Source organism: Collimonas fungivorans Ter331, from assembly GCF_000221045.1.
In the GTDB taxonomy this organism is placed as follows: domain Bacteria; phylum Pseudomonadota; class Gammaproteobacteria; order Burkholderiales; family Burkholderiaceae_D; genus Collimonas; species Collimonas fungivorans_A.
Map to the genome: position 1 here is coordinate 4,981,897 of NC_015856.1, position 205,002 is coordinate 5,186,898.

Here is a 205,002-nt window from a genome sequence, read left to right on the forward strand (position 1 = left end):
ACCGGCTTGGCATAGCAATCTTCACCCGCCTTGCCCCGGCAAGCTACGGAATCGCCTAAATCCCGCCGCACGCTGCAAGCATCAAAAACTGCTGCTAAGATGCTTCGTCCTGGCCGTACGGAAGTCCGGCCGCATCGATTTTGCCTTGCTTATTCAATTACAGGAACCTTCATGACCCAGTCCACACCACGCGTAGCCGACCACCCAGCCCACCCGCAATTCCTCAGCCGCTGGTCGCCGCGCGCCTACGCCAATGACGAGATTTCCGAACAAGAACTGCTGACCATCCTGGAAGCGGCACGCTGGGCGCCGTCGTCCTACAACTCGCAGCCTTGGCGCTTCGTCTTCGCCCGCCGCGGCACACCGCACTGGACCAAACTGCTGGGCCTGCTCAACGAATTCAACCGCAGCTGGGCGGAAAATGCATCGGCGCTGGTGATCGTGTTGTCGAAAACCACATTCGCGCCACCGGGCAGCACTGAAGAAGTGGCTATGCCAACCCATTCTTTCGACGCCGGCTCGGCCTGGGGTTACCTGGCGCTGCAAGCGAGCCTGTCCGGCTGGCATGCGCATGGCATGGCTGGATTCGACAAGGAAAAGACACGTACTGAACTGGGCGTACCGGCCAATTTCGCGATTGAAGCGGCGGTAGCCATCGGCAAGATCGGCGACAAGGCCATGCTGCCGGAAGGTTTGCGCTCCAAGGAAGAGCCTAGTCCGCGGTTGCCTTTGCAGGCTTTGGTTTCTGAGGGGACTTTCAAGGGCTAAAAGCCCGGTGGATTTGCGCCTGCTTTTTGTAAGCGGCAAGATTTAATGCGGGTTAACAGCACGAGCTGATAACTCGCATTTTTTATTTGTGATGGTATGGCGATGTACCTGTTTCTTAAGCCATTATCTAGCTTGAACCGGCTTTCCGTTCTCAGTCAGTATGCCACCTTTAAAAAGGAAAACATGATCTTTTTCCTTTGCAGCCTTTCTTTGCAAGGCTTCTGAGGCAGTTAACCCGATCCACGCTGACATTGTTACTGAAATCGAATCTGCCATTTTTTTAACATCAAAGTAATCGGTACAAGTTCCAAATGCAGGAGTCGCTTTCACGCCTGAAGCCGAAACGGTAACGAAGTAAAGCTGGACAGGACAGGCACTCCCTCCGTTGTCTTGAATGAGAACAACATCCTTCTTTCCGAGTTGATATGTGCCAACTTCCTGGAGACTGCTGTTCCCATGAATCGGAGGATTCAATGGCTTGTTTTTATACAGAAGCGCGTTCTCATCGTTTATTTGCAGTGCACCGAACCGTGTCGTGATATCTGCGTCCTCATCCTCGGCAAATGCGAAGGATGCCAGCAACGACAGGAATGCGATTAAAACGAAATATTTCAGCATAGAGTTTTTCCGTTTTGCCTGTTTGGCAGGTATCGGCGATACACCATATCGCAAAGCCCTAACTGCATTACATTCGTCACCTAACTTAAATTGATTGTCGGAATTCACTGAAATAACTCTTATCGCCGGAACTGGCCGGGGTTGAAAACATATTTACTCGTTTTTCATCGCATGCTTTTATGTCACTGAGTAAAACGTACTTTGTTATTCGTGACAATGACAGCTTTGCCGTCACTACTCAATATCGGATCAGCTAATTTCTCGGGGAAGCGGCATCGTTTTTCGGAAGTTCCATCCTGTCTAACCATTAGGACAGTGGGATCCGAATCGACGCGAACGTCAAAATTCGATAATGTACCCGAAGCTTCGGCGGCGGTTACGTCAATAAAAAATACCGTCGTCAGCAACACCAACATTTCCCAGCCCAAACTAGGCGCATTGATTGATCTCAGTTCCGTGAATTTCTTCTAGACCAAATTTTTCAGCTCCAATAGCTAAGGTATTTCACGAAAATTTAAAATATAGTTTTTGTAGTCTTGCAGGTTTTTCTTTCCTGTTTTCGATTTCGGCACGCAATACATTGTAATGAAAGAATTCTTCTGCCCTCCGGCCGCAATGTTCAAGCAATCTAGGGTTAGCGAGAAAAAATCTGACTTATTTTTCACGTTCTGCTTCTTAGGCATACTTTGAACAAATATTTCGGAGTATCCCAACAGACCGTTCATGTCGCCAATTGATATTTCAGTAGCCGGTTGTTGATGTTTCGGCTGAATTTTGTAATTGGCGTCATCAACCTCTTCCTGTGCAAAATATGATTTACCGTCATCAGAAGTAAAATATGCAGAATCACTTTTCAAGGTCGAAAATGGCTGATCTTTTTTTACCTGAAATGTATCAAGACTCATATAATTTTTTTACCTTTGATGGTGATCGAACAATTGGTCTGTTCGAAAACGTAAGTAAGACTATCGGGAATACTGAACCCACATAGATTCGCAGACAACGCGTGATGCGAATATGAAAGAAAAATTACATGCACCAGAATTAGTAGACGTTTCATTTTTTTTAATACTGTTACCTTCCGCAGGCTGTAGCATCTTCATGACACCTTCTATAAAACGTAATTTATAAGCTCAAAAGTATCCAATATGGTTGGAATAATTCGGGATAACGATGAGGGTTGTTATCCTGTGCTTTTATTTGTGACCGCTACGAATTCTAAGACTACGTCTTCCCACGAATTATTTTTTATCTTCAAGAAATTCAATTGTCGATATGGAGGTCTGTATCGTGTCGAAAAATGAGATTGGTAAAGATAATGGTTTGGAATAATTTTCAGATGCCCCTACAATGATCTTCTTATCGTGCACCAAACAAAATCTTACTGAGCCTAGAGTTGACTTGAATTTATTATTTTTATAACCAACGATGAATCCGTTCCAATTTGTTCCTTTTAATGCTTTGAACAAATAGTTTTTTGAGTTCATTTTCTGATCATTTAACACCCATTCTCCATTTGTCAATTTTGCTGGGCATTTTAAATCATTGCTATCTCTAATTTGTTGCTGTTCCGGCGTTACCTCTTCATGTTGTTTTGTCGCTGATAATGCTTCATTATTCCATGAAAAATTCTCTGAATTTTCACACATCACTCCAAACCATTTGTCATGTAAATTGCCCCTTTTCTTAAAAGCCCAGTCGTAACCTGCTGACATTTCAGCTTGCCAAAGATAAGGTAAATTATCCTTCTTTAAAGCTGTTTCAGCTTCGTAAAAAACCACATCTGGAACATTAAATAGTAAATTTTGATTATTTTTTAAAGTAATTTTAAAGTGACATTCGTTCATATTTACTGTTACATATTTTGGGCCCACCATTGATAATGCGGAACCAACTTCATTTCCCAGCGTTACACCCAAATCACCCTTTACATCAGCGGAAAATGATACTGATGTCACAGTGTAAAAAAACAAAAATAGAGAAAATTTTAGTTTATTCATATGTCTCTTCTATAGATAAAGTCTTCAGGTATCTCTTTTGTAGAACCATCGGATTGAGGAAAAGATGTTGTATCAAGCAAAACCACTTGAGCATTAGCGAATGCCATAAAGCGAGCTTGAACACCCCATATGGAAGAGAAACTACTTGATGGTGCTCCTGTGTTGACGGTGGCAGCAACATTTCCGAATGCCTTATTTTCATAGTAATGTTTGGTACCGTGGTCGGTGTTAACAACCTTTATGTTGTTTGATGGGTCGTCAAAAAAACCATCAGCCTGTTTTGATGCACCAGACCATGCCCAATAAGCTCCGGCACTATTGGCAGCATCAAAAGAATTTTTAACATTGTCTCTTCGAGTAATGATCTCCGATGAAATCCCAGTGGATGCGTCACTTAATGAATTGGTGGGGTCATACATAGTTTTATGCCCATTCACCAATGGCCTGTTATTGTTAGCCAGCGTAGTGTGTTGTTGAAGCGTCTGAACGACTTGAGCACTGACCGCCAATCCTCTAAATTTCCAATATTTTATATAGTTGCCCGCGTGTGTTAATTGAAGGAAACCTCGTCCATCCCAAGGCTTGTACCAATATGGACTTCCTTCGTGAAATTTCTGATACCACTGCGTTTCTTGAGTTGCATTACCGAAAAAACAAGCTAATCGGATGGGGGTTGTAGCATTAAATTTCCGAAGAGCTTTATTTAAATCTATTCTTCGCAGCGAAGCATCGGTACTTGTTTTGGATAACAAGGTTGCTGCGCTATTTAATGAAACATCCTCCCAGGCCCAAACATTAGCTTTCCTCAATGAGTTTGCCGGTAATAGCTGTACCAACTCTCCTCGACTTAACCACCCGCACTTCCTCAACGTCCGAATAAACTCAGCGGGATGAAAATGCCAGTCTGCTTGTTTGAACGCATCCGGGAGAGTGTCGAAGGCCATGATTTTGAGATGATCTTCAAATGCCTGCCAACCTTCTAAGGCACCATCAGCAGCTGCCTCGGCTTCATCTTTCAAGTATTGGTAGCGCGCCACAATCGTGTTCTTGTCCCATTCATTCGGGAACTTGCAAATTGCACGGGCTAGCTTTGGTAGCACATTAGGAAGACCTATGCGCATCGCCAATATTTTGTCGCCTTTGGTAAAAGGATCATTAGGGTCAGCGATCAGGTCTTTGAGTTTCCCTGAATCGCAGCGTTGATCGTCCGGCTTGCTGTCGTCGCCATAGCAATTCCAATCCATCACGGGCAGGAAATCTGCGTCACTGAATTTAAATGAACCAGGTGCATTGAGGTCTGCCCAAACATCTTGGCCATCGATTGTCTTGATTTTGCGCCAGTGAGCAGCATTGGGAGGCAGGGGATCCTTATCAGCCGCGCTCTGCCCCAAATTACGGCCGAAACGCAGTAACTCATACCAACCGCTAGGGCTACTGATTGTTGCCCCCGCTGCTATTACGCTGTCATGACGAGTATTGGCCTCTGTGTACAAATCATACTCAGAACTCGCTTCGTTCGTCGCATTACCCTTGCTACCATCTGTTGCATAACTCGTGAGCGTCCCTTCCCCCTTAGCATAATTAATTTCTATCCATTGAGCAGTTCCCAGCGATGACGTATTTGCGCTGCTCAAATGACTAGTTGGCGCGGTTGTGCTAATAGGAGTCGACGCTGGCAGATAAATATAAAGATTGCCAAATATGCTGTCCGTCCGCCCGTCTTTCGTTGGTGCTTGCTTTGGATCTTGCCATTCCGGCTGACGACCGATGAGCTTTGTGAGTTCTTCTGTATTGCACGCAACAGCCATTTCGATCTCACCGGCGTGGCCGAAAATCTCGCCCGTCTCACCAATAGTATCTTTGCGATAGACCTGAGCATCCTTCGCGATAGCATCGTTGATTTTGGAAAGATGCAGATAAGATGAATAAAACTTGATTTTGGTAGGCGTATCGCCATCCGCACCAATTTCCGTTTCGTGTTCGAGGACAATCATGCCGTTATCCGTCCAACTGGCCTCGCTCCCGAAGGGGTTATAAGCCTGAGGATCTTTGGCATCGGTCACTTTGGCGCGAGACGGATTGACGAATATGACTTTGCCATCCGCAATTGCACGCACTGGGGCATAGCCACCTCCTGTCTTGGTCGGAGCCTCCAGATGGAGGCCGGTGTGCCACATCAGGTTCTGGCTGACAGGGAAATTTCCTTCAGGCGCTTGAGTTGTTGATTCCCTCGCTGGCACATTCTTTAGTCCCGCTTGAAGAATACTGGCCTCATCTGTTCCGACCAAAAATGGGGGGCTGATTAACATCGTATTGTTCTCGCTTTTATCATTTAAACGGACGCCTTGAATTTGTTTTTCATATTCATGTCCCCGCGCTGGAATTTCGGCATGGTCACCGGTATTTGCTTCGGCCCCGGCAAGCTATGCGTCGCGGCATGCGCGACATAATTTCCGTTGGTGCCGTGCTCTATGCCGGCAGCGTTGTACTTGACGTAGCTACCACCGCCGTTGATCAGCACTTCTTCCTTGGCAGTGATGGTGATGCGATTGGCGGTGTGGGTGATATTGAGTTTGGATAGCAGGTTGATGCTATCGGACAGCGCCTGCATATCGATGTCGCCGGTCCCGGCAGTCAACTTTATATTGGCTTTCTGGACGAACAGTCGGAAGGTATTTTTGATACTGGCAAACAGACTGTCGCCACTGGCAATGGACAGACTCTTGCCGGTAGTGATGGCGGTGTGCTCATCGCTGGCAATGTGCGTCGATTGCGCCGTCGTGGTTTCAATCCCTGCGGGACTGGCCAGCACCAGATGCGGTTGGGCCAGTTCCGGGAAGCTGCCCTCTTGCGCTGTGCCACCCTTGATCGCCTCGTTCTGCGTCTTGAGGATCTGCGCAACATCGGCCTGCTGACCCTGCTTCTCCTGCGCCCCCGCCTGCTGCGCCATCTCCGCCAGCGTCTCGTGCTGGTCGCGCGCAGAGGTGAGCCTTTGCACCGTCTCGCCCATGTCCTTCATGTGCGATGCCGCATTGCTGCGCCCTTCAGTGGTGATCAGCATGCCTTTCGCTGAGCGCGCCACGCCATGGCCATCGGTACGCAGTTCCCAGCCCTCGCCGCGTGCGTCCTTGCGGCCGGCGTTGTCTTCAATGCGCGTGATGTTGCCCAGGCTGAGCTGGCTGTGCTGGTGATCGCTCTTTAATTGGGCCTGGATCTTGGCGTTGGTGTCGTCCAGGATCAGGTGGTTGCTGCGCCCGCCGGCCTGGTTGCCGCCATTCGGGGTCAACTCACGGCTTCTGAGGCCCATCAACGATTGCTGGGTCGCCAGCTTCCAGGGTGGCATATTGCGCTGGTTATAGACGCTGCCGGTAATCAGGGGCCGGTCAGGGTTGCCATCGAGCCATTGCACGATCACTTCGCTACCGACCCGGGGAATCGCCGCCGCTCCCAGTTCGCTACCCGCCCATGAACTGGCGACACGGATCCAGGCCGAGCTCTTTTCATCGTTGTTGCCGATCCGGTCCCAATGGAACTGCACGCGGATCCTGCCGTATTCATCGGTATAGATGCTGTCCTGGCCGGAAGGTCCGACCACGGTGGCGGTCTGTGGCGCCTGGATCTTGGTGGCGCTGCTGTTAAAACCACGGCCTGGGCGCCAGGGGATGGTTTTACGGATGCAGGTTAATGCGTTGCTGTAATCGGCCTTGTCGCTGGCCTGCTGCAGATAATTGTTGGTCGCCTTGTGGTGGACGGTGAGAATCAGGAATTCGCTTTTACCGGCTTCTTCATGGCTGCCGAAGGGATTGAAGGCAAAATGATTGCTTAAACGGAAATACCGTCCCGGCAGTACCGAGCGGTTATTGCCTTTGGCTTCAAAGTGTTTACCGGCTGCCTCGATCTCTTCCATGCGCAGCTGCGCCTGTTTGTCGCCATCCTGGCTACCTTTATAGCCATAAGCGCCAGTGTATTCGTAGGATTCGATATTGAGGACATCGCCCTGCTTGTTCAGGGTCGGCACACCGACGTTACTGGGTACCGGGCTCTTAAAATTAAACCCTGCCAGGCTGACGCTGCCGGGCACGATCTGGCGTACCGGCGACCAGTCGCCGATGCCGTCTTCCTCAATCGCACCGCCATGGCGCTGGAAGCGGATCTCGGGGCCGTTGTCGATCGCCGCTGCCTGGGTGGTGTCGTCGGTCAGGATCAGCTTGTGACCCTTGTCGCTATGTTCATACCAGTACGACCAGCCGGCCGCTTCCCAGCGCCGGTGCAGGTAATTGAAATCGCTCTCGTTGAACTGGCAGGCGTCGGTCATTGCCACATCTTCGCCGCGCACCCGCACATCCCAGTCGGGGTGGGTACCGTAGTCGCTGAAGATGCTTTCGGTCTGCTCGCGCAGGGTCTTGCCGTGGAAGATGTAGTTATCCTTGCGCAGGCGCAGGTATTGCAGCCATGGGCCGAGTTTGGCCTGATAAAAACTGATGCTGCCGTCGGTCTTCACCAGGCGGAATTCAAAGCAGTAGCCGCTGAAGTAGCGCAGGCTGCCGTCGGCGCGCACCAGTTCTACGTTAAACAGCTTGCCTTGCAAATCCTTGAGCGCCAGGCTGGCATCATCGGACAGCAGCTCTACGGTAAATTCAAAATCACGCGACAGGCTTTCCACCGCATCGAGCTTGTTGACCAGCAGCTGCGCAGATGGGCCATCATCGTGGGGAAAGGACAGGCGCAGGATACGGTTGGTCTGGCGCCCGCTAATGAGGCTTTGCAGGCTCTGGAGTATGTTGCTCATGCCGTGTCCCTGTGGTTACCCGGAATATTGTCTTACGGGAATAAATTGAGATCTAGATAATACCAAATATATAAGTAAAACAATCGACCAAATCCGGCCGGATCCGCCGCCTGGTTGCAAAAATCAGACATTTACCTATGAACTAACTACGCTGCCAATTCACCAGCACAATCCCGCTCAAAACCAGCACCGCGCCAAACACAAACGGCAAGCCGATCGGATCATCCAGCAGCAAGACCCCGAAACTGACGCCGAACAAGGGCGTCAGGAAGGAAAACACCGTCAGCCGCGAAGCCAGGTAACGGCGCAGCATCCAGAACCAGGCCAGGAAACTGCCGAAAGCCACAATCAGCGACTGGAACACCAGGCTGGTCCACATGATGCCGGTCAACGGCGTGACTACTTCCGCCTGCCCGGTAACCAGGGCCAGCAGCGGCAGCGTCACCGCGGCCACCGCCAGCTGGTACCACAAGGTCATGCTGGGAGCGGTATTGGTGAGGACGCTGCGCTTGATCATGATGGTGGTGGCGGCCCAGAACACGGCGGCCAGCACGCCCAGCGCATCCCCGACCAGAGTGCGGCTAAAGCCGGCGCCGGCGTCAAAGCCGCCGGCGAACGCTACCGTGACCCCGGCAAATGCGGCGATCACGCCCAGCCACTGGGTCAGGCCGAAGCGCTCGCCCGGCACCAGCCAATGCAAACCCAGTACGGTAAAAATCGGTGCGGTGTAAACGAATACCGACATATGCGAAGCAGTGGTGTAGTTCAAGCCGATCGAGACGCACAGGAATTCGCCGGCAAACAGCAGGCCGGTCGCCAGGCCAGGCCAGAAGCTGCCGTCGGTCAGCGAGAATTTGCTGCCGCGCCACCACATCAGGCCGCTCACCAGCACCGCAGCCACCGCCGAACGCAGGCCGTTTTGCAGGATTGGCGAGATGTTCGGCGCCGCCACCTTGATTGCAACCTGCTGCAGCCCCCAGCACAGGCACAAAATCAGCATCAGGCTCATGGCCAAACCGTCTAGCGGTTTGCGGGTGGTAGGCATTTTTTTCAGTCTTTCAGAAGCAGGGATGATTTGTCATAAATGTCATTTTACTCAGCGCCGATTTATCCCTATCATCGCTGTCATGAAGCGGTAACCAAGCAGTAAAAATCCGAATGCAGATTGCAAGGAGTATGCTTGAAAGTAGTCACTTTTGCATCACCGGCGGCAAACCTGGCCGGAGCCTATCATTCATAAGCCAGTCTATGCGCCGAGCGCGCCCCGCCCTCGCAAACTATTGCTGTTAAGCGTCTCCGCCGGCGCCGGCCACATGCGCGCGGCCGAAGCGCTCAAGGCCTATGCCGCCGCCGAATTCCCGGGCACCGAAGCAATCCACCTGGATGCGATGGATTTTGTGCCGGCCGGATTCCGCGCGGTATATACCGATTTTTACCTGCACCTGGTGAACCGCCATCCCGCGTTGTGGGGTTATGTCTACCAGAAGAGCGACAAGGCGCTGACCAACTCGCCGACGCAGAAACTACGGCGCGCCATCGAGCGCATCAGCACCCGCCCCTTGCGCACTGCGATCCGCGCGGCGGCGCCGGACGCTATCATCTGCACCCATTTCCTGCCGGCCGAATTGCTGGCGCGGGAGATCGGCAAGCAGAGCGTGGTTTGCCCGGTCTGGGTGCAGGTCACCGATTTCGACCTGCATAGCATGTGGCTGCAGCCGCTGATGCAGGGTTATTTTGCCGCCACCGAGGAAATCGCCTATCGCATGCGGGCGCGCGGGCTGGCGGCCGATGCGGTGCACGTGACCGGGATCCCGATCATGCCGGGTTTCGGCCAGACCCTGGAACGGCGCCAGTGCGCGCAACAATTCGGTCTCGACCCCGGGCGCAAGATCATCCTGATGATGTCCGGCGGCGCCGGCATCGGCGAACTGGACAAGACTGTGCAAAAGCTGCTGGCGCTGCCCGACGATTTCCAGCTGGTGGCGCTGGCCGGCAAGAACGCTGCGCTGCTGGGCAACCTGCAGCAGCTGGCTGCGGCGCATCCGGGCCGCCTGTTTCCTTTCGGCTTCACCAACCATGTAGAGCAGCTGATGGCGTGCGCCGATCTGGCGATCACCAAACCGGGCGGCCTGACCACTTCCGAATGTCTGGCTATGGGCGTGCCGATGATCATCCACTCGCCGATCCCGGGGCAGGAAGAACGCAACGCCGATTACCTGCTGGAACAGGGCGCGGCGCTCAAGGCGATCGACCTGACCGCGCTGGCGTTCCGGGTCCAGCAGCTGCTGCAGCAGCCGGAACAGCTGCAGCGCCTGCGCCAGCGCAGCCTGCTGCTGGGCCGCCCGCATGCCGGCCGCGCCGTGCTGCAAACGGTGCTGAGCAAACTCGATTCTCCGCTTCATTCTCAATTTATTTCGCCAACCCCATGACCGCCACCACACCCGCAGTTTCCCCCATGCGCCGCCTGTTCGGCATGCTGTTTTGGGCCGTGCTGACCGCCTTCTTTTTCGCCAACGTCGAAATCCAGATCGAGGGCGCCGCCGGCTGGGCCGCCAACCTGCCGACCTGGCGCATCGAGCATCACTGGCTGCTCGACATCTTCTGGGGCGGCCGCGCCATGACCGGCTACCACGCCTGGATCTTTCCCTTCATCGCGCTGATGTTCCATTATCCGATCTGGTTCAACGGCAGCTGGGACTGGCGCGGCGAGTGCCGCATCTTGGCTTCCATCATGGTGTTCTGGATCAGCGAAGACTGGCTCTGGTTCGTGCTCAACCCGGCCTACGGCCTGGCGCGCTTCAACCCGGTTGACGTGCCATGGCACAAGCACTGGCTGGGCGCGGTGCCGGCCGACTACTGGATTTATTCGGCAGTGGCGATCCTGCTGCTGTGGCTGGCCGAACGCAAACCGCGCCCGGCAGCCGTGGCGCTGAGCCAGAGCTGAATCCATATGTGAATCTCTGCTTCTGTATAGAACCAGAGATTCACATAAGTATTGTAAAAACAACGGGAACTTGGTAAATTGCGGACCCTTTCCAAGTTTGAAATGTTGTTGATGCTGATCAAAAAAAGTGCAAAAAACGCGTCTCTCCTGAAAAAAAACGCGCCGCTCTCCAAAAAAAACACGTCTCTCTCGCAAAAAAATACGCCTCTCCCGTCAGAAAATGCGTCTGATCCGCGCTTGCCGCGTTATCTGCAAGTCCGTGACGATCTGCTGCAAAGGATCGCTTTGCGTAGCTGGGCTGCCGATGAGGCGCTGCCGTCCGAGGACAAGCTGGCCGCTGAATATGAAATCGCAGTCGGCACCATGCGCAAGGTGCTGGACGCGCTGGTCACCGACGGCGTCGTCGATCGCGTCCGCGGACGCGGGACATTTGTCGCGCGCGCTGCCGAACGCTCCTCGATGCTGCGTTTCGTGCGGCCACGTGCCAGGGCTAAGAACCAGCTGCCGACGGCCCAGATCCGTTCGATGACGACCGCCATACCCCCGATCGACGTGGCGGACAAACTCAAGCTCAAGCCGCGCGACAAGGCGCTCTATCTGCACCGCACCCGTTCCTTCGACGATGAAATCGTGCTGTCGGAACATATCTGGCTGCCGCTGGCGCGCTTCCGGAAGCTGCAAAAATATCTTAAAAGCAATTCGCCGCCGTTTTTGTACCCCATCTATGAGACCGAATGCGATGTGCTGGTCTCGCGCGCCATCGACGACCTGACGGCGAAACCGCTGAACCGGGCCAACGCCGCCGTGTTCAAGCTGAAAACCAAGACCGTGGCTATCTGTGTCGAGCGGCTGATGCTGGACCACGCCGGCGAGCCGGTCGAATGGCGCACGTCGTTTGTGCCGGCGGAACGCTTCCAGTATTCCGCCGAAATACGCTGACAGCACCGCAAGTGGACTGTAACAGCCGAATCGAGAGTGAAAGGCACGTATCCGGCGTGCAGGGCAAGGCGCACAGCGGAGCAATAGCGAGACTATTGCGAGCATGTGCAACGCCGCCATGCGCGTCGGATACGTGACAGGCGCTCTTGATTCGGCTGTTACAGTCCACTAACTGTCGATTCACGCCGTATTCCGGCGTTTCGTCGCATTCCGCTTCTCCCGCACCTGCGGCGGCCAGATAATCGCCGCAGATCAATCAACGGGAGCACAACATGTTTGCACAAATCATTTCACACACGCCAATCTGGGTCTGGGCCTTGCTGGCGTTCCTGGTTTATCGCGGCATCCTGGCCAGCGCCGACCGCGAAGTCACGCTGAAAAAAATCTCCATCATCCCGCTGGTGATGCTGGCGCTGTCCTGGCAAGGAATTACCGCCACCTTCGGGCTGACGCCGCTCACCATCGGCTGCTGGCTGGCTACCGCAAGTATTGCGGCGGCACTCAACTGGCAGCTGTTCCGCAAGGACCGGATCGTCGCCTATCCCGAGCGCGGCGTGCTGTTCCAGCGCGGCAGCTGGCTGCCGCTGGCGTTGATGATGGGGATTTTCGTGACCAAATATGCGGTTGCCGTGCTGCTGGCGATACAGCCGCCGCTGGCCCACAGCGCCATGTTTGCGGCAGCGATATGCGCCCTCTACGGCGTTTTCAACGGCATGTTCATCGGCCGCCTGTTGCGCATCGTTGCCTTGTACCGCAATGCGCAGCCTGCCGGCGCGGTATATAACGGACAGTTGAACGGCTGACGGGCAAAAAAAATGCCGGCCGGCTGCCCGGTCGGCAAACACATCCCCATAGGACGTTTATTCCATCAAGCCGCAGCTAACAGCAGCGTCCGACGCGGCCGTTGCCGCCGTAACGCGCTTCTTGCCGCTCCTTGAAAAACTCTTCATAGCTCATCATCGGCTCGCCGGGATGGGTGTTTTCCATGTGCGTGACGTAAGTGCCGTACTCAGGCAAACCCACCATCAGCCGCATGGTTTGCCCGAGGTAACGCCCGGCTTTAGACAGTTCTTCCAGCATGGCCAACCTTTCAGGCGGACGGCAAAGCGCTTGCCGGCAGCGATTCGAACGGGGTTTCCTTGGCGCTGGGCCGGTTGGCGGCGCGCGCCGCCAATACGGTCTTGATGCCGAAACCGAGAATGCTCACCAGCACCAGGATAAAGAACGCGGCCAGGCCGGCGTCCAGGTAATCGTTGAAGATCACCTGCTGCATCTGCGCGACCGACTTGGCCGGCGCCAGCAGTTTTCCTTCCGCCAGCGCGGCCTGGTACTTGCTGGCGTGGGTCAAGAAACCGACGCGCGGATTGGCGTCGAATATTTTCTGCCAGCCGGCGGTCAGGGTACAGATCAGGATCCAGACGGTCGGCACGATGGTGACCCAGGCGAAACGGTCGCGCTTCATCTTGAACAGCACGCAAGTCGCCAGGATCAGCGCAATCCCCGCCAGCATCTGGTTGGAGATGCCGAACAGCGGCCACAGGGTATTGATGCCGCCGAGCGGATCGACCACGCCCTGGTACAGGAAATAACCCCAGCCGGCGACGCACAGGGCAGTGGCGATCAGGCTGGCCGGCAGCGAATCGATCTTGCGCATCGACGGCACGAAAGTGCCGAGCAAGTCCTGCAGCATGAAACGGCCGGCGCGGGTTCCGGCATCCACTGCGGTCAGGATGAACAGCGCTTCGAACAGGATCGCGAAGTGATACCAGAACGCCATCATCACTTTGCCGCCGCCAATGCTCGACAAGATGTGCGCCATGCCGACCGCCAGCGTCGGTGCGCCGCCGGCGCGCGAGATGATGCTGTGCTCACCGACGTCTTTCGCTACCTGCGCCAGCATTTCCGGCGTCACGTAAAAGCCCCATTGCGAGACCACCTGCGCGGCGCTGTCCACGGTGGTGCCTATCAGCGCCGCCGGGCTGTTCATCGCAAAGTACACCCCCGGTTCGATACAGGAGGCCGCGATCAGCGCCATGATGGCGACGAACGATTCCATCAGCATCGCGCCGTAGCCGATGAAACGCGCATGGCGTTCATTTTCCAGCAGTTTCGGCGTAGTGCCGGAAGCGATCAGGGCGTGGAAACCGGAGACCGCGCCGCAGGCGATGGTGATGAACAGGAAGGGGAACAGGCTGCCCGACCAGACCGGGCCGGAACCGTCCATGAACTGCGTGAACGCCGGCATTTTCAGCTCAGGCGCGACAAACACGATGCCCAGCGCCAGGCCGACGATGGTGCCGATCTTGAGGAAGGTCGAGAGGTAATCGCGCGGTGCCAGCAGCAGCCAGACCGGCAGCACCGAGGCGATGAAACCGTAACCGATCAGCATCCAGGTCAGTTCCTTGCCGGTGAAGGTGAACATGGCGCTCAGCACCGGATGTTCCTGCACATACTGGCCGCCGACGATCGCCAGCATCAGCAGCACAAAACCGATCAGCGAAATTTCGCCGATGCGTCCCGGCCGCAGGTAGCGGGTATATACGCCCATGAACAGCGCGATCGGAATCGTCACCGCGACGGTGAACGTGCCCCAGGGCGATTCCGCCAGCGCCTTGACCACGATCAGCGCCAGCACCGCCAGGATGATGACCATGATCATGAAGGTGCCGAACAGGGCGATCACGCCAGGCACCGTACCCAGTTCGGATTTGATCAGGTCGCCCAGCGAACGGCCGTCGCGCCGGGTCGAAATGAACAGCACCATCAGGTCCTGCACCGCGCCGGCAAACACCACGCCGGCCAGGATCCACAGCATGCCAGGCAGGTAGCCCATCTGCGCCGCCAGCACCGGCCCCACCAGCGGCCCGGCGCCGGCAATCGCGGCGAAGTGGTGGCCGAACAGTACATTCTTGTTGGTCGGCACGTAGTCCAGTCCGTCGTTGTACTTGTAGGCGGGCGTCATGCGGGTGGCGTCCAGGCCCAGCACCTTGTCGGAAATGTAGAGGCTGTAGAAACGGTAGGCGATCAGGTAGACGCAGACTGCGGCAATCACGATCCAGATGGCGCTGATGGATTCGCCGCGCTGCAGGCCGATGTAGCCAAACGCGAATGCACCGAGCAGGGCCAGCGCAAGCCAGCCCATCTTTGAATATAGACGATTCATTGTTCTCCTCCCAGGCGGGAATGAATATTGTGGAATATTGTTTTTATTAAGCGGCAAGGCGCACCGCCGCAGCGTTCAGGCTGCCGCCAAAGTATTTGGCATATGCGGGATCGGTACAAGCGAGGAACTACGCAATGTCTTTGCGTAGTACTACGTAGGCAGCATGGAAGACAGCGCGTTTGCAGCAGACGTTTTTATGGAACCGGCGCCGAATCCGGGTAAAGTAGCGCCATGAAATTACGGCAGAAAATCATCTTCCTGGCCATCGTCCCGCTGATCCTGGCGTTGTGCGCGATCGCCCTGGCGGTGCGGCACCAGGCGATAGCGCTCGGCCAGCAGCAGCGGACCACCATCCAGGCCGCCTACCTGGCCAGCAAGGAAGCCGAGCTCAAGCACTACGTGGAGCTGGCTACCTGGTCGATCGCCCATTTGTACGATTCCGGCCGCAAGGACCAGGCCACGCTGGACGAAGCCATGGCCATCCTGTCCAAGCTGTCCTACGGCGATGACGGTTATTTCTTCATCTACGACATGCAGGGCAAGAGCCTGATGCATCCGCGCCAGCCGGAACTGGTCGGGCGCGATCTGTGGGACATGAAGGACGCCGAAGGCAACCTCACCATCCAGCATCTGATCGAGCGCGCCCGCAGCGGCGGCGGCTTTGAGCGTTACCAGTGGGAGAAGCCGTCCAGCCACCATGTCGCCAGCAAGCTCGGCTATGTGGTGGCGCTGCCGAACTGGGGCTGGATGCTGGGCACCGGCATTTATATGGATGACGTCGACGCCGCCCTCAGCAAGATCGATACCCAGGTTTCCGGCAATATCCGCAACACCATGTGGTGGATTGCCGGCATTGCGATCCTGAGCGCGCTGGTGGTGGGGGCGTCGGGGCTGGTGCTGAACATCAGTGAACACCGGGTGGCCGACGCCAAGCTGAAAGTGCTGGCGCAGCGCGTGGTGCGTTCGCAAGAAGAAGAACGCGCCAGGCTGTCGCGCGACCTGCATGACGGCATCAGCCAGTGGCTGGTGTCGATCAAGCTGCAGATCGAAGCCGGCATCGCCAAGCTCGACAACGGTCCGCAGCAGACCGCCGCCGCGCGCGCGACCTTCGAGCGCACCGCCGGCCAGCTCAACGACGTGCTGGGCGAGGTGCGCCGCATTTCCCACGATCTGCGGCCGGCGATCCTGGACGACCTGGGCCTGGCGGCGGCGCTCAGCCACTTGACCCGCGAATGGCTGGAGCACGCCGGCATCCCCATCGATTTCCAGCACAGCGGCAATACCGACGGCATGCCCGCGGTCGCCAATACGGTGCTGTTCCGCATCGCCCAGGAAGCCCTGACCAATATCGCCCGCCACTCGCAGGCGACACAGATCGAGATACGCTTGCAAGGCGATGCGCAAGCGATTACGCTGGCCGTGCACGACAACGGCGTCGGTTTCGATGTCGACCAGATCGACGGCAACCCGAAACATGGCATCGGCCTGCGCAATATGGTCGAGCGGCTGGAAGCAGTCGGCGGCCAACTTAAAATCAGTTCGTCGGCGGCCGGCACCACGGTGCTGGCCACCGTACCGCACCCACATTATTCCTATGTCTGATATCACTACCAAGATCATGCTGGTCGACGACCACCCGCTGGTGCGCGACGGCTTGCGCGCGCGGCTGGAAGCCGTGCCGGGTTTCGCCATCGTGGCCGAAGCCGGCAGCGCCGACGAAGCCCTGCAGCGCGCCGGCGAACAGGCGATCGACCTGGTCCTGATGGACATCAATCTGCGCAGCAATTGCAACGGCGGCTGCAACGGCATCGACCTGACCGCGCAGTTCCATGTCAGCTTCCCGGAAATCGCGGTGCTGATCCTGAGCATGCACGACAAGACCGAATACCTGATGCAGTCGGTGCAGGCCGGCGCCCGCGGTTATGTGCTGAAAGACGCGCCTGGCAAGGACATCGTGCATGCGATAGAGACGGTGATTTCCGGCGGCATGTACTACAGCGCGGCGCTGGCGCAGAAACTGGCGCGGCCGATGACGCCGGGGCAGCTGCTGACGGCGCGCGAGCGCCAGGTGCTGCAGCACATCGCCAACGGCGAATCGAACAAGCAGATTGCCCGTGAGCTGGATTTGAGCGTGCGCACGGTGGAAACCCACAGGCTGAACATCAAGCGCAAGCTGGATATCGAGGGCCAGGCGGAACTGATCAAGTTTGCGGTGGAAAACAACTTTCGCTGAAGCCGTTGTTATGTGCTGCTGCGGCCCACCGATTGTTACCCTAGCTTGCCTTCCGCGGCCAGCTCGCGGATCACGCGGATGGTGTCGATGTCGGCTTCTTGATAGGCGGAGCGCCGGAATTCGTCGTAAAACTCTTGCTCGGCCTGCGCCGCCGGCTGCCGCTCGACCGCATCGTCCTCATATTCGAAGCGGACGAACAGCATTTCCTGTTCCGGTTCTTCGATCGTCATGATCAGGCTGGAACCGCCGATATCTTGCTGTTTCGGCACTTGGTAGCGCACCTGCAGCAGCGGCAGGTAGCTGACCACATCCTTGACGATCACTTTGCCGTAACGCAATTCACGCGTCACCGACTGGACCGATTTATCCGCCAGCAGGCAGTCGTCCAGATGTTCAACGAACAACATCGGCTGTTCCGCCCGCATCACCAGCCCGCGCCACAGCTGCTCGCGCGTCAGGGTATCGATCAGCGGGTTGAGGGGATCGTTGATTTCGATCAGGTGACTGAATTTCATGGCATGTCCAGCAAGATGGTGAATGACGAATTGTCCCATATTCGACGCCGGAGCTGGCGCCGGGGCCTGTTAAAATACAGCGCTTTGCTCCTTCCGGTTAGCCGCTGCGCTGTAATCTATGTCGTCTACTCCCAATTTCGGTCTCAATGCTCCCCAACGGGAAGCCGTCAAGTACCTGGACGGCCCCTGCCTGGTGCTGGCCGGCGCGGGCTCCGGCAAGACGCGCGTGATCACGCAGAAGATCCAGCATCTGATCGAGGATTGCGGCTATGACGCCAGGCATATCGCGGCGCTGACCTTTACCAACAAGGCGGCCACCGAAATGCAGGAGCGCATCGCCAAGCTGCTGAAGGATCCGAAACAGGCCAAGCACATCACGGTCAGCACCTTTCACTCGCTGGGAGTCAAGATCCTGCGTCAGGAAGCGCGCGGCGTCGGCTTGAAAGACCGCTTTTCGATCATGGACAGCGACGATTGTTTTTCCATCGTGCAAGACCTGGCGATCACCACCGACAAGCAGCTGGTGCGCCGCATCCAGACTGCCATTTCGCTATGGAAGAACGGCCTGGTCGATCCCGAGCAAGCCATCAATCAGGCCGTCACCGAAGATGAAGCGCAGCACGCGCGCATCTACCGCAGCTATGTGGCCACCCTGGCAGCCTATCAGGCAGTCGATTTCGACGATCTGATCCGCCTGCCGGTGGAGCTGTTCCGCAGCAATGAGGAAGTGCGCGACAAATGGCAGCGGCGGCTGCGCTACCTGCTGGTCGATGAATATCAGGATACCAATACCTGCCAGTACGAACTGGTCAAGCTGCTGGTGACCGGGCTCGGCAAGAAGCCCATGTTTACCGCGGTGGGCGACGACGACCAGGCGATCTACGCCTGGCGCGGCGCCACCATCGAGAACCTGAAAACCCTGCAGGTCGATTTCCCCGATCTGAAAGTGATCAAGCTGGAACAGAATTACCGTTCTTCCACGCGCATCCTGCAAGCCGCCAACGCGGTAATCGGCAACAACCCCAAGCTGTTCGACAAGAAACTGTGGTCGGAACACGGCCTGGGCGATCCGATCAAGGTGATGGGCATGGAAGACGACGAGAAAGAGGCGGAGCAGGTGGCGATCATGCTGTCGGCCCACCGTTTCGAGCGGCGCGCCAAGTTTTCCGACTACGCCATCCTGTACCGCGGCAACCACCAGGCGCGGATTTTCGAAAAGGCGCTGCGCCGTGAGCGCATCCCGTATTCGATGTCGGGCGGCCAGAGTTTCTTCGACCGCGCCGAAATCAAGGACATCATCAGTTACCTGCGCCTGATCGCCAACGAAGACGACGATCCCGCCTTCATCCGCGCCATCACCACGCCCAAGCGCGGCGTCGGCCAGGCTACGCTGGAAGTGCTGGGCACGGTGGCCGGCCAGTGGCAGTGCTCGCTGTTCGAAGCGGTGTTCAAGGGCGGCATCGAAGCCAAGCTGACCGACCGCCAGTTGTACCCGCTGCGGGAGTTCTGCCATTTCATCAACCAGCTGGAAGCGCGCGCCAGCCGCGTCGGTCCGGCCGGCAGCGGCGAAAATGCGGCGGCGGTGCTGGACGACATGATGAAGGAAATCAATTACGAGCACTACCTGTACGACAGCTTCGACGACCGCGCGGCGCAAGGCAAGTGGCAGAACGTGCTGGATTTCACCAACTGGCTGAAAGAAAAAGGCAATGGCGGCAAGGAAGGCGACGGCGACGAACGCAACCTGCTGGAGCTGACGCAGATGGTGGCGCTGATGTCGATGCTGGAAGGGCGCGACGAAGAACCGGATGCCGTGCGCATGTCAACCTTGCATGCCTCCAAGGGGCTGGAGTATCCGCATGTGTTCCTGATCGGGGTCGAGGAAGGCATCTTGCCGCACAAGGGCGATCCGGACGCACCGGCCGAGACCATCGCCGCCCGCATCGAGGAGGAACGGCGCCTGATGTACGTGGGCATCACGCGCGCCCAGCGCAGCCTGCATGTCAGCTGGTGCAAGAAGCGCAAGCGCGCCGGTGAATCCATCGTTTGCGAGATATCGCGCTTCGTCAAGGAAATGAAACTGGACGAAGGCGACGCCATGCCGACCGAGGCGGAACAGATCACTCCGCAAAACCGCCTGGCCAGTTTGAAGGCTTTGTTGCAGAAGCCACGCGCCGCGTGAGAAGATAGATGTTAGAGTAAGAGCCAATTCAGGAGTAAAACCATGAGCATAGACAACATCAAGACATCGTTGGAAAAACTCCGCAGCACGCTGGAAAACAACAGCGCGGTCGACAGCGAACTGAAAGGCTTGCTGCAATCGCTGGACAGCGATATCCAGGAGCTGCTGAAATCCTCCGGCACGGCCGCAGCAACCCCCGCTTCCGACCTGCGTTCGGCGCTGGTGGAACGCGCCCAGAGCATTTCGGCCCGGCTGGCGGTAAATCACCCGCACCTGCAACCGGTGCTACGCCAGATCGCCGACACGCTGACCGACATGGGTATCTGACTACCCGATCACCCTTGCTGTGCGGACCGGGCGCCTCCCCGGCCTGCAAATGCTGCACCAACTTCAGCTGCTTCAAACTTCCCGCGTTTTCATCAACCGGCAACCGCCTGGATATAGCGTAAATCGCCACGCAGCAGGTAGCTGTGTCCGGGATTTGTTTTATTTATTGGAAATTGGAACACTATGTGGTTTAAAAATCTTCAGATCTACCGTATTCCCGCACCATGGGCCATCTCGGCCGAACAACTTGAAGCTTTCCTGGCGCCGCAGGCGTTTGCCAAGTGCAGCAGCCTGGAGCTGCAGAGCCAGGGCTGGCTGTCGCCGCGCGACAACGGCATGCTGGTGCACAGCGTCAACCGCCAGATGATGATCTTGCTGGGCACGGAAAAGAAGCTGCTGCCGGCTACCGTGATCAACCAGGTGACCAAGGCGCGCGCCGCCGAAATCGAAGAGCAGCAGGGTTATGCGCCCGGCCGCAAGCAGCTCAAAGACCTCAAGGAACAGGTTACCGACGAGCTGCTGCCGCGCGCGTTCAGCATCCAGCGCAATACCTGGGTCTGGATCGATCCGGTCAACGGCTGGCTGGTGATCGACGCGGCCAGCCCGACCAAGGCTGAAGAAATCCTCAAGCTGTTGCTGGCTTCGGTCGACAAATTGCAGATTTCCAGCCTGCGCACGGCGCATTCGCCGCTGACTTCGATGACCAACTGGCTGGCTTCCGACGAAGCGCCGCACGGTTTTACCGTCGACCAGGATACGGAATTGCGCGCCGCCGGCGAAGGCAAGGCCACCGTGCGCTATGTGCGCCACACCATCGAGGCCGACGACGTGCGCCGCCACATCGCCTCCGGCAAGCAGTGCACGCGGCTGGCGATGACCTGGGCCGACCATGTTTCGTTTGTCCTGACCGAATCGCTGGCGATCAAGCGCATCGCGCCGCTCGACGTGCTCAAGGAAGGCAACGACACCAGCAGCAAGAACGACGACGAACGTTTCGATTCCGACATGATGCTGATGACCGGCGAGCTCAGCAAGATGCTGGGCGACCTGGTGTTCGCGCTGGGCGGCGAAGCGGCCGTCTAAAACCCGGCAACGACGCTCAGAAAGCCCTGATGGTGGTGCCGCCGTCGGATGCCTCGAAGGTGTCGGGGCTGATCATGACGCGGTTGCGGCCGGCCGCCTTGGCGCCGTACAGCGCCATGTCGGCGCGCTGGAAGGCTTCGTCTATGCTTTCGCCGGGGCGGAAATCGGTGATCCCGATCGACGCCGTGAGGACGATGTCCTTGCCGAACTTGCTCCAGTCGTACATTTCGGTCTCGGCGCAGATGCGGTCCAGCGCCGTCACGCCCTCCTGCACCGTGGTGCCGGTCAGCACCAGCACGAACTCGTCACCGCCGTAGCGGGCGAAGTGGTCGCTCAGGCGCATTTCGTTGCGCACGATCTCGACGAAGGTCTTGAGCACCAGGTCGCCGGCGGCGTGGCCGAAATTGTCATTGACCGCCTTGAAGCCGTCCAGGTCCAGGATGGCGATGCAGAACGGCGTACCGCCGCGCTGGAAGCGTTTCTGCTCGACCGCCAGGATTTCCATCAGCGAACGGCGGTTTTCGATATTGGTCAGCTCGTCGCGGGTGGCCAGTTCCTGCACCCGCTTCATGGCCAGCACCAGCTGCTGGTTCTTTTCCATGATCTTGCGCTGCATGCGGCTCAGCATGTTGGTCAGGTAGATGCAGCGCCCCAGCGTCAGGATGAAGGACAGGCACACCAGCAGCTGGCTGAAATTGCTCGCCACCGGAAAACTCAGGTGCGCGCCGGCCACGCTGAAAGCCAGCACCAGCGCCAGCGAACCGATCAGCCAGCTGACCACGTACCAGAAGGTGCTCAGGCCAAGTACGCCGAAGCCGTAGATGACAAAAAAGTTGATCAGGAACAGGTAGCCGACCTGCGGCGCCAGGATCAGGAAGCAGGTCTGCAGCAGCAAGGCCGTCACCACCTGGGCGAAAGTCAGGCCAGGATCCTTGTAGCGCCGGTTTACCCCGCTGCGGATCAGCAGGTAGTAGACGCCGTTGACCAGCACCACGACCATCGCGTAGAGCAGCGCGATTTCCGGCCGGACCACCCCTGCCCGGGCAAAACCCCATAGCAGCATGGCGTCCAGCAGGCCGCTCAGGGCGACCCGCCCGAGCATGCCTAATGCCATCGCATTCATTTCTTTTCGTCGTTGCTGTTTCATGTCGGCCGGTTTCCGTTGGTTGCCATTGTATTCTTTACCCTTGGCAACAAACAGCCACGCATGACAGACCGCAATTCATTTTTTCAGGGAAATGGATGCAGGACATGGTACTAAAGGGAAACATTAAGGCCATGTTCTGGCGAGCGCACGGATGCGGGATTAAGTTAGCTATCAAAATTATTGCACTGCAGATATTCTATAGCTTACTGGGAATTTAAGCCGCATCTTCTATAACTGACAAGATCGAAGTGCAAAGCGGCAAATGCGGCGCAGCAAATTTTAGGGCGTCTTTAGCGTTTTAAGGGGATCAGGACAGCATGAGAGTCATTATTTTGTTATTAGTTGCCGTCGGGATAGGCACTTGGTACTGGAATCGTCAAAATTCCATCGATGAAGAGAGCGTGACCCGCTTTTACGACACCGCCACCGAGCATGTCCTCAATGGCCGCGGCAAGGAACTGTGCGCCATGCTGAGCAAGGATTTCACCCGCACCGGCATCAATTCCACCAGCCAGGGCCGGATCCAGGAAAACGCCGGCAAGGAAGAAACCTGCGACCGGTACAACAAGATGTTCGAAGCGCTGGCGCAAGCCGGGCGGCAGGGCGGCGTCTCGACCAATTACCAGGTCAACGTCGAGCATATCGAGATCAGCAAGGACCGCAAGAGCGCGGAGGTGAAGGTTTCCTCCAGCGTCAGCATGGCGCTGGGGCCGATCGGACGGATCGCCGAGACCAGGGACAAGAGCAGCGAAACGCTGGTGATCCGCAACGGCAAGCTGCTGCTGCAAAAATCCGAGGGCACCGCGATTACCCGCACCATAGGCGATCGTTTTTAACTGCCGCTTAAAAGCGCAGACGAAAAAAAAGACGACCTTGCGGTCGTCTTTTTCATGTTCTTGGCGGAGTGGACGGGACTCGCCTACATTCTGCAGGCCGCTGCTGCGCTTGCAAGCGCAGCCCTTCGATTCCCGCCGGAAGCCGCGCAGGCGGCTTCCTCCACTCCGCAGAGCGATATTCCCGCAAGCGGGAATATGAAACCGGACTTATAAATAAAAACGCCCGCTTGCGCGGGCATTTGTATTCTTGGCGGAGTGGACGGGACTCGAACCCGCGACCCCCGGCGTGACAGGCCGGTATTCTAACCAACTGAACTACCACTCCTAAACTGCTGCTTCATTAAGATCATCTGGCTACTTGGTGGGTGCTGAGAGGCTCGAACTCCCGACCTACGCCTTGTAAGGGCGCCGCTCTACCAACTGAGCTAAGCACCCAAAATGCACACTTAGTCAGCCAAACTTTCTTAGCGTATGTCACTACGCCTGAAGGGGGCAGATTGTACAACGGTTTTTTTAAATTTACTAGCGCTTCGGCGCATTTTGTTTTGAAAAGTTTTTTGCAACAGACCATTTCAGCTCGCCAGCCGCCTGTTTACGCGGTTCTTTACAATTGCGGCAGCCATGAAATTCCTATTGTTATTTTTTGTTTGAATCGGTTTGCCGAAATGGAACACCGGATATCGGTCGGCTGTCATAACAGGACTGCTGCTATATCATGGGCAGTGACAGATCATCTTATGGCCGGCGTCAACGCCGGCAATTATTGGCATTTGATTAACTTAAACCATAAAAACCATGATGAATGCCAAGATCCGCGCCAGCCTCTATTGCGTCAGTGCGATCATGCTGGCGGCCTGCACCAATAAGCTGGCGGAAACGCCGGCGCCGCCCGCCACCACCCCGGACGCAACCTCGACCGCCGCCACGCTGGATGACTACAAGCGCGCACTGGCGCAACGCATCGTCGCGGTCAACTCGACTCAGGTGTATGTGGGGCGGCCGCAGGCGCTGCTGCGCGCCGTGATCGTGCTGAAATATTTCGTCAACGCCGACGGCCAGCTGCTGCGCGCCGACGTCCTGCGCACCAATCGCGACCGCAAGGCCGAAGCCACGGCGCTGGCGGCGTTGCGCCGCGCCGCACCCTTCCCCAAGCCCGACAGCCGCTTCCTGCGGCGCGGCGAAGTCGAGCTCGCGGAAAGCTGGCTGTTCAACGACGACGGCCGTTTCCAGCTGCGCTCGGTGGCCGAACAGCAGATGGACGAGTAGCGGCCGGCTTGCTTCCTGCGCGCTTCTCGCCTACCATCGAGGCATCAGCCTGAACGCAATGCAGGACTCCGTGAGACATCCCACCACGCTGCGTTCGCACTTATCCCCCTTTTTTACGAAACAGCACAGTCATGGATATCCAGCCGCCACTCATCATCTCCAGTTTCGACCTGGAGCGTATTGGATAATTGCTGGCGTCCAGCGCTTACCGCAACCTGATGTACCAGCCGTAAGCCAGCGGCGAATTCCGCCATCAAGTGCTGGCACGGCAGCAGCAGATTTTCAGGACGCGCGCTTTTCGCGTCCGTTACACAGAATAAAGACAAGTCACCATGTTAAGCGCAGATTACCAACGCCCCGCCAAGCTCTACCGCTATTCGGAGCGGCAATGGCTGGAACGTTCCTTGACGCTCGGAGAATTCCGTTTGCGTCCGCCCGCGGAAAGCCTGCAGATCAGCAATCTCCATCACGCGCACGGCGCGGCAAAACGCGCCACGCCGCAACTGCTGACCTTGAGCATGAGCAGCAGCGACGACGCCGGCCTGTTCAGCGCGTTTGCACCGTCGGACTGCTGCCTGGTGATCCACGACACCGAGCATTTCGGCGAACTGATCCACCGCGCCGCGCAGCGGCTGCTGCCGAACTGGGCCGGGATCGACGCCGCCGTCAGCTACGGCCAGCCCAGCCCCCTCGGCAGCGCCTTCAGCAAAGGCAAGCGCGATGCGGCCCAGCATGAATGGCTGTTTGCCTGGCGGCCAGCGCAAGCGACCATCACCCTGCGTCCCATCGTCATCCAGATCGGCAGCATCGAAGCGATCGCCGAACTGCGCGACAGGAAATAAGGCATGATTGCCGCGGCGCATGGCGGCAATCAAGTGCACATTCCATGTCAAACAGACACTTTGTTGGCAGATAGGCACAGTAGCCTGTATCATCGAACGCTAAGCTAGCTCGACCGCAGCATTTGCAGAAGCGGTTGGCTATACTTGAACATCATGAATGAAGGAGCCACACGATGCACCGATCCACTCTGAGAACCCGCAGCGATTTCCGCAGCATGGTCGAAGATGCGCAAGAACTGTTTCGCGAAGCTGCCGCCACCACCGGCGAGAAAGCCGAAGACCTGCGCGACAAAGGTTTGGAACTACTTGACACGGCCGTGTCTAAAGCACAAGACGTGCAAGCAGCGGCAATCGAGGCGGGCAAGGAAATCGCCGCCACCACCGACGACTATGTCCAGGAAAACCCGTGGCGCGCAATCGCCATTTCGGCCGGCATCGGCTTGCTGGTCGGCCTGGCCATTTCCCGTAAATAACCGCAGCATAACTGTCAGGCTCGCATGAACCCACAACAACCCAAGCAAAGCAGTCCGGGTCTGGTGTCCGGGCTGGTCGGCACCGCCAAGAACATGTTTGCGCTGTTAATCAGCCGCATCGAACTGGCCGCGCTGGAATTCTCGGAGATCGGCTCGCACCTGTTCAAGCTGTTCCTGGTCTGCGCGCTCGGCATCGTCGCCCTGTGGTTTGCGCTGGCCTTCTGGAGCGGCTTGCTGCTGGTGCTGGCGTGGGACGCCCTGGGCTGGAAGATACTGCTGATCCTGGCGGCATTTTTCACCATCGTGACGATCGGCACCGGCTTTTATGTGCGCAGCGTGCTGCGCCAGGGCCGGCTCGGCTTGCCGGTCACCATGGCCGAACTGCGCAAAGATCGCGACGCTTTACTTTGAACACGGAACCCGACATGGGCAGATACGCAGGACCGGACAGCAACCTTTCCACCGCTGAGCGCAAGCAGAAGCTGCTGCAGGAAGGCGCCGCCTTCCGCGCCGACATGCTTGTCTCGCGCGATATCGTGCGCATCAACCTGAACAGCAAATCGCTGGCGACCATTTTATTGGGCCGGGTAACCGGCATCGCTTCATCGGTGTTCAGCAACCGCGGCAATGCGAAAGGCAGCAACCTGCCTGCCATGCTGCCTTTGCTGCTGACCGGCGCGTCGTGGTTATCGAAACGCCGTACCCGCAAACCCCTTCTTATCGGCGCCGCCCTGCTTGCTGCAATCGGCGGCGCCGCTTATGTCAACAGCAGGAAAAGCAAGACAACAACAGATGATGAATAACCGCAGCCTCCAGCCGGAGGCTGCGGTTTTTTGCTGGCGCTGTCTCAACCTTAGAAAGGAAAGACCATGAATAAATTCAAGTTGGGTGCCCTGGTTCTCGCAATTACAATGGCAACCGCGGGCTGTGCCGACATGTCGGAGACCCAAAGAGGAACTGCGATGGGTGCTGGCGCTGGCGCGGTGCTGGGCGGCCTGGTGGGCGGCATTGCCGGCCCCGGCGGCGCCGGACGGACCGCTGCCGGTGCAGCGATCGGCGCTGCGATCGGCGCGGTTGGCGGCAATATCTGGGGCAAGCGCCAGCAAGACCAGAAGCTGGCGATGGAACGGGCAACTGCAGGCACCAACGTCCAGGTCACCCAGACTGCGGATAACCGCCTGAAGATCAATGTTCCGGCCGATACCGGCTTTGCTACCGGACGCGCTGACATCAACCCTGCCCTGCGCCCGATCCTGGATCAGCTGGCGTCAACGCTGGTGCAAAATCCCGCCGCCTTAGTGGAAGTCTACGGCCATACCGACAACACGGGTACGGATGCGATCAACAACCCACTGTCGGTCCAGCGTGCGCAGAATGTTGCCGGTTACCTTGGCAGCCGCGGCGTCGCGCCGAACCGTATCGTGACGAAGGGCCTGGGCTCCACGGAACCTGTAGTCGCGAACGATACGGCGGCCAACCGTGCGGTCAATCGCCGGGTTGAGCTCTACACTTACGAACGGGATCCTGGACAAGGCCAACCACAGGCACGGGCCTATTGATCTTCGCCCCAAGTTCCTGGGCAAAAAAAAGCCAGTCAATGTGACTGGCTTTTTTACGACCGGCTGGCTGAATTATTTTGCAGCCGGCGCCGAAGCAGCGCTGGCTGCGGCAGAAGCGGAAGCCGCGGCGCTTGCCGAAGCATCGGCAGCGGCTGGCGCAGCAGCAGGAGCCGGCACTTCCGGTTCCTTGAACTTGCCGCCGGACTGGTTGGCCATGTAGACCACCGCGCGCGCAACTTCGATATCGTCCAGGTCAGCGTTGCCGCCCTTGGCAGGCATCGCCCGCAGGCCATGCAGCGCATAGCCGACTACCTTGTCGTAGCCTTCGGCCAGGCGCGGACCCCAGGCGCCGGCATCGCCGACCTTAGGCGCACCGGCAACGCCGGCTGCATGGCAGGCGGCGCAGGTGGACTTGAAGACTTCTTCGCCTGACAGCAATTGCTTGGGCGCGTTGACATCCTTGAAGGTGAAACCGGCATCGGCCACGGGGCTGATGCGGGCAGCAACCGCTTCCGGAGTCTGCCCCTCGGAACCGGCGCCGACCTTCTTGCCGGCGGTGACGTATTGCACCAGCAATACGATGCAGATGATGGGGACCAGAAAGCCCGCTGCAATGGCAACGATCAGCTGCTTAGGTGTCCTGATCGCGGATTGATGTTCTTCGTTATGTGCGTCGCTCATGAATTCCCTCAGTACAATTTTCAAAGCCGTAGCCGGATAGGCGCCAAAAAACCGTCCGAATCGCCCAAACCGCGCACGATCCCCCGCCAAACCCTTGATTATAGTCCCAATAATTACTATTTGGAACGCAGAAACGTTGCTTTGCATGGACGCGCGCGCAGAAAAACGGTATCCTTCAGGCCTCTTCACCGTTCCTCTCATGCGGCTGTAGCTCAGTGGATAGAGTATTGGCCTCCGAAGCCAAGGGTCGCTGGTTCGATTCCAGCCAGCCGCACCAGTTTTTCCCATATAAATCAAGATGTTATGCATTGCAATATTTAGCAGTGACGTGCACCCATAAACATGCGTCCATCGATCAGTTGTTGGCATAACTATCAAAATGAGGCGCGGCGGTCTCAAGTTCCAGCTTTGTCGTGTTCACTATGTAGGACACCGCGTGATATAGGCCGGCAAGCACCACTAGCTCGATAAGCTGCTCGTCGGTGTAAAACGTTTTCAGTTCGGCCCACAGAGTGTCGCCGACGCTGCTGGTCGCATGCAGTGCATCCGCCAACCGGATCAGCACGGAATCTTGAGCTGGCCACGCTTGGGTATCCTCATGCACGGTGGCAGCAACCTGTGTCGGAGTGAATCCCGCCTTGGTGCCAAAGGCCGCAACATGTACGCCCCATTCGTACTCGGCCCCACACAACGCGCAGGTTCGTAGAATCATGATCTCTCTGGCGCGTACTGAAATGCTGCCCTTGTCGAGTAGGCTGCCTGCGATCATGCGCGACAATACACGCGGATTTTGTCCTACGGTGCGGAACAATTTCAGCGGCGCAATGCCGGGCGGCATGATGCGATCGAAATCCTGCTGCACACCATCAGCGTAGGGCGGATTAAGGGCTTGTATGCGGGGTGTTGACATGCAGGACTCCAGTTGCTACGATAAACGAAGCATAATGCTTCTAATTTAGTAGCGCAACATGGCACTCATCGACAAACCCGTTCGTGGTTCCAAAACCGGCAAGCCGATCATGGCTTTGCTCGACCTGCTCGGCCGCCGCTGGGTGCTGCGCGTGATCTGGGAACTGCGCGAAGGCCCAATGGTGTTCCGCGAGCTACAGGCGCGCTGCGACAGTATGTCGCCGTCGGTGCTCAACGGCCGACTAGCAGAATTGCGCGAAGCTCTGATTGTTGAAACTTGCGACACTGGTTACCAACTTACCAAACGCGGCGAAAAACTATTGGAACTGTTCGATCCCTTGGGAGACTGGGTCGAGAGTTGGGCCGCAGCGCTACGTAGTGCAAATAAATAACATCTACCTAGGCCCCGTTGAATGGACATTCGGCTGTAGGTTTGCGGCGCTGGCGGCCTGTAAGGCCCTTGCATAATCTTTTCATTTCTGTAAGGTCACGGCATGAATGCATTTACCCTCCCAGGCTTCAACCTTGGTGCCTTTGTCCACGCTACGCTCGCTGAAGATCTCGGCGAAGGCCTCCCTGGCGGCGGCCACGACGTCACCGCCGAGAGCGTCATCCCTGCCGATGCGCGCTTTGCCGGGGTGATGGACAGCCGCGAGGCGATCACCGTCGCCGGTCTGCCACTGGCCGCCGCGTTCTTCCGTCATCTCGATCCGGCGTGTACGATCGAAATGCTCGTGCAGGACGGCCAGAGCGTCACACCTGGCGCCGCGTTGATGCGGATCGCCGGCAACGCCCGTGCTCTGCTCACCGTCGAGCGCAGCGCGCTCAACACCGTGCAGCACCTCTCGGGCATCGCGACAATGACGCGCGCCTATGTCGATGCCATGAACGGCCAGGCCACCCTGCTCGACACCCGCAAGACCATCCCCGGCCTGCGCGTGCTTGAAAAATACGCGACGCGGATGGGCGGCGCGACCAATTACCGCATGGGGCTGTGGGATGCGGTGCTGATCAAGGACAACCACGTCGCGGTGGCGGGCGGCGTCGGGCCGGCGGTGGCGCGCGCGAAGGCGGCAGGCGTGGAGCGGATCATCTGCGAAGTCGATCGACTCGACCAGATCGAGCCGGCGATCGTGGCCGGCGCCACCCAAATCCTGCTCGACAATATGTCGCCGGCAATGCTGGCCGAGGCAGTGACGTTGGTGGCCGGGCGCGCGGCGACGGAGGCTTCGGGTGGAGTGCGGCTCGATACGATCGCCGCGGTCGCGGCGAGCGGTGTGGATTACGTCTCGGTCGGGCGGCTGATGCAAAGCGCCCCGGCGGCAGATATCGGACTGGATTTTGAGCTGGTGTAAGCCCGCCTAGCGGCGCTCTTTGAAAAACGCCCGCAACAGTTCCGCCGCGGCTTCACGCTGCTGAGTCGACGCGCCACTTTGATCGCCAGTGCTTCAGGCGATGTCCTCATCGACGAGTGTCAGCAGACGCACGCTACGCCCATCGTGGGTTTTCGTCGAGACAAAATCATTACTCCAGACGTGGTTGGGCCGCTCAGCGTAAAGCCGCGCGCACGAGCCATCGTTGAGCCATGAATGGCCCCGTGGCTTTTGCTTCTTGGGAACCTTGAGCCCTTCGCGACGCCAGATCGTTGCACGCAATCCCCTTGCCGACAAACCCGCCTTGCTCGATGAGCAAGGCGGTGATCCGTCGGTACCTGATGAAAGGGGAAATCTAAGAATTGACGCGTCCATCTTTGCAATCACCTCTTTTTGGCGTTTGGCATGGAGACGGTTGGCTGAACTCGTCGTAAGAAAAACGTGTTGTCCTCTCGCTGCGGCAATGCGCGTGTGTACCTCTACGCAATTCGGGTTGCGACGCAGCTCGCCATGCCAGCCCATTGCCCCAAAAGAACCGATCCACGAAGTACGCTTATCGAAACAATCTTTCGCATGTGTGTCATGCGGCAGCCTCGTTTGGGAGTGAAATGGGATCATCTGATTGTCATTAAGGAAAAACTCATGCTCCAGAATTCATCAACCGTAGATGCCCCATCTTTTGGCTCTCGTCTGGAGCGGACAGCATTGCTGCAAGCGACCGCGGACGTCATGGAACTGAATGCCGAAAGCAAGCAAACATTCGCTCAGTCCGGCCTGCTTTACAGCGATGGCATCGAGTTCGCGATTCATGTCAAGGACCTGCCTGATGCCGCGCTGCGCATCGTGGCCTCAGCCGCCATGGCCAAGCCGGACGGTGTCGATCCGAGCGTTTGGCATAACGCCATGTTGCGCGCCAATGCCGGCGCAATGATCGTCGCGGATTGGGGCTTTGCCCTGGACGAAGGCGACACCGCCTGTCTGCTGATGAATCTGCCGTCGGCCATGCATGAACCGGAACTGTTGCGCGCCGCATTGGAAAGCATGCATGACCTGTGCGTGGCGGTGCGTGCCGGCACCATAAATAATACTGACAGCAAAGAGAGGCTCCAATGAAATTCGGCAATACGCTGCATCCGACGAAGAGCGGGCAACCAGTGACGCCGCCGGCTGCATTGCAGGAATTCGAGGCGACCAGGGAAGTATTGGTTCTGGTTGCCGAAGTGATGCTGCTGCTCGGCACAACGAAGGAAGTCGCACGGGAGGTCGCGCGCACCGGTCGCCTCTTGATCGGCGAGCAGCGTTTATTGCTCGCCTGCGCGCCGGACGATTCGGCACTGATTGCTAGCGCGCTGCTCGACCCGGCCTGGGCTAATCCGGCAGCACGCAGAGCGCTGCTGCAGGCCAACGCCCAGTTGCTGCTGTCGTCGGGCGTGGTTGCGACGGACGGTTATGGCGGCCCGAGCTTGATGCGTCGCTGGCCGCTGGCTCAGCCGCAGCCCGTTGCACTTGCCCGCTGGTTGCGGGAACTGGCCGCGTTTGCGACCGAAATTCAGATGAAACGCCATTAATCCGACACAACTATTGCAACATCCACCACAACAATCGGTCACGACGATTTTTGACATCTAAAGGGAGATGCATCATGGCAGGAGAAACAGGAGGAATATCGCGGACGCACTCGATGCCGCACACGATCTCTCCCTCTGATGAAGCTTCAGAGAACAAATCACCATCGACTCGGGCGCGGTCCAGTCTGACCACGAACACAGCGCTTGAAGGACTGAAACCGAAGCCGGACTCATTGAGTCCCGGCCACACTTCGACTGGGAGTTCGCCTCGCATTCTGAATGCAAACCTGCCGGGACCCTCAAACCCGGGCGTGAAAAGCCAGAATACCTCCCGTCGCCACAATGAAATCAGAACCGCGACACCGTCCGAGTCTGGCAGTGAAAATGGCAGAACATTTACCCCCCCTTCCGGCTCCACCTCTTTGCGTCGCAGCATGGGAGCACCGGTATTCACCCCAAATTCGCCGTTTAACGATATTGCGATCGAAATAGAATTCGCTCAACCGCCACCGCCTGCATCGAGTTGGAGAGCGATGGCTGCTACACCGTTGAATGCTCTTTCCTCCTTTGGAGGCAACGCATTGTCGTCCCTGAAAAGCGGTACCGAAAAGATAAAAGGCGGCGCGATCATCGCGTCCAAATTCGCTGGAAAACAAATGGGTGCGGGCTTGGAGAAAGGCAAGGAATTGAGCGCTGCCGGCGCCGCAAAAGGAAAGCAGGCCGCCATTTTCATGGGCAGTCAAGCCGGCCAGGTGGGCACAAGCGTCGCCTCGGGGTTGGGAGTCATGGGCATCGAAAAGAAATTTGCCGGCGCCACCGCCGGCCACCTGATCCATCAAACGGTTGCGGTCGGCGTTCCGACTTTTCTTCGGGAATGCATGAACGAAGTATTGTTTGCCGGACTGCGCCAGATTCCCCACGAGCATGCGGTGGCCTTGCAGATCGTCTCGGGCACGGTGTCGCTTTGCCTGCACCGTGTGCGCCAGTACCGCGAACAACGCAGCCCGGAAACCGCGGCGCGCGGATTTCACAACCTCAGCGCCGAGCAATGGGCCGCTCTGCCAGCTGAAGACCAGCAGACGAAAATGACGCAGCAGCGCCGCTATTCCGATGCCGTCACCACACTGGCCACCGGCGGCATACTTGCCAACATTGCTTTAGGCGTCGCCGGCCCTCACATCGGGCAGCCTGAACTTGCCGCGAAGCTGGTAGCGTCCGATATCAAGGTGTTGGCTTACGCAGGAGCGCGCGATACCATACAGGCCACATTCCGCATGGTAGGCACGGAAGCCGACACCAATGGCGGCGTCAGCGGAACGCATATGGACGTTTCGGGCGAATTCTACGCAAAAGTAAATATTGCAGCCAACTATGCCTTCAGTGCTTTTGTGCCGGCAGCCTTGAGCGACGCCAGGCTGACCCTCGCCGGACAACACTCCCCGCTCAGCAAACACGAAGCAATGAACGTCGTTTATCACTCGTCGGCAGTCAAGGCGGCCATCAATACGGTGCTGGAAACCGCGGACTGGACCAACGTAACCGAGCAGGAAGCCAAGGAAGCCGGCACCAGTCAAAAATTCGATCCTGCATGGAAAGGGAAGCGCCAGGATTACATGAGCGTACTCGATAAATCCATCGCTCGCACGGCGGCCATCAACAGCAATATAGCCGCCAGCAATGTGCTGTCCGTCATCGGTGAACGGGTGGGGTTGTCGCCGGCGGCGACATCGCTGCTCTCCAACGGCGGCTCAGGCGCCATGGCCGGCCTGAGTTACAAGGTGATTGGCGGAACATGGCAGGCCGAAGGCGCCGTGCGCACGGAAAAGGATAGCCGCCCTGAAACAGCCGGTTGACGCCTCGGACTGCTGTAGCTGAAAACGGAACAGTTGGAGGAGCGTCAAATTCTGTTTAATGCGTTATCAAATGCAAAAAAAATGGTGAAAGTGAATGATTCACTTTCACCATCATGCATCCTCATTACGGCACATTAAACCACCTGAAAATCACCCGTTCCGCGCCGGCATGAAGAGACGCAAGGCATTGCCGCCATGCTTACCAGCTCCAGCGCATGCCGGCATCCGCCATCACCGTGCGCTGTTGCGCTCCGCCGAGGTTGGTGGTGTAGGTTACGGTCATAAACGCACTGGTCGACTTGTTGATCGTGGCGACCAGGCCGGCGTTGAGCTGGCCCGCAGTCTGATTCGACCCGTTCGAAATCACTGTAGTGCCGTCAAAGGTGGTGCTGTCATGAGAACCGAAACTGCGCAGCAGGTTCAGGCGCAGATATGGCTGCCAAATCGCTGCCGATGTTTCAAAACGGCTTTTCAACCGCACGCCGAGGCGGGCGAGGAAGGCATTGCCGTTGTTGAAACCCACCGCCGACACACCGTCATTCAAGTCATTCAGCGACAGGTTTTGCCAGATCACTTGCGCCTGAGGCTCGATGGTCACCTCCGCCCCCAGTGGCATTGGCAGGCCGCCCTCGATGGATCCGACGAGGGCGCTGCCGTGCGTGTGCGCGCCCACGCCATCGTGCGAGCGCGGATCCGCCGACAGTGAACTTCCCATCAGCACGGCATCCGTGTACCAGCCGCTCGGGCCGACGTGGGTCCAGTAGCCGCCCAGACTGTATGCATCGATGGCCAGGTTGCCGACATCCAGATTCTGCACCGCCATCGCAAAACCGTTGACCTTGCCGGTGGCATGCGCAAAGCCTGCAAACAGACCGTAATGATTGCGTTGGCCGCTGGCGTCGGTATCGGCATAGATGTCGTGGCCGACCTGTATTCCCGTCATTGAACCGTCGAATTGCGGCGAGACAGTACCATCCTGGCGTTGCTTGGTGCGGCTGCCCCAGACACGGCCCCAGGCCGCCGGCAGATCGCCGTTCTCGGTCAACAGCGATTGCTCTCCTTGCCTGTCATGGAAATTATCGAGTTGCTGGATATTGACTTGCCGGGCGACGCTGGCAACTTCCGTATAGATGGGGACTTCGGGGCGATACAGCGGAATTGCTCCGGAGCCGGCTGTGGGCGCCGGGTCCGCTGGAGTAACCGGTGGCGTGGTCGGCGGCACAGTCGGCGGCACAGTCGGAGGCGTACCTGTGGGCGTGCTTGGAGGCAAAACTACGGGCGGAGTAGGCGTTTGCACTACGGTATTGCGCAGATACCAGTTTTCCGAGGTGCCGCTGGACACGCCACCCTTGGCAAGATAGTAAGAATAGGCGCCAGCCTTGACCGGCGCCGCAAGTGCAAATGCGTCTGCCGTGGTCGTCGCGCCGTTCACGGTCTGCACCACCTCAATGCCATCGGCGACGATGGCCGCGCCAGGACCACCGACATTCGTGATGCGCAAGCTGGACGAACCGCTGGCGGCGCCGCCGTTGATCACTAACCGGTCAGATGCCGCGCCATCGCCTGCGAGGAAGGTGTTGAGGGCGATGCTGCCCTTTTGGCCGACATAGTTGCCGACAACGTTGAGCCGGTTGCCAACCCCTTGGCCGCCGATTTGCAGCAGGCCGGCGTTGGTCAATGGCCCGTTGATCGTAAAGCTGCCGTTGCCCGAGCCGGAAAATTGAGGCAAAGCATTGGCCGCCGCAATGGTGCCGTTGTTGGTTACCGATCCTGTGACGCTGCCGTAGCCGCCGAGCGTGGCGCCCGAGGCGACGGTCGTATTGCCGCCGCCGGACAATGCCGCCGCTGCGTGCGTCGCGTCGCCCACTGCCAGCGTTCCGGCTGCGACCATCGTTCCTCCGCTGTAGGGATTGTCCGTATTCAGCACGGTCATGCCGGCGCCGGCCTGCGTGACAGAGCCGGTACCGGAAATCGTGCCAGGGAAAGTCACGTCGTCGGAACGATTGAAGACCAGCGTACCGTTATTGGCAACATCGCCCACGATGCTGCCGGTCGTGCCGCCGTTGCCTAGTTGCAGCGTACCGGCCGAAATCGTCGTGCCGCCGGTATAGGTGCTGTTCCCGGTTAACACCGTGGCGCCGCTGCCGGCCTGGTTAACCGAGCCCGTGCCTGAGATCGTCCCGGGAAACAGCAGCGTGTCGGCGCGGTTAAAGACAAGAGAGGCATTATTGACGACATCGCCGACAATGCTGCCGGTCGTGCCGCCGTTACCCAGCTGCAGCGTACCCGCCGCAATCGTCGTGCCGCCGGTATAGGTATTGCTGCCTGCAAGGGTCAGGCTGCCGGCGCCCGCCTTGTTGAAGCTACCGGAACCAGTCATGCCTTGCATCAGCGTGGAGGCAAATCCTTGCGTGTCGATGGTGCCGCCCGGCGCATTGATGGTTACCGCACGCGTACTGGCGAGATCGAAACTCTGCAGAAGCTGAAGCGTGCCGCCGTTGAATGTCAGACTGCCGGTGTTTGCACCGAGTGCGTTGTCGGCGCCAGCGGCAACGGTGCCGCCGGTAAGCGTGGTGCCGCCGGAATATGTATTGCCGCCGGAAGCTGTCGGCGCCAGCACCAGTGTGCCGCCCTGGGTCTTTTCGACTGCGCCGGTGCCTGAAATGAGGCCGGCATAAGTGCCGTTGTCGGGCTGCACAAAGCGCACCAGGCCATTGTCAATGATGCTGGACGGCAGACTCTGCGCCCGCGCTTCAAGCGTGCCGGCCGCATCGACGGTCATCTTGCCGGTATACGCACTGTTGTTGCCGGTGAGCGCCAGTGTCCCTTGTTGAACCTCCGCGACAGTTGCCCCCGTGATGGTGCCGGTCAGCGTCCAGGTTCCCGTATCGTTTTTGATAAGCGACGAAAAATTGCTCATGTTGCCGGACAGCGACGAACTTCCGGCGCCGCTCAGGAAGATAGTGTTATTGCCGCCGCCGCCATTGAAGTTGCCAGTAATGACCGATCCCGTATAGAGTCGCAAGGTATCATCGCCACCAGCAAAAACGAGGTTGCCGATGACCTGTCCTTTATTGGTAAAGTCGACCGCACCGTTCCCCGATGCGCCGATCACATTGCCTGGCGCCTGGATGATCCCGGTGGCATTATTGACGATCGTGTTCAGGCCATTCGTATTCTGGAACCAGATGGCGGCGGCGTTATCTGCCTTGATCGTGCCATTGTTGGTGATGACATTGCCGCTGCCTTGCAGATTGACGGCTTCCGCACTGCCTTGGGGGCCGGTCGCGAGGACTTGGCCTCCTTGATCGACTGTCAATGTGCCGTTGTTGCGGAATTCGACCGTGTTGGCGCCGGTGTTGTACAAGCCACTGTTGCCAACCCCCTTGGCGCTCACCGTAGCGCCGTTCTGGACCGTGACGTTCGCATTGTCGCGCAGGCTGATGGCATTGGCATCGCCGACCGCGAGCTGGCTGCCTGTACCGATCGTGACGGTTCGGCCATTCTCGGCTGCCACATTGCCGGCCCCCACTGTCGTCACCCAGGGATTGGGCGCACTGGCATCGCAGGTCGTGATTTGTCCAGCGGTGTTGCAGGCTGCGTAGGCCGTTCCGGGCACCACACTCAGCGCAGGTATTAGCACAAGTGAAGAGGCTGCAGAAAGGACCAGGCGGTAGCGAACAGGATGAGTTATTTTTATTGCCGTTTGAAGTTTTAACATTTTTATTTATAGCTCCCAATTGAAAAATTAACAATACAATATGATATTTAACATTTGAATTTTCAAAATCCGTAAAAATACCTTCGAGTTGGATTTTTATTTAACAATCTATTGTCCAAGAATTACATTGCCCAAAGCCAATGTGTGACAATATTTGACATTTGCGCACAACAAAAAACAACATATGCTGACATCGGCACAGGCTGCGCAAATAGCGCGGCGGAGCCTCAAGACCCCTGTTATTTTTTTGCTCCATGGGAGGCATCGATCAGAGAAACAATCGCAGCGCAGATGTTCCTATTGGAAGGCGCCTGGTAATTGCGGATACGCGTGGTCAAGCTGAAGGCGCTGGGCGGCAGCGCACCGCGGAATCCGGCCAGGTGCGGCTGGCTATTCGCTGCAGGCTTTTGTTTCCGCGCAGTTCACTTGAATAATCACAGCCATCTCTATGAGTCGATAAAAATAGAAACGTATCTTCTCCACGTCGTCGTTCAGTAACTCAGCCAGCGCCGAGGCGCTCACGCCAACTATCAGCTGCTGAACGGAGCGGTCCAGGAACCGCTGCAGCACGTAATTGTCCATCGCATAGTCATTCCGATTTAAACGAAAGCAAATGTCTGCATGCGGCAACAGTCTTTTCATACCGCGATGATGAAAAACGGAAAGCAGCGGTTTTTGAGATGGCGCTTCCTGGCGAGAAGATATATTGCCCAATTCATTCAGACCCAAATGAAAATCCCTACGCAGCGGCGTGGCATCCATCCGCAGGTAGCGAAACGTCCCGCCAGCGGAGAGGCATAACCTGGCTACCACAGCCTTGGCCAGCTCCGGATCACCGATGCCGTCTGCATTTATTAGCAGCGCGGTTAATACTCCCTCTGAAACGTGCAAATGATATTGACTGCCCTCGCCTAAATCGACATGAATCACGCCGGAACGATATTTTCCAACGCTGCTAAGCACGGCATGCAACGAAAAATCCGACAGTCGACCCCAGATTGCCATCCACACTCCGAAAATGGAAATACTTGCCGGCGCAATAGGCCCAAAGATAAACTTTGCTTAGAATTTTTTTACATGCAACGATTGAATCTGTACGGAAAACATGAGTCCTCCCTTGGATTGGCATTGATGGTCGAAGGCGCAGTACGTTTTTGGCAATAATCAGCAGGCTCCCCAGCCCGCCAAATACATCAAGCGATATTATTATTGTCAAATAGAAATGGTAATCAAACTTAGAGAGTGGGCATATCAGGAAATCGCTATCTTCATGTAAGGACAGCAGTGGCCATAGTCAGGAATTCCTTACTTATCAATCTTGATGGCATTGATGCGTAATAATCGCCTGCTGCAATACCCGGGCCCTGAAGAGATTTATGGCACGAGCACGAACCTCGGCATAACCATGCGGGAGAAGCGCCAGTGAACTGTAACGGTCCACTGGCACTGCCGATGGGATAGAGAAATTTGGTTGAAGACGACAAGAATGCCCCTGCGTTGCAAGCTACCTTCCATCCATTGCAAAGCCGGATTCTGAAAATCAGAACACGCAGCAGTGCAATGCAGGTGCGGCCGTTCCGGCCGGCGCCTAAGCGTGAAGCCAATCCCGCAACTCGTCAAGCAACGCCGACGTGACAGTACCGCGATGGATCTTTTCGTCGTACTTATGCAATGCGCGTGACATTGCTTCATGCTTTGGCCCCAGGTTCTTTTGTTCATTCGTCTTCAAATGGGTTGCCGTGAACCCACGAAGCGGCAGCTTCAATACTTCCTCGCTAGGGACGTATTTGTCGCTATGCAGGTGCAGGAATACCGGCGGCGCGCGCTCGCCGCTGGACAATGGCTTGGGCTGGATGCGTATTTCGTAGAGTGTGTCTTTATCCGACGGCAATTGAACCGGGGGGCGCACGCTTTCAATCTGGCCCAATTGCAGCAAGCGGCTCACGTGTTTTCCCTTGGGAAATTTGTGGACCTTGAGCGCATCCCCTTCCCGAACGTCCATGCCCTGGTGAATTATTTCCAGCGCCTGCAAGCGGCTCCCCAGCAATTCGACGGTGGCCTTATCGATCACCGGAGACTTGCGTGCCTCGTCGCTCGTCGCGCGCAGACGGCCGATATCGCCGAACCAGTTTTGCGCTGACGAACGGACGAAGTCAGCTGCAATCATTGGATCGTCCTTCGGACCGTTCAGCATCTCAATGCCTCTCGTGTTTTTCTCTATCGACCGTGCAATGGCGATGACATCTCCGCCCAGGCTCTTCGCAACATCGAGGTCGATCGGATACTTTCTCAAGGTCCGCTCGATCTTGCCCTGGAGACCGTCATGCAGCGCCAAAGGCGGAGACTGGGCAAGAATTTCAGCAGGCGGCGCCGAGACCACAGTATTGACTTTTGCATGAGACACCAATGCCACGGCGGGCAACGGCCGCGGAACGGCTTGCTTCTGCAGCTGCTTGCCGCGCCCGTGCGACTTCCTCACCTTGCCTGATGCCGCCTTGTCCGTGCGCTCCGGAGCGCTCGTAGAAGTCGACGACGCCGGCATATGCGCCGACGAACTCGCCGAATACTCGGGCATTGCTTCCGGTAACGCTGAGGAAGGAGTAGCGCTGTCATCCGGCTCGCATACCTCGCGCAAGCATGCTTGATATGCTGAAATGGCATGCGCCATCTCCAGAGAATGTTGCCAGATCCCGGAGTTGTCGCTCATTTCCAGCGTACTGGCGGCGTCCAGACAAAAAAGCTCTCCCGCGGCGTTAAGCTGGTCGGCATATGCGGCGGCGAGTGCCTGATATTCCGTGCGCTTCGCAGGACTGAGTTCGTCACCCCGCTCAAGGATTCTTATCGCCTGCTCGGTATCGCTGCTTCGCTTGGATATGGCGTTCAGGAGTTCCATCACGCGCGGCATGAGATGCATGGAGGCCATGCCGCCGGAACGCAGGCAAAGCATGACAAGACGATCGACGTTGACCGTAATTGCCTTACCGGCGATTTCCAACAGCGTTTTCCTGCCTGCGGCCGCGCCGGATTTGATAGCAGACAGCTGTATCAGCATATTCTCAGGCGCCGCAGGCTGTTCGCACTGGCGGACGAATTCGCGCAGGACGCCGCCATGCTTCACAACCACCTCGCGAAAGCCCTGCAGCTCGGCGAGCGCCCGATCCATGGCGGTCAACTCTTCCTGCGTGCCGATCTGCTCCCCGCCATCGTCAGACGCAGACCCTTGGGCGCCGTTCCAGGACCATTGGGCAACCTGATCCGAGCTGGTGCTGATGCCGTACTCGGCCGATTGGGCGCGGCGCACGTGCAAGGCGCCTTTTGCTCCTTGGTACTGGTCATCCGCGATTTTTCCTTTCAGCCCCTCCAGTCCTGCCAGGCCGGAGTCGGCGGATTTGACGCCAGATTCGGCAAGCCGCAATCGCTGCGACACCTGCGTCATCGAACCATTCACCAGTCCCTGCCAAGTTACGCCATATTTCAGTGCCTTATCCACCGCTATCTCGTGTTCCCCGGCGCTCACGGCGCCGTGTGACGCTGCCGCCGGAGCCGGCGGCAGCGTTCCGCTGCGCCTTGACCGTCCGGACGATGCCGGCCGCGTCTGCGCCTGGTGCGCCGACGGACGGGGCAACCCTTCCGCTACCATCGGCAATCCTGTGCGCTGCCGGCCGCGCGCGCCAGAACGCTGGCCGGCATTGGCGCCGCTTTCTTTCTGCTCAGCGATAACCGGTTCCGAGGGGACGGGAACGTGAGGATCACCGATTTTTCCGCTCTGCATTGCGTTTCTCCCGACAAGGTATATGGGCGTTTATGGGAAACGTCGGCCGAACGATAGACATCATGGATGAAAAATCTGCGCCCTCGCGCGAATGGCGTTTGGGAGGATTATTGCCAAGCAAGTGTCCAAGGTAATTCGCCGCTGCGAAATGGAAACGCCTGTTCCGAAGATGGTTGGCGATCACTCAAAACGGATTGCCTGACGGACGCCATCGGAAGCACTATTTCAATTGGCGAACCCGGCTCATTTGGCCTTGCCGGCATCTTCGACCGGAATCCGAACCTGGATAGTGGTGCCGGCGCCGGGTACGCTAACGATGTCGACACTGCCGCCGAGCATGAAAGCCCGCTCCCGGATGCCGATCAGGCCGAATGAATTTTTCTTGCGCAGGAGAGGGTCAAAACCCTTTCCGTTGTCGCGCACTTCCAGCAGATATTGCGCATCTTTCCTATTCAGCCGGATTTCCACCTGGCTGGCTTGTGCATGGCGACCGATATTGGTCAGGGATTCCTGCACAATGCGGAAAAAAGTTGTCGCTCGTCTCTCGTCCAGGACGATTGTTTTTTCATCGATTTGCAAAACGCATCGAATACCGGTGTTTTCGGAAAATTCATTCGCCAGCCATTCCAGCGCCGGCACCATTCCCATATCCAGCGCACTCGGACGCAATGCAGAAACAATGTTGCGCGCGATCTTGATGGTGCTGTCGACCAGCGACACTTGCCGCTGAACCTTTCCTTGCAATTCCGGATTCTTGTCCCCGAATTCGATACCGATCACTGATACTCCCATGCGCATCGCTGAAAGGTATTGACCGAGCTCATCGTGAATTTCGCGCGTCAGATGTTTGCGCTCCTCTTCTCGCGATTGTTCGAGTTCATAGGCGCGCTCACGCGCCAATTGCTCTTTCAAACGTTGCCGGGCGAGCAATCGGCGGATCCGATGGCGCTGCCACAAGAATGGCACCAGCAGCAAAAGCAAGCCGCAGACATAATAAAAAAACGTGGTCCGCCACCAAGGCGCAAGGATCACTATTTCAGTTTCGACTACCGGGGAAGTCGTCTCCATGGCAACGTTCTCTGCCGTGACCTGAAGGCGATAACTTCCGGGCGGCAAAGCCGAGTAGCGTACTTCTGGGGCGGCGGTCTGCGACCACTCCCGCTCCAGGCCTTTCATTCGATAATGAAATTCGATTGCCTCATGATTCTGAAACGAAAGCGCTGCGAACCTGAAATTCAGCGCGCCGGACGCCCACGGCAAACGAACCGGCTGGTCCGGAGGAAGTTGCCGGCCGTCGCCGGTGATGCTTTCCAGCAGCACATTCAGGGAAAGCGGCAAAAACAGGGACTCCGGCCGCAGGATATGTGATGCGCCATTGCTGGTTCCTATCCAGATCGAACCATCGTCATCTTCATACAGCGCATCGGTATTGCTGTCGTTCCAGACCATGCCGCTTTGCTGGTTGAAAAACCGCCATTGATTGCGATTCCATACAGCGACACCCGCGTCGCTGGAAACCCACAGCCAGCCGCGGCTATCTTCAAGCAGCGCCAGGACGCTTTGTTTTTGCAGCAGAGGGGGAGTAATGTCCTGGATAGCCAACGTGCCCCTCTGTTCCGTGGCGCGCCAGAGTCCTGCATCCAGGCTGGCCAGCCACAGGTTACCCGTCCTCGAGCAGGCAATGGTGTTCAACTCTCCCCGAGGAGTGCCGTGTCCGGCAAAGCGGGGATTGCTCCATTCCTTGCCGTCGTAACGCAGCAGGCCCTTGTCGGAAACGAACCAAAGCACGCCAGAAGTGCTTTGGCAGCCGTGGAAAACATTGACGTCCTTGGCGCCGGTCACCGCCGATATTTCCGCCACCGGCAGCGGCACGCTAGCTACATCAGGATGCCTGATGACATACAGTCCGCGCTGGGTGTTCAGCCAGAGCTGCCCGGATCTGTCGAAGAACATGCCATTGCTCACGGGCAGTTTGGCAATCAGCGTGTCTTGGGCAGCACCAGGCTCTCGGCGCACCAGCGTTCCTGAAAGTGTCGTGGCCCAGGCGCGCCCTTTGCCATCTTCGATCATGCTGATCCACTCGTGCGAACTGCCGCCGTAACGGCCTGGCAAAATGGCGAAGCCGCCGGTTTTCCGCAGTACGGCCGATCCGGAGCGAGTGCCGACATGAAGCTGGCCAGCCTGATCGCGCAAAAAAGACCATACAATATTGTGAGGCAATCCTTGCCGCGAGGTCCAGTTTTCCCAGTCGGGATAGCCAAGCCAATGAATCAGGCCACGCCCGGCCGATCCCAGCCAGAGGCCGTTGTTTCCTCCCTCCAGGATGGCGCTGATGCCGTCGCTCACATTCAGTCCGTTGCCTTCGGCGAACGATTGCCAGGCCCGGCCATCCCAACGGATGAGGCCGCTATCTTGCTGGCTCAGAATCATGCCGTTATGGTCTTCGGCGAGCAGAGGAACGCGTTCTTGTTTCTTTTGTTCGTCCCGCGGTGGCGAGCGATTCAGGAACACTCCGCTGCCGGCCGGCAATGCAAATACCTGTTTTTCGCCGCGCAGCCACAATGTTCCTTGCCGGTCGTGCAGCAAGGCGCCCCATTGCTTGGCAGGCAGGCCATCCTTCTTGCCGAGAACGGCCAGCTTGCCTTGGTCGTAATGGCATAGCGAATGCTCGCATCCCATCCACAAATCCCCCTTCGGCCCGACATGCAGACTGTGCAGAGCTTGCATCTCCGGACGCTGCAGCAACTGCTCCGCGCTGAAAAACTGTCGCGCCTGCCAGGTCGCTCCGCCGTCCGCAGAAGTGACCTGCCATATGCGCTCATTGCTTAACACCAGCAAACGGTCCGGGCCGAACTGAGCAAAAACCTGGCCCCAATGGAAAGCAAATTCCGCATTTTTAAACCGCATGGGCGCGAACTGCTGCCCCCGCAACTGATACAAGCCTTTCAATGTCCCGACCCACAAGCGGTCGCTTGCATCGACATGCAGCGCGGCGATATACAGGGCGCCGGGCTCGTCGCTTATATCAAACCGCTGAAAACGCGTACCGTCATAGCGAAACAAGCCGTTTTCCGTGCCGACCCAGATATAACCGTTGGCTTGCCGGGCGAGAGCGGTAACGCCGAGATTGCGCAGTCCGTCCTCTTGGCCGTAATAGCGCAATGGCAGTTGCTGACAAATTGCTGGCATCGAGAGAAAGATTTGGCACAGAAGTACGACAACTCCCAGCCAGCGGCGCGGAATTTTTGTCATTTCAGATTGTTCTGGCATTCTCTAGACGCTATTGCGAAATTAAATCAATGGTTTAAGGAATTTCCAAAAAATCATCGAGCATGCCAAGGAAAGGAATGCTTCGTGCGGAGCAGCGAATTTTTATAATGAATTTTGAGGCTGCGAAACGAATGCAATCAGGAAATCGCACTTTCAACTACCAGCGGGCCTTCTTCAAGCCGCTGCCGTAACCTATACGCAATGACGGCACGACGAAGAAAGATACGGGCTGCGATCGGCACGGCTCACATCATAGGGAAATTCCTACGGTGAACTGCCTGAATCCCTATAAAAATCAAGACTTCCTGATACCTTGCTTCCTTCCCGCCAACGAATCTTGGAGCATACCGACTTCATAAAATAAAACAACCATGTCTCATCCCGTCCACTATAGTTTTGCGCTTTCAGCCGTATCTTCTATTGATGCCCGTCCTCTGCATGAAACCCGCAACTGCAGTTTGCAATACTTCAGGCAGTTCAACAAACCTGTGACGCCATTGCGACGAATCCATGGCCGACGACAATTGGCCAAGACAATCTGGCGGCCAAAGGCGGCAGAACGATCATAGTCGGAAAAGGGACCCGGATCGCGGTCGGCGATGCCAGCGCCATCAGCTCAGCTGCGCAACGGTGCAAACATAAGGGTGCGGAACGGCGGCACGGTAAGCGCCGGCGGGGTCAGCAGTCACGGACTCTATAAGAGCGACGCCAAGAAGAGAAATCGAATTGCTGATTTAAGTCAGGCATTGTCAATTGACTGCATTGACTATCTGGCTTCATGCAGATAAAAAGTCTTGCGCCATGCCTTCGAATGCGCTGAATACTCCGACAAGGTATTCATCAGGTCAAGCGCCGATATCTGCCCGACAGGAATGCGCTGCGCCAGCAGAACATGACGAGTTTCGAAGTTGATCGTGAATACCGGCGTATTTACGCCATGCATCGTCAAATTTATTTCCAGTAACCGTTCCAGGACGTCGGCGCGATTTTTTACCGGCAGCGCACCAAAATCGCAGTACAGGGCCAAGCCTTCTTCTTGTTCGGTGCTGCCGTCGATCAATGTGAAATTAACGCCATCGACGGTCAGATCGGCAGTCGTATAAAACAGCTTGGGATTTGCGATTCTTGCGATCGCACATACTTCATCTATCAGTTTCCGATAATTTTCGGATGCCATATGTTTCTCCAGTTCTTTTGTAGGAAATTATCGACCGTCCGTGGACGCAATCCGGCTTCAAGCCGGCGCTGGAATCAGCGGCAGCGGCGACTCACGGATGTCATGCGCAATAGATCAGTCTCTCGCGTCATCGGCGATATTTAAGGCCTGATCGGGTCGTGCCAGACCATTTTTCATGCGCTCCAGCTCTTTCTGCTTTCCGGCGGCTTTTTCGAATGCCGCCCTCGCCTTTAAGGCGGCAATTCCGTCCCGCGGCATAAAAGCCATGCCCTTGAAACCCAGCTTGAGCGCACCAAGGCAATAAGTAGAGAGTGATTTAACGCTGACGCCGACATAGGGGTACGCTCCCTTTGCTGTCGCTTCGCGAATTTTGCGCCGCTCGTCCAGTTTATTATTTTGATAAACGGTTTCCGATATGGACGATGTCGGTCCGGAAGCGACCTGCCCCCATAATTTTCCCAGCGGCTTGGTTTTGGCATTCGCAACCTGATATGCGGCAGCAACATTGACCAGCACCGCGCTCATGGTGATACCTAGGGAGAGGTATCGTTCCCAAAGAGGTTCCTGGTAGGTCGGATCGTGGGTCTTCTTTTGCGCACTGACCAGGCCCAGCAGCGAATTGATCATCAATGACCCATTGATGCCCGCGACTCCTAATTGAAATGCCCGCCACGACGCCGCACCGTATGTCGCGGAGACCTCGTCCGGCAATCCGCTGCGCGTGTTGCCGGCCTTGATGAATCCCACTTTGAATTCCGGCGAGAGTTCGAACAAATTCGTGCGTTCCGTGACTTGCATGCCGTCATGGACAGTACGTTTGTTGTCGTTGTAGTCAGAAACCTCCGTGAACCGCCCCTCGCGTACGTGCTGAGGATCATGGCGGGTTGACTCCCAGGCAGAGACAAGCATATTGAATTTGCTTTTCTGGCTATCCGGCAACTTGGCCGACGCCGTCTCGATCTTGTTGCCCAGTTGCGCCAGCTGCCCTTGCTCTTCATCGCTCAACGGCGGCAACTTGTTCGCCTGAGCCTGAAGGCTGGTATGCGTCTTGAGTATGCCGGCGTCGATCTTTAATGTACCCGCAAGGACCGCATGCAACTCGTCCACGCGCTCATAATCTCGGATGTCTATGGCGGACGCCAATTCGATCTCGAGCGCCTGAACCACGCCCTTGGCAGCGGCTCCCAGGGATTCAAAAGCGGCGCTTCTGATAGCGCTCACTGCTGCCAGCCGCGCCGGATGTTCTGCTCGATCCTTCAGTCCTACGTGAGTTCGCCAATCGTTCGGTCCGTTCGCCCCCATATGCAATGTATCTGCAATCTGCTGCTCCAGTTCTCGGACCTGTCCCGTGAATATCTGATCCAGTGTCTTTACCCGTATCTGCAACGGGCTTCGCATGAGTTCCTTGAACTTGCCCGGATCATCCGCCGTCAGCATTTTCAGATCAATCATCAGATTCTGCTTGTCTACCTCGTCGGATGGCGCGACCAGTCGCTGCAACGCCAGCTGCGAGACGGACGTTGCTATCTGGATGCCGGCCGCGACACGCGGATCCTTCGCGATATAGCCGCCCCACCCGGCCAAAAGATTGCCGTAGAATTTGAGTGTCTGCAAACATGATTGCCGGTGCAGCCCCTCGAAATAGACGCGATTGAGCTGGCAGCGCGTGGTGTAATGATTGATGGCGTGATCGAGCGTCTTTGCAATTTCATCTACAGCATGATTTGCCGCCTCCCTGAGCTCGTGATTTTCGGGATCTGCGACGGAACGTGTTAACAACTCCTGCAGTCTGGGAGATTCGTCCTGCACATGCTGCAGCACCTGCTTCAATTCCGTTTCGATCTTGTCGAATGTCGGGGTATTCAATTCCGGGGCAATATCGGCCGCGTTTCGAAAAGCCATATCCTGGTAGGGTGTTACATGCAGCAAGGTATAGGTATTTACCAAGCTGCTGACCGTGGAAGCCGCCATCACGCTGCCAAAATAACCCGCCGCCCAGTTCCGCGCAGGAACTGGCGCCTTGCCATGCGCCTTGAAGGTGCAAATGGTGGGCAGCAAGGACATTATCGAGGCTGGGGCATTGCGCCAGGAATACGCTTTTCCACCCTCCCTGAACCCTGCGTCCATGCTCTCCTGGTCCAGATTCAGCATCGTGTTAAAGCATAGTTTTGCCTGGGTCCAGTCACCTGTTTTAAGCGCCTGCGCCCGAGTTTCGATGAATGCCTGGACGTGCTCTGGATTCAATACAATCCTGTCCTCCTCGACAAAGGCCTTGCTATGCGCCAGCAAGTCTCGATGCAGCTCGTGTTCGCTCGGCATATCGATCACCGTGGCATTCCCGGCTTCGCCGAGCGGAGCTATACGAGATGGAGCATTTTCCACCGTAATTTCTTCATTGCGGATAATGGCATGCGGCCCGACCGAACCGGAGCTGGACGCAATATCATGCATTTGTTGCGGCAGCACTTTAGGCGCGTCATTGTTCTTAGCGCGACTCTCAAGCGCGCCGAGGTCGCCTGCCGATCTCGGACGAATGCCGGCGGTACGCCCCTGGTCGAACGTAGCGTGAATAGCGACAGGAGGTTTTAGGTTATTCGCCGACAGCCTCGATCGTTGTGATATCGCGCCGGCATCCGCTTCCTCTCCGGCTGGACGGCCAGTAGCGTCCATGCTCGAATTGCGCAACGGCCCCAGAACTCTCAAGGCAGCGCTGGGCTCGCTCAACGAGCGTCGCACAGAACGGGGATCTGCTTTATCGATTGCTTCGGATCGCTCATGTGGCGCAGCATCGTCGACAGCTGCCGATTTGTTTGTGGATGAAGGAATATGCATGATGGTTTTCTTTTTTTTGACGATTACAGATTACATGCTGGACGCAATCATTTTTGTGGCGGCACGAACCACGGTTCACTCTTACGAAATTTTTCGAAAACCCTGAAAAATTCTCATATCGTCATGTTTATTTGCGGCGACGGCTCTATAAAATCTGGCGCAAACGGGGGTAAGGAAGGCCCACTGGCTCTTCATTTTGTGCAAATCGCCCGATTTTCGTAGCTATTCAGGCAACGATGAAGGAAATGCCTACCTGTAATTCAGGAATATCTGATTGAAATTATGTTGAAACCTGGCAACTATAACAATCCAGCAAGCACATTCAATATGGATTTCTACGCATGAGAGTTGTCTATTAGATAATTAATCCGGAAAAATTCGCACTGCATGCATCGTCTTTCGCATGAAATGGTACTCACTGAGAGAAAACAACTTTGTTCTTGAATATTGCCTTCGCCATAAATGATCGTGGCGGGGCAAGAAAGGGACCGACGTTCGATAAATCACCCAGCGTCTGCAGCCGGTTCTCCAGCAGCAGAAAATTTCAAAAATGCTCAATCACCCTTGCAGGGTGATTCCGATTGAGGATTAGGCATGCGATTTGCAATTTTGACTGACGATTCGGTTTTAGCGCAAAAACTGGCGCAATACTTTGAGCAGTATTCAATCACCATAGACGCTTACTGTACTGAGCTGCTGATACTGCGCGCAATGCGTACCATCATCTATGACCTGGTGCTGCTTGACGCCAGGAACACTGTCGAACTGGCCAGCAGCCTGCTTTCATGGCGCACCTGCAACGCTGATTTTTACACACCGGCGATCATATTGACCTCGCTCCTGACGTGGAACGTGATGCAGGATTGGATCGAAGCAGGCGCACACGATGTCGTCAACCGCGCAGACATCGATCAGATCGGGCTGAGGGTCTGCGTCGCCCTGCGGCGTCTGGCCCATTGCACCCGTGTCGACAGAATACAGATCGGCGGTTATGTACTGAATCGCGGAAGCGACATGGTTATCTGCAACGGCACCGAAGTCGGCCTCACTCCGCGCGAATTCTCCATCGTATGGCTACTGTTCTCCAATCCAGGAAAATTCCTGAGCCGGTCTCAGATCATTACCAGCGTCTGGGGAAACTCAGAAGAAGTTGCGGCCCGCTCGCTGGAACAGCATATTTACAAACTGCGCAAGAAACTAGGCCTGTCGTCCACGGCGGCCGGAGCCAGCCTGAGGACGGTGTATGCGCTCGGCTACAAGCTTGAGATTTCTCCGGACATGCAGCAAACTGAAAAATCCGTTCCAGAACAGCTTTCGGTCGGAGTTCAGGCAGAGAGTGAGGGTCAGAGCATTCCTGCAATCCTCTGACCCTCAAAGACCGTCAGCCTGAAGTCATCATCTCGGAAACAAAGTCGCGATAAGAACGAAGGGGGCGCCATCCTTGATCGTGGTGTCGTTGCCCATAAAGTAGGCTGGGCGCAAGATGGCGGCGTGCGCCCCATTTGCTCGATCAATGCGCTCAACGCCGAACTTGCCCGCGAAGTGCGGCACATCCACATAGAGGTCGCTGTGAATCACCGATAGGTTTCGAGCGGTATTGAGTAATGCCACGCAGTTAAGAATGACTGGGGCATTCGTGTCCACCACTCCATCCGGCTTTCCGGTGAGCCGCACTGAACGCAGATCAGCCTGGATTACAGCCGCTTTCCGAAAACCTGACGAACCATGTCATCGGAATATCTGTAGTTCCATCTAAGTTCTGCTCCTGCTGGAATATCGCGCGTGGAAAAAAAAGCACGGATCGAAAATTTTCCGCCGATATCCGACTCGACGTCAAAAGCCACCGGCTCGACGTTGTAAGCGTCGGGAGATTGCCTGATGCAATGGCCGGACTCGTCATATTCGAGGGAAGTGTTCATCATCGCCAGGATATTTTCGCCATCCAGGAACGAGACTGCATTACCGCAGATCGACGAAATCGCAAACGAGTCGGAACGCAACATGAAATACATCGCCGGAGTCATCAGGCGGCCGCCGTAAACCCCGACGCACTCCCCTTTCTGCAACGGACGGATCGCGAAAACGCCCCTTTCGCCGACCAGGCTCGATTCCCTTGGGTCCTGCAGGTCACTGGATTCGACAAGCCGGCATTGAATCATCGAATGATAACGCGCCATTCTCGCCTGCGCAGTTGTCAACGGGTCGATCGATGGCCAAACTGCCTCGGGCGAATATATTTGTCCCGACGCGGTGGCTTTCGACTGCCATATTTTTCGGATCATTACGGGCCGGGATTCGGCATCGCGAAAAGGATATCTGCCGTCCAGCTCGGGCGAATACGGCAAACGCTCGATTGCGCAGTGTGTTTGCAATGTCTGGAACTCCTTGCGCAGACGGTACGCTCCGTATCGGACCAGCAACCACATTTCGCATGCTCGCTCGAGGTCAGCGTTACCGTTGAAACTGTCTATGATTTCGCAGCGGATGCTACTCCCGTCGTCCGTCAATTCTCCTTCTACCTCGGCTCCGGTCTCCCAATCGACGTCTAAACCGGCGGCCTGCAACCTCGCGCCCATTGCCGGCGTGAGCATTCCCTGAATTTCGCCGCGCAGCGCCGGAACCATTTCAAAGAGAAATTCTTGTTGTTCCGCCAGGCTGGAAAATTCATCGGCATCATTTAGACGCTGATGAATATATTCGCGCAGTTTTCTGCATTCTGTCGCGATTCGAGACGCGCGTACGCTGTTTTCACTAATTGAAATTACAGCACTCATACCAATTCTCCTCTGTCTTTTTTAGAACTACGGTTTCACGTTTGATTTTTGATCGGCTGCACCGAGCCGGTTCGAGGCGGACGGCGGAATATCGCTCCAGGCGGCGACGATGCGCTGGATGCGTTTCGCATAGCCGTCGCGTTCCAGCATCTGCTCCGAATGATAGGCGCCGACCGCCTTCCAGTTGTTGCCGTATTTGCTTACCATCCGCCGCAGATGCCAGGCCGCGATGTAAACGTTCTGGCAAGGTTGCAGCAAGGTCTGCCGGCGAACGCCATACTTGGCAAGTTCGGCAAGATGAACCGAGTTGATCTGCATGACGCCATAGTCGATAGAGCCGTTCGAATTGACATGAATCGCATCGGCCCTGTTATTCGATTCTTGCCAGGCGATTGCCCGCAATATGGTCGGATTCACGCCATGGTAGATTGCCGCGTCGTCGAAGCAATCGGCGCGCGCAACGTCCGTCGGCAGCAGCATCGACGCCAGGCCGGACAATACGATCCAGCCGATGCGGCGGGCGGCATAATTTTTTTTTGTCTTCACGATTGATCTGCGCTGTCATGTACTTCGATGAAACTGGAATGAAAAAAACAGGTGACGCGACCGCTATCGCGCCAGGTCACCTGCCGGTCCAGTTCAGATGGCGGTCTTGCCATCGGCGCTCTTGCTTCTCAGCCGATTTTTCAGCCGATCGCCGTGCTCGATGAACAACACGCGATCGTCGCCGGCGCGACACTTCCGTTGCTCGGTTTCGAACCGCGTCATCTCGTCGAAGATCGAAGTGAATTCAACCTGGCGATTCGGTCTCGAATGGACGCCGTCAAAACGCATCGGGATCCTCCGACTTGAGATCCGCATTTATCTCTTTCGATTGCTGTATCGATTTCTGCATGATAGAGATGGCGAATTGAACTATCAGGGAATTCAGCTGGTCCTGATCCGTGTTACTGGAATCATCCTTTTTTTTATCTTTTTTGGAATTGTCCGTTTTGTCAGGCTTATGCGCATTATCAGGTTTGTGCGTATCAGGTGTGTGTGTGGGAGGCGGTGAATGTGTTACGGAATGGGATCCCATATAAATCTCCAAGAGTTAGATGAAACTCAAAGATCGCAGATTGAGATCGCAACCGGCATGCAAGCACGAATGCAGGGATTGCAAAACGAAACCGGGATTGCGGCTTAGCATTAACTGGATATTCGGCATTTCTGCTGGAGAGAAAAATCTGGAAGCGCATGCCGCCGCATCAGGCTTTTTGCTTTCCTGATGCTGCCATGTGGTCCGCCGGCGCAACCGGATTGCCGCCGAGCTCTGTGAATTTATCCACTAAAGCTTGTTCCCACACCATGTAGGAAGAGGTTTGCGCAAAACCCTTGAGTTTGGTCAGCAACTGGTCAACCGTATTTTTTTCCGCCTGGCCGGCCGACAGGCGGCTGCTGCCGTCCGCTGCGGTCGCCATCTTGTACTGCCTGTCGCCGGCATAGGCGGCGCGGTGAAACACATGCAATAGATTGCCGGCGCTGTGGCCCTCTCCGCTGCCATCCATTTTAATCGCCGTGTGCTTGCCATCCTGGCTGCGAATCGCATAAAACCCGTCGTCGCCGACGCCTATCATGACGGCCGGCTCTGCAAACAGCGATACCTTGTCGTAAGTCTTGTTGATGTCGATCCGGCTATCCATGTCGATTTCATGACCGGGTCCGACCCGGACCATGCTGATCGGTTTGCGCAGCATGCTGGCGGCGGTCCAGGCAAGCATTTCGCCGGGCATGCCGGCGGCGGCTGTCAGGAGCTGGCCGGAATGATCGGGAAAGGCTGCGGCAATGTCGGCCGCCTGTTTGCGGATGGCGGCCTTTTTCTCTACCTCGCGGATGCCCGTCGGCGTTTCGTAGTATCCATTCAATAGCCGGAAATGCTCATGATGGATATTCTTGGTCGCGTCGTCCAGATGCGCTACGATGGGATCGCCGCGCAAGATCGCGGCATGGATCGCGTCCTTGGTGGTGCGCGGCGAGAAATCCGAAGTATACGGGTGTCGCCAGCGTGCATGCTGGGTGCTCGGCGAAGCACTTTCGAGCGGCCGGCCAAGAAAATAATTCTTGGTCGGCGCGATATAAACGGCTTGCCCGCTTTTGGCATCGTAAGTATGGAAATGCCCTGATTCCGGATGCACCATTGAGGCGCCATCATCTGCTGCAGTTAATTTTCCCTCAAGGAAATCGCAGTATCTTTTTTCCAGTTTGCCGGTATCGATGCTGTCCATGTACACCACCTGGCCGATGTCCTTTTTCAGATCCTGCGATTCACCAGGCCCGAGTTGCGGTTTAGGCGGCGATTTGTCGACATGCCGGATGCTGTATAGAGCGCCTGGCAAGACAATCACTTCGGCTTGTCCCAGATCGGATTCGGCGGAAATATTCAGGGCTGTTTGCTGGCGCATCACCAGGCGTTGATTTTGTGTTTTTGGCGCAGCGCCAAAACCCAGCGCTTGCCCGAATGCGGCAGCCAGGCGGCTTGACATCGAGGCCGATAATATTTCAGTCAGCGTGGCGACGTCGCCGGTAGCAACATGCCAATCGGGAGTATTTGCGGTTTTGCTCTCTACGTAGGGCGCCTCCGTCACCACGGCGCGCTGCACGATGGCGGGAAATTTTTTTGAATGCAATGCGCCCAGATTGATATGGATAGCCTCGATCGGATCGAAATGTTTTTCCCCGCCCATGCGATGGCTGCTTGACGGACCGTCGGTATTGCCCGGCTTGTTCATGATGTTGTAGACAAAATCGATGCCTGGCACCACTGGCTGATGCTTGGCCTGCCCGGTGGTTTCCCAGCGCAGCGGATAATGAAAATATTGCGATTCGATGGTGTAATCGCGTACCGCCTGGGTAATGTTTTTCTGCAGCTCGGGCGACAACTCCGGCTTTGATGTCCGCATGGAATCAAGTCCCGGGCCTTTCAACATCGCTGCATGAGTAGGCAGCGCGTAGGCTTGCGCATTCCAGCTCCAGGTGGTCAGCGTCTTGGGAATCTTTGCCGAGTCGCTCAGGCCGAACGGCGCTGCGGCGGCGCCCGCCGGATGGGCCTTGCCGTCGAAGCTGAGGTTGACCGGATAAGCGCTGTAACCGGGCATATCCTTGGTCGCCTGTTGCATGTACAGTGCGTGGTCCTGGTCCAGCCGGGCCATGTAGGCCGCCGATTTCGGCGGCAATTGACTACGGTTGTTTTGCACCGGCCGCGCCGTCGCCATGTTGCCGGGCTCGGGCCGGCTGCTGCAGGAAGCCGCCTGCGCGGTCAGGTTGGCAACCATTTCTGTCATCGTCTGTTCCAGCTGTCCCAGATATTCCTGTTGCTGCCGCGGTTCCATCGCATGGAACGCGATAGCGTCCTGTACGGCCACGATTTCGCCATCTATCGGCCCTTTTGGCTGCAGCAGGATGCGGTTGCTCCACTGCTTGACATGTTCGAGGCTGTCGGTAACGGAAAAAATGGCGTCGCGAATATTCTTGATGTCGCCAAAATGGGCGCCGATCCGGTCGCCGGCGGCCGCGACGTCGTTGGCAAAACCAAGCAGCACTGAAATGGCGTTATTGAACCCGCGTTCGCGCTCGATCTGGCCGTCATAGGCGCCGGCATTGCGTCCCACAATGCCGAAACCATTGAGCACCGTTGCCACAATGGGTAACACCAGCTTGTCAAGGGTACGGGTAGCCAGGCGCGTCACGATGGCTTCGCGATAATCTGCAGCAACCGTATCCGGATTGAATTTCGTCGAATTATAAGTATTGCCCAAGGAGCGGAAAGTAATATCGTTGATGAAGCGCACAATGGCTCTTGCACTGTGCGCAGCTGGATGGTTTTCTTCTTCGCCGATGCGATTTTTCCATAACTGGTCTATGCCGGCATTGACCAGCGAGGCTGCCAGCAGTCCGGCGACATCTGCCTTGCTGCCACGATTGAAGCCGAAACCCTTCTGCACGAGGAGATTGCTGACCAGGCGGGTGAACTCCGGAATGGCAGGCACCAGCAAATCATTCAGCAGAACCGAGGCCTTGGTTTCGCGGTCCTTGGTTTGTGCCGGAACGAATTTGCTGATGAAAGAAAAAACTTGGGTCAACGCTTCCTGCACCACCACCATCGACGTAATCGCGCAAAACAGCACTTCGGGGTTGACGCTTTGTCCGCCAGCCGCGCTGAACCCGTGCGAACCACCCGCGATGGCGCCATTCGGTGAATGTTTGTAAAATTTGAGCGCGTCGTTGAGCCCGACCACAACGGCGGCAGTGACAAAGGATTTGGTCGCCAGGTTCAAGGTATAAGTGACTGCTCCCCTGCCGCCGGCCAGCGCCGGCGCCATGGTAGCCGCTCCCAGCACCAGTTTCGCCAACGATTGCCCATGTCCCGCCAGCACTTCCGTGGCAGCGCTCGCGGCGTCGGCGACCGTATCGCCGGTAAATCGCCTGATGCCGCCGGCGCCAGACGCCAGGGCGGCGGCAGGAGGCCCCTTCAGCAACGGCCCGGCCTTGAGCTTGTCGCCGGTCGACAAGATCAATTCCGAATCGGGAAAGCCGTCCTTGCTGCCGGTCGGGCCGGTATCGCGGCCCTGATACGAATAGACGTCGACATCGGCGCGTGCATGCACCGCCTCATCGACGCCGAACGCCCTGCCCGACGCTTTTCCCGAAAGAGCCGGCTGCGGATTGATGAGCGACATCTTGATGCCGTTGTCGCCCAGGACAAGCCGATGCACGGCTTCATCTTCGGTGGTGATATGCAGCGTGACATCCGCGCGCGGCGCGCGGCCGCTTTCCAGGTCGATCCAGCTGCGCAACTTGGCCCCCTTGACGCCCATCTCCTGACCGGCCGGCCCCATCACCTCTATGCTTTTGATGCCCTGGATGTCGGCCAGCACCGCGCCGTCCATGTTGACCGAAGTCGGATGGCCTGCTTCGTTCTTGCCGGGTATTACCTGCTTTTCTTTCTTGAAGATCAGCAAATGATTTTCAATCTTGTTGTGGTCTATATAGATGGGGAAAAACCCCTCCTTATCGCGCGTCCCGACGCCGTGCGGCATGGCATGCTCCGCATTGGCCCAGGTGCTTCTGCGCGGCAGCGGCGAAGGATTCGGCGGCAGCAGCATGAACTTGTCGTCTGATTCCTTGCGGTCTCTGCGCGCCGATAGCGGTGAACGCTCGGACAGGGCCATGATAGCGCTGCGCAGCGGTGTTTCCATTTCGGCGGCCGGTATTTTTCCCTTGCCCTCGATGGCGGCACCCGGCGCGGCATTGATCTCCTCCAGCGCGCGATCCAGTTCATCCAGTTTGACGGGCCTGCCGCCGTAGCCCACGACAAACAAACGCTGCTCGGTTCCGGTATCGCTGACGCGTACGGCGTCAGCCACCACTTTCAGCCTTTCCATTACGGTAAATCTGCCGTCCCTTGCCGGAATCAACAACACACCGGCGGCATCGTTGAGACTGCGCAAATCGCGTCCGGCGGAAGCGGATGGCGAAAACACTGCCCGATGCTTGCTCACGAATTGATCAAAACGAGCCGGCGTGACGCCGTGAACGCTTTTTTCCTGGTCCAGTACGGTCGGCGTTGCATCCAGGGGAACGGCTGCGGACCTGGTGAAGATCGCGCCGGCGAAATTGGCGATCGCATGGCAGGCTGCATCAAACGTCTGGCTACTCTGCGCGACTGCCTGCCAGCCGCTGCTTGAAAGCGCCCGCAGATGGTTACGCGGCGCAAAGGAGGAGATAGCCGTGACGCCTCGCTGGATATAGCTGGCCGGCGGCCCGGCTACGCTTGCCGCCGGCTCGGATGAACGCTCGCGGGCCCTGGCCACGCTCCCGGATTGCACATCGGTATGGCTGGAGGTGGCTTCGACATGCAAAGGCGATGGAGAGCTGATTCGATCGATAGTCATGAGGAAATTGAAGACGCGACTTTTGGCCGCGACCCCAAACATAGTTAATCGGATTGATGGACCCTAAAGATGAATCGAAAATCAGGACTACGCCGTCGGTTCTTGATTGTCTTCCGGCATGTCTATCGCGTGGTACTCCGCTCCTGCGGTCCCAGGCGGATTGGATTGATGAATCATGTTGCCAAGCTTATTTGCTGCTTCGCTAGCTTTACCGATTGCGGTATCCGCGAGAACATCGGTCATCGTCCATGCTGCAAATACCGGTGCGCTGGCGAGCGTCCCGACAGTTTCCTTGATGGCGGAGATGCCGGCGGGATTCATTCCCGCCTTTTTCGCGGCGACTCCGGCTGCGGTTTTCGCCGCAGAGACGCCGGCAAAGCCGCCTGCCAGCACACCGTTCGTCAACAAACGCTTGGCGGTGAACAGTTCGCGCGCGCCGCCGAGCGTGTCCAGGGCAATATCGACAGGCAATCTGGCGGCACGCTTCAATCCATTGGCGCCGGCACCGGTCCACGTGGCATTTTTCAGACTATCGAAATGCTCTTCCCAATCAGGACGGCCGAGCAGATATTCAGGGCCTACACGATGCTTCTTTTCATTGAACGCATTCATGGCGGCATAGGCAGCAGCACCGGCGACGGGGCCTCCGGCAGCGGCTATCCAGGAGTCAACCTCGGCAGCCGCAGCCACACCGGCTTTCTTGACGACTGTCGGAACCACGGTATTTCGCAAGATGTTGCGTCCGGTATAGGTCTGAAACGAAACCGAAATTTCGAGAGCCTGCTTCAGCAGATTGCCAGTTGCCCCTTTTGCTTCAGCCATCACCGGCTCCAGCTGTTCCGCATCCACTTTCATCCATTGGGTATTGCTGGTGGATTTTTCCAGAATTGTCGCGCCCACGGTATCCGCGGCGCCAGAAAATGCGCCGACAACTGCGCCGACTTGCGCCGGGGTCTTCGCGGCTGCGGTCAATACCTGCTTGACGTCCATCAATCTTGATGCGATCCCGAACGGGACTGATCTGATGAAACCAACAGAAGCTTGCGCAACGCGATCCATGTTAGTTCCTTTTGACAGGATCTGATGGATAGTCGCCGGCGTTTCGCCTTTTTCATCGAGCCGGCTTGCTCGTTCGTCGATCAACAATGCGAAAGCTTCAAGGTTGCGTTCATTAATGTGCGGCGCAAATATGTCGAGCAGTTGCGCCGAGATGGCTTCCTTGTTCGGAATCGGAATTACTACCTCTCCTGACTGGACGTTAGCCACATCCAGCGGCGCGCTCGGTTCTGCCTCGCCTGCATGCATGTCCCCCATTTCGATTGCAATATGGCCCGCCCCAGCCATTGCCGAACTTTCTGCGGTGGAGGAAAGATGTGCCTTCGGAGTTGAGGACGAACCGAAAAGTCTCCCGGACAAAATGGTGGCTAGCGTCTTCTTGCTGCCGCCATTTTTTGGAATCAGCGGCAGCGGAGAACCTTCCGCAATTGGAGAACCGCCGATTCGGGACAGCGCCAACTGTTCCGCGGAAATGATTTTTTTCCCTTTGGTGGAGAGAAGGTCGAGATGCAGTTCTCCGCTGTAATGCCGCATCGACGAACCAACCGTGGCCCGCCCGCTGCCGCTCCTGCTTGACGATGCCGAGGTGCGCCTGCCGCTTTCCGTGCGTCCCTCAAATCCTATGCTGGAAGACACCGTTATCCCGGCGCTTTCCTCTCTTCCTTCATGGCCTGTGCTGGAGGACACCGAATGTCGGTTGCCGCCGGTATTCGACCCTGCACGCGGCGTCAATTCGCCCGAATGCGGAATCGGACTACGCGATCCCGACCTTCGGCTGGAACCGCTGGTACTCGTTCCAGCATTCTGGGTATTTTCAGTATTCTCGGGTGCGATCGTGGGTTGTGACTGGTTTTGTACACGCATTTCTGATCCTCCATAAAAGACCGTCAAGATTCCGGGTCGGGATTTCCTGTCAAATAGTCTCGCCTCTCGGGCGATATTTCCTTTTGGAAATTTTTATTTCGTTCGCATGGTCCAACATACGGCCATGCCGATCTCTGCAAGGCACGAAGTAAGGTGGCCATGGGCGAACAGACACCGAGACGGTATTTTGAAATTAAGTTAATGATTTAAGAAAATTTCAATTTGCATTGGAAACGAGAACCAGGCGCAAAGCCGTCATTTGCAAGGCTTCGTATCTCGCAATAAAGATTCGGCAGAAGCAGGGCCGCGGGAAGAAAATGAAGTGACTATTTGCCGTGCGAGGTTGTTGGAAAGCCGGAAAGCTCTGTGAAATTCTGGAGCGACAGCCAGGCTGGCTTGGCAACCGCGACATAACCTAACCAGAGGAAATCATGCACGCAAATCACACTACCGCTCTTTTCGCGACGCTGTCGGGCAACATTTTGAAGGTATCCAAACCCGGCGCCGGCGCAATTGAAATCCCGATCAACGACTGCGCGATTCACACCAAATTGAGCGGCGTCCATCTGCACGGCGGACCGTATTTCCAGATCGGGCCGCTGTCCGGCGAAGAACTGACGATGCTGCGTCATTTAGGCGTCAGGGAACCCAACCTGGAGCTGATCGACTTTGTTCGTCACTGAGAGAATGCCCTGTGCATCGCGTTGTTTTGCACGGGGCTTATTTATGAAGTGGGTTTACGCCGCGCGGGCATTGCCTCGTGAATCCCGGGATAGCGGCGGGTACAGCCTGGCCGAATCGCTTAATGTCTCGTTTCCAAAAAACCGCCCAGTTTCGGCAAGGTGTTGCGCAGTGTGAGACGTGCGCGAAACATCCTGGATTTTATTGTGCTGACGGGACATTCCATGATCTCGGCGATCTCTTCCTGCGAGTACCCCATCCAATACGTCATCTCCAGCGTCACCCGCTGATCGAACGGCAAGAGAATCAGCCCTTTTGCGACCCAGTCGAGCACTTCATGGTCGTCGAAAGGACAGGCAAGCGGCATGTCCCCGGCTGGCGCGGTCTTTTCCCACAGGGCCTGCCCCGTCCTGCGCAGCGACTTGAGCGCAGTGCGGTAGGCGATTCCCATGATCCAGGTCGACACCTGCGCCTCGCCGCGAAATTCACGGGCTTTTTGCCAGACGACTAGGAAGGTGTCGTTAATCGCTTCCTCAATCGCATCTTCACAATACGTCACTCGTCTGAGGAAGCGGCTTAACCTGTGATGATACTTCAGGTATAGATAAGATAACGATTGCCGGTCGCCGGCGGCGATGCGGTCCAGCGAACCAACGTCGTCGTTATCTGCCTGCCTAGGCTGGCGCGTCAAATTGCTGGAGATTAATGTCATGGCCGTCGAATGCAGTTGGATTTGATTACGGATTTGGCGTCGCGCCTGCCCGCCATGTAAAAAATTTGCCGTTCAATGATGACAAACACGGCCAGCGCGGCGGCGCCGTACATCGCATAAAACGTAAGACTATGGAATAGCTCAATAGTGTTCATATGGATATCTGAAGATGATGTGACGCCCAAGGGGCGCTGGGTTGAAACGAGACTGCACGCCGGGACTAAAAATCCGTGCTCATGGATATTTGCAAGGTGCGCGGCGCACCGACATAAAACGACGGTGAAACAGGATTGCCGGATGCCGATATATTTCCGGCGACGGTGCCTTGCGCTGTCACGACCGGATTGACGTTGCTTGTAAATGACGAACCGCTGGCGCCAGTCATGCTCAGATATTGCTTGCTGAACAAATTCGATACCGTCAGGCGGATCGTCGGCGTCTTCATGAAAGCGGTTGGTGCAAAGCGATAGCCGGCGCCGAGGTCGTATAAGGTATAGCCGCCGACCTGATCGTCATTGACCAGCGAGGTATAGCGCGCGCCGATATAACGCCCTTGGAAAGACGAATAAAACGATCCATAGGTGTACTGCAGGGAGAGCGACGCCAGCCATTTCGGCGTGTCCGGCATCTGTTTGCCAGAGGTAGGCAGCGCGACCGAACCGCCGTTGGTGGTTTTGACGAAGACCTGATCTTCCAGCATCGTCGATTCCGTGCGCGCCATCGAGCCATAGACGTTCCAGTTGCTGTTCAGCTTGTAGCCTGCTTCCAGTTCAAACCCGACAGTTCTGGATTTCCCGACGTTGAATTGGGTGCTCAGATTGGTCGCGGGATCATATTGGCTGGAAAGGCGATCCTTAAAATCGACATAGAACACGGAACCGGAGAATGTCAGCTGCTCGCCGGCGAAGCGATAGCCTGCATCGAAATTGCTGGATTTTTCAGGTTTGACGTTCACCGCCAAAATGTTGACCGGAATGGCATTGCCAGCCGCATCCTTGGCCACCATGACGCCGTCGACGATCGAGGTTGAATAGTTTTTGCCGGTCAATTGAGCCAATCCCGTGTTCGCGCTATTTTCCGGAGCGCGCGCGTTCTGGCCGGCATTAAAAAATGCCGATTGCTTATCGGTGAACTGGTAGCGCAAGCCGAGGTTAGCCAAATTGTCGGAGAAATCCTGATGCTCGCTGTAGTTCACGCCATTGGCATTGACGCCCGAGCCGCTGGCATAGTTGTTGAAGTCGCGCGATACGGACTGCCGCTTCAAGCCGAGCAATACATTTAATTTATCGTTGAGCAGGCCGAAGCTGTCCTGCAGGAACAAGGTATGTGCATCGACATCGGTCTTCCAGTTTCTTGAGGCGTTATAGGGCGTACCATCCTGATATTGCAAATAGGCGGAGCTGTCCCTGAGCCAGTAGTCGGCGGCGTTGCCGTTATTGCCAATTCCTACCACCGGGCTGTATTGCCTGGAAGCGCCGCGGTCAAACCAGATGCCGCCGCTCACATTATGGATGCCGGCTTGGTAGCTGGCCTTGGCGGTAATGCCCCAACGGTCGGTCTGGCTGACGTTGCTGCCATACATGGCAACCGTATCGCGGGTGTCGCCGTCGCCGTTGGCGTCGCGGATGCCCCCATGCAATGCGCTGCTTGCCTTGGACTCCGTCACGGTAGTCAACTGGTTGCCGCCCGTGCCATAACCATAACTGTAGTAAGGATTCACGTCGATACTGGCCTTGGGCGAAATTTGCCAGTGATTCTGCAACGCTATCTGATAATTCTCGAAAGGGTTGTTGTTGAAACCGGCGTACTGAGCTCCGGATGCACCGAAGATACCGGCATTGAGCGCATAGGTAGTGTCGTTTTGAGCAGTTCCGGCCAACGCAGGCTGGTGCTGCGGTGCGCGCGCGCCGAAATCGAGATCGTAGCCGCCGCCGGCGATATCGTTCTTGCTGACGGTACGATAGTTGGCGTTGTTCATTTTGTTGTAGAGAGCGCTGAGCTTGGAAAAGCTGCCGCCGTCGAAGTTGAACACTGCCTTGGCGTCAAGATGCTCGCGGTCGGCCTTGCCGTCGCCCTTGAATTTATCGACGCCGGCTTGCGACAGCGACAAAAAGAATTTGGCGCGATCGTTCATGAAGCCTCCGGAATCGAAACGTACAAACTCTTTGTGATAACTGTTGCTGCCCACAGCGAATGCAACCTTGCCGCCAAGCTTGTCTTTCGGATCGCAAGTCGAAATGCCGATGTTGCCGCCGCTGGCGCCGACATGCGGCGCGTCGATGTCGGTGCTGCCTTGGGTCAGGAAAACTTCACAGGTGTTTTCCGAATCCGCAAATTCCTGAATATTGATCGTGTAGTTGAGCGAATCGTTCAACGGCACGCCATCCAGCGTCAAGCCCATCTGGTTGCTGTTATAGCCGCGCACCCGCAATGTGCCGCCGAACAGGCCGGTGCCATCCTGATCGAAGGTCGACACGCCCGGCAGGGTTTCGATCATCTGGAAAGCGGTCGAAGTCGGCGCCTTTTTCTTAATCGCCACCGCCGTTACCGAACTACGGGCTTTCGGCGATTCCTCTTGCTGTATCAAGCCGGTGCCGGTTCCGCCGGGAAGCCCCTGGATATGGATCTGTCCCAGATCGGTGGTGTCGGCTGCCTGCGCCACCGGCATATTGCTCAGGAATAGACCAGACACGACCAGCGCCAGACGTTTGACTTTGATTTTCATCTAATTCCCCTTAATTATATTCAATGGACTGCGTTGATATTTCGATCGTGCATGGCATTTGCATGCCTGGTTCTGCTGCGTCAATTCGCTGGTCTGAATTGCAAATCCACGCTAAAGCGATGCGTCTCCTGATCTGCCATGAACGGCTCCGGAAATCCGATAAAGGTCGCTCTACCGACAGTCTTGCGCGCTGCTTCATCGAGCAATGTCGAATTCGATGATTGTTCAATGCCGCTATCCGCCAGAGATCCATCGCGCCGTAACACGAACCAGATCTTCACCGTCCCTTCGGGCCGCAACTGGCTCGCCTCGCGCCCGCTCGGATAACGTTTTATCGAATTTATTTATTTAATTAATCGAATTTCGTAAAACCAGGTACAGCACGAACACGGCATCCAACGCCAGCATGGCCAGCGTCACTTTTTGCTGACGGCGCAGCGCAGCGACAAGCAGGGTGTATGCAAAACAGCCAAACGCCATGCCCACCATCAGGTCGGTTGTCAACACGGTCACCAATGTCATCAACAGCGGCGGTATGCTGGCATCGAGACGCAACAGGTCGATTTCGCGCAATCCCTCCATCATCAGGAATCCGACCAATACCAGCGCCGGGGCCGTGGCTTGCACCGGAACGATCGTGATCAACGGCGCTAAAAATAGGCTCAGTGCAAACAGAACTGCTACCGTGACTCCCACTAATCCCGTACGCCCGCCCGACTCGACGCCGGCGACCGATTCGACATAAGCGGTGACAGTGGAGGTGCCGACCGCCGCGCCGACCACGCTTGCCAGCGCATCCGATGCAAATGCTGCCCGCGCATCCGGCAAATTGCCGGACGCGGTCAACAAGTTGGCGCGTCTGGTTACGCCAAACAGGGTTGCGGTGCCGGCAAAAAACTCTGACAGCAAAAAATAGAGCGTGACCGGCAACAGCAAATGGAACTTCGATAGAAATTGGTGGAAATCGAAGGCGCCGATCAGGTCAGTCTTGATAGTCGGCACGGCGGCCATATGCTCCGGCCATAGCGTGAGAACCTTGCCGTCGGCGCCGTGTATGAAAGATCCAGCTATCGTGATGGCGACAATCGATATCAGCAGCGCCCCCGGAACACGCCACCTGACCAGCAGGGGCGTTGCCACGATGCCGCCCAGCGCCAGCAAAGCGGCATGGTCGCCGAGATTCCCGAGCCCTGCGACTGAACCGGGAACCGCCACCACCAGGCCGGCGCTTTTCAGCCCCAGATACGCGACAAATGCGCCGATGGAACATTGCATGCCAAGCTTGATAGGTTCTGGAAATGCCGCGATGATGCGTTCGCGCCAGCGCGTTAGCGATAGCCCCAGGAAGATGAGGGCATTCAAAAACACCATGGTCAGCCCGGTTTGCCACGACACGCCCATCTGCCCTACCAGTATCTGAGCGAACACGATATTGGTGCCCATGCCGGGCGCCAGCGCAATCGGCAAATTCGCCCAGAGCGCCATGATCAGGGTGCCAACCGCCGCCGAGACCACCGTGGCCAGCAGCAAGCTCTGCTTATCCATGCCGGTCGAGGATAAAATCATCGGATTGACAACGATGATGTAACTCATCGCCGCAAAGGTTGTCATGCCGGCGATCATTTCACGGCCGGCTGTCGTGCCGCGGCCATGCAGATGAAAAAATCGATCAAGGAATCGGTGAATTCTCAAAGGTTTCTCGCCCAGGTAAGATTGATGTATGGCTTGAAAGTCGGCTTATGGCGCGACTTACCGGTTAAAGACCTGCCGGCAAATCGCCGCGCACTTTTCGAGATCGAATTGATCGTCGGTACGCACGCCAGACTCCATGTCGATCCAGTAAGCCACTTGCGACGCCACCGGGAAGGTATCCAGCAGCGCGGCTATGTTGGCGGAGGAAAAGCCGCCTGAATATCCACACAGCGGATGGTCGACGTCCAGCGACGGCCATATTCTTGGCTGGATGCCGGTGCCGAAAGACAAGTCGTACAGCCAATCGACGCGCGTATCCGAGGGAAAATCGCCCTGGCACTGCAGCGCCGCACGCATTCCGTAGCAAGCGGCGTAGGTATGGCTGTTTCGTATTTCGATATCGCTGCTGCCCTGGAAGCCGTGGTTAACTTGAAGCCGCGAAAAACCCGCCAGATCGAGTTGCGGCGATTGCCCTGCCACGATCGCGCGCGCAGCCTCTCCGCACACGTGCGCAGACAGCCGCAAACCGGAACAGCGGATGGCTTGCCGCACATCGCTCGCCGGGAATCTTGGCTGACCTTCGCGCCCGTCCTGAAACAAGACCCCCCATTCAATCGGATAGCGTGCGGCAAGCGCTTGCATGCCGGGTATCAGGTCGACGCGATCCACTCCTGTAAAAGTAATGAAAGCTGGAGTTTTTTTTATAGACGTCATGAAAATTCCGTTAGTTGATTAAGTTAAGTAAGACAGGAAAATTGGCCACGTCAATAATCGAACGATTGACCGGCGGCAGCCAGCAAGGCTGATACCGCCTCGCGATCAGGCAAGCCGGAGCGCGCCCCGACCGCTGTCACCGATATGGATGCGGCGGCGCAGGCAAAACGCGTGGCCTGCATCAACGACCGGCCTTCCAGCAGCGCTGCAATGAATGCACCGTTGAAGCAGTCGCCGGCGCCGGTGGCGTCGACAACTTGCGTCCGAAAAGCGGATTGCTCAACTGTCTGGTGACGGCTGACCGCAATGGCGCCGGCGCCCCCGCGCGTTATCACGATAACGCGCGGGCCTCGCTCAAGCAGCGAGCGGACGTTGGCGGCAGTCGGCGGCTTTTTCAATATGTCGGAGAAACTCCGTTCGTTCATGAATACAAGATCGGACAAGGCCAGCAAAGCATCGAGGCGAGCCGGTCCGCTCACCATCGCGGTTTCGATGTCGATCGAAACCGCCGTGCCTGTGCCATGCGCCAATTTGCTTAGCTCAAAAAATTCTTCGAGATCGTAGGGCATCGCATGCACCATGCGGCTATCGACCAGGGCTTGCGATATGGTTTCCGGATCCAGAACCGAGCCCGGCATCGGTTCATACACCACAGCCTTTTCGCCGCATTTGTCCAACAGGATCAGCGCATTGGCCGAAACCTTTCCGGGCATGCTGCGCAGATATGCCGTCGATACGCCGGCGCGTTGAAATTCCATCCGTAAAAACTCGCCGGCCGTATCGTCGCCGGTGCGGCCGTAGCTCGCTGCCGGTATCCGCAAGCGGCTGGCGGCGCATGCAACGTTGGCGACGGTGCCGCCGGCAAACGAATCGAGCCGCCGGCCAAGACATTTCTGGTCCGCTCTTGGCACGGCGTCGACCGCGATAACCGTGTCCAGGTTGGGATCGCCAAATGCCAGCAATCCGAATCGGCGTGCATTGCTGGTTTTAAAAATATCGATCATTGCGCGTGGATTCTTTCGCTATTCATGGTTCGGGGCCTGGTAAGCAGATCGACGGTCAATCGTTCGAAACGCGGTAAATCGATTTCTTCGATCACCAGCACCGGCCGTTCGCCAAGTTGCGGACCTTTTCCCAATGCCCAGCTCAGGGTATTGCCGTAACCGGCGGTAAAGCTGGTATCCACGTCGACCAGCATGGTTGCGCTTTTTGTTACTATGCCGGGGTCGATCCAAACCATCGCCGCCAATTCATCCCACATTGGAGATGGCTGCCCATACTGTCCGATGTAGCTTGCGAAAGCGGTCTTTCCGTTCGCAATCCGGGCCAGCAGTTCGGACCGGAAGAATGTGGCGGTAGTCGGATCGACGGGAATCTGCAACACTCTTTTCCATGGTTCATGCAGTACCATCGAGGCAGCTTCCGGATCCCAGCGCAGGTTGAATTCAAGCCGGGTGCCGTGCCGATATTCGTCAGCGAAGGTGTTGGCAGCGAGGACGGGGCGGAAACTCCCTCCCATGAAAACCAGTTCCTTGGCGAGCGATGAAAATGCGGAGTCAAGACGAGCCGCTACCGCCAGATCGGTTAGCGGACCGGCCGCCCAGATCGTCACTTCTCCCGGGAATTCATGTACCTTGCGAATCATGAAATCGACGCCGGGTTCCGACGCGGGCTTTATCGTAGCCATTCCTTCTGCTTGCGCCGGAATCATATAAGGATCGGCATGACGTTTTTTGTCTATCGGGTTAGACCAGGCTCCCTTATATGACAATTCCCCGTACATACGCTCCCAGCGCAGTGTTTTTTCGGCGCTGTTCAGCAAAGGAAAGACTGTCCCGGCATACACCGGCACCTCGGTACGGCCCGCGATCTCCAGCAATCGCAATGTGTGCTGGATGTTCTCGTCGCGCCAGCCATCGCCGCTGCCGACGACGATGCCGAGCACATCGACGTCCGGCGCCTGCAACAGCATCAGTATCGATTGCATATTGGTGCCGCCAGGCCCATACGCATCTTGACTGATGATCAGCTTGCGCCTGCCGGCATCGGCGTTCGCAGGCAATGCCGATATGGCCATCGCAAGCGACGCCGCCAGCCAGAGCAATGCCCGATCCAAAGTTGTTTTCATCCCTGAACTCTCATATGTTGATAACGTTGCAAGATCAGACCTGGTTTTCGATAAGTAGATTCATGGTTGCCATCAGCAATATCCATGCCATATGGTACGAACCACTTTATTTCACAAAGTACTGGAAACCGATTTTGTCTATATATATAAGCATCCAATCGACGATAGGAGCATAAGATATAAATGTGACGATATCATGACTGGTACGAACCATTGCGGTTTTATTTTTACTTGACGAGCATTCCTGTGCATGAGGAATCATGGCCGCACCAGTGGCGTGCACGGTTATGAAAAAGGGGAAAAGAAGGGGCAAGGATCGATGCCGCCGGCTGACCGTCGAGACGACTATCGGCAGGCAGTCATATGGTCAATGCAGGCGGCAAGCGAGCGATTATCGAACCTGGAAATGCTGCGATTGTCTTTGTGCGGGTAGTCGCTTACGCGGCCGTATTTTCCCGGAAAGGATGTAAAGACAGCTAAGTGAGAAATTGCTGCGCCAGCCCCGGACAAGCGCGGCTAGGAATTGTCAATGCGCCTGCTTCGGCATCACTTCAAACGCAAGCAACTGCGTTACCTGCGTCGCATTGAAGTTATTATCTGACACCAGCACCAGGCTATCGTGCCCGTTGGCCAGCCGCGGCCCCCAGGCAATACCTTCCAGGTTATCGACATACGGGAGATTGCTTTCATTCAGATTCAGAATCAGATGTTTTTTTGCAGGTTGATAGGCCGCTCCTTGCAATGATGCAATCCCGCTGATATCGCTTGCCTCGCTGACATCCATTTCATAGATGCGAATATAGAATTTGAATACGCCTTGGCTATTCTGAACTCCCGCACGTTCAAGCATTAGTAATTGATGGTCATTGATCGCCAGAATTTCGGATACGCCGTTGTCGGCATATTTACCGGCCGGCGCAACAGGAATGGCATCGAGCGGGTAAGCATATTGTCCAAGCAGCTGGCCGCTGCGCGTGTATTTGGTAACGCGCGCCATCGCGCCAGACTGCACGCTGGCCAGCGGACCGTCCTGGTATAAGGGAGCTTCCATCCCTACCCACAGATAGCTGCCGTCCGGCGAAAAACTCAATCCTTCAAAAGACAGGTTATCGCGCGGCCCGAGTTCTTGCTGCGTCGTTATCTGAAACATCGGCGCCAGCGGCAGCGATGCCAGATAAGCGCCATCGCGGCTAGCCTGCCTGACGAAAGGTCCCATCCCCAGCTTGCGATAACCTTCACTGGAATACCAGATACTGCCGTCTTGCGGATCAAAACGGATCGATTCGATGTCCGGCACTTCGCCGTCACGCCTTGCGCCGCGCTGAGGAAAATCAGCCACGCCAGGATATAGGCTGCCGTCCGCCTGTCTGAAATAGGTAACGCCGATCAGGTCGACAGCATGAAAACCCTCGCTGTCATAGTCCAGGCGGGCGCTATAAAAACGCGCCGGATTGACTTCCGAACGATCATCGCTTTCCATTACCCAGCTATTGGTTCGCGGGTCGTAATCAATTCCGGACAATCCGCCGACAATACTTCCCTTGAATGGATAGTCCAAGGGGATGCGTTGCTCGCCAATGAAGCGCAAACTGGCGATACTGCTGCTGGCAGGCGCCTGCGCCGGGTGATCGCCATCGATGCCGGCGCAAGCTGTGCAAAGCAACAGTAAAGAAAGGCAAGCGCTTGACGATATGTTTTTGATCAGCATGGATATTGCAATCTGAATGTGGAGGGACAGATGTCGGCAGCTTAAAGGAAATTGCGGTTATTGACAATTGGTACGTACCATTTTACCATGAGGCGATATGATGAAAATTGACGATACAACAGCGCTGACCCTGCCACGCTACAAATGGCTTGCCAATATTATCGGCACGACGATCAGCCAGGGCTTGCTCGCTGACAACCAGGCCTTGCCTTCCGAACGCGAACTGGCCGAGCGCTACGAAGTCAGTCGCGACACCGTCCGCAAGGCGGTGCGCTATATGGAAGAGCGCGGCATAATTTACAGCGGACACGGACGCGGCACTTTTGTGGCGCCGGCCATTGTGCGCGGAACCACGCGTTTCATTGACAGCTTTTCGCAAGATGCAAATAACCGCGGCAGCGTCGCCGGCCAGCGCGTTCTGAATGTCGAGCCGGTCGCTGCTTCGATGGCGATTGCCGGCCTGTTGAACGTGAGGCCGGGCGACCCCTTGCTCCGCATACATCGGATCCGTCTGATGGATAATGCAGCGGTCGGTTTGCACGACGCCTATTTCGTCTTGCCGCCGGGAGCAAAAGTCACCCTCTCCCAGATCGAGCGAGCCGGTTCCTTGTACAAGCTGCTGACCGAAAAATTTGGCTTTGCCCCTGCCGAAGCGGTCGAAAACCTCAGTGCCGGCGCCGCCGAGCAGGAAGATGCACGCTTATTGAACATCCAAAAAGGCGATCCCTTGCTTATTTGCGAAAGAATCACCTTGTCGGACCGACGCGAACCTATTGAATATTGCTTAATGAAATATTTATCCAGCTATCGCTATAAAACCCGCATCGCAAAACGCAGCGGCGACTGATTTGGCGCAGCGAGTCTTATATTGCGGTTGATACTTTTTAATGCGTCTTGAGAGTCCCGTCCAGGCGACCCAGCTACGCGCCCAGGCTCTTCGGCCACGTCATCTCCGAGAGCGCGGGGATGACTGAAAAAAGTCCATTGGCAAATCGCCGGCTGAACAGCCACCATTGCTATCCAGCGGATAGTCACTAGCTTACCAGTCCGGTATAACGCGACAGCGCAAAAAAATGCTCTTTCGCGCTATCCAGCGGCGTACCTGGCCCTTCTTCATGGAAGCCGTTGCACCACGCGAAATAAGCCATTTTCAAGTGCGGCAACAGCTCGGCGCCGGGATTGCGCGCCAACGCCATCGCAGCGAGTATCGCTTTGGCGGGAATGGTTGCCCGGCATGCGCCGGCGGGCAACGGTTCGGCCATTTCGGTGCGTTCATGCGCAGGCAGCATGCGCTGCGCGAGTTCGGCGGTTTCATCGATATTGCGCGGCAGCGGCATATCGAGCGGAGCGACCGCGATCAGATAGTTGGCAGCCCGCAGCGCTTGCTTTTCGGCCTCGCGTCGAATACTGGATGAATCCGGCCTGACGCCCCGCACTGGCGCTTCAAGCAACATGCTCAAGGCAGCTTCACCGGTGACGCTGCCCGCCAGCATACGCGCCAGGTGAAAGGCATCCCCCACAGTCGCAAGCGGCTTGCGCGCCAGGATCAGACCATGCAGGGCCGCCAGCGCCGCGCCACAGTTGCTGCCGAAAAGCAGATTCAGCTTACGCACAACACATTCCAGACGCCGTCCCGCCGCGAGACCCTTGCCGCCAGCCGCATCGCATGAGGTATCGAGCCGCGCATGCAACAGGTCAGCCATCTCACGGACGCTGCCGAACCGCGCAATGGCGCCGCCCGGATTAAACAGGGCTGAGATCGTTGCCTCGACATCCGCCTCGGGAAGGATGGCCGCGATCGAGACAGCCATTGCCGTGCTGCCGGCGGAGCGCTGGTGCGATGAGAGATGTAAGGACATAGCGATCGCCATAAGAAGTCGAGAAAGTATTCCTGAGCAGGTAGAAACATCGTTGCGAGTACGGTTTGCAGCTTGACAGTTGCAGCCGGTATTCTTTCTGCCACAGCGAAACTGAGGACCGGTTCCCGAAACGATGCAGCGCACAGCCCGGCGCTTCATCCTGGGGAACGATTTCGCGCCTGCAAACAAAAGCCGTGCCCGGAATCTTCGCTCTCGCCATGCCCAGCCGTAGCGAATGCTGCTTCGGATGCATGCCTCAAACTTCGCGGTTACGGACGACTCCGCAACGGCAAATCACCTAACCTGTGCAACGGAACATGCGGACGTGCGACGGAATTTTCGGCTTCCGCTGCATGCGCCGCTTACTTCCGACACGCATCGTCGCCCCAGCGACGAGATGAAGCACGCGAAACTTCGGTTGTACAACACCATGGCGGCCCATATTGCCGCAATAAATTCAATTTCTATCCAAGGAGGTGAGCGCCGCTTTGAAAAAGACACAGGAAATGATTTAACCGCATCGCTAAACGCGAGGCCATGCCTCGCATTCTGGTAATCAATCTAATGGGGAAACATTATGAGCATTTTTTCAAAAATCAAGCACGCCTTTGAGAAGGTCGGCCATGACATCGAGCACGTAGCCAAGGCCGCTATCCACGACGTCGAAGGCGTCGTCAAAACGATGGAAAAGGATGTCGAACACGTCCTGCAAGATACGATGAAGATGACTGAAGCACTGATGCAGGGCAATTTCAAGGAAGGCTTGCAAGACTTCCTGAAAGTGACGGATGACGTAGTCAAGTCCGGCACCGACCTGGCCACATCGCAAGCCAAAATAGCAATGAGCATGATGGGCGATTTGCATATATCCAAAGGATTCGACAAATTCGTCAGCGGCGCTGAAAAAGAACTGAAGACGGTTACTGACGATGTCGAAAAAGGCGTCGATTCGACGGTCAAGACTCTTGCCGATTCCACGGTCGGCATCGCCACCGGCTCGGTTCAGATGCTGAAAGATCTGGCCCATGGCGACCTGAAGGCAGCAATGGGCGATGCGATGAAAGTGGGTGAGGATCTGGTAACCGTGGCGGCCGACCTGACGCCGGAAGGATTGGCGGTAGACATGGCGAGCCAGGTGATGGTCGCCGCGCATATCGGCAATGCCAAGATCGACGACCTGGTGGCCGGCGCAATGCACGGCAATGTAGGTGAAATGGTCAAGGGCGCCGAAAAATTCGCCAAAAGCGAAGTGGTTTCCAAGGTTGAAGATTACGCTGAAACAAAACTGGCGTCGAATCCAAAAATCGCGGAACTGGCTTCGAATGTTCTGCCGTTTCTGTTATTGGCGCCCGATGTCAGCCGCAATCAGAAAAACGCCGACAACGAGCGCTCTTCGCATCAGAAGCACGCATTCGCGTAATCTGCAATTGATCTTGGCTACTTGACCTGACATCCGCAGCGCGAGGTCGTGACTGCCTCGAATAAAACAATGCATCCTTCCTGCGAAAGCACGAAGGATGCATCTTTTTTTGGGCTGCCGGTTATTTCAAGGCTGTCATTTTGGGGAAGACGTGAAAGGCCCCAAAAAAAACCAGGCTAGTGGACTGAACTTGTCGAAACGTTAGACGCCGACGGACCTGACACCGCAATGATGCGCGGCGTCAGCAGGAACAGTCGCTGGAAACGCTGGCCCTGGTGGTGCTTGAAACGGAACAGGCCGCCAATCAAGGGAATTTTCGACAAACCCGGCACGGCAGTTTCTGCATGGTCATCCTGGTCGACGGAGTAACCCGCAATCAGCAAACTCTCGCCATTGTTGATCAGCGCCTGCGTATCGATGGTGCTGTTGCTGACAATCGGCAAGGCTCCAACCTGCTGCGTGCTCAGCTGGCCGTCCTCGATATGCACGTTGAGATGGATCTGCTCAGTGCTTGAAGTGGGCACGATCATCGGCAACACCCTCAGGGATACGCCGGCCGATACGCTATACAGGTCCGCAGACTGGTAGCCGGACACCGGGACATAGAAGGTTTGCTTGTTGTCCATGATGGCCTCGACGTTGTCCAGCGTCTCGACTTTAGGGCTGGCAGTGACGCGCGCCTGGTCGCTTTGCTGGAGTGCCGAGACCCGACCCAGCAAGTAACGCCCGGCGCCGCCGATCACTGCTGTCAGGACGCCGCCCGCCGGCGTCGAAAGTATCGGCCCGCTATTGGTCTGATTCGCCGGGTTGCCGAAACCCTGCGGATTGAGGGAGTCCGGATTTCCGGCCTGGGCCAGGGCGCCGTTGCCGGTCTGCACGTCCATGTGGCCGGAATGCAGCCGCCAGTCGACGCCTAGCTCTTTCAGCGCATTGTCGGTGATCTCGATGATGGTCGCATCTATTTCAAGAACGCCGGGACGCTGATCCAGCGATTCGATCAGCGCTTGAAAAGCCGGCATGTTTTCGGCGCGGTCGCGGACGAAAATCGCATTGCTGCGCGGATCGGCTTCAATCACCGGTCCGGCGGATGCCGCGCCTCGTTCAACCGTGCCAGCGTCGGCACGGCCGCCGGGGAGCGGCGGCAAGTCTGCGGCGGCCTGGCGCGAATTATCGGCGGAAAGCCCGGGCAAGGACGGTACCGGCGGCCGCCCATTGGCGCCCGGGGCAAACGCATTGCCACCGCTGTTGCCCGCATTGTTGCCGGTATTGCGCAGGCTCTTCATGCGATAAGTATCGCGCGGCGCCGGAGCAGCGTCGCCTGCTGCTTGACTGCCGCCGTTTGCTGCATACAGACCGCGCAGCAGCGAGGCGACGCCGCGCACCGTCACGCCTTGGCCATCAATTGTAACGGTACGGTCGGTGGCCCAGGCATAGCTCAGGGGAAACCGCTGCACCACAACCTTATCGCTAGGCGCCGAAGTTTGATCAATCAGGCGCGCGACATCGGATACCAGTTCTACATAGCGCGGCGGCCCGGAAGCAATCACCAATCCTGTTTCGCCATCGTAACGGATAGGAAAGCGCCGATCCGCAATGCCAAGGCTCGCCAGCACGCGCCGCAGTTCCGCCACATTGCTGCGCCTGAGGCTGATGGTAGCGTTACGCGCCTCATTGGCGCCGGCGATACTGAGCACCGCGCCATCGTAATACCAGATGAAACCGAATGTATTGGCCATCTTGTCCAGGAACTGCTCCGGAGAACTTTCGAAACGGCCTGACACAGAGCCTTCGACATGGGAGGAAATCGAGGTCATGATATTTTCGCTGGCGCCGAAGTCGCGCAAGACATCCTTAAGGTCTTTATGGTCAGCCACGTACTGGAATCTCTGGCTTTTCCAGACCAGCGGCTGAGCCCCGGCGCTGGCTCCGGCCACACATAGAATCAGCGGCAATACCCAGGAGATTTTTCGACACAGCGCGTTGCGCCGTTTGCGCAGGCGGGAAACCGCGCTGTACGCTTGCCCGCACATCATAGGAGTGTTTGTCATGGAATAGGTATGGGTGAAGGGCGGCCCGGAAGAACCGCCTCGGGATTTAGCCGTAGATGGTCTCGGATGGCGACTCGTTGAATTGCCTGCGATAACCCTTGGCCAGCGCGGAGCGGCTGCTGACGCCCCAGCGGCTGGCCGTATCGAAGATCGATGCCCCGGCCCAGTCGCCGTCAAGCAGATCGTTGCGAACCCCGTCCAGCCGCAAGCTGCGAATCACGCTGCTGGGCGACACGCCGATGGATCTCTTGAACGCCAGCTGCAAGGCGCGCTCGGTGACATCGACATGTGCGGCAACTTCGCGCGTGCTCAGATTTGCCCGGTTCAGATTATCGACAATGTAGCGATATGCGCGCCGGTATTTTGCCGGCAGGCGCGCCGAAACAGCATCGCTTGCCGCCGTTCCGCTGTGCGTCCCGCCGTGTGTCTTGTCAAGCGGCCTCACCTCAACCGCCTCCAGGCGCAGGCAGCGCAACGCCTCGCTGGCATATTTCGAATAGAACTGCAACGCCTGGGCCGGATTGCCACGCCGCACCGCAACTTTCGACGAGGCATACAGATATTCGACATTCCAGCGCCGCGTACCTGCCTCTCCTTCAGACCGGTTGATCTTGACCAGGACGCGATCCGCAATGTCGTCGAGCCCGCCAGCCAGCGCCGCCAGTATGACGTCGAGCTTGGCGAGGAAGCCCTGGCCGGCGCCGCCGAAGCGTTGCGGTTCGTCAATTGCGAAAAAAATCCGGTCCGCCGCGCTGGCGTCGCCTTGCACCAGACGATCCAGTAAATTAAGATATTCCCGGCGCTGCAGCAGCAACAACGGCATAGGCGACATGACAGCAGTCTCCTCATGCACATGACGCATACGCGCTGCGCGCTCGCCGGCCGACTGCATGCTGGCGCTGCGCGCAGAAGTCCAGAATGCGTGATCACCCAAGGTCGCAGCGCCGCGGATCTGCAGCTGCACGTCGAATTCCCTAGCCAGCAGCGCGACCAGCAGGCGCCAGCCGGGCTGGCGATGTTCATCGGCCAGCTCCGCGGCACGCAACAGCGCGTCATCCGCCGCAGTCTGGTGGCCGATCTGATGTTGCACCAGCGCGATTCCTAGCAAACCTTCCAGCATATCGCTGGGGCTGGCGGCGTCGTCGTTGCACATGCGCGTAAAACATTTCGCGCTGGCGCTGTAGCGATCGCGCAGCATCAGCTGCCAGCCGGTATTTCGGCAAGACATGATGCGCAGCCGGTCGCCATTGGCTCCGAGCAGTTTTTGGGCGCGACGATATGCCTCTTCGGCATCTTCATCATGGCCAAGCAGCAGCGACGAATCGCCCAATGCTATCAGGCGTGCAATATCGTCAGATGTCAGCTCGCGGCGGCTGCATTCAAGCACGTCGTCGACCTGGCAATAGGCCCGATCGAATGCGCTGTCAAGCAATGCGGTGGAATAGGCGGGAAGTTTGTCTTGCAAGGAAAGCGCCGAAGAGAGCGCGAAATAGACGGTGGAAAACATGAACGTTACTCCAGTGTAGGTTGTCAAGAAAAATCAGACGATCCGTTGCCGGCTGCCGAATGCGTGACACCAGCGACCAGTACATCATAGGCGAAAGCCACTTCGCAAATTTCAACAAACAACATCTGATTCCACAACAATCTTCACTTTTTCAATGTAATTTCCGGCGTCGATTTATCTTGCGAGTTGTCTTGTGAATTACCGACCATCCCGGCGCTTAACGCCCGGCCGAAACCCAGAAATTTGATATCGTTTACAACCTGCCCTGCGAACACCGCCGTCAGCGCGATGACCATCACCAGGCCGACCGCGCCGCGCAGCGGCTGGCTCAGCGAGTTCGGCTCAAGTTTATCTGCCGCGCGGGAAATCAAGCCTATGCCAATTTCAATCAACACCAGCACCAGCATGATTGGCGTACCGAGTTTGGCGATGCCGGTCCAGAGCGAGTCCGTGCGTTGAATCAGGAAAGCCTCGGCGGTGCTCGAGAGCGATGGCATAAGCTGTTCTACCGGCCACCATTTGAATGACTGGAACAAAGCACCGAGTATGAAGATCATGCCGCCGCCAACGTAGAACAAGGTAACCACAAGTTGCATCAGCACTGTCGACACCGGCGTGCTTTGATCGCCGCGCAGCGGATTGCTCATCTGAATATTATTGAACCCGGCCAGATCGTCGATCAGCGTGCCGACGCTCTGCGCGATCCAGAATGCCGTGGCGGCCGAATATCCGAACGCCAGTCCAAGAAAAGCTTCCTTTGCCGTCAGGACCAGCAGCGTCGCGCTATTCAAGCTTTCAAAAGCTTCAGGACTTTGTCCTGCCGTCACGAAATAGGTAAGTAAATAGATGACGCCGTTGCGGGCTATGCCCGGTATCGCCTGATCGCTGGTAGGAGGAAATACGAGAAATACAATCATGATGCGCATGCCGGCGAGCAGCATCATGACAATCAGATTGTGATAAGCCGTGTACAAGGACAGCAGCGTATTGCTCAGAACCGTTAATTCATTCATGGTTATCTGCCTTAAAGGGTTCCAGGAGTTTCGTCGTTGCGGCGAATGCGGAAATGATGCTGTTCACCTTAAGGCACGCCGCGCCAGCAGAGATTCAATGGCTTCCTCATCAGCGTTTTCCTCGCGCCGGCGCCGGGTGTCGTCTTCAATCCGTTTCAATTTTAGCCGGCACTTGTCGAGTGCGGCATCCATGCGGACCAGCTTGGTACGCACTATTGCAACTTTGCGTTCCTGTTTTTCGAGGGTGTCGTGCGCCTGCCGTTCGCGCGCTTGCATGACCTGGACTTCTCCACGCAAATGACCGCGCCAGGCGTCATGGCTTAAATACAGTGCCGCCGACAAGCTTGCGGCGAGCAGTTCTTTCAAGCCGTCTTCATGGATGCGGCTGCGTTCGCAGGCTTGCGCTGTTTCAGCAGCAGCGGCGGCGTGCGCCGCCTCGGCCGCCAGCATGTCTTGCCTGGCAGCTTCGAGTTCATCCTTTGCGCGCTGCTGCCGGCGCATCTGCGCGGCGACGATTGCCCGCCATATTTTTGCGGCGTCAACGCTCATCGCACACCATCAGCTGGAAAATTGCGAAACAATCGCATGGGTATGCGCCCCCGGCGCCTCTTCGTCCGTGCTCTGGATCAGGAATTGCTCGATTGCGTCATGGTGCGAAACAGCCTCGTCGGCCAGCGGATCGGTTCCCTGCTGGTACTCGCCGATCTGCAACAGCAGCTCGATCTCGTTGAACTTCGACATCAGCTTGCGTATCCGCCCCGCGCCGTTGCAATGCGCGCTGCTCGCCACCAGGGTCATTACCCGGCTCAAGCTGTTGAGAACGTCGATCGCAGGATAGTGGTTACGGGCGGCGATAGCGCGCGACAGAACGATGTGACCATCAAGAATGCCGCGCACTTCTTCGCTGACCGGATCGTTGCCCTCCTCATCCTCGGCCAGCACCGTATAAAATGCCGTGATCGAACCGGTGCTGCCCATGCCGGCGCGTTCAAGCAAGCGCGGCAACTCGGCAAAAATGGAGGGGGGAAAGCCGCGCCGGGTCGGCGGTTCGCCAGCCGACAAGCCAATTTCACGTTGGGCCCGCGCAAAACGCGTCAGCGAATCCATCATCAGCAACACACGCATGCCCTGGTCGCGAAAATACTCGGCAATCGCAGTACCTACGTAAGCCGCCTTGGCGCGCTCGATCGATGAGCGATCCGAAGTCGCGCACACCACCACACTCTTGGCCATGCCCTCCTTGCCGAGAATCAGTTCGATGAATTCCCGCACTTCGCGGCCGCGTTCGCCGATCAGCACCACCACATTCACATCGCAGTCCGCGCCGCGGGCCAGCATGCCGAGCAGCGTACTCTTGCCGACCCCGGCCGGAGCAAAGATGCCGACCCGCTGACCTTCGCCAATGGTCATCAAGCCATCGATGACTCGCACGCCGGTGTCAAGCGGTTCTTCTATCATGCGGCGGGTAAGCGGATCCGGCGCAGGCGCAATGACTGAGCGGAATTCCTTGGTCTCGATTGCGCCGAGCCGGTCTAGCGGCTCGCCCAGGCCATCCAGCACGCGGCCCATCAGCGCCGGACCTACCGGCACCGACAATGGCCTGCCCTGCCCGACTACCCGGGTTGAACGCGATAAGCCGACAACGCTGCCGAACGGCGCCAGCAGCGCGAACTGACGGGTGAAGCCGACCACCTCGGCGCGCTGCACCAAGCGCCCGTCGGCTTCGCGCAGCTCGCATAATTCGCCGAGCGTGGCGTCCAGGCCGCCCACTTTCAATAAAGTACCTATGATTTCGACCACCTTGCCGTGCTGCTTGAGCATTGGCGTCGCATCGAGGGTGGCGTCCAGCGTGTCGAGAAAGCTGTCGAATCCGTCCATCATTCCATGCTTTCATGCTGGTCCAGCGTTTCGTCCTGCTCCAGCGCAGGTTCTTCGCGGGATTGCCGGAATTGCGAAGGCGGCTCGGCAACCAGGCCGGCAACAGCACGCCGCAGCGCATCGAGATGCAAGGAGAGGCTGCCGTCGATCACGCCGTAGTCCCACTCGCAGAGGCAGCTGCCCGGCGCCAGATCGACGCGTCCCGCAACTTGCGGATTGACGCCCCATTGGTTGGCGCTGCAGGCTGTGCCGAAGGCTGCTCGTGCGGCATCCAGGTCCTGAGGAGCAACCTGTACAGTCAAAAAGGATGAATCGGCCAGGAGCCGGTCGACGGTTCCGGCAACCTGCGTAAACAGCGCCTTGGGATCCGCGGCGCCCAGCACGCGTTCGACGGCACCCGTAACAATCTGCACGATCCGCTCGCGGGCGGCGCAGAGCAGCTGGTGCTGCGATGCCGCCTGGCGCAGCATGAGGGCGTGCACCTCTTCCAGTCCGCGCCGGCGGCCTGCCGCGTAACCCAGACGCGCGCTATTGTCGAAGCGGCGCTGCGCTGCAGTTTCCAGCGTATCCGCCCGTTGCTGCGCTGCTGCCACGATGGCTTGGGCAGTCGCTTCGGCTTCCGCCAGCAGTCCGGCATAACGCTGTTCGAGCGCGCCATACGCTTGATCGAGGGCTATTACGTTGGCGAGTTCCGCGCTGCGTATCACGTCTACGTCGGGTCCGACGGACGCTTGTTCCGAGCTTAGCCAAATAGCCATTGCATCTCCGGGAAGAACGATCCTAGTTTCGAAAAAAAGCGCGCCGACTCGCCATTGCCGGAAAGCTGGCCTGCCAAACAACGTTTATCCAGGCTTCCGCCCGCGACCTCTGCCATGGCCATGTCGGCAATCTCCTCGGAGGCGAGGGCAAATGCCACCAGCGCGGCAGCCGCCGGGGCCAGCCCGGCATCCTCGGACTGGATCAGTTGCCAGCCATCGGCCGCCAGCGACGCTGCGGTGAACGACGCCGGCAGCGGCGGCGCAGAAGCAGCGACAACCGCATCCTCCCGCTGCAGACACTCCAGAGCGCGTTCTCCAACCGCAGCCAGCAGCTGCTCGCGCTGGCTGCGGGCCACCACCCGGCGCAGACCGGCGCGTGACCGGTACAGCACGCGAGCTGACAATACCTTGCGCAAACCGGCGGCGTCCAGCAGTGCAAGCCGGTTGACGCTCACGCTCAGCTGGTCGGCAGAAACGACACCTGGCAGCCAGACATCGCGCGCGGCTAGCCATGTCTGGACAGCAGCGGGAGTGCAAGCCTGGCGCCAACGCTGGCAATGAAGTTGCGCCTGGCGTGCCGCCTCCTCGCCCACCCTTGTTTCGTATTTGCCGATCCAGGCATGCAGCTGGGCAAGCGTTGCCGGCGCACTTTCGCTTGGACCGTTAATACCGTCGCGGGCATTCAAGACGGCTTGCTCCGCGAAAGCAAAGCCCGCAAGCCACCCGGCGCCAGCTTGCGGAGCAGTCCGTAGCGTCTGGCGGCAAACGCCAGCGCCGCAGCCAGAATTGCCGCCAAAAGCAGTCCTGCTCCTATCAGCCAGGCGTCGCCGGCGTTGCGGCGTAGGGATCTCGCGGCCGGCAAGTCGGCGCCGGCCACCATCGTCACGCTGACGTTGTCATAGGTCAGCCCTTCCACCGCATGCACAACCAGGTTCTTGATGCTCGGCACCAGCGAAGCGACATCGGTGCCAGGCAAATACTTGACGAACACCGCTGCCGACGACGGCTTGACTTCGTTGGCCAGCGGATCGTTATTCGGCAGGACGATCTGGACACTGGCGTAACTGACGCCGTCAATCCGGGAAAGCACCTCCGACAGCTGCTGCGATACCCCGTAGATAAAACGCACCCGCTCTTCGGTAGGCGTAGAGATCAATCCATCCTTCTTGAACATCTCGCCGAGATTTTCGTGCTTCTGATGCGGCATGCCCTGCGATCGCAGCACATTGATGGCTCGCGCAAAGTCCCGTTCTTCTGCTCTCACCGCCCAGCTTTTTCCGCTTTCGTCTTTCTGCTTGGATGCGGGAATGCCGGCGTCGAGCAGCGCCGCCAGCATGTCGTTGGCGTCGGCTTCGGATAGTTGCGCATACAGCTGTTCGCTGCAGCCGCTGATGAGTACGACGCTCAGCAAAGCGATGCAGAGCTTGCGGAGCAACGACGGATAGTGTGGCATCTGGCGCTCCTATTGATTCTTGACCAAGGTCTGGATGGCGCCCTTGCTGCCTTGCGCAAGCGTTTGTCCGAGATACAGCTTGGCTGTCAAAGTAGCAACGTCAAGCTGCACCTTTACCGATTGCGCCACCACTTCTTGCATGCTCATCTTGTCGGCGCCTGCGGCGAAGGCGTCGACCTTGCCGGTCAAGGTCCCCATGGCCTGATCTTGCTGCGTAATCATTTCCGATACCGCGGAAGGTCCCTGGAAGTGCGTCACGCTTTGCGGTGAAAGGCGTGCTTGCTCGAACTTGGCGCGGAATTGTTCGACCAGATCGCTGCGTGGCGCCGGCGTCACCCCGCCCGCGGCCGCCGCGCTTTCCTTGACGGCGCCGGCGCCGCCTTGCATTGCAGGGGTGCTTGAGATCGGTGGCAGTGGTGGAATTGTCATGCTCATATCGATCTCCTTAAGCGCGCAGATGCCGGCGTTGTAACAAAAACTGCAATTGACTCTTATCGATCTGCGCCACGGCCGGCCGCTTCGCCGTCTTGTCGCCTGCCTGCCCCATCAGGGTAGTCATGAGCTCGATCGAGTCGGCATCCTCCTTGCCCGACATGACTTCATTTGCATAGTGACGCCAGGACTCGTCATCTTGATTGGCCAGGCAGATCGCCAGCAGCGAACTGACGTAAGGGCCGAACGAACCTCGCAAAGGCTGCTGTTCAAGCTCCCGCAACAGACGCACGGCGTCGGAGAAACGCTTCTGACGGATCAATATCCAGGCGTCGTACGCGCGCAATTCGATAAAACCCGGCCGCATCAGGTGCACCGCAGCCAGCAGGCGCTCGGTTGGTTCGATATGGTTATGCTTGGCGCCGAACATCAATAGTTCGATCAGCCCCGTTAACAGCTCGTTACTGCAATTTCCCATCTTCATATCCAGCTCCTCGAAGAAAAACCCCCGCACGCCGCCTTGAGAACAGCACGCACCGCGCGGCAGGTAGTAACGGAAGATAAGGCAGCTTCGCCATCGTTGTCGCCGTAGATACGAACCTGCATCGCAACTAGCGAAACATCGCGCCGCAACCTGCCGAATACGGCAAGTTGCTCCTGCTTCGCCTCAGCGCGCATCGGTTCGCATTCACGCCCTTGCCTGCCTCGCGCCGACGCAATAATCGCCCCACACCTTATTTCGGTATACATCCATGTCCGACGAAAAAACCGAAGAGCCCAGTGAGAAGAAACTGACCGACGCCCGGCGCGACGGCGAAACGTCGAAAAGCCAGGATTTGCCATTTGCGGCAATTCTATTCAGCGCGGCGATCGGTTTCTCGCTGGGCGGCCCTGTCATGACGGAACAATTGCGTTTGCTGCTGCGCATGGGGCTCGACGTTGCGAATGCACAATCGGAAAATTTCAGCTATACCGATGCGCTGGTAACTGCCGGCACGCGCGGCTTGGCCCTTTGCCTACCGATAGCGCTGCTGGCCACATTGATTTCGGCCGCCGTGATTGCAGCGCAAGTCGGATTGCAGCTCGCTTTCAAGCCGCTGGAGCTGAAATTCAATTCAATCAATCCGGCATCGGGACTGAAACGGATCTTTTCGATGCGCTCGATGATAGAGCTGGCAAAAACCGTGATCAAAGCTTGCATTCTGGGCGCGGTATTGTGGAAAACCGTGCTGATACTGATGCCATTGCTGATTGGGGTCGTATACCAGCCGATTCTGGGATTGGACAACATCGCCTGGGGCGCTCTGTGCAAGATGCTGGCCATCTCTGCCGTCGTTTTCCTGGTGATAGGCACGGCCGATTTTGCTATCCAGCGCTGGCTGTTCATCCGCGACCACCGCATGAGCAAGGATGAAGTCAAACGGGAGAACAAGGAAAGCAACGGCAATCCGCAAATCAAGCAAGAGCTGCGCAAACTGTCAAAAGAACTTGCCAACGCGCCGCAGAAATCGCATGTGGGACAGGCGAATGTGGTAGTGGTCAATCCGACCCACTACGCGGTCGCCCTGCGCTACGCGCCAGAAGAATGCGGCTTGCCGCGCGTCATCGCCAAAGGCACCGATGACGAAGCGCGCGTCATCCGTGAACTGGCGGCTTTGCATGGCGTCCCGATCGTCGGCAACCCGCCATTGGCGCGCGCGCTTTATCTGGTTGCTCTGGAAGAAACCATCCCCGAACCCCTTTTCGACGCGGTAGCGGCAGTGCTCGCCTGGGTTGACGATATGGGCAAAGGCCACACCACAGCTGTCAATCCAGCTTGAAGGAGATTTACATGAAATCGTCGCGCCTCTTCAATATCAGCGGCGAAGTCGGCATCGTAGCGTTGGTGATGGCAGTCATCGCACTGATGATCCTGCCTTTGCCCACGTTCCTGATCGATATGCTGCTGGGCCTGAATATCACCATCAGCATCGTGCTGCTGATGGTGACAATGTATATTCCCAGCGCCACATCGCTGTCGGCTTTTCCATCCCTGCTGTTGTTTACTACCTTGTTCCGCCTGTCGCTTAACATCGCCTCGACAAAATCGATCTTGCTTAACGCCGAAGCCGGCCACATCATCGAGAGTTTCGGCGAACTGGTGGTCGGCGGCAACCTGGTAGTCGGGCTGGTGGTGTTCCTGATCATCGCGACCGTGCAATTCATCGTGATCGCCAAAGGCTCGGAACGGGTAGCGGAGGTGGGCGCGCGTTTCACTCTGGATGCAATGCCGGGCAAGCAGATGAGCATTGACGCCGACGTCAAGGCCGGCAATATTTCCGTCGACGACGCCAGGCAACGGCGTGCTTTGCTGGCCATCGAGAGCCAGCTGCATGGCGGCATGGACGGCGCGATGAAATTCGTCAAGGGAGATGCGATCGCCGGCCTGGTCATCACCATGGTTAACATCCTCGCCGGCATGGTGATCGGCGTCAGCTACCATGGCATGAGCGCAGGCGAAGCTGCCAACCGCTTTTCCGTGCTTTCCATCGGCGATGCGATGGTTTCGCAAATTCCCTCCTTGCTGATCTCGGTCGCGGCCGGCATCTTGATCACGCGCGTGGCCGACGAACATAGCCGGCCGCGCTCGCTAGGCATGGATATCGCATCGCAGCTGTCAACCAATTCGAACGCCTTGTTCAGCGCTTCGGCCATGTTATGCGGGTTCGCATTGGTGCCTGGCTTTCCGACCACCTTGTTCCTGGTGTTGGCGGCTGCCATCTTCGCCGGCGGCTATAGCTTGCGACGCAAGCAGCAGCAATCCAAGCCCGATTCCGGCACCGAGCTCTCCGCTCTGCTCACCGATGGCGTCAAAGGCGGCGCGCCCAGCATTGCGCAGCACGCTCCGGCGTTCGCCGTTCCGTTATCCATACGCCTATCGAAAAAGCTCAGCGGCCGGCTCGCCGAGGCGGCCTTGAACCAGGCCCTGAACGACATACGGCTGCGGCTGGTGGAAGAACTCGGCCTGCCTTTTCCGCGCACCGCCGTATGGACCGCCCACGACCTGCCCGGTCTGTCATACCAGATCCTGCTGCAAGAGGTGCCGCTGGCGCCGGTAGAGATGCCGGAGTCGGTCAGCCAGCGCGAAAAGGCGTTGGCAGACGATGTGTTCGATTCGCTGCGGCGTGAAGCGCATCTCTTCGTCGGGCTGCAAGAAACGCAATGGATACTGGACCGCGTCGGCGCCGAGTATCCAGGCCTGGTCGCCGAGGTGCAGAAAGTCTCGACCGTGCCGAAGATAGCGGAAGTGTTCAGACGCCTTCTCGAAGAGCAGGTACCGATCCGGAATATCCGGGCGATCCTGGAAAGCCTGGTTGCATGGGGCGCCAAGGAAAAGGATGTTCTGATGCTGACCGAATACGTGCGCGGCGATCTGGGCCGCTTCATCGCCCACCGGGCGACGGCAGGCACCGGAAAAATGCAGGCGATCATGCTCGAAGCCGATGTCGAACAGACTATTCGCCAGGCCATCAAGCCCACTCCGGCCGGCAATTTCCTGACACTTGAACCGCAGCAAATCGATGCCCTGCTGGAGTCGGTCCAAAGCGCCATCGGCAACGAACCGGCGGCTGGCCTCGCGGTCGTTACCGCAATGGATATCCGGCGCTACTTCCGGCGCATGATCGAACAAGGCTTTCCGGCGCTGCAGGTGTATTCATTCCAGGAACTGGGAGCGGATGTCGAGCTGCAGCCGGTCGGCGTGGTCAATCTCTAGCCATGGATAACCGCTTCCGGCAGGCGCGCGAATTGCGGGTCCTGCGGCTTTCTTCTGAACATCCGGATAACACGCCAAGCAAGCCGGCGCGCCAGCGGACAACGCGTTTCGCTACGCTTCTCGGCGCCGCCCGGCAGGAGCTGACAGACGGCGCCCGGGCCGGCGCCGAAGATAGATCGATGGATGACGACGCCGACCAGCGCGACGAAGCTCCGCCGGGCATGCCGCACCAGGACAGCCGGGCGGCGCCGGCTGCCGAAGCGACGGCTGGCAACGACGCAGAGCGGGATGGACTCGCCGCTCTGCGCGCGCACATGATCCGGCAATGCTCGCAGGCAGCGGAGGCTGACCTGGTCGTTGAGCATCTGGCCGAACGCGTCGCAAATTTCTGCTCGTCGCCTGCGGTCAAGAGAGGCGGAACCTGGGAAGTCGCCATCGTGCTCAATCCGGCCATCCTGCCTGAGACCAACCTGCATTTAAAACTTTCGCCATTCCGGCTGTCGCTTCGCTTCGAGTCCAATGATGCACGGGCCAATGACTTAATCTGCCTGAACACGGATGCATTGCTGCGGCGTCTGCGTTCCCGGCTCGACGCCAGCTTCGATATCGATGTCGAGACGGCCTGAGCTTTCAAAAAAGAGACGGATCCTTATGCATAAGCAAGTCACGGAAAAAGTCAGGGCAACACCGATCGCTGATCGCTTGCGCTCATATCCGCCAGCACTGGCCAGCCTATCCCGAGGTGTATTCGATGCGCGCAGCACGATGCGCATTGCAGCCAGCGCTGCCGGCATCGAATTGCGTGCAATGCCGGCGGCATCGATGAGCTTCAAGCGCGCTGCAACGCTGCGCCTGGATTCCTCCCACGGCGTACTGACCGCACTCATTGACCTGTCCGGCCATCCGGCGCTTGAAGCGATCGCGCTCGACAGCGACCGTCAAAGGAGCACCGCGTTGGCCAACCTGTGGCTGGCGCCACTGCTCGAAACACTGGCGGCCAACGGCTATCCGCAGCCAAGCGTTGCGGAACTGACACTGACCGGCGCATCGACGGCGATACAGGGGCTGACATTTGGATTCCGGCTCGCAGCGACAGAGACTTGCCCTGGAGTTGCTGAGGTTGCCGTGATCGTCGATCTGCCGCTGCCGCTGGCGGCCCTGCTCGAGCGGCAATGGCTGGCTGCACCCGGCGCAGCGCAAGCATTACCCGCTGCACTATCCCTGCCCACCCATCTGCGGCTGCGCAGCCGCCATTGCAGCCAGACATTGCTCACTTCTTTACGCTGCGGCGACATCTTGCTCGGCTGGCAACCGCGCGGAAACCACATACGCGGCGCAGCTATCGACAACGTCACGCTGCGCTGGGGCGTCGGCAACGGCTGGTGCGCTACCGCACAGGCAAGCGTCGCGGCACACACCATAACCCTGGAGAACAAACCTATGACGACCTACAATCTAGACAACGACCAGCTTGCGGAACGGGAAGTGACGGAAGCTGCAGAGCAGATCGATGTCGGACAGCTTGAGATCCCGGTCCATCTTGAGATTGTCACGCTTAATTTGCCGATAGCGCAAATCGCCGCGCTGGAATCCGGCTGCATCCTGGAGCTCCCAGTGCCGGTGGACGACGCCCAGATCCGGCTGGTTTCGCATGGCCAGGTTCTGGCGTTTGGCGAACTGGTAGCAGTCGGCGGCCAGCTAGGCCTGCAAATCCACCGCATGGCAGAACGCAATGACCGGCTCTCCTGATATTGCGTCGCTGCTGATCGCAGCGCTTGCCCTCGCCATCTTGCCGTTCGCCGCGATGGTGGTGACGTCTTATACGAAGATCGTCGTGGTGCTCGGTCTACTCCGCAACGCTCTCGGCTTGCAGCAAGTGCCGCCGACTTCGGTGCTGAACGGCGTTGCCATCATCATTTCATGCTTCGTGATGGCGCCGGTCGGCATGGAAGCTGTCAAGCACGCGCAGCTATCGAGCGAACAAACCGCCGGATCGCAGATCATGCCGTTGTTCGATGCCGCGCGCGAGCCGTTTCGCACCTTTTTGCGCAAGCATACATCGGAACGCGAGAAGGCGTTTTTCATGCGCTCGGCCCGCCAGATATGGCCGCCGGAGCGAGCCGCGGAGCTGAAACCGGACGACTTGATCGTACTGGCGCCGGCGTTCGTATTGAGCGAACTGACCGCGGCTTTCAAGATCGGCTTCCTGCTATACCTGTGTTTCATCGTGATCGATCTGGTGATCGCCAATGTACTGATGGCATTGGGATTATCCCAGGTCAATCCGAGCAACGTCGCGATTCCATTCAAGCTGCTGCTGTTCATATCGCTGGACGGCTGGTCCACCTTGGTCCACGGACTCATATCCACTTATCGGTGAAGCCATGGAATACGACGCAATCACCCACATGACGACGCAGGCGTTGACGCTGGCCCTGCTGGTATCCCTGCCGGTTGTCGGCATTGCCGCAATCACCGGCCTGGTAGTGGCTTTTCTGCAGGCGATTACCTCGCTGCAGGATTCCAGCATTTCGCAGGGCATTAAAATGATAGTCGTCACGGTGGTGGTGGTTATCAGCGCGCCATGGGCCGCCGCCGCGATCCAGAACTATGCGCGTTCGGTGTTCCAGGTGATCTTTCCATGAGCATCACACGTATCGGCAGCTGGGGCAACCTGAGCCAGGTGGAAGATGAGGAGCAGCCGATCCAGCTTCCGATTCCCGGCCATCATCGCCACCGGGCTTCTGCCCTGCGCGCCAGGCGGCAGTCGGCGCGGCGCGGCGCCAGCAGCGATCCAGAGCAGCTGGAATCAGGCGCCATGAGCGACGATTTGCTGATGATGCTGGAAGAGCATACCTCTTCGCAACGGAAAAAACTCAGCACCGTAAATCTCCGCCAATCCGGCGAAGATGGCAGGCCGTCCGACCGCGACCAGCGCGAAGGCCGCCGCGACAGTGCCAGCCATGCCGGGCACATGCAATTTCACGCCGCGGACGCGGCGCGAGTTATCGACACCATGCGGGTCGCCAAGCATCCCATCCGGGAAGAGGCCTCGTTGCTCGACACCTGGCCGTTGCCGCTCGGCGCCAAGTTGCCGTTGCAGGCCCAGGCGGCTGCCGAAACGGCATTGCTCGGAGCGCGCGACAACCTGGTTTCCGGCAAGGCGCAATCAGGCACAACCTACAGGATTCTGGCAATCATGCGCGAATTTTTGCAAATGCCGGTTGCAGCGCGCGCGCAGCCAACTACCTTGCACATGGTGCGCGACCGCCTGGTGGCGCTGATAGAAGCGGGAAAGCAGCCTGCATCGGCAGCAATTAAAGCCGGCGATCCGTCTTCCGCAATCCAGATGGTTCGATCCGGCCCGGCGTCCCGCCGAGCACGCACTCCTGCCGAGGAAACCATGAGTCTGCTGTTGCCGCTGCTGTTGCTGAACCTGTCCCGCAAGCGCACAGACATGGAACGCGCGACCGGCATTGCGAAACTTTCCGCACTTATCCAGCGTGGCCGAGGATGGTAGTCAAGTTCGTTCGCAAGCCAATGAATTCGCGCCTCGGCCTGTGGCCGGCAAACCGCACAGATAGACTTGCATCAAAGCAGTAAGGTGGAAAGCGGCAGCAGCCAGATCGATCCCGATTCAACAGCCGAACAAGAGAGTTAGTCCATGAATAAACAGATTCGCGTATTGACTGGTCATCACTCCGGAGCAGTGATCAATCTGGCCATTGGCGATACCACGGTCGGCTGCGACGCCGGGTCTGAAATTCAAATCTCGGACTGGGACGCGCCGGCCATGTTGCTTACGCTGGATGAACAAGGCAAGGTGGCGATAGGCATATCGAATGGCAGCGAGCAGCAGGTTCGGCTTGAAGATTTCGAACCTCGCAGCTTCAGCGATATTGTTCTATGTGCAGGACCTGCAGACGAAACATGGCCGTCCGACATCAGCTTGCTGCGCCTGGTGTGCACTCGGCAAACCGATCAGCAAGCCGTTGCGGAAAGTTCTCCGGACCAGGCGCCGGCAGCTCGGCATCCAGTCAAGGCCGTCCCCGTCTGGGCGCGCCACGCCACCATCAGCTGGCTGGTTTTGGCCTCGTCGCTGCTGGCGGCCGTGACAGCCACCGCAATGATCGTGCCCGGCGCGAATCCGCTGCGGAGCGGCGTTCTGCCACCGCCGCAAGCATCGCTGGAAAGACTGAAACTGGCTGTCGCGCACCTGAACCAGGACGGCCTGACCATTAGCGAGCAAGACGGCGTGCTTAACGTCAGCGGCATCGTCCAGCAGGAAGCTGCCGCGGCCATGGTCTATCAGGCGGCGCATGCCGTCGCAGCAGGGCATTTGAAGTGGAACGTCAGGGCGGCGGACGAAGTGGTGCGCGATCTCAAGGAATCACTGCGCACCCCTGACGTAAATGTGCAATACAAGGGCAGCGGCGTGTTTGCAGTGACAGGAACCGTATTGCACCCTGAGGCCGTCCACAAAGTTGTCGAACAATTTCGCGCCGATCTGGGGCCGCTGGTCAAACAGGTCGATGTCAATGTCATGCGTGCCGACGAAATCGCGACTGCCAAGGATATCGGTTCCGCGCTGGCAGTCGACGGCCTGCAATATTTCGCGTCGAGCGACGGCACGAAAAGCTTCGTTTCGCCGCAACGCGCTTCGCTCCGCTTCCAATGAGGTAATTGCAATGTACGAATATATGACAGAACCGCTGATCAAAACTTTAAACGCGCTACCTAAGTTAGCCGGCGATCCAGCCCATTCCTCCGAATTGAATGCGGTCGCTCAGGCGCTGGAACAGATGGCGCTCAGCGCCGCCGAGGCCAACCGGGCCAGCGCAGATCCGAGCGAGCGCCAGACCGGCGGCGTAATCGTGGATGGATTGAGAGCGGCAGCCGAATTATGCCGCAATGCAGTAGAACAGCTTGCGTAATGTTGATCAGTCTTCAGTGCCATGCGGCTGCATTGCATGGCATCGACCCAGTTTTGTGTAGCGCCCATACGGGAATTGCACATTTTAACCGGGCTCCTTACGGAGCCCATCTAGCCCGCTTCGAGATCGAAGCATGTTTTTCATCAAGGAGAATCAAAATGGCAGGAGCAATCGCAGGTCTGGACACAGGTGCACAAATCGCTGAAATCGAAGCAGCAGCGGCAGCAGAAAACGCCATCAACCTGGCCAATACCTTGGCCAAGGTCCATACCATGGGCCTGAAGGCTGCAAAAGACATCGTCGGCTAATCAACGTAGCAAGCGGCCGACGCCTTTAAGGCGTCGACCAAGTTCTTTTTAATCACACCACTTTCATCAAGGAGAATCAAAATGGCAGGAGCAATCGCAGGTCTGGATACAGGTGCACAAATCGCTGAAATCGAAGCAGCAGCGGCAGCAGAAAACGCCATCAACCTGGCCAACACCTTGGCCAAGGTCCATACCATGGGCCTGAAGGCTGCAAAAGACATCGTCGGCTAATCAGCGTAGCAAGCGACCGATGCCTTTAAGGCGTCGACCAAGTTCTTTTTAATCTACACCACTTTCATCAAGGAGAATCAAAATGGCAGGAGCAATCGCAGGTCTGGACACAGGTGCACAAATCGCTGAAATCGAAGCAGCAGCGGCAGCAGAAAACGCCATCAACCTGGCCAACACCTTGGCCAAGGTCCATACCATGGGCCTGAAAGCTGCAAAAGATATCGTCGGCTAATCAGCGTAGCAAGCGGCCGACGCCTTTAAGGCGTCGACCAAGTTCTTTTTAATCACACCACTTTCATCAAGGAGAATCAAAATGGCAGGAGCAATCGCAGGTCTGGACACAGGTGCACAAATCGCTGAAATCGAAGCAGCAGCGGCAGCAGAAAACGCCATCAACCTGGCCAATACCTTGGCCAAGGTCCATACCATGGGCCTGAAGGCTGCAAAAGACATCGTCGGCTAATCAGCGTAGCAAACGGTCGGCCGGCACTCGTGGGAGTGTCGACCAGCCTCTTTTTCGATCTGCACCGCCTCTCTCAAGGAGCATCAAAGTGAAAAAATCAGTCCTTACAGGCATACATGCAAGTGCGCAAATCGCTGAAATTGAAGCGGCAGCCTGCGCAGAAAACGCCATCAACCTGGCTAACACTCTAGCTAAAGTCCACACGATGGGTCTGAAGGCCGCCAAAGATGTCGTCGGCTAATTTTCAGGCACGGCCGATCTTCTTTGACATGTCGGCCATTTTTTTAAATGCAAAGCTCTAATCCGAGGGCGCCACAATGTCTGCCATCACCGGTCTGAATACAGATAAACAAATGGATATCATCGAAGCTGCCGCTGCGGCGGAGAACGCCATTGATCTGGCCAATACTTTGGCCAAAGTCCATACGATGGGCTTTAAAGCCGCCAAAGATATCGTTGGCTGACGGCCGGCTGCCTGCTTGCTGCTGTTCCGGATACCTGCCAATTTCCTTGACGAGATGCCATTTCGTATTTTGTCGAGCCCCCAGTTTCCAATTTCTCTTGGTGTAAATTTATGAGCCTCAAACGCCGCGACGAATTGATTCGAGATCTGTGTGCGATTCGGCAAATTGCCGACGTCGATGGGGCGGTAAATTCAGGCTTGCTCGAAATTGACAGCTTCGAAGTGGCAATCGATTATTTCGACGACGACCCCAAAGCCATCTACGCCAATTTTCAATTGGGCATCGTCACGGCCGGCCGTACGCTGCGTATCTTCAGGTTGCTGCTGGAAGCCAACCTTGCGGTCTATGCGCAAGACCAGGCGCAGCTTGGACTCGAGGTAGATACCGGCGGCATCGTGCTGATCAGCCGCATTGCCTTGGACGATGAAATCGATGGGAAATGGCTGGTCGACCTCATCGATCACTATCTTGAGCATGGCCGTTACTGGCGCGACAACATGTTCCAGGCGCGGGACGACATGTTCGAAAATATCGCCTCTGGCGAATATGTCTGGATTCGTGCCTGACGGCTTCATTTCGCATTGCGCTCATCGTACTTGCTAGCCGTTGTCGTTTCCTGATAGCCCGTTGTCATCCTGTCGTCATCTGCTTCGCTATTTTCCGACTAAATTCGCCGCCGGCTTCTCAATAGCCGGCTTCCGGCCGCGAGAATGTAATGTCATCACATCATGGAGTAAAAAATGGAAGTCACCAGAAGCGCACCCGCAACATCCCAGCATATCGATACCGAAACAGCTGCAGAACAGCAAACCGCCAGCGCCGCACGCCGCAGCGGCAGCAGATCGCCAACCCGGGAATCGCTGCCCGGACTGGACTCGCTTTCCGGCAGCGGAAAGAAGGTAGCGAGCAGCAACCTTTTCGGCAGTAAAGGAAGCAGCTCACTGCCGGCTCCGGCAACTGAACCAGCGCCCCGGAAGCACGGCAGCTATAAAGGCGGGGTCAGCACTGCCGCGCTTGCAACGCATCTGCAGAACGCATTTACCAACATATCGCAGCTCGATGCCAAGATGGATGAAATGGTAGCCAAGGGTAAATTTACGGTCACAGAAGCAGATACAGTCATTAAGAGCCAGATGCAGACATGGTTGAAAAAGCCGGGGACCGAAGCTGCGCTCCATACGCAGGCAACCCAGAGTTTCACTCATAAAATCGGCAAAGAAGATTTATTTCCCGGATGCATTCTGGTGCGCAAGGAAAGCATTCCGGAATCGAAGGCGCACGCGTTTTCCCTGGGACTGCAAATGGTGCCCGATCTGAATGGCATCGAGAACAATCAAGGCGACGATAACTGTTTCCACATCATGATGTGGGCGCACGATCAGCATAATCCGGTCAAGACGGAGCTGGATGGAAAAGGCGAGGCAGAACAACTGGAAGCGCGCGGCGGACTCGGTACATCGAACACCATGCGTGTGCAGGCGTCCTCGATACAGGAAGGCCAATACTGGGTCTACAAACCCACCGACAGGAATGTGGGCGACTGGGCGGCCCAGGCGGGTCAAATGTGGCAGGACGTCCCTTATAGCAAAACCATCCTGGGCACTTCGATGAAACCGGGCGACAAATTTACAAAATTTACCGATGCGGCCCAGAAGGATATCCTGCGGGTGGCGTCGGATCCCTTCACCCATGCGCCGCCGCAGGCGCAGCCCTCGGATGGCGTCCATTTCCTGTCCATGACACCGAAAGAACGTACCCCGGGAGAAATTTGCTCTAGCGTTGCCGTGCGCTTGTATCAGGCGGCGCATGCCCAGATTGCGCTGGCCAATCAGGTGGAAAAAAACCAGGAATTGCCGACCGACGACGAAGCAGAGGCAATGCTGGAAAAAATCGTTTCCGAATTCACCGGATTGATGGCCAATAACGCGGAAGGCGTTTCCCCCAAGAGCGTCGAGCATTTCTGCAAAGTCGGCAAGACGGCGGAAGGCGAACCACAATTTAATTTCCTTGGCGTATTGACGGTAGACGCCAAGGACGTCTTGTACCCGGAGGCCAGGTACGACTCTGAGAACAACAGGATTCCCGCAGCGCCGCGCTAATTGCGTCATCGCGATCTGGTCTGGCTGCCAGCCGCTTTTACGGCTAAGTTGTCCTACCGGATCGCTGGTGCAATGCCTTGTTTTTAGCCTGCCATCCATTTTGTCCCCGCTCGAAACCTGCCCGCTGGTAGCCCCACGCCGATATCGGCTCCTGTATCATCTGGATGCAGGACCGGAGCCAACTTACCGCATGCCGAAGCGGATCGTTAGCCGAGCCAGGCCAGTCGGACTACTCGATTAACCAGAGGATAAAAAATGCAACTAGCATGGCTGGAGGATTTCGTCGAATTGGCTCGGACACGCAATTTTTCCCGAGCGGCAGAAAATCGTTTTGTCACGTCTCCAGCCTTCGGCCGCCGCATTCGCGCGCTGGAAGAATGGGTCGGCGCACCGCTGGCGGAACGCAAACAGCCGGTTTCCCTGACTCCAGCCGGCATGTTGTTTCTGGACGCGGCAACCCATTCGCTGGATGTCTTGCATGCAGCGCGCGCCCAGTTGCAAAACCCTGCGCCGCATGCGGAAGAGACGCTAAGAATTGCAACAGGCCGGACGCTGGCGAAAACATTTTTTCCTGACTGGTGTGAATCCATCAACCGCCGTTTCGGTCCATTCCTGGTGTCTCTCAGCACCGGCGGCGCGCAGGAGGGGATCATGCGCTTGTCGTCCGGCGATGTCGATTTGCTGTTGAGTTACGGCAGTCCATCCACCCGGCTGCTGATCGACCCCAATCTCTATGAATCCATCTTGCTGGATCACGAAACGTTATTGCCCGTCAGTGCGCCAAATGCAAAAGGACGCCCGCAATTCCGCATCTCTCCCACCGGCGATACGCCAATTCCCTGGTTGGCTTATTCTCCAACGCTGACCCTGCGCAGCGTGCTGTCCCAGCACCTGGCGAGCCTCACGCACAAATTGCCGCTGCACATGGTCTGCCAGGCCGATTCTTACGAAGCGATCCTGGAAATGGCCAAGCGTGGCGCCGGCTTGACCTGGTTGCCGCAGAGGCTGGTGCAGGATGAATTGAAGCTGGGCCACCTGGCGGTCGCTGGCGACGCCGGCATGCGTGTCAGCTTCGATATTTCGCTGTACCGCTCGCGCCGCAACAGCAATGCGCGGGTGGATGCGATCTGGCAGGGTCTGTCGTCGGCCACAAAACAAGTACGAAAATGACATCGCTTTCATGATGCTCGGGGCCGAATATCGGGCCGTACTTCGCACCGTGCATTGCACTCCTTACGTGCATCACGGCACCAAATAAGCCCTTTTTGGGCTGTACCCAGCACCGGTTGCGTGCACGCCAAACCGGCTACGCCGAATGAGCAGCGATCGCTGCCGAAATAGCAATGAGCGCAAAAAACATCGCCCTACACTTCTTGCTCATTACTATTCCGGAGATATCTCATGTCAGCTCAGTTTCGTTCCCCCGACCTAGGCGCAATGCCGGTCGCAAGGCGTAATCCCTGGAAGGAAATCTGTGCCGCCAGCATCGGCAACGCGCTGGAATTTTACGATTTGCTGATCTACGGATATTTCGCAATTGTAATCGGCAAACTGTTTTTCCCCAGCGCGGACGAAACCACATCTTTGCTGCTCAGCGTCGGCACATTCGGCATTTCCTTCGTCATGCGCCCGCTCGGCGCCGTTATCCTGGGTTCGTATGCGGACCGCGCCGGACGCAAGGCATCGCTGACACTATCGATTCTTTTCATGATGGCAGGCACGGCGATGATTGCTTTCGCACCGACCTATTCCCAGATCGGCATCATGTCACCGCTGATCGTCATCGCTGCCCGCATGCTGCAAGGTTTTTCAACCGGCGGCGAGTTCGGTGCGGCTACCGCTTTCATGGTTGAACATGCGGACGCCAAGCGGCGCGGTTTCTTCGCCAGCTGGCAATTGTCGACACAAGGGCTGGCCACGGTGCTTGCCGCCGGCGTCAGCGCTCTTCTTAGCTATGTATTGACGGAGAGCCAGTTGAATGATTGGGGCTGGCGGGTAGCTTTTTGCGTTGGCTTGCTGATAGGACCAGTCGGCCTGTATATTCGCAGCCAGATCGACGAAACGCCGGAATTCAAGAAACTTGCCGCCGCCAAGCAGGAGAAATCTCCGCTGAAAACGGTACTGGTCAACGATCGCTTGAATCTGTTGCTGGGTATCGGCGTGGTTGCTGGAGCGACTGCTTTCAACTACGTCCACAAAGTGTACATGCCGACTTACGCGTTGAAGCAATTGCATATTCCAGCGACGTCTTCATTTCTCGGCGCCATGGTGACAGGTTTCGTTCTGATGGTGACGGCGCCGATGTTCGGCACACTGTCGGACCGTCACGGACGATTCAAGGTACTGTCAATTGCGATGATGATGATCGGCGCCACCTCATATCCGCTATTCCTGATGTTGACCACCTGGCCAACCGTGACGACCCTGATCATCGTGCAGGCGATAGTCGGGCTGTTGCTCGCGGCATGTCTTGGACCGATACCGGCAATGCTGTCGGACATTTTTCCGACCAGCACCCGCGGCACCGGATTAGCCCTTAGCTACAATTTTTCAGTGACCATATTCGGCGGCTTTTCGCCTCTGATCGTTACCTGGATGATTGCTTTCACCAATAACAAGATGGCGCCCAGCTTTTATGTAATGACAACCGGCTTGATCAGCATTGTCGCGGTACTCGCACTGGGCCGCCGGATGGCTCGCCGCAAGCCATTTTAAGCCCTGGTTGTTGTCACGGCTCATCTGCCATCACGCATTCACATTATTTCTGCCGGATCGTCATGCGCATCCGGCATTTTTTTCAAGCAGGAGCAGAATCATGAATACCTTGGAACAAATACGCGCCATGTTGCAAGCCTATCCAATGGAGGTGGCGTTTCCCGACATCCGCAGATGGCAGCGCGGAACTGCCGGCGTGGACTATGTACATGCATTTGACAGCGGCGTCCCCGGTCCGCACGTGATGATCATGGCGCTGACGCACGGCAATGAAGTCAGCGGCGCGATCGCGGTCGACCAGTTGCTACGGGCCGAACTGCGCCCGCTTAAAGGTCGCGTCACACTCGGTTTTGCGAATGTCGAGGCTTATCATCGCTTCGATCGCAACAATCCGGACGCGACGCGTTTCATCGATGAAGACTTGAATCGCGTCTGGTCGGCATCCCGCCTCGACAGCGGCGACGATACTGTGGAATTGCGCCGCGCGCGGGAATTGCGTCCAATTGTCGAAAGTGTCGATTTTTTACTGGATCTGCATTCGATGCACGAGGAAGCACCTCCATTATTGCTGAGCGGACCGTTGCAAAAAGGCATCCGCTTTGCCGCCGAAATCGGTGCGCCGGAACATGTGATCGTCGATGCCGGCCACGCGAACGGAAGACGGATGCGCGATTACGGCAGCTTTGGCGACGCAACCAGTCCGAAGAATGCATTGCTGATCGAGAGCGGACAGCATTTTTCGCTGCGGAGCCGGGACGTCGCGCTAGACGCTGCGTCACGCTTCCTGCTCAAGACCGGAGTTGTCGCGGCAACTCAGCTGAATAGTTTTTTGACGCAAGACAGAACCTTAAGCCAGCAGTTTTTCGAGGTAACCCAGCCGATAGTCGCGGACACGACCGATTTTGAATTTACTCAAGATTTCCGCGGACTGGAGTTGATCGAGCGCGCCGGCACTGTCATCGCGCGTGACGGCGAGCGGGAGATTTTCACGCCTTACGACAACTGCGTCATCATCATGCCGTCGCTGCGCCATTTGGCGCCTGGCGTAACGGTAATGCGTCTGGCCAAGGTGCTTGACGATAAATAGCCGGCGGTGGGGAAAAATGCAAGATTACTCCGCTTGCTCGGAAAGATCGAAATCCATCCATATATTCAATCCAAGAACTTAAAATGCCATTTAGACATATGCTTATCAGGTTAGTTGTATTCGTGGCAGTGTCGCATTTATTCTTTTCGGCGCATGCCGGCGAACAGACCGATATCGTCCTTGGTCAATCTGCTCCTTTAAGCGGGAGCTTCAGTGAAATGGGAGAAACCTATCGAGACGGCGCGCAAATCTACTTTGAAAAGATCAACAAGGAAGGCGGCGTAAACGGCCGGCGCATCCGTTTAATCACTCTGGATGACGGCTACGACGCCAAACGCGCTCAAGTCAACACCAAAGAATTGATCGAGCAACATCAGGCGCTGGCGCTGTTCGGTCACATGTTCACCAATACAGTCTTCGCTTCGCTGCCGCTGGCCACTGCTGCCGGCGTACCGTATGTCGGACCGTACGCCGGCAACGAGACGTTGTACGCAGGGCCGGTCAATCACATCCTGTTCATGACGCGCGCCAGCTATTCTACTGAACTGGACGCTTTGCTGCGCCATGTACAGGCGATGGGATTAACGCGAGTGGCGCTGGCGCGCTACGATAGCCCCGGCGGCGCCATTTTGCAAAAAGACCTGGAAGAAAAATTGAAAGCAATCAAGCTAGCGCCGGTCGGCGTCGCGACGATGCAGCTCAATTCGACGCAACCGGCCGATGTCGTGCTCAAGATAATCAAGATGCACCCGCAAGCGATCCTGCTGGGCGTCTCCGGTGACGATGCCGTTGCCTTCGTACGACAATTCAATCAGTCTGCCGATAAGTTTCCGGTCCAGTTTCTCGCGCGCAGTCTTATCGGCGGACATCAGCTGGTTGTAAAACTTGGCAGCGAAAGCAGGGGCATCGTGATATCGCAAGTAGCGCCGTCGCCGTTCAATGGCGAGACCCACATCGCCCGTGAATATCAGGCTGCATTGAAAGCTGCGAATGCGGCGGGGCGTAAACTGGTGGCGAGCTATATCGGCTTTGACGGCTATATCGCAGCGAAAGTGATGGTGGAGGGTTTAAGGCGCGCCGGGCCGAATCCCGGCAGGCCGGCATTGGTCAAGGCGCTGGAAACGATGCATCACTGGGATGCCGGCGATTTCATCGTGGATTACGATGAAAACAACCATACAGGTTCGAAATTCGTCACGGTTACGGTAATCGGCGCGGGCGGTCATTACATCGAATGACTCGGAAGGCGCTGTATGGCTGCCCCGGCCTGGGCGTCCCGTCTAGGCGAGATAATGCTTGCCTACTGACTGAACGGTATTGCCGCAGGAGGCGTGGTTCAGGGAGTTTCTTTGGCGGAAACTTCATTCATGAAGAACGCGATGCCCTGGTTTATCGTACATCCGTCCAGCGGCTGTCGGCTAGACGCTGCCGCTATTGCCCGGCCTTTATGCGCCGCAGGTTATTGATATAGCCGGCGGCCGTCAGCGGCACGAATCCTGAAAAACGCGCGTAGCGGTCGCCGTTCTCGAACAGATAGCTGGCGAACGCCGTAACTTCAGGCTTGGCTAATGCCGATTGGGCGATGTACACGTACAGCAGCCGGGTCAATGGCCCATAGGCTTCCGACAATACCGAGCTTGCATCTGGTATTACCGCCCCTTTTCCGAAATTGATCGGCACCGGACGGACATTGCTCTTGCGCTCGACCAACGCGCCCAGAGAGACGAAGCCAATGGCGTTGACATCTTCCGATACCGCATCGATGATCTTGCCATGGTCGCTGAATATCGTGGTGTCGCCCCGCAAGAAGCCTCGCATGGCATTCACGCGCTCAGTGAAGAACATGGTGGTCCCCGACTTGGTATCGGGCGATACTATTTTCAGCGGCGCATCGCTATAGGCCATTCTTACCTGGTTCCAGTGAGTTACTTTGCCGTAAGACTCGGGGTGGAAAATCGATTTCAACTCTGCCATCGTCAAGTCATTGGTCCAATTGTTCGCCTTGTTGACGATCACCGCGACGGCGTCGTAAGCGATTGGCAACTCAAGATACGAAATTTTTTTATCCGCGCACGCTTTGGCTTGATCGGCCTGTATCTTGTTCGATGCCGGCACGATATCCGCTGCGCCTTTGCAAAGGTCCTTGAAACCGACACTGGTCCCCTTGAATTCGGCCTTGATATCGCTTTTACTGCCGCGCTGATATTGGGTAACGGCAGTGGTGATCAGATTTTCTTCCGTATCGGAGCCGGAAATGCGCACGTCGGCTTGCGCCAGTGTCGACATCAGTCCAAAAACGGAAAACAGCGTAGCGCTGGCGGAGCGGAGATACATGCTGCGAATTTTCATCTTGCTTACTTTCGTACTATTGATATTTTCACGAAGCCATTATTTTTTCCACATGCGTCAGTCCCGCCCAGGCCTCGTCTAGGAAAAGAGAAAACGCGGATGCAACGGCGCCTCGGTGAGCTCTGCCTGTATGGCTTCTGCCGGCAGGCAACGCCGCGGCGCCATGCCGTTGCATGAACATGTCAGTATGCAGCGACAGGTGCAGAAAGCTATCGGGAAAGGTAGGTTTTTCGGTAGGGTTTTTCCTACGATCTCTGCGGCTTATTTGGGGCTGCACCAATCACCTCCAGATCGATGCTCAATCGCCATCGTCAAATGGGATAACCGGATACTCGCCGCCGTCACCCCTGGGGCTGCGTCCGGGTCGCAAGTTGCAGCATTTGTTGTTTTTGGTCTCGCGCCTGGTCCAATTCGGCGCCGAGGTCGTAAGCATGAGCCTTGGTGTAGTCTTTCGCCGCATTCCAGACGTAATCGTTGATCGTGCTTTGCCCGAACTGCTGCAACAGGTTGCCGCTGGATTTATACGATTCCCCGGGCAGCGGACCCGGCGCGCCGCTGCGCAGAAATTGCGCCAGAAGCGGGCCGGTCCCGGCTTGCACAACACTCGAAGTCGTACTGGCAAGCATGACCCGGCATACATCTATGGTCTGGCCGACACGGCTGGCCCAGGTCTGTTTTGGCCCCAAAGTCTGTTTGACTAGCGCACCGGCTTCAACCAGGGTTCCGCCCACGAAATGCGGCAAGCGTGCAATATCGCTCCAGCCTGCTGCAGGAATGTCGGGGTTCTTGACTTTGACGGAATAAAGATTAACGCGTTGCTTTCCACCTAACAGGTTATCGACCTCGGTTTGTGCAAGGTGCGGAGTCGCCTTGGCCATGGCTATCAAAAATTTACTCAAGGCGCCGGCACTTGAGGAAGTTAGAAGAGTTCCGCCAAAAACCGGCAGTGGCTTTGTCAATGCGCTCGCGCTCGATACCACTCGGCGCAGCACATTCGCGGTACCCATCATTCCTGGCTGAAACCACGTTACCAGCCCCTTCCCATCCAGAGCGCCTTGCTTCATCGACAATAAATTGCGGGTAGCCGTGGCTTCGTGCTTCAACGCCAGATGCGAGATGTTTTGCCCGGCCCCCAGGCTATTCTCCGCACCCTCGGAAGGAGCGCTTAAACCGCCGCCGGCCGCTGCCGGACGCCAGTATTCCTTTACGCCATCTTTCACACTTAGGCGCACCGTTCCTGGAACAGGTATCAGCGCCTTCAGATCTACCGCCGCCAGCGCTGGGAAATTGGAGATTTTGGCGCGACGATCCATGGCCTGTATCAACCAGCTGTCCACGGCGTAAGCCGTCAGGCCGCTCGCCGCACCGCCCAGCAGGGCGGGCCCGATATCATTACCAAGCTCGCCGACCAGTTTTCCATTCTGAAGGCGCTGCCTGGTAGCCGTAACAATGGTGTTGCGCAGGGGAGAGCGTGACGTTCCCACGATGAATTGACGCGCGCCTTCATATAATGCCGCCAAGAGAGCGGAATGCAATGGCGTCGACATGTCTTGCCGCATTGAATAGCCATGTCCGCCAAAGGCTTTCTGGCGCGCGGTCAGGACTTTCCCTGCCCATGTGACGTACTCTTTTTCAAGCCCCACTTGCTGGGTAAGGGATTCAGGCGAAAGGTGAGCCGGCCAGTGTAGTTTCTTAAGTTCATCGTTGACCTGCTGTTCCGGCAACAATTCCGGTATATCGATTACCACGTCCCCTCGGACCGGACGAGCCGGCCGGCCGGCATTGCCATGATCGGTGCGGCTATGTCCAGGCCGGCTCCGAAGATGAGATGCCGAAGCAGATCTGTCGTCAATCTGAATTTCCGATGAGGCAGGTAAACGACGCCTGCCGACGTTAATCGGAAGCGACTCGGTTCGTTCGCCGCTGCGAATCGCCGCACTGTACTGAAATGGCGGAAATACGCCGGAACCGGACGCTGTCGTCGATTTACGGCCAGCCGCAGACGATTCCGGCATGTCTCCGCCGACCGGCGCCCGAGGCGGCAACCGTAGAGATGCAGATCCGCCCACTGAAGAATCTCTTGAGTGCGGACCACCAAAAATCATCCTCGAGTCAATGCTCCACTGCTTGGAGTCAGAACGCTCTCCAGCCCTTAGCAGGGATTCATGGTCGCCATGGCCTGGCGGCGCCGACTCATGCCGTTCCTCATGTCGGGGCGTGACATTTTCCAGAGTCGCCTGCACCGATTGTTCTTCGCGCCGAAACGATGCACCTGAATGCCGGGGCAATCCGATCGTTGACGCGGAACGTCTTACTTCGCCGCTATCGACTGAGGGTGTATTGGCGAATCGCGAGGAATGGAAACGCCTCTCTTGCGGCATTGCCGTACGGGGCAATGTGTTGGTTAAAGTTGTTGCCGGAGTTTGCGCCGCGTCGGCTACGCTGGCGCCGGCCTCAGGATCTACTGGCGAATGATGTACGGCCTGTAGCGACGCAAGATCCAATTCCCGCGAAGACGCATCCATCGACCGCATCCGCCTCCTGCCGGAAGACTCGGCCAGAGCCTGAAGCGGCCCGCCGCCCGGCTCCATCCGCTGCGAAGCGGTGCGGGGATTTGACACGGCAGGCCGGTCGTCCTCCGGCGTCGATATTGAAAGATCGTGCGGCAACCCCGTTGCGGGGCGTACTGGAACCGGAGAAGTCACGTTGGCCCTTTCGACTATGGGTTTGGTTTGGCGCTGTCCAATAATTGCTGTACTGCCATTGCTCCAACCGCATTCATCAGATCGAGCGTTTTTACGATTTCATCGACTTCGTCGATCCAGGCAATCGAGCTGAGTTGCAACAGGCCCTCGGCGGAAACTCCCAGATACCAGCCGAACTCGGTGAGAAGCTTTCGTTGAATTTCCAGCAGTTGTCCAACTTCCGGCCCCATCAGCTCATTGGCGGAGAGCGGTAATGCGACTTCCGGAAAGACGGAGCATTGAGCGTCAAGCAAATGCAGCCGGCAGTCGAAACCCGATGGTCCGGAGAATGCCTTCGGCGCAATCAATTCTGTATATCTCGACACCGGGATGCCGAGCAGCACGGCAATCTGGATCAGGAAATTTTTTTGTTCTTCCGTGACCGTTTGCTTCTTGATTGAAGAATCCAGCGATCTACCGGCGGAAGAGGAATGCGATAATTTATTCATGGCAGACGGTCTCGATTGGAAGTGAGTCGCTGCATGTTAGGAACCGGGCAGACCGTCGGGCCGAAAAAAAGCGAAGCCAGCCGTCCGGCTACGAAGTAGCTACGGAATTTTATGCTTTAACGGATTCGCATTTTCTCCATTAGATCCTGGAGTGCAATATTCGCAATGATCGAGGTGTGTCATCCGCGGCGCCGCCAACTTCAGCGATAGCGCGATGCTTTACAGCAACGTTGTAGAATGCTCTCAAAGATTTGCTACAGCGTTAACTCAATAGGAGAAAAAATGAAAACAATCGGTGCATTGGTAATTCTTTTTAGCGTATTGGCCTGTTCAAAAGAAGAAACGCCAAAACCTGTTGTCGTTGCGCCCGATGCTGGGGCTTCGGCATCTGCAACTACGATTGAAAGCAAGGATATTCAAGCGTCGAGAAAAGCCGCCTTGGAGGCGCTCGGCGCCGCCAGTACACCCAGCAAGCCGTGACGGCGGATATCTCACGAACTTGAATGGCAGCGCGCCAAGCCGAGGCAAACTCAGGCCAGCGACGACCAAAGATGCTGTGCCGCATAAGCGCGCCACGGCCGCCAGGCTTCTGCCCGCAGCGTCAGTTCCTTTGCGTTCGGCCTGGCGCCTTCATGAACCGCGATCGCGTGCATCAAGGCCACATCGGCCGCCGGAAACGCATCGGGCTCACGTAAATGGCGAAGCGCCATGTATTGTGCGGTCCAGTCGCCGATGCCCGGCAATGCGCGCAATTTCAATACCGCTTCTTCCAGGCTGACGCAGGTATCCAGCAACTGCGGGTCGGCCACCAGCGCTGCAGCTATCGCAGACAAGGTGGCGGCGCGCGTTTTTGGCATGCCCAGCGGCGCCAGGTCAGCAGCTGCCACGGCGGCGGCTTGCGGGAAGACGTGGGTCAGCCCCGGCCGGTCTGCGCAAGGATCGCTGAGCGCTTCGCCGTACTGCGCTACCAGCTTGCCGGCCAACCGGATAGCGCCGAGCACGGTGATCTGCTGCCCCAGCACCGCCCGCATCGCCTGTTCGAAACCGTCCCAGCAGCCCGGTACGCGCAGGCCGGGCCGGGCTGCAGTGAGCCTGGCCATCAAGGGATCGGCCGACAGCTGGCGGCCGATGATTTCGGGATCGGCTGCCAGGTCGAACATCCGGCGCAGGCGGGCAATGATGGCTGACAACGACGACAATCGCGGGAAACGGATGGTGGCTTGAAGGGCATGGCCCTCGCCTTGCTGCACGACAATGGTTCCATGCGCGCCGTCGAGGCAGATGCTGCGGTAGTAACAGCCGTCCGCCACCAGTTCCACGCCGGCAATCGCGCGCGGGCTCAGGAACGCCAGCATGGCAGGCCAGTCGTAAGGCGGCCGGTAACGCAGCAACAGCGTTACTCCGGCTTGCGCCGATTGTTCCGGCTGGCTGCCATGGCGTAATGCGCTGGGCGGACGCCGGAACAGGTTTTGGAACACCTCGTTGAAACGGCGGACGCTGCCAAACCCGGCGGCGAAAGCGATTTCGGTAATCGGCATGCGGGTTTCATGGATCAGCTGCTGGGCCAGCAGCACCCGGCGCGTCTGCGCTACGGCAACCGGCGACGCTCCCAGATGCTGGGCGAACAGGCGGCGCAGTTGCCGTTCGCCCACGCCCAGCCGCGCGACCAGCGCGTCCATGCCATTGTCGTCCAGCGCTCCCATTTCTATCAGCGCCAGTGCGCGCGTCACGGTATTGGATACGCCGCTGTTGGCAACTCCGCGCCAGGCGCCGGAATCGGGCGCAGCTTCCGGGCGGCAGCGCAGGCATGGACGAAAACCCGCTTCCTGTGCAGCGGCGGCGGTGGGGAAAAACAAGACGTTTTCGGATTTGGCGGTACGCGCGGGGCAAATCGGACGGCAATAGATGCCGGTAGTTTTGACGCCGATGAAAAAACGTCCGTCAAAGCGTACATCGCGGCTGGCCAGCGCCCGGTAGCAGGTGTCGTGATCGAGTTCCATCGGACCATGATCGCGCCGATATTTACCAATGTCTAGCGGTTTTCGGACATCGACATGATAGCGATGAAAACCGGAATGGATGAGGCCTGGGCGCCGTTTCCCGCGCCCCGAGGCCTGGCAGGATGGGAACCTACTTGCCGTTCAGCGCGGACCACGAGCGCGGACCGCCGTCGCCGTAGCGTTCGTCAAAGCGTTGCAATACGGCTTCGCGCACCGGCTCCGACAAGCTTGGATATTTGTCGCCCTGTTCTATCGCGGCGTATTCTTCACCGGCTTTCGCGGGATCCGCGGGAATATGGAATTTAACGATGAAATCCTGCTGCCACTGCTCGGTAACCTTGAGGACGAGTGCTGCGCGCGCAGCAGGATTCAGGACACCGAACTCGCCGACGCCGGCCGTGATGTGCTGCACGGTTTCGGTCAGCCCCTCTTCGGTCGGCGGCGCCTTGGTGAACTCTTTAACGGCATGTGAACTACTCGTCTTACTCATGTCACTCTCCTCGGGTTAAGTGGTGCGATGGTGGACGGCCCGCTTGCGGCAGGCGGATGCTGCAAAACGATTGGGATGAATCTCCTAGGCTGCGGTAAAAAAACGTTCTTGCATTTCTTCCAGCCCCAGGGTGTGCAGGACTTCTTGCAGGCGTTCGGTCGGCCGCTTGCGCGGCAGGTCTTTGTAGCTGGCGATGATCAGTTCATTCTTCATCGAGTGCTCCCAACCCACCAGTTCGGTGACGCTGACCTGGTAGCCATGCGCTTCCAGCTGCAGGCAGCGCAGCACGTTGGTGACCTGGCTGCCGAATTCGCGCGTATGCAGCGGATGGCGCCAGATTTCGGTCAGCGCTTCTTTCGCCAGCGATTTGCCCTTGTTCTTTTTCAGCACGGAGGCCACTTCCGCCTGGCAGCAAGGCACCAGCACCATGAAACGCGCCTGTTTCTTCAAGCCAAATTCAATTGCATCGTCGGTCGCGGTATTACACGCATGCAAGGCTGTAACGACATCGATACGGCCTGGCAGCAAAGCCGATCCTATCGATTCGGCCACCGACAAATTGAGGAAGGACATGCCCGGAAACTCCAGGCGCTGCGCCAGTTCCTGCGATTTCTTGACCAGCTCTTCGCGGGTTTCGATGCCGAAGATATGCGAGTTGTCGGTCAATGCCTTGAAAAACAGGTCGTACAGGATGAATCCAAGATAGGATTTGCCGGCGCCGTGGTCGACCAGCTGCACCCCGCCCTGTTCCTGCTGGATTTCCTGCAGCAGCGGCTCGATGAATTGATATAAATGATATACCTGCTTGAGCTTGCGGCGGCTGTCCTGGTTCAATTTACCGTCGCGTGTCAGGATATGTAACTCTTTGAGCAACTCTATCGACTGGCCGGGGCGGATTTCGTGCTTGGACGCTTGCGGGTTGGTGGAATTGGATTCTTGCTTGATACCGTTCATGGAACTTGCTTTCTGTCGGCCAGACTTACCGGCTATTCCACCAAGTATAACGGCTTCGACCGCACGAGGTCTCCAATGCACCGATATCCGCCCAAAAAAATCGTCAGAACGGCTGGCCGATCCGTCCCATCGTGCAGGAATACCGGCCCAGCTCGATGTCGTTGCGCAAGCCCATCTTTCTCATCGCCGAGGCCTTTTGCAAACCCACGGTCTTGACGCTCTTGTTGAGGCGGTCGGCGATTTCCCGCAGGCTGTTGCCGACCACGTACATCTTCAGCACCTCCGCTTCGCGCCTGGTCGGCAGCCTGCCGCTGGGGCCCTTTTTCAGCAACTGCAGCGCCGCCTTGCCGATATACGGCGCCGCATGCGAACCCTCCAGCATGGCCCGGCCGAGCTCGCTTATCTCGTCGCTCTTGTGCACCAACCCCTTCACGCCGCAATTGGTGATCTGGTACAGCACAGCGGGGATATCGATCATGGTCAGCACGATCAGCCCCAGCGTCGGGTAATTGCTCTTCAGCTGCCGGAACAATGCGCAGCCGCGGCCAATGCGGTTGATCGGCAGTGAAAATTCCGTGATCAGCAGGTCGCATGGCGTATCCAGCAGGCGTTCCGACAGTTCCGCTGTCGACGACGCCGTCGCCACCACGGTAAAACCCGGCATCTGCTCAATGTACTGGCGCGTCCCTGAAATGATGGCCGGCTGGTCGTCGGCCAGAATAATCTTGGTCATGAAATTGCCTCCCCGCAATTGATGAACGAACGATGTCTCCCTAGGTTTCTACTTATCGTTATTGAATAGGAAGTATCGGGTTTGCACATTATTAAATATATAAGTAAATCTCTTAATTTCATAGTCCAATGAACAACTTAACAATAAAATAACTAGAATCAACCACGCTGCAATACGGCGCCGGAGAATTGCGAAGTTTCCCGGGCCGTCTCCAACCCTGTCTGATATTTTCGATGGAGTAATCAATGTGAGGATTGTTCTGGCGGACGACCACCCCGTGTTTACCGCAGGGGTGCGCAACTACCTCAACCACGTGCCGGATTGCCGCGTCGTGGCCTGCGTCACCAGCTCGGATGCGCTGGTCAGGTGCCTGGAGTCGACACCCTGCGACCTGGTCATCACCGAGTTCTCGATGCCGATGGTGCGCATCAGCGACGGCTTGCACCTGCTGTCTTACATCAGGCGCCATCATCCGCAAACCTGGCTGGTGGTGCTGACCATGAATGCACTGCCGGTGGTGCTGTACCAGATCGTCAACAGCGGCGTGAACGGCTTGCTGCACAAAAGCGATGCAATCCCCGAACTCGGCAAGACCATCCGCCACCTAGGCAACGATTCGCCCTACATGGGACCGTCTTTCCAGGCCCTGCTGCAGAACGGCATCAACGGCCAGGCCAAAAGCCGCATCCCGAGCCCGCGCGAAACCGAGGTGCTGCGCCTGTATGCGGCGGGCAACAGCCTGCGCGATATCGCCCAGCGCCTGAGCAAGAGCGTGAAAACGGTGAGCTTGCAAAAAGCTTCCGCGATGAAGAAACTGGGCCTTGGCAACGATATCGAACTGGGCCGCTACTGCGCCGCGGTAAGCGGCGATATTGTCCAGCCGCCGGGATGCGGCGACTGGTTTCTTTCAAATAACGAGAGCGATGACGACAGTGAAGAAACCTGAAACGGTTCAGGGCTGCTCTTTCAGGTCAAAGATCTGCGTCATCGCCACCCATTTTTCTCCTGGCGGGGTCCATGGCGTCGCTGCCTGGAACTCCCACATCAGGGTTTCCCATTCCTGCACCTTGGGATCGGTGCGCGCGGCGTTCGCCATGCGCTCCGGGCTGTAAATCGCGTCGTCGGTTTCCATCAGCATCACCAGGCGCGTGCCGAGCCGATAGATTTCCATACCGAGCACGCCATGCAAGCGCAGATGGGCGGCTATCTCGGGCCAGATGCGGCGGTGCAGGGTTTCATAACGGCCGATCAGGCTGGGGTCGTCCTTCAGGTCCAGCACCAGGCAGTAACGCATATTGTCGAGACTCCTAACTTGAATGGCTGCGCCGGCGCAGCCTAATGGGACCAGCCGCCGTCGATCACATGGATCGCGCCGGTGGTGAACGCCGATTCGTCCGAAGCTAGCGCCGATACCGCGGCAGCCGCCAGAATGCGCTTTCCTTGTAATCTCATGCGGCTGCCGCCGATTTTCTGGATTTACTCGGGTTAATATTTTATACTGAAAAGGTTTATTGGCTGGACCAATACTAGCATAGCAAAAATTCCGCGAGCAATCGGCCGGCGGCGCGCGCCCCGTTCCCGTCATTTATTGGCGGCTAAACGGGCCGTCGGCGCCACCTACTTTGGTTCGCAGCTAGCGCGCCGTGGCACAATATGAAAAATATCTTTCCTTACTGCCATGCCCATACAAGTTATACATAACCGCCGCCTGTATCAACAAATCGCCGACCAGCTGCGCGACATGATCCACCGCGGCGAATACGGTCCCGGCGACAACCTGCCGCCGGAACGCGAACTGGCCAAGCAATTCGGCGTCAGCCGCACTTCCGTGCGGGAGGCCCTGATCGCATTGGAAGTGATCGGCGTCGTCAGCGTCCGCGTCGGCAACGGCGTGATGGTGTTGCCGCGTACCGAAGAGGAAACCGCGCGCGACAACGGCAGCCAGGCGCCGGCCTTGCAGCAGGCAGCGCATCGCAGCGGCTGGGAAATCGATCCGGAACTGGACCTGGAAATCAACCTTGGGCTGGATGACGAAATCCCGCCGTTCAAGCTGCTGCAGGCGAGACGCCTGGTGGAGCCGGAGACGGCGGCGCTGGCGGCGATGAATGCCAGCGATGAGCAGTTGCGCAGTATCGCCGAAGCGTATGCGCGCAATGTCGAGGATAACCGCAGCGGCTCGCACACCCATCCGGGCGACCGCCTGTTCCATATCCGCATCGCCGAGGCCAGCGGCAACCCGGCTTACCTGCTGCTGGTCAGCCACCTGCTGGGACGCAAATACGGCATGATGTTCCAGCGCCTGCAGACGCTGTACAGCTCGAAAGACATGCCGAACCGTTCGGAGCATGAGCACCAGCTGATCATGGAAGCGCTGCAGGCGCGCGATGCGGTGGCGGCGCGGCGCGCGATGCGGGCGCACATGGATTCCGTGGTACGGATCTTTTCCCGTTCGGTGCCGGAATCAAGGCACTAATCCCGTTAAATCAGATATCGACCGGATCCACTTCCAGCGACCATTTGGCGCGCGTCTTGATCTGCCGCAGCTGAGCCATCCAGTCCGTCAGGAAAGCCTGCAGGCCTGGGCGCGAAGGACATTCGATCAGCAACTGCGCGCGGTCGACATTGGCGACCCGGGTCATGGTCATCGGAATCGGGTCGTGCATGGTGATGCCGTCATGCTCGATGCAGTGCGCCGCCTGCTGTAAAAATTCAATCGCGATTTCCAGCTCCTTCGCCTCCGCCCTCAGCAAGGCCTGATAGATGTAGGGCGGCAGGCAGGCTTGCGCACGCTCCTCCAGCAGCGAAGTGGCAAAGCGATCGTAGTCGTGGGCGATGACTGCCGCGTACAGGGGATGCTGCGGATAACGCGTCTGGATCAGCACTTCGCTGGCGCTGCCGCCCTCTTTCTGCGCCGCGCGGCCGGCGCGCCCCGCCACCTGCATCAGTTGCGCAAACAGCCGCTCGCTGGCGCGGTAGTCGTGGGAAAACAGCGCCGTATCGGGATTGAGGATGCCGACCAGGGTCAGGTTCTTGAAATCATGCCCCTTGGCGACCATCTGGGTGCCGATCAGGATATCCACTTCGCCCCGGTGCACGCTGTCGAAAGCCGCTTGCGCACTGCCTTTGCGGCGGGTCGAATCGGCATCGATGCGCAGCACGCGCGCTTCCGGGAACATCGCTTGCAATCCCTCTTCCAGCCGCTGCGTGCCGCGCCCCAGCGGCTGCAGGTCGACGTTGCCGCAGGTCGGACAGGATTTCGGGATCCTCAGCTCCAGGCTGCAATGATGGCAGCGCAGCCGATGTTCGGGTTTATGCAGCACCATGAAGGACGTGCAGCGAGTGCAGTTGCTGACCCAGCCGCAGGCGTCGCAGGCAATCACCGGTGCATACCCGCGTCGGTTCAGGAACAGCAGCGACTGTTCGCCCCGTTCCAGTCTTTGCTTGAGCGCGCTGACCAGGGTTGAGGTCAGTCCCTCGCTGGGCTTGTCGCGCTCCATGTCGATCCGGCGCACCAGCGGCAATACGGCATCCTTGACCGCGCGCTCGCGCAGTTCGAGTTTCCGGTAGCGGCCGGACTGGGTATGGTGCCAGGTTTCCAGCGATGGCGTGGCCGAACCCAGCACGATAGGAATCCCCAGCTGGTGGGCGCGCCATACGGCCAGGTCGCGCGCCGAATAACGCAAGCCCTCCTGCTGCTTGTAGGACGGGTCGTGTTCTTCATCGATGACGATCAGCTTCAGGTGCGGCAGCGAAGCCAACACCGCCAACCGAGTGCCGAGGATGATGCGCGCCTGCCCCAGGTGCGCCGCCAGCCAGTGGCGCATGCGCTCGCCTTCCGCCAGGCCGCTGTGCAAGGTCGCCACCATCACGCCCGGGAAACGGGCGCGGATGTTGCCTTCCAGCTGCGGCGTCAGATTGATTTCCGGCACCAGGATCAGGATCTGCGACGGGTTATCCGCGCCGTTTTCGCTGCGCGCCAGGATCTGCGCCGCCGCTTGCAGGTAAACCTCGGTCTTGCCGCTGCCGGTGACGCCGTACAGCAGCGTCGGCGCAAACCCGGTGGCGCTGGCAATGGCGTCGGCCGCCTGTTGCTGCGCCGGATTCAGCTGCGCGACGTCGATCGGCGTCGCATCGTGCGCGGCGCTGCTTTGCTGCAGTTTCTTCAAGCCGCGGTCCAGCGCCACGGTAGTCAGCGCGCGCAGGTTTTTCGGCAAGCCGGGCAACGCCACTTCACCCAGCGGCCGCTGATAATAATCGGCGGCAAAGCGACACAAGGCCAGCCATTGCGCCGACAGCGGCGGCAACTGGTGGCGCACGGCTTGCACATTTTTCAATTTTTCGGCGGGAACCTCGCTCTCGGCACTGGTGCCGACAATCATGCCGACCACTTCGCGGCGGCCGAAAGAAAGCTGGACCAGCTGGCCGATTTGCGGCGCAGCTTCGCTTTCATCGCTGGCCTGCCAGCGATAATCGAAGCTGCTATCCAGGGGAGTGTCGAGGACGATTTGAAGAATGCTTTGTTTCACGAACTTAATGTAATTCCCGAGGAAATAAGCTAACTATCGGTTTCATAAGTGCTTTTGAAAATATCCACAAGATCTGTGGATAACTTTGTGGACAAGGTTGCGTAAACAACGTGGGAGCGCCTGTTTACGGTATATCCAGGCTCTTGCCCAAACTAGTATCAATAAAAATACTATTTACAATCAAAGACTTAAATTGAACATTCTGGACAGGCAAAAAAATTTCCGTTTTTAAAAAATCGCCTTGCGGAAACAAAATTATGTGCATAACTAAATTCGGAATGCCCCAAAACAAAGCGAAAAAAGTAACAGAGGCGCGGCGAAAAAGGTAACAATCAGGTCCACATTCAAATTCATGGCCGTGCACCACCATGTCACTTTTTCCACCCATTCCATCAGTTTCGCACCGGAAAAATTAGCCCGATGTCAATTCCTTGAAATCGAGGGTAAACCCTAATTTCTAAGATTCCACTTAATGTAAAACATGAGGAAATGCCCTAAGCATCGGTTTCATAAGCGCTTTTCAAATTATCCACAATGTCTGTGGATAACTTTGTGGGTAACCTGCTCTTGACAGGCTGCAGCCTCATATTTGATGCGGGTTTCAATAAATTGCCTAAACTAAAAGCAGAAAATAAATTCTTTTAAATCAAACACTTACAAAACAGTATCAAGTGGAAAATAAAAAATATAGATATAAATAATTTCCGTGGTGCAGCAGATTTATTTTGTGCATAACTAGCGCGCGCCAATCTCCGGATTGCAAACGAATGTGTTATGCGTGACAGCGTGTAACACCATCCATCAGCAAGTAGCAGCCCTTGATTCTTGCCGGCAAGCTTCTATCCGCGCAATTTACGGCTGATTTCGTGCACGGCTTCAACCATGACGGCGACCGATTCCGGCGGCGTGAATTGCGAAATGCCGTGGCCCAGGTTGAATACATGGCCGCTGCCGGCTTGCGGCGCGCCGTAGGCGTTCAGCAGGCGCGCGACTTCGCTGCGGATCTGCTCCGGATTGGCAAACAGCACCGCCGGATCAAGATTGCCCTGCAAGGCGACACGCTGGCCGATGCGGGCCCGCGCCTCGGCCAGGTTGACGGTCCAGTCGAGGCCGACGGCATCGGCGCCGATGTCGGCAATCTGTTCCAGCCATAGGCCGCCGCCCTTGGTGAATACGATCGCCGGAATCGGCACCCCATCTTTTTCACGCTGCAGCTGGGACACCACCTGGCGCATGTAATCCAGGGAAAACTCCTGGTAGGCGCCGTCCGCCAGCGCTCCGCCCCAGGAATCGAAAATCATCACGGCCTGGGCGCCGGCGTCGATCTGCGCATTCAGGTAAGCAGCTACCGCCGCCGCATTGGTGCTGAGCACGTGGTGCATCAGGTCCGGGCGGTTGTACAGCATGGTCTTGACGGTATGGAACTCGCGCGAACCTTCGCCCTCGACCATGTAGCAAGCCAGGGTCCACGGACTGCCGGCGAAACCGATCAGCGGCACCCGGCCGTTGAGTTCGGTGCGGATCTGGGTGACCGCCTTGAAAACGTAGTCGAGCTTGCCCAGGTCCGGGGTTTGCAGCGCCATCACATCTTTTTCATCGCGCAATGGACGATAGAACTTGGGACCTTCGCCGTCGGCGAAATACAGGCCCAGGCCCATCGCGTCCGGCACCGTGAGGATGTCGGAAAACAGGATGGCGGCATCCAGCGGGAAACGCTCCAGCGGCTGCAGCGTGACTTCGGTAGCGTAATCGGGATTGGTCGCCAGCCCCATGAAGGAGCCGGCGCGGCTACGGGTTTTACGGTACTCCGGCAAGTAGCGGCCGGCCTGGCGCATCAACCACAGCGGCGTGTAGTCGGTTGGCTGGCGCAGCAGCGCGCGCAGGAAAGTATCGTTCTTGAGCGGAGCGAATTGTGACATAAGAGGCAATCTGAATGCGTGTAATAACGCCCCATTATCTCATCCAAACCGGCGGCCGCGACATCGGTTCCATGCATGGCAGTTATATGGCCGCCATTACCCTGCCTCCCGGTGCTCCGCCGCCAGGTCATCCAGAAACGCCTGCAGCACTTCGCCGCGGCTGGACTGGCGGCGCGCCGCCATGTGCAAGGTGACCTCGTAGGAAAACAGCGCCGGGTTAAGCGCCGCCAGCAATCCCTGCTGCACCAAGGGTGCGGCAAAGTGCTGCGGCAGGAAACCAAGATGCTGCCCCGACAAGATCAGGACTGCGACCGCTTCCATGTTGTCGGCCAGCGCCGTCACGCGCGCCGGCGAAAATACGCCGCCCGGGCCGTCGGCCTCCGGCAGCGGATAACTGCGCCATACCCAGTCGTGCTGCGCCAACGCCGCTGGCGTCAATTTTCCGGCCTGCCTGAACAGCGGATGCGCCGCGGCGCAGTAAGCCATCTGATGTTCCGTATATAAAGGCAGGTATTCCAGGCTCGGCAAACGATGCCAGAAATAGCCGATGCCAAGGTCGAGGCGGCCATTGATCACCTCCTCCTCCAGCTGGCCCGGCGCCAGCACCGCCAGCGACAGCGTCACCGCCTCGTCGCGCGCGCGGAACCGGGCGATGGCCTGGCCCAGGCGCGCGTTGGCGCTCATGGCGGCATGGCCGATCAGGCCCAGGTGCAATTGTCCAGACAGCTTGCGGCCGATCTGGCGCGCGTCCAGGCAAAAATGGTCGATGTTTTCCAGCAACTGGCGGCTGGACTGGGCAAACTGCTCGCCGCGCGGCGTCAGACGAAATCCGGCGCGGCCTCGCTCGCACAGGCGAAAACCGAGCCGCGTTTCCAGCGTCGCCAGCTGGGTGCTGATGGTGGACTGGCTGACGTTGAGCGCCGTCTGTGCGGCGGAAATGCCGCCGGCGTCCAGCACCGACAGGAATACACGGATCAGACGCAGGTCAAGATCGGATAGCTGGTTGAGCATGCCAGGTGGAGAAATAGGAAGTCAGATCGATCATACATCTATCCGGATCAATGTAAATATTCGATTACACAGATTTTTACTGATGTTAATTGCCGCTAGAGTAGCTTGTGCTCGGCTTGTGCTCATTCACTGCCCCACCCCATTCATCCCTTCCCGGAGACGATCATGTCGGAAACCCCACTTTACCAACCGCTAGGCGGCAACGACATGCCGCGTTTCGGCGGCATCGCCACCATGATGCGTTTGCCGCACGTCGCCAGCAGCGCGGAACTGGACGCCTGTTTTGTCGGCGTGCCGTTCGACCTCGGCACCTCGAACCGCTCCGGCACCCGCTTCGGCCCGCGCCAGATGCGTACCGAATCGGTGCTGCTGCGGCCCTACAACATGGCGACCCGCGCCGCGCCTTTCGACGCGCTGCGCATCGCCGACCTCGGCGACGTCGCCATCAATCCCTACAACCTGCTCGATTCGATCAGGCTGATCGAGACCGCTTACGACAGCATCGTCGCCTCCGGCTGCCGCCCGATTTCGCTGGGCGGCGACCATACCATCGCGCTGCCCATCCTGCGCGCCCTGCATCGCAAATACGGCAAGATCGGCCTGATCCACGTCGACGCCCATGCCGACGTCAACGACACCATGTTCGGTGAAAAGATCGCGCACGGCACGCCGTTCCGGCGCGCGGTGGAAGAAGGCTTGCTGGATTGCCAGCGCGTGGTGCAGATCGGCTTGCGCGGCACCGGCTACACCGCGGAAGATTTCGACTGGTGCCGCGACCAGGGTTTCAAGGTGGTGCAGGTGGAAGAGTGCTGGAACAAATCGCTGGCGCCGCTGATGGAAGAAGTGCGGGCCCGCCTGGCCGGCGGCCCGGTCTACCTCAGCTTCGACATCGACGGCATCGACCCGGCCTATGCGCCCGGCACCGGCACCCCGGAAATCGCCGGCCTGACCGTGCCGCAGGCGCTGGAAATCATCCGCGGCGCCTGGGGCCTGGACATCGTCGGCGCCGACCTGGTCGAAGTGTCGCCGCCTTACGACCCGGTCGGCACCACTGCCCTGCTGGGCGCCAATCTTGCGTATGAAATGCTATGCGTGCTGCCGGGCGTGCCGCGCCGCTAGCATTATTTTCATATACAAAAAGTAAGCGCTCGCCAAAAATCTTGATTTATCGATATCGTTTCTTGAAATCGCTTGGACTGACGCCCTTGGCCGCGCGGAACTGGCGGTTGAAATGCGCCAGGTTGCGATACCCCGCTTCCTGCGCAATCACACCTATCGTCTTGTCGGTCTGGATCAGTTGCTGGCAGGCGCTGCCTATGCGCAGCTGGGCCAGGTAAGCGGTTACGGTCAACTGCGTGTGGCGCTTGAAGAAACGGTGGAAAGCTCCTACCGACAATGCCGCGCGCTCGGCCAGCAACTCGACCGACAGCGCCGCCTGGAAATGCGCATGCATGTAATCCAGCACCCGTCCCATGCGCTGGCGCTGGGTATCCACCGCAATCGAAGCGGAAGCTACCGAAGCCAGCGGCTGCGCCTGTTCATCTTGCGCCAGCAGCAGCAGCAGTTCCAGCAATAGCGGCAGGCGCTGCGCCGGTGCCAGTTTCTCCATGCGCAGCATCAGCGGCCTGACACCGGCCGCCGCCGCGGCCGAGAATTGCAATCCCCTGTCGGCTCGTTTACCCAGTTGCAGCAGGCCGCCCAGTTCCGGCAAACTGGTTTGCAGCTGCACCAGCCAGTCGCGCGAAAACCAGACCACGACCGCCAGCATCTGCTGCCCGGCGTCTATCCGTTCGCTGGCCGACCAGGTATGCGGCAGGTTCGGCCCCAGCAGAATCAGGTCGCCGTCGCTGAAATCGGCCAGGTGGTCGCCCACATATCGCTGGCCGCGCGCGTTCAGGGTCAGCTCGAACTCCGGATGGTAATGCCAGAGAAACGGCAGCTCCGGCAATTCGCGCCACAGCAGCTGCCAGGAATGGCCGGGAGAGAGGGTGAGATGCTCGTATTGCGGTCGCATTCTGACCTTCCGATGGATGATTACATCAGAATAGTATCAATAAGCGGCAGTTGCGGCGAAACCGGCCGGCGCCCGGCGGCAGAGAATCGAGCTGCAATCAAACCAGGCCCAGCCGACAACACCCATCCGGAGACCTTAATGAACCAGCCTTACGCCGCCGCCAAGCAAGCCCTCGGCAATCCGTCCGTGCTCTACCCCGACCAGGAGCAACTGCGCGACATACGCAAAACCCTGCCGCTGCGGGTATTGTCGGCCGCCGATTTCCAGCACTGGCAAACCTACGGCTACGTCATCGTCAAGCAGGCGGTCTGCGCCGAGCAGGTGCAGCGCACCGTCGACTTCCTGTGGGAATTCCAGGAGCTGGACCGCAATGCGCCGGAAACCTGGAACCGGGCGCAGCTGCGCGACCATGAAATGAAGGAGCTGAACGGTTCCGGCATGGTCGAGGCCTATCACCACCAGACTTTCTGGGACAACCGCCAGACGCCGCGCATCGTCGACGCCTTCGTCGACATCTGGGACCGCGAAGACCTGTGGGTAACCATAGACCGCGCCAACCTGAATACGCCGAACCAGGGCGCGCGCCGTTTCGGCGGCTTCATCCACTGGGACGCCGATACCTCGCTGGAACCGCTGCCGGTGAACGTGCAAGGGGTGCTGGCGTTATCGGATACGACGCCGGAAGGCGGCGGTTTCCAATGTATTCCCGAGCTGTTCAAACATTTCGCCGAGTGGCGCAAGAGCGCGCCCAAGGACCGCAACCCGTGGCGCCCGGACGTTGAATCGCTGCCGTGGCAAGTGCAGTTCGTGCCGATGCAGGCGGGCGACCTGCTGATTTTCAACAGCTTGCTGGCGCACGGCATCCGCCCCAACACCTCGGCCGACCAGGTGCGGCTGGCGCTGTACATCGCATTCACGCCGGCGCGCGAAGAGGAAGCAGGATTGAAGGATTGGCGGCTGACAAGCTGGGAACAGCGGACGCCGCCGGACAGTTATGCCTTTCCCGGCGATCCGCGCGAATGGGAAAAGACCCGCTATCCCTTGGCGCAGCTGAGCGAACTGGGCGAGAAAATCCTGGGCAAGAAACCCTGGTAAAGCCCGGCGCTTATTCGCTAGACGTCAGCGCCAGGCTGTTGTTGCGTTCGATCGAGGCCGACCACAAGGTCAAACCCAGCGCCGCCACCACTACCACCACGCCGACGTAAGGCAAGGTGGTCAGGTGGAAGCCGGCGCTGATCGCCATGCCGCCGAACCAGGCGCCGCTCGCATTGCCGAGGTTGAAAGCGCCCTGGTTCAGGGTCGACGCCAGGTTAGGCGCGGCGCTGGCGCGTTCCACCACCAATACCTGCAGCGGCGGCACGATCGCAAACGCCAGCACGCCCCAGATAAAGATCGTGATCACGGCCGGCAATGGCGTGCGCATGGTCAGGGTGAATACCGTCAGGACGATCGCCAGCGCCACCAGGAAACCGATCAGCGACGGCATCAGGCGCCAGTCGGCCAGCTTGCCGCCGAGCGCGCTGCCCACCGTCAGGCCCAGGCCGAACACCAGCAGCACCAGCGTCACGGCATGCGGCGTCAATCCGGTGACGTCTTCCAGGATCGGCGTGATGTAGGTGAATACCGAAAACAGGCTGGCCGAAGCCAGTGCGCTGATCGCCAGCACCATCAATACCTGCTTGTCCTTGAGCACCGCGAATTCCTGCAGCAGGCTGGTCTTTTGCATCTCGATTTTCTTCGGCAGCCAGAGCGCCAGCGCGATTGCCGCCAGCACCCCGATCACGGTCACCGCCCAGAACGTCGAGCGCCAGCCCAGCTGCTGCCCAAGTGCGGTGCCGAACGGCACGCCCAGCACATTGGCCAGGGTCAGGCCGGCAAACATCAGGGCGATTGCCTGCGCGCGCCGGTTGGGCGCCACCAGCCCGGCCGCCACCACCGAGCCGATGCCGAAAAACGCGCCGTGGCAGAACGCCGTCACCACCCGCGCCAGCATCAGCACCGCATAATTGGGCGACAAGGCGCACAGCACATTGCCGATGATGAACAAGCCGATCAGGCTCAGCAGCGCCGTCCGGCGCGGCATGTTGGCGGTGGCGATGGCGACGATCGGCGCCCCTATCGTCACGCCTAGCGCATATCCGGTCACCAGCATGCCCGCCGCCGGGATGGTCACCCCAAGGTCGCGCGCGACGTCGGGCAGCAAGCCCATGATGACGAACTCCGTCGTACCGATGCCGAAAGCGGCAACAGCAAGGGCAAATAGGGGCAAAGACAGCATGATGATCGTCCGGAAATGGAACCGCCGAACAGCAGGAAAGCGCGGCGGTCTGAGGCGCGCACCGGGGCCATGGTGCGAAGCAACATTATAGCAACGGCGATTTATTTGTGTTAGCGCTACCAGATTTCGGCCTCAAAATGCCGTTGCCGACTGGGAAAGTGTTGGATTTTTGCGAAACGCCGTGCCTCAGGGGCGCGGCTTGCAGGACGCACATGCATGCAAGGCGGCGCGCCGGAAACCTCAGATTCCGCCCATGCACAGGTACTTAATCACCTGGTAATCTTCAATCCCGTATTTCGACCCTTCGCGCCCCAGGCCCGATTGCTTGACGCCGCCGAACGGCGCCACTTCATTCGATATCAGGCCGGTGTTGATGCCGACCATGCCGCTTTCCAGGCCTTCGGCAATGCGCCAGATGCGGCCGATATCGCGCGAGTAGAAATAACTGGCGAGGCCGAATTCGGTATCGTTGGCCAGCGCCAGCACTTCGTCGTCGGTCTTGAAACGGAACAGCGGCGCCATCGGGCCGAAGGTTTCTTCGCGCGCCACCATCATGTCGGCGGTGACGTCGGCCAGCACGGTCGGCTCGAAGAAACTCTGGCCAAGCGCATGGCGCTTGCCGCCGGCCAGGACGCGCGCGCCTTTGGATACCGCGTCGGCAATATGCTGCTCGACCTTGGCGACAGCCTTCTGATCGATCAGCGGACCTTGCGTGACGCCTTCCTGCTGGCCATCGCCGACTTTCAGCTTGGCTACCGCAGCCACCAGTTTTTCGGCGAAGGCATCGTAGATGCCATCTTGCACATACAGGCGATTGGCGCAGACACAGGTCTGGCCGGCGTTGCGGTATTTGGACGCCATGGCGCCTTCCACCGCCGCATCCAGGTCGGCGTCGTCGAACACGATGAACGGCGCGTTGCCGCCCAGTTCCAGCGACAGTTTCTTGATGGTGGCGGCGCACTGCTCCATCAGCAAACGGCCGACCCCGGTTGAGCCGGTAAACGTCAGTTTGCGCACCACCGGATTGCTGGTCATTTCCGCGCCGATTTCGCGCGCGGAGCCGGTCACCACGCTGAACACGCCGGCGGGAATGCCGGCGCGCTCGGCCAGCACCGCCAGCGCCAGCGCCGAGAACGGCGTCGATTCGGCCGGCTTGAGCACCATGGTGCATCCTGCCGCCAGCGCCGGGCCGGCCTTGCGGGTAATCATCGCAGCCGGAAAATTCCACGGCGTGATCGCGGCGCAAACGCCGATCGGTTCTTTCACCACCACGATCCGCGAACCCGGCGACGGTGAAGGAATGGTGTCGCCGCCGGCGCGCTTGCCCTCTTCCGCAAACCATTCGATGAACGACGCGGCGTAGGCGATTTCGCCCTTGGCCTCGGCCAGCGGCTTGCCTTGTTCGACGGTCATGATCAGCGCCAGGTCGTCCTGGTTTGCCAGCATCAGGTCGTTCCATTTGCGCAGCACGATGCTGCGTTCCTTGGCGGTCTTGCGCCGCCACTGGCGCCAGGCTTGATCTGCGGCGGCGATCGCGCGCCTGGTTTCGGCGGCGCCCATCAGCGGCACGCTGCCTATGGTTTCGCCGGTGGCCGGATTGGTCACGGCATGGGTGGCGCCGCTGTCGGCGCCGCACCACTCGCCGTTGACATAGGCTTGCTGGCGGAACAACGAGGGATCTTTTAATTGCATCATGGGCTGACTCCTATGAACATTGAAGGCACGCAGTTGCGACATGCGTGCTGAAAAGCAGTGCCCTGCAAGCGGCTAGAATTTGGCGAGCGCCTTGTTGCGTCCGCGTATCCATTCCAGCACCAGCAGCAGGCAGGTGGAAAACACGATCAGGATGGTGGCTAGCGCGGCGATGGTCGGGCTGATGTTTTCCTTGATGCCGGTGAACATCTGGCGCGGCAAGGTGGCTTGGCCGGGGCCTGCCACGAACAAGGTTACCACTACATCGTCGAACGAGGTGGCGAAGGCGAACAAGGCGCCGGAAATCAGGCCCGGCGCAATCACCGGCAAGGTAATCCGGAAAAAAGTAGAGAGCGGATTGGCGCCCAGGCTAAGGCTGGCGCGCACCAGGTTCTGGTTGAAGCCTTGCAGCGTCGCCAGCACCGTGGTCACCACGAACGGCGCGCCGAGCGCCGCATGCGCCAGGATCAGGCCAGTGTAGCTGTCGGACAGGCCGATCTGCGCGAAGAACAGATAAACGCCGACGCCGACCACCACCACCGGCACCACCATCGGCGAAATCAGCACCGCCATCAGCAAACCCTTGCCGTGGAAATCAGCCTTGTTCAGGCCGACCGCCGCCAGCGTGCCGAGCACGGTCGCCAGCACGGTAGCTAATGGCGCGACGATGAAACTGTTCTTGGCGGCGCTGACCCACTCGTCCGACTGCACCAGGTTCTGATACCAGCGCATGGAAAAGCCGTGGATCGGATACACCAGGAAAGTACTGTCGCTGAACGACAGCGGAATGATGACCAGGATCGGCAACAGCAGGAACAGCAGCACCAGCAGGTTGAAGCCGCGCGAAAAATAGAACCAGACGCGTTCGGTCAATGAAATATAAGGGGGAAATTGCGGAAACAGTTTCATTTTCTTATCCCATCGCCACGTCGTTTTTGGTGAAGCGGCGGTACACGCCGTACAGCACCAGCGTCGCGGCAAACAGCAAGGCGCCCAGTGCGCAAGCCATGCCCCAGTTGATGGTCACATTCGTGAAATAGGCGATGTAATAGCTGACCATCTGCTCGTTCGGTCCGCCCAGCAGCGCCGGCGTAATGTAGTAGCCGACCGAGAGGATAAACACCAGCAAGGCGCCGGCGCCGATTCCCGGATAAGTTTGCGGCACGTACACGCGCCAAAAGGCGGCGAACGGATGGCTGCCAAGCGATACCGCAGCCCGCAGGTAGGTCGGCGGGATCGCTTTCATCACGCTGTACAGTGGCAGGATCATGAACGGCAGCAGAATGTGGGTCATGGCGATATACACGCCGATGCGGTTGAACAGCAGCTCCAGCGGCGCCTGGGTCAGGCCGGTCGCCATCAATGCCTTGTTGACCAGACCTTCCGACTGCAGCAGCACGATCCAGGCCGCGACCCGCACCAGGATCGAGGTCCAGAACGGGATCAGCACCAGGATCATGAACAGGTTGGCACGCCGCTCCGACATGGTCGAGAGCCAGTAAGCCAGCGGATAGCCGAGCACCAGGCAAGCCAGGGTGGCGACCAGCCCCATCCAGAAAGTGCGGCCGAAAATCTTTTGGTATACCGATGCGTCCGGATCGGCTTTTTCGATATGGCCGAAAACATCTTGTTTCAGGTCCAGCGCTGCCAGCAGGTAGTAAGGAGAATACGGTGCGCCGTTCTTGGCGATCACCTGCCAGTACGGCAATTGCTGCCACTGCTCATCGATATCGATCAGCGCCTGCTTGATTTGCGCAGGCGGCAGCGGCTTGCCGTCGGCATCCAGCAAGGGCAAGGCACGCGCGGTTTTCATGATGATGGAACGGGCGCCGGAGATTTCCGAGTTCAGGCGCCGCGCCAGCGAGCCGGCGGAGCTGTCTTCCCGCGCCTGCAGCAGGTCGGTCGCCAGTCCGGCATAGGCAGCATCCGGCGGACTGCTCTTGCGGTCCCAATTGCTCAGGGCGGCGACGGTATGCGGCAGCGTCGTCGCGATTTCCGGATTTTCCACGGCGCGCTTGAGCAGCATGGCGATCGGCACCAGGAAAGTCAGCAGCAGGAAAATCGCCAGCGGCGCAATCAGCGCCAGCGCGGCGGCGCGCTTGCGGAACTGGGCCTGGCGCAGTTCGCGCTTGAGCTGCGCATTGTGCGGCGCTGCCGGCGGGGCCATCGGCATCGGATTGGCGCCGGCGGAGGATGCAATAGAAGTCATGGTGATCCGGCTCTGGCAAAAAGATGAGTGCAAAGAACGGCCGCCGGCCACAGGGAGGTACTTCCCATGGCCAGCGGCAACCTGCTTACTTGGCAGCCCAGGCAGTGAAGCGCTGTTCCAGTTCTTCGCCATGGTCAGTCCAGAACGACTGGCTCAGCGCCAGGGCATCCTTGGCGTTGGTCGGCGAAGTCGGCAGGTTGGCCAGCACTTTCGGATCGAGCAGCTTGAGCGCCTGGTTGTTCACCGGGCCGTAGGAAATATTGCTGGCATAGGCTTTTTGCGATTCCGGCTTGCTGGCGAAGGCGACGAATTTCTCGGCGTCGGCCTTGTTCGGCGAGCCCTTCGGAATCACCCAGAAGTCGAGCGTGTAGATGCTGCCTGTCCAGCTGACCTTAAGGTTCTTGCCTTCGCGCTGGGCGGCATCGATGCGACCGTTGAAGGCGCTCGACATGACGACGTCGCCGGCCACCAGGAATTGCGGCGGCTGGGCTCCGGCTTCCCACCACTGGATACTCGGTTTCAGCTCATCCAGTTTCTTGAAGGCGCGATCGACGCCGGCCTTGCTGCCGAGCAGCTTGTAGACATCTTTCGGCGCCACGCCGTCCGCCATCAGCGCGAACTCCAGGTTGTTCTGGGCGCCCTTCTTCAGAGCGCGCTTGCCGGGAAATTTCTTGGTATCCCAGAAATCGGCCCAACTCTTTGGCGCGCTCTTGAGCTTGTCGGCATCGTAGGCCAGCACGGTAGACCAGACGAAGGCGCCGACGCCGCATTCATGGATGGCGGCGGGATTGAAATCGGCCTTGTTGCCGATCTTGCTGAAATCGATCTTTTCCAGCAAACCTTCTTCGCAGGCGCGGCCGATATCGCCGGCATCGACTTCGACCGCATCCCAGCTGACTTTCTTGGCTTCGACCATGGCTTTGACCTTGGCCAGCTCGCCGTTGAATTCGACCACCGTGATCTTGTCGCCGCTAGCCTTGGCGTAAGGATCGATATAAGCCACCTTCTGCGCCGCGCCGTTGGCGCCGCCGAAATTGACCACCGTCAGGGCTGCCGCCTGCGCCATGCCTACCGCAGCCAGCGCCAACACAGCGCTGGTAAAAACAGGTTTGAATATCGACTTCATCACGTCTCCTCGGGATTTAATAACAAGTACGAACAAGTGCCAACAAGTGCGGAAAATTTTCAGATGAAAATGCGCAGGTGCTTGGGATCTATGTCCAATGCAACCTCTGTGCCTTCGTATAATCCGGCCAGCGCCGGGTCGTTCAGGGAAAGCTTGACGAAGCAGTCGTCCTGCTGCGGGATTGCGCATCGCACCCGTACGTGGTCACCGAAATAGATCAGGCTGCTGACGCTCACGCGCAAAGCCTGTTGCGGCGCATCGGCCAGCGGCAACAGGTGGATCCGTTCCGGCCGGATGCAGGCGACTACCTGCCGGCCGACTTCGGCCTGGTTGGCATTGAGGCCGCTCAGCAAGCCGCCGTGCGGCAAACGCAGCGTGCCGTTGCCGCCTTCGCTGGCTGCCAGCACGCCGTTGAAGCGGTTGTTGTCGCCGATAAAACCGGCGACGAACTGGTTTTCCGGATATTCGTAGAGGCGGTCGACCACCGCCAGCTGCTGGATGATGCCCTGGTCGAAAACGGCGACGCGGTCTGACATGGTCAGCGCTTCGCTCTGGTCATGGGTGACGTAGACAAAGGTCACGCCGAGCCGCTTGTGCAGGGCTTTCAGTTCGAGCTGCATGTGTTCGCGCAGCTGCTTGTCGAGCGCGCCCAGCGGCTCGTCCATCAGCACCAGCTTGGGATCGAACACCAGCGCCCGCGCCAGCGCGATACGCTGCTGCTGGCCGCCGGACAGCTGGGCCGGATAACGGTCGCCGAACTTGCCCATCTGCACCATGTCCAGCGCTTTCTTGACCTTGTCGGCGCGTTCGCTGCCGCCGATGTTGCGCACCCGCAGCGGATAGGCGACGTTCTGCGCCACCGTCATGTGCGGGAACAGCGCGTAGTTCTGGAACACCATGCCGATGTTGCGCTTATGCGGCGGCACCTTGTTGAGCAGCTGGCCGTCCAGGCGGATTTCGCCGCCGGTGGGGAATTCGAAGCCGGCCAGCATCATCAGGCAGGTGGTCTTGCCGGAACCGGAAGGCCCGAGCAGGGTCAGGAACTCGCCGCGCTGGATATCCAGGTTGAGGTTCTTGACCACCAGGTTTTCGCCGTCATAGGTTTTCTTGACGCCGGAAAACTGCACCAGGGTGTCCGGCGCGCCTGGCTTGTCGGCAACTTCTTTGGACACCAAGGGCAAGTGGGTAGTGATATTTTCTTGCTTCAACTCATTCTCCCGACAAGTTTCAAGCCGCGGCAACGGTGCGCATCGCTGCGCTCAGGATGGCCAGCGCCTCATCCATCAAGTTATCCTCTATCGTCAGCGGAAACAAGAAGCGGATCGCATTACTGTAGACCCCGCAGCTCAACAACAGCAAGCCGTTTTTGAGAGCCTCGGCCTGGACCTTCTTGGTGAACTCGGCATCCGGCTGGCGCGTGCCGGGCTGCAGGAATTCCACCGCCACCATCGCTCCCAGGCCGCGGATATCGGCGATCTGCGGGATCTCGGCGCGCAGGCCTTCCAGCACCTGTTTCAGCTTGGCGCCGAGCAGGTTGGCGCGCTCCACCAGTTGTTCTTCTTCGATCACATCCAGCACCGCCAGCGCCGAAGCGACGGCCAGCGGATTGCCGGCGTAGGTGCCGCCCAGGCCGCCGGGCGCCGCCGCATCCATGATCTCGGCGCGGCCGCACACGGCCGACAAGGGCATGCCGCCGGCCAGGCTCTTGGCCATCGTCATCAGGTCAGGGATCACGCCGGAATGTTCCACCGCGAACAACTTGCCGGTGCGGGCGAAACCGGTCTGCACTTCATCCACCACCAACAGGATGCCGTGCTCGTCGCACAAGGCGCGCAGCGCCTGCATCAGGGCCGGCGGCGCAGCGTAGAAACCGCCCTCGCCTTGCACCGGTTCCAGGATGATGGCGGCGACGCGCTTCGGGTCGACGTCGGCCTTGAACAGCATTTGCAAGGCCGCCAGCGAGTGTTCCACGCTGACGCCGTGCAGTTCGATCGGAAACGGCAGGTGGTAGACCTCGGCCGGGAACGGCCCGAAACCGACCTTGTACGGCACCACTTTGCCGGTCAGCGCCATGCCCATCATGGTGCGGCCATGGAATGCGCCACTGAATGCGATCACGGCGCTGCGGCCGGTGGCGGCGCGGGCGATCTTGACGGCGTTCTCTACCGCTTCGGCGCCGGTCGAGAAGAAAGTGGTTTTTTTGGCATGGTCGCCAGGCGTGACGGCGTTGATGCGCTCGGCCAGTTCGACATAACTGGCGTAGGGCACGATCTGGTAGGCGGTATGGGTGAATTTGCCGAGCTGCTCTTGGATCGCCGCCACCAGTTTCGGATGGCGGTGGCCGGTGTTGAGGACAGCAATGCCGGCGGCAAAGTCGATGAAACGGCGGTTTTCGACATCCCAGATTTCAGCGTTGAGCGCGTGCGAGGCATAAAAATCGCACATGACGCCGACGCCGCGCGGGGTGGCGGCATTTTTCCGTTGATGCAGTGAGGCGTTGGTGTTTGCTACAGCGACAGCCGCAGCTGCGTGGTATCCGTCGTTTTTCATCTTGGCTCCTGGCGCCTGTTGTCATTCAATATGCGTTTTTTGTACAAGCTTTGATGCATACTAAGGCCGAGCTGGATCTATAATATAGTGCCACTTTCAGTTTTCTAATGGAGCCACTTTGCGCATCGCCTCGCTCACCGATTTTTTGCTGATGCGCATAGAGCGTGGCGCCAGACCCGCCAAGGGCGCCGGCGCGCCGCTCAACCGGCAGATTTACCAGGCCATCCGCGAAGCCATCCTGTCGCAGCTGCTGCCGTCCGGCTGGCAACTGCCCTCCTCGCGCGACCTCGCGCGCGAACTGGCCATATCGCGCAATACCGTGACCTACGCCTACGAGCAGCTGATCGCCGAGGGTTACCTGGAAACCCGCGCCGGTTCCGGCACCTTCATCGCCGACACCACGCCCGACCAGATTCCCGAAATACGCCTGAACACGCCGCCGCTGACCGATCCCAGCGGCCAGTCGGAACTGTCGGCCCACGGCGCGTTGCTGATCCAGCAAGCCGGCGTCAGCGATTTGCAGTGGGGACCTTTCATGCCGGGCGTGCCGGACGTCACCCTGTTTCCGAACAAGATCTGGAGCCGCCTGCAAAACAAGCACTGGCGCCGTTCGCGCGCCGAGCTGCTGACCTACGGCGACGCCGGCGGCTACCTGCCGCTGCGCGAAGCGGTGGCCGAATACCTGCGCATCGCGCGCTCGGTCAACTGCACCGCCAACCAGGTGATCATCACCACCGGCATCCACCAGTCGCTGGATATCGTGGTCAAGCTGCTGGGCGAGCACGGCGACAGTGCCTGGGTCGAAGATCCGTGCTATTGGGGCACGCGCAGCGTACTCAACTCGCTCGGCATCAAGCCGGTCGCGATCCCGGTCGACGCCGAAGGCATGCGCATGCGCCTGGCCAACCTGCGCCAGCCGCCGCGCTTCATCTGCGCCACGCCGTCGCACCAGTATCCGCTGGGCATGGTGATGAGCCTGTCGCGGCGGCGCATGCTGCTCGAGTATGCCGCGACCCGCAAGGTCTGGATCATCGAAGACGACTACGACAGCGAATTCCGCTATGGCAGCCGGCCGCTGGCGTCCTTGCAAGGCATGGATACCGATGACCGCGTGCTATACATGGGCACTTTCAGCAAGACCATGTTTCCCAGCCTGCGCATCGGTTTCATGGTGGTGCCGGAAACGCTGGCGACGGCGTTTGCGATCGGCGTCTCCGAGCTGTACCGCGGCAGCCAGGTATTCATGCAGGCAGTCATGGCCGACTTCATGACCGAAGGCCATTTCGCCTCGCACATCCGGCGCATGCGGGTCCTGTATGCCGAGCGCCTGCACTTGCTGCAAGCCGCGATCGAACGCCATTTCGGCGACCGCATCACGCTCACCGGCGGCGAAGCCGGCCTGCACCTGGCGCTGGGCCTGCCGGAGCAATGCGACGACCTCGCCATCAGCCGCGCCGCACGCGCCGAGGGCATCGTGGCGCGGCCGCTGTCGCGCTATTTCATGAACGCCGGGGCCAGGCACCAGGGCTTGCTGCTGGGTTATGCCTGCGTACCGAATGAACAGATTGCGCCGTCTTTCGACAAGCTGGCGGCGATCATAAAAACCCACTGGAAATGATTTTTACCCAAGGAGATCAGATGAAGAAGCTTATTGTCACGCTGGCGCTGACCGCGGCCGCCGCCTCGGCCTCGGCCCAGAACGCACCCTCGCGGCTGGACGAAGTCGTCAAATCAGGCAACCTGCGGGTATGCATGACCGGCGATTACAAGCCGTTTACGTTTTTCAAGAGCGACAACAGTTTCGAAGGCATCGATGTCGACCTGGCGCGCTCGCTGGCCAAGGCGCTCGGGGTCGAAGCGCGCTTCGTCAAGACCAGCTGGACCAACCTGACCGGCGATTTCCTGGAGAAATGCGATATCGCCATGGGCGGCGTATCGGTGACGCTGGAACGGCAAAAGAAGGTATCGTTTTCGGCGCCACACATGGTGGATGGCAAAGCCGCGATTGCACGTTGCGCCGATGCCGCAAAATTCCAGTCGCTGGCGGCGATCGACCAGCCGTCCACGCGCGCCATCGTCAACCCGGGCGGCACCAACGAGCGTTTCGCCCGCGCCAACTACAAGCAGGCGCAGCTGATCCTGCACCCGGACAACGTCACCATCTTCGACCAGATCGTGCAGGGCAAAGCCGACGTGATGGTGACCGACGCCAGCGAAACCCTGTGGCAGGCCAAGCTGCATCCGCAACTGTGCTCGATCCGTCCGGAGCAGCCGCTGCAGTTTTCGGAAAAGGCGTTCATGCTGCCGCGCGGCGACGTGCCGTTCAAGGAGTTCGTCGATACCTGGATGCACCAGCTGAAGGCGACCGGCGACTATGACCGGGTGGTCAATCAATGGCTCAAGTAAACTGCTAAATAAGCTGCTAACTCAGCCTTGCTTGCTTGCCGCCTGCTGCGCGGCCAGCTTGCTCTTCTTGATCGATTTCAGGTGGGCGGCGACAGCGGTCGCCAGCTGGCGCGCCCACAGGGAGACGCCGCTGGCCGACGGATGGTAGCCGTCGGACGCCATCAGGGCGCGGTCGTTGATATCGATCAGGATAGGCACCCGCGTCACCCGCAAGTGGCCGAGATCGGCCGGCAGTTCGGCGATCAGCTGCTCCACCGTTTCATCCAGCACCTTGGCTTTCAGGCCCAGCACGTAACGCAGGGGTTCCGGCAGCGCCGGGAAGGCATGGATCGGCGGAATCCCGGATATCACGATCAGGCGCGGGTCCAGCTGCGCCTGCAAGTCGCGCATCAATTGCAGCAGCTCGGTCCGGTAGCGGCGGCAAGAGCGGAACGCGGTGGTGTCGTTGACGCCGAAAGCGATCAGCACGATATCCACCTTTTGCGAGGCCACCTGCGGCAGCATGGTCTTGACGGCGTCGCTCAGGGTGGCGCCGTTTTCGCCGACCGCCTGCCAGGTCACGGTACGCTGCAGGCGCATCGCCAGCGCCGCCGCAAACTGGCCGGTAATCGCTTCGTAATGGGTGGCGACGCCGACCCCGGCTACCGGCGACTCGCCGATAGTCAGCAAGGCCAGCGGCCGCTGCGGCGGCTCAGTGCTGCCGGCGATCCGGGCCTGGCCGATGGTCGGTCCCATCGCTTCCGGCAGGCGTGGCGTGATGCGGCGCGTGCGACGGCCTTGTATCAGCAGCCATGGCAAGAGCGGTAATGCGATCAGTTCCGGCAACCAGCGGCGCACGTCATGTCTCCTTGATTTTGCTATCGTCACAGATAAACTGTTTATATGATTTTGCTCAACGGCAAACAATTATAGTGGTTACTGTCCTTAAATTCACTCTATCTTCAAGCCCTTTAATTCCGGCTTGACCGGCGGCGGCTTCAGTTTCAGATCCGCCAGGGTTTCCAGCAGGATGCTGGCGATCGCCAGGTTGCGGTGGGTCTTGGAATTGGCCGGGATCACATACCAGGGCGCGTGGTCGGCGTCGGTCGCCTGGATCGCCTTGCCGAACAATGCCTGGTATTTATCCCAGCTTTTGCGCTCTTCCAGGTCTTGCAGGTCGAATTTCCAGTGTTTGGCCGGATCGTCGATGCGTTCCTGCAGGCGGTTGCGCTGCTCGTCCTTGGAGATATGCAACAGGCACTTGATGACGGTGGTGCCGGTTTCCGCCAGCATTCTTTCGAAATCGCGGATCTGTGCGTAGCGGCGCTCGCATTCGGCGTCGTCAATCCAGTCGTGCACACGGGTGATCAGCACGTCTTCATAATGGCTGCGGTTGAAGACCACGATCTCGCCTTGCTGCGGCACCTGCTGGTGTACCCGCCACAGGTAATCGTGGGCGCGCTCGATGGTGCTGGGCGCCTTGAAGTTGGCAATCTGGATACCCTGCGGATTGATCAGGTTGAACACCCCTTTTACGGTGCCGTCCTTGCCGCTGGTGTCGGTGCCCTGCAACACCACCAGCACTTTGTGCTGCTGGCCGGCATACAGCATTTCCTGCAGTACGGCGATTTCCGCCGCCAGCGCGGCTACCTGCTCCCGGTCCTTGACCTTGTCGCCGCTGGACAGCGGCTTCTGCTCGGCGTCGGCATCCTTGATCTTGGTCTGTTTGCCGGCGCGGAACTGCTTGCATGCTTTCATTGCTCTCTCCGATGACCTTGGGAAGGTATTGCTGCGCTTATTGTGACTGCGGGCTACAGAATGCCGTGCAGGTTGCCCAGCGCATGCTCGATCTTGATGCAGCTGTCCATCTCCACCTGGATGCCGTTGGCGCGCGCCTTGGCGGCCGCCGCTTCGTTGACGATGCCGAGCTGCATCCAGACGCAGCGGGCGTCGATCATGATCGCCTCGCCGACGATGGGTGGGATGTCTTCCGCCTTGCGGAAACAATCGACGATATCGATTTTCTGCTGGTCCGCCGCCAGCGCCTTGGCGGCGTCGAACAGGTTGGCGTAACAAGGCTCGCCCAGGATCTGGGCGCCGACGTGCATCGGATTGACCGGGATGATGCGGTAACCGCGTTCCTGCATGTAGCGGGCTACGCCGTAGCTCGGCCGGTCCGGTTTGGTGGACAGGCCGACGATGGCGATGATCGGGTTGGCGGCGTTGGGTACGGGAGCGGATGTGTTTGGCATGGGTAGGGAAATCGTCTTGTCAGCCTAAGGGAAATCCTCGTGCACTTTGCATGATGCTTTTGCGTAATCTTACCGCGAGAACCTGATGTTCTGCCAGCCGCCCCAGGCACGCCGCTACTTGGCGAAGTAAGTAGCGTATATCTTGTCGTAGCTGCCGTTGCTGTGCAAGGTTTTCAGTGCGCCGTTAATCTTTGCCAGCAGGTCGGTGTCCGCCGGCCGTACCGCGATACCGTAATATTCTTTTTCGAACCTGTCGCTTTCGATCAGCTTGAAACCCTTGTCCTTGTTGAATTTCAGGTGATTCGCCACCGCGCCGTTATCGCCCACGGCCGCATCCACGCCGCCGTTGTCCACTTCCTTCAGCAGCAGCGGCAAACTTTCGAAACGCACCAGCGCATTACTGGTTTTGCCAAGCATTTTCTGCATGATGGTATCGGCGCTGGTGCCGGCCGTGACGCCGACCCGGTGCGCCTGTTTCAAATCGTCCGGACTGCCGATGTTTTTGCCCGGCGACACCAGGATGACCTGCTTGGCCTCGAAATACGGATCGGAGAAAAGCATGCTTTGCTTGCGTTCATCGGTAATCGTGACGCCGGAGGCGATGATGTCGATGTCGGCATTGGCCAGGGTGGAGAAAATCCCTTCCCACGGCGTATTCACCCAGACAATCTTGATGCCGGCCTGGTCCGCCACCGCCTGCATGATGTCGACATCGAAGCCGACGATCTTGCCGTTGGTGTCTACCGAGCCAAACGGCGCGAATGCGGCATTCATGCCGACCCGGTAAACCTTGGGCGTAGGCGCGGTGTTGGCGGGTTTTTCGCAGGCGCACAGGCCGATTGCCAGCAAGGCGACGGTCAGGAAATGCAGCAGCCGGATTTTCATTTTGCCTTCTCCATTTTTGCAGGCAGCAGATGCCTGTGCTTTTCAGCCATCTTAGTGGAAGACCCCGGTGGCGTCATTAAAAAGCAGGATGACAAATGATAAAGATTGTCAGGTCGGACAACAAAAAAGCAGCCGAAGCTGCTTTTCCTTGTTGCCATCCGAACTGGCGCGAATTGGCTATTAGCTGCCGGATCAGCGTCCTTTTTGACGCAATTTCGCAATCGCCGCCAATTGTGCAATCGCTGCCGACAACTCGGACTGTGCTTTTGCGTAATCGATCAGGGATTCCTTGTTGGTCAGCGCTTCTTCAGCGCGGCGCTTGGCTTCGCTAGCCTTCGCTTCGTCCAGGTCGGCGCCGCGGATCGCAGTGTCGGCCAGAACGGTAACGTGGTTCGGCTGCACTTCCAGCAAACCGCCGGCAACGAACACGAACTCGTCCTGCGCCTGGCCTGCCACCTTGATCCGTACCGCGCCCGGCTTGATGCGCGTGATCAGCGGGGTGTGACGAGGATAAATCCCCAGCTCGCCCGACTCGCCCGGCAACGCGACGAATTCGGCTTCGCCGGAGAAGATCATCTCTTCCGCGGAAACAACGTCTACGTGAATAGTGTTTGCCATCTTAAACCCTTTGTTGTCCATGAAGTCACTAACGGGAAGCGCCGGAGCCGCTCAGCTGCGGCAGCTCCGGCGCTTGCCGCTTAGCCGATCTTCTTGGCCTTTTCGATTGCTTCTTCGATCGTGCCGACCATGTAGAACGCTTGTTCCGGCAGGTGATCGAGTTCGCCGCTGGCGATCATCTTGAAGCCCTTGATCGTGTCCTTCAGCGAAACGTATTTACCTGGCGAACCGGTAAACACTTCAGCAACGTGGAAAGGCTGCGACAGGAAACGCTGCATCTTACGTGCGCGCGCGACCAGCAGCTTGTCTTCCGGAGCCAGTTCGTCCATGCCCAGAATCGCGATAATGTCGCGCAATTCCTTGTAGCGCTGCAGGATACCTTGCACAGCGCGGGCGGTTTCGTAGTGCTCTTGGCCGACCACTTGCGGGTCCAGCTGGCGCGAAGTCGAATCCAGCGGATCAACCGCAGGATAGATACCCAGCGAAGCGATATCACGCGACAACACAACGGTGGAGTCCAAGTGAGCAAAGGTGGTAGCAGGCGACGGGTCGGTCAAGTCATCCGCTGGAACGTAGACGGCCTGGATCGACGTGATCGAACCAGTCTTGGTCGAAGTAATACGTTCTTGCAGCTGGCCCATTTCCGAAGCCAGCGTAGGCTGGTAACCCACGGCGGAAGGCATACGGCCCAGCAGCGCCGAAACTTCGGTACCGGCCAGTGTGTAACGGTAGATGTTATCGACGAAGAACAGCACGTCTTTACCTTCGTCGCGGAAGCCTTCAGCGATCGTCAGGCCGGTCAGCGCAACGCGCAGACGGTTGCCTGGCGGTTCATTCATCTGACCGTAGACCATCGCCACTTTGGATTTTTCCGGATTTTCCAGATCGACCACTTTAGCGTCAGCCATTTCGTGATAGAAGTCGTTACCTTCACGAGTACGCTCACCGACGCCGGCAAACACGGACAAGCCGCTGTGCGCCTTGGCGATGTTGTTGATCAGTTCCATCATGTTCACGGTCTTGCCCACACCCGCGCCGCCGAACAGGCCAACTTTACCGCCCTTGGCGAACGGGCAAACCAGGTCGATCACCTTGATGCCGGTTTCCAGCAGTTCCTGCGATGGCGACAGTTCGTCGTATGCAGGAGCCTTGCGGTGGATAGAGGCAGTGGTTTCGTGGCTTACCGGACCGCATTCGTCGATCGGGTTGCCCAGCACGTCCATGATGCGGCCCAGTGTTGCTTTACCGGTCGGCACCATGATTGGCTGGCCTGTGTTCTTGATTGTCATGCCGCGGCGCAAACCGTCGGATGTACCCAGCGCAATGGTACGGACTACGCCGTCGCCCAGCTGTTGTTGTACTTCCAGCGTCAGTTCCGAGCCATCCATCTTCAAGGCATCGTAAATCTTAGGCATCGCGTCACGGGGAAACTCAACGTCCACCACAGCGCCGATACACTGAACGATTTTGCCATCAGCCATTTTCGTTCCTTCAATATATAAAATAAATTTCTGTTAAACGCAGTTTGCGTTACACCGCAGCAGCACCGGCGACGATCTCGGACAATTCCTTGGTGATCGCAGCTTGACGCGTCTTGTTGTAGACCAGTTTCAATTCGCCGATCACGTTACCCGCGTTGTCGCTGGCCGACTTCATCGCCACCATGCGCGCCGATTGCTCGGACGCCATGTTTTCTGCGACAGCCTGATAAATCAGCGCTTCCACGTAACGCACCAGCAATTCATCGATGACGCTTTGCACATCCGGCTCGTAAATGTAGTCCCAGGAATGCGAACCTTCTTTATCGGCCTCAAGACGATCGCTCGACAGCGGCAGCAACTGCTGCAGCATCGGCTCTTGCTTCATCGTGTTGATGAACTTGGTGTACACCAGATAAACCGCGTCCAGGCGACCTTCCTGGTAAGCGTCGAGCAGCACCTTGACTGGCCCGATCAGCTTGTCCAGATGCGGCGTATCGCCCAGTTGCACGGCATGCGCAACGACCTTGGCGCCGATCCGGTTGAGGAAACCCAGACCCTTGTTGCCGATCGCTACTGCCTGAACCTTGTTGCCTTGTCCTTCCAGCTCACGCAGTTTCGCGGTCAGCAAACGCAAGGAGTTGGTGTTCATGCCGCCGCACAGACCTTTGTCTGTGGTGACGACGATGAAACCAACGTTCTTGGAGTTGTCCTGCTTCACCATGAACGGGTGCGTGTACTCTGGATTGGCTTGCGACAAGTTAGAAGCGATATTACGAATCTTGTCACTGTAGGGACGTGCCGCACGCATCCGGTCCTGCGCCTTGCGCATTTTGGATGCGGCGACCATTTCCATCGCCTTGGTGATCTTCTTCGTATTTTCTACGCTCTTGATCTTGCTGCGTATCTCTTTACCTGTAGCCATTCCGTGCTCCAGTTAAATTAAGCCACGAACGATTTTTTGAAATCAGCAACGGCGGTAGATAATGCAGCTTCACCATCTTTGTCGAGTTGCTTGGTTTCTTCGATCTTTTGCAGCAAAGGCGCGTGGCTGGTCTTCATGAAGTTGTGCAGGCCGCTTTCGAACGGCAGTACCTGCTTGACTTCGATGCTGTCCAGGAAACCCTTGTTGACCGCGAACAGAGTCACAGCCATCAGCGAGATCGACAACGGCGAGTATTGCGCCTGCTTCAGCAGTTCAGTAACGCGGGCGCCGCGGTCCAGCTGCTTGCGGGTCGCTTCGTCGAGATCGGAAGCAAACTGCGCAAACGCAGCCAGTTCACGATACTGCGCCAAGTCGGTACGGATACCGCCGGACAGGTTCTTGATGACTTTGGTCTGAGCCGCGCCACCAACGCGCGACACCGAAATACCGGCGTTGATCGCAGGACGGATACCGGCGTTGAACAAGGAAGTTTCCAGGAAGATCTGACCGTCGGTAATCGAAATCACGTTGGTCGGAACGAAGGCGGAAACGTCGCCAGCCTGGGTTTCGATGATCGGCAAAGCAGTCAGCGAACCAGTTTTGCCCTTGACTGCACCCTTGGTGAAATCTTCGACGTACTTTTCGTTCACGCGTGCTGCGCGTTCCAGCAAACGGCTGTGGAGGTAGAACACGTCGCCAGGATAAGCTTCACGGCCTGGTGGACGGCGCAGCAGCAGCGATACCTGACGGTATGCAACAGCTTGCTTGGACAGATCGTCATACACGATCAGCGCATCTTCACCGCGGTCACGGAAATATTCGCCCATGGCGCAGCCGGAGTAGGCCGACAGGTATTGCATCGCAGCCGACTCGGAAGCCGATGCAGCAACCACGATGGTGTATTCCATGGCGCCGTGCGCTTCCAGCGCGCGCACGATGTTCTTGATCGACGATGCTTTTTGACCGATGGCGACATAGATACATGTCACGTCCTGGCCCTTTTGGTTGATGATCGCATCGATCGCAACAGCGGTCTTGCCGGTCTGGCGGTCACCGATGATCAGTTCGCGCTGGCCGCGGCCGATCGGCACCATCGAGTCGATCGACTTGATGCCGGTCTGCATTGGCTGCGAAACCGACTGACGGGCAATAACGCCAGGCGCGATTTTTTCGATCGGCGCTGTCAGCTTGGTGTCGACCGGACCCTTGCCGTCGATAGGCTGGCCCAGTGCGTTCACTACACGGCCGCGCAGTTCCGGACCGATAGGCACTTCCAGGATACGGCCGGTACATTTGACTGTATCGCCTTCGGAAATGTGTTCGAAGTCGCCCAGAATAACGGCGCCGACCGAGTCGCGCTCGAGATTCAGCGCGAGGCCGAAGGTATTGCCCGGGAATTCCAGCATCTCACCTTGCATCACGTCAGACAGACCATGGATACGGCAGATACCGTCGGACACGGAAATAACCGTGCCTTGATTGCGAATTTCAGCAGTATCGCCAAGGCCTTGAATCCGGCTCTTGATCAGTTCGCTGATTTCAGACGCGTTGAGTTGCATATAAACTCCTAAAATTTTTCTCGTTGCTCACGCAGTTACGTAAATACGCAGGGGTCTCAGGCAGCCAAAGCCGCATGCAGCTCTTGCAGCTTGGCGCGTACCGAGGTGTCGAACACTTCGTCGCCGACTACTACGCGTACGCCGCCGATCAGCGAGTTATCCACAGTTACCGATGGGTTCAGCTTGCGGCCGAACTTCTTTTCCAGCGTCGCGATCAGATCTTTCACCTGCGCTTCGGTCATTTCAAAAGCACTGGTGATCTCGGCATCGGCAGCGCCTTCTTGTGCATTCTTCAGCACTTGAAATTGCTCTGCGATTTCCGGCAAGGCGACCAGGCGGCCGTTGTCAACCAGCGTCGCGACGAAGTTCTTGGCTTCGGCGTTGGCTGCCTGCGGCGACTTCAACAGCGCCAAAAACGTATCCGCGACCTGCTGCTGCGAGACGGCCGGATTGTGGGCCAGCGCCTTGACATCGGAATGGACCGCTACCTGGCCCATTTCGGCAACCAGATTCGCCCACGCAGCCAGGTCTTGCGACTTGGCTACACGGAACAGCGCTTCTGCATAAGGACGAGCAATCGTTGCAAGTTCAGCCATGATTACAGCTCTGTTTTCAATTGGTTCAGCAAATCGGCATGCGCCGCGCTGTTGACTTCGCGCTTGAGGATCTGTTCGGCGCCTTTGACCGCAAGGGTCGCAACTTCACCGCGCAGAGCTTCGCGTGCTTTAGTCATTTGCTGTTCCGCTTCGGCTTTAGCGTTAGCGATGATGCGAGCAGCTTCTTCGGAAGCCGTTTTCTTGGCTTCGTCGACGATCAGCTGGCCGCGCTTTTCAGCTTCGCCAATACGCTTTTGACCTTCGTCGCGCGCGGTCGCCAGTTCTGCCGTAGCGCGCTTTTCAGCGGCTGCCAGATCTGCCTTGCCGCGATCAGCGGCTGCCAGGCCGTCCGCAATCTTCTTGGCGCGCTCATCGAGCGCCTTGGTCAGTGGCGGCCACACGAATTTCATCGTGAACAGCGCCAGGACAAAGAAGACCACGAACTGAGCAAACAATGTTGCGTTTAAGTTCACGGTAATTTCCTTCTCAGAATAACGTGTGCTGAAGTGTCTCAGCAGATTCGGCTACGCCTGATTAAATTACTTAGCGATGAACGGATTTGCGAATGCGAACAACATGGCGATACCAACACCGATCAGGAACGCAGCGTCGATCAGACCAGCCAGCAGGAACATCTTGGTTTGCAGAGTGTTCATCAGTTCTGGTTGACGTGCCGATGCTTCGAGGTACTTACCGCCCATGATTGCGATACCGATACAAGCACCGATAGCGCCCAAACCGATGATCAAACCACAAGCCAAAGCAACAAAAGACAGATCAGTCATGACAATTCCTTCAAAGTTAAGTGAATACAAAAATTAATACAAAAAAACAAAACCAAAACAAGAACAACTACTAATTCAAATCCGGCGCCGGTTAGTGCGCCTCATGTGCTTGGCCGATGTACACCAGCGTCAGCATCATGAAAATGAACGCTTGCAGCAACACGATCAGGATGTGGAAGATGGCCCAGATCGAACCGGCCACGACATGTCCAACAAAACCAAATGCGGTGGCGGTGGAACCGAGCAGCGCGATCAGCAGGAACAACAGTTCGCCGGCATACATGTTGCCGAACAGCCGCATCGCCAGCGACACTGTCTTTGCAGCGAATTCGATCAGGTTCAGCAGCAGGTTGGCAGGGGCCAGCCAGATGCCGAAAGGAGCCGCCACCAGCTCATGCAGGAAACCGCCGAAACCCTTGATCTTGAAGCTGTAGTACAGCATCAGCACCAGCACGCCGAGAGCGATGCCCATGGTGCCGTTGAGGTCGGCGGTCGGCACTACGCGATGATGGGAAATCAGGCCGTCAAGACCAACCATTTTGAAGAAAGTGGAGAACAGATCAACCGGCAGGAAGTCGAGCGAGTTCATCAGGGCGACCCAGATGAACACCGTCAGCGCCAGCGGCGCGATGAAGCTGCGGTCGCCGTGGACGATGCCCTTGGCCTGGTCGTCGACCATCTCGACCACCATTTCGACGAACGCCTGGAAGCGGCCCGGCACGCCGGCAGTCGCTTTGCGCGCGGCGAGATACATCAGCAGGCAGCCGACCACGCCGGCGAACACCGACCAGAAGATCGTGTCGATATTGATGATCGAAAAATCGACTATCTTGGATTGATGGCCAGTGGAAAAATGTCCAAGGTGATGGACAATATACTCTGAGGGGGTTAGTGCGTCGCTTGAAGCTACAGTCATGATCGATGTCTAAAAAGTAAGATTATGTAACTTTTAAGTACCACGATGAAGCTGACGATGAATGCCGGCCAATTCAAATCGTGGTACAACCATACGACCGCGCCTACCAGCGCAATCGTTGTAGCAATTTTGACAAACTCACCGATGAAAAAAGACATCGGGTTGGCGCCGCCTGGCTTGCGCGCGCTGATGTAAAGACGGAGAGCAAACAGTCCGTTGGGAACCGCGCAGCACACACCACCTAAAAGCGCAGAACAGAATCCGGATACGCCGGCCAGTAAACCTGCCACACTTGCCAGCACTGCCGTAGTAACAAATTGCATAAGCACGATGCGCAGCATACTGACCCAATATTGTGCGAAGCCGCTGTTCTTGTAGCGTAGTTGACGAACGCGGCTGACGCAGTTGGCAGAAGCAGCTGATATGCTCAGTTAATGCAAGTCCACGGCTGATTTAGAAGCCCGAGGATTATAAAGGCTGGGCGCGGCTTTCGTCAAACTTTTGCTGCCGAATCATAAGCTTATGCAACAGATCCGCTTGCCTGCGGAAGCCCGTTTCGCGGGCCGTGCCACCGTATCGGCAATTGTCCTGATGGCGATTTTTGCACCAATAATGTGAAGTGCCTTGTTTTTTTCTATTCAGCACCTTTGAGCCGGGCGATCAGGCCGTCCAGCGTATCCAGGTCGGAAAAGTCGATGATCAGCTGGCCGCGGTTTTTGGCAGTGGTCTTGATCGTTACCTGGGTCGCCAGCAAATCCGACAATTCTTCTTCCAGCCGAGCGATGTCGCGCGACTTTTCCTTGTTCTTGGCCGGCCGGCCGGCGCCGTTGGCTTCGGTAGTGGCGCGCACCACCAGTTTTTCGGTGTCGCGCACCGACATCCGCTTGGCCACCACCTGGCTGGCCAGCGTGATCTGGGTCGCGGCGTCCACCGCCAGCAGCGCCCGCGCGTGGCCCATGTCGATATCGCCCGCCATCAGCATGGTCTGCACCGGCTTGGCCAGGTTCAGCAGGCGCAGCAGGTTCGACACCGCGCTGCGCGAGCGCCCTACCGACACCGCCGCCTGCTCATGGGTAAAACTGAAATCGGTGATCAGGCGATGGATGCCCTGCGCTTCTTCCAGCGGATTCAGGTCCTCGCGCTGCATGTTTTCGATCAGCGCCATCGCCGCCGTGGTCTGGTCGTCGACATCCTTGACCAGCACCGGCACCTCGATCAGGCCGGCCAGCTGGGCCGCCCGGAAGCGCCGTTCGCCGGCGATGATTTCATAGTGCTGGGCGCCGTTGTGCAAGGCGATCGGCCGCACCAGGATAGGCTGCAGCAAGCCCTGCTCCTTGATCGACGCCGCCAGCTCCGCCAGCGCGCCCTCGTCCATGCGGGTGCGCGGCTGGTATTTGCCGGCCTGCATGACGCTGACCGCCAGCACCGACGGCGCACCGTCAATGGTCGGCACAGCTTCAGTGATATCGGTCGATCCGCCTAACAGTGCCTCCAGGCCGCGGCCCAGTCCTTTTGATTTCTTCGTGACCATCTTTTTCCTACCGTAGATTACTGATAACGTTCTAACAAGCTGTGGACAACCCTGTGGGTAAATCTGTGAACAAGCCTGTGATTAAAGCTGTATAAGCCTGTATATAAGTTGTAGATAAGCTGTGCGCTACTGTCCGTTACATGGTCTTGATGCGTTCCACCATCTCGGCCCCAAAAGCGATGTACGCCTGCGCGCCTTTGGATGCGGCGTCAAAGGTGACGCCCGGCATGCCGTAGGAAGGCGCTTCCGCCAGCCGCACATTGCGCGGGATCACGGTCTTGAACACCTTGTCGCCGAAATGCTTTTCCAGCTCGACCGACACCTGTTGCGACAAAGTCATGCGCGGATCGAACATCACCCGCAGCAGGCCGATGATCTTCAGGTCAGGGTTGAGGTTGGCGTGCACCTTCTTGATGGTGTTGACCAGGTCCGACAAACCTTCCAGCGCGTAATATTCGCACTGCATCGGGATGATCACCCCATGCGCCGCGCATAAGCCGTTCAGGGTCAGCATCGACAGCGCCGGCGGACAGTCGATCAAGATGAAATCGTATTCGTCGGCCACTGCGATGAAAGCATCTTTCAGACGCTTCTCGCGGTTCTCCAGCTCGACCATTTCCACTTCGGCGCCGGCCAGTTCACGGTTCGCCGGCAATACATCGAAGCCGCCGGTTTCGGAGGTCTTGCGCACCGACTTGATATCCGACATGCCCAGCAGCACTTCATAAATCGTGGCGGACAGCGTGCCCTTGTTGATCCCGGCGCCCATGGTGGCGTTGCCTTGCGGGTCAAGGTCGGCCAGCAATACGCGCTGGTTGAGTTGCGCCAGGCCGGCGGCCAGGTTCACGGCGGTAGTGGTTTTACCGACCCCGCCCTTTTGATTGGCGACACAAAATATTTTTGCCATGTATTGGTGTAAAGGTCGTGATTAGTTAGTCGTTAATTTGATGCCAAAACCGATCAGGAAAATTCCCGCGGCCCTGGAAGCGAATGCGGCGATGCGACGGTTGTGCCCCAGACGCTTGGCGGCGGTATTCCCGAGCAGTACCAGCAGACTACCGTAAAACAGCGCGCAGCTGGAGATGATCGCGGCCATGGTAAGGAAGGTCAGGCTGCCGCGCTGCGTGGCCGGATCGATGAACAGCGGGAAGAACGCCATATAGAACACGATGGCCTTGGGATTGACCAGGGTCACCAGGAAACCGCGGGTGAAATTGCTGACGCCGGTGAAACCCACGGCGGCGCTTGCGCCCTCGCCCTTCCTGGCAAACAGCAGTTTGCAGCCAAGGTAGGCCAGGTAAGCCGCGCCCAGATACTGCACCGCCTTGAACACCATCGGATTGGCGGTCAGCAAAGCGGCCACGCCGATCGCCGCCAGGAACATCAGCACCGCATCGCCCAGCATGATGCCGAACAGCGAGGCATAACCGCCGCGCACGCCTTCCCTGCCGGCGCTGGTCAGGATGCAGAAGGTGCCGGCGCCGGGCAGCGCCAGGAACACCATGGTTGCAACGATCAGTTGCCAGACATCGGTAATGCCGAGGGTGTGGAAAAAAGCGCTCATGGTCGACTTGCTCCTGCTCTTGTTTGCGTTCGTTGTTACTTGCGTTTGATGAAAACCAGGTGACGTTCCGCATCCAGCCCCGGCACCGCCAGCGGCCTTGTTTCCGTGACTTGCCAGCCGGCCGGCAGGCGCGCGATTTCCTCATCCGGACGCACGCCCTTGAGGGCGATGAACCGGCCATCGTCGGTCAGCAAATGTTCCGACCAGTTGATAAAATCGGTTAACTCCGCAAATGCCCGCGAAGTGATCACATCGAATTTCTGCGCTACCTGCAACTGCTCTACCCGGGCAGTGTGAACACTTACATTGCCCAGGCCCAGCTCGGCTTTTACCTGGGTCAGGAATGCTGTTTTCTTGTGCACCGTGTCGATCATCGACACCCGCATCCGCGGCCTGGCCTTGCCGGCCCAGATCGCCAGGATCATCCCTGGCAGGCCGCCGCCGGCGCCTACGTCGAGCACATTCTCTGCCTCGGTAAAAGCCGGCACTACCGCCAGCGAATCCAGCAAATGGTGGGTCATCATCTGCGCCGGTTCGCGGATCGAGGTCAGGTTATACACCTTGTTCCACTTCGCCAGCAGGTCCAGATAGGCCAGCAGTTGCTGCTGCTGCCCCTGGTCCAGCGCGATTCCCAGTGCCGATGCCCCTTGCTGCAGGCTCGCTTCCAGCGCTTGTTTTGCCGCCGGCGCGGTCTGCGTTGAACTCATGTTGCCATTCCTCGATTATGCGGGCAATTACCTTGATGGTAGTGCTTAGGTAGTTGATTAAGTAGTTGATAACTAAGCGATCAGGCGGCCTGATCATCTGCATTCAAGCGCTTCATGCCGCCCTTTTTCAGGTGCACCAGCAGCAGCGACAAGGCGGCCGGCGTGACGCCGGAAATGCGCGAAGCCTGGCCGAAGGTTTCCGGCCGGTGCAGGTTCAGCTTCTGGCGTACCTCGATCGACAGCGCCTGTACGTCCATATAGTCGAGGTCGGCCGGCAGCTTCAGGTTTTCATTGTGCTCGTGGCGCTCTACTTCTTTCGCCTGGCGGTCGATATAACCGGCGTATTTGACCTGGATCTCGACCTGTTCCTTGACCGTGTCGTCCTGTACGCCCGGACCGCCCAGGTCCTGGCCATCCAGGCCCTTGAGCGTCATCAGTTGATCGTATGAAACATTTGGACGGCGCAACAGGTCGACCAGCGAATATTCGCGTTCGATGGCTTTGCCCAGCAAGCGCTCGGCTTCGGCTTCAGCCACGATGCGCGGATTGACCCAAGTCGAACGCAGGCGCTCCATCTCGAGCGCCACCGCCTCGCGCTTTTTCTCGAACTGCGCCCATTGGGCGTCGCCGACGCAACCCAGCTGGCGGCCGATCTCGGTCAGGCGCAGGTCGGCGTTGTCCTCGCGCAGGCTGAGGCGATACTCGGCGCGGCTGGTGAACATGCGGTATGGCTCTTGCACGCCTTGGGTGATCAGGTCATCGACCAGCACGCCGAGGTAGGCTTCGTCGCGGCGCGGAGTCCAGGCATCGCGTTCCTGTGTTTGCAGCGCCGCGTTCAAGCCGGCCAGCATGCCTTGCGCCGCCGCCTCTTCATATCCGGTGGTGCCGTTGATCTGGCCGGCGAAATACAGGCCCTGGATCGACTTGGTTTCCAGCGAAGCCTTCAAGGCGCGCGGATCGAAGTAATCGTATTCGATCGCGTAGCCTGGGCGCAGGATGTGGGCATTTTCCAGGCCGCGCATGGAATGCACCAGGGCCAGCTGCACGTCGAACGGCAAGCTTGTCGAAATACCATTAGGATAGAACTCGTTGGTGGTCAGCCCTTCCGGCTCCAGGAATATCTGGTGCGAATCCTTGCCAGCAAAACGGTGGATCTTGTCTTCTATCGACGGACAGTAGCGCGGCCCCACTCCTTCGATCACGCCGGTGTACATCGGGCTGCGGTCGAGGCCGGCGCGGATGATGTCATGCGTCTGTTGGTTGGTATGGGTAATCCAGCAAGGCAGTTGCGCCGGATGCATGGACGCATTGCCCATCACCGAGAATACCGGCACCGGATCGAGGTCCCCGGGCTGTTCCTGCATCCCGGAAAAATCGATAGTGCGGCCGTCGATGCGCGGCGGCGTGCCGGTTTTCAGGCGGCCTTGCGGCAGTTTCAGTTCTTTGAGGCGCGCCGACAGGGAAATCGCCGGCGGGTCACCAGCTCGGCCGGCAGAATAGTTATTAAGCCCAACGTGGATTTTCCCGTCGAGGAAAGTCCCGGCGGTCAGCACCACCGCCCTGCTGCGGAACTGGATGCCGACTTGGGTAACGGCGCCGACCACGCGATCGCCCTCTACCAGCAGGTCATCCACTGCTTGCTGGAACAGCCAGAGGTTTTCCTGGTTTTCCAGGCGCGAACGGATCGCTTGCTTGTACAGGATGCGGTCGGCTTGCGCGCGCGTTGCGCGTACGGCTGGCCCCTTGGAGGAATTCAGGATGCGGAACTGGATGCCTGCTTCATCGGTAGCGATCGCCATCGCGCCGCCCATTGCATCGACCTCTTTCACCAGGTGGCCCTTGCCTATCCCGCCGATTGAAGGGTTGCACGACATTTGGCCCAGGGTCTCGATATTGTGTGTCAACAATAGAGTCTTCTGGCCCATGCGGGCAGACGCCAGCGCGGCTTCGGTGCCGGCGTGGCCGCCGCCGACGACGATTACATCAAAATGTGTAGGAAAAAGCATAGTGCGCCTCTTGGAGACGATGAAAAACAGTGGGCTGAGGCGTGATTATAAAGCATGCAGCCGCCGCTTACACTTCTACGGTTATGACTCAGCCGATGTTTCACGTGAAACATTGGCCGAGTCAAACTCATCTGGCCCAAAAACAACAACGGCGACTGTTTCACGTGAAACAATCGCCGCTTCTGAAAAGCCGATTATGGAAATTACTTAAGGAAGGCGTCGTAACCCGTTTTCAAGATCAGTACCGACACCACCATCAAAAACAGCTTACGCACAAAACCGCTGCCATGTTTGAGCGCCAGTCGCGTACCTACCAAAGAGCCGCCGACATTGCAGATAGCCATTATCAATCCAAGTTGCCAGATGATATGGCCGCTATATCCAAACCACAGCAAGGCGGCCAGGTTGGTCGCAACATTGATTACCTTGGATACTGCCGACGCAGCCAGGAAATCGAAGCCGAAAAACCGCACAAACAGGAAAATCAGGAAGCTACCTGTACCAGGGCCGAAAACACCGTCATAAAATCCGATACCGCCGCCAATCAGTACCGCGAACAGCTTCTCTTTCGAGCCGGTATGCAGAGGGGCATGGATACTGCCGAAATCTTTCTTCTTTATCGTATAGATGGCGACCGCCAGCAAGATGAAAGGCAGCGACTTGCGGATTGCCTCGGTAGGTATATGGGTTACGGTGTATGCGCCCAGGAAGGAAAACAGGAAGGCCGCCCCTGCGGCAGGGAGCGCAGCGCTCCAGGCCAGCTTGACGCGTTTCGCAAAATTGACGGCAGCGGCGCCAGTGCCGAATATCCCGGCCAGCTTGTTGGTTCCGAAGATAGTTGCCGGTGCGCTGTTCGGCAGCATGGAAAACAAGGCGGGAATCTGGATCAGGCCCCCTCCTCCAACCACGGCATCAATCAGGCCGGCAACAAAACTGGCAAGGGCGAGGATAAGGAAATCGGGGAATAATTCAGGCATGATGAATGATGCGATATTGAAGACACGCAATTCTACGTGCCTGAGTCCGGGCCAACATGCTGGACAGCTATGTTATTTACTCATAGCTATCCAAGTAATTCGATTGGCTGAATAGGACAGTAAACTATCTGCCTATTATTTAAGCAGATCGGGCTAGCCTGATGCGGAAATAAAAAACCCGTACCAGCCAGGCTGCGTACGGGTTGTTTTGGCGCGCGGCCAGGATTACATCATCCTGTCCGGGAAGAGCGCTTGAGCAAGGCCGAAATTTCGCCGACAATCCCGCGCCGGAAAGCCAGCACGCAGACGATAAAGATGAAGCCAGTGACGATGGTGACCGATTCGCCCAGGCCGTTGAACCAGTCGATATGAGTCACCGAAGCCAGCCAGTTGCCGATATCGCCCAGCTTGTTTTCCAGCACAATGATGATCAGCGCGCCGACAATCGGCCCGATGATGGTGCCCAAACCACCTACCAGAGTCATCAGCACTACCAGGCCCGACATGGTCCAGTGCACGTCGGTCAGCGTTTCAAAACCCAGCACCAGCGTCTTGGTGGAACCAGCCAGGCCCGACAGCGCCGCCGACAGCACAAACGCCAGCAGCTTGTAGCGGTTGACGTCGTAACCCAGTGAAATGGCGCGCGGCTCGTTTTCCTTGATCGCTTTCAGCACCTGGCCGAACGGAGAATTCACGGTGCGCATGATCAGGGCGAAGCCGGCCACGGCAATCGCCAGCACCACGTAATACAAGGTCAGGTCGCTGCCAAGGTCGATGAATCCCAGCAAATGTCCGCGCGGCACGCCTTGCAGACCGTCCTCGCCGCCCGTGAACGGCATCTGCAGGCAAACGAAATACAGCATCTGCGCCAGGGCCAGCGTGATCATGGTGAAATAAATCCCTTGCCGCCGGATCGCCAGGCTGCCCATCACCAGGCCGATCAGCGCACCGGTGGCGGTGCCCGCGAGCAACCCTACTTCGGTCGGCAAGCCCAGTGTCTGCAGCGCATATCCGGCAATGTAGCCGGCGCCGCCGAAGAACGCGGCATGTCCAAACGACAACAAACCGGTAAAGCCGATCAGCAGATTGAACGCGCAGGCAAACAGCGCGAAGCAGATGATCTTCATCAGGAACACCGGATAGATGCCGAACGGCGCCGCCAACGCGGCCGCCAGCAGCAAGCCGTAGCCGATTTTTTTATTCACGATTGCATTCATAGACATAGCCGCTCCGCTCATTTCTCTTTGCCGAACAGGCCTGCCGGCCGGATCATCAGCACAATCGCCATCACGATGAACACCACCGTGGCCGACGCTTCCGGATAAAACACGCGGGTCAGTCCCTCGATCACGCCCAGCCCGAGGCCCGTGATGATGGAGCCCATGATGGAACCCATGCCGCCGATCACCACAACCGCGAATACGACGATAATCAGGTTCGAACCCATCAGTGGCGAGACCTGGATCACCGGCGCCGCCAGCACCCCGGCAAAGGCCGCCAAAGCGACGCCGAAGCCGTAGGTCAAGGTCACCATCAGCGGCACGTTGACGCCGAACGCTTCCACCAGCTTCGGATTCTCAGTGCCGGCGCGCAGGTAGGCGCCCAGCTTGGTCTTTTCGATCACGAACCAGGTCGCAAAACACACCGTCAGCGACGCCAGCACCACCCAGGCGCGGTAGTTAGGCAGCACCATGAAGCCAAGGTCGGTGGCGCCGCTCAGCAGCTCAGGCACCGAAAACGGCTGGCCGGAGACGCCGTAGAAAGAGCGGAAGATGCCCTCCACCATCAAGGTGATGCCGAAGGTCAGCAGCAAGCCGTACAGGTGGTCCAGCTTGTACAGCCAGCGCAGCATGGTCCTTTCGATGACGATGCCGAACAGCCCCACCAGCAGCGGCGCCAGCGCCAGCATCACCCAGTAATTCAGGTTGAAATAAGTCAGCCCGATCCAGGCCAGGAAGGCGCCCATCATGTACAGCGCACCGTGGGCGAAATTGATCACGTTGAGCAGGCCGAAGATCACCGCCAGGCCAAGCGACAGCATGGCGTAGAACGAACCGTTGACGAGCCCCAGCAGCAGCTGGCTCATCAAGGCTTGAAAGGGAATGCCGAATATTTCCATGGCAATGTCATCAAAAGATCACTCGTGCGAGTGAATAACTATCGAACAGCGCGCCACGCAGCGCAGGGAAACCGGTCCCCTTGCACTGCGCGGCGCGCCGGGCATATCTTCAGCGTCGAGCTGCGCCCTCTCAATTGCGGCGCGGCAGCCCTGTTACTTCCACAAGGCGCATTTGCTCTCGGCCTTGGAGGCAAAAGCCTGTTCGCCAGGAATGGTCTGGATCTTGTTCAGGTAATCCCATGGATATTTCGAATCGGCCGGCGCCTTGACCTGGTACAGCGTCATGTCATGCACCACGCGGCCATCCGCGCGCAGGTAAGCGTTCTTGGCGTACATGTCGTTGAACTTGGCCTTGCGCAGCTGTTCCATCACCTTGTCGCCGTCATCGGTGCCGATCGTCTTGACAGCGGCCAGGTACTGCATCGCTGCGGAATAATCGCCGGCCTGCAGGCTGGACGGTTCCTTTTTCATTTTCTCGAAATAACGCTTCGCCCATTTGCGCGACTCGTCGTTCTGGTCCCAGTACCAGCTGTCGGTCAGGTACATGCCCTGGGTCTGTTTCAGGGTCAGCGAATGGATGTCGTTGATGAACACCAGCAGGCCGGCCAGCTTGGCATTCTTGGTGACGCCGAATTCATTGGCGGCCTTGACCGAGTTGATCAGGTCGCCGCCGGCGTTCGCCAGGCCGATGATCTGTGCCTTGGACGATTGCGCCTGCAGCATGAAGGAAGAAAAATCGGAGGCGTTGAGCGGATGCTTGACCGCGCCCAGCACGGTGCCGCCGGAGGATTTCACCACCGCGGTCGTATCTTTTTCCAGCGAGGCGCCGAAAGCATAATCGGCCGTCAGGAAGTACCAGCTCTTGCCGCCCTGCTTGACCACCGCCGAACCGGTGCCATGGGCCAGAGCGTAGGTATCGTAAGCATAGTGGACTGTGTAAGGCGTGCATTCCTCGTTGGTCAGGCGGGTGCTGCCGGCGCCGATTTCGAAGAACGGTTTTTTCTTTTCCACCGCAATCTTCGCCATCGCCAGCGCGGTGCCGGAGTTGGTGCCGCCGATCAGCATGTCCAGGCCTTGCTGGTCAAACCATTCGCGCGCCTTGCTCGATGCGATGTCAGCCTTGTTCTGATGATCCGCCACCACCAGTTCGATTTTCTTGCCGTTGATGGCGCCGCCCATGTCGGCGATCGCCATCTTGATCGCTTCCGCGCCGCCGGGGCCGTCGATGTCGGAATAGACGCTGGACATGTCGGTGATGAAACCGATCTTGATGGTGTCCCCGGAAATCTGTGCCGATGCCTGCGTAGCAAGACCGAGGGCAAGCGTGCTGCCGACCGCGACTGCTAAAGTCTTTAATTTGATATTCATTGTCTTCTCCATTTTTTTACACGACCCTTGTTTATGCGACTTATTTTTCTCGCCACCGCAATCAGCGAGACTCCCCAGACTTACACACCCAACAAAGCATTCAGCACCGGCATCTTCTGCTCCAGCTGCGACGACGCAAACGACTCCACGATCTGGCCGTGTTCCATCACATAAAAACGATCCGCCAGCGGCGCGGCAAAACAGAAGTTCTGCTCCACCATCACGATCGTGTAACCCTTGGCCTTCAGGGTGGTGATCATGCGCGCCAGCGTCTGCACGATGACCGGCGCCAGGCCCTCGGATATCTCGTCCAGCAGCAGCAGGCGCGCGCCGGTGCGCAAGATGCGCGCCACCGCCAGCATCTGCTGTTCGCCGCCCGACAAGCGTGTGCCCTGGCTGTTCCGGCGTTCTTTCAGGTTGGGAAACATGTCGTAGATTTCTTCGACAGACATGCCTTTTTCAGTAGTCGACAGCGACGGCGGCAGCAGCAGGTTTTCTTCCGTCGACAGCGAAGAAAAAATGCCGCGCTCTTCCGGACAATAACCGACGCCGTGATGCGCAATCTTGTAGGTCGGCAGTCCTATCGTCTCGACTCCGCCTATTTTGATCGACCCTTTGCGCACACCGGTCAGGCCCATGATCGCGCGCATGGTAGTCGTGCGGCCGGCGCCATTGCGGCCCAGCAGCGTCACTACCTCGCCCTTGTTCACGCTCAGGTTGACGTTGTGCAGGATGTGCGATTCGCCATACCAGGCTTGCAGGTTTTCGATGCTGAGCGCAACCGTGCCCGCTGTACCTTGAGCCACGGCGCCGATGCTTGGAGATTGGACAGCGGACATCAATGCGCTCCTGCCAGTGCTTCGGTGCTGGTGCCCATATAGGCTTCCATCACCAGCGGGTTCTTCGATACTTCTTCATAGCGGCCTTCCGCCAGCATGGCGCCGCGCTGCAGTACGCTGATCTTGTCGCAGATGCCCGACACCACGTTCATGTTGTGCTCCACCATCAGGATGGTGCGGCCAGCGGAAACCTTCTTGATCAGCGCCGTGACGCGATCGACGTCTTCGTGGCCCATGCCCTGGGTCGGTTCGTCCAGCAGCATCAGCTCCGGCTCCATGCCCAGGGTAGTGGCGATCTCCAGCGCCCGCTTGCGGCCGTAAGGCAGATCGACAGTCAGGGTATCGGCAAACTCGGTGAGGTCGACTTCGGCCAGCAACGCCATGGCGCGCTCGTTCAGCTGCGCCAGCGACTTACCGCTTTTCCAGAAATGGTAGGAGGTCCCCAGCGTACGCTGCAAGCCGATGCGCACGTTTTCCATCACGCTCAGGTGCGGAAACACGGCGGAAATCTGGAACGAACGGATGATGCCCTGGCGCGCGATCTGGGCCGGCGCATCGGTGGTGATGTCGCGGCCGTTGAACAGGATCTGGCCGGAAGTCGGCACCAGGAATTTGGTCAGCAGATTGAAGCAGGTTGTCTTACCTGCCCCGTTGGGACCGATCAGCGCGTGGATATGGCCGCGCTCGACCTGCAGGTTAACGCCATTGACGGCCGTAAACCCCCTGAACTCCTTGGTCAGGTTTTTTGTCTCCAAGATGATGTCAGTCATCCGGTCTCCTATTGATGTTGCTTTATCGGAACATCCCGGCTTGATAGATGATATGGCAATCACCTTATCAGCCTTATATTTTTTTACGGATACTAACCGTTGCCGCTCTGCGGCGGCAATACGTAGAAATACTATACAAAAACTTTGGAGGAATTAGCCATGTCTTACAAAATATCTTGAACGGCCCCCACGCCCTAGCCCTTCTTTTTATTTACCGGCGCCTTCCTTGATGAATTTTGCCGCCATTTCAGCAATCATCAAGGTCGGCGAATTGGTATTGCCGGATGTGATGGTCGGCATCACCGAGGCGTCAACCACGCGCAGGCCGGCCACGCCCTTCACCCGGAGCTGGCTGTCCACCACCGCCATCGGATCGTCGCCACGGCCCATCTTGCACGTTCCTACGGGATGAAAAATCGTGGTGCCGATCTCGCCGGCGGCCTTGATCAGTTCTTCCTCGGTCCGGTATTGCGGGCCGGGCTTGAATTCTTCCGGCGCATATTTCCGCAGCGCCGGCGCCGCGGCAATCCTGCGCGTCAACAGCAGCGAAGCCGCGGCAACCTTGCGGTCTTCTTCGGTATCCAGGTAGTTCAGGGTGATTTTCGGCGCGCCCTCGGCCAGGCCCGAAGCAATCTGCACATGACCGCGCGAGCTGGGCCGCAGGTTGCAGACGCTGGCGGTAAACGCCGGGAAGGCATGCAACGGATCGCCGAATTTCTCCAGCGACAGCGGCTGCACGTGATATTCCAGGTTAGCCGTGGCCTGCCCCGCATCGGACTTGGCGAACGCCCCCAGCTGCGACGGCGCCATCGACATCGGGCCGCTTTGCATCAGCAGGTATTCCAGGCCGATCCGGGCCTTGCCCAGCCAGCTGCTGCTCATGGCGTTGAGGGTTTTTACCCCATTGACCTTGAACGCCATCCTGATCTGCAGATGGTCCTGCAGGTTCTCGCCGACACCTGGGGTATCCTGCATCACGGGAATCTGGTGCTGCTGCAACAGCGCCGCCGGGCCGATGCCGGACAACTGCAGGATATGCGGCGAACCGACAGCGCCGGCGCTCAGCAAGGTTTCACGGCTGGCCTCGGCGCGCCATTCCTTGCCGCCGCCGGAAAATTCGACGCCCTTGCAAACCAGCCCCTGCCGCTGGTCCTCCTCACTGCGTTCCAGCAACAGCCGTTTTACCTGGCAGCCGGTCATGATGGTCAGGTTGCCGCGGCCGCTGGCCGAACGCAAGAACGCCTTGGCTGCATTCCAGCGAATCCCGCGTTTCTGGTTCACGTCAAAATAGCTGCATCCTTCATTGTCGCCGCGGTTAAAGTCGTCGACTTTGGGTATGCCGACTTCCGCCGCCGCATCGCGGAAAGCATCCAGTATCTTCCATGACAGGCGCTGTTTTTCAACCCGCCATTCACCGCCGGCGCCATGGAATTCATCGGCGCCGTTGTAGTGATCCTCGCTCTTCTTAAACAGCGGCAGCACCTGCTCCCAGCGCCACGCCGGATCGCCGGTCAGCTGCGCCCACTGGTCGTAATCGCGAGCCTGGCCGCGCATGTAAATCATGCCGTTGATCGATGAACTCCCGCCCAGCACTTTCCCGCGCGGATAAATCAGGCTGCGCCCGTTCAGGCCGGCGTCCGGCTCGGTCCGGTACATCCAGTCGGTACGCGGATTGTTGATGCAGTACAGGTAACCGACAGGGATGTGGATCCAGATGTAATCATCTTTGGCGCCTGCTTCAATCAGCAATACCTTGACCGAGCTGTCCTGCGTCAGACGGTTCGCCAGCACGCAGCCGGCGGTGCCCGCGCCGATGATGATGTAGTCGTATTTCCCTGCTGATTCCATGCGTCTCTTTCTCTTTTTTGTTTTGTGCAAACCTGATTTACAGATTGATTTTCAAAACCTCGTCCGGCGCTGCCTGAAAAATAAGATACCCAAATAAAGCATCACAGAACGAGATCTGTATAGGAATGAATATTATTTATATCATTTAATAAATAATTATTTATACTATTTATTTAGCGACCGGCATGGTGAATTCCGCTCCTTTTGAAATCGTCTGCGGCCAACGTTGCATGATCGATTTGTAGCGTGTATAAAACCGTATGCCCTCTTCCCCATATGCATGCGTATCGCCGAACAACGAGCGCTTCCAGCCGCCAAAAGAATGCCAGGCCATCGGCACCGGAATCGGCACATTGATGCCGACCATGCCGACCTCGATCCGGCGCGAAAACTCGCGCGCCGTATTTCCGTCCGAGGTGAACAGCGCCACGCCGTTGCCGAATTCGTGGGCATTGATCAGGTTCACGGCGGCGGCAAAATCGGGTACCCGGACGATGCAAAGAACCGGTCCGAAAATTTCTTCCTGGTAGATTTTCATCTCCGGCGTTACCTGGTCGAACAACGATCCGCCAAGGAAAAATCCCTGCTCCAGCCCGGCGACTTTCAGGCCGCGGCCATCGACCAGCAATTTGGCGCCGGCAGCAACGCCGCCTTCGATGTAGGCCTCGATTTTTTCCTTGTGCACGGCGCTCACCACCGGACCCATTTCCGCATCGGCTTCCATGCCGTTCTTGATCTTCAGCGCTTTCACGCGTGGAATCAAGGCTTCAATCAATTTGTCGGCGACATTGCCAACCGCGACCGCGACCGATATCGCCATGCAGCGTTCCCCGGCCGAACCGTAGGCGGCGCCCATCAAGGCGTCCACTGCCTGGTCCAGGTCGGCATCCGGCATCACCACCAGGTGATTCTTGGCGCCGCCCAGCGCCTGCACCCTGAGCGGATAAGCGCCTTTGCGCCGGGCCCCTTCCTGGTAGATATATTCCGCAATCGGCGTGGAGCCGACGAACGACACCGCTTTCACATCGGGATGCTGCAACAAGGTATCCACCGCCAGCTTGTCGCCCTGCACCACATTGAAGACGCCATCCGGCAAACCAGCCTGGTGGAACAGTTCAGCCATCATCAACGACGGCGACGGATCACGCTCGGATGGCTTGAGGATAAACGTATTGCCGGTCGCAATCGCCATTGGCGCCATCCACAACGGCACCATCACCGGAAAATTGAAGGGCGTGATGCCGGCCGTGACGCCCAGCGGCTGGCGCAGGTTCCAGTTATCGATGCCGCCGCCGATATTGTCGGTAAATTGCGTCTTCAGCAGATGCGGAACGCCGCAAGCGAATTCGACGATCTCCAGGCCGCGCGTCACTTCGCCTTTGGCGTCGGAAAATACCTTGCCGTGCTCGCGCGTGATCGCCGCTGCCAGCGCATCGTGATGCTGCTCCATCAATTCCTTGAACCTGAACATCACCCGCGCGCGCTTCAGCGGCGCGGTGTCGGCCCATCCTGACGCTGCTGCCGATGCTGCCGCAACCGCACTGTTGACCTCTTCCACGCTGCCCAGCACAACCCTGGCCGACACCGCACCAGTAGCCGGATTAAACACGTCCTGCAAGCGGCCGCTGGTGGATTCGGCCACTTTGCCGTTGATGTAATGTTGAATAAGCGGAGTCGGGCTGGTAGTCATAAGGATTCCTTTTGGTAAAAACGGGTTCGGTTAGCGTTTTCCCAGAATATCGCTAGTTTTTCCAACAATCCAATGAGTTATGATCAAGATCAATATAAGCAATGCTAATAATCTGTACTACAAAACTACTCCCGATGAAAAATTGAGCATATGGACATTACCCAACTTCGCGCCTTCGTCACCGTCGCCAGGGAAGGCAACCTGACGCGCGCCGCAGAACTGCTGCACGTCACGCAACCTGCCGTCAGCCTGCAAATCAAGTCGCTGCAGGCGAGCCTGAACCTGCAATTGTTTACGCGCATCCCCAGCGGCATGGCGTTGACCGACGATGGCGTCAAGTTAATGCCATTTGCCGAACGCGCAATCGCCGCCATGGCAGAATTGCGCCAGCAGGCAGAAAGCCTGCACTCCAACAGCTCGGAAATCCTGAGCGGAAAACTCGCGATCGGCACCATCCTCGATCCTGAATTCATCCGGCTGGGTGCTTTCCTGCAGCGCCTGGTGGAAAGTTATCCCCAGCTTTCTACACAGTTGCAACACAGCATGTCAGGCGATGTGCTGCAGCAAATCAAATCCGGCCATCTCGATGTCGGTTACTACCTCGGTACGCCAAACAAGAATTTCCATCGGCTCACACTGACACAATTTACTTACTGTGTGCTTGCACCATCCGGCTGGAAAAGCAGGGTTTCCGGAAAAGACTGGCCGGCTTTGGCCAAACTGCCCTGGATCTGGACTCCTCCCGAGTCGGCCCATCATCGTTTGCTCAGCAAAACTTTTGCTCAATACAAAGTCACCCCAAACAAAGTTGCCCTGGTCGACCAGGAACCTTCGATGCTCGACCTGGTGAAATCCGGAGTCGGCTTGTCCCTGGTGCGCGAGTCAGTGGCGCTGCGTGAAGCACATGCTCACGGCCTGGTGATTTCCGATACGGTCAATTTATCCACCGAACTTTCGTTTATCACCTTGGAGAAGCGTAAAGACGAACCGGTGATTGCCGCAATTTTTGCCATATTGCAATCAATTTGGAAAAATTAATGCTTTAAAAGCCTTTTTTAGGAAGCAATCCTCCGCTTTTTTCCAAAACCGGTTTTTTCAGCTTTGTATTTAAAGATTTATATATATAAATAGTAGTAGTAGTTAACCACCTGCTTTTCTGTGGATAACTATGAATTTGACTATTCATTCAATAACTTACGACTTGGATAAATGCTGAGTAAACCTTGTATCTGGAAAGAACATTTCTTGGATAAAAATAGAGCTCTGGTTTGTTGTCCTGTTTATTCACATTAGATTCCTGTAGTTATCCAAAGACTTATCCACAACCCTCTTTTTGGATCTCTTCTTTTCCTCATTTTCAAATAGCTGCTTTTCTTGAATTGAAGAAAGAAGTGCTCTGAAAAAAAATGATTTTTCTTAAGGAATTGCATTTTTAACTTCTTTTTATTAATTCTTTTTTAAAAGCAACTTCAAAAGAAAAGGCTTTTCGGTTTTGTATTTAAAGGTTTATATATATAAATAGTAGTAGTAGTTAACTAACTGCTTTTCTGTGGATAACTATGAATTTGACCATTCATTCAAGTACTTATGAATTGGATAAAGCCTGAGTAATCGGTGTATCGCAAAAGAACAGTTCTTGGATAAAAAGATGGCTGTGGAAAACTATCCTGGATATCCACAATTAAAAAACACGATATCCACAGCTTTATCCACAAAACCTGAAAATTGGGTCGTTTACCGAGGTTTTTGAACCTCCCGAGACCGTTTTCAAGAAAAATTTTCTCTTGCCTAAATAATAGGCAGCATCAAGGGGAGAGAAAAATCTGGACAGAACAAAGTCGAACCTTTAATGTACGCAAAGCGTATATAAAGGTGATGACAATGAGTGACCAACAGACTTTCCTGCGCGACGCCATGCGCCGCCTGAACCTGACCAGGGACCATTTTTCCGATCGCATCGGCGTCCGCAAGCGTGCATTGGACACCTGGCTGCTTCCCGAAACATCGAGTGAATTCCGGGTCATGCCCGACATCGTCAGCAAATTTGTCGGGGAAATCCTGGATGGCGAATTGCATCATCCAGCTTCAACGCAGAGCGTATATTCGAATAAAGCGGGCTCCCCGCTCCGCGAACAGATTGCCTATAACGGCAGACCCCAGCTGCTATCGGTGGGCCAGTTCTCACGCGATTCGCTGGAGCAGCTGTTCCGCATCACAGACATCATGCAGCCCATTGCGAGGCGCCAGAAGGTCACGCGCATCCTCGAGGGTGCCGTGCTGGCCAATCTGTTCTTTGAAGCCAGCACGCGCACGCGTATCAGCTTTGGCGCGGCGTTCTGCAGGCTGGGAGGTTCGGTTTGCGACACTACCGGTTTTACCTTCTCTTCAATGACCAAGGGCGAATCGATTTATGACACCAGCCGCGTCATCAGCGGGTATGCCGACGCCCTGGTGGTCAGGCACCCTGAACAAGGGGCGGTCGACGAATTTGCCCGCGCCACGAATATCCCGGTAATCAATGGCGGCGACGGCCCGGGCGAGCACCCCAGCCAGGCGATCCTCGACCTGTACACCATACAGCGCGAATTCTCGCGGCTGGGGAAACTGGTCGACGGCGCCCACATCGTCATGGTCGGCGACCTGAAGTACGGCCGCACCGTGCATTCGCTGATCAAGCTGCTGGCGCTGTACCGCAACCTCAGGTTCACGCTGGTGGCGCCATCGACGCTGGAGATGCCGGCCCATATCCTGGAACGCATCGCGCGCGGCGGCCACGTGGTGGAGCAGTCGACCTCGCTGGCGCAAGGCTTGAAGGGGGCTGACATCGTGTACGCGACCCGGATCCAGAAAGAACGCTTCGCCGACGAGGCGATAGAGGGCTATACCCCGGATTTCCAGATCAACCAGGCGCTGATCGACTCCACCTGCAGCGCCGACACTATCGTCATGCATCCCCTGCCGCGCGACGGCAGGCCTGGCGCCAATGACCTCAGTACCGATCTTAACCACGATCCGCGCCTGGCGATCTTCCGCCAGACGGACAACGGCATACCGGTGAGGATGGCGATCTTTGCGACCTTGCTGGGTGTGGAAAACCAGGTCCAGCATTCGATGCGCGACGCCGGCTGGCGCTCGCCGCGGCATGTGGGGCCGGATGATGCGGCATTTGATGGGGTCGCCTAGACGGGGTCGCGTAGGGTGGGCGCGCTTTTGTGCCCACGCGTGAACTCACGCCACATACATACCATTGTAGAGCCACGGAGGTGCGTACTCCGGTTATCGCGGTCACGCGTGGGCACGAGGTGCCCACCCTACCCGGCCGCTTGCCTTAGCGTGCTTTCTTTGGCCGCAGCGTCTTGCCCGGCGGCGGCGCCACCGGCTTTTCCTTGGCCAGCGCCAGCAGGCCGGCGCAATCGCTTTGCTGGTCCGGGCTGATATTAATCAGGGGCAGCACGGCCGCCACCGGAGCCAGCACGCCGAGCGCAATCGCGCCGCCAGCCTTCAACGCCAGCACGCCCTTGTCCACCCCTACGTCAGGGTTCTTGAAGCTGCCAGTGACGTGCAGCGGCGACCTGAGCGAAAAGATGCGCAGTCCCTTGGTCTTCGGATTGATGGTCAGGGCCAGCGATTCCTGCGCCAGGTTGACCTGGCCTTGGACGCTGACGATGGCATCGTCGGTATCCATCACGAAGGTGCGCGCATCCATCACGCCATTGGTCACGGCAAAATCGCTGGCCAGGCAATTCAGTTTCACCTGCTTGTCGCCGAACAGCTTGGAAATCACCACGTTGCCGATATTCAGGCCCGCCGCTTCCAGCAGGAACTTGCTGATGGTGCCCTGGTTGATCAGGGTTTTCAGTTCGCCGTTCGAGCTGCCCAGCAGACTGGCCACCGAATTTCCGACTGCGGACAGCGACGCGTCGCCATTGATTTCCCCCAGGCTGGCCTGGGCTGACGCCAGCGTAGGGAACAGCTGCTTGATTTTCAGATGGCGCGCCGAAATTTTCATTTCCGCCTTGATCAGCTTATTACTGCCGTCGAGCTTGATGTTGGAAACCAGGTTGCCGCCGGCCACGCCAAAGTTCAGCGGCGTCAGCGACAGCACGCTGTCCTTCAGATGGAGGTCGGCCACCAGGTCCTGGATCGGCAGGTCTTTATCGCGGATGATCTTGCGGCCGGTGAACTTGACGTCGGCATCGATGCTGCCCCAGCGCGTGGTATCGAACTGCTCCACCGGCAGCACCTTGTTGCCCGGCTGTGCCACGCCATCGCCGCGATTGGCTTTGCTGGCGTTGGAGTCGGCGCCGATCAGCGGCGCCAGATCTTGCAGCTTGAGCTGGTTCGACAACAGCGTGCCTTTCAGCAAAGGCCGCGGTTTCTGCGCGACATATTCCAGCGTGCCGGACAAATCGCTGGAACCGACGCGGCCGCTGAATTTATCGTAGATCCAGTCGCCGCCGGCGCTGTTGAGCTTGCCGATCAGCCGCCCTTCGGTGGCGAACGGCGGCGTCGCCGGCAGCACGATGCCGGTCAGCGGGTACAAGTTCGACATGCTGGCGCCCGACAGCTTCAGGCGCAGGTCCAGCGCCGCCAGGTCGCTCGGCTTGGTCAGCGTGCCCTGGATTGCAATCGCGGTCTTGCCTACATGGACGCTGGCTTGCAGCGGATACGGCTTGCTGGAATTCTGCAACGACAGCACCGCGCCTGCCTTGCCTTCGCCGCCGACAGCGGCTTTGTTGAAGGTGCCGCCGACTTTCCAGCCGATGCCGTAACCTTCAGGGCTGATCGCCGGCAAGCTGTCGATGTCCGCCTTGATGTCGAGCTTGCTGACGGGATCGAGCAATCTCACCGTGCCTTTCGCCAGCACCAGTTTTTGCAGCTGCAGCTGCCAGGCGGACGGTCCGCTGGATTTGAAAGTCCAGTTGTTGTCGCCATCTGGCTTGCGCTCCAACGCGATGCTCGGCGTATCCAGTTCCAGCGACGGCACCACAATCTGGTGGGCCAGCAGCGGCAGGGGGCTCAACGAAAACGTCAGCTGGCCGATCTCCGCCATGTGCGGACCGGTCTTGGCCCAGTCGGGATTGTCCAGCACGATGTCCTTCGCGCTCAGGCGCGGCCAGGGCACCCAGCGGCGCCAGCTATCGAGGTCGGTCTGCGATTTTTGCCAGGTAAGCGCCAGATCGCCGCGAATCGCAAAATTGCGCCCGGTTGCCTCGCTGACCCGCTGGTTCAGCCATGGTTTGGCGCGGTTCCAGTCGAACGTGAGCAGCAGCGCCACGCACAGGGCGATCAAACCAATCAACGCCGCAATCGACCACAACAGCACGCGCACCGGACGCCGTAGCGGGGGAAAAGTAGAGGTAGTCATAAGGTTGTGAGGCAACTCGCTAACAAAAGTTCAATTTGACAAGTATCCGGAATATTGTGCTTGCCGCTTTGGTAATAATGAAACTGATAAGAAATTGTATGTCATCGGGACCCGGAGATGAGGCGTTATCCAAAGACTGGCCTTTGTGTGAAACATGCAAGCGTTTGTAACCCGATGTTGCGCAGCCAAGTAGCCGTGCTAGCGTGTAACCACCATCTATTCCTCGTAGTCTGGAGCAAAAAATGAGCAACAATAAAAACACCTCGATGTCGCTGATGCTTAGCGTCTGCGTAGCGATGCTGCCGCTGGCCGCCTGCGACAAAAAACCGGACGCTGCCCCTGCCGCAACGGCGCCCCAAGCGCCGCAAGCACAAGCAGCCCCTGCCTATGTACCGCCAACCGCCGACCAGCTGTATCAGCTGGTCGGCCCCATCGCGCTGTTTCCCGACAAGCTGGTGGCGCAAGTGCTGGCCGCATCCAGTTATCCCGACCAGATCACCGCCGCCGACAACTGGCTGGCGCAAAACAAGAACCTGAAGGGCGCCCAGCTGCAGGACGCGGCCAGCCAGCAGCCTTGGGACGTCAGCGTCAAAGGCCTGACGCAGTTTCCCAGCGTGCTGGACCAGATGGCGCGCAACATTCCCTGGACCTCGGCCCTTGGCGACGCTTACGTCAATGATCCTACCGACGTGATGAATGCGATCCAGGTGATGCGCCAGCGCGCCGCCAGCAGCGGCAACCTGAAAGACACTAAACAGCAGCGCATCGCCGTCAGGCCGCGCGTGCAGCCAGCGCCGCCCACCGGTTATGCGCCGCCGCCTGGCGAGCCGCTGGTCTATGCCGGCCCGGAAATGGTAGCGCCGCCGCCGGAAACCATCGTGATCGAGCCGGCCGAACCTGATGTGGTGTATGTGCCGGCCTACAATCCCGGCGTAGTCTATGGCCAGCCGTTGCCGGTCTATCCCGGTTATACCTACGAACCCCCTCCCCGTTATTATCCGCCGGGCGAGATAGTGACCGCCGGCGTGATTACCTTCGGCCTCGGCGTTGCTGTCGGCGCCGTGATCAGCCATCACGACTGGGGCTGGAATTCCTGGGGGGTGCATTGGGGCGGCGATGGCGGCGGCGGCAACTGGCGCGATGGAGGAGACCGCGACCATGGCTGGCACCGGCCCGCGGTTGTGTATAACAACAATACCTATGTGTCGCGCTCGACGACGATCGTCAACCGCGTGACCAACAACTACAACAATACCTACAACAACAGTACGGTGAACAACAATAGTACGGTGAACAACAACACCCGCAATAATTTTGGCGGCCCCGGCAATAATCCCGCCGCGGCCAACGGCGGGCGCCCTCCTGGCCAGCCGGGCGGCGGCGGTGCGGCTAATTTCTTCAATGGACAGCGGCCGAATCCGGTGGCGCCAGCGAATCCTGCACAGCCGCAGCCGCAGCCACAGCAGCGTCCGAACCAGAACGCAGCGCCGTTTGCCGGTAATCCGCGGCCGAACCATGGCCAGCCGGATTTCAGCCACATGAGCCGGCCCGATTTCGGCAAGACCCCGCCGCAGGCGAACGGCGGCGCGCCTAACGCCAATCAACTGGCGCGTCCGGGCTTCCTCCGGCCGGCTCCCGGCCAGCCGCAAGCCAGCGAGCCGGGGCAGAAACCGCTACCGAACCAGCTACAGCAAAACGCGCAGAGCCGGCGCCCGGCCCAGCCGAGGAACCTGGATGCAGAAAACGCGGTGAACCTGCATAAGAATCCTTTCAACGGCAATGTTCCAAGGCCGAACGTCAATCATCCCGCCGTACCGGAGGCAGCAAGACCGCAGCCGGCGCCGCAACCTCAGTCGCCGCCGCAAAACATGACTAACCGGCAGCCGGAGCAGTTCCAGCATCGGCCTGAAGGCGGCCAGCAAATGCATCAGGAACCGAACCGGCCGGCAGGCAATCCCGGACCGCAGTTTTTCAACCATCCGGAATCGCGGCCGCAAGCATCGCCGCAGCCACAGGCGCAACCCCACCCGCAGCCTCAGCTACAACAGCCGCGGCCGCAACCGGCGCCTCAGCCTCAGATGCAACGGCCACAACCGCAGCCGCAAATGCAGCAGCCGCGACCACAGCCTCAGCCTCAAGTGCAGGCGCCGCATCCGCCTCAGCAAAACCACGAGCAGCCGCATGGGAACAATATCCATCCGCAGAAAAAGGATGACGAACACAAATGAGCGTGTCGAAAAAATGTGATTGAGAAGAACTGCGGCAGGAACTCCGGCGCAATAAAAAAGGCTGGCTGAACACAAGGTTCAGCCAGCCTTTTTACTGTGCAAGCCGTCAGGCTCGCTGTATCTACGCTTGCAAGGTCATCAGGCTGGCGTTGCCGCCGGCGGCGGTGGTGTTGACGCAAACCGCGCGTTCGGCCAGCAGGCGCCACAAGGGAATCGAAGCGTATTCCGAGGTTTCCAGCAACGGCACCAGCGCCCCGCTTTGTTCTCCGAGCGCGGTCAGCAAAGGACGCAGGCGGACAGTGCCGGCGCCGTCGACCAGGGCCAGCTGCAAACGCGTGGCGTGGTCGCTGCCGGCCAGCTGGTCGACCACACGAATCGCAGCGCGCACCGCGCGCGGCAAACCTTCCGGGATCATGGCCGATGAGCCGGCCTCGACCACCGGCAGGTTGCCGGTAGCGAACACCGCCGCCAATTGATTCAGCATGGCGCCGACGTTATCCGCGCTGCACAGGATCGCGCCGCGTGGTGCGAACGACAGGCTGTTGCGTTCGCCGGTCGGGCCTGGCAGCACCAGCGAAGTGCCGAGCCAGCTGGCGTGCATGTATTCCTCGCCCAGCGCGGCTATGCGCTGGTGGCCGTGGGTCCTGGCCCAGCTCAGCAAGGCTTGCAGCACCGGCGTGGCGTTCGCCGCTTCGGGATTCGGCGCATGGATCGTATGCGCCCCCAGCGACACCGCAGGATTGCGCTGCAGGCGTTTCAGGTACAACGGTCCGCCGGCCTTCGGTCCGGTGCCGGATTTCCCTTCGCCGCCGAACGGCTGCACGCCGACCACCGCACCGACGATGTTGCGGTTGACGTAGATGTTGCCGACGTGAGCGCGGGCGACGATGAAATCGATGGTTTCATCGATGCGCGAATGGATGCCGAGAGTCAGGCCGTAACCGCTGCCGTTGATGGCGTCGACCAGTTGCGGCAGCTCGTTGCGCGCGTAACGCAGCACATGCAATACCGGGCCGAACACTTCGCGCTTCAGTTCCGACATGGAGCCGATTTCGATCAGCGTAGGAGCAACGAAAGTGCCATGGTGTTGCTCGGGCGGCAGCGGCAGCTGGTAGAAATCCTTGGCCGTGGCGCGCATCGTTTCGATATGCGCCAACAGCTGGCCTTGGGCGTCGGTATCGATCACCGGACCGATGTCGGTGACGAGGCGGTCCGGATTGCCGATCCGCAGTTCCTGCATGGCGCCCTTCAGCATATGCAGGGTGCGGTCGGCGATATCGTTTTGCAGGCACAGCACGCGCAAGGCGGAACAGCGCTGGCCGGCGCTGTCGAAGGCGGAACTCAGCACGTCTTGCACTACCTGTTCCGGCAGCGCGCTGGAATCGACGATCAAGGCATTCTGGCCGCCGGTTTCAGCGATCAGCGGCAAGTCCACCGATTCCGCCAGCGAGCGTTTGGCCAGGGTGCGGCTGATGATCTGCGCGACTTCGGTCGATCCGGTGAAGATCACGCCCTTGACGCGCGCATCGGCGGTCAGCGTGGCGCCGACGGTGTCGCCCTGGCCCGGCAGGAACTGCAATGCGGCGGGCGGCACGCCGGCTTCATGCAGCAGCTGCACCGCGCGGGCGGCGATCAGCGGCGTCTGTTCGGCCGGCTTCGCCAGCACCACATTGCCGGCGGCCAGCGCAGCGCTGACTTCGCCGATGAAAATCGCCAGCGGGAAATTCCACGGGCTGATGCACACCACCGGTCCCAGCGCCAAGGCATTCTGGGTATGCCGCACCTGCGCCGCGTAGTAGCGCAGGAAATCGACCGCTTCGCGCACTTCGGCGATCGCGTTCGGCAATGACTTCCCTGCTTCGCGGATCGCCAGCGCAATCAGTTCCAGCTGATGGACTTCGAACAAGGCTGCGGCGCGGTCCAGCTTGTCGGCCCGTTCCGCCGGCGGCAGGGTTTGCCAGTCCATGGCGTAGACGCTGGCGGCATGCAAGGCCTTGTCGACATCGGCGACGCTGGCTTCAACCACACTGCCCACCACGTCGCGCTGGTCGGCCGGATTCAATACCGGACGCACAGCCTGGCTGTAAGTTTGCAACTCAGCTAGCATCGGCGTGGCATGCCATTGCTGTTTGCCGAACACGCCAAAAGCGCTGTCGATCTGGCGCAGCACTTCTTCGCTGCTCAAGTCCAGGCCGGCCGAATTCTTGCGCTCGGCGCCGTACATGGCGGGCGGCAAGGCAATCTGCGGATGCGGCTCGCCGCCCAGCTGTTGCGCGGCTTGCAGCGGATCGGCGATGAGCGAATCGATGCTTACGCTTTCGTCGACGATCTGGTTGACGAACGAAGAATTGGCGCCGTTTTCCAGCAGGCGCCGCACCAGGTAAGCCAGCAGGGTCTGGTGCGAACCGACCGGCGCATAAATCCGGCAAGGCTTGTCCAGCATGTCTTTGCCGACCACCTGGTCGTACAAGGTTTCGCCCATGCCGTGCAGGCACTGGAATTCATAGTCGGTGATCTTTTTTTCCTGCGCCCAGCTGTAGATGGTCGCCAATGTATGTGCGTTATGCGTGGCGAACTGTGGGTAGATGACATCAGTCGACGCCAGCAGTTTCTGGGCGCAGGTCAGGTAGGAAACGTCGGTGTACACCTTGCGCGTATATACCGGGAAGCCGGGCAAGCCGTCGACTTGGGCGCGTTTGATTTCGGAATCCCAATACGCGCCCTTGACCAGCCGCACCATGAACTTGCGGCCGCTGCGGTGCGCCAGGTCGACCAGGTAGTCGATCACGAAAGGACAGCGTTTCTGGTAGCCCTGCACCACAAAGCCGATGCCCTCGAAACCGGCCAGCTCGGGGTCGAACGCCAGCGCTTCCATCAGGTCCAGCGACAGTTCCAGGCGGTCCGCTTCTTCGGCGTCGATGTTGAGGCCGATGTCGTACTGCTTGGCCAGCAGCAGCAGCTGTTTCAGGCGCGGCAGCAATTCTTCCATGGTGCGTTGCCGCTGCGCGCGCGAATAACGCGGATGCAGCGCCGACAATTTCACCGAGATGCCCGGGCCCTGCTTGATGCCGCGTCCATTCGACGCCTTGCCGATGGCATGGATCGCATCCTCATACGATCGATAGTAGGCGGCCGCGTCTTCCTCGGTCAGGGCGGCTTCGCCCAGCATGTCGTAGGAATAGCGGTAGCCGCGCTTTTCATTGTCGCGGCTGTTGCCGAGCGCTTCGGCGATGGTCTGGCCGGTGACGAACTGGTTGCCCAGCATGCGCATGGCGACGTCGACGCCCTTGCGGATCAGCGGCTCGCCGCCGCGGCCGATCAGCTTGGTCAGCGCTGAACCCAGGCCGCGTTCGCTATTGGTGGCGACCAGCTTGCCGGTGATCAGCAAACCCCAGGTGGCGGCGTTGACGAACAGCGACGGCGATTCGCCCAGGTGGCTGCCCCAGTCGCCCTTGCTGATCTTGTCGGCGATCAGGCGGTCGGCGGTCTGGTGGTCCGGAATGCGCAACAGCGCTTCAGCCAGGCACATCAGCGCCACGCCCTCTTCCGACGACAGCGAGAATTCATGCATCAAGGCGTCGACGCCGGAAGCGCGCGTGCGTTTTTCGCGCACCGCCTGCACCAGCTTGCGCGCCAGCGCCTGGCTGGCGGCATGCGCGCCAGCGCTGGTTTGCACTTGCGCCAGCAGCCATTGCACGGCCAGGGTTTCATCGCGCCGGTAAGCGGCGGTGATGGCGGCGCGCAATGGCGTCGGCTCGCCCATGACTTCCTGGTGGAAGACGGTGAATGCGGGGCTGAACATGGCGGAAGAAGTAGGGTCGGGCTTGGATGACGGCTGTAGCGGCGGCATGGCGGTTGTCTCGGTGAGTATATTGGTTTTGTTAATTTGCTTTGGAGCATTATTTGGTGCATCAATCACAGCGACCGGTTTAACAGTCCGGGAAAGTGAAGTTGTTCGATTGTAGGCGGCATCGGCATGGATTAATTCTGGTAATAATGGTCGCTATCAAAATTTTGTTATTGGTGAGAAAATTTAACCGAATAAAATTTTTCGGAAAATAGTGCATGCTTGACAAGATCAGCAAGAAAATCCTGGCCGAATTGCAGAATGATGGCCGCATCAGCAATGTCGACCTGTCTGCCCGCGTCAACTTGTCACCCGCCGCCTGCCTGGAGCGCGTCCGCAAATTGCAGGAAGCCGGCTACATCCTGCATTACACCGCCCAGCTCAATCCGCAACTGCTGGACGTCGCCTTGCTGGTGTTTATCGAAGTAGTGCTGGACCGCACCACGCCGGAGGTGTTCGAGGCGTTCAGCCAGAGCGTGCAAATCATTCCCGAGGTGCTGGAGTGCCACATGGTGGCTGGCGGTTTCGATTACCTGGTCAAGGCGCGCGTCAAGGACATGAACGCCTACCGCGAGTTTCTCGGCAAGTCGCTGCTGCAGCTCAAGGGCGTGCGCGAGACGCACACCTACGCGGTGATGGAAGAGGTCAAGCACACTACAAAACTGCCGATTCGCTGAGGGCCGGCAGTTTCAGTTCGTTGGCAGATCGTGTCACAATAGTTGTTCTTGTATCATCAGAACAACTATCTTGGAGAAGACACATCATGCAATTGCCGACAATTCCACACAAATTATTGTTTAGCCTGATTTGCGGTTTGAGCGGACATGCCGCCATCGCTGTCGCAGCATCCGCGCCTTTGCCGGCTGCCATATCCGCTGCTGCCGACGCTACACGCTCTGAAATCGCCCAGCAAGCCAAGGCGCTGGAACCGGCGCTGCTGGAGACGCGGCGCGATATCCATGCGCATCCGGAACTGGGCAATGTCGAGAAGCGCACCGGCGAACTGGTGGCGGCGCAGTTGCGCGCCCTGGGGCTGGAAGTACGGACCGGCGTTGCACGCACCGGCGTAGTGGCGATACTGAAAGGCGGCTTGCCCGGCCCGGTCGTCGCCTTGCGCGCCGATATGGATGCATTGCCGGTGAAGGAAGTATCGGACCTGCCGTTCGCTTCGCACAGCAAAGGCCGTTATCTGGACAAGGATGTCGACGTCATGCATGCCTGTGGCCACGATGCGCATACGGCGATCCTGCTGACCACGGCCAAGATCCTGAGCGACATGCGGGCGCGCCTGCCGGGCACCGTGGTGTTCTATTTCCAGCCGGCGGAAGAAGGCCCTAGCGATTTTGTGCCGGACGGGAAAAACACTTGGGGCGCAAAAATGATGGTGCAGGAAGGCGCGATGAAAGCGCCCAAGCCGGAGGCAGTGTTCGGCCTGCATGTATGGGCCGGGATTCCCGCCGGCCAGATCGCCTATCGCGCCGGCCCGACCCTGGCCAGTTCCGACGACCTGCGCATCCGCATCCTCGGCAAGCAGACTCATGCCGGCCGGCCGTGGGACGGCATCGATCCGATCACCGTCAGCGCCGAAGCGCTGGTGGGCCTGCAAACCGTGGTCAGCCGCCGCACCGATATTTCTTCCTTCCCGTCAGTGGTCAGCATCGGCACGATCAACGGCGGCACCCGCTATAACATCATTCCGGAATCGGTCGACATGACCGGCACCATCCGTTCCTACGACTATGGCATTCGCCAGAAGCTGCATGCGAACGTGCGCCAGACCGTGGAGAAGATCGCCGAGAGCGGCGGCGCCAAGGCCGAAGTCACCATCATCGAAAAATACGATCCGACCATCAACGACGCCGGCCTGACCGAAAAAATGGGCCCTACCTTGCGCTGGGCCGCACAAAACGATGTGACGCAGAGTCCGCTGGTCGGCGGCGCCGAAGATTTTTCTTTCTTTGCGAAAGAGGCGCCCGGCTTGTTCGTGTTCCTCGGCATCACGCCGCGCGGCCAGGATATGGCGAAGGCCGCGCCGAACCACAATCCGGGATTCTTCGTGGATGAATCGGCACTGGTGGTCGGCGTGCGCACCATGGCGTCGCTGGCGACCGATTATCTGTACGCCGCGGCGGCGCCACGCTAAACCGGTTTTCTGCTCAGGTGCTGCTGCGTATCGCCAGTTTGAAGCCGAGGTCGACGCTGGTGGTTTCCGGCGTCTCGTGCCTGAGCAGCTTGATCAATAACTGGGCGGCGGTAAAGCCGATGTCGTAGCGCGGCGTGACGATCGTGGTGATGCCGGGATTGGCGAAGGCCGACCACGGCAAATCGTTGAAACCGGCGATCGCCATCTGGCCCGGCACCGACAGGCCGCGCCGCTGGCACTCGAACAGGACGCCCAGCGCCAGGTCGTCGTTGCAGCAGAACACCGCATCGCAGGCTGGCGTCTGCTGCAGGATCTGGCCCAGCATCTTGGTGCCCAGCTCCACCGTCGACGGCGCCGGCGTCAGCACCTCGATATCGGGGTTGATGCCGGCTTCCGACAAAGCCTTGCGAAAACCGTGGCGGCGTTTCATCATGCGCGGATCAAGCTGGGCGCCGAGGAAACCGGGCTGGCGGTAGCCGCGTTCGATCAGATGGCGGGCGATGCTGTAGCCCGCTTCTTCATGCGAAAAGCCGACCGTGACTTCGCCGTTTTCCGGGTTCAGGTCGAACATGCGCACGGCCGGCACATTGTGCGTCGCCAGCTGCTCGCGCAGCGCATCCTGCTGTTCTATGCCGCTCAGCAAAAAACCGTCCGGCGCATGCGCCAGGTAAGTGCTGATCAGCTGGCTTTCCTTTTCCGGCGAATAGCTGCTTTCGCCGATCAGGAATTTATAGCCGTGCTGGTTCAGGCTGTCGCGGATCCCGGTCAGCGTGTCGACGAATACGGAATTGCTGAGCGACGGCACGATGACGCCGATCACCTGCGACTTGGCCGACGCCAGCGTGCTGGCGGCCTGGTTCGGCACATAACCGAGCTGCTTGATCGCCGCCGCAATGCGGTCGCGCGCTTCCAGCTGCACCAGCGCCGGAGTTTTCAGTGCGCGCGATACGGTCATCGGGCTGACCCGCGCCAGGCGTGCGACATCGACGATGGTTACCCTGCCGCTGGCGCGGCTGTGGCGTTGTGGTTTGAGTTCCTGGCTGGTCATGGTAACAATGGCATTCAATAGGTCTCTCTACATTTAGCTCGCTGCTGCCGGCTTGTTCATTATTCAGCCAGATTCCAGTCATGTATGCCGGGCAATGGAATCTTGTTCATTTAGCTAGCAGCAATGTTACACGCAAGCCGTCCGGCATTGTCATAGTTTCCTTGGAGTAAGGATACTAGCAAGGTGCAATATTGCTTTCTGTTGTCTTTCTGTTGTATTAGAGACGTAATGTTAGCGCTAACATGTGGTGTATGATTGCGGCCACGCGCCGCCGCCGGCAAGTACTACAATGAAACGGGCGCGGCACACGGCTGTCCAGGCAGGACAGCTGCTCATTATTGGTCGCTTACTCATTTCATCACGAGGTAGTTCATGCAACACCAGCCAGAATACATGCTCGGCGTAGATATCGGCACCACCAGCACCAAGGCGGTGCTGTTCACCACCCAAGGACAGGTAGTGGCGCAGCACGCGGTGGAATACCCGCTGCTGTGCACCACGCCAGGCATGGCAGAACAAGATCCGCTGCAGATTTACGATGCGGTGCTGAGCGCGATCAAGAACGCGGTGGGCAACGCAGCCGGCAAGAACGGCGTCGAGGCCGCACAGATAAAGCTGGTGTCCTTCAGCGCCGCCATGCATAGCGTGATCGCGGTCGGCCAGGACGGCGCGCTGCTGAGCAACAGCATCACCTGGGGCGACAACCGCGCCGGCGCTTGGGCCAACCGCATCCGCGACGAGCTCGGCGGCCATGAAATCTACCTGCGCACTGGCACCCCTATCCATCCGATGTCGCCGCTATGCAAGATCATGTGGCTGCGTCACGACCAGCCGCAGCTGTTTGCGCGCACCGCGCGCTTTGTCGGCGTCAAGGAATATGTGCTGTATCGCCTGTTCGGCGATTGGCTGGTCGATCATTCGATCGCCTCCGCCACCGGCATGTTCAACCTGCAGCAGCTCGATTGGGACCAGGGCGCGCTGGAGCTGCTCGGCATCGGCCCGCAGCACTTGTCGACACTGGTGCCGACCACCCACCACCTGAGCGGCCTGGCGCCGGCCATGGCGCAGCAGCTGGGCCTGGCGCCGGCGACGCCGTTCGTGATCGGCGCCAACGACGGCGTGCTGTCCAACCTCGGCGTCAATGCCATCGGCCCGGGCCAGGTCGCGGTCACCATCGGCACTTCGGGAGCGATGCGGACCGTGATCGACAAGCCGTTAACCGATCCTTCCGGCCGCACTTTCTGTTATGCCCTGACCGCCAAACACTGGGTAGTCGGCGGCCCCACCAACAACGGCGGCAGTATTTTCCACTGGGTGCGCGACGAGCTGGCGACCGCCGAAGCCGCCGCCGCCAAGGCCGCCGGCCTCGATCCTTACGATGCCTTGACCAACATCGCCGAGGGCGTCAGCGCCGGCGCCGAAGGATTGCTGTTCCATCCTTACCTGGCGGGCGAACGTGCACCGTTATGGAATGCCGACGCGCGCGGTTCCTATTTCGGCCTGGCGACGCATCACGGTAAGCCGCACATGATCCGGGCCGCGCTGGAAGGCGTGATTTTCAGCCTGTACAGCATCCTGCCGGCGGTCGAAGACCTGATCGGGCCGACCACCCACATGATGGCGACCGGCGGTTTCGCCCGTTCGTCGTTGTGGCGGCAGATGATGGCGGATATTTTCGAACGTGAAGTGGTGGTGCCGGAAAGCGTCGAATCGTCCTGCCTCGGCGCCGCCGTGCTCGGCCTGTATGCGCTGGGCAAAGTCGATTCGCTGGACGTCATCGGCGGCATGGTCGGCTCAACCCACCGCCATGTGCCGATTGCGGAAAACGTCGCGCTATATCGCCGTTTGTGGCCGATCTATGCGGCTATTCCCAAGCAGCTGGAGCAGCAATACCGGCTGCTGTCGCAGTTCCAGCGCGAGACGGCGGCCTCGCCGTCCTGAACCGTAGGGTGGGCACCTGTGCCCACGCCGACCTATGCGCATCTGCAGTCACGCGTGGGCAAAAAAACCTGCCCACCCTACCGGTCTTAGTCTTCGTCTTCCGGATCGATCAGGCTGAATTTCTCGTGGGCGGTTTCGCTCAAGTGCCCGCGCAGCCACTTGTGCGCCGGATTGCGGGAATCCCGCTCGTGCCACAACATGTCGACATGGACCGCCGGCGTCGGGAACGGCAGCTCGCGCGCCACCAGTTCCTCGGTCATGCCGGTGGCGCCGATCAGGTGGCGCGGCAAGACCGTCAGCAGGTCGGAACTGGCGACCACCCGGCCGGCCGTGAAGAATTGATTGACGGTCAGCAGGATGCGCCGTTCGCGTCCCATCGCCGCCAGGGTTTCATCGATCAGGCCATGCGCGCGGCCGGAAAAACTGACCAGCAAATGATGCGAAGCGCAGTAATTGTCCAGGGTCAGCACCTGATTGGCCAGCGGATGGTTCTTGTGCATCACGCAGACATATTCGCCGGTGTACAGCCGCTCATGATGGATCGGTGATGCGCTGGTGGTCTGGCCGCCGGCCAGCTGCGCTGCGACGCCGGGGAAAAAACCCACCGCCAGGTCGACATCGCCGCGCAGCAGCATCTGGCGCGGATCGCGGGTGGTCAGCGGCACCATGCGCAGGTTCAGCTGCGGCGCGTCGCGCTCGATGGTGCGCACCAGCCCCGGCAGCCATAGCGCAGCGGTAGCGTCCGCCATCGCCATCTGGAAAGTGGTGTGGGCGCGCGAGACATCGAATGTCTCCGGCGTGATTGCGGTTTCCAGGTCGGTCAGCGCACGCCTGACCACCGGCCACAATTCTTCGGCATGCTGGGTCGGCTTGACGCCGTGCGCGGTGCGGATCAGCAGCTCGTCGTTGAGGGTGTCGCGCAGGCGTTTCAAGGCGTTCGACACGGCCGGCTGGGTCATCGCCAGCCGGCTGGCGGCGCGCGTCAGGTTCTGCTCGGTCATGACGGCGTCGAAGACACGCAGCAGGTTCAGGTCAAGCGTCAGGAAGCTCATGGTTGGATCTATCGTTAATTATTTTTAGATGGAATATGGCGCCGGCAAATTTAGCTGGAAGCAACATTCACAGATTTTATAACTGTTATATGAAAGCGCAATGACAGATTTCAAGTGTGGCGAAAATATTGCGTCACAACATAAAACGCATATCAAGCTGGATTATGTCTGAGACACGCAATTATTGCCGAGCTGAAACCAAGGCAAACCGGCCGATTGCTCGTCAGCTTTATCTTACACATATTGTCTTAACGACGACACGAGGGACATCCTTTAACAGTGATCGAACATTATTCGTTGAACACATAACTGATATCCAAAATCAGAATTGGATAGCTCCCTAAGTAGTGAATATACTGCAATGCAACATCATCAAGAAAGAGTAGTTGTTATGTCTGTATTCGCTTTTGCCCTGCCGGCTGAAATCGCTTTGTTCGACGCATCGGCCCTGCTTGCCGCCGCTGCCGCCGCATTGCGGCCATTGCTGGGGCTGGGAGCGCTGGCGACCTTGATGGTGTATTTCAAACCGCTCTGGATGGGGATCTTGCGTGCAGCACTGATGTTGATCAAGCCACGCAAATCGCTGGAACAGCGAATTGCCCGCAGCAAGTTCAGAGGACAGCAATTGATACGCCGCATGGCGAACGACCATGCCTCCAGCCAGCCTAACCTGGCTGCCGAGCTGCGATTGCTGGCCGGTCGCGATTGATTATTGTTAATAACCACGAGGAGTTTGCCATGCACCAATACATTTACCATGACGAAGACGGTTTCCCGACTTTCGCGGTGCTGCAATGGCTGCGTGCCATGGCAACGCGCGTTCTGGCCTGGATGGGTCTGAACGGCCTGTAAAAGCTGTTACCGGAATTTTTTGACGTCTCCTCTTTCCTGCGATGGAAGGATTCACCCTGCAGGCTTAGCGCCGGCAGGGATTTTTTTTGCCCGCCCATAAAAAAACGCCCGCAAGCCGCGGGCGTTTTGTTTTGCGATGCAAGCTATCCAGGCCTTACTCGGCCAGGTTTTTCTCCAACGCCAGTTTTACCTTGGCCAGCTGCTGCGGCAAATGGTGTTTCAGCTTGTCGAACAGCTCTGCATGCAGTTCCGTTTCCGCTTTCCAGGCTGCTTTGTCGATCGCGGTGATGCGCTCGAACTGCTCTTCGCTGAAATCCAGGCCTTCCCAGCTCAGGTCAGCGTAGCGCGGCGTCACGCCGAACAGGTGTTCGACCCCGCCCTGCTTGCCGTCGAGCCGGTCCAGCATCCATTTCAGCACGCGCATGTTGTCGCCGAAGCCAGGCCAGACGAATTTGCCGTCGGCGCCGGTGCGGAACCAGTTGACGCAGAAAATCTTCGGCAGCTCGGCCTGGTTTGGCTGCGCCAGCTTTTCGCCCAGTGTCAGCCAGTGCTGGAAGTAGTCGCTCATGTTGTAGCCGATGAACGGCAGCATGGCGAACGGATCGCGCCGCACCACGCCTTGCTGGCCGGCAGCGGCGGCGGTGGTTTCCGAACCCATGGTGGCGGCCATGTAGACGCCTTCTACCCAGTTGCGTGCTTCCGTCACCAGCGGCACGGTGGTGGAGCGGCGGCCGCCGAAAATGAAGGCTGAGATCGGCACGCCGGCCGGATCGTCCCAGGCGGCGTCGATCACCGGGTTCTGGGTCGCCGCCACGGTGAAGCGTGCATTCGGATGGGCCGCCTTGGCGCCGGTTTCCTTGGCGATGGCCGGCGTCCAGTCCTTGCCCTGCCAGTCGATCAGGTGCGCCGGCGCGGTGCTGCTCATGCCTTCCCACCAGACATCGCCGTCGTCGGTCAGCGCGACGTTGGTGAAGATGGTGTTTTCGCGCAGCGAAGCCATGCAGTTGTAGTTGGTCTTGTCATTGGTGCCAGGCGCAACGCCGAAATAGCCGGCTTCCGGATTGATCGCATACAGGCGGCCGTCGGCGCCCGGCTTGATCCAGGCGATGTCGTCGCCGATGGTGGTGACTTTCCAGCCTTCAAAACCGGCAGGCGGAATCAGCATGGCGAAATTGGTCTTACCGCAGGCCGACGGGAAAGCCGCCGCGACATAGTGTTTCTTGCCAGGTTTACCATTTACTGCGGGCGATTCGACGCCGAGGATCAGCATGTGTTCCGCCAGCCAGCCTTGGTCGCGGCCCATGGTCGAGGCGATGCGCAGGGCGAAGCATTTTTTGCCGAGCAGCGCATTGCCGCCGTAACCTGAACCGTAGGACCAGATTTCACGGGTTTCCGGGTAGTGGACGATGTACTTGGTCGGGTTGCAAGGCCAGGCCACATCTTTCTGGCCGGCTGCCAGCGGCGCGCCGACGCTGTGCACGCAAGGCACGAACTCGCCGTCGCTGCCGAGAACGTCATACACAGCCTTGCCCATGCGCGTCATGATGCGCATGTTGACGGCGACGTACGGCGAATCGGACAGCTCGACGCCGATGTGCGCAATCGGCGAACCCAGCGGGCCCATCGAAAACGGCACCACATACATGGTGCGGCCCTGCATGCAGCCGTCGAACAAGCCGTGCAGCGTCTTGCGCATTTCAGCAGGGTCGGTCCAGTTGTTGGTCGGGCCGGCGTCTTCTTCTTTTGCCGAGCAGATGAAGGTGCGGTCTTCGACGCGCGCCACGTCGGACGGATCGGAACAGGCCAGGTAGCTGTTCGGGCGTTTTTCCTGGTTCAGCTTTTTCATGGTGCCGGCAGCTACCATTTCGCTGCACAGGCGATCGTATTCGGCTTGCGAACCGTCGCACCAGTAGATGCGGTCAGGTTTGGTCAGCGCGGCGACTTCGGCCACCCAGTTGATCAGCTTCTGCTGTTTGACGAATGCCGGGGCGTTGATTGCGGCGATGCCGCCCATAAGGGGTTGATTCATGAAAACTACCTCCAATACCAATAAAGAAATCTGTTTCTTGCCTTCCTCTTGCCAGCGGGCTGCGCCTGGCTGGCGCGCCGTGTCGGTCGGCTGAATCCTGGTGCGTTTGCTGCGGGCTATCCGCAATCTGTTGCGTGACCGCAGGCAGCAAAAAATGAAATAATGGGCCGGGTTAGTCTCGTTTACAAATCTACAGGCACCGTGCGGGTTTTACTGCAGGCCTTACTGTGATTCAGGCCGCACACCATGGTCGATATCGCCTGTCTGCTCCGGAAAACTGTATTCATCCCGGAAAAAGTGGGCCGATTGTACACCCGATTTGTAGTGAAATTGACCAACCATTGTAGTAAGGTATTTCCCATTTTCCGGATGCTGTTGCTTTATTACGTGGCAGCCTTTTTTCCTTATTTTTTTATCACATTTACAGCATGGAAGCCCTATGAAAATTGCCGTACTGGATGATTATCAAGACAGCGTCCGCCATCTCGACAGCTTCAGATTATTGGATGGCCACGACGTCAAAGTGTTCAATAATTCCGCGCGCGGTGTTGGCCAGCTGGCAATCCGCCTGGCCGATTTTGAAGCGCTGGTGCTGATCCGCGAACGCAGCAGTTTTTCCCGGGCGCTGCTGCAAAAACTACCCAAGCTGAAACTGATTTCGCAGACCGGAAAAGTCAGCGGCCATATCGATGTCGAAGCAGCTACCGAATGCGGCATCGCCATCGTCGAAGGCATCGGCGATCCGACCGCGCCGGCCGAACTGACCTGGGCCCTGATCATGGCCGCCAGCCGCCGCATCCCGCGTTATGTCAGCAACCTGCAGCAGGGACAGTGGCAATCGGTGTCGGCGATACCGCGAAACGATGTGCTGGGCACCGTGCTCAAGGGGCGCACGCTGGCGATCTGGGGTTATGGAAAAATCGGCCGCATGATTGCCGGCTACGGCAAGGCGTTCGGCATGCGGGTGCTGGTATGGGGCCGCGAGGCCAGCCTGGCCGCCGCGCAGAAAGATGGCTATGAAGCGGCGGCCTCGAAACAGCAGTTTTTCGCTGAAGCCGATGTGCTGTCGCTGCACCTGCGCCTGAACGATGCGACGCGCGGCATTGTCGAGGCGGCCGACCTGGCCTTGATGAAATCCAGCGCCATTTTTGTCAACACCAGCCGCGCCGAGCTGGTTGCCGAGGGCGCGCTGGAGCCGGCCTTGCAGCAGGGCCGGCCCGGTTTTGCCGCGCTGGATGTGTTTGAAACCGAGCCTCTGGCGCCGGATTCGCCGCTGCTGCGGATGGAGAATGTGCTGGCTTCACCGCACCTGGGTTATGTCGAAAAAGACAGTTACGAGCTGTACTTTCGGATCGCATTTCAGAATGTGCTGGATTTCGCCGGCGGCGCGCCCAAGAATGTCCTGAATCCGGACGCGCTGCTGCCAAAATAATCGTAGGGTGGGCATGTAATGCCCACCCTGATGTAGATGATACGGCGACCGCGTGGGCACACTGTGCCCACCCTACAGCAAGCGCTCAGTCGTCGTCGCCGGCGCCGCTGGGCAGGATCAGCTTGTTCAGGCGCGCTGCCGGCGCCGCCAGCGTGGTGTCGCGCCACATGCCTTGCCAGCCGGGCGGCCATGGCAAAGCCGGGCCGCTGTATTCGGGCACGTTCTTGCGCACCGGGATCACCGGCAGGCTGTCTGGCATCGGCCCTTCGCTCCAGCCCAGGCTGAAGGCATAGTCCGGCAGCAAGGCGTCGCATACCTTGGCGAACCATGCGCTATGGTCCTCGTCGCGCCCCAGCGCTTGCGCCAGCCCGTGCGGATCGAACTGCGCCAACGCCCTGGCCAGTTCCGGAATCGCCGCCCCCGGCTGGTCGCCCCAGCCAAGGATCGGATTGAAATTGTAATCGGCGCCGGAACCGTACCAGCCCTCGCGCCGCGCCCGCTCCATCCAGCTGCGGCGTCCGCAAAACAGGTGCCAGCGCCAGTGCAGGCCGGACGGCTTGGGCCAGCTGTACAGGTACAGCCGCTGGTAACCGGCGCGGTGCAGTTCGCGCACCAGCGCCATCAGGCGCGCATGCGGCATGCGGTCCGGCGGCGCGTGGCGGAACAGGATCGGCTCGCCGTCCGCGTGCTGCACCTCGTCGGTAGACAGGTTCAGGTCCAGCGTCCGCTTCTCGCTGCCGAAGCGCGCAGCGACCCAGCCGGTCAGCAGGTTGACTGACGTGATCACGCCATAACCGCGGAAGCGGTGGAAAATGACGGTGCCGGGTGCGATGGGTTTCATGAGTCGGGATTCTTGTAAAAAGAGATGAGCGCAGAAATCAAATGTTACCAGTGTAGTCGCTGCGCGCCGTTTTCCTAGGGTTGTCGAAATGCGCAGCAACCATCCGCTTAGCTTAGTATAATCAGGCAACCCACCAGGCAGAAAGGACTAGCCACATGAAGCAACGTCCACCAGTTGTAGGCCAGCGATCAGGCGACCAGCCCATCACAGCAGCCCCCGGCCGCGAAGTGTTTTCCGCCAGCAGGCGCAACCTCATGCTGCTGGCCGGCGTCAGTTTCGCGATGATGAGCATCCCCCGCTGGCTGCAGCAAGCCTCAGCCCAGACCGTCACCCCCGCTGTTCCCCCTTCCAGCGCCAATACCCAGCAGCAAGCGAATTTCATGGCATTGTCAGCCTTGCTGACCGGCGCCCCGAAACTCAATCCGCGCACAGGCGCAAGACTGTACAGCGCGCTCAGTACGCAAGCGATCGAGTTTGAAAAGCAGGCAGCGGCGCTGTGGCAATACAGCCTCGATCACAAGATCAAGGATGTGGATAACCTGGCGGCCGCAGTCGGCACCGACAGCGCGCTGTCGCTGGTCCTGCATCGCATCATCAGCGGCTGGTACCTGGGCACGGTCGGCGACGGCGGCGTCACCGGCGGCGCCAAGGTCATTGCATTCGAGCAGGCACTGATGTTCGACCAGGTGCGCGATGCGGTCGTCGTGCCAACCTATTGCCGTGCCGCCCCCGGTTACTGGACCACCCAACCGGCAGTCTTGAAAGCGAGGGTTTGACCATGGCTGATAACTTGTCTGCCGATGTTGTGATCGTAGGCTCCGGCGTCGCCGGCGCCCTGGTGGCGCATCAACTGGCCCTGTCCGGCGCTTCGGTGCTGGTGCTGGAAGCCGGGCCGCGCCTGGAACGCTGGCGCATCGTCGAGAATTACCGGAATACACCGAGCAAAGACGATTTCATGGTGCCCTACCCGTCCACCAAATACGCGCCCCATCCTGAATACACGCCGGAAAACAATTACCTGATCCTCAAGGGGTCGCATAAATACAATTCGCAGTACATCCGCGCGGTAGGCGGCACCACCTGGCACTGGGCCGCCGCGGCCTGGCGTTTCCTGCCCAACGATTTCAAGATGAAAACGCTGTACGGCGTCGGCCGCGACTGGCCGATCAGCTACGACGAACTGGAGCCGTATTATTACCGGGCGGAAGTAGAACTCGGCGTGTCCGGCCCCAACGACGGCACCGACCTCGGCTCGCCGCGCAAGCAGCCCTATCCGATGGACCACCTGCCGCTGTCCTGGAACGACCAGCGCTTCAGCGCCGTGGTCAACGGCGCCGGCCACAAGGTGGTGTCGGAACCGGTGGCGCGCAACAGCCGCGCCTACGATGAGCGGCCCAACTGCTGCGGCAACAATAATTGCATGCCGATCTGTCCGATCGCCGCCATGTATAGCGGCATCATCCACGTCGAAAAAGCGGAAAAAGCCGGCGCCAAGGTGCTCCCCGACGCCGTGGTATACCGCATCGAAGTCGATGCCAAGGAGCGCATCAGCGCCGTCCACTACAAAGATCCGGAAGGCGTCACGCATCGCGTCACCGGCAAGTATTTCGTGCTGGCTGCGAACGGCATCGAGATCCCGAAACTGATGCTGATGTCGACCGACGACAAACATGGCAAGGGCGTAGGCAACAGTTCCGACCAGGTCGGCCGTAACCTGATGGACCATCCCGGCACCGGCGTCACCTTCCTTGCCAATGAAGACCTGTGGCCGGGCCGCGGTCCGATAGAAATGACGTCCATCGTCGACATGCGCGACGGTGCTTTCCGTTCCGAATACGCCGCCAAGAAGCTGCACCTGAATAACATGGCGCAAACCAACCATGCTGCGCAGACTGCCTTGAAAGACGGCCTGGTAGGCGTCAAGCTGAACCAGGAAATCCGCCGCCGCGCGGCGCGCACCGTGAATATCAACAGCTTCCACGATATCCTGCCGGATCCGGAAAACCGCATACGGCCGAGTACCGAGAAACGCGATGCGCTCGGCATTCCGCAGCCGGAAATCACCTATTCGATCAACGATTACGTGCAGAAAAGCGCCGTGCTGACGCACCAGGCCTACGCCAGCATCGCCGCCATGTTCGGCGGCACCGAAATCAAGTTCGACGACGATTTCGCGCCGAACAACCACATCATGGGCGCCACCATCATGGGCGGCGATCCGCGCGATTCGGTGGTCGACGCCCATTGCCGTTCGCACGATCACGAAAACCTGTTCATCGCCAGCGGCTCGGTGATGCCGGTGGCCGGCACGGTGAACTGCACCCTGACCATCGCGGCGCTGTCCCTGCGCATCGCCGACACCTTGAGGACAGTGCTATGACGGCCCGCTCTCAATTCACTTTTCCGCGCTGGATGGCCGGCATGGTGCTGGCCGCCGGATTGGCGCACGGCGCCATCGCCGCGGCAGCCGATACCGTCGCCGCTGCTCCGGCTCCAGCGCCGAACGCCGACCAGATCACGCGCGGCGCTTACCTGGCCAAGGCGGCCGACTGCATCGCCTGCCATACGGTCGATCCGGCCAAGCCGTTCGCCGGCGGCTACCCGCTGGCGACGCCGTTCGGCACCATCTACGGCCCCAACATCACGCCGGACAAAGAGACCGGCATCGGCAACTGGAGCGATGAAGATTTCATCCGCGCCCTGCACAACGGCATCGACGACGAAGGCAAGCATTTATATCCTGCTTTTCCTTACGCTTCGTTCACCAAGCTGTCGCGCGACGATGTGCTGGCGATCAAGGCCTACCTGTTCAGCCTGCCGCCGATCCCGCAAAAGAACCTGGAAAACAAGCTGCCCTTCCCGCTCAACCAGCGCTGGATCCTGGCCGGCTGGAACCTGTTCAATTTCAAGCCGGGTGAATGGAAGGACGATGCCGGCAAGAGCCCGGAATGGAATCGCGGCGCTTACCTGGTGGAAGGACTGGCCCACTGCCAGGAATGCCATACCCCGCGCAACCTGACCATGGGCGTCGACCTCAAGCGCTCCTTCGGCGGCGCCCAGCTGGGCGGCTGGACTGCGTTCAACATCACGCCCGACCCGGTCAGCGGCATCGGCGGCTGGAAGGACGAAGAAATCGTCCAGTACCTGAAAACCGGCCTGGTGCCAGGCAAGGCGTCCGCGGCCGGCGGCATGGCGGAAGCGATCGAGCACAGCCTGCAATACCTGAGCGAACCCGACCTGAAGGCGATCGTCGCCTACCTGCGCAGCGTGCCGGCCATCAGCGATGCGGCCGACAAGAAGCCGCGCTACGCCTGGGGCCAGGCGGCGGATGACGACGCCGACTTGCGCGGAGTGGCGGCGGTATCGGTCAGCAGCAATGCCGCCAGCGGCGCCGAGCTGTTCAGCGGCAATTGCGCCAGCTGCCACTCGGCCAGCGGCAGCGGCGTGGTCGGCGGTTATTACCCGTCCCTGTTCAGCAACAGCGTGGTGGGCGCGCGCGATCCCGGCAACCTGCTGATGGTGATCCTCCACGGCGTGCAGCGCCGCGGCAAGGACGAGCAGACTTTCATGCCCGGTTTTGCCGACCACCTCAACGATGGCCAGGTCGCCATGCTGGCCAATTACGTGGTCAAGCAGTACGGCCATGCCGATACGCCGCCGATTACGCCAGAGCAGGTCAAGGTGCAGCGCCAGGGCGGGCCGGTGTCGCCCATGCTGACTTTACTGCCATGGGGGCTAGGCGCGGCAGGGCTGATCGTGTTATTTATACTGTTTTCACTGATCATGCGTCGCGGCCGGCGACCTTCCAAGGACGACCCGGCTGCTTCATAGGAATCGGTTCACAGCAATCGCATCATAGGAATATCTACTCATGGCCCTACGTATCATCGCCACCGGCGGCACTTTCGATAAACATTACGACGAGATCGCCGGTAAACTGACTTTCGCCACCAGCCACCTGCCGCAGGTGATCCAGCGCGCGCGCATCACTACCGAAATCGCGCTGGAAGAACTGCCGCTGCTCGATTCGCTCGACATGCAAGACATCGACCGCCGGCGCGTGCTGGCTTCCTGCACGCATGCGGCGGAAGCGGCGATAGTCATCATCCACGGCACCGACACCATGCGCGAGACCGCCGCCGTGCTGGGCGCGGCGGCGCTGGAAAAGACGATCGTGGTGACCGGCGCGATGATTCCCTATGCGATTGCCAACTCCGACGCCTTGTTCAATTTCGGTTTTGCCTGCGGCGTCGCGCAAGCCTTGCCGCACGGCGTGTACGTGGCGATGAACGGCAAGATTTTTGCGTGGGACAAAGTAGAGAAAAACCGGGTTGCAGGAGTCTTTGAGCCCTTGTAATATCTTTTCTCCAGGCGAAAAAAACGGGGCAGAATTTCTGCCCCGTTTTCACATCCAGCCCAATGTTACTTGGTTACGCCGGTCAGGCCGCGCGCCTCCAGCAGAGGCTCGACTTCCGGCCCGCGTCCGTAGAAGTCCTTGAACTGGGCGCTAGGGTCGGCGCTGAAGCCGCGCGACAGCACCTTGGCGCGCAACAGGTCGCCGTTGGCGCGTTTCAGGCCGCCGTGGGTGTCCATCCAGTGCTCGGTATCCTTGGCCAGCACGTCGCTCCAGATATAAGCGTAATAGCCGGCTGCATAACCGTTGGCGAAGATGTGCTGGAAGTATTGTGTGTGGTAGCGCGGCGGCACCACATAACCGTCGCCGCTGCTGGCAGCCTGCAAGGTTTTGGCTTCAAACGCCATCACATCCTTGGCGGCCGGCGTCTGGCCAGCCGGCAGCTGATGCCAGGCTTGGTCCAGCATGGCCGCCGCCAGGTATTCCGAGGTCTCGAAACCGGCATTGAACTTGCGCGCCGCCAGCACCTTGTTGACCAGCGCCCGCGGCATCGGCTTGCCGGTTTTGTAATGCTTGGCGTAGTGCGCCAGGACTTGCGGATTGTGCGACCACATTTCATTGAACTGCGACGGGTATTCGACGAAATCCGGCGGCACCGAGGCGCCAGAGAACATCGGATACTGGACGCTGGAGAACATGCCGTGCAAGGCATGGCCGAACTCGTGAAACATGGTGTTGACTTCGTCAAACGTCAGCAGCACCGGCTTGCCGGCCGGCGGTTTGACGATGTTGATATTGTTCGACACCACCGGCTTGGTCCCGAACAGACGCGATTGCGGAACGTAGCTGTTCATCCAGGCGCCGCCCTGCTTGTTGTCGCGGGCGAAAGGATCGAACAGGAACAAGGCCAATGGCGAACCGTCCTGGTCGAACACTTCGAATACCCGCACATCTTTCTGGTACACCGGCAGGTCGGTGCGTTCCTTGAAGCTGATGCCGTACAGCTGCTGGGCAGCGTAGAACACGCCGTTCTGCAGCACATTGTTCAATTCGAAGTAAGGCTTGATCTGGGATTCGTCGAAGTTGTAGCGCGACTTGCGCACCTGTTCCGAGTAAAACGCCCAGTCCCACGGCTGCAGCTTGAACGGCTTGGCATGGCTGGCCTTGGCCTGGCGGTCTATCACCTGCTGTATGGCGGCCGCTTCCTTGCGGGCGTTGGCGGCAGCGGGCGGCGCCAGCTGGGCCAGCATGCGGTTGACGGCGTCCGGCGTGCCGGCGGTTTCATCTTCCAGCTCATAGGCGGCGTGGCTAGGATAGCCCAGCAGCGCGGCGCGCTGGGCGCGCAGTTTCACGATCTGGGCGACGCCGGCGACATTGTCGTCGCTGCCGCCGTTGGCGCGCGTGATCGAGGCGGTATAGAGGCGCTCACGCAGCTGGCGGTTCTTGAGCTGCGCCAGCAGCGGCTGGTCGGTAGTGTTTTGCAGGGCGATCAGCCATTTGCCATCCAGCTTGCGGCTGCTCGCAGCCTGCGCTGCGGCGCTGATCTGTTCCGGCGTCAAACCGTCGAGGTCGGCCTGGCGATCGACGATTACCGCGCCGTCGTTGTTCGCTTTCAGCAGGGTTTGCTGGAATTGCGTGGTGAGCGAAGAAATCTGCTGGTTCAGCTTGCGCAGCTGGTCCTTGTCGGCGGCCGACAAGCGGGCGCCGGCCCTGACGAATTCAGTGCGATAGCGTTCCAGCAGGCGCAGCGATTCCGGATCGAGGCCAAGGCTGCTGCGTTGCTGGTACAACTGCTCGACGCGCGCAAACAGTTGCGGATCGAGGAAGATGGCGTCCTTGTGGTCGGCCAGCTTGGGCGCCATTTCTTGCTGGGTCTGGTCCAGTTCCGGGCTGGTGTTGGCGCTCACCAGGTTGAAGAATACTTCGCTGACGCGACTCAGCATCTGGCCCGAGCGTTCCATCGCGACGATGGTGTTGTCGAAGCTCGGCGCTGCTGAATTGGTTGCGATTGCGCGCGCTTCCTGGCGCTGCTGCGCCATGCCGGCTTCGAATGCCGGCTTATAGTCGGAATCCTTGATGCGGTCGAACGGCGGCATGTTGTAAGGCAAGCTGCTGACTTGGGCAAAGGGGGAATTTGCAGCGAGCGCCGCGGTGGCGGCTTGCGATGCCTTGGCCGATCCATTGTCAGCTGTGGTACAGCCTGTCATGCCGGCGATTGCCGTCAACATCAATCCGCACAGCGTGATACGTCGTGTAGAAGCTTGCATCAATTCTCCTTGGGTTGGTACTGGATTATTTTTTTGACGAAACATTTTACGCCAGCATTCAAGCTACAGGGAATTGTGTCTTGTTTTGATAAAAACCGGGTTTGCAAAAAAACACGGAAGACAACTGCGCGTATAACCGCGCATGTCTTCCGTAGCAAAAGACGGCACGGCAAAACAGCCGCCGTGCCGGTACCGGTTTTAGAAGCGGTGCTGGATGCCGGCGATGACGCCGGTCTGGCTGCTGCCGTAGGCAATATCGTCACGTGACAAGCCGACCAGCTGCGAATTCTTCGCTTTGGCGTAGGCCGCGCTCAGGTACAGGTCGGTGCGTTTCGACAGCGCATACTTGCCGCGCACCGAATACATGATCGGATCGGCATCCTTGCCGCTGGCGACGTTCTTGATGTTCTGGTAGTAGATGGCGCCGATCAGCGTCACTACCGGCGTCACCTTGTAGCTGGCGCCGCCCCAGAAGAAATCGCTGCGCAGGTCGGCTGCATTCGACGCCAGCGTCTTCTTGTAGTTGCGATAACCCAGGCTCAGGCTCAGGTTGCTGCCGAGCTGGTAATTGCCCGCCAGGTGGATGGTGGTGGCCTTGTCGTAAGCACTGTTGGTGGCGCTGGCGGCAGTGCCGTTGACCCGGTCGAATGTCGCCGCGATGCGGAACGGGCCGCTTTCATAGCCCACGCCCACATCGTATTTCGCGCTGTCGCTGGTGCTGCCGGCCGTCTCGCCGAAGCCATAAGTGGCGCCCAGCTTGAAATCGCCGAACTTGCCCTGGTACTTGATGATGTTCGGCTGGTTGGTCGGCATGCCGTCCTTGCGGCCACCGGTGGCGCCGGCGGAGGTCACCCACGAATACTGGGCCGAATAACCCATGGGGTCGAACGGCAGGATGAAATCATAGGTAGTGGTGAAAGAGCGGCCCAGCACCACCTTGCCGAAGCTGCCCTCCAGGCCGACGTTGGCCTGGCGGTTGAACAGCAGGCCGGCGCTGTCGAATTCGCCGGTATCGGTCTTGAAACCGTTTTCCAGCTGGAATACCGCTTTCAGGCCGCCGCCCAGGTCCTCGGTGCCGCGAAAGCCGATGCGCGACGTATTCATGGCGCCCGAGCTCAGGCGCACCAGGCCGTCCTTGTTGGCATTGGCGTTGTTCACATACTCGACCCCGGTATCGATGATGCCGTAGACGGTGACGCTGGTCTGGGCGTAGGCGCCGGATGCCAGCGTGCCGAGTGCGGCCAGTGTTGCCGCCGCCAGGTATTTTCTCTTCATTGTTGTTCCTCCGTTGTGTAATATTTTTTTGTTGGCTGTGCGGTTACGGCTAAGCTGCACAAAGGCTTTTGTGTAACTTGTCTCCCTTCCCTATGGCTTATTGATACTTTCTTCAATCATGAAAAAACTTGTTTATCCATCGCTCTCGTAGGGTGGGCACCCTGTGCCCACGCGGAGGTGGGAGACACGAACATCTGGAATGCTGATGCCGCGGCACCGCGTGGGCACAGGTGCCCACCCTACCTAGAAGGCCCATAGCGCTTCCTGCGGCAATTGCAGCCAGTACTCGCCCGGCGCCAGCCGGTGCCGGGCATAGGCGCGCAGCACGGTGCTGTCGGCGCCGCTGGCGGCAGTGTTGCGGAACACGCATTCCCAGCGGTCGCCGAGGTACATGCAGGTCGACAGCGGCAGCCTGATGGCGTTATCGACCTGCGTAGCGGAGATGTTGACCTGCTCGACGCGGATGATTGCGACCGCATCCTTGTCGCCGCTGCAGATGGTCGGCCCGCGCAGCGTTGCCTTGACGTCGCCGCCTTCGACCTGCAGCAGGGCGTGGCCGCCGTCGCGCTCCAGCACCTTGGCCGGCAGGCGGTTGTTGCTGCCCATGAATTCCGCGGTGAACAGGGTGTCCGGCGTTTCATACATGCTTTGCGGCGTGCCCTGCTGTTCGATCTTGCCGTTGTTGAGCAGCAGGATGCGGTCGGAAATCGCCATCGCCTCGGCCTGGTCATGGGTCACCATCAGCGCCGACAGGCCGAGCCGTACGATCAGTTCGCGCAGGAAGGCGCGCGCTTCTTCGCGCAGCTTGGCGTCGAGGTTGGACAGCGGCTCGTCCAGCAGGATCACCGGCGGGTTGTACACCAGCGCGCGGGCGATGGCGACCCGCTGCTGCTGGCCGCCCGAAAGCTGGTGCGGGAAGCGGTCGCCCAGGTGGCCGAGGCCGAGCTGGCCCAGCACCGTCTTGACGCGGGCGGCGATATCGCTGCTGTTCATCTTGCGCAGCTTCAGGCCGTAGCCGACATTGTCCGAAACAGTCTTGTGCGGCCACAGCGCATAGGACTGGAACACCAGTCCCAGGTTGCGCTCTTCCGCCGGGATCTCCAGCTTGCGCTGGCCGTCGAACATGGCGCGTTCGCCGATCTGTATGCTGCCCGATTTCGGCGATTCCAGGCCGGCTACCGCGCGCAGCAAGGTAGTCTTGCCGCTGCCGGAAGGCCCCAGCAAGGCCACCACTTCGCCGCGCTGCAATTCCATCGACACGCCCTTGAGGATGGGATTGGCGCTGGCGCCGCTGCCGTAGTCGAGATGCAGGTTATTGACACTTAATTCGCTCATGATGATTTCCTGATTGTGTGGTGCAACTTAGTCGTGCAGCTTGACGCCAAAGCGCAGCGCAATGCCGAGGCCGATGGCCACCAGCGTGATGTTGATGAAGGAGAGAGTGGCGACCAGGTCGACCGAGCCGGAAGCCCACAGCGACACGATCAACGCGCCGATCACTTCGGTGCCCGGCGAGAGCAGGTAGACGCCGGTCGAATATTCGCGTTCGAAGATCAGGAACACCATCAGCCAGGCGCCCAGCACGCCGTAGCGCACCAGCGGCAGCGTGATGTCGCGTGTCACCTGCGAACGGCGGGCGCCGACCGCACGCGCCGCTTCTTCCAGTTCCGGGCCGACCTGCAGCAGCGCCGTGGTGATCAGGCGCAAGCCGTAGGCCAGCCACACCACCGAGTACGCCAGCCACACCGAGAAGATGGTGGAGCGCAGTTCGCGCAGTTGCGGAATTACGTGCTCCACCAGCCACTGCGCCACTACGTTGTCGTAGCCCTTCAGCATGTTGTCGAGAAACGACGGCACGAACAGGAATACCCACAGGAACGACAAGCCGGCCAGCAGGCCCGGCACGGCGCGCGGGATCAGTACGCTGTAGTCGAGGAAACGGGTGATGCCGTCCGATTTGCGATGCATGGCCAGCGCGATGCAGCAGTAGCAGGCCACCGCAATCGCACCGCCGATGACACCGATCAGGATGGTGTTGACGATGCCACGCACCAGCGCCGGCTGTTCCCAGATATCGCGGAAATGCTGGAAGGTGAAGGTGTCGATCAGCGATACGCCGTAACCCCAGTGCGAAACAAACGCGCGCAAGGCGATGCCGGACAGCGGAATCACGATCGTGAAAATCAGCCAGGCAGCGATCAGGCCGAACGCCAGCCATTTCCACTTGCCCAGCGGCAGCGCCTTCTGGCGCGCGCCCTTGCCCTTGATCGAGACATATTTATTGGCCGAACGCAGCAGCCAGCGCTGGATCATCACCAGCGGCAAGGTCACCGCCACCAGGCACACCGCCACTGCCGCCATCAGGTGGTAGGAAGGCGTGCCGAGCTTGTTGGTCAGCTTGTACAGGTAGGTCGGCAGCACCAGGTGGCCTTCCGGATCGCCCAGCACCAGCACCAGGCCGAACACTTCGAAGCCGAGAAAAAACACCAGCACGCCGGCATAGGCCAGCGCCGGCATGATCATCGGCAGCGAGACGTTCAGCGCCACTTGCAGCGGCGAGGCGCCGGCTACGCGCGCCGCTTCCTCCACATCGGCGCCGAGGCTCTTCAGCGCAGCCGAGGCGTACAGGTAAACGTGCGGCACATGGGTCAGGCCGGCGATGATGACGATGCTGGGGAAGGCGTACACATTCCACGGCGCCGCTTCGATGCCGACCAGGCGCAGCAGGTCCTGCACCCACACCGTATAGAAGCCGACCGGCCCCATCGCCACTACATAACCGAAGGCGATCACCATCGGCGATACAAAAATCGGCACCAGCAGCATCGGCGCGATCCAGCTGCGGCCCGGCAGGTCGGTGCGCACCATCAAGAACGCCAGCATGCCGCCCAACGGCACTGCGATCAGCGCCAGGCCGCTGGCCAGCAGCAAGCCGTTGATGAAAGCCTGGCGAAAATCCGGATCGTCGAAGATGAAACGATACGGTTCCAGGCTCAGGGTCTTGACCGGCGCGAAGAACGGCGCGGACAGGAAACTTTGGTAAAAGATCAGCACCAGCGGCAGGAAAATCGCCACCGCCGCCAGCGTGACCACCAGTCCGCGCGGCCAGTTGAGGCGCGCCAGCCGGGAACGGCTGGCCAGCGGATGGGGAGGAGAAATGGATGTCATTTTGTACCTTGCAGAAAAACCCGGGTCTTGAAAATCCGCCATCCCCGCGCAGGCGCGGATGGCATGCTTGCCTTATTTCTTCCCTGCGGCGGCTTTCCACTGCTTCAGGAACGCCAGGCGTTTGGTCTGGTCCAGGTATTGCAGCAGGGTCGGTGTAATCGCGATCGGCTTGAGCGCGCCGCCCAGCTGGGTGGTCAGGCTGCCCAGGGTGTTATGGCCAGTGACGTCAGCACGCAAGGCATACAGCTGAGACTCGTTCGAGATGATGGTCTGGCCGCGCTTGGACAGCAGGTAGTCGATCCACAGCTTGGCCGCGTTCATGTTCTTGGCTGACTTGTTGATGAACGCCACGCGCGACAGCACCAGGTTGTAGTCCTTGGTGAAAGAAACGCCGATCGATGGATCCTTGGCGGCGCGCGCCTGGGCGTAAGAGCCGATCACGTTGTAGCCGATCAGGTTCTCGCCGGAGGAAATCCGCTCCAGCATGGTGCCGGTCGAGGATTGCACGCGGATGCCGACATCGCCGAAGGTTTTCGCCAGGTCCCAGAACTGCGGATTGATTTGCGCATCTTCAGTGATGAAAGAGAAACCGACGCCCGATTTTTCGATATCGTAGGTGGTGACCTTGTTGCGGAACTTGTCGGCCTTGGCGGTCAGCAGCTTGACCAGGTCGGCGTGGGTGGCCGGCACTTCATCGGCGCTCACCAGGCGTTTGTTGTAGACAATGGCCAACGGTTCGAAAGTGGTGCCGTAAGCGCTGTCCTTGTAGTTGGCCCAGGCCGGGATCGCGGCCGCTTCCTGCGACTTGTACACCGCGGCATAACCTTCGCTGGCCAGCTTGAACTGCAGGTCCATCGCCGACGACCACAGCACGTCGGCAGTAGCGCCGCCGGCGGCCGCTTCCGAAATGAAGCGGTTGTATACCTCAGTCGAATTCATGTCGTTGAACTCGACTTTGACGCCCGGATAAAGCGTGCTGAAATCCTTGATCAACGGTTCCGCAGCCTTGGAATCGGTGGCGCTGTAGATCACCAGCTTGCCTTCTTTCTTGGCGCCGTCGACGATCTTGGCGTAATCGGCAGGGTAGCCTGCCGGCGCCTGGGCCGAGGCGTTCAGGGCCAGGCCCAGCGATACGGCGGCGATTGCGGCGGCCAGGGTTTTTTTGATAAGCATGGGTGTCATCTCCTGAGTGTTATGAGTGCAGCTACTTTTAAAAGGCGCAGGCGAGCCGGCGCCAGCCGGGATTAGGCTGCCGTTTGGCGTTGCTTGCGGGGTTTTTGCCGGGCCGGTTGCCGCGGCGGGATTTATCTGATCAAGCCAAGCTGGTCCGATTGTTTGCGATAGTCTTCGACGGTTTTTTTAATGTATGCAGTCAGCTTGTCGCCGCTCATCGCAAACGGATACAGTCCGTTGCGCGCGCGCAGCTGCTCGAATTCCGGGGTCGCCATCATCTTGTCGAAGGCGCCGACCCAGCGTTTGTAATCGGCGTCGCTCACCTGCGGGCCCATGTAGACGCCGCGGATGATCGGCCAGCTGACGTCCATGCCCTGCTCGCGCGCGGTCGGCACATCGGCCAGCGCACCCGGCAGCCGTTTTTCAGACAACACCACCAGCACACGGATCTCGCCGTCCAGCGAATGCAGGGTAGCTTCCGAAGCATCGCCGGAAACTACCTGCACATGGCCGGCGCGCAAGGCGGTGAAAGCCTCGCCGCCGCCTTCCAGCGCGACGAAGCGCAGGTTCTTGGGATCGATTTGTTTTTGCTTGGCCAGCAGGGAAATTTTCAGCCAGTCCTGGCTGCCCACCGTGCCGGCGGCGCCGATAGTGACTTTCGAGGGATTTTTCTTGAGGGCGTCCAGCAGGTCGGGCAGGGTTTTGTACGGCGAATCGCTGCGCACTGCGATCATGCCGTAGTCGACGCCGAGCGCAGCTACCCAGCGCACGTTGCTGACGTCGGCGTCGCCGTATTTCCCCTGCGCCAGGTTCATCAGCGAGCCGCCCGAAAACGCCACCAGCGTATCGGCTTCGGCGCGGCGCTGGGTAACAATGGAATTCCAGGCCACGGCGCCGATGCCGCCCGGCAGGTAGCTGATCTTGACCGGATGTGCGGATGAGGATTGCAGCTGCAGGCCCTTCTGCACCAGCTTGCAGGTCACGGCCATGCCGCCGCCCGGTTTGGCGGGCGCAATGCACTGCACCGGCGCCGCGTGGGCGCCGAGCGTGACACATGCACTGAGTGCAGCAATCCAGGTGATTACGGAATTCATTGTCTCCTACCCATTCTGTTGTTGTTTCACCTGCAATGCAGATGCGAAACCCAGGGCTTTATTCATTTTTTTACATCATAACGGCGGCAGTCTTTCATTTTCCTTTCACTCAGATTTTGCCAAGCGAGGTTTTCTGTGTGAGTATTGACCGCCCGTTTTTGAATTCTAGCTGCCATAAGTTGCCATAGCCATGCGGATTTTACTGATTGAAGACCACGTTGAGTTGTCGCGCTGGCTGACCAAGGCGCTGCAGGATGCGCACTGGTCGGTCGAATGCGCCATGAACGGCGCCGACGCCGACAGCCTGCTGCACACCCAGCAGTATGCGCTGGTGATCCTGGACCTGAGCCTGCCGAAAATGGACGGGCTGGAAGTCTTGAAGCGCTTGCGCGCGCGCGGCAGCAAGACCCCGGTATTGATCCTGACCGCGCGCGGCGGTTTGCAAGACCGGGTGCAGGGCCTGAACCTGGGCGCCGACGACTACCTGGCCAAACCGTTCGAACTGGTCGAGCTGGAAGCGCGCGTCAAGGCCCTGCTGCGTCGCGCGCAAGGCGGCGAAGCGCCGATCTACAGCTGCGGCGCCTTGCAGTTCGATACGGTGTCGCGCATGTTCAGCTATGGCAACGCGGTGCTGGCGCTGACGCCGCGTGAACATGCGGTGCTGGAAGTGCTGATCAGCCGCGCCGGCCGCGTGGTGTCCAAGGAAAAACTGTTCGACGAAGTGTTTTCGCTGGTCGACGACGCCAATCCAGACGCGATTGAAATCTATATCCATCGCTTGCGCAAGAAATTGCAGCGCCCCGGCGCCGAAGCGGTCGCCATCACTACCTTGCGCGGCCTCGGCTACCTGCTGGAAGTTGTTGCCGAAAAATGAAGGCGCCGCCAGTCCATCCGCATGCAGCTGCGGCTGAATCCAAGCCGGCAAAGTCTTTGGGCAGCCTGCGCAGCCAGCTGCTGAGCTGGCTCCTGATCCCCTTGCTGCTGCTGGTGGCGCTGGATGCCTTTTCCGTCTACCGCAACGCGCTCGATGTGGCCGACCTGGCGTACGACCGCGCCCTGCTCGCTTCGACCCGTGCGTTGGCGGAACGAGTGTCGGTGGTCGATGGCAAGGTGGTCGCCGATGTGCCGTATGTGGCGTTGGACAGCTTCGAGACCGATACCCTGGGCCGTATCTACTACAAGGTCACCGGCACCCGCGGCGAATTCGTTTCAGGTTACGAAGACCTGCCGGCCTTGCCGCCGGACGTGCCGCGCTCGGAAATCTATCCTGCGCTGGTGCGTTTTTATCATGCCAACTATCACAACCAGGCAGTGCGCATCGCCGCCCTGTACCAACCGGTGTACGACGACTCGATGCGCGGCATCGCCCTGATCCAGGTCGGCGAAACCATGGATGCGCGCAGCGACCTGACCCGCAAGATTTTGTTCAGCACCTTGTGGCGGCAAGGGTTGCTGGTGACGGTCGCGGCCTTGCTGGTGTGGTTTGCGGTGCGTTTTGTGCTGCGCCCGCTGATGCAGCTGAAAGCCGCGGTGGAAGCGCGCGCCACCACCGACCTGGCCGATTTCGAAGTTAACCAGGTGCATCGGGAAGTGCGGCCGCTGGTGGTCGCCATGAATGGCTACATGGGACGCTTGCAGGCGCTGATCACCGGCCAGCGCCGTTTCATTGCCGACGCTTCGCATCAGCTGCGCACCCCGCTCACGGTACTTAAAACGCAGGCCGAACTGGCGTTGCGCGAACTGGATCGCAATCCTAACGATGCGCGTGCCTGGCACAGCCTGCGCGAAATCGTCGCCAGCATTGCCGGCACCACCGATGCCACCGTCCACCTGGCCAACCGGCTGCTGACGCTGGCGCGCGCCGAGCACGGTGCGGCCGAGAGCGGCAATGAACCGGTGTCGCTCACCGACATCGCACACCAGGTCGGCATGGAACAGGCGCGCGCCGCGGTGAAGAAACAGATCGACCTGTCCTTCGATGCGGCCGACCAGCTAATCGTCAGCGGCAATGCCTTGCTGCTGCACGAGCTGATCAGCAATCTGCTGGACAATGCGATTCATTACACTCCGGCCGGCGGCAAGATCGTATTGCGCGTGCGGCGCGACAGTGAGGCCCGGCGCGCCCTGCTGGAAGTGGAAGACAGCGGCATGGGCGTCGCCGAAGAGGATCGGGAGCGCGTGTTTTCCGCCTTCTATCGCGCGCCGTCCGCGCAGCAGCAGAACCCCAGCGGCGCCGGCCTCGGCTTGTCGATCGTGCGCGATATCGCGTCCTCGCATGGCGCGCGGGTTACGCTATCCGCGGTTGAAGAGGACAAGGAGCTGGCTCCCGGCCTGAAGGTGACGGTCAGCTTCCCCTTGGCTTTATCGATTGATTCCTGATAGCGTTAGACATGCCGACAATTTGCATCGGTCCGGCAAACGGTTCCGCGTGATGTTTCAACACGAAGGAGGCAGGCTTTGAGCGATATGCCCGTTAAAATAGTGCATGGCACGGCCCTCAGCGATGAACAAAAAAAAGATTTGCTGCACCGGCTGGCGCGGGTCGAAGGCCAGATCCGCGGCGTGCAGAAACTGATCGCCAATGCCGCCGTGCCGGCCGATTGCGAAGGCGTCGCCCAGCAGCTGGCGGCGGCTCGCAAGGCGCTCGACAGGGCTTTCGTCACCTTGCTGACGGACGCCATCGTCACTCATACCGCAGCCGCGGCCAATCCCGAGCAAGCCGAAAAAAGCGCCAGGAACCTGGCGGCTTTGCTGGATAAATTTGCCTGAGCCGCAGTAATGAAGTAATGACTGAAATTTTTTAAGCGCACCAGCTATTCCTGGGCCAAGCTGCCATTCCTATAATTCTTTTCAGACGATACCGAAAAGAGGAAGCGCATGATCTCAGCCGGCAATCACGGGGCCACGCAAGCAGGAATCGGCATGATAGAAGTGCTGGTGGCGATCGTCATCACCGCCTTCGCCATGTTTGCCTTGATCGGTACACAGACCCTCGCCCTGCGTTACCAGAAGACCGCCCATTTGCGCGCCACGGCCAGCCAGTTCAGCGCAGACCTGGCCGATCGCGTACGCGCCAATATCCGCGGCGCCGACAGCGGTGCATACAACCTGTCGCAGCAGGCTTATCCTGCCGTCGACGAATCCGCGCCATCCTGCTCCGATTTCGCCGGATGCACGCCGCAGGAACTGGCGGCAAACGATATCCAGGAGTGGCGCACCGGCCTCGGCGATGCGATGGCCGGCGGCTGGGGCGAAATCACCGGTTCGCTGGCGGACGGTTTCACGGTCAAGGTGTATTTCCTGGATCCGCCGGCCTCCGACGCGGAACCTGATCCGGTCGCAAAGAATTGTGAGCCCAGCGCCGCCGATCCGGTTCTGCACAAAGATGTGATGTGTCTTGCCAGCGCTTTTTTCCCATGAAAAAATCTTTGCGCCGGCAGCCAGGACTGATCCTGCCCATGTTGCTGATCAGCCTGCTGGTGATGATGCTGCTCGCTTTCAGTGTCTTGCGCACTGCGCTGCTGGAAGAAAAAATGGCGGCCAATGCCGGCAACTTGCAAATGGCTTTCCAGGCCGCCGAACATGCGCTGCGTTTTTGCGAAAACCAGCTGCAACTGTCGCCGATCGCCATCCCGCAGCTCAAGCAAGGGCCGGTTCCGGTCGATGACGACAACAGCAAACCCTATTGGGAAATCGCGGACAGCTGGCGCAACAGCGAGGTTTCGGTAGCCGTGCCGCGTAACGCCGGGGAAGGAGCGCAGCCTGCCGCGCCGTCGCGCTGCCTGGTTGAACGGCTGCAGTTCGATGCGGACATGCAGTACCAGCAGCAACAGCCGTCACCGCGTCCGGCGTTCAGGATTACTGCCAGAGGTATAGGCGCCAGCAGTGCGGCGGTGGTGCTGTTGCAAAGCTATCTGCTTTTATAAAACGCCAGCCATGAAAACCATTTTCGCCTGCATCTGTACGTTCATGCTGACCATTGGCTGGGCCGCAAATGGCTGGGCCGCAAATGGCCGGGCGGCAAATACGCCGGATGAGCCGCCGTTCATTTATACGGCAAGTTATGAAGCCGCAAGCTGGCAAGGTCACGTCAAAGCCTATCCGATCGGCGAAACCGGTGTTTCCGGAACGGCGCAATGGGATGCCGCCGACCTGATTCCAGCGTGGCAGTTGCGCCAAATCCTGACCGCAGCTGACGAAGACGCTGTGATTCCATTCGAATGGCAACATCTGGACGACAGGCAAAAGGCAGCCCTGTCTTCGGAGGATGTACTGCAATACCTGAGAGGCGACGACGCACTCGAAATCCGGCACGGCGGCCGGTTCCGCGATCGCAAAGGTAAACTGGGAGACATCATCAATTCAGTGCCGCTGTATGTAGGCTTGTCCGATTCCGCATACCAATGGCTGCCGGCAACGGCCGGCGGCGACAGTTACCAGCGTTTCGTCGATAGCAAGAAACAGCGCCGCGCCATGCTCTATGTCGGCGCCAATGACGGCATGCTGCATGGTTTCGATGCGATTGACGGCGTCGAAAAATCAGCTTTCATTCCGCGCGCGGTCTTTGACAGCTTACCGGTATTGAGCGAAGCCGGATATGTGCATCGGCTGTTCGTCGACGGCCTGCTGACAGCCGGCGACGCCTATCTTGGGAAGGGTGAAAACGCCGCATGGAAGACTATCCTGCTAGGTTCAACCGGCGTTGCTGCAAAGAGTCTGTTTGCATTGGACGCCAGCGATCCGGATGCGTCGCTCGGCATGCCATTGCTGTGGCAAAGAGGCGCGGAAGACGATGGCCAAGGAGCACCTGATGACGACATGGGCTATCAACTGGGCGAGGCTTTTGCGATTCGCCTGCGCAATGGCGACTGGGGCGCGATATACGGCAACGGCTATCAAAGCGCAAAGCAAGGCGCCGTGCTGTATCTGGTCGAGCTTGCCGGCGGCGAGCTGATAAGGAAGCTGGTCGCCGGTGCAGCTGCTTCGCAAACTCCCAACGGCTTGTCGACGCCTGCTTTGGTTTTCAGCAAGCAACGCGAGGTAAACGCGGCCTACGCCGGCGATTTGTTAGGCAACCTGTGGAAATTTGACCTCGGCGCAACCGAGCCGCAGCGCTGGCAAGCGGCATTCGATGGCCGGCCGCTGTTTGCGGCAGCCGACGATATCGGCAAGTCGCAATCCTTGATCCTGCAGCCTTTGCTGGAACATCATCCCAAGGGTGGCGCCCTCGTCATGTTCGGCGCCGGCGACAAGCCGCAAACGGCAAGCCTGTACGGCATCTGGGAAAAAACCGGCGCCGGTCCGGTCGCGGACCGGAATCAGTTGCAGCGGCAAACGCTGGCAGAAGTCGAAACCGGGAAATGGCAGTTGAGCGGCAATGCCGTCAACTGGAACCGGCAGCGCGGCTGGTACACCGACTTGCCGGAAAAAGTCGGTCAGGTCGTCGGAAAACTGCAGATCATCGATGGCGTGCTGTGGGTGCTGACCTACTCCGCCGCCGAGGGGAAATCGTATCTGATCGCAATCGAGTACAGCACGGGCGGCGCCACGCCCGAAGCGGCGCTCGCCGATTTTCCGAAAACCGTCTCGATGATAGAAGTTGCGCCTTCAACCGTCACACCCGCCGCCATCACCTTGCCTGACGGCCGCCGGCAACTGGTGATCAAGGGCCGCGACGGCACGCCGCATGCCATTCGCCTCAATACGCCAGAGCGGCGCCTGCTAAGGACTTGGCGGCAATTGCCTGTACCGCTGACCCCTGAATAGCCAAAAAAAACGTGGCAGAGGCATGACGTAGGGTGGGCAGATTTTCTGCCCACGCTGTATGTACTTCTCGCATGACCGACGGTCTGCGTGGGCACAGGTGCCCACCCTACGAGTTGGCGCAAATAAAAATGCCGTTCAGACTTAACTGAACGGCATTGCGCGGGCAGCGGGCCTGCAGGGTTCAATCATCGTCGTCGTGATGGCGGCGATGTTCACGCCAGTTCCGGCGCCGCCACTCTTCGCGGCGCCATTCGTCGTCGCGGCGCTCCCGCCATTCACGGTGTTCGCGCCAGCCCGGTTCTACATAAACTTCCTGCGGCGGGTAATACACCGGCGCAGGAACGTAACGTGGTTCGTATTGCACCACCGGCGGGTAATACGGCCGTACCGGCGGATCGACATAAATGCCGACGCCGACATTCACGCCGCCGGCAGCAGCGCTGCCGGAAGCAGCAGCGGCGATGGCGCCGAACGCCAGACATGCTAAAAGTTTTTTCATTTCATTTCCTGTTTGCCAGCACTGTTGCATATGGCGATATCGCCCGATGTTGTCATTCTGTAGCTTCAGTGTAGGGGCAATCATTAGCCAATGTTGTTCTGAGGGGCAACAATTGTAACGTTAAGTAAATGAATGTAGCGAAAACAGAATGAAGAATTGCATTTGATCGCCGTTATTCAAATGCAATTCCGGCTGCTGCCGGACCTTGATCCAAGCCGCATCTTGCATAAGCAGTAAGAACAAAACCGGATTTTGACTCTCTAACAGAAGCTTCACCAGATCAGAGAGGGCAAAATGAAAACTTCACATCGCCTGTCTGCCGACTGCGGCCTCGGCTTCACCTTGATAGAGTTGATGCTGGTCATCGCCATCATTGGCATTCTGGCAGCGGTTACTATCCCGGCCTATCAAAACCACTTGAAGAAAGAAAAATTTGCAGAAGTGATTGCGGCAGGCACTGCAGCCAAACCAGCTGTCGAAACGTGCATGCAGCAGTTGAACACCAGCACCGGCTGCGACAGTGGCGCCCATGGCATTCCCGCCGACTCCACAGGAAATCCAGGCAGGTATGTGGCTTCGGTCAGCGTCAAGAACGGCGTTGTCACGGTTGTCCCGCAGGCAAAAGACGGCCTTCTCGCGACCGACACCTACATATTGACGCCGACACCCGGCTCCCCGGTCAAATGGACGACGGCCGCAAGCGGTTGCATCGCCACGGCGCTATGTAAATAAATAGCGGAACCTGCTTCCCGCTGTGCCTGTCCAAAATTTTCATACCGTTTGAATGCGTGGATCTTCTGTAGTGAAAGCGGCAAAAACCGCCGCCTGCAGCCATGCATTCTGTAGCTGAATTTCAAGAGGCAAGCATGTACGGAGAGGTTGACTGGAAACACGCGCCGAAAGGCGCACGATGGTGGGCGGTGGATGCAAGCGGACATGCCCATTGGTTCATGGAGCCGACACACAAAGTCAGGACACATTTCTGGTATTCGCAGGAAGTCCACGCTCCGACCTTCGCCTATTCCGGCGACTGGCGCGAGAGCCTGACCGAACGGCCGGACAAGTTCAAGTGAACGATAAGGCAGCCCTGGGATCGAAACAGATATCAATAATCCCGGAGCCTGCCATGAAACGTCTCACAATCTTGTTTGGTCTGGCAGCGATATTGCTCAGCGGCTGCATAGTTGCCCCGTATGGCCAGAGAGATGGCGGCTACCGGGACCGCGGCGACTGGCATGACCACCGCGACGACCGGGATGGCGACCGCCGCAGGGATGATGGCCCTCCCAACCGCTATTAGCTCAGGTCCTGGCCCGGTCTTTTTTTTTGTGGGTAAGCCAGGCGGCTACCAGCAGCACTTTCAGGGCCAGCAAAGCGGCTATTCCCACCACGCCAAGCTTGAGAGTGGCGCCAATGACGTAGGCGACCCCTACTGCGGCGCCCTTGATAACGGCAAACAGCAGGATTATGCATAGCAGACCCGCATAGAGCGGGTTGTCGCGCTGAAGTGTCGAGAGACGTTTCATACTTCCCTTCGTTTGGCTGTATAGCCAATGTACACGTTTCATTTGCCGTTGGAAATAGCCCTGCTTGTCCGGGTACTTCGCCACCTCCCCGCTATCCAGATAAAAAAAGCCCGCCAGCCTTGCGGCAGCGGGCTAAATCCAAAACTTAGGGAGAGTTGGAGGAGACCAATTGAATATTGTGTTGCCCAGGCGGTTTTCAATACTCTATTTATTATTTATCTCAGCGAAGGAAATGGGGGGATTTTTAAGCAACACAGAGTAGGTCTTCGCTCGATTCTGTTGATGACCAGCCCTTCGATGTTTCTTTCATCACCAGATGAATTGTCCGTTCGGCATCATTCATCGCATGAATGATGTCCTTCACTTTTTCATCGCCATTGGAATGCTGTGCATATAAAACGCGCAAAAGAATATCTGCATATTTGGGAATACGGCCGGATTTTTCCCAAATTGCTACGGCTTGCTCTGTACGGCCCAAGGCCTTTCCCATGGATGCTTGCGAAAGCAGCATGGCAGAGCGGATGTACCGAAATTCAGCACCGGTAAGTTTTGATTTTTTGCGGGTAATCGCAACACAGACGGCGGTTACAAGGCCATCAATATCTTGTATGGATACCGTTTCTCCATAGGCGGTATTCTTGAGTTCATAGCCGTTTTGCAGCCAGACATTTCGAAGTCCGCCATCAGTAAAATGATACATATCACTAACCTCCAATGATAAATGCGGTTACCACGATGCAATCGAGTGCATTTTCATTTTCACATGCCACAACTACGGCGATAGGGCTGCCCGCCGTAAATCTTTCCATTCGACAGACCATGTGTCCCGTTTTAATGTCTGGCTCGGGTTCTAACAGGATTTTCCCTTTTCTGAGGACATCAAACGCCATAGATAGCGTGATCTTTCGCGACCTCATTTGACTAAGTGCATGTTTTGAAAAAGAAATACGTCCTGATTCATTGGCGATATTTCTAATCATCCGCTCCCAGCCATGCTTGGAATAGGGCATAGAGTATACTATAAAAATTATAGGTGAAATTTTGGCCTTGTCGCACAATGAGGCAAAATTGTTACATTTCACCTGTTGTATTGAATGGCGTTCGGAGAAGTCGAAATTATCAAAAATGGCCCTAACCAAGGCGAGAAATTGCCAAAATTAAGCTAAGAACTTATGGAGGGCAGGTTCCTGCCGGTGACGGCAATCGTGGAAGGTGATTGCTGACGAGCTGATGAGGTGTGCACTCGAGCTAAAAACTGGTGCCAGTACGACAGCTTGCGAACGAAGCGCCATTGGTCGCCGCGGCGCCGCAGCCGAACAGCCCGCATCCTCCGACAAGGAAAACCATTGCGGTCACTGAGCAAACGAGGCGGAGGCGAAGTTGCATACTCCTACTTTCCAATACAAAACCGCGAAAAAATCACCCCCAGCAAATCATCCGGCGTAAACGCCCCGGTAATGCTGCTAAGCCGATCCTGCGCCAGCCGCAACTCTTCCGCAAACAGATCCAATGACTGATCGTTGACCCGGTTGTCCAGGGAGGCGTGCTGGTCGGCAATCTCCAGATGGTCGCGCGCTGCCTTTAGTGCGATCAAGTGACGCTCGCGCGCCAGGTAGCGCGATTCGCCGGTCTGCTGCCAGCCGGCGATGCGCAGCAGTTCCGTGCGCAGCAAATCGATCCCCAGATGGTCGGTCGCCGACAAATAGATATGGGTAGCATCGTTCATCACATCGACCGCGGGTTTGTGGCCGGACTGGTCGATCTTGTTCCAGATGCGGATGATCGGCGCGCTGTTCGGGAAACGGGCGACGATTTTTTCATCGGCCAGCGATGGACCGTGGTTGGCGTCCAGCATGTGCAGGATCACGTCGGCGTTAGCCACCGCGGCCCAGGTGCGTTCGATGCCTATCCGTTCCACTTCGTCGTTGGCGTCTTCCGCCTCGCGGATGCCAGCGGTGTCGATGATGTTGAGCGGGATGCCTTCCAGCTGGATCGTTTCGGTAACCTTGTCGCGGGTGGTGCCGGCGATCGGCGTGACGATGGCGACATCGGATCCGGCCAGCACGTTCAGCAAGGACGACTTGCCGACATTCGGCTGCCCTGCCAGCACGATGTTCAAGCCATCGCGCAGCAAAGCGCCCTGTGCGGCCTGGCTGAACACATTGTCCAGCGTGCTGCGGATAGTCGCCAGCTGGCCGCGCGCATCGGATTTTTCCAGGAAGTCGATTTCCTCTTCCGGGAAATCCAGCGTCGCTTCAACCAGCATGCGGAGGTTCGTGACCTGCCCTACCAGCGCATGGATCACTTTGGAAAACGCCCCCGACAGCGATTCCGAAGCCGATTTTGCTGCCGCCTCGGTAGACGCCTCGATCAGGTCAGCCACTGCTTCCGCCTGCGCCAGGTCCAGCTTGTCATTGATAAACGCCCGCTGCGTGAATTCCCCCGGCTCTGCCATGCGCAAGCCGATATCCTGTCCCGCCGCCAGGCAGCGGCTGAGCAGCATCTGCAACACCACCGGCCCGCCATGCCCCTGCAGCTCCAGCACGTCTTCACCGGTATAGGAATGCGGCGCCTTGAAATAGATCGCCAGCCCCTGGTCGATGACGCTGCCGTCGGCATTCTTGAACGGCAGGTAGGTAGCGTGGCGTGGCGTCAGCTTGCTCTCTGCGATGCCGCAAACAGCTTCAATCAGCGAACCCAGCTGTTTGCCGGAAATACGGACTACGCCGATGCCGCCGCGTCCTGGTGCGGTGGCGATGGCGGCAATGGGAGAGGAATCGAAAGACATGGAATTATTCTACGAGGGTTGTTTGATAATAGAAACATCGGCAAGCAGCCGGCCACAAAAAAGCCCGTGAATCGAACATTCACGGGCTTTTTTACGACACTCGCCAAGAAGCGATTTTAAGCCTTGGCCGGACCAGCACCCATCTTGCGGGTAATCACCCATTGCTGCGCAATCGACAGCACGTTGTTGGTGACCCAGTACAGCACCAGGCCGGACGGGAAGAAGAAGAACATCACCGAGAAAATCAGCGGCATGAACATCATCACCTTGGCTTGCATCGGATCAGGCGGCGTCGGGTTCAGCTTGGTCTGGATGAACATCGAAATCGCCATCACTACCGGCAGGATGTAGAACGGATCCGGTGCGGCCAGGTCATGGATCCAGCCCAGCCATGGCGCATTGCGGATTTCCACGCTGGCCAGCAACACCCAGTACAGCGAGATGAACACCGGGATCTGCACCACGATCGGCAGGCAGCCGCCGAGCGGATTGATCTTCTCGGTCTTGTACAGCTCCATCATGGCCTGGTTCATCTTCTGCGGTTCGGATTTGAAACGCTCGCGGATCGACGTCATCTTCGGCGTTACCAGCTTCATCTTGGCCATGCTGCGATAGCTCGCTGCCGACAGCGGGAAGAACGCCAGCTTGATCAGCACGGTCAGGGCGATGATGGTCCAGCCCCAGTTGCCGAGCACTTTGTGGATCTGCGTCATCAGCCAGAAGATCGGCTTGGCGATGATGGTCAGCCAGCCATAGTCCTTGACCAGTTCCAGGCCAGGTGCGATCGCTTCCAGGTCGCTCTGGATTTCCGGGCCGGAATACAGGCGGGCATCCATGGTGACGGTGGCGCCGGGAGCAATGGTACCCAATGGCAGGATGTTGCTGACGGCATATAGATTGGTGGCAATTTTTTCAGTCTTGATTTCGCGCGGCGCTTTATCCTGTGGAATGAATGCTGAGACAAAGTAATGCTGAATAATCGCAAACCAGCCGTTATCTGCTTTGGTGGCATGGTCAGCCTTACCATCCTCGATCTTGTCGAATGCAAATTTCTGGAACTTATTGGCGTCGGTGTAAACGGCTGCGCCAGTGAAAGTGTGCACAAACCGCTGCTCGCCTTCTGGTGCATGGCCGTCACGTTTCAACCGCAAGTAGAGCGAGGGCGAGATCGCCGCGCCGCTATCGTTAGTCACTATGTGTTTGACATCTATCGTATAGTCGCCGCGCTTGAATGTGTAGACCTTAGTCAGCTTGACACCACCTTCGGTCGATTCCAGCACCAGTTGTATCTGGTTGCCGTTGTCCAGCGTCCGAGCGCCAGGCAGAGCTACGAAAGGTGAATGGTGGTTAGGAAAAGCACCACCGATCAGGCCGGTTTCAGCGAGATAAGTACGGTTGGCACCGCTGTCAAACAGTACCAAGTTCTTGGTTGGGTCGACAGTGTCTTTCTGCGTCAATAGTTCTAGACGCTTCAACACGCCGCCAACAGTATCGATATTGGCTTTGACAACATCGGTAGTGATGGTGATGATTTCGCCCTTGGCGTCGGCAGCAGTGGCAGGCACGGCGCCGGTGGCGGGCGCTGCAGCAGCCGAAGCTTGCGGCACGTCAGCACTGGTGCTGACAACTGCATTGGCCGGGCCGCTAGCGGCAGGTACGGTTTGGGCGGTGCCAGGGAAGAACAGCGACGGCTGGCCGTTATGGCGCTGCCACTGGTCCCAGAGGAACAGCAGCGAGACCGAAAATACAACCCACAGGACGGTACGTTTGATATCCATAAGAGTATTTATCTATGATTCAGGAATGGCCGCAACCACACGATCGGCTGGCCGATGCGGGTTTGGTTGCAGATGGAGATGTGGATGATTGCTGCGGCGGCACCGGATCGAGTCCGCCCGCATGCCAGGGATGGCATTTGCACAGGCGGCGTCCGGCCAGCATGCTGCCCTTCAGGGCGCCATGCGTACGGATAGCTTCGGCTGCGTAATCGGAGCAGCTGGGATAAAAACGGCAATTCTGTCCCAGAAACGGGCTGATGCCCAGTTTGTAGAGGCGCAACAGGAACAGTAGAGGCATTTTCATGACAGCTTTTTTCCCTTCTTCTTCCGGCCCCGGCTATGTGTGGCCAGGCTGGAACAATACAAGCCGCGGATACAAATTAGCCGAAAATAAGCCGAAGCTTACGCGAGCTTACGGCTTGTCAGCCCGTTGCGACGCGAACAGCTGCTTCAGTTCGCCATGCAGCTCTCGCTTCAGGCGCGCAGTCGTGGCCGGGCCCGCCTTGGTGTTTACCGGTTTCGATAAACGCACAACGCAGTCGATTGGCGGCAGTGGTGTCAGACGAAACAGCTCGCGCGTAACTCTTTTGACGGTGTTACGCGTAACAGCGCGCGGCGCCAGCCGTTTTGCCGCCACCACGCCCAGACGGGCATGCGGCAGCGCATTGAGGCGGGTGTACAAGACGAAGTGCGCCGTTCTATACACAGGGCGCAAACGAAAAACGGATGAAAACTCATCCGTTTTAACGATGCGCCGGTCACGTGAAAAGTCCTGGACGCTGTTCTGGGAACGGTCGCCGAGTTGATCTGTCACGCAAGCAACGCTGTTGCGTCCGGCTGGATTAAGCTGCCAGACGCTTGCGGCCTTTGGCGCGACGTGCATTGAGCACAGCGCGGCCACCGCGGGTTGCCATACGGGCGCGGAAGCCGTGAGTACGCTTACGGCGCACGACGGAAGGTTGGTAAGTACGTTTCATGTTGGTCTCGCTAATCAGCAAAAATAAATCGGATCTTCACACTCAGAGCGCTGGGTTTCTACCCTTTCGCGATTCGATCTGGACCAGGCTGCCAAGGCGTCGGAGGACGAAACCGGGGCAAATACAAACATGTACAAGGGACAGTCAACGCACAAACTGGCAATTCAGCGGACAGTGAACCTTGAATTAGAACGCATTTTCTGCTTGTTTGTCAATCACTTAGGGCTCTTTTCCACAAGGTCTTTTTGCGCCCGGCGGCCGGAATAATTGCCCGCGCCTGTGGATAACTTGCGCCGGCAAGGGTAGAATAGGGGCTTATGTGTGGCACGCCCGCCAGTTATGCATTGCTCAGTAGTACGGAATCCATTACTGAACCCAGCGTGCAATAAAAACATCAAGCCAGGGCGTAAAGAACCTCATCCCGCACACTTTCACTTAGAACGATTC

The 205,002-nt window shown here is 58.4% G+C and carries 186 protein-coding genes, 3 tRNA genes and 2 pseudogenes; 78 read left to right on the forward strand and 113 right to left on the reverse strand.

All coding sequences use genetic code 11. The features are described from left to right. Positions 1-171 precede the first annotated feature (171 nt). Complete coding sequence (locus tag CFU_RS22240; RefSeq protein WP_041742727.1) at positions 172-768, forward strand: nitroreductase family protein; 597 nt, start codon at positions 172-174, stop codon at positions 766-768. 123 nt (positions 769-891) lie between these two features. Here the strand turns inward: CFU_RS22240 and CFU_RS22245 are convergent, their stop codons facing one another. From CFU_RS22245 to CFU_RS22265, 6 genes are all read right to left on the reverse strand, one after another. Continuing rightward, positions 892-1,494, reverse strand: coding sequence for a hypothetical protein (locus tag CFU_RS22245; RefSeq protein WP_148264911.1), 603 nt, complete (start codon positions 1,492-1,494; stop codon positions 892-894). Between the two features lie 386 nt (positions 1,495-1,880). Next, on the reverse strand, positions 1,881-2,291 hold the full coding sequence (locus CFU_RS22250) for a hypothetical protein (protein ID WP_014008251.1): 411 nt from the start codon (positions 2,289-2,291) through the stop codon (positions 1,881-1,883). 336 nt (positions 2,292-2,627) lie between these two features. Next, positions 2,628-3,386, reverse strand: a complete 759-nt coding sequence (locus CFU_RS24705) for a hypothetical protein (protein ID WP_148264912.1) — start codon at positions 3,384-3,386, stop codon at positions 2,628-2,630. After that, complete coding sequence (locus CFU_RS23500) at positions 3,383-5,695, reverse strand: M23 family metallopeptidase (RefSeq protein WP_014008252.1); 2,313 nt, start codon at positions 5,693-5,695, stop codon at positions 3,383-3,385. Before CFU_RS23500 ends, CFU_RS24705 begins: the two co-directional genes overlap by 4 nt. A 23-nt stretch (positions 5,696-5,718) precedes the next feature. Then, complete coding sequence (locus CFU_RS22260) at positions 5,719-8,175, reverse strand: type VI secretion system Vgr family protein (RefSeq protein WP_014008253.1); 2,457 nt, start codon at positions 8,173-8,175, stop codon at positions 5,719-5,721. Positions 8,176-8,317: 142 nt separating this feature from the next. Next, positions 8,318-9,220, reverse strand: coding sequence for a DMT family transporter (locus tag CFU_RS22265; RefSeq protein ID WP_014008254.1), 903 nt, complete (start codon positions 9,218-9,220; stop codon positions 8,318-8,320). Positions 9,221-9,488: 268 nt separating this feature from the next. Between CFU_RS22265 and CFU_RS22270 the strand changes: the two genes are divergently transcribed. The 4 genes from CFU_RS22270 to CFU_RS22285 all read left to right on the forward strand — a co-directional run bounded on the left by CFU_RS22270 (position 9,489) and on the right by CFU_RS22285 (position 12,861). Further along, positions 9,489-10,604 (forward strand): MGDG synthase family glycosyltransferase, encoded by a 1,116-nt coding sequence (locus tag CFU_RS22270; protein ID WP_050808777.1) that lies wholly within the window; start codon positions 9,489-9,491, stop codon positions 10,602-10,604. Further along, a complete protein-coding gene (locus CFU_RS22275; RefSeq protein WP_014008256.1) occupies positions 10,601-11,119 on the forward strand; it encodes a hypothetical protein in 519 nt (172 codons plus the stop codon). The genes CFU_RS22270 and CFU_RS22275 overlap by 4 nt, the downstream gene beginning before the upstream one ends. 237 nt (positions 11,120-11,356) lie before the next feature. Next, entirely contained in the window at positions 11,357-12,058 is a 702-nt protein-coding gene (locus CFU_RS22280; protein WP_041743791.1) for a GntR family transcriptional regulator, read from the forward strand. 272 nt (positions 12,059-12,330) lie between these two features. Then, the gene (locus CFU_RS22285; protein ID WP_014008258.1) at positions 12,331-12,861 is read left to right on the forward strand and encodes a DUF6622 family protein; all 531 of its coding nucleotides are present in this window, start codon (positions 12,331-12,333) and stop codon (positions 12,859-12,861) included. 76 nt (positions 12,862-12,937) lie between these two features. On the opposite strand, the gene CFU_RS22290 is transcribed toward CFU_RS22285, so the two are convergent. Further along, positions 12,938-13,138, reverse strand: a complete 201-nt coding sequence (locus tag CFU_RS22290) for a YbdD/YjiX family protein (RefSeq protein WP_041742732.1) — start codon at positions 13,136-13,138, stop codon at positions 12,938-12,940. 10 nt (positions 13,139-13,148) lie between these two features. Next, entirely contained in the window at positions 13,149-15,221 is a 2,073-nt protein-coding gene (locus CFU_RS22295) for a carbon starvation CstA family protein (protein WP_014008260.1), read from the reverse strand. A 231-nt stretch (positions 15,222-15,452) separates the two neighbouring features. Between CFU_RS22295 and CFU_RS22300 the strand changes: the two genes are divergently transcribed. Both CFU_RS22300 and CFU_RS22305 read left to right on the forward strand, forming a co-directional pair. Beyond that, entirely contained in the window at positions 15,453-16,823 is a 1,371-nt protein-coding gene (locus CFU_RS22300) for a cache domain-containing protein (RefSeq protein ID WP_014008261.1), read from the forward strand. After that, positions 16,816-17,454: a response regulator gene (locus CFU_RS22305; RefSeq protein WP_014008262.1), complete on the forward strand. Its 639-nt coding sequence runs from the start codon at positions 16,816-16,818 to the stop codon at positions 17,452-17,454. Before CFU_RS22300 ends, CFU_RS22305 begins: the two co-directional genes overlap by 8 nt. A 35-nt stretch (positions 17,455-17,489) precedes the next feature. On the opposite strand, the gene CFU_RS22310 is transcribed toward CFU_RS22305, so the two are convergent. Further along, the gene (locus CFU_RS22310) at positions 17,490-17,969 is read right to left on the reverse strand and encodes an SRPBCC family protein (protein ID WP_041742734.1); all 480 of its coding nucleotides are present in this window, start codon (positions 17,967-17,969) and stop codon (positions 17,490-17,492) included. 118 nt (positions 17,970-18,087) lie between these two features. On the opposite strand from CFU_RS22310, the gene CFU_RS22315 reads away from it, so the two are divergent. The 3 genes from CFU_RS22315 to CFU_RS22325 all read left to right on the forward strand — a co-directional run bounded on the left by CFU_RS22315 (position 18,088) and on the right by CFU_RS22325 (position 21,561). Continuing rightward, positions 18,088-20,151 (forward strand): UvrD-helicase domain-containing protein, encoded by a 2,064-nt coding sequence (locus CFU_RS22315; RefSeq protein WP_014008264.1) that lies wholly within the window; start codon positions 18,088-18,090, stop codon positions 20,149-20,151. Positions 20,152-20,193: 42 nt separating this feature from the next. Further along, a complete protein-coding gene (locus CFU_RS22320; protein ID WP_014008265.1) occupies positions 20,194-20,478 on the forward strand; it encodes a DUF4404 family protein in 285 nt (94 codons plus the stop codon). Between the two features lie 183 nt (positions 20,479-20,661). Beyond that, on the forward strand, positions 20,662-21,561 hold the full coding sequence (locus CFU_RS22325; protein ID WP_014008266.1) for a recombination-associated protein RdgC: 900 nt from the start codon (positions 20,662-20,664) through the stop codon (positions 21,559-21,561). 16 nt (positions 21,562-21,577) lie between these two features. Here the strand turns inward: CFU_RS22325 and CFU_RS22330 are convergent, their stop codons facing one another. Further along, positions 21,578-22,708: a GGDEF domain-containing protein gene (locus CFU_RS22330; RefSeq protein ID WP_014008267.1), complete on the reverse strand. Its 1,131-nt coding sequence runs from the start codon at positions 22,706-22,708 to the stop codon at positions 21,578-21,580. A gap of 317 nt (positions 22,709-23,025) precedes the next feature. On the opposite strand from CFU_RS22330, the gene CFU_RS22335 reads away from it, so the two are divergent. Further along, positions 23,026-23,544, forward strand: coding sequence for a hypothetical protein (locus CFU_RS22335; RefSeq protein WP_014008268.1), 519 nt, complete (start codon positions 23,026-23,028; stop codon positions 23,542-23,544). Between the two features lie 248 nt (positions 23,545-23,792). Here the strand turns inward: CFU_RS22335 and CFU_RS22340 are convergent. Together CFU_RS22340 and CFU_RS22345 are read right to left on the reverse strand one after the other, a co-directional pair. Continuing rightward, positions 23,793-23,869 (reverse strand) — tRNA-Asp (locus CFU_RS22340). Positions 23,870-23,903: 34 nt separating this feature from the next. Beyond that, positions 23,904-23,979 (reverse strand) — tRNA-Val (locus tag CFU_RS22345). A 62-nt stretch (positions 23,980-24,041) separates the two neighbouring features. Between CFU_RS22345 and CFU_RS24710 the strand changes: the two genes are divergently transcribed. From CFU_RS24710 to CFU_RS22375, 7 genes are all read left to right on the forward strand, one after another. After that, the gene (locus CFU_RS24710; protein WP_148264914.1) at positions 24,042-24,410 is read left to right on the forward strand and encodes a hypothetical protein; all 369 of its coding nucleotides are present in this window, start codon (positions 24,042-24,044) and stop codon (positions 24,408-24,410) included. Beyond that, complete coding sequence (locus CFU_RS22350; protein ID WP_014008269.1) at positions 24,340-24,810, forward strand: hypothetical protein; 471 nt, start codon at positions 24,340-24,342, stop codon at positions 24,808-24,810. Before CFU_RS24710 ends, CFU_RS22350 begins: the two co-directional genes overlap by 71 nt. 332 nt (positions 24,811-25,142) lie before the next feature. Next, entirely contained in the window at positions 25,143-25,652 is a 510-nt protein-coding gene (locus CFU_RS22355) for a hypothetical protein (RefSeq protein WP_014008270.1), read from the forward strand. A gap of 173 nt (positions 25,653-25,825) precedes the next feature. Further along, positions 25,826-26,125, forward strand: a complete 300-nt coding sequence (locus CFU_RS22360; protein WP_014008271.1) for a DUF883 family protein — start codon at positions 25,826-25,828, stop codon at positions 26,123-26,125. 24 nt (positions 26,126-26,149) lie between these two features. Further along, positions 26,150-26,536 (forward strand): phage holin family protein, encoded by a 387-nt coding sequence (locus tag CFU_RS22365; protein WP_014008272.1) that lies wholly within the window; start codon positions 26,150-26,152, stop codon positions 26,534-26,536. A gap of 14 nt (positions 26,537-26,550) precedes the next feature. After that, on the forward strand, positions 26,551-26,928 hold the full coding sequence (locus CFU_RS22370; RefSeq protein ID WP_041742739.1) for a hypothetical protein: 378 nt from the start codon (positions 26,551-26,553) through the stop codon (positions 26,926-26,928). Positions 26,929-26,994: 66 nt separating this feature from the next. After that, positions 26,995-27,684, forward strand: a complete 690-nt coding sequence (locus tag CFU_RS22375; RefSeq protein ID WP_014008273.1) for an OmpA family protein — start codon at positions 26,995-26,997, stop codon at positions 27,682-27,684. Between the two features lie 72 nt (positions 27,685-27,756). On the opposite strand, the gene CFU_RS22380 is transcribed toward CFU_RS22375, so the two are convergent. Further along, positions 27,757-28,365 carry a c-type cytochrome gene (locus tag CFU_RS22380; protein WP_050808687.1) on the reverse strand — a complete coding sequence of 203 codons (609 nt, stop codon included), beginning with the start codon at positions 28,363-28,365 and terminating at the stop codon, positions 27,757-27,759. Positions 28,366-28,566: 201 nt separating this feature from the next. Between CFU_RS22380 and CFU_RS22385 the strand changes: the two genes are divergently transcribed. Next, positions 28,567-28,642: transfer RNA gene (locus CFU_RS22385), tRNA-Arg, on the forward strand. A 78-nt stretch (positions 28,643-28,720) separates the two neighbouring features. Here CFU_RS22385 and CFU_RS22390 read toward each other — a convergent pair. Beyond that, positions 28,721-29,275: a carboxymuconolactone decarboxylase family protein gene (locus CFU_RS22390; RefSeq protein ID WP_014008274.1), complete on the reverse strand. Its 555-nt coding sequence runs from the start codon at positions 29,273-29,275 to the stop codon at positions 28,721-28,723. A gap of 58 nt (positions 29,276-29,333) precedes the next feature. Between CFU_RS22390 and CFU_RS22395 the strand changes: the two genes are divergently transcribed. Both CFU_RS22395 and nadC read left to right on the forward strand, forming a co-directional pair. Continuing rightward, positions 29,334-29,666: a winged helix-turn-helix transcriptional regulator gene (locus CFU_RS22395; protein WP_014008275.1), complete on the forward strand. Its 333-nt coding sequence runs from the start codon at positions 29,334-29,336 to the stop codon at positions 29,664-29,666. Between the two features lie 102 nt (positions 29,667-29,768). Continuing rightward, on the forward strand, positions 29,769-30,629 hold the full coding sequence (gene nadC / locus CFU_RS22400) for a carboxylating nicotinate-nucleotide diphosphorylase (protein WP_014008276.1): 861 nt from the start codon (positions 29,769-29,771) through the stop codon (positions 30,627-30,629). Positions 30,630-30,685: 56 nt separating this feature from the next. Here nadC and CFU_RS25315 read toward each other — a convergent pair. Further along, positions 30,686-30,984: pseudogene (locus tag CFU_RS25315) on the reverse strand (IS3 family transposase); the annotation flags it as partial. A 305-nt stretch (positions 30,985-31,289) separates the two neighbouring features. Between CFU_RS25315 and CFU_RS22405 the strand changes: the two are divergent. The 3 genes from CFU_RS22405 to CFU_RS25050 all read left to right on the forward strand — a co-directional run bounded on the left by CFU_RS22405 (position 31,290) and on the right by CFU_RS25050 (position 34,068). Next, positions 31,290-31,760, forward strand: coding sequence for a hypothetical protein (locus CFU_RS22405; RefSeq protein WP_148264916.1), 471 nt, complete (start codon positions 31,290-31,292; stop codon positions 31,758-31,760). Beyond that, positions 31,757-32,215: a CesT family type III secretion system chaperone gene (locus tag CFU_RS23505; RefSeq protein ID WP_014008278.1), complete on the forward strand. Its 459-nt coding sequence runs from the start codon at positions 31,757-31,759 to the stop codon at positions 32,213-32,215. The genes CFU_RS22405 and CFU_RS23505 overlap by 4 nt, the downstream gene beginning before the upstream one ends. 74 nt (positions 32,216-32,289) lie before the next feature. Further along, positions 32,290-34,068 carry a hypothetical protein gene (locus tag CFU_RS25050; protein ID WP_202946129.1) on the forward strand — a complete coding sequence of 593 codons (1,779 nt, stop codon included), beginning with the start codon at positions 32,290-32,292 and terminating at the stop codon, positions 34,066-34,068. A gap of 199 nt (positions 34,069-34,267) precedes the next feature. On the opposite strand, the gene CFU_RS22425 is transcribed toward CFU_RS25050, so the two are convergent. The 6 genes from CFU_RS22425 to CFU_RS22450 all read right to left on the reverse strand — a co-directional run bounded on the left by CFU_RS22425 (position 34,268) and on the right by CFU_RS22450 (position 48,678). After that, positions 34,268-37,789, reverse strand: a complete 3,522-nt coding sequence (locus CFU_RS22425; protein WP_014008280.1) for an autotransporter outer membrane beta-barrel domain-containing protein — start codon at positions 37,787-37,789, stop codon at positions 34,268-34,270. A gap of 390 nt (positions 37,790-38,179) precedes the next feature. Continuing rightward, complete coding sequence (locus CFU_RS22430) at positions 38,180-38,794, reverse strand: DUF4388 domain-containing protein (RefSeq protein ID WP_041742746.1); 615 nt, start codon at positions 38,792-38,794, stop codon at positions 38,180-38,182. 583 nt (positions 38,795-39,377) lie between these two features. Further along, positions 39,378-41,561 (reverse strand): hypothetical protein, encoded by a 2,184-nt coding sequence (locus CFU_RS22435; RefSeq protein WP_014008282.1) that lies wholly within the window; start codon positions 41,559-41,561, stop codon positions 39,378-39,380. A 243-nt stretch (positions 41,562-41,804) separates the two neighbouring features. Then, entirely contained in the window at positions 41,805-44,831 is a 3,027-nt protein-coding gene (locus CFU_RS22440; RefSeq protein ID WP_014008283.1) for a sensor histidine kinase, read from the reverse strand. A gap of 766 nt (positions 44,832-45,597) precedes the next feature. Then, the gene (locus CFU_RS22445) at positions 45,598-46,008 is read right to left on the reverse strand and encodes a CesT family type III secretion system chaperone (RefSeq protein ID WP_014008284.1); all 411 of its coding nucleotides are present in this window, start codon (positions 46,006-46,008) and stop codon (positions 45,598-45,600) included. A 114-nt stretch (positions 46,009-46,122) separates the two neighbouring features. Next, positions 46,123-48,678 (reverse strand): hypothetical protein, encoded by a 2,556-nt coding sequence (locus CFU_RS22450; RefSeq protein ID WP_041742752.1) that lies wholly within the window; start codon positions 48,676-48,678, stop codon positions 46,123-46,125. Between CFU_RS22450 and CFU_RS25320 the strand changes: the two genes are divergently transcribed. Then, the gene (locus CFU_RS25320; protein ID WP_148264918.1) at positions 48,677-48,946 is read left to right on the forward strand and encodes a hypothetical protein; all 270 of its coding nucleotides are present in this window, start codon (positions 48,677-48,679) and stop codon (positions 48,944-48,946) included. The two genes, CFU_RS22450 and CFU_RS25320, sit on opposite strands and share 2 nt — an antisense overlap. Positions 48,947-49,434: 488 nt before the next feature. Continuing rightward, positions 49,435-50,208: a response regulator transcription factor gene (locus CFU_RS22455; RefSeq protein WP_014008286.1), complete on the forward strand. Its 774-nt coding sequence runs from the start codon at positions 49,435-49,437 to the stop codon at positions 50,206-50,208. A gap of 27 nt (positions 50,209-50,235) precedes the next feature. Here CFU_RS22455 and CFU_RS25625 read toward each other — a convergent pair whose 3' ends face one another. The 6 genes from CFU_RS25625 to CFU_RS22490 form a co-directional block, all read right to left on the reverse strand. Next, positions 50,236-50,484: a hypothetical protein gene (locus CFU_RS25625; RefSeq protein ID WP_425304680.1), complete on the reverse strand. Its 249-nt coding sequence runs from the start codon at positions 50,482-50,484 to the stop codon at positions 50,236-50,238. A 50-nt stretch (positions 50,485-50,534) separates the two neighbouring features. Next, complete coding sequence (locus CFU_RS23510; RefSeq protein WP_014008287.1) at positions 50,535-51,614, reverse strand: SET domain-containing protein; 1,080 nt, start codon at positions 51,612-51,614, stop codon at positions 50,535-50,537. Between the two features lie 27 nt (positions 51,615-51,641). Beyond that, positions 51,642-52,160: a lytic transglycosylase domain-containing protein gene (locus CFU_RS22470; protein WP_014008288.1), complete on the reverse strand. Its 519-nt coding sequence runs from the start codon at positions 52,158-52,160 to the stop codon at positions 51,642-51,644. Positions 52,161-52,253: 93 nt separating this feature from the next. Further along, the gene (locus CFU_RS22475) at positions 52,254-52,448 is read right to left on the reverse strand and encodes a hypothetical protein (RefSeq protein ID WP_041742756.1); all 195 of its coding nucleotides are present in this window, start codon (positions 52,446-52,448) and stop codon (positions 52,254-52,256) included. Between the two features lie 413 nt (positions 52,449-52,861). Next, on the reverse strand, positions 52,862-57,544 hold the full coding sequence (locus CFU_RS22485) for a hypothetical protein (RefSeq protein ID WP_148264919.1): 4,683 nt from the start codon (positions 57,542-57,544) through the stop codon (positions 52,862-52,864). A gap of 87 nt (positions 57,545-57,631) precedes the next feature. Next, complete coding sequence (locus CFU_RS22490; RefSeq protein WP_190275194.1) at positions 57,632-59,464, reverse strand: hypothetical protein; 1,833 nt, start codon at positions 59,462-59,464, stop codon at positions 57,632-57,634. Positions 59,465-59,895: 431 nt separating this feature from the next. Between CFU_RS22490 and CFU_RS22495 the strand changes: the two genes are divergently transcribed. Then, entirely contained in the window at positions 59,896-60,147 is a 252-nt protein-coding gene (locus tag CFU_RS22495; protein ID WP_014008292.1) for a hypothetical protein, read from the forward strand. 119 nt (positions 60,148-60,266) lie between these two features. On the opposite strand, the gene CFU_RS22500 is transcribed toward CFU_RS22495, so the two are convergent. The 8 genes from CFU_RS22500 to CFU_RS22530 form a co-directional block, all read right to left on the reverse strand. Next, positions 60,267-60,857, reverse strand: coding sequence for an RNA polymerase sigma factor (locus CFU_RS22500; protein ID WP_014008293.1), 591 nt, complete (start codon positions 60,855-60,857; stop codon positions 60,267-60,269). Between the two features lie 220 nt (positions 60,858-61,077). Continuing rightward, on the reverse strand, positions 61,078-63,582 hold the full coding sequence (locus CFU_RS22505; RefSeq protein ID WP_014008294.1) for a TonB-dependent receptor: 2,505 nt from the start codon (positions 63,580-63,582) through the stop codon (positions 61,078-61,080). Between the two features lie 80 nt (positions 63,583-63,662). Continuing rightward, complete coding sequence (locus tag CFU_RS24125; protein WP_238531364.1) at positions 63,663-63,863, reverse strand: TonB family protein; 201 nt, start codon at positions 63,861-63,863, stop codon at positions 63,663-63,665. Between the two features lie 67 nt (positions 63,864-63,930). Then, positions 63,931-65,193 (reverse strand): NCS2 family permease, encoded by a 1,263-nt coding sequence (locus CFU_RS22510; protein ID WP_190275195.1) that lies wholly within the window; start codon positions 65,191-65,193, stop codon positions 63,931-63,933. A gap of 138 nt (positions 65,194-65,331) precedes the next feature. Then, a complete protein-coding gene (locus tag CFU_RS22515; RefSeq protein ID WP_014008296.1) occupies positions 65,332-65,988 on the reverse strand; it encodes a hypothetical protein in 657 nt (218 codons plus the stop codon). A gap of 50 nt (positions 65,989-66,038) precedes the next feature. Then, the gene (locus CFU_RS22520; RefSeq protein WP_014008297.1) at positions 66,039-66,992 is read right to left on the reverse strand and encodes a carbohydrate kinase family protein; all 954 of its coding nucleotides are present in this window, start codon (positions 66,990-66,992) and stop codon (positions 66,039-66,041) included. Further along, positions 66,989-68,116: a nucleoside hydrolase gene (locus tag CFU_RS22525; RefSeq protein WP_050808690.1), complete on the reverse strand. Its 1,128-nt coding sequence runs from the start codon at positions 68,114-68,116 to the stop codon at positions 66,989-66,991. Before CFU_RS22525 ends, CFU_RS22520 begins: the two co-directional genes overlap by 4 nt. A gap of 526 nt (positions 68,117-68,642) precedes the next feature. Then, complete coding sequence (locus tag CFU_RS22530) at positions 68,643-69,824, reverse strand: esterase-like activity of phytase family protein (RefSeq protein WP_014008300.1); 1,182 nt, start codon at positions 69,822-69,824, stop codon at positions 68,643-68,645. A 97-nt stretch (positions 69,825-69,921) separates the two neighbouring features. Between CFU_RS22530 and CFU_RS22535 the strand changes: the two genes are divergently transcribed. Next, positions 69,922-70,671 carry a GntR family transcriptional regulator gene (locus tag CFU_RS22535; RefSeq protein ID WP_014008301.1) on the forward strand — a complete coding sequence of 250 codons (750 nt, stop codon included), beginning with the start codon at positions 69,922-69,924 and terminating at the stop codon, positions 70,669-70,671. 187 nt (positions 70,672-70,858) lie between these two features. On the opposite strand, the gene CFU_RS22540 is transcribed toward CFU_RS22535, so the two are convergent. Next, entirely contained in the window at positions 70,859-71,635 is a 777-nt protein-coding gene (locus CFU_RS22540; protein ID WP_041742762.1) for a hypothetical protein, read from the reverse strand. 625 nt (positions 71,636-72,260) lie between these two features. Here CFU_RS22540 and CFU_RS22545 point away from each other — a divergent pair. Continuing rightward, positions 72,261-73,103, forward strand: coding sequence for a hypothetical protein (locus CFU_RS22545; RefSeq protein WP_014008303.1), 843 nt, complete (start codon positions 72,261-72,263; stop codon positions 73,101-73,103). Positions 73,104-73,279: 176 nt separating this feature from the next. Here CFU_RS22545 and sctC read toward each other — a convergent pair whose 3' ends face one another. The 10 genes from sctC to CFU_RS22595 all read right to left on the reverse strand — a co-directional run bounded on the left by sctC (position 73,280) and on the right by CFU_RS22595 (position 82,676). Next, positions 73,280-75,151, reverse strand: a complete 1,872-nt coding sequence (sctC, locus tag CFU_RS22550; RefSeq protein WP_238531365.1) for a type III secretion system outer membrane ring subunit SctC — start codon at positions 75,149-75,151, stop codon at positions 73,280-73,282. 46 nt (positions 75,152-75,197) lie between these two features. Continuing rightward, the gene (locus CFU_RS22555) at positions 75,198-76,658 is read right to left on the reverse strand and encodes a helix-turn-helix transcriptional regulator (RefSeq protein ID WP_041742764.1); all 1,461 of its coding nucleotides are present in this window, start codon (positions 76,656-76,658) and stop codon (positions 75,198-75,200) included. Positions 76,659-76,801: 143 nt separating this feature from the next. After that, positions 76,802-77,671, reverse strand: coding sequence for a type III secretion system export apparatus subunit SctT (sctT, locus tag CFU_RS22560; protein ID WP_014008307.1), 870 nt, complete (start codon positions 77,669-77,671; stop codon positions 76,802-76,804). A 63-nt stretch (positions 77,672-77,734) separates the two neighbouring features. Further along, positions 77,735-78,220, reverse strand: coding sequence for an HrpD protein (locus tag CFU_RS22565; RefSeq protein ID WP_014008308.1), 486 nt, complete (start codon positions 78,218-78,220; stop codon positions 77,735-77,737). A gap of 9 nt (positions 78,221-78,229) precedes the next feature. Next, positions 78,230-79,552, reverse strand: coding sequence for a type III secretion system ATPase SctN (gene sctN / locus CFU_RS22570; RefSeq protein WP_014008309.1), 1,323 nt, complete (start codon positions 79,550-79,552; stop codon positions 78,230-78,232). Continuing rightward, on the reverse strand, positions 79,549-80,307 hold the full coding sequence (gene sctL, locus CFU_RS22575; RefSeq protein ID WP_014008310.1) for a type III secretion system stator protein SctL: 759 nt from the start codon (positions 80,305-80,307) through the stop codon (positions 79,549-79,551). Before sctL ends, sctN begins: the two co-directional genes overlap by 4 nt. After that, a complete protein-coding gene (locus CFU_RS22580; protein ID WP_014008311.1) occupies positions 80,292-80,993 on the reverse strand; it encodes a type III secretion protein HrpB4 in 702 nt (233 codons plus the stop codon). The genes sctL and CFU_RS22580 overlap by 16 nt, the downstream gene beginning before the upstream one ends. Beyond that, positions 80,990-81,760: a type III secretion system inner membrane ring lipoprotein SctJ gene (gene sctJ / locus CFU_RS22585; protein ID WP_014008312.1), complete on the reverse strand. Its 771-nt coding sequence runs from the start codon at positions 81,758-81,760 to the stop codon at positions 80,990-80,992. The genes CFU_RS22580 and sctJ overlap by 4 nt, the downstream gene beginning before the upstream one ends. 9 nt (positions 81,761-81,769) lie before the next feature. Then, a complete protein-coding gene (locus CFU_RS22590) occupies positions 81,770-82,189 on the reverse strand; it encodes a hypothetical protein (RefSeq protein ID WP_190275196.1) in 420 nt (139 codons plus the stop codon). 16 nt (positions 82,190-82,205) lie between these two features. Next, positions 82,206-82,676 (reverse strand): HrpB1 family type III secretion system apparatus protein, encoded by a 471-nt coding sequence (locus CFU_RS22595; protein ID WP_041742767.1) that lies wholly within the window; start codon positions 82,674-82,676, stop codon positions 82,206-82,208. A 268-nt stretch (positions 82,677-82,944) separates the two neighbouring features. Between CFU_RS22595 and sctU the strand changes: the two genes are divergently transcribed. The 21 genes from sctU (at position 82,945) to CFU_RS22675 (ending at position 99,485) form a co-directional block, all read left to right on the forward strand. Continuing rightward, on the forward strand, positions 82,945-84,012 hold the full coding sequence (sctU, locus tag CFU_RS22605; protein ID WP_014008315.1) for a type III secretion system export apparatus subunit SctU: 1,068 nt from the start codon (positions 82,945-82,947) through the stop codon (positions 84,010-84,012). Between the two features lie 11 nt (positions 84,013-84,023). After that, positions 84,024-85,946: an FHIPEP family type III secretion protein gene (locus tag CFU_RS22610; protein WP_041742770.1), complete on the forward strand. Its 1,923-nt coding sequence runs from the start codon at positions 84,024-84,026 to the stop codon at positions 85,944-85,946. Positions 85,947-85,948: 2 nt separating this feature from the next. Further along, positions 85,949-86,572: a type III secretion system protein SctP gene (sctP, locus tag CFU_RS23515; RefSeq protein WP_014008317.1), complete on the forward strand. Its 624-nt coding sequence runs from the start codon at positions 85,949-85,951 to the stop codon at positions 86,570-86,572. Positions 86,573-86,597: 25 nt separating this feature from the next. After that, entirely contained in the window at positions 86,598-87,695 is a 1,098-nt protein-coding gene (gene sctQ, locus CFU_RS23520) for a type III secretion system cytoplasmic ring protein SctQ (protein ID WP_190275197.1), read from the forward strand. Further along, positions 87,679-88,326, forward strand: coding sequence for a type III secretion system export apparatus subunit SctR (gene sctR / locus CFU_RS22625; RefSeq protein ID WP_014008319.1), 648 nt, complete (start codon positions 87,679-87,681; stop codon positions 88,324-88,326). The genes sctQ and sctR overlap by 17 nt, the downstream gene beginning before the upstream one ends. Before the next feature lie 4 nt (positions 88,327-88,330). After that, a complete protein-coding gene (gene sctS, locus CFU_RS22630; protein ID WP_014008320.1) occupies positions 88,331-88,591 on the forward strand; it encodes a type III secretion system export apparatus subunit SctS in 261 nt (86 codons plus the stop codon). Further along, complete coding sequence (locus CFU_RS22635; RefSeq protein ID WP_014008321.1) at positions 88,588-89,466, forward strand: hypothetical protein; 879 nt, start codon at positions 88,588-88,590, stop codon at positions 89,464-89,466. Before sctS ends, CFU_RS22635 begins: the two co-directional genes overlap by 4 nt. A 144-nt stretch (positions 89,467-89,610) precedes the next feature. After that, positions 89,611-90,624, forward strand: coding sequence for an HrpD5 family protein (hrpD5, locus tag CFU_RS22640; protein ID WP_014008322.1), 1,014 nt, complete (start codon positions 89,611-89,613; stop codon positions 90,622-90,624). 10 nt (positions 90,625-90,634) lie between these two features. After that, on the forward strand, positions 90,635-90,880 hold the full coding sequence (locus CFU_RS22645; protein ID WP_041742774.1) for a hypothetical protein: 246 nt from the start codon (positions 90,635-90,637) through the stop codon (positions 90,878-90,880). Between the two features lie 158 nt (positions 90,881-91,038). After that, positions 91,039-91,188 carry a hypothetical protein gene (locus CFU_RS24980; RefSeq protein WP_014008324.1) on the forward strand — a complete coding sequence of 50 codons (150 nt, stop codon included), beginning with the start codon at positions 91,039-91,041 and terminating at the stop codon, positions 91,186-91,188. Between the two features lie 81 nt (positions 91,189-91,269). Beyond that, the gene (locus CFU_RS24985) at positions 91,270-91,419 is read left to right on the forward strand and encodes a hypothetical protein (RefSeq protein WP_014008324.1); all 150 of its coding nucleotides are present in this window, start codon (positions 91,270-91,272) and stop codon (positions 91,417-91,419) included. 82 nt (positions 91,420-91,501) lie between these two features. Beyond that, the gene (locus CFU_RS24990; RefSeq protein WP_014008324.1) at positions 91,502-91,651 is read left to right on the forward strand and encodes a hypothetical protein; all 150 of its coding nucleotides are present in this window, start codon (positions 91,502-91,504) and stop codon (positions 91,649-91,651) included. 81 nt (positions 91,652-91,732) lie between these two features. Next, positions 91,733-91,882 carry a hypothetical protein gene (locus tag CFU_RS24995; protein WP_014008324.1) on the forward strand — a complete coding sequence of 50 codons (150 nt, stop codon included), beginning with the start codon at positions 91,733-91,735 and terminating at the stop codon, positions 91,880-91,882. Positions 91,883-91,970: 88 nt separating this feature from the next. Beyond that, entirely contained in the window at positions 91,971-92,123 is a 153-nt protein-coding gene (locus tag CFU_RS25000) for a hypothetical protein (protein ID WP_190275198.1), read from the forward strand. Between the two features lie 76 nt (positions 92,124-92,199). After that, positions 92,200-92,346 carry a hypothetical protein gene (locus CFU_RS25005; protein ID WP_014008325.1) on the forward strand — a complete coding sequence of 49 codons (147 nt, stop codon included), beginning with the start codon at positions 92,200-92,202 and terminating at the stop codon, positions 92,344-92,346. 110 nt (positions 92,347-92,456) lie between these two features. Further along, entirely contained in the window at positions 92,457-92,912 is a 456-nt protein-coding gene (locus CFU_RS22650) for a CesT family type III secretion system chaperone (RefSeq protein WP_014008326.1), read from the forward strand. 174 nt (positions 92,913-93,086) lie between these two features. After that, complete coding sequence (locus CFU_RS23525) at positions 93,087-94,445, forward strand: hypothetical protein (protein ID WP_014008327.1); 1,359 nt, start codon at positions 93,087-93,089, stop codon at positions 94,443-94,445. A gap of 255 nt (positions 94,446-94,700) precedes the next feature. Beyond that, on the forward strand, positions 94,701-95,615 hold the full coding sequence (locus CFU_RS22660; protein ID WP_014008328.1) for a LysR family transcriptional regulator: 915 nt from the start codon (positions 94,701-94,703) through the stop codon (positions 95,613-95,615). A gap of 231 nt (positions 95,616-95,846) precedes the next feature. After that, entirely contained in the window at positions 95,847-97,160 is a 1,314-nt protein-coding gene (locus CFU_RS22665; RefSeq protein ID WP_014008329.1) for an MFS transporter, read from the forward strand. A 100-nt stretch (positions 97,161-97,260) separates the two neighbouring features. Continuing rightward, positions 97,261-98,247, forward strand: coding sequence for a M14 family metallopeptidase (locus tag CFU_RS22670; protein WP_041742775.1), 987 nt, complete (start codon positions 97,261-97,263; stop codon positions 98,245-98,247). 218 nt (positions 98,248-98,465) lie between these two features. Further along, the gene (locus CFU_RS22675) at positions 98,466-99,485 is read left to right on the forward strand and encodes an ABC transporter substrate-binding protein (RefSeq protein WP_041742777.1); all 1,020 of its coding nucleotides are present in this window, start codon (positions 98,466-98,468) and stop codon (positions 99,483-99,485) included. 193 nt (positions 99,486-99,678) lie between these two features. Here CFU_RS22675 and CFU_RS22680 read toward each other — a convergent pair whose 3' ends face one another. From CFU_RS22680 to CFU_RS23530, 3 genes are all read right to left on the reverse strand, one after another. After that, entirely contained in the window at positions 99,679-100,509 is an 831-nt protein-coding gene (locus CFU_RS22680; protein ID WP_190275200.1) for a substrate-binding domain-containing protein, read from the reverse strand. 428 nt (positions 100,510-100,937) lie between these two features. Next, a complete protein-coding gene (locus tag CFU_RS22685; RefSeq protein WP_041742778.1) occupies positions 100,938-102,344 on the reverse strand; it encodes a hypothetical protein in 1,407 nt (468 codons plus the stop codon). A 971-nt stretch (positions 102,345-103,315) separates the two neighbouring features. After that, on the reverse strand, positions 103,316-103,789 hold the full coding sequence (locus tag CFU_RS23530; protein WP_014008334.1) for a hypothetical protein: 474 nt from the start codon (positions 103,787-103,789) through the stop codon (positions 103,316-103,318). A gap of 282 nt (positions 103,790-104,071) precedes the next feature. Between CFU_RS23530 and CFU_RS24730 the strand changes: the two genes are divergently transcribed. Further along, positions 104,072-104,269 (forward strand): hypothetical protein, encoded by a 198-nt coding sequence (locus CFU_RS24730; protein ID WP_148264921.1) that lies wholly within the window; start codon positions 104,072-104,074, stop codon positions 104,267-104,269. A 50-nt stretch (positions 104,270-104,319) separates the two neighbouring features. Here the strand turns inward: CFU_RS24730 and CFU_RS22695 are convergent, their stop codons facing one another. From CFU_RS22695 to CFU_RS22710, 4 genes are all read right to left on the reverse strand, one after another. After that, the gene (locus tag CFU_RS22695; protein WP_014008335.1) at positions 104,320-105,789 is read right to left on the reverse strand and encodes a DNA-3-methyladenine glycosylase 2 family protein; all 1,470 of its coding nucleotides are present in this window, start codon (positions 105,787-105,789) and stop codon (positions 104,320-104,322) included. Positions 105,790-105,919: 130 nt separating this feature from the next. Continuing rightward, positions 105,920-106,279, reverse strand: a complete 360-nt coding sequence (locus CFU_RS22700; RefSeq protein WP_014008336.1) for a hypothetical protein — start codon at positions 106,277-106,279, stop codon at positions 105,920-105,922. Between the two features lie 84 nt (positions 106,280-106,363). Continuing rightward, positions 106,364-107,233 (reverse strand): class I SAM-dependent methyltransferase, encoded by an 870-nt coding sequence (locus CFU_RS22705; RefSeq protein ID WP_050808693.1) that lies wholly within the window; start codon positions 107,231-107,233, stop codon positions 106,364-106,366. Between the two features lie 103 nt (positions 107,234-107,336). Next, positions 107,337-107,966, reverse strand: a complete 630-nt coding sequence (locus tag CFU_RS22710; protein ID WP_041742780.1) for a response regulator transcription factor — start codon at positions 107,964-107,966, stop codon at positions 107,337-107,339. Between the two features lie 247 nt (positions 107,967-108,213). Between CFU_RS22710 and CFU_RS22715 the strand changes: the two genes are divergently transcribed. Further along, positions 108,214-108,912, forward strand: a complete 699-nt coding sequence (locus tag CFU_RS22715) for a response regulator (protein ID WP_014008339.1) — start codon at positions 108,214-108,216, stop codon at positions 108,910-108,912. 6 nt (positions 108,913-108,918) lie between these two features. On the opposite strand, the gene CFU_RS22720 is transcribed toward CFU_RS22715, so the two are convergent. Together CFU_RS22720 and CFU_RS24735 are read right to left on the reverse strand one after the other, a co-directional pair. Then, entirely contained in the window at positions 108,919-109,260 is a 342-nt protein-coding gene (locus tag CFU_RS22720; protein ID WP_041742782.1) for an L-rhamnose mutarotase, read from the reverse strand. 41 nt (positions 109,261-109,301) lie between these two features. Continuing rightward, positions 109,302-109,388 (reverse strand): annotated as a pseudogene (locus CFU_RS24735) (NAD(P)-dependent oxidoreductase); the annotation flags it as partial. 256 nt (positions 109,389-109,644) lie between these two features. Between CFU_RS24735 and CFU_RS22725 the strand changes: the two are divergent. After that, entirely contained in the window at positions 109,645-110,439 is a 795-nt protein-coding gene (locus CFU_RS22725) for a FadR/GntR family transcriptional regulator (RefSeq protein WP_014008341.1), read from the forward strand. Between the two features lie 10 nt (positions 110,440-110,449). Here CFU_RS22725 and CFU_RS22730 read toward each other — a convergent pair whose 3' ends face one another. From CFU_RS22730 to CFU_RS22740, 3 genes are all read right to left on the reverse strand, one after another. After that, positions 110,450-112,492, reverse strand: coding sequence for a primosomal protein N' (locus tag CFU_RS22730; RefSeq protein ID WP_014008342.1), 2,043 nt, complete (start codon positions 112,490-112,492; stop codon positions 110,450-110,452). A gap of 839 nt (positions 112,493-113,331) precedes the next feature. Beyond that, positions 113,332-114,411, reverse strand: a complete 1,080-nt coding sequence (gene hemE / locus CFU_RS22735) for a uroporphyrinogen decarboxylase (RefSeq protein ID WP_041742784.1) — start codon at positions 114,409-114,411, stop codon at positions 113,332-113,334. Between the two features lie 96 nt (positions 114,412-114,507). Further along, positions 114,508-115,422 (reverse strand): LysR family transcriptional regulator, encoded by a 915-nt coding sequence (locus CFU_RS22740; RefSeq protein ID WP_014008344.1) that lies wholly within the window; start codon positions 115,420-115,422, stop codon positions 114,508-114,510. 165 nt (positions 115,423-115,587) lie between these two features. Here CFU_RS22740 and speB point away from each other — a divergent pair, with 165 nt between their 5' ends. Beyond that, positions 115,588-116,541, forward strand: a complete 954-nt coding sequence (gene speB / locus CFU_RS22745; RefSeq protein WP_014008345.1) for an agmatinase — start codon at positions 115,588-115,590, stop codon at positions 116,539-116,541. Between the two features lie 46 nt (positions 116,542-116,587). Here speB and CFU_RS22750 read toward each other — a convergent pair whose 3' ends face one another. Continuing rightward, a complete protein-coding gene (locus CFU_RS22750; RefSeq protein WP_014008346.1) occupies positions 116,588-117,436 on the reverse strand; it encodes a helix-turn-helix domain-containing protein in 849 nt (282 codons plus the stop codon). 138 nt (positions 117,437-117,574) lie between these two features. On the opposite strand from CFU_RS22750, the gene CFU_RS22755 reads away from it, so the two are divergent. Further along, positions 117,575-118,531 carry a phytanoyl-CoA dioxygenase family protein gene (locus CFU_RS22755; protein ID WP_041742786.1) on the forward strand — a complete coding sequence of 319 codons (957 nt, stop codon included), beginning with the start codon at positions 117,575-117,577 and terminating at the stop codon, positions 118,529-118,531. A 10-nt stretch (positions 118,532-118,541) separates the two neighbouring features. On the opposite strand, the gene CFU_RS22760 is transcribed toward CFU_RS22755, so the two are convergent. From CFU_RS22760 to gabT, 7 genes are all read right to left on the reverse strand, one after another. Next, positions 118,542-119,711: an MFS transporter gene (locus CFU_RS22760; protein WP_041743812.1), complete on the reverse strand. Its 1,170-nt coding sequence runs from the start codon at positions 119,709-119,711 to the stop codon at positions 118,542-118,544. Positions 119,712-119,954: 243 nt separating this feature from the next. Continuing rightward, on the reverse strand, positions 119,955-121,409 hold the full coding sequence (gene gabD, locus CFU_RS22765; protein WP_041742788.1) for an NADP-dependent succinate-semialdehyde dehydrogenase: 1,455 nt from the start codon (positions 121,407-121,409) through the stop codon (positions 119,955-119,957). 72 nt (positions 121,410-121,481) lie between these two features. Then, on the reverse strand, positions 121,482-122,315 hold the full coding sequence (locus CFU_RS22770) for an ABC transporter permease (protein WP_041742789.1): 834 nt from the start codon (positions 122,313-122,315) through the stop codon (positions 121,482-121,484). Between the two features lie 4 nt (positions 122,316-122,319). Continuing rightward, a complete protein-coding gene (locus tag CFU_RS22775) occupies positions 122,320-123,615 on the reverse strand; it encodes an ABC transporter permease (RefSeq protein WP_085959154.1) in 1,296 nt (431 codons plus the stop codon). 85 nt (positions 123,616-123,700) lie between these two features. Next, positions 123,701-124,741, reverse strand: a complete 1,041-nt coding sequence (locus CFU_RS22780; protein ID WP_041742791.1) for an ABC transporter substrate-binding protein — start codon at positions 124,739-124,741, stop codon at positions 123,701-123,703. Positions 124,742-124,800: 59 nt separating this feature from the next. Beyond that, positions 124,801-125,922: an ABC transporter ATP-binding protein gene (locus CFU_RS22785; protein WP_050808782.1), complete on the reverse strand. Its 1,122-nt coding sequence runs from the start codon at positions 125,920-125,922 to the stop codon at positions 124,801-124,803. Between the two features lie 46 nt (positions 125,923-125,968). After that, positions 125,969-127,291 carry a 4-aminobutyrate--2-oxoglutarate transaminase gene (gene gabT / locus CFU_RS22790; protein WP_014008354.1) on the reverse strand — a complete coding sequence of 441 codons (1,323 nt, stop codon included), beginning with the start codon at positions 127,289-127,291 and terminating at the stop codon, positions 125,969-125,971. Positions 127,292-127,409: 118 nt separating this feature from the next. Here gabT and CFU_RS22795 point away from each other — a divergent pair, with 118 nt between their 5' ends. Both CFU_RS22795 and CFU_RS22800 read left to right on the forward strand, forming a co-directional pair. Next, positions 127,410-128,909: a PLP-dependent aminotransferase family protein gene (locus CFU_RS22795; RefSeq protein WP_014008355.1), complete on the forward strand. Its 1,500-nt coding sequence runs from the start codon at positions 127,410-127,412 to the stop codon at positions 128,907-128,909. Between the two features lie 20 nt (positions 128,910-128,929). Further along, the gene (locus CFU_RS22800; RefSeq protein WP_041742792.1) at positions 128,930-129,697 is read left to right on the forward strand and encodes a transporter substrate-binding domain-containing protein; all 768 of its coding nucleotides are present in this window, start codon (positions 128,930-128,932) and stop codon (positions 129,695-129,697) included. A gap of 21 nt (positions 129,698-129,718) precedes the next feature. On the opposite strand, the gene CFU_RS22805 is transcribed toward CFU_RS22800, so the two are convergent. The 26 genes from CFU_RS22805 to CFU_RS22925 all read right to left on the reverse strand — a co-directional run bounded on the left by CFU_RS22805 (position 129,719) and on the right by CFU_RS22925 (position 155,109). After that, the gene (locus tag CFU_RS22805; protein ID WP_050808695.1) at positions 129,719-130,534 is read right to left on the reverse strand and encodes an SGNH/GDSL hydrolase family protein; all 816 of its coding nucleotides are present in this window, start codon (positions 130,532-130,534) and stop codon (positions 129,719-129,721) included. A 93-nt stretch (positions 130,535-130,627) separates the two neighbouring features. Beyond that, positions 130,628-131,434: a PPK2 family polyphosphate kinase gene (locus CFU_RS22810; RefSeq protein ID WP_014008358.1), complete on the reverse strand. Its 807-nt coding sequence runs from the start codon at positions 131,432-131,434 to the stop codon at positions 130,628-130,630. 53 nt (positions 131,435-131,487) lie between these two features. Then, a complete protein-coding gene (locus CFU_RS22815) occupies positions 131,488-131,928 on the reverse strand; it encodes a CoA-binding protein (protein ID WP_014008359.1) in 441 nt (146 codons plus the stop codon). Positions 131,929-132,042: 114 nt separating this feature from the next. Then, positions 132,043-132,813 carry a basic amino acid ABC transporter substrate-binding protein gene (locus tag CFU_RS22820; protein ID WP_014008360.1) on the reverse strand — a complete coding sequence of 257 codons (771 nt, stop codon included), beginning with the start codon at positions 132,811-132,813 and terminating at the stop codon, positions 132,043-132,045. Between the two features lie 192 nt (positions 132,814-133,005). After that, on the reverse strand, positions 133,006-133,431 hold the full coding sequence (locus CFU_RS22825) for a F0F1 ATP synthase subunit epsilon (protein ID WP_041743818.1): 426 nt from the start codon (positions 133,429-133,431) through the stop codon (positions 133,006-133,008). Positions 133,432-133,511: 80 nt separating this feature from the next. Continuing rightward, on the reverse strand, positions 133,512-134,912 hold the full coding sequence (gene atpD, locus CFU_RS22830) for a F0F1 ATP synthase subunit beta (RefSeq protein WP_014008363.1): 1,401 nt from the start codon (positions 134,910-134,912) through the stop codon (positions 133,512-133,514). A gap of 49 nt (positions 134,913-134,961) precedes the next feature. Further along, positions 134,962-135,834 (reverse strand): F0F1 ATP synthase subunit gamma, encoded by an 873-nt coding sequence (atpG, locus tag CFU_RS22835; protein WP_014008364.1) that lies wholly within the window; start codon positions 135,832-135,834, stop codon positions 134,962-134,964. A 17-nt stretch (positions 135,835-135,851) separates the two neighbouring features. After that, positions 135,852-137,393, reverse strand: coding sequence for a F0F1 ATP synthase subunit alpha (gene atpA / locus CFU_RS22840; RefSeq protein WP_014008365.1), 1,542 nt, complete (start codon positions 137,391-137,393; stop codon positions 135,852-135,854). 56 nt (positions 137,394-137,449) lie between these two features. Beyond that, positions 137,450-137,989 carry a F0F1 ATP synthase subunit delta gene (locus CFU_RS22845; protein ID WP_014008366.1) on the reverse strand — a complete coding sequence of 180 codons (540 nt, stop codon included), beginning with the start codon at positions 137,987-137,989 and terminating at the stop codon, positions 137,450-137,452. 2 nt (positions 137,990-137,991) lie between these two features. Next, the gene (locus tag CFU_RS22850) at positions 137,992-138,462 is read right to left on the reverse strand and encodes a F0F1 ATP synthase subunit B (RefSeq protein ID WP_014008367.1); all 471 of its coding nucleotides are present in this window, start codon (positions 138,460-138,462) and stop codon (positions 137,992-137,994) included. Between the two features lie 66 nt (positions 138,463-138,528). After that, complete coding sequence (atpE, locus tag CFU_RS22855) at positions 138,529-138,774, reverse strand: F0F1 ATP synthase subunit C (protein ID WP_011872763.1); 246 nt, start codon at positions 138,772-138,774, stop codon at positions 138,529-138,531. Between the two features lie 91 nt (positions 138,775-138,865). Beyond that, positions 138,866-139,690 carry a F0F1 ATP synthase subunit A gene (gene atpB / locus CFU_RS22860; protein WP_014008368.1) on the reverse strand — a complete coding sequence of 275 codons (825 nt, stop codon included), beginning with the start codon at positions 139,688-139,690 and terminating at the stop codon, positions 138,866-138,868. After that, entirely contained in the window at positions 139,687-140,031 is a 345-nt protein-coding gene (locus CFU_RS24130) for an ATP synthase subunit I (RefSeq protein WP_014008369.1), read from the reverse strand. Before CFU_RS24130 ends, atpB begins: the two co-directional genes overlap by 4 nt. A gap of 293 nt (positions 140,032-140,324) precedes the next feature. Then, the gene (locus CFU_RS22865; RefSeq protein ID WP_014008371.1) at positions 140,325-141,221 is read right to left on the reverse strand and encodes a ParB/RepB/Spo0J family partition protein; all 897 of its coding nucleotides are present in this window, start codon (positions 141,219-141,221) and stop codon (positions 140,325-140,327) included. A 136-nt stretch (positions 141,222-141,357) separates the two neighbouring features. Further along, on the reverse strand, positions 141,358-142,128 hold the full coding sequence (locus tag CFU_RS22870; RefSeq protein WP_014008372.1) for a ParA family protein: 771 nt from the start codon (positions 142,126-142,128) through the stop codon (positions 141,358-141,360). A gap of 21 nt (positions 142,129-142,149) precedes the next feature. Continuing rightward, on the reverse strand, positions 142,150-142,785 hold the full coding sequence (gene leuE / locus CFU_RS22875; RefSeq protein ID WP_014008373.1) for a leucine efflux protein LeuE: 636 nt from the start codon (positions 142,783-142,785) through the stop codon (positions 142,150-142,152). 35 nt (positions 142,786-142,820) lie between these two features. Beyond that, positions 142,821-143,492: a 16S rRNA (guanine(527)-N(7))-methyltransferase RsmG gene (gene rsmG, locus CFU_RS22880; RefSeq protein ID WP_014008374.1), complete on the reverse strand. Its 672-nt coding sequence runs from the start codon at positions 143,490-143,492 to the stop codon at positions 142,821-142,823. Positions 143,493-143,572: 80 nt separating this feature from the next. Continuing rightward, on the reverse strand, positions 143,573-145,498 hold the full coding sequence (gene mnmG / locus CFU_RS22885) for a tRNA uridine-5-carboxymethylaminomethyl(34) synthesis enzyme MnmG (RefSeq protein ID WP_014008375.1): 1,926 nt from the start codon (positions 145,496-145,498) through the stop codon (positions 143,573-143,575). A gap of 203 nt (positions 145,499-145,701) precedes the next feature. Then, positions 145,702-146,475, reverse strand: coding sequence for a sulfite exporter TauE/SafE family protein (locus CFU_RS22890; RefSeq protein WP_041743819.1), 774 nt, complete (start codon positions 146,473-146,475; stop codon positions 145,702-145,704). A gap of 230 nt (positions 146,476-146,705) precedes the next feature. Continuing rightward, positions 146,706-147,680: a branched-chain amino acid ABC transporter permease gene (locus tag CFU_RS22895; RefSeq protein WP_041743820.1), complete on the reverse strand. Its 975-nt coding sequence runs from the start codon at positions 147,678-147,680 to the stop codon at positions 146,706-146,708. 29 nt (positions 147,681-147,709) lie between these two features. Next, positions 147,710-148,594, reverse strand: a complete 885-nt coding sequence (locus CFU_RS22900) for a branched-chain amino acid ABC transporter permease (RefSeq protein ID WP_014008378.1) — start codon at positions 148,592-148,594, stop codon at positions 147,710-147,712. A 153-nt stretch (positions 148,595-148,747) separates the two neighbouring features. Next, positions 148,748-149,956, reverse strand: coding sequence for an ABC transporter substrate-binding protein (locus tag CFU_RS22905; protein ID WP_041743821.1), 1,209 nt, complete (start codon positions 149,954-149,956; stop codon positions 148,748-148,750). Positions 149,957-150,042: 86 nt separating this feature from the next. Next, positions 150,043-150,801, reverse strand: a complete 759-nt coding sequence (locus CFU_RS22910) for an ABC transporter ATP-binding protein (protein ID WP_050808696.1) — start codon at positions 150,799-150,801, stop codon at positions 150,043-150,045. After that, positions 150,801-151,571, reverse strand: a complete 771-nt coding sequence (locus CFU_RS22915) for an ABC transporter ATP-binding protein (protein WP_041742801.1) — start codon at positions 151,569-151,571, stop codon at positions 150,801-150,803. The genes CFU_RS22910 and CFU_RS22915 overlap by 1 nt, the downstream gene beginning before the upstream one ends. A 207-nt stretch (positions 151,572-151,778) precedes the next feature. After that, a complete protein-coding gene (locus CFU_RS22920) occupies positions 151,779-153,419 on the reverse strand; it encodes a GMC family oxidoreductase (protein ID WP_041742803.1) in 1,641 nt (546 codons plus the stop codon). 169 nt (positions 153,420-153,588) lie between these two features. After that, positions 153,589-155,109: a CoA-acylating methylmalonate-semialdehyde dehydrogenase gene (locus CFU_RS22925; RefSeq protein WP_014008383.1), complete on the reverse strand. Its 1,521-nt coding sequence runs from the start codon at positions 155,107-155,109 to the stop codon at positions 153,589-153,591. Between the two features lie 150 nt (positions 155,110-155,259). Between CFU_RS22925 and CFU_RS22930 the strand changes: the two genes are divergently transcribed. Together CFU_RS22930 and CFU_RS22935 are read left to right on the forward strand one after the other, a co-directional pair. Then, positions 155,260-156,147 carry a LysR family transcriptional regulator gene (locus CFU_RS22930; protein WP_014008384.1) on the forward strand — a complete coding sequence of 296 codons (888 nt, stop codon included), beginning with the start codon at positions 155,260-155,262 and terminating at the stop codon, positions 156,145-156,147. An 837-nt stretch (positions 156,148-156,984) separates the two neighbouring features. Further along, a complete protein-coding gene (locus tag CFU_RS22935; RefSeq protein WP_014008385.1) occupies positions 156,985-158,292 on the forward strand; it encodes an aspartate carbamoyltransferase in 1,308 nt (435 codons plus the stop codon). Between the two features lie 145 nt (positions 158,293-158,437). On the opposite strand, the gene CFU_RS22940 is transcribed toward CFU_RS22935, so the two are convergent. After that, entirely contained in the window at positions 158,438-160,477 is a 2,040-nt protein-coding gene (locus tag CFU_RS22940; RefSeq protein ID WP_041742805.1) for an AsmA family protein, read from the reverse strand. A 242-nt stretch (positions 160,478-160,719) separates the two neighbouring features. Here CFU_RS22940 and CFU_RS25435 point away from each other — a divergent pair, with 242 nt between their 5' ends. Continuing rightward, entirely contained in the window at positions 160,720-162,705 is a 1,986-nt protein-coding gene (locus CFU_RS25435; protein ID WP_014008387.1) for a DUF3300 domain-containing protein, read from the forward strand. A 121-nt stretch (positions 162,706-162,826) separates the two neighbouring features. Here the strand turns inward: CFU_RS25435 and putA are convergent, their stop codons facing one another. Then, positions 162,827-166,555: a trifunctional transcriptional regulator/proline dehydrogenase/L-glutamate gamma-semialdehyde dehydrogenase gene (gene putA / locus CFU_RS22950; RefSeq protein WP_081466537.1), complete on the reverse strand. Its 3,729-nt coding sequence runs from the start codon at positions 166,553-166,555 to the stop codon at positions 162,827-162,829. Between the two features lie 215 nt (positions 166,556-166,770). Between putA and CFU_RS22955 the strand changes: the two genes are divergently transcribed. Together CFU_RS22955 and CFU_RS22960 are read left to right on the forward strand one after the other, a co-directional pair. Continuing rightward, the gene (locus CFU_RS22955) at positions 166,771-167,229 is read left to right on the forward strand and encodes an Lrp/AsnC ligand binding domain-containing protein (protein ID WP_014008389.1); all 459 of its coding nucleotides are present in this window, start codon (positions 166,771-166,773) and stop codon (positions 167,227-167,229) included. Positions 167,230-167,315: 86 nt separating this feature from the next. After that, positions 167,316-168,695: an amidohydrolase gene (locus tag CFU_RS22960; RefSeq protein ID WP_041742807.1), complete on the forward strand. Its 1,380-nt coding sequence runs from the start codon at positions 167,316-167,318 to the stop codon at positions 168,693-168,695. Between the two features lie 13 nt (positions 168,696-168,708). Here CFU_RS22960 and CFU_RS22965 read toward each other — a convergent pair whose 3' ends face one another. Then, on the reverse strand, positions 168,709-169,743 hold the full coding sequence (locus tag CFU_RS22965) for a LacI family DNA-binding transcriptional regulator (protein WP_041742809.1): 1,035 nt from the start codon (positions 169,741-169,743) through the stop codon (positions 168,709-168,711). A 372-nt stretch (positions 169,744-170,115) separates the two neighbouring features. Between CFU_RS22965 and gntK the strand changes: the two genes are divergently transcribed. Then, a complete protein-coding gene (gene gntK, locus CFU_RS22970; protein ID WP_014008392.1) occupies positions 170,116-171,684 on the forward strand; it encodes a gluconokinase in 1,569 nt (522 codons plus the stop codon). A gap of 86 nt (positions 171,685-171,770) precedes the next feature. Here the strand turns inward: gntK and CFU_RS22975 are convergent, their stop codons facing one another. After that, positions 171,771-172,736, reverse strand: coding sequence for a LysR family transcriptional regulator (locus CFU_RS22975; protein ID WP_014008393.1), 966 nt, complete (start codon positions 172,734-172,736; stop codon positions 171,771-171,773). A 391-nt stretch (positions 172,737-173,127) separates the two neighbouring features. On the opposite strand from CFU_RS22975, the gene CFU_RS22980 reads away from it, so the two are divergent. Further along, positions 173,128-173,445 carry a hypothetical protein gene (locus tag CFU_RS22980; protein ID WP_041742811.1) on the forward strand — a complete coding sequence of 106 codons (318 nt, stop codon included), beginning with the start codon at positions 173,128-173,130 and terminating at the stop codon, positions 173,443-173,445. Between the two features lie 297 nt (positions 173,446-173,742). Here the strand turns inward: CFU_RS22980 and CFU_RS22985 are convergent, their stop codons facing one another. After that, positions 173,743-175,617 (reverse strand): phosphoenolpyruvate carboxykinase (GTP), encoded by a 1,875-nt coding sequence (locus CFU_RS22985; protein ID WP_041743824.1) that lies wholly within the window; start codon positions 175,615-175,617, stop codon positions 173,743-173,745. Positions 175,618-176,056: 439 nt separating this feature from the next. Here CFU_RS22985 and CFU_RS22990 point away from each other — a divergent pair, with 439 nt between their 5' ends. Further along, positions 176,057-177,049 carry a D-2-hydroxyacid dehydrogenase family protein gene (locus CFU_RS22990; protein ID WP_014008397.1) on the forward strand — a complete coding sequence of 331 codons (993 nt, stop codon included), beginning with the start codon at positions 176,057-176,059 and terminating at the stop codon, positions 177,047-177,049. Positions 177,050-177,134: 85 nt separating this feature from the next. Here the strand turns inward: CFU_RS22990 and CFU_RS22995 are convergent, their stop codons facing one another. Next, positions 177,135-177,890 (reverse strand): hypothetical protein, encoded by a 756-nt coding sequence (locus CFU_RS22995; protein ID WP_041742812.1) that lies wholly within the window; start codon positions 177,888-177,890, stop codon positions 177,135-177,137. A gap of 155 nt (positions 177,891-178,045) precedes the next feature. On the opposite strand from CFU_RS22995, the gene CFU_RS23000 reads away from it, so the two are divergent. From CFU_RS23000 to CFU_RS23015, 4 genes are read left to right on the forward strand one after another with little or no spacing between them, the layout of a single operon-like run. Next, a complete protein-coding gene (locus CFU_RS23000) occupies positions 178,046-178,666 on the forward strand; it encodes a sorbitol dehydrogenase family protein (RefSeq protein WP_014008399.1) in 621 nt (206 codons plus the stop codon). Positions 178,667-178,668: 2 nt separating this feature from the next. After that, a complete protein-coding gene (locus tag CFU_RS23005; protein ID WP_041742814.1) occupies positions 178,669-180,270 on the forward strand; it encodes a GMC family oxidoreductase in 1,602 nt (533 codons plus the stop codon). Then, entirely contained in the window at positions 180,267-181,721 is a 1,455-nt protein-coding gene (locus tag CFU_RS23010) for a c-type cytochrome (RefSeq protein WP_202946130.1), read from the forward strand. Before CFU_RS23005 ends, CFU_RS23010 begins: the two co-directional genes overlap by 4 nt. Positions 181,722-181,761: 40 nt before the next feature. Beyond that, positions 181,762-182,247 carry an asparaginase domain-containing protein gene (locus CFU_RS23015; protein WP_014008402.1) on the forward strand — a complete coding sequence of 162 codons (486 nt, stop codon included), beginning with the start codon at positions 181,762-181,764 and terminating at the stop codon, positions 182,245-182,247. Positions 182,248-182,312: 65 nt separating this feature from the next. Here the strand turns inward: CFU_RS23015 and CFU_RS23020 are convergent, their stop codons facing one another. From CFU_RS23020 to CFU_RS23045, 6 genes are all read right to left on the reverse strand, one after another. Beyond that, positions 182,313-184,511 carry a M3 family metallopeptidase gene (locus tag CFU_RS23020; protein ID WP_238531366.1) on the reverse strand — a complete coding sequence of 733 codons (2,199 nt, stop codon included), beginning with the start codon at positions 184,509-184,511 and terminating at the stop codon, positions 182,313-182,315. Between the two features lie 198 nt (positions 184,512-184,709). After that, positions 184,710-185,786, reverse strand: coding sequence for a porin (locus CFU_RS23025; protein WP_041742816.1), 1,077 nt, complete (start codon positions 185,784-185,786; stop codon positions 184,710-184,712). 243 nt (positions 185,787-186,029) lie between these two features. Next, positions 186,030-187,121: an ABC transporter ATP-binding protein gene (locus tag CFU_RS23030; RefSeq protein WP_014008405.1), complete on the reverse strand. Its 1,092-nt coding sequence runs from the start codon at positions 187,119-187,121 to the stop codon at positions 186,030-186,032. A gap of 27 nt (positions 187,122-187,148) precedes the next feature. Next, complete coding sequence (locus CFU_RS23035; RefSeq protein ID WP_041742818.1) at positions 187,149-188,954, reverse strand: ABC transporter permease; 1,806 nt, start codon at positions 188,952-188,954, stop codon at positions 187,149-187,151. 72 nt (positions 188,955-189,026) lie between these two features. Then, entirely contained in the window at positions 189,027-190,127 is a 1,101-nt protein-coding gene (locus CFU_RS23040; protein ID WP_041742821.1) for an ABC transporter substrate-binding protein, read from the reverse strand. Positions 190,128-190,258: 131 nt separating this feature from the next. Next, complete coding sequence (locus tag CFU_RS23045) at positions 190,259-191,221, reverse strand: Bug family tripartite tricarboxylate transporter substrate binding protein (RefSeq protein ID WP_014008408.1); 963 nt, start codon at positions 191,219-191,221, stop codon at positions 190,259-190,261. A gap of 190 nt (positions 191,222-191,411) precedes the next feature. Here CFU_RS23045 and CFU_RS23050 point away from each other — a divergent pair, with 190 nt between their 5' ends. The 6 genes from CFU_RS23050 (at position 191,412) to CFU_RS23075 (ending at position 196,987) form a co-directional block, all read left to right on the forward strand. Further along, positions 191,412-192,095: a response regulator gene (locus CFU_RS23050; protein WP_014008409.1), complete on the forward strand. Its 684-nt coding sequence runs from the start codon at positions 191,412-191,414 to the stop codon at positions 192,093-192,095. Continuing rightward, complete coding sequence (locus tag CFU_RS23055; protein WP_014008410.1) at positions 192,092-193,600, forward strand: sensor histidine kinase; 1,509 nt, start codon at positions 192,092-192,094, stop codon at positions 193,598-193,600. The genes CFU_RS23050 and CFU_RS23055 overlap by 4 nt, the downstream gene beginning before the upstream one ends. Before the next feature lie 87 nt (positions 193,601-193,687). Then, a complete protein-coding gene (locus tag CFU_RS23060) occupies positions 193,688-193,990 on the forward strand; it encodes a metal-sensitive transcriptional regulator (protein WP_238531367.1) in 303 nt (100 codons plus the stop codon). 108 nt (positions 193,991-194,098) lie between these two features. Continuing rightward, entirely contained in the window at positions 194,099-194,641 is a 543-nt protein-coding gene (pilV, locus tag CFU_RS23540; RefSeq protein WP_014008412.1) for a type IV pilus modification protein PilV, read from the forward strand. Beyond that, entirely contained in the window at positions 194,638-195,147 is a 510-nt protein-coding gene (locus CFU_RS23545; protein WP_050808699.1) for a pilus assembly PilX family protein, read from the forward strand. The genes pilV and CFU_RS23545 overlap by 4 nt, the downstream gene beginning before the upstream one ends. A 10-nt stretch (positions 195,148-195,157) precedes the next feature. After that, on the forward strand, positions 195,158-196,987 hold the full coding sequence (locus tag CFU_RS23075; protein ID WP_041742822.1) for a pilus assembly protein: 1,830 nt from the start codon (positions 195,158-195,160) through the stop codon (positions 196,985-196,987). 181 nt (positions 196,988-197,168) lie between these two features. On the opposite strand, the gene CFU_RS23080 is transcribed toward CFU_RS23075, so the two are convergent. Further along, the gene (locus CFU_RS23080) at positions 197,169-197,486 is read right to left on the reverse strand and encodes a hypothetical protein (RefSeq protein WP_041742824.1); all 318 of its coding nucleotides are present in this window, start codon (positions 197,484-197,486) and stop codon (positions 197,169-197,171) included. Between the two features lie 294 nt (positions 197,487-197,780). On the opposite strand from CFU_RS23080, the gene CFU_RS25440 reads away from it, so the two are divergent. The 3 genes from CFU_RS25440 (at position 197,781) to CFU_RS25010 (ending at position 198,786) form a co-directional block, all read left to right on the forward strand. Continuing rightward, positions 197,781-198,218 (forward strand): pilin, encoded by a 438-nt coding sequence (locus tag CFU_RS25440; RefSeq protein WP_014008416.1) that lies wholly within the window; start codon positions 197,781-197,783, stop codon positions 198,216-198,218. A 134-nt stretch (positions 198,219-198,352) separates the two neighbouring features. After that, positions 198,353-198,559: a hypothetical protein gene (locus tag CFU_RS23090; RefSeq protein WP_041742826.1), complete on the forward strand. Its 207-nt coding sequence runs from the start codon at positions 198,353-198,355 to the stop codon at positions 198,557-198,559. A 53-nt stretch (positions 198,560-198,612) separates the two neighbouring features. Then, positions 198,613-198,786 (forward strand): hypothetical protein, encoded by a 174-nt coding sequence (locus CFU_RS25010; RefSeq protein ID WP_190275201.1) that lies wholly within the window; start codon positions 198,613-198,615, stop codon positions 198,784-198,786. A 1-nt stretch (position 198,787) separates the two neighbouring features. Here CFU_RS25010 and CFU_RS23100 read toward each other — a convergent pair whose 3' ends face one another. The 8 genes from CFU_RS23100 to rpmH all read right to left on the reverse strand — a co-directional run bounded on the left by CFU_RS23100 (position 198,788) and on the right by rpmH (position 204,555). Next, on the reverse strand, positions 198,788-199,012 hold the full coding sequence (locus tag CFU_RS23100; RefSeq protein WP_148264923.1) for a hypothetical protein: 225 nt from the start codon (positions 199,010-199,012) through the stop codon (positions 198,788-198,790). 244 nt (positions 199,013-199,256) lie between these two features. Continuing rightward, positions 199,257-199,712, reverse strand: coding sequence for a helix-turn-helix domain-containing protein (locus CFU_RS23105; RefSeq protein ID WP_041742832.1), 456 nt, complete (start codon positions 199,710-199,712; stop codon positions 199,257-199,259). A gap of 4 nt (positions 199,713-199,716) precedes the next feature. Next, positions 199,717-200,022 carry a DUF4258 domain-containing protein gene (locus CFU_RS24135; protein ID WP_148264924.1) on the reverse strand — a complete coding sequence of 102 codons (306 nt, stop codon included), beginning with the start codon at positions 200,020-200,022 and terminating at the stop codon, positions 199,717-199,719. Positions 200,023-200,402: 380 nt separating this feature from the next. Further along, positions 200,403-201,800 (reverse strand): tRNA uridine-5-carboxymethylaminomethyl(34) synthesis GTPase MnmE, encoded by a 1,398-nt coding sequence (gene mnmE / locus CFU_RS23110; RefSeq protein WP_014008417.1) that lies wholly within the window; start codon positions 201,798-201,800, stop codon positions 200,403-200,405. A 116-nt stretch (positions 201,801-201,916) separates the two neighbouring features. After that, positions 201,917-203,578, reverse strand: a complete 1,662-nt coding sequence (gene yidC, locus CFU_RS23115) for a membrane protein insertase YidC (protein ID WP_014008418.1) — start codon at positions 203,576-203,578, stop codon at positions 201,917-201,919. Positions 203,579-203,597: 19 nt separating this feature from the next. Then, the gene (yidD, locus tag CFU_RS24140) at positions 203,598-203,882 is read right to left on the reverse strand and encodes a membrane protein insertion efficiency factor YidD (RefSeq protein ID WP_014008419.1); all 285 of its coding nucleotides are present in this window, start codon (positions 203,880-203,882) and stop codon (positions 203,598-203,600) included. A 108-nt stretch (positions 203,883-203,990) separates the two neighbouring features. Further along, on the reverse strand, positions 203,991-204,392 hold the full coding sequence (locus CFU_RS25335; protein ID WP_274377023.1) for a ribonuclease P protein component: 402 nt from the start codon (positions 204,390-204,392) through the stop codon (positions 203,991-203,993). A gap of 28 nt (positions 204,393-204,420) precedes the next feature. Continuing rightward, complete coding sequence (gene rpmH, locus CFU_RS24150; protein WP_061535510.1) at positions 204,421-204,555, reverse strand: 50S ribosomal protein L34; 135 nt, start codon at positions 204,553-204,555, stop codon at positions 204,421-204,423. Positions 204,556-205,002 lie beyond the last annotated feature (447 nt).

What these genes read in the sequence shown, in the direction of transcription:
- CFU_RS22240 (WP_041742727.1), top strand. Translation starts at nt 172, where the DNA reads ATGACCCAGTCCACACCACGCGTAGCCGACCACCCAGCCCACCCGCAA.
- CFU_RS22250 (WP_014008251.1), bottom strand. Translation starts at nt 2,291, where the DNA reads ATGAGTCTTGATACATTTCAGGTAAAAAAAGATCAGCCATTTTCGACC.
- CFU_RS24705 (WP_148264912.1), bottom strand. Translation starts at nt 3,386, where the DNA reads ATGAATAAACTAAAATTTTCTCTATTTTTGTTTTTTTACACTGTGACA.
- CFU_RS23500 (WP_014008252.1), bottom strand. Translation starts at nt 5,695, where the DNA reads ATGTTAATCAGCCCCCCATTTTTGGTCGGAACAGATGAGGCCAGTATT.
- CFU_RS22260 (WP_014008253.1), bottom strand. Translation starts at nt 8,175, where the DNA reads ATGAGCAACATACTCCAGAGCCTGCAAAGCCTCATTAGCGGGCGCCAG.
- CFU_RS22265 (WP_014008254.1), bottom strand. Translation starts at nt 9,220, where the DNA reads ATGCCTACCACCCGCAAACCGCTAGACGGTTTGGCCATGAGCCTGATG.
- CFU_RS22270 (WP_050808777.1), top strand. Translation starts at nt 9,489, where the DNA reads ATGCGCGCGGCCGAAGCGCTCAAGGCCTATGCCGCCGCCGAATTCCCG.
- CFU_RS22275 (WP_014008256.1), top strand. Translation starts at nt 10,601, where the DNA reads ATGACCGCCACCACACCCGCAGTTTCCCCCATGCGCCGCCTGTTCGGC.
- CFU_RS22285 (WP_014008258.1), top strand. Translation starts at nt 12,331, where the DNA reads ATGTTTGCACAAATCATTTCACACACGCCAATCTGGGTCTGGGCCTTG.
- CFU_RS22290 (WP_041742732.1), bottom strand. Translation starts at nt 13,138, where the DNA reads ATGCTGGAAGAACTGTCTAAAGCCGGGCGTTACCTCGGGCAAACCATG.
- CFU_RS22295 (WP_014008260.1), bottom strand. Translation starts at nt 15,221, where the DNA reads ATGAATCGTCTATATTCAAAGATGGGCTGGCTTGCGCTGGCCCTGCTC.
- CFU_RS22300 (WP_014008261.1), top strand. Translation starts at nt 15,453, where the DNA reads ATGAAATTACGGCAGAAAATCATCTTCCTGGCCATCGTCCCGCTGATC.
- CFU_RS22305 (WP_014008262.1), top strand. Translation starts at nt 16,816, where the DNA reads ATGTCTGATATCACTACCAAGATCATGCTGGTCGACGACCACCCGCTG.
- CFU_RS22310 (WP_041742734.1), bottom strand. Translation starts at nt 17,969, where the DNA reads ATGAAATTCAGTCACCTGATCGAAATCAACGATCCCCTCAACCCGCTG.
- CFU_RS22315 (WP_014008264.1), top strand. Translation starts at nt 18,088, where the DNA reads ATGTCGTCTACTCCCAATTTCGGTCTCAATGCTCCCCAACGGGAAGCC.
- CFU_RS22320 (WP_014008265.1), top strand. Translation starts at nt 20,194, where the DNA reads ATGAGCATAGACAACATCAAGACATCGTTGGAAAAACTCCGCAGCACG.
- CFU_RS22325 (WP_014008266.1), top strand. Translation starts at nt 20,662, where the DNA reads ATGTGGTTTAAAAATCTTCAGATCTACCGTATTCCCGCACCATGGGCC.
- CFU_RS22330 (WP_014008267.1), bottom strand. Translation starts at nt 22,708, where the DNA reads ATGAAACAGCAACGACGAAAAGAAATGAATGCGATGGCATTAGGCATG.
- CFU_RS22335 (WP_014008268.1), top strand. Translation starts at nt 23,026, where the DNA reads ATGAGAGTCATTATTTTGTTATTAGTTGCCGTCGGGATAGGCACTTGG.
- CFU_RS22350 (WP_014008269.1), top strand. Translation starts at nt 24,340, where the DNA reads ATGATGAATGCCAAGATCCGCGCCAGCCTCTATTGCGTCAGTGCGATC.
- CFU_RS22355 (WP_014008270.1), top strand. Translation starts at nt 25,143, where the DNA reads ATGTTAAGCGCAGATTACCAACGCCCCGCCAAGCTCTACCGCTATTCG.
- CFU_RS22360 (WP_014008271.1), top strand. Translation starts at nt 25,826, where the DNA reads ATGCACCGATCCACTCTGAGAACCCGCAGCGATTTCCGCAGCATGGTC.
- CFU_RS22365 (WP_014008272.1), top strand. Translation starts at nt 26,150, where the DNA reads ATGAACCCACAACAACCCAAGCAAAGCAGTCCGGGTCTGGTGTCCGGG.
- CFU_RS22370 (WP_041742739.1), top strand. Translation starts at nt 26,551, where the DNA reads ATGGGCAGATACGCAGGACCGGACAGCAACCTTTCCACCGCTGAGCGC.
- CFU_RS22375 (WP_014008273.1), top strand. Translation starts at nt 26,995, where the DNA reads ATGAATAAATTCAAGTTGGGTGCCCTGGTTCTCGCAATTACAATGGCA.
- CFU_RS22380 (WP_050808687.1), bottom strand. Translation starts at nt 28,365, where the DNA reads ATGAGCGACGCACATAACGAAGAACATCAATCCGCGATCAGGACACCT.
- CFU_RS22390 (WP_014008274.1), bottom strand. Translation starts at nt 29,275, where the DNA reads ATGTCAACACCCCGCATACAAGCCCTTAATCCGCCCTACGCTGATGGT.
- CFU_RS22395 (WP_014008275.1), top strand. Translation starts at nt 29,334, where the DNA reads ATGGCACTCATCGACAAACCCGTTCGTGGTTCCAAAACCGGCAAGCCG.
- nadC (WP_014008276.1), top strand. Translation starts at nt 29,769, where the DNA reads ATGAATGCATTTACCCTCCCAGGCTTCAACCTTGGTGCCTTTGTCCAC.
- CFU_RS22405 (WP_148264916.1), top strand. Translation starts at nt 31,290, where the DNA reads ATGCTCCAGAATTCATCAACCGTAGATGCCCCATCTTTTGGCTCTCGT.
- CFU_RS23505 (WP_014008278.1), top strand. Translation starts at nt 31,757, where the DNA reads ATGAAATTCGGCAATACGCTGCATCCGACGAAGAGCGGGCAACCAGTG.
- CFU_RS25050 (WP_202946129.1), top strand. Translation starts at nt 32,290, where the DNA reads ATGGCAGGAGAAACAGGAGGAATATCGCGGACGCACTCGATGCCGCAC.
- CFU_RS22425 (WP_014008280.1), bottom strand. Translation starts at nt 37,789, where the DNA reads ATGTTAAAACTTCAAACGGCAATAAAAATAACTCATCCTGTTCGCTAC.
- CFU_RS22430 (WP_041742746.1), bottom strand. Translation starts at nt 38,794, where the DNA reads ATGGCAATCTGGGGTCGACTGTCGGATTTTTCGTTGCATGCCGTGCTT.
- CFU_RS22435 (WP_014008282.1), bottom strand. Translation starts at nt 41,561, where the DNA reads ATGCAGAGCGGAAAAATCGGTGATCCTCACGTTCCCGTCCCCTCGGAA.
- CFU_RS22440 (WP_014008283.1), bottom strand. Translation starts at nt 44,831, where the DNA reads ATGCCAGAACAATCTGAAATGACAAAAATTCCGCGCCGCTGGCTGGGA.
- CFU_RS22445 (WP_014008284.1), bottom strand. Translation starts at nt 46,008, where the DNA reads ATGGCATCCGAAAATTATCGGAAACTGATAGATGAAGTATGTGCGATC.
- CFU_RS25320 (WP_148264918.1), top strand. Translation starts at nt 48,677, where the DNA reads ATGCTCGAATTGCGCAACGGCCCCAGAACTCTCAAGGCAGCGCTGGGC.
- CFU_RS22450 (WP_041742752.1), bottom strand. Translation starts at nt 48,678, where the DNA reads ATGGACGCTACTGGCCGTCCAGCCGGAGAGGAAGCGGATGCCGGCGCG.
- CFU_RS22455 (WP_014008286.1), top strand. Translation starts at nt 49,435, where the DNA reads ATGCGATTTGCAATTTTGACTGACGATTCGGTTTTAGCGCAAAAACTG.
- CFU_RS23510 (WP_014008287.1), bottom strand. Translation starts at nt 51,614, where the DNA reads ATGAGTGCTGTAATTTCAATTAGTGAAAACAGCGTACGCGCGTCTCGA.
- CFU_RS22475 (WP_041742756.1), bottom strand. Translation starts at nt 52,448, where the DNA reads ATGCGTTTTGACGGCGTCCATTCGAGACCGAATCGCCAGGTTGAATTC.
- CFU_RS22485 (WP_148264919.1), bottom strand. Translation starts at nt 57,544, where the DNA reads ATGACTATCGATCGAATCAGCTCTCCATCGCCTTTGCATGTCGAAGCC.
- CFU_RS22490 (WP_190275194.1), bottom strand. Translation starts at nt 59,464, where the DNA reads ATGCGTGTACAAAACCAGTCACAACCCACGATCGCACCCGAGAATACT.
- CFU_RS22495 (WP_014008292.1), top strand. Translation starts at nt 59,896, where the DNA reads ATGCACGCAAATCACACTACCGCTCTTTTCGCGACGCTGTCGGGCAAC.
- CFU_RS22500 (WP_014008293.1), bottom strand. Translation starts at nt 60,857, where the DNA reads ATGACATTAATCTCCAGCAATTTGACGCGCCAGCCTAGGCAGGCAGAT.
- CFU_RS22505 (WP_014008294.1), bottom strand. Translation starts at nt 63,582, where the DNA reads ATGAAAATCAAAGTCAAACGTCTGGCGCTGGTCGTGTCTGGTCTATTC.
- CFU_RS22510 (WP_190275195.1), bottom strand. Translation starts at nt 65,193, where the DNA reads ATGACAACCTTTGCGGCGATGAGTTACATCATCGTTGTCAATCCGATG.
- CFU_RS22515 (WP_014008296.1), bottom strand. Translation starts at nt 65,988, where the DNA reads ATGACGTCTATAAAAAAAACTCCAGCTTTCATTACTTTTACAGGAGTG.
- CFU_RS22520 (WP_014008297.1), bottom strand. Translation starts at nt 66,992, where the DNA reads ATGATCGATATTTTTAAAACCAGCAATGCACGCCGATTCGGATTGCTG.
- CFU_RS22525 (WP_050808690.1), bottom strand. Translation starts at nt 68,116, where the DNA reads ATGAAAACAACTTTGGATCGGGCATTGCTCTGGCTGGCGGCGTCGCTT.
- CFU_RS22530 (WP_014008300.1), bottom strand. Translation starts at nt 69,824, where the DNA reads ATGCTGATCAAAAACATATCGTCAAGCGCTTGCCTTTCTTTACTGTTG.
- CFU_RS22535 (WP_014008301.1), top strand. Translation starts at nt 69,922, where the DNA reads ATGATGAAAATTGACGATACAACAGCGCTGACCCTGCCACGCTACAAA.
- CFU_RS22540 (WP_041742762.1), bottom strand. Translation starts at nt 71,635, where the DNA reads ATGGCTGTCTCGATCGCGGCCATCCTTCCCGAGGCGGATGTCGAGGCA.
- CFU_RS22545 (WP_014008303.1), top strand. Translation starts at nt 72,261, where the DNA reads ATGAGCATTTTTTCAAAAATCAAGCACGCCTTTGAGAAGGTCGGCCAT.
- sctC (WP_238531365.1), bottom strand. Translation starts at nt 75,151, where the DNA reads ATGACAAACACTCCTATGATGTGCGGGCAAGCGTACAGCGCGGTTTCC.
- CFU_RS22555 (WP_041742764.1), bottom strand. Translation starts at nt 76,658, where the DNA reads ATGTTTTCCACCGTCTATTTCGCGCTCTCTTCGGCGCTTTCCTTGCAA.
- sctT (WP_014008307.1), bottom strand. Translation starts at nt 77,671, where the DNA reads ATGAATGAATTAACGGTTCTGAGCAATACGCTGCTGTCCTTGTACACG.
- CFU_RS22565 (WP_014008308.1), bottom strand. Translation starts at nt 78,220, where the DNA reads ATGAGCGTTGACGCCGCAAAAATATGGCGGGCAATCGTCGCCGCGCAG.
- sctN (WP_014008309.1), bottom strand. Translation starts at nt 79,552, where the DNA reads ATGATGGACGGATTCGACAGCTTTCTCGACACGCTGGACGCCACCCTC.
- sctL (WP_014008310.1), bottom strand. Translation starts at nt 80,307, where the DNA reads ATGGCTATTTGGCTAAGCTCGGAACAAGCGTCCGTCGGACCCGACGTA.
- sctJ (WP_014008312.1), bottom strand. Translation starts at nt 81,760, where the DNA reads ATGCCACACTATCCGTCGTTGCTCCGCAAGCTCTGCATCGCTTTGCTG.
- CFU_RS22590 (WP_190275196.1), bottom strand. Translation starts at nt 82,189, where the DNA reads ATGACAATTCCACCACTGCCACCGATCTCAAGCACCCCTGCAATGCAA.
- CFU_RS22595 (WP_041742767.1), bottom strand. Translation starts at nt 82,676, where the DNA reads ATGAAGATGGGAAATTGCAGTAACGAGCTGTTAACGGGGCTGATCGAA.
- sctU (WP_014008315.1), top strand. Translation starts at nt 82,945, where the DNA reads ATGTCCGACGAAAAAACCGAAGAGCCCAGTGAGAAGAAACTGACCGAC.
- CFU_RS22610 (WP_041742770.1), top strand. Translation starts at nt 84,024, where the DNA reads ATGAAATCGTCGCGCCTCTTCAATATCAGCGGCGAAGTCGGCATCGTA.
- sctP (WP_014008317.1), top strand. Translation starts at nt 85,949, where the DNA reads ATGGATAACCGCTTCCGGCAGGCGCGCGAATTGCGGGTCCTGCGGCTT.
- sctQ (WP_190275197.1), top strand. Translation starts at nt 86,598, where the DNA reads ATGCATAAGCAAGTCACGGAAAAAGTCAGGGCAACACCGATCGCTGAT.
- sctR (WP_014008319.1), top strand. Translation starts at nt 87,679, where the DNA reads ATGACCGGCTCTCCTGATATTGCGTCGCTGCTGATCGCAGCGCTTGCC.
- sctS (WP_014008320.1), top strand. Translation starts at nt 88,331, where the DNA reads ATGGAATACGACGCAATCACCCACATGACGACGCAGGCGTTGACGCTG.
- CFU_RS22635 (WP_014008321.1), top strand. Translation starts at nt 88,588, where the DNA reads ATGAGCATCACACGTATCGGCAGCTGGGGCAACCTGAGCCAGGTGGAA.
- hrpD5 (WP_014008322.1), top strand. Translation starts at nt 89,611, where the DNA reads ATGAATAAACAGATTCGCGTATTGACTGGTCATCACTCCGGAGCAGTG.
- CFU_RS22645 (WP_041742774.1), top strand. Translation starts at nt 90,635, where the DNA reads ATGTACGAATATATGACAGAACCGCTGATCAAAACTTTAAACGCGCTA.
- CFU_RS24980 (WP_014008324.1), top strand. Translation starts at nt 91,039, where the DNA reads ATGGCAGGAGCAATCGCAGGTCTGGACACAGGTGCACAAATCGCTGAA.
- CFU_RS24985 (WP_014008324.1), top strand. Translation starts at nt 91,270, where the DNA reads ATGGCAGGAGCAATCGCAGGTCTGGATACAGGTGCACAAATCGCTGAA.
- CFU_RS24990 (WP_014008324.1), top strand. Translation starts at nt 91,502, where the DNA reads ATGGCAGGAGCAATCGCAGGTCTGGACACAGGTGCACAAATCGCTGAA.
- CFU_RS24995 (WP_014008324.1), top strand. Translation starts at nt 91,733, where the DNA reads ATGGCAGGAGCAATCGCAGGTCTGGACACAGGTGCACAAATCGCTGAA.
- CFU_RS25005 (WP_014008325.1), top strand. Translation starts at nt 92,200, where the DNA reads ATGTCTGCCATCACCGGTCTGAATACAGATAAACAAATGGATATCATC.
- CFU_RS22650 (WP_014008326.1), top strand. Translation starts at nt 92,457, where the DNA reads ATGAGCCTCAAACGCCGCGACGAATTGATTCGAGATCTGTGTGCGATT.
- CFU_RS23525 (WP_014008327.1), top strand. Translation starts at nt 93,087, where the DNA reads ATGGAAGTCACCAGAAGCGCACCCGCAACATCCCAGCATATCGATACC.
- CFU_RS22660 (WP_014008328.1), top strand. Translation starts at nt 94,701, where the DNA reads ATGCAACTAGCATGGCTGGAGGATTTCGTCGAATTGGCTCGGACACGC.
- CFU_RS22665 (WP_014008329.1), top strand. Translation starts at nt 95,847, where the DNA reads ATGTCAGCTCAGTTTCGTTCCCCCGACCTAGGCGCAATGCCGGTCGCA.
- CFU_RS22670 (WP_041742775.1), top strand. Translation starts at nt 97,261, where the DNA reads ATGAATACCTTGGAACAAATACGCGCCATGTTGCAAGCCTATCCAATG.
- CFU_RS22675 (WP_041742777.1), top strand. Translation starts at nt 98,466, where the DNA reads ATGGGAGAAACCTATCGAGACGGCGCGCAAATCTACTTTGAAAAGATC.
- CFU_RS23530 (WP_014008334.1), bottom strand. Translation starts at nt 103,789, where the DNA reads ATGAATAAATTATCGCATTCCTCTTCCGCCGGTAGATCGCTGGATTCT.
- CFU_RS24730 (WP_148264921.1), top strand. Translation starts at nt 104,072, where the DNA reads ATGAAAACAATCGGTGCATTGGTAATTCTTTTTAGCGTATTGGCCTGT.
- CFU_RS22695 (WP_014008335.1), bottom strand. Translation starts at nt 105,789, where the DNA reads ATGGAACTCGATCACGACACCTGCTACCGGGCGCTGGCCAGCCGCGAT.
- CFU_RS22700 (WP_014008336.1), bottom strand. Translation starts at nt 106,279, where the DNA reads ATGAGTAAGACGAGTAGTTCACATGCCGTTAAAGAGTTCACCAAGGCG.
- CFU_RS22705 (WP_050808693.1), bottom strand. Translation starts at nt 107,233, where the DNA reads ATGAACGGTATCAAGCAAGAATCCAATTCCACCAACCCGCAAGCGTCC.
- CFU_RS22710 (WP_041742780.1), bottom strand. Translation starts at nt 107,966, where the DNA reads ATGACCAAGATTATTCTGGCCGACGACCAGCCGGCCATCATTTCAGGG.
- CFU_RS22720 (WP_041742782.1), bottom strand. Translation starts at nt 109,260, where the DNA reads ATGCGTTACTGCCTGGTGCTGGACCTGAAGGACGACCCCAGCCTGATC.
- CFU_RS22725 (WP_014008341.1), top strand. Translation starts at nt 109,645, where the DNA reads ATGCCCATACAAGTTATACATAACCGCCGCCTGTATCAACAAATCGCC.
- hemE (WP_041742784.1), bottom strand. Translation starts at nt 114,411, where the DNA reads ATGTCACAATTCGCTCCGCTCAAGAACGATACTTTCCTGCGCGCGCTG.
- CFU_RS22740 (WP_014008344.1), bottom strand. Translation starts at nt 115,422, where the DNA reads ATGCTCAACCAGCTATCCGATCTTGACCTGCGTCTGATCCGTGTATTC.
- speB (WP_014008345.1), top strand. Translation starts at nt 115,588, where the DNA reads ATGTCGGAAACCCCACTTTACCAACCGCTAGGCGGCAACGACATGCCG.
- CFU_RS22750 (WP_014008346.1), bottom strand. Translation starts at nt 117,436, where the DNA reads ATGCGACCGCAATACGAGCATCTCACCCTCTCTCCCGGCCATTCCTGG.
- CFU_RS22755 (WP_041742786.1), top strand. Translation starts at nt 117,575, where the DNA reads ATGAACCAGCCTTACGCCGCCGCCAAGCAAGCCCTCGGCAATCCGTCC.
- gabD (WP_041742788.1), bottom strand. Translation starts at nt 121,409, where the DNA reads ATGATGCAATTAAAAGATCCCTCGTTGTTCCGCCAGCAAGCCTATGTC.
- CFU_RS22770 (WP_041742789.1), bottom strand. Translation starts at nt 122,315, where the DNA reads ATGAAACTGTTTCCGCAATTTCCCCCTTATATTTCATTGACCGAACGC.
- CFU_RS22775 (WP_085959154.1), bottom strand. Translation starts at nt 123,615, where the DNA reads ATGACTTCTATTGCATCCTCCGCCGGCGCCAATCCGATGCCGATGGCC.
- CFU_RS22780 (WP_041742791.1), bottom strand. Translation starts at nt 124,741, where the DNA reads ATGAAGTCGATATTCAAACCTGTTTTTACCAGCGCTGTGTTGGCGCTG.
- gabT (WP_014008354.1), bottom strand. Translation starts at nt 127,291, where the DNA reads ATGAAAAACGACGGATACCACGCAGCTGCGGCTGTCGCTGTAGCAAAC.
- CFU_RS22800 (WP_041742792.1), top strand. Translation starts at nt 128,930, where the DNA reads ATGAAGAAGCTTATTGTCACGCTGGCGCTGACCGCGGCCGCCGCCTCG.
- CFU_RS22810 (WP_014008358.1), bottom strand. Translation starts at nt 131,434, where the DNA reads ATGAAAGCATGCAAGCAGTTCCGCGCCGGCAAACAGACCAAGATCAAG.
- CFU_RS22815 (WP_014008359.1), bottom strand. Translation starts at nt 131,928, where the DNA reads ATGCCAAACACATCCGCTCCCGTACCCAACGCCGCCAACCCGATCATC.
- CFU_RS22820 (WP_014008360.1), bottom strand. Translation starts at nt 132,813, where the DNA reads ATGAAAATCCGGCTGCTGCATTTCCTGACCGTCGCCTTGCTGGCAATC.
- CFU_RS22825 (WP_041743818.1), bottom strand. Translation starts at nt 133,431, where the DNA reads ATGGCAAACACTATTCACGTAGACGTTGTTTCCGCGGAAGAGATGATC.
- atpD (WP_014008363.1), bottom strand. Translation starts at nt 134,912, where the DNA reads ATGGCTGATGGCAAAATCGTTCAGTGTATCGGCGCTGTGGTGGACGTT.
- atpG (WP_014008364.1), bottom strand. Translation starts at nt 135,834, where the DNA reads ATGGCTACAGGTAAAGAGATACGCAGCAAGATCAAGAGCGTAGAAAAT.
- atpA (WP_014008365.1), bottom strand. Translation starts at nt 137,393, where the DNA reads ATGCAACTCAACGCGTCTGAAATCAGCGAACTGATCAAGAGCCGGATT.
- CFU_RS22845 (WP_014008366.1), bottom strand. Translation starts at nt 137,989, where the DNA reads ATGGCTGAACTTGCAACGATTGCTCGTCCTTATGCAGAAGCGCTGTTC.
- atpE (WP_011872763.1), bottom strand. Translation starts at nt 138,774, where the DNA reads ATGACTGATCTGTCTTTTGTTGCTTTGGCTTGTGGTTTGATCATCGGT.
- atpB (WP_014008368.1), bottom strand. Translation starts at nt 139,690, where the DNA reads ATGACTGTAGCTTCAAGCGACGCACTAACCCCCTCAGAGTATATTGTC.
- CFU_RS24130 (WP_014008369.1), bottom strand. Translation starts at nt 140,031, where the DNA reads ATGCTGCGCATCGTGCTTATGCAATTTGTTACTACGGCAGTGCTGGCA.
- CFU_RS22865 (WP_014008371.1), bottom strand. Translation starts at nt 141,221, where the DNA reads ATGGTCACGAAGAAATCAAAAGGACTGGGCCGCGGCCTGGAGGCACTG.
- CFU_RS22870 (WP_014008372.1), bottom strand. Translation starts at nt 142,128, where the DNA reads ATGGCAAAAATATTTTGTGTCGCCAATCAAAAGGGCGGGGTCGGTAAA.
- leuE (WP_014008373.1), bottom strand. Translation starts at nt 142,785, where the DNA reads ATGAGCGCTTTTTTCCACACCCTCGGCATTACCGATGTCTGGCAACTG.
- rsmG (WP_014008374.1), bottom strand. Translation starts at nt 143,492, where the DNA reads ATGAGTTCAACGCAGACCGCGCCGGCGGCAAAACAAGCGCTGGAAGCG.
- mnmG (WP_014008375.1), bottom strand. Translation starts at nt 145,498, where the DNA reads ATGCTTTTTCCTACACATTTTGATGTAATCGTCGTCGGCGGCGGCCAC.
- CFU_RS22890 (WP_041743819.1), bottom strand. Translation starts at nt 146,475, where the DNA reads ATGCCTGAATTATTCCCCGATTTCCTTATCCTCGCCCTTGCCAGTTTT.
- CFU_RS22900 (WP_014008378.1), bottom strand. Translation starts at nt 148,594, where the DNA reads ATGGAAATATTCGGCATTCCCTTTCAAGCCTTGATGAGCCAGCTGCTG.
- CFU_RS22910 (WP_050808696.1), bottom strand. Translation starts at nt 150,801, where the DNA reads ATGTCCGCTGTCCAATCTCCAAGCATCGGCGCCGTGGCTCAAGGTACA.
- CFU_RS22915 (WP_041742801.1), bottom strand. Translation starts at nt 151,571, where the DNA reads ATGACTGACATCATCTTGGAGACAAAAAACCTGACCAAGGAGTTCAGG.
- CFU_RS22920 (WP_041742803.1), bottom strand. Translation starts at nt 153,419, where the DNA reads ATGGAATCAGCAGGGAAATACGACTACATCATCATCGGCGCGGGCACC.
- CFU_RS22925 (WP_014008383.1), bottom strand. Translation starts at nt 155,109, where the DNA reads ATGACTACCAGCCCGACTCCGCTTATTCAACATTACATCAACGGCAAA.
- CFU_RS22930 (WP_014008384.1), top strand. Translation starts at nt 155,260, where the DNA reads ATGGACATTACCCAACTTCGCGCCTTCGTCACCGTCGCCAGGGAAGGC.
- CFU_RS22935 (WP_014008385.1), top strand. Translation starts at nt 156,985, where the DNA reads ATGACAATGAGTGACCAACAGACTTTCCTGCGCGACGCCATGCGCCGC.
- CFU_RS22940 (WP_041742805.1), bottom strand. Translation starts at nt 160,477, where the DNA reads ATGACTACCTCTACTTTTCCCCCGCTACGGCGTCCGGTGCGCGTGCTG.
- CFU_RS25435 (WP_014008387.1), top strand. Translation starts at nt 160,720, where the DNA reads ATGAGCAACAATAAAAACACCTCGATGTCGCTGATGCTTAGCGTCTGC.
- putA (WP_081466537.1), bottom strand. Translation starts at nt 166,555, where the DNA reads ATGCCGCCGCTACAGCCGTCATCCAAGCCCGACCCTACTTCTTCCGCC.
- CFU_RS22955 (WP_014008389.1), top strand. Translation starts at nt 166,771, where the DNA reads ATGCTTGACAAGATCAGCAAGAAAATCCTGGCCGAATTGCAGAATGAT.
- CFU_RS22960 (WP_041742807.1), top strand. Translation starts at nt 167,316, where the DNA reads ATGCAATTGCCGACAATTCCACACAAATTATTGTTTAGCCTGATTTGC.
- CFU_RS22965 (WP_041742809.1), bottom strand. Translation starts at nt 169,743, where the DNA reads ATGACCAGCCAGGAACTCAAACCACAACGCCACAGCCGCGCCAGCGGC.
- gntK (WP_014008392.1), top strand. Translation starts at nt 170,116, where the DNA reads ATGCAACACCAGCCAGAATACATGCTCGGCGTAGATATCGGCACCACC.
- CFU_RS22975 (WP_014008393.1), bottom strand. Translation starts at nt 172,736, where the DNA reads ATGAGCTTCCTGACGCTTGACCTGAACCTGCTGCGTGTCTTCGACGCC.
- CFU_RS22980 (WP_041742811.1), top strand. Translation starts at nt 173,128, where the DNA reads ATGTCTGTATTCGCTTTTGCCCTGCCGGCTGAAATCGCTTTGTTCGAC.
- CFU_RS22985 (WP_041743824.1), bottom strand. Translation starts at nt 175,617, where the DNA reads ATGAATCAACCCCTTATGGGCGGCATCGCCGCAATCAACGCCCCGGCA.
- CFU_RS22990 (WP_014008397.1), top strand. Translation starts at nt 176,057, where the DNA reads ATGAAAATTGCCGTACTGGATGATTATCAAGACAGCGTCCGCCATCTC.
- CFU_RS22995 (WP_041742812.1), bottom strand. Translation starts at nt 177,890, where the DNA reads ATGAAACCCATCGCACCCGGCACCGTCATTTTCCACCGCTTCCGCGGT.
- CFU_RS23000 (WP_014008399.1), top strand. Translation starts at nt 178,046, where the DNA reads ATGAAGCAACGTCCACCAGTTGTAGGCCAGCGATCAGGCGACCAGCCC.
- CFU_RS23005 (WP_041742814.1), top strand. Translation starts at nt 178,669, where the DNA reads ATGGCTGATAACTTGTCTGCCGATGTTGTGATCGTAGGCTCCGGCGTC.
- CFU_RS23010 (WP_202946130.1), top strand. Translation starts at nt 180,267, where the DNA reads ATGACGGCCCGCTCTCAATTCACTTTTCCGCGCTGGATGGCCGGCATG.
- CFU_RS23015 (WP_014008402.1), top strand. Translation starts at nt 181,762, where the DNA reads ATGGCCCTACGTATCATCGCCACCGGCGGCACTTTCGATAAACATTAC.
- CFU_RS23020 (WP_238531366.1), bottom strand. Translation starts at nt 184,511, where the DNA reads ATGCAAGCTTCTACACGACGTATCACGCTGTGCGGATTGATGTTGACG.
- CFU_RS23025 (WP_041742816.1), bottom strand. Translation starts at nt 185,786, where the DNA reads ATGAAGAGAAAATACCTGGCGGCGGCAACACTGGCCGCACTCGGCACG.
- CFU_RS23030 (WP_014008405.1), bottom strand. Translation starts at nt 187,121, where the DNA reads ATGAGCGAATTAAGTGTCAATAACCTGCATCTCGACTACGGCAGCGGC.
- CFU_RS23035 (WP_041742818.1), bottom strand. Translation starts at nt 188,954, where the DNA reads ATGACATCCATTTCTCCTCCCCATCCGCTGGCCAGCCGTTCCCGGCTG.
- CFU_RS23040 (WP_041742821.1), bottom strand. Translation starts at nt 190,127, where the DNA reads ATGCTTATCAAAAAAACCCTGGCCGCCGCAATCGCCGCCGTATCGCTG.
- CFU_RS23045 (WP_014008408.1), bottom strand. Translation starts at nt 191,221, where the DNA reads ATGAATTCCGTAATCACCTGGATTGCTGCACTCAGTGCATGTGTCACG.
- CFU_RS23050 (WP_014008409.1), top strand. Translation starts at nt 191,412, where the DNA reads ATGCGGATTTTACTGATTGAAGACCACGTTGAGTTGTCGCGCTGGCTG.
- CFU_RS23055 (WP_014008410.1), top strand. Translation starts at nt 192,092, where the DNA reads ATGAAGGCGCCGCCAGTCCATCCGCATGCAGCTGCGGCTGAATCCAAG.
- CFU_RS23060 (WP_238531367.1), top strand. Translation starts at nt 193,688, where the DNA reads ATGCCCGTTAAAATAGTGCATGGCACGGCCCTCAGCGATGAACAAAAA.
- pilV (WP_014008412.1), top strand. Translation starts at nt 194,099, where the DNA reads ATGATCTCAGCCGGCAATCACGGGGCCACGCAAGCAGGAATCGGCATG.
- CFU_RS23545 (WP_050808699.1), top strand. Translation starts at nt 194,638, where the DNA reads ATGAAAAAATCTTTGCGCCGGCAGCCAGGACTGATCCTGCCCATGTTG.
- CFU_RS23075 (WP_041742822.1), top strand. Translation starts at nt 195,158, where the DNA reads ATGAAAACCATTTTCGCCTGCATCTGTACGTTCATGCTGACCATTGGC.
- CFU_RS23080 (WP_041742824.1), bottom strand. Translation starts at nt 197,486, where the DNA reads ATGAAAAAACTTTTAGCATGTCTGGCGTTCGGCGCCATCGCCGCTGCT.
- CFU_RS25440 (WP_014008416.1), top strand. Translation starts at nt 197,781, where the DNA reads ATGAAAACTTCACATCGCCTGTCTGCCGACTGCGGCCTCGGCTTCACC.
- CFU_RS23090 (WP_041742826.1), top strand. Translation starts at nt 198,353, where the DNA reads ATGTACGGAGAGGTTGACTGGAAACACGCGCCGAAAGGCGCACGATGG.
- CFU_RS25010 (WP_190275201.1), top strand. Translation starts at nt 198,613, where the DNA reads ATGAAACGTCTCACAATCTTGTTTGGTCTGGCAGCGATATTGCTCAGC.
- CFU_RS23100 (WP_148264923.1), bottom strand. Translation starts at nt 199,012, where the DNA reads ATGAAACGTCTCTCGACACTTCAGCGCGACAACCCGCTCTATGCGGGT.
- CFU_RS23105 (WP_041742832.1), bottom strand. Translation starts at nt 199,712, where the DNA reads ATGTATCATTTTACTGATGGCGGACTTCGAAATGTCTGGCTGCAAAAC.
- CFU_RS24135 (WP_148264924.1), bottom strand. Translation starts at nt 200,022, where the DNA reads ATGCCCTATTCCAAGCATGGCTGGGAGCGGATGATTAGAAATATCGCC.
- mnmE (WP_014008417.1), bottom strand. Translation starts at nt 201,800, where the DNA reads ATGTCTTTCGATTCCTCTCCCATTGCCGCCATCGCCACCGCACCAGGA.
- yidC (WP_014008418.1), bottom strand. Translation starts at nt 203,578, where the DNA reads ATGGATATCAAACGTACCGTCCTGTGGGTTGTATTTTCGGTCTCGCTG.
- yidD (WP_014008419.1), bottom strand. Translation starts at nt 203,882, where the DNA reads ATGAAAATGCCTCTACTGTTCCTGTTGCGCCTCTACAAACTGGGCATC.
- rpmH (WP_061535510.1), bottom strand. Translation starts at nt 204,555, where the DNA reads ATGAAACGTACTTACCAACCTTCCGTCGTGCGCCGTAAGCGTACTCAC.